Below are 228,966 nucleotides of genomic sequence, written 5' to 3' on the forward strand. Positions count from 1 at the left end.
CGGGACGCGCAGGCCGTTGTCGTCGCCGTGGGACATGATCAGGCCGCCGACCATGCGGGTCGAGACGCCCCACGAGGTCTGCCAGACGAGCTCCTGCTTGCCTTCCTTCGACAGGTACTGCGTGTTGAAGGCCTTGGCGAAGTTGGTGCCGAGCTCGTGGCTCGTGCCCAGCTGCAGCGCCTTGCCGTCGCCCATCATGCCCTCGAGGGTGAGGGTGTTGATGGCGCCGGCGAAGCGCTCCTTGGCGGTCTTGCGGCCGAGCACGACGTCGATGCCGAGCACGTTCGTCATGAAGTCGCCGTAGACGTCCGTGTGGATGCGGGCGGCGTAGTCGCGGGCGTCCTCGTAGGTGGCGTGGGCGGTGTGGCCCTCCTGCCAGAGGAACTCGCTCGTACGGAGGAACACGCGCGGGCGCATCTCCCAGCGGACCACGTTGGCCCACTGGTTGATCAGCAGGGGCAGGTCGCGGTAGCTCTGGACCCACTTGGAGAAGTAGTCGTTGATGATCGTCTCGGAGGTGGGCCGGACGACGACCGGCTCTTCCAGCTCCTTGCCGCCGCCGTGCGTGACGACCGCGAGCTCGGGGGCGAAGCCCTCGACGTGCTCGGCTTCCTTCGTCAGGTACGACTGCGGGATGAACAGCGGGAAGTACGCGTTCTGGGCGCCCGCGTCCTTGATGCGCGCGTCCATCTCCTGCTGCATCCGCTCCCACAGGCCGTAGCCGTACGGTCGGATGACCATGGTGCCTCGGACCGGACCGTTGTCGGCCAGCTCGGCCTTGTTGATCAGATCCTGGTACCAGCGGGGGAAATCCTCCGCCTGCGGGGTGAGAACGGGTGCCTTTGCCATGCCGCGAATCGTACGGCGCCCGGCACACGATGCGTGAATCGGGTGCCGCGCTCCTCTGGACGCGGGGGCGAATGGGGAGTTCTCTGGCAACGGGGGCATGGGGGCGAGACGGAATCAGGAGCGCTCTTTCGATGACACCGACGCCGACGGCGACACTCGCCGCCCGGGACTGGGCGGAGATCCAGGAACGGATGCTCGTACCGCTGTACGAGGCGGTCTACGACCGGCTGGAGGTCGGGCCGGGCGACCGCCTGCTCGGCCTGGACTGCGGGGCCGGCCTGGCCCTGCTGCTGGCGGCCGGCAGGGGAGCCGTGGCCACGGGCGTGGAGGCGGATCCGGCCCGGCGGGCGCTGGCCCGTGAGCGGCTGCTGGAGGTCCTGGCGGCACCGCCGGGGCCGCAGCGGCCCCCGGCCCGCCCGTACGACGCCCTGCTCGCCTTCTCCCCGGCCCCCGCGGCCCTGGCGGCGGCCCTGCCCGCGGTCCGCCGCGGCGGGGCGGTGGCGCTGGCCGACTGGGGCCCCGCGGAGCGCTGCACGGTGCCCTCGGTCCTCGGCGGCGGGCCCGCGCCGAGGGACCTGGACGCGCTGGTGGAGCGGGCCGGGCTCCGGCCGGACGGTTCGGGGCGGGTGTTCTGCCCGTTCGGGTACGCGGACGTGGACAGCGCGGTACGCGGGCTGCTGTCGACCGGGCTCTACCCCGGCGCGAGCACCGGCTCCACGGCAGCGGCTTGCGCCGCGCCCTTCGAGCAGGCCGATTCCGTGCTGGCGGAGAAGGAGCTGGCCGAGGCGCTTCACCCGTTCGAGCGATCCGACGGCGCCGTGTGGTTGCCGAACATCTTCCGCTACGTGATCGCCCGGGTGGACTGAGACCCGCTCCTCAGTCGGCGCCGTGCCCCTTCGTCAGGCGCGTGATGCCCGCGGCCGCGTAGGCGGCCGGTTCGTCCAGGGTCTCGGCGGCGAGGAGGGCCCGCGCCAGGGCGTCCAGCTGCGTCCGGTGTTCGCGCAGCAGGCGGCAGGCCTCCAGGTAGCACTCGTCGACGATCCGCCGCATCTCGTGGTCGACCGCGTCGAGGGTGGCGGGGGCGGCGGAGAGGCCGTAGGGGCTCTGTCCGTCGGAGGGGATCGCGGTGAGGCGGCCGATCCGCTCGCTCATGCCCCAGCGCCCGACCATGCCGCGGACGATGCCGGTCACCTGCTCCAGGTCGTTCTCGGCGCCGGTGGTGACGACGTCGTAGACGACGTGCTCGGCCGCCATGCCGCCGAGCGCGCCGATGATGCGGCCGCGCAGGTACGGCTCGGTGTAGGCGTACCGGTCCGCGTCCGGGGTCGAGAGGGTGACGCCCAGGGCGCGGCCCCGGGGCACGATCGTGATCTTGCGGACCGGGTCGGCCCCCGGCTGGAGCATGCCCAGCAGGGCGTGGCCGCTCTCGTGGTAGGCGGTGCGGCGGCGCTCCTCCTCGGGCATGACCAGCGGCCGCTCGGCGCCCAGCTGGACCTTCTCCAGGGCGTCCGACAGGTCCGCCCGGGTCACCTGCGTCTGCCGGCGTTTGACGGCCAGCAGCGCGGCCTCGTTCGCCAGGTTGGCCAGGTCCGCTCCGGTCATCCCGGGGGTGGTGCGGGCCACGTGCGCCAGGTCGACTCCCTCGGCGAGCGGGATGTCCCGGGTGTGGATGCGCAGGATGGCCTCGCGGCCGACCCGGTCCGGCGGGGAGACGACCACCATGCGGTCGAAGCGGCCGGGGCGGGTGAGCGCCGGGTCCAGCACGTCGGCGCGGTTGGTGGCGGCGAGGACGATCACGCCCTCCGAGCCGGAGAAGCCGTCCATCTCGGTGAGGATCTGGTTGAGGGTCTGTTCGCGTTCGTCGTGGCCGCCCATGGCGCCGCCGCCATCGCGGGCCCTCCCGATGGTGTCGATCTCGTCGATGAAGACGATGGCGGGGGCCACCTTGCGCGCCTCGGCGAACAGCTCGCGCACCCGGGAGGCACCGACTCCGACGATCATCTCGATGAACTCGGAGGCGGAGGCGGAGAAGAAGGGCACCCCAGCCTCGCCCGCGACCGCCCGCGCCAGCAGGGTCTTGCCGGTGCCGGGCGGCCCGGAGAGCAGGACTCCCCCGGGCATCCGGGCGCCCATCCGCCGGTACTCCTGCGGGTTCTTCAGGAAGTCGACGACGTCGTTGAGCTCCCCCTCGACCTCGTCGATCCCGGCCACGTCCTCGAAGGTGGTGCGCCGGGAGCCCGTCTCCAGTTCGACCGGTCTGGGCGGGGCCTTGCGGCCGAGCGCGCCCATGCCGCCCGCCCCGGATCCCATCCGGCGGGCGATGACCACCCACAGGAGGACCAGCAGCAGCATCGGGGCGAGGGAGAGCAGCAGGTTGGCGAGGAAGCTGCGCTGTACGACGACCGGGGAGGCCGTGACGATCACGTTCTGCTGGGTGAGCTCGGCCCACAGCGCGTCGTCGGCGAAGGCCGGGCGCTGGGTGACGAACGTGGTGTAGTCGCCCTTGTCGCCGTCGGGCAGTGGCTGCTTCGCCTTGAGCTCGCCCTGGATGGCGTCGCCCTTGGAGTAGATCTTCGAGACGTTGCCGGCGGCGACCTGCTTGCTGAACTCGGTGTACGAGATCGTCGGTTCGTCCCCCTCATTGAAGAAGGACAGCACCAGGTTGGCCAGCAGGTAGACGATCAGCGCGGTGAGGATCAGCCCCCGCCAGCCGCCGGGCATCCTGCGCCGGGGCGCGGGGGCGGGCGGTGCGCCTTCCGAGCGCCAGGGCGTGTCGGCCCTGTCGCGGGGAGGTACGGGGGTGGGGCTGGGCACGGGGCGCCTCCTTCTGCCATCCTCCCGGCCGACCATAAGGGATGAATCGGACGGTCGCCCCAGCAGGAAGCAGCAGGGCCCCGACCGTGCGAACACGGCCGGGGCCCTCCTCACCCACCTGCGCGGGTGCTACTTCATGAACTTCTTGAACTCGTCCGGAAGATCGAAGTCCCCACCGTTCTGGCCACCCGCCGGAAGGCCGAAGGGGTTGCCGCCGGTCGCGGGCTCGACCGCCTGCGGGCCCTGTTCGCGGCGGGCCGCGGCTGCGGCCTCCTCTTCCTTGCGCTTCATCGGGTTGCCGCTCTTGCGCTTGCCCTTGGCCTGCTTGACCTGCTTCTTCTGCCGGCCGGGGCCGCCGCCCATCCCGGGGATGCCGGGCATGCCCGGCATGCCGCCGCCCTGGGCCATGCGGGACATCATCTTGCGGGCGTCGAAGAACCGCTCCACCAGCGACTTGACCGCGCTGACCTCGGCACCCGAACCCTTGGCGATACGGGCACGGCGCGAGCCGTTGATGATCGTCGGGTCGTGGCGCTCGGCCGGGGTCATCGACTTGATGATCGCGGCCATGCGGTCGACGTCGCGCTCGTCGATGTTGTTGATCTGGTCCTTGATCTGCCCCATGCCGGGCAGCATGCCGAGCAGCTTGGAGATGGAGCCCATCTTGCGGACCTGCTCCATCTGGGCCAGGAAGTCGTCGAGCGTGAACTCCTTGGGGCCCTTGGCGAGCTTGGCCGCCATCTTCTCGGCCTCGGCCTGCGAGAAGGTCTTCTCGGCCTGCTCGATGAGGGTGAGCATGTCACCCATGTCGAGGATCCGGCCCGCCATGCGGTCGGGGTGGAACGCGTCGAACTCGTCGAGCTTCTCGCCGTTCGAGGCGAACATGATCTGCTTGCCCGTGACGTGCGCGATGGAGAGCGCGGCACCGCCCCGTGCGTCACCGTCGAGCTTGGAGAGCACGACGCCGTCGAAGCCGACGCCGTCGCGGAAGGCCTCGGCGGTGTTGACCGCGTCCTGGCCGATCATGGCGTCGACGACGAAGAGGATCTCGTCGGGGCTGACGGCGTCGCGGATGTCCGCGGCCTGCTGCATCAGCTCCTGGTCGATGCCGAGGCGGCCGGCGGTGTCGACGATGACGATGTCGTGCTGCTTGGTCCGCGCGTACTCGACGGAGTCCTTGGCGACCTGGACCGGGTCACCGATGCCGTTGCCCGGCTGGGGGCCGTAGAAGGCCACGCCCGCGCGGTCGGCGACGACGGAGAGCTGGTTGACGGCGTTGGGGCGCTGGAGGTCGCAGGCGACGAGGAGCGGGGTGTGGCCCTGCCCCTTGAGCCAGAGGCCGAGCTTTCCGGCGAGGGTGGTCTTACCGGCACCCTGAAGACCGGCCAGCATGATCACGGTGGGCGCGGTCTTGGCGAAGCGCAGCCGCCGGGTCTCGCCGCCGAGGATGGTGACGAGCTCGTCGTTGACGATCTTCAGGACCTGCTGGCCCGGGTTCAGGGCCTTGCTGACCTCTTCACCGCGCGCGCGTTCCTTGACGTTCGCGATGAAGGAACGGACGACCGGGAGGGCGACGTCGGCCTCAAGGAGCGCGATACGGATTTCCCGGGCCGCAGCGTCGATGTCAGCCTCGGACAGCCGGCCTTTGCCGCGCAGGCCCTTGAAGGTATTCGCCAAGCGGTCGGAGAGCGTATCGAACACGGTGGTCGCGATTCCTCGGGTCGGGGGCGTTGTGGTCGTCCCCCAGGGTATCCGCCCCGGCCGCCCGTCCGGCCCTGCGGTCGGCTTTCCCCGGGGGAAGGGCGGGCGGGGGACCGCTCCGCGCAGCCGTCCCCCGCGCTACGACAGGGCAGCTGCCACCAGGCCGGCCAGGGATGCCGCCTCCGGGGGGTCCAGGGGCTTGCCCTCGGGGGTGGTCACGTACAGCGTGTCCACCGCGTTCGCGCCCAGCGTGGAGACGTGGGCACTGCGGACCCGGACGCCCTGGGACTCCAGCGCCCGGCCGATCCGGTGCAGCAGGCCCACGGCGTCGGGCGCGCGCACCTCCAGGACGGTGGCCAGGGAGGACACGTCCGGGACCACCGTGACCCGGGGCGGCGGCGGGACCACCCCGCGCCGGCGCGGGTAGGCCGCCTCGCGGTCGGCCAGCTTCGCCGGGACGTCCAGCGAACCGTCCAGGGCGCGGACCAGGTCGGTACGGAGCCGGGCGGCCTCCGGCAGCGCGCCGTACTCCGCCGCCACCCGCCAGCGCAGCACCAGGACCTCGCCCAGCCGGTCGGGGAGCTCCATGGAGCGCAGGTCGGCCGCCCGTACGGTGAGCCGGTGCAGGGCCAGGACCCCGGCCACCGCAGGGAGGACCCCCGGCTGGTCGGGGACGGCGACGACGAGGTCCACGCCGACCGCGTCGTCCTCCTGGCGGGCCTGGAGCGCCAGGACCGGCTCCCCGGTGCGCAGGGCCTCCACCGCCAGGCGTTCCTGTTCGGCGGTCGGGATCTCCGGTTCGCCGGCCGCGGGCGCCGTGCCGCGCAGTACGGCGGCGACCCGCGCGACGAGGTCCGCCACGAGCGATCCCCGCCATGCGCTCCACGCCGCCGGCCCGGTGGCCAGGGCGTCCGCCTCGGTCAGGGCGTGCAGTATCTCCAGCGTGCCCACCGAGCCCACGGCGTCGGCGACCGCGCGGACCGTGGCCGGGTCGTCCAGGTCGCGCCGGGTGGCGGTGTCGATCAGCAGCAGGTGGTGCCGTACGAGCGCGCCGAGCACGGCGACGTCGTGCGGGCCGAAGCCGACGCGGGCGGCGACGTCCCGGGCGATGGTCTCGCCGGCCACCGAGTGGTCGCCCGGCCAGCCCTTGCCGATGTCGTGCAGGAGCGCGGCCATCAGCAGCAGGTCGGGGCGGCCGACCCGGCGGGTCAGGGCGGAAGCGCGCACGGCCGTCTCGATCAGGTGCCGGTCCACCGTCCAGGTGTGGACGGGATTGCGCTGGGGGCGGCAGCGCACCCGCTCCCAGTCCGGGAGCAGCCGGGTGATCAGGCCCTCGGCCTCCAGGGCCTCCCACACGGCCACCGTCGGCTCCCCCGCCCCCAGCAGGGTCACCAGCTGCTCCCGGGCCTCGGCCGGCCAGGGCACCGGGAGCGGTTTGCCCTGCGCGGCGAGTCTGCGTACGGCGTGCAGGGAGACGGGCAGTCCCGCCTGCGCGGCGGCCGCGGCGAACCGCAGGGCGAGTACGGGATCGCGGTCGGGGCGTGCGGCCAGGGCCAGTACGGCCTCGCCGTCGGACTCCACCACACCTTCGGCCAGGGGTGCCCGCGCGGCCGCCCGTTCACCGCGGCCGCCCAGCAGTCCGCGGAGCCTGGGCCGGGCGGCGCGGGCCCGCAGGACGCGCCCGACCTCCCGCCAGGTCACGTCGCCGGCGTACGCGACGACGCGCGCCGCCTCGTACACCTCGCGCAGCAGCGCGTCCGCGTCGAGGAGTCCGAGCCGGGCCGCGACCTGGTCCTGTTCCTGGAGGGAGAGCCGGTCGGTGGCCCGGCCGGTGACCAGGTGCAGGGCGTCCCGGGTGTCCAGGAGGCGCCGCCGGGCCTCGGCGAGTCCCTCGCGCGGGGCGTCGGCCAGCCAGGAGGCGGCGACCGCCCGCAGCGCGGTGGCGTCGCGCAGGCCGCCGCGGGCCTCCTTGAGGTCGGGTTCGAGCAGGAAGCGCAGTTCCCCGGCCCGTTCGGCCCGCTCGCGGCACAGGGAGTGCAGTTCCGGCAGCCTCCTGGCCGCCTGGTTGCGCCAGTCGGCCAGTACGGAGGTCCGCAGGCCGGCGAGGAGTCCGGCGTCACCGGCGACGGTGCGGGCGTCCAGCAGGCCGAGGTGGACCTTGAGGTCCTCGGCGGCGGTCCTGCGCGCCTCGCCGGGGGTCCGCACCGAGTGGTCAAGGGCGAGGCCGAGGTCCCACACCGGGTACCAGAGGCGGTCGGCCAGCGCGCTCAGCGCCCGGGGCTCGGCCTTGCCGTCGTGCAGCAGCACCAGGTCGAGGTCGCTGCGCGGGGAGAGTTCGGCGCGCCCGTAGCCGCCGACGGCCACGAGGGTGGCGCCGCGGACGCCCGTCTCCCGTACGGCGGCCGTGAACAGGGCGTTCAGCCATCCGTCGGTCAGCCCGGCCAGGGCCGAACGGCGCGAAGGCCCGGACCGCGACTCCTCCTGGAGGAGTCGCAGCCGGGCCTCGGCGTACCCGCCGGGTCCCGAGTCGGCCGTGTGGTCCGTGTTCGTCTCGACGCTCGTCACCCGGGGGCTCCCATCACCTAGAGGGCGTCAGCGCCGCGCTCGCCCGTGCGGACCCGTACGACCGAGTCCACGGGGACGCTCCACACCTTGCCGTCACCGATCTTTCCGGTGGCCGCCGCGCTCACGATCACCCGGATCAGTTCCTCGGCGTCGGAGTCGTCGACCAGGACCTCGATGCGGATCTTGGGAACGAGGTCGACCTGGTACTCGGCACCGCGGTAGACCTCGGTGTGGCCGCGCTGGCGGCCGTAGCCGCTGGCCTCGGTGACCGTGAGTCCCTGCACTCCGAAGGCCTGGAGGGCTTCCTTGATCTCGTCCAGCTTGTGCGGCTTGACGATCGCGGTGATCAGCTTCATGCGTCAACCTTCTTGCTCGCGGCGGAGGGGGTGGGTGCGGCGGTGGTCCGCGAGGCGGCGCCGCCGCCGGCTCCGCTGAAGTCGTAGGCCGTCTCGGCGTGCTCGACCTGGTCGATGCCGGCGACCTCGTCGTCCTCGGACACCCGCATCCCGATCGTCTTGTCGAGGAGGAAGGCGAGGAGCGCCGATGCCACCAGAGAGTAGGCGAGGACGGCGAAGACTCCGATGGCCTGCTTGCCGAGCTGCTCCAGACCGCCGCCGTAGAAGAGGCCGGCCACGTCGGACTGGACGCCGCCCGTGGCGAAGAGGCCGACGAGCAGGGAGCCGGCCACACCGCCGACGAGGTGGACGCCGATCACGTCGAGGGAGTCGTCGTAGCCGAACTTGTACTTGAGGCCGACGGCCATGGCGCAGAGCACACCGGCGATGACACCGATGGCGATCGCGCCGAGCGGGCTGACCGCACCGCCCGAGGGGGTGATGGCGACGAGGCCGGCGACCGCGCCGGAGGCGGCGCCCAGGGTGGTGAAGGAGCCGTGGCGCAGCTTCTCGTAGCCGAGCCAGGCGAGCATGGCGGCGGCGGTGGCGACCTGGGTGTTGACGAACATGACCGCGCCGACACCGTCGTCGTTGCCGAGCCAGGAGCCCGCGTTGAAACCGAACCAGCCGAACCACAGGAGACCGGCGCCGAGCATCACGAGGGGGAGGCTGTGCGGGCGCATCGGGTCCTTCTTGAAGCCGACGCGCTTGCCGATGACCAGGATGACGCCGAGGGCGGCGGCGCCGGCGTTGATGTGGACGGCGGTGCCGCCCGCGAAGTCGATGACGCCGAGCTCGAAGAGCCAGCCGCCGGCGCCCCAGACCCAGTGGGCGACGGGGAAGTAGACGACGGTCACCCACAGGGCGGTGAACAGGACCCAGGCGCCGAACTTCACCCGGTCGGCCAGGGCGCCGCTGATCAGGGCGGGGGTGATCACGGCGAACATCAGCTGGAAGACGGCGAAGACGTAGACCGGGATGGTGTAGCCGTCCCACAGCTCGGTGATCCCGATGCCGCTGAGGCCGACGTAGTCGGAGTTCCAGCCGATGAGGGAGCCGGAGTCGGTGCCGAAGGCGAGGCTGAAGCCGTAGAGGACCCACAGGATCGTGACGATCCCGAGGCTGATGAAGCTCATCATCAGCATGTTGAGGCTGCTCTTGACGCGGACCATGCCTCCGTAGAAGAAGGCGAGTCCCGGGGTCATCAGCATGACCAGGGCGGAGCAGATGAGCATGAACCCGGTGTTCGCGGCAGACAGCGTCGGGGCGTCTGCCGCGAGGGTCGTGATGGCTGATGCCATCGGCGTCTCCTCGTCGTCGGTACGTTCGCGTGCGGGCGATCGTGAAAACCTGAGCGGCGTAAAAAGGGGGGGGTGTCCGGCCGGGCTGGGGGCTGGCCGGTTAATGACCCTGAGATTCGCGCAGGCCGGTTTCCGGCGGCGCCGCTCGGTGTTTCACTCCGATGACGAAGAGCTCTGCCGTGTTACGGCGCCATGAACGGCCGCAACCCTGCTCGGGGGGACCGCGACGGCGGGCGGCCGCCGCCGCGGGAGCGGCGGCGGTTCAGCCGCAAAAGGGCAGGCCGGCCGCGGCAGTGACCCGGATGTCCTGGCTGGGGGAGCCTGATCGGGCTTCACGGGGTGACTGCCGCGGCCGGGGTCTGGGGGCGGCCGCGAGGGCCGTCAGACGGCCTCCGCGGCTTCGGGGAGCCGGGAGGCGAGGTGGTCGGTCAGCCGGACCACCTCGGCGACGTCGCCGTACTCACGGGCGGCGGTGTCCACGGTCTTGCGCAGGCGGGTGTTCACCCGTTCGGACCGCACCTTTCCCGCCACGTCGAGGGCTCGGTCGACGAGGGCCGCGGCCTGCTCGGGCTCGCGCTGGAGCAGGTGCACGGTGGCCATGCCGATGAGGTTGAGGGCGTAGGAGCGCTGGTGCACCTCGTCCTTCTCGAAGAGCTCCACGGCCCGTTCCATCACGGGCTCGGCGAGGGAGGCGTACATGGGGCTGCGCCCGGCCACGTAGGCCAGGTCCCGGTACGAGTGGGAGTTCTCGCCGTTCAGCTCGGCCTCGGAGAAGAAGCGGATCCAGTCGGGCTCGGGCTCGGGCTCGCCCCCGAAGCCGACGTCGGAGAAGGTGTCCTCGGCCATCCGCACGGCCCGCTTGCAGCGGCTGGGCTGGCCCATGTTCGCGTACGCGCGGGCCTCCATCGCATACAGCATGGCCTGGGTGCGGGGGCCGGCGCAGTCACGGCTGCCGTACTGCGCGAGGTGGACGAGTTCCAGGGCGTCCTCGGGGCGGCCCAGGTGGATCATCTGGCGGCTCATGTTGGAGAGGATGTACGAGCCGAGCGGCTTGTCCCCGGCCTCCTTGGCGGCGTGCAGCGCGAGCACGAAGTACTTCTGCGCGGTGGGGTGCAGGCCGATGTCGTAGCTCATCCAGCCGGCCAGTTCGGCCAGTTCCGCGGCGACCTTGAAGAGCCGCTTCATGACGGGCGCCGGGTGGTTCTCCTGGAGCAGGTCGGTGACCTCGTGGAGCTGGCCCACGACGGCCTTGCGGCGCAGTCCGCCGCCGCACTGGGCGTCCCACTGCCGGAACATGACGGTCGTGGCGTCGAGGAGGTCGAGTTCCGGTTCGGAGAGCCGGGGCGGGCGGTGGCCGCCGAGGGCCCCCGTCGGCCCCGCCCCTCGCGGTCCCGGGTCGGCGGCCGGGACCGGGACGAGCCAGCGCTGCATGGGCTCGATGAGGGCGGGTCCGGCGGAGAGGGCGAGCGAGGTCCCGAGGAAGCCGCGGCGGGCCAGCATCAGGTCGCTGCGGGAGAACTCGCCGAGCAGTTCGACGGTCTGCGGGCCGGCCCAGGGCAGGTCGACGCCGGAGACGGAGGGGGTCTGGTGGGCGGTGCGCAGGCCGAGCTGCTCGATGGCCACGACGGAGCCGAAGCGCTCGGAGAACAGCTCGGACAGGATCCGCGGGACGGGCTCGCGGGGCTGTTCGCCGTCGAGCCAGCGGCGCACCCGGGAGGTGTCCGTGCTGATGTGGTGGGCGCCCATCTGGCGCGCCCGGCGGTTCACCTGCCGGGCGAGTTCACCCTTGGACCAGCCGCTGCGGACGAACCACGAGGTCAGCTGGTCATTGCGCGCAGCAGCATCCTCGATCGTTCCGCTTGCGCCGTTGCCGCTCACTGGAACGCCCCCATCCGCTCAGCATCTTCCACACGAAACCTTGGCCGGGACGCCGCGCGCCACCATGGACCTTCACAGGTCCTTCACGTATTGCCTCCGGCATACCCACGGATGGGTCGCCTTCGGTTTCGCGTACCGAAAGTAATCCTACGATCACCCCTGCGGCGAGGTCGATTCCAGAAACGCCACCATTCGCCACCCCTTCGAATGAACTAGCCACCCGCCAGGCGCGATTCACTTGACACCGAGGTGAAAGCGGATCGGTTGGACTGGAGTGCGTTCGGGGCGCGCGCGGCGAGGAGTGCGCCGGGCAGCGTCCGGGGGCACCCCGCGGCGGGGCTGCCGGCAGAGGTCCCGCCGAGGTCGTCGCACCGGCTTCGTAACCACCGGCACGTCCGACCCGTTGGAGGGGGCATGGGCATGGGCTTCACGATCGGCGGCAGCCGCGGCACCAAGGAGTTCCGCTCCGGCACCCGGCGCCGCGGCCGGACCTCGGAGTGCACGGCGGTGGCGGAGTACACCGGGCTGTGGGGCTGGGACGTCGTTCCCGGCGCCCGTGCGGCGGCGCCCGCCCGCGACTGCTCCTGCGGGGACACGACGTGCCCCGCACCCGGGGCGCACCCCCTGGCCTTCGCCCCCACCGTCCCGGCCGGGGCCACCCTGGACGAGGTCACCGAGGCCTGGAGCGAGTACCCGGGCGCCGCCGTACTGCTCCCCGTGGGCCGCGTCTTCGACGTCATCGAGGTCTCCGAGGAGGCCGGGCGGCGCGCGCTGGTACGGCTGGAGCGGATGGGCCTGCCGCTCGGCCCGGTCATCGCCACCGCCGACGGCCGGGCGCAGTTCTTCGTGGCCCCGGGAGCCGCGGCGGAACTGCCGCAGCTGCTGTACCGGATGGGCTGGGACGACGCCGACCTCGACCTGCGGGCCCTGGGCCACGGCGCCTTCGTGACGGCCCCGCCCTCCGACCGCGCCGGGCTCGGCCAGGTCGGCTGGCTGCGACCGCCCGCGCTCGACTCCGCCGGGGGCCCGCCGCAGGCCAGGCTGCTGCTGGGCACCCTCGCCTACATCTGTCACCGCCTGCGCCGCTAGGGGGTGTCTTGCCGGTCAGGGCGGATCAGGGCCACCGCGGGCCCGGCCTGATCGGCGAGACACCCCCTGAGGGCGTCCCTCCCGGGAGCGCACATGACGGCGCCCCCGCGTTCCGGCCGGAACGCGGGGGCGCAGGTGTCCGGGCGGGACCGCGCTCAGTCGCCGATCAGGGCGTCCACGAACGCCTCCGGCTCGAAGGGCGCCAGGTCGTCGGGGCCCTCACCGAGGCCGATGAGCTTGACCGGCACGCCCAGTTCGCGCTGGACGGCGACGACGATGCCGCCCTTGGCGGTGCCGTCGAGCTTGGTCAGAACGATGCCGGTGATGGCCACGACCTCGGCGAAGACGCGGGCCTGGGTCAGGCCGTTCTGGCCGGTGGTGGCGTCCAGGACCAGCAGGACCTCGTCCAGCGGACCGTGCTTCTCCACGACGCGCTTGACCTTGCCGAGCTCGTCCATCAGGCCGGTCTTGGTGTGCAGGCGGCCCGCGGTGTCGATGAGCACCACGTCGGCACCCTCGGCGATGCCCTCCTTGACCGCGTCGTAGGCGATCGAGGCCGGGTCGCCGCCCTCGGGACCGCGCACGGTACGGGCGCCGACGCGCTCGCCCCAGGTCTGGAGCTGGTCGGCGGCGGCGGCGCGGAAGGTGTCGGCCGCGCCGAGCACCACACTGCGGCCGTCGGCGACGAGCACCCGGGCCAGCTTGCCGGTGGTGGTGGTCTTACCGGTGCCGTTGACGCCGACGACCATGATCACGCCGGGGGTGTCCTCGCCGCTCTCCGTCTTCACGGCGCGGTCGAAGTCGGTGCCGACCAGGGTCAGCAGCTCCTCCTTGAGCAGGGCGCGCAGGTCCGCGGGGGTGCGGGTGCCGAGCACCTTGACCCGCTCGCGGAGCCGGTCCACGAGCTCCTGGGTCGGGACGACGCCGACGTCGGCGACGAGGAGGGTCTCCTCGATCTCCTCCCAGGTGTCCTCGTCGAGGTGCTCCCGGGAGAGCAGCGTGAGCAGCCCCTTGCCGAGGGAGTTCTGCGACCGGGCGAGTCGGGCACGCAGCCGGACCAGGCGCCCGGCGGTGGGCTCCGGTACCTCGATCTCGGGCGCGGCCGGGACCTCGGGCTCGACGACGACGGGCGCCGCGGCGGGAGCCTCGGCCTCCGGGAGCCCGACCTCCTCGATCGTGCGGCGCGGCTCTTCCGCCGTCTCTACGGCGTCCTCCCCCACCTGCGGCTCGGCAGGCGGGGCAGTGATGGTCGGCGTGCTCGGCGGTGCCGGCGGCGGCAGCTGCTTCTTCTTGCGGCTGCTGACCACGAGCCCGCTGATCACACCGACCGCGACCAGGGCGATGACTACAGCAAGGATGAGGATGTCCATAACCCCCCCAGTATCGGCCACGGCCACCGCGGAGCCGGGAACCCGGGCGCGCGGACCAGGGCGTAAGCCGCCGTTTGTGGTTTTAGCGGCAAATCCATGATGATGAATGACTTGCCCCCATAACCTCCCCGACGGAGCACCCGCATGCCTGCCGAGCCCGCCGACGGCGCAGCCGAAACCGCGATCGAGACCCGGGGCCTGGAACCCGTCCCGGACGGCGAGCGCACCGGCCGGGTCCGCGAGCTCGTCCCGACCTGGGTCGCCGCCAACATCAGCGTGCTGCTGCTGACCATGGGCGCGGGGCTGGTGATCTTCAACAAGCTCAACATCTGGCAGGTGCTGGTCGTCGCGGTCGCCGCACCGGTCGTCTCGTACGGGATCGTCGGCCTGATCTCCATCGCGGGCAAGCGCGGCGGCGCCCCCGGCATGGCCCTCTCGCGGGCGGTGTTCGGGCAGCGCGGCAACCTCTTCCCGGGCGCCCTGATCTGGGTGGCCCGCTGGGGCTGGGAGACCATCAACGCGGTGAGCGGCGCCTACGCCGTACTGACCGTGCTCGACCTGCTCTTCGGGGTCGAGAGCAACACCGCGCTCATCGTCGTCACCCTGCTGTTCTTCGTGGGCTGCACCTTCGTGGTCTCGGGCCTCGGCATCAACGCGCTGCGCGCCTGCTCCACCTGGTCGACGTACCTGTTCGGCACCTTCAGCGTGCTCGTCCTCGGGTACCTGCTCTTCACCACCGACTGGTCCGCCGTCTTCGGCAAGCCGGCCGGCTCCAGCGCGATGATGATCGCGGGCATCGGCACGATCGCGGCCGGCGGGATCAGCTGGGTGCCCTCGGGTCCCGACTTCACCCGCTACCTGCCGCGCACCGCCTCCTCCAAGGGCATGGTCGGCGCGACGATCGGCGGCGCCGGCGTGGTCGTGCTCCCGATGGTCCTGATGGGCGCGGTCATGGCCGTCGGGACCCCGGACCTGGCCACCGCCCAGGACCCGGTCTCCTTCATCGGCGAGCTGCTCCCGACCTGGATCGCGGTCCCGTACCTGCTCATCGCGCTCGTCGGCATGCTGCTGATCAACTCGATGTCCATGTACTCGGCCGGGTTCACCGCGCAGACCCTCGGCATCAAGGTCCCGCGCGCCTGGGCGGTCAGCGTCAACGCGATCATCAGCCTGGTCTTCGGCTTCCTGCTGATGGTGGTCGCGACCAGCTTCTTCGGCTCCTTCATCTCCTTCCTGACCCTGCTGGCCGTGGCCTTCTCGGCCTGGATCGGTGTCTTCGGCGTGGACATGCTGCGCCGTCCGGCCTACGAAGGCCCCGCGCTGCTGGACACCACGCGGACCAGCGCCTACTGGTACAAGGGCGGCTTCGCCTGGCAGGCCATGACGGCGTGGGCGTCCGCGCTGGCGGTGGGCCTGCTGTTCACCAAGGTGGACTGGTTCGGCGGTCCGCTCTCCACGACCTGGATCGGGGAGAACGGCCTCGGCTGGGTGGCCGGCATCGTGACCTCCGGCGCGCTGTACGCCGTCCTGCCGCGCACGGCGCCCGACGCCCCGGTGCCCGCGCCGGAGCAGGAACCCGCCCTCGCCGGATCCCTGTCCAACTGACACAACGTCAGCTAACGTCCCCCTTCGCCCGCCCACACCACATCCGGCGAAGGGGGACTTCTCCATGCCCATCACCGTGGCCCGGTTCAATCTCGTCGACCCCGACGGCACCCCCGAGTCCCTCTCCGCCCGCTACAAGGCGGCGCTGGAGATGGCCCGGTACGCGGACGACCGCGGGATCGACACCATCCAGACCGAGGAGCACCACGGCACCGGCAACAACTGGCTGCCCTCCCCCTTCGCGTTCGCGGGCGCGGTCTTCGGCGCGACGCGCCGGATCGCGGTCACCGTCTCGGCGATCATCGGCCCGCTGTACGACCCGCTGAGGGTCGCCGAGGACATCGCCGTCCTCGACCTGCTGAGCGGTGGCCGCCTGGTGACGGTCGCGGGGATCGGGTACCGGCCCGAGGAGTACGAGCAGCACGGCGTGGAGTGGGGCCGGCGCGGCAGGCTCCAGGACGAGCTGCTGGAGACCCTGCTGAAGGCGTGGACCGGCGAGCCCTTCGAGTTCCGCGGCCGCACGGTGCGCGTCACCCCGACGCCGTTCACCCGGCCGCACCCGCTGCTGCTGGTCGGCGGCAGCTCCGAGGCGGCGGCCCGCCGCGCGGCCCGGCTGGGGCTGCCGTTCTTCCCCAGCGCGCACCTGCCGGAGCTGGAGGCGTACTACACGGCGCGGCTGGCGGAGTACGGCACGGAGGGCTTCTGCATGATGCCGGCGGCCGAGACCCCGCTGCTGCACATCGCGGAGGACCCGGACCGGGTCTGGGCCGAGCACGGCGAGCGCTTCCTGCACGAGGCGGGCATGTACGCGTCCTGGCAGTCCAAGGACATCCGCAGCGCCGTACGGTCGGCCGCGCGCTCGGTGGCGGAGCTGCGCGCGGAGGGCGTGTACCGGATCCTCACCCCGGACGAGGCGGTCGCGTACGGCCGGGCCGCGGGCGAGGCGGGGAACCTGGTGCTGCACCCGCTGTGCGGCGGGATGCCGCTGGACGAGGGCTGGCGCAGCCTTCACCTGCTGTGCGAACGGGTACTGCCCCGGCTCAAGGACTGAGCCGGGGCAGCACCGAGGAGAAGGGGTGGTGGCGGGGGTGGTTACCCCATCTCCTCCAGCGCCTTGCCCTTGGTCTCCGGCACCCACTTGAGGATGAACGGGATCGAGAGCAGGGCGAAGAACGTGTAGATCATGTAGGCGCCCGAGAGGTTCCAGTCGGAGAGCGACGGGAACGTGACGGTGATGACCCAGTTGGCGATCCACTGGGCCGAGGCGGCCACACCGAGGGCGGCGGCTCGGATGCGGCCGGGGAACATCTCGCCCAGCAGCACCCAGACCACCACGCCCCAGGACAGGGCGAAGAAGAGGACGAAGAGGTTGGCCGCGACCAGGGCGGTGATGCCCTGCGCGTGCGGCAGCGAGATGTCGTCGCCGGTTCCGGTCTTGAACGAGAACGCCCAGGCCGCCGTGCCCAGCGACAGCGCCATGCCGATGGAGCCGATGAGGGCGAGCGGCTTGCGGCCGAGCCGGTCCACGAAGATCATCGCGATGACCGTACCGATGATGTTCACGACCGAGGTCTCGAAGGAGTACAGGAACGAGGAGCTCGCGTCGATGCCGACCGACTGCCACAGCGAGGAGCTGTAGTAGAAGATCACGTTGATGCCGACCAGCTGCTGGAAGACGGAGAGGCCGATGCCGATCCAGACGATGGGCAGGAAGCCGAAGCGGCCGCCGAGCAGGTCCTTGAAGGTGGACTTCACCTCGGAGCGCATGGAGTGGTCGATCTCGCGGATGCGGGCGTCGGCGTCGATGCCCGAACCCTCGACCTCGCGCAGGACCTCCTTGGCCTTCTCCGTGCGGCCGACCGAGACGAGGAAGCGGGGGGACTCCGGGATGACGAAGGACAGCAGGCCGTAGAGCACGGCCGGGACGACCATCACGCCGAGCATCCACTGCCAGGCTTCCAGGCCGCCGATCTCACCGCGCTGGTCACCGCCGGCGAGGTTGAGGATGGCCCAGTTGACCAGCTGCGAGACGGCGATGCCGATGACGATGGCCGCCTGCTGGAAGGAGGCGAGCCGGCCGCGGTAGGCGGGCGGGGAGACCTCGGCGATGTAGGCGGGGCCGATGACGGAGGCCATGCCGATGCCGAAGCCGCCGATGACGCGCCACATGGCGAGGTCCCAGAGGGCGAACGGGAGGGCCGAGCCGATGGCGCTCGCGGTGAACAGGACGGAGGCGATCTGCATGCAGCGGATTCGGCCGATCCGGTCGGCGAGGCGGCCCGCGGTGGCGGCGCCGATGGCGCAGCCGATCAGGGCGGCGGCGATCACCTGGGCGAGTGCGGCCGATCCGACGTCGAAGCGTTCGCGGATGGCCTCCACGGCGCCGTTGATGACGGAGCTGTCGTAGCCGAAGAGGAAACCGCCCATGGCAGCGGCCGCGGTGATGAAGATGACGTGGCCGAGGTGGTCGGGCCGGGACGCGTTTCCACCGCCTGACGCGGGTGCGTTCGCTGTGCTGGTCAAGGTGCGCTCCTGGGCCCGGCGGCAACGGCGGGCGGTGTGGGGGATTCGTCGTTGCGCGTGTTCCTCTAGTGGCGCACAGCAAACTGCGTACCACCACCTGAACGTCAACACGCCAGAGCAGAGCCTATGGCTTCACTTTCTGAAGTCAAGAGTCGGAGCGATAGCAATGACCTCACAGGTCGCGCACGCTTTGTCTTCACTATCTGAATGGTTGACCTAGCGGAGGCGCTGGCTGATCACCTTGGAGACGCCGTCACCCTGCATGGAAACGCCGTAGAGGGCGTCCGCGACCTCCATCGTCCGCTTCTGGTGCGTGATCACGATGAGCTGTGAGCTCTCCTGGAGCTCCTCCATGATCCGGATCAGCCGCTGCAGATTGGTGTCGTCGAGCGCGGCCTCGACCTCGTCCATCACGTAGAACGGGCTGGGCCGCGCCTTGAAGATGGACACCAGCAGCGCCACGGCGGTCAGCGAGCGCTCGCCGCCGGAGAGCAGCGACAGCCGCTTGACCTTCTTGCCCGGCGGACGGGCCTCCACGTCGATGCCGGTGGTCAGCATGTTGTCGGGGTCGGTCAGAATCAGCCGGCCCTCGCCGCCGGGGAACAGGCGCGAGAACACCCCCTCGAACTCCCGGGCCGTGTCCCGGTAGGCCTCGGTGAAGACCTGCTCGACGCGCTGGTCCACCTCCTTCACGACTTGAAGGAGATCGGCCCTCGTCTTACGGAGGTCCTCCAGCTGCTCGCTGAGGAACCGGTGCCGCTCCTCCAGCGCCGCGAACTCCTCCAGCGCGAGCGGATTGACCTTGCCGAGCTGCTGGTAGGCGCGCTCGGCGGCCTTGAGCCGCTTCTCCTGCTGGGCCCGCACGAAGGGACCGGGCCGGTTGCGCGGGTCCTGCGGGTCCTGCGGCAGTACCTCGCCCTCGGCGGCCGGGGACGGGGGCACCGGCTGGTCGGGGCCGTACTCGGCGACCAGCCCGGCGGCCGCCATGCCGAACTCCTCCAGCGCCCTGGCCTCCAGCGCCTCGATGCGCAGCCGCTGCTCGGCCCCGAGCACCTCGCCCCGGTGGACCGAGTCGGTGAGCTTGTCCAGCTCCCCCTTCAGCTCCCGGCCGCGGTGGCGCGCCTCACCGAGCTCCCGCTCGCGCAGGCCCTTGGCCTGCTCGGCCGCCACCCGCTCCTCGTCGGCACGGCCGAGCGACACCTCCACGTGCGCGAGGAGCTGGCGGGCCCCGTCGGCCACCGCCCGGGCCACCTCCGCCTCGTGGCGCAGCCGCGCCCGGCGCCGCTCGGCGCGGGCCCGGGCCTCGCGTTCCGCGCGGGCCCCGCGGTCGAGGGAATCCGCCCGTCCGGCCAGCCCCTTGACCCGCTCCTCCAGGGTCCTCAGCTGCAGCCGGGCCTCCATCTCGGTCTGCCGGGCATTGGCACCGTCGGCCGCGAGCCGGTCCCGCCGGGAGCCGTCCGGCTCCTCGTCCACCGGCATCTCCTCGGCCGTCGCGAGCCGCTCCGCGCACTCCTCGACGTCGGCCAGCGCCTGCTCCAGCGCGTCCTGGGCCCTGGCCGCGGCGGCCGCGCTGCGCTCGGCCTCGCCCGCCGCGCCCTTGGCCTGTCCGGCGAGCCGCCCGAGCTGCTGGGCGACCCCGGCCCGGGCCTGTTCCGCGGCGCGCCGCCGCTCGGCGAGTTCCTCCACGAGGGCGGCCGCCTCCTGGCGGCGGGCCTCGGCGGCGGCCCGGGCCCCGCCGAGCTCCTCGCACCGCGCGCCCAGCCGGGCCAGCTCCGCCGCGGCCTCGTCGACGGCCGCCTGCACCTCGATCAGGCTGGGCGCCCCGGCGGAGCCGCCGTGCGCGAGGTGCGCCCCGAGCACGTCTCCGTCGAGGGTCACGGCCACCGCGTCGGGGCGCTCCGCGACCAGCGCCTCGGCCTCGTCGAGGGTGGCGACCACGACGTGGTCCCGCAGCACCCACCCCACGGCCCGCCGCACCTCGGCGTCCCCGCCGACCAGCCCGGCGGCGGGAACGGGCGCGCCCGCGACCGTCACCGGGGCCGGGGCCGAGACGGAGACGGAGACGGACGTACTCACGCCGGCCGGCGGGTGCGGTGCGGGTGCGGGCAGATCTCCTTCCGGGGAGGGGGCCGGGTGGGGGACCCCGCCCCCGGGACCCGCTCCCCCGGCAACGCTCTCCCCGGCGACCGCTCCCGGCGCCCCGGCCGCGGGTCCGGCCGAGGCCTGGCCCGGGACGGCCGGTGCCACCGGGGCGATCAGCAGGGTGGCCCGGCCCGCGTCGGCCTCGCGCAGGTGGCGGATCGCCTCGGCGGCCGCCCCCGGGGAGGCCACCGCCAGCGCGTCCGCGGCCGCGCCCAGAGCGGCGGCCACGGCGACCTCGTACCCGGGGGTCACCGACAGCCGCTGCGCCGCCGGTCCCAGCAGCCCGGCCAGCCGCTCCCGCGCCGCGAGCAGTGCGCCCGTACCGTCCTTGCGGCGCAGCCCCAGCGCCAGTGCGTCCCGGCGCGCCGAGACGGCCGCCCGCGAGCGTTCCGCCGCGGACAGGTCCTCGCGGGCGGCGGACAGTTCCGCCTCCGCCCGCGCCAGGCCGTCCCGCGCGCTCTCGTGGTCGGTGTCGGCCGAGGGGTCGTCGAGCCCGCCGACCTCCTCGGCCAGGGCCTCGTACTCCTCCTGTGCGGCCACGGCCCGGGACTGCGCCGCGTCCCGCGCGGCGACGAGCCGGTCGATCTCGGCCTGGGCCGCCCCCGCGCGGGAGCGTGCCGCGCCGAGCCGCCCGGTCAGCCGGGCCAGACCCTCGCGCCGGTCGGCGATGGCCCGCGCGGCATCCCGCAGCCGGCGTTCCTCCTCGGCCAGCTCCCGCTCCAGCTCCGCCCGGTGCTCGGCGGTGTCCTCCAGCGCCCGCGAGGCCGCCTCCAGAGCCGCCGTCAGTTCCGCCTCCTGCTCACGGATCCGCGCGGCTTCCCGCTCCATCTCCTCCGGATCGCGGCCGCGCCGCTCCTCCTCGGCCGGAGCCGAGGCGCTCTTGACCCGCGCGTCCGCCAAGGAAGCGGTCCCCCGGACGCGTTCGGCCAGCTGCGACAGCTCGTACCAGGTCTGCTGCGCCCGCTGCAGCCGCGGCGCCAGTTCCCGTACCGCCTCCTCCAGCTCCGCCTCGCGCCGCACGGCGCCCGCGAGCTGGGCCTCGGCGGCCTCCTTGCGCTCCTTGAGGGCCGCCTCGTCCGCGATCTCCGCGTCCAAGGCGCGCCGCAGCACGACCAGGTCGTCGGCGAGCAGCCGCAGCCGTGCGTCGCGCAGGTCCGCCTGGATCACGGCCGCGCGCCGGGCGACCGCCGCCTGCCGTCCCAGGGGCTTGAGCTGCCGCCGCAGCTCGTCACCCAGGTCCTGGACGCGGGCGAGATTGGCCTGCATCGCGTCCAGCTTCCGCAGCGCCTTCTCCTTGCGCTTGCGGTGCTTGAGTACGCCGGCCGCCTCCTCGATGAAGGCGCGGCGGCCCATGGGATCGGCGTGCAGTACGGAGTCCAGCTGGCCCTGTCCGACGATGACGTGCATCTCGCGGCCGATGCCGGAGTCGGAGAGCAGTTCCTGGATGTCGAGCAGGCGGCAGGTGTCACCGTTGATCTGGTACTCGCTGCTGCCGCCGCGGAACATGATCCGGGTGATCGTGACTTCGGCGTAGTCGATGGGCAGCGCGCCGTCGGAGTTGTCGATCGTCAGCGAGACCTCGGCCCGCCCGAGCGGCGGACGCCCGGTGGTCCCGGCGAAGATCACGTCCTCCATCTTCCCGCCGCGCAGGGTCTTGGCCCCCTGTTCGCCCATGACCCAGGACAGCGCGTCCACCACATTGGACTTGCCGGAGCCGTTCGGGCCCACGACACAGGTGATTCCGGGCTCGAAGCGCAGGGTGGTGGCGGACGCGAAGGATTTGAAGCCACGCAGGGTCAGGGACTTGAGGTGCACGCCGCCGGACTCTACCTTTCGCGTTCGGTTTCACCCGTGAAGGTGCTGGGCACGACTGACGCCAATGGGATCAGGCCCCCCACCTGGCCCTGTGGTCATGGCACGGCGGCAGGGGAAAGAGGTCGCGGAAGGAGGGCGCGGAAAGGCGAGGCGGGGAGGGCTCAGGAAAGAAAGAAGGGACGCCGAAGCGTCCCTTGCAGATCATGCGTGGCTGGAGTCGAGCGACGAATGAAGCGCGGGTCAGGTGAGCGCAGGCTCCGCCTGGGGTACGTCGATGTCGATGCTGCCGAGCAGCGAGTCTCCGTCGTGCTGAGCGGCGGCCGCGTTCAGCGCGTCATTTTCGGACTGAATCCGTACGAGCTCGGACTCAAGGTCCTGGACGCGCTGCTGAAGCCGTCGCATCTCGGCGAGGAGTCGCGGGTCGGAACCGCCGACGTAACCGAGAAGCGCCTTTGCCATGATGGATGGTCCTCCACACTGAGTGACCGACCGAAGCGGTGTGGGTCGTGAGGGAATCGCACCCGCGGATGTCCGGCAGCGACTGACAGTCACTGCGCTTACTACTGCCAACACTGCCAAACAGCTCAGGTGCGCGGGGCTTCCAGCGTCTCACCAAAAAGTTTGACGGTCAACACGATCACGCCCCGTATCGGCGGGCGCCCCGGTCCCCGCAAGGGGTGTGGAGATCATCCTCACCCTCGAGCCTTCCACGGATCACCCTCGTCGGCAACGCGTCGACGACGAATGCGCAGTTCCGACCGTGTGCGGACGGTCAGAGATGTGATGAGTTCATGATCAGTCGATCGGTCATCGCATCCCGAAACCGTCGTAGCCACCGCGCGGTGTGCCCCAGATCTCTGTCACCCCGTCCACCCGGCCGGGCGTGTCGCTGGAGCGCAGCCAGTCGAGCAGCCGGTGGCAATTCTCACGTTGACCTTCGGCCACCACCTGCACTCGCCCGTCGTCGAGGTTGAGCGCGAAGCCGACGACCCCGCCGATCTCCAGAGCGTTCTCCCTGGTGAACCAGCGGAAGCCCACTCCCTGCACACGGCCGCGCACCCAGGCGGTCAGACGGACGTCTTCATTCATGCGTGAACGCTAACCGGGCGAGCACTTTCGGGACACATCGCCCCCCTGGCCCCATGGCGTACAGTCGCGCAGCAATGAACTCACCCATTTGGGTGGGTAAGGGTTGATCTTGATCCGGCAAGGAAGGCACGCTCCGATGGGCCGTCACCGTCTCCCCGCCGCGCCGCACAGCGGCGGCAAGCGCGGCACCGCCCTGCGCACCGGCCTCCTGGGCGTCTCGGTGGCCGTCGCCCTCGGCACCGCGGCCGTCACCACCGGCATGGTTCCCGTCGGCGGCGCCTTCCCCTATGTGGGGGTCGGCGGTACGGACGCCCCCAGCCCGCAGGCCCGGGCCAAGGCCAAGGCCTCGACCGGCCCCGACGCGACGGCACTGCAGCAGCAGAACGGCCTCGCGAACCTGTCCGGCCGCGCCTCCACGCCCGCCCCCGCCGGCAGCGCGTCCCCGAAGCCCGTGGCCCCGGCCTCGCCGTCGGCCTCCGCTTCCCCGAGCTCCTCGCCGAGCGGCACCCCGAGCGCGTCGGCTCCGCCGTCCGCCGCGCCGAGCGCCTCGCCCTCCCCGTCGGCCACACCGGCGGCGCCCTCCAAGGCCCCGTCCGCCAAGACCCCGCCCGCCAAGGCCCCGCGCACCCCGGCCGCGCCGGCCGCCCCGGCACCCGCCACGAGCGAGGCTCCCGCCCCGGCACCGGTTCCCTCGAAGTCGGTCACCGCGGCACCCCGCCCGCCGCTGGACGGCCATTCCGCGGAGGAGGCCGCCGTCGTCGAGCTGGTGAACCAGGAGCGCGCGCTGGCCGGGTGCGGCCCGGTCCGGGCCAATCCGCCGCTCGCGGCACTGGCCGGGGCCTTCAGCCTGGACATGGCCACCCGCGGCTTCTTCAGCCACGACGACCCCGAGGGCAACAGCCCCTGGGACCGCGCCACCAAGGCCGGGATCGCCGGCCTCGGCGGCGAGAACATAGCCCGCGGCCAGGGTGACGCCACGGCCGTGATGAAGGCCTGGATGAACAGCCCGGACCACAAGGCGAACATCCTCAACTGCGAGTTCCGCACCCTGGGCGTCGGTGTCCACGTCGCCGCCGGCGGCCCGTGGTGGACCCAGGACTTCGGCTTCTGAGGCGAGTCCCGGGGCGAGCGCCCCGGACGGGCACCCGGGCGGGCCCGGGGAGGGCCCGCGGAGGGCTCAGACCGCGGCGGCGGCCAGGGCCGCGCGGCCCGCGATGACGATGCGGGTCTGCTCGGTGACGCGGCGGCCCAGGTGCTCGGCGGTCGCGATGTCGGCCTTGTGTACCGCGTCCGCGCCCTCGTCGGAGTTGGTCTGGGCGGCGGCGCCGGCGAAGAAGCCGAGACGGTTCAGGTCGTTCTCGGAGGCCGTGCTGGAGTTCCAGCCCGGCTTCAGACCCAGGTTGATCCAGCTCATGCCGTGCTGCGCGGCCAGGATCTGGAAGAACTGCAGGGTGTGCAGCTTGTCGCCGCTCTTGGACGCGGAGTTCGTGAAGCCGGCCGCGACCTTGTCCTGCCAGGCGTCGCCGAACCAGCGCTTCGAGGAGGCCTCGGCGAAGACGTGGAAGGCGCCGGAGGCGGTGCCCATGTACGTCGGGGACCCGAAGACGATCGCGTCGGAGGCGTCCAGCAGCTCCCACTGGGCGTCGTCGATCTCGTCGACCTTGATCAGGTGAACGGTCGCTCCGGCATCCACGGCGCCGCTGCGGACAGCCTCGGCGACGACGGCCGTGTGGCCGTAGCCGGAGTGGTAGGCGATCGAGACGACGGGGGTGTGCGTGTTTGCGGACAAGGCTGATCTCTCCCTCGGGAAAACTCTCGTCGCGGCACAGGACGTGGTGCGACGAGAGAAAGAGAATCACTAACTTTTGGAAAGCGCAACCCGCGAGTTAGCGCTGCGGAGGAGTACGCTGGTCCGCATGGAGACCCCTGCCTGCACCGAAGCCGCCGACATCGAACAACCGTTCGATGTCTTCGCGCGTGCCTGCCCGTCCCGGGAAACCCTCGAACACGTCACCGGTCGCTGGGGCAGCCTGACCGTGGGTGCGCTGCGCGAAGGCCCGTGCCGCTTCAACGAGCTGCGCCGCCGGGTCGAGGGCGTGAGCGAGAAGATGCTCTCCCAGACCCTGCACGCGCTGGAGCGCGACGGCATAGTCAACCGTGAGGCACAGCCGACGAACCCGCCGCGCGTCGACTACGAACTGACCCCGCTCGGCGTCGAGGTCGCGGACCGGCTGCTCGCCCTCATCCACTGCCTGGAGGGGAACATGACGGCGGTGCTCGGTGCCCGGGAGTCCTACGACGCCACGCGCGGCGGCCGCTGACAGCGCGGGCAGAAGTAGCTCGACCGGTTCATCCACGGCCGGCGCCGTATCGGCGTACCGCAGCGACGGCACGGTTCGTCCTCGCGCCCGTAGGCGTCGAGCGAACGGTCGAAGTAGCCCGACTCGCCGTTCACGTTGACGTACAGGCTGTCGAAGCTGGTGCCGCCGACCTCGAGGGCGGCGTTCATGACGTCCCGGGCATGGCCGAGGAGTTCCGCGCTCCGGGGGCGGGTGAGGCCCGCCGTGGGGCGCTCGTAGTGCAGCCTGGCGCGCCACAGCGCCTCGTCCGCGTAGATGTTGCCGACCCCGCTGATCAGGGACTGGTCCAGCAGCGCCCGCTTGACGGTGGTCCGCTTCGCGCGCAGCGCGAGGTGGTAGGCGCCCTCGTCGAAGAGCGGGTCCAGGGGGTCGCGCGCGATGTGCGCGATCACGTCGGGCAGCCCGTCGGCGCTGTCGGCGGCGACCTCGTGCAGCGAGAGGCCGCCGAAGGTCCGCTGGTCCACGAAGCGCAGCTCCGTCCCGGCGTCGTCGTCGAAGCGCACCCGGATCCGCAGGTGCTTCTCGTCCGGGGCGCCCTCGGGCTGCACCAGCAGCTGCCCGCTCATCCCGAGGTGCCCGAGCACGGACAGGCCGCGCCCTTCCAGCGGCAGCCACAGGTACTTCCCGCGCCGCTGCGCCGCCCCGACGGTCTCCCCGCGCAGCCGCGCCACGAAGTCCGCCCCGCCGCCCGGGTGCCGCCGGACGGCCCTCGGATGCAGCACCTCGACGGCCTCGACGGTCCGTCCGGCCACCCAGCGCTCCAGCCCCCGCCGCACGACTTCGACTTCGGGCAACTCGGGCACGGGGTACCTCCGGTGGGAGTGGAACGGTCGCTCACGGCGAGCGTACCGGCCCCCCGGAAACGGAACCGCCCGCCCCTGCGAGGCAGGGGCGGGCGGGTGGATCCCGAAGGAAGGGTCAGGCGTCCGGCGCCGAATCGGCGGGCGTCGGCACCCCGCCGTTCCCGGTCCCGGCCGAAGCCTGGACCTCGGCCGGACCGGCGGTCGCGGCGGCTGCCGCGGCCGCGGTCCGCTCGTCCGCGGCGGCGCGGATCCCGCGCCATGCGGACTCCGCGGCCTGCTGTTCCGCTTCCTTCTTGCTGCGGCCGGTGCCGGTGCCGTACGAGACACCACCGACGCGAGCAGCAGCGGTGAAGGTCTTCTCGTGGTCCGGACCTGTCTCGGAGACCAGGTACTCGGGCACGCCAAGGCCTTCGGCGGCCGTGAGTTCCTGGAGACTGGTCTTCCAGTCCAGGCCGGCCCCGAGGTTCGAGGACTTCTCGATGAGCGGGTCGAAGAGCCGGTGAACCAGCTCCGAGGCCGCGTCGAGGCCCTGATCGAGGTAGACCGCGCCGATCACCGCTTCCAGGGTGTCGGCGAGGATGGAGGCCTTGTCCCGGCCTCCCGTGCCCTCTTCGCCCCGGCCGAGCCGGATGAAGGAGCCGAGTTCGAGGCCGCGTCCGACCTCCGCCAGTGCGCGCGAGTTGACCACCGCGGCCCGAAGCTTGGCCAGCTGGCCTTCGGGGAGATCCGGGTGGGTCGTGTACAGCGTGTCCGTGACCACCAGGCCCAGCACGGAGTCCCCGAGGAACTCCAGGCGTTCGTTGGTGGGCAGACCGCCGTTCTCGTACGCGTACGAGCGGTGGGTCAGCGCACGCACCAGAAGGGCGGACTCGAGTTGATACCCGAGCCGCCCTTCCAGAAGCGTGTGGGACGAGGCCGCGTTGTTACTGTCTGCCTGCTTCTCAGCGTTGGACAGCTCAGACATTGCGCCTCTCACCAGCCGCTCAGACCTCGAGGACCTGGCGCTTGTTGTAGGTGCCGCAGCTCGGGCACGCAATGTGCTGGAGCTTCGGCTCCTGGCAACGCTCGCACGAAACCAGGGTGGGGACCGCAGCCTTCCACTGCGACCGGCGGTGGCGCGTGTTGCTGCGCGACATCTTCCGCTTCGGAACAGCCACGGCTACTTCTCCTGCTTCTCGGCGGCGCCCTGAACTCCGTCAGAGGCAGTGCCGCTCATGTTGTCCTTCTCGCCGTCCTGATCGGTCACGACGAGTCCTTGCAATGCCGCCCAACGGATGTCGACGGCGTCATGGTGGTGGTCCGGGTCGTCGTTCAGGCTGAGCCCGCAATCGGGGCACAGTCCGAGACAGTCCTCCCGGCACACCGGCTGCATGGGCAGTGCGAGCACCACCACATCCCGCAGCACGGGTTCGAGGTCGAACAAACCGTCCTCGAGGAAGAGCGTGTCCTCGTCGTCCTCGGCGTCGTCGGCCGGTTCCGCCTTGGAGCGGCTCCGGTCGTCGGCGTCAGGGTACGAGAACATCTCCTGGAAGTCCGCCTTGAGCTCGCGCTCGACGGCCTCCAGACACCTTACGCACTCCCCTACGGCCGACGCACGGGCGGTGCCTGTGACAAGCACCCCTTCCATGACCGACTCCAGGCGGAGGCTGAGCTTCACCGGGGCGCCTTCCGGCACTCCGATGACGCCGACGAGACCGAAGTCCGCCGGTGCCGCGATCTCACGGGACAGCCGCTGCATGGCACCAGGACGCCGGCCCAGCTCGTGTGTGTCGAACACGAGGGGGTTGCGGTGGTCGAGGCGGGTATTCAGGGCCGTTCCTGCTTTCACAGATCGCTGAAGATCAAAGATTCCGCCGCACTAGGGCAGCATGGATCGCGGTGCATACGCGCGACCGAACAGCCAGGATACCCGGAGCGGCGCCCAGCGCCCAATCCGGTCCTAGCGCCCCTGTTCGTACTGGCGCAGCTGGTCCAGGTTGATCATGCTCGTGTCGAAGAGGCTGGTCTCGTCGAGCGCGGGCTGCTGGGCCTGCGGCTGGTACGCGGCATAGGGGTCGGGCTGCTGCGCGTCGTAATGGGCGGCGTAGCCCGCTCCGTCGGTGCCGCCGCCCGCGGCCGCGTACGGGTCCGGCTGCTGCTGGTAGCCGCCGTACGGGTCCCCGTAGGGCGTGGCGTAGGCCGCTCCGGTGGAGCCGGTGTCCGCACCGGGGTAGGCACCCTGCTGCTGCGCGGAGGGCTGCTGGTAGGAGTACGTGTCGTACACGGGCTCGGCCTGCGCCGGGATCGGCGGCTGCCCGTGCAGCGGCCCGGGCTCCGCGAGGCCCGCCAGGAAGTCCGAGTCGCTCGCCGAGCGGGACTGCTGTCCGCCCACCGCGTCCTGGGCGGCCATGTGCACGCCCAGGTCATCCGTCGGGACCCGGCCCAGGAGCTTCTGGCGGCCGCGGCCCACGGCCTCCAGGGTCTTGGAGAGCACCGCCTCGAAGGTCGCCAGCTTGGTGTCCACGTAGGCGTCCGCCTGCTCCCGCTGCGTCTGCGGGTCGTGGCTGCGCTCGGGCGCGTCCATGTCGGGGTAGCCGTGCTCGTCCAGACCGGGGCCCCGGCCCAGGAGCTTCTCGCGGCCCCGGTCCACCGAACCGATGGTCTTGCTCAGCACGACCTCGAAGTTCGCGAGCTTGCTGTCGACGTAGTCGTCGGCCTCGGCCCGGATCTCCTCGGCCTCCCGGCGGGCCTCCTCCAGGATCCGGTCCGCCTCGGCCTGGGAGCGCCGCGCGATCTCGGTGTCGGAGATCAGCGAACCGCGCTGGTTGTGGGCCGCGTCGATGATCCGCTCCGCCTCCCGGCGGGCCTCCTCGACCACCTGCTCGCGGCCGCCGATGAGCTCCTGGGCCTGAGCGAGCGAGCCCGGCAGCGCCTGGCGCACCTCTTCGAGCTGTTCGAGCAGCTCGGCGCGGTTGATCACGCAGGAGGCCGACATGGGCATGGAGCGGGCGCCGCCGACGGCCGCGACGATCTCGTCGAGCTTCTTCTGCACGTCCATGGGGGCTCGCACTCTCTCGGCCTCGGGCGGTTCCTGAGACGGACGGGACGACTGTAAGGCCACCGGGCGGGCCCCCGACACTGCCTGACGAGCCGTCAGTCGGTCAGCGGTCGCGCAGTCGCTCCAGGAGCGCCGCGTGGACGGGAGCCGGCAGCAGGTGGGCGACGTCGCCGCCCCAGGTCGCGACCTCCTTGACCAGCGAGGAGGACAGGAAGCTGTAGGTGGGGATGGTCGGGACGAACAGCGTCTCGACGCCCGACAGGCCCAGGTTCATCTGGGCCATCTGGAGCTCGTAGTCGAAGTCGCTGACCGCACGCAGCCCCTTGACGATGGCCGGGATGTCCCGCTGCTTGCAGAAGTCGACGAGCAGTCCGCGGAAGGACTCGACCTGGATGTTGCCGTAGTCGGCCGTCGCCTCGCGGATCAGCTCGATCCGCTCCTCGACGGTGAACAGGCCCTGCTTCGACTCGTTGATCCCCACGGCGACGTGGACGACGTCGTACAGCCTGGAGGCGCGTCCGATGATGTCGAGGTGTCCGTTGTGGATGGGGTCGAAGGACCCCGGACAGACGGCGCGGCGCAACTGAACTCCCTCGTTCATGACTCTTCGCTGGTGAAAGCGGCGCGGCCGTACCAAAGGGTGCCCTCGCCGTACTTGCGCGACCGGAGCGGCTCGAAGCCCTCGGGCCACGGGAAGGCGCCGCTCCTGGTGCTTCGTTCCACGGTGACGAGCGCATCGTCCGTGATCCAGCCATTGGACCGGAGTGTGAGGAGGATCTCCCGCAGGTCCGCACTGTCCACGACGTACGGCGGGTCCAGGAAGACGATGTCGTACGGGTCCCCGGCGGCCCGGGCCGCCACGATCTGCTCGGCCTTGCCCGCGCGGAACTCCGCGCCGGGCAGGCCCAGCGTCCGGATGTTGTCCCGGATCGCCTTGGCGGCCTTGGCGTCGGCCTCGACGAGCAGGGTGTGGGCGGCGCCGCGGGAGAGCGATTCCAGGCCGACGGCGCCGGAGCCGCCGTACAGGTCGAGCACCCGGGCCCCTTCGACGCCGTGCAGCGACTCCCAGGTGGAGAAGAGGCCTTCGCGCATCCGGTCCGAGGTCGGCCGGGTGCCGGTGCCGGGGGGCACGGCCAGCCGTCGCCCGCGGGCACTGCCGGCGATCACGCGGGTCATCTGGGGTCCTTCGGTACGGCGGCAGGTGGAGTGCCCCGGCGCTGCCGCGGCACTCCAACGATAGGTCGTGCCGCTCAGCCCTTCTCCAGGTACTGCTCGCGCTCGGTGTCGAGCAGGGCGTCCAGCGCGGTCCGCAGGCCCGGCAGATGCTCCAGCGAGGGGTCCTCGGCGACGACGCGGGTGGCCTCCTCCCGGGCCTGGGCGATGACCTCCTCGTCCTCGATGACGGCGAGCATGCGCAGCGAGGAACGGACTCCGGACTGGGCCTGGCCGAGCACATCGCCCTCGCGGCGCTGTTCCAGGTCGATCCGGGACAGTTCGAAGCCGTCGAGGGTGGCGGCGACGGCGGCCAGCCGGGCCCGGGCGGGGCTGGCCTCGTGCATCTCGCTGACCAGCAGGCACAGGCCGGGCGCGGAGCCCCGGCCGACGCGGCCGCGCAGCTGGTGGAGCTGGGAGACACCGAACCGGTCCGCGTCCATGATCACCATGACGGTGGAGTTGGGGACGTTCACCCCGACCTCGATGACGGTGGTGGCGACCAGCACCTTGACCTCGCCTGCGGCGAACCGGCGCATCACGTCGTCCTTGTCGGCGGGGTCCATCCGGCCGTGCAGGACCTCGACGCTCAGCCCGGCCAGCGGTCCGCGCGTGAGCTGCTCGGCGATCTCCACGACGGCGAGCGGCGGCCGCTTGTCGCCGTCCTCCTCGGCGGCCTTCTTCTTGGCATCGTCCTCACCGTCGCCGATGCGGGGGCAGACCACATACGCCTGGTGCCCCTTCCCGACCTCCTCGCGGACCCGTTCCCAGGCCCGTGCGAGGAAGTGCGGCTTGTCCTTCGAGGGCACCACGTGCGTCGCGATCGGCGAGCGCCCGGCCGGCAGCTGGTCGAGGACGGAGGTCTCCAGGTCGCCGAAGACGGTCATGGCGACCGTGCGCGGGATCGGGGTCGCCGTCATCACCAGCAGGTGCGGGGGCTGCTTCCCCTTGGAGCGCAGCGCGTCGCGCTGCTCCACCCCGAAGCGGTGCTGCTCGTCCACGACGACCAGGCCGAGGTCGTGGAACTGGACCTTGTCCTCGATCAGCGCGTGCGTGCCGATCACGATCCCGGCCTCGCCGGTGACCAGGTCGAGCAGGGCCCGGCGGCGCGCGGGCATCCCCATGGACCCGGTGAGCAGGACGACCTTGGTGCCCTGGTCGGAGCCGCCGAGCATGCCGCCCTCGGCCAGTTCGCCCATCATCTCGGTGATGGAGCGGTGGTGCTGCTGGGCGAGCACCTCGGTGGGCGCGAGCATGGCCGCCTGCCCGCCGGAGTCCACGACGGCCAGCATGGCCCGCAGCGCGACCAGGGTCTTGCCCGAGCCGACCTCGCCCTGCAGGAGGCGGTGCATGGGGTGGCTGGTGGCCAGGTCGTCGAAGATCTCCTTCGAGACCTTCTGCTGGCCCTCGGTGAGGGTGAAGGGGAGCTTGGCGTCGAAGGCGTCGAGCAGGCCGCCGGGGGCGGGGCGGCGTGGGACGGCCGGGAGCTGGGAGTCGGCGTGCCGGCGGCGGGCCAGGGCGACCTGGAGGACGAAGGCCTCGTCCCACTTGAGGCGCTGCCGGGCGTCCTCGATGTCGGCCTTGGTGCCCGGGCGGTGGATCTTCAGCAGGGCTTCGGTGAGCGGGACCAGCCCGCGGCCCTCGCGCAGGGCGGGCGGGAGCGGGTCCACGGCGTCCTGGGCGCTGGGCAGCACCGCGTCCACGCACTTGGCGATCTTCCAGGACTCCAGCTTGGCGCAGGCCGGGTAGATCGGGATGAGCTGGTTGGCGAAGGCGGTCGCGGCGTCCCGGTCGGAGGCGTCCTGGGAGAGCGGCTCGTAGGCGGGGTGGGAGAGCTGGAGCTTGCGGTTGAACATGCCGACCTTGCCCGCGAACATGGCGCGGGTGCCCGGCAGCAGGTCCTTGTGCGGCTTGTGGACGCCGGCGCCGAAGAAGACCAGCTGGAGGCGGCCGTTGCCGTCGGTGATGGTCACCTCCAGACGTTTGCCGCGGCCCCCGTTGAAGGTGAGGATCCGGGCGTCGGCGACCTGCGCGACGACGGTCACGTGCTCGTCGATCTGGTCGGCGAGCTCGGCCAGCGAGGTCAGCTCACCGCGCTCGGCGTACCGCCGCGGGTAGTGGTGGAGCAGGTCCAGGGCCGTGTGCAGGCCGAGCTGCTCGGCCAGCACCTTCGCGGTGGCGGGGCCGAGCGTCTTCTTGAGGTCTTCGTCGAGCGCGGGCACGTGTTCCATTGCACACCATGGCGCTGACAAGCCCGCTATTCCACCCCGACGAGGAGCGGCGCCGAGTACCGGCCGCCCCGGTAGGTGACGGTGTCCACGGCGAGGTGGCCCTGCTGGACGTACGCCTCCAGGCGCTCGGCGACGGTGTCCGGCACCTCGGGTCCCAGGACCAGGGTGACGAGTTCGCCGCCGGAGCCCAGCATCCGGTCCAGGACGGCCTCGGCGGTCTCGGCCAGGTCCGCGCCGATCACCGCGACGTCCCCGTCGATGAGGCCGAGTACGTCGCCGGCCTGGCAGATGCCGGCCGAGGTGAAGGACTGCCGTTCGGCGACGGCCAGTTCCCCGTACCGGGTGGCGCCTGCCGCCGCCGTCATGGCGACCACGTCCTCGTCGAAGCTGCCCTCCGGGTCGTGCACGGCGAGGGCGGCCAGGCCCTGGACCGCGGAGCGGGTGGGGATCACGGCCACGCGTACGCCCTCGGCGCGGGCCTGTTCGGCCGCCGAGGCCGCGGCGGCGCGCAGTTCGGCGCCGCCGGGCAGGAGCACCACCTCGCGGGCGTGCGCGCGGCGGACCGCGTCGAGGAGTTCGGCGACGGCCGGAGGTTCCCCGGGGCGTACGAGCACGGTGGTCGCTCCCGCCTCCCCGCACAGCCCGGCCAGTCCCTCGCCGGGGACGACGGCGACCACGGCCCGCTGGGCGCGCTCGCCCCGCGCCCGGCGGCGTTCGTCCCCGAAGTGGGTGATCCGTATCCGGTACGGCCGTCCGGCCACGACCCCGGCCTCCACGGCCGCGCCGGGGTCGTCGACGTGGACGTGGACGTTCCACAGTCCGTCGCCGCCGACCACGACGAGGGAGTCGCCGAGCGCGTCGAGGCGTTCGCGCAGTTCGCCGACGGCCGCCTCGGTGGCCTCCAGGAGGTAGATCACCTCGTACGCCGGCCCGTCCTCCTGCGCGCAGGGGTCCGGCGACCGCGGTACGGGCACCGCGCGGCCCCGTACCGGTTCCGCGGCCGGCTCCTGGCCGGAGAGCGCCTGCCACAGGGCGCCGAAGACGACGACCAGCCCGCAGCCCCCGGCGTCGACCACTCCGGCCCGGCCCAGCGCGGCGAGCTGCCCCGGGGTCTCGGCCAGCGCGGCGCGGGCCCCGTCGTACGCGGCCCGGGCCACCTCGACCGCGGTCCCGGCGGCGGCTCCGGCGGCCTCGCCGGCCCGGGCGGCGGCGTCGGCGACGGTGAGCATGGTGCCTTCCACCGGGTGCGCGACGGCCGCGTACGCCTCCTCCGCGGCGCGGGTGAGCGCGCGGGCCAGCAGCCCGCCGGGGCCGTGCCCGGCCGGCTCGGCCGGCTCGTCGCCGAGTACGTCGGCCACTCCGCGCAGCAGCTGCGCGAGGATCGTCCCGGAGTTCCCGCGGGCTCCCACCAGCGCCCCGTGCGCCCAGGCCCGTACGGCCTCGGCCAGGGAGGTCGGCGCTGTGCCGTCGGTCACCTCGGGGAAGGCATCGGCGAGGCCGCGGTCGGCCGATTCGGCGGTGAGGTAGAGGTTGGTGCCCGTGTCCGCGTCGGCGACCGGGTAGACGTTGATCGCGTCGATGTCCTCGCGGGCCCGGCCCAGTGCGGCCAGGGCCAGCGAGCTCCAGGTGCGCACCGCATCGGCGTCGAGCACGTCGGGGCTCTGCGGCTGCTGCTCGTGCGGCACCGGGCGTTCCTCCTTGTGCGGGCCAGGGTTCACCGCAGGGTAACGAAGGACCGCCCGGGCGTCGGGACCGCGGGGCGGGGGCAGCGGCGGCCATGGTAGTTTTCTTGGACGGACGCAGTCGTTGTATGCTGCTCCGGTTGCCCGGCGAGAGTCGGGCCATTCCCCCGGCAAACCACTTCAGACCTCTGAATCCGGTGCGCCGGTTTCACTGTAATTGCATCTGAAGTCTTGGAGTGACCTGTGGCTGCCAACTGCGACGTTTGCGCCAAGGGGCCGAGCTTCGGCAACAACATCTCCCACTCGCACCGCCGCACCTCGCGTCGCTGGAACCCGAACATCCAGCGCGTCCGTGCCGTGGTCAATGGGACGCCGAAGCGCCTCAACGCCTGCACCTCGTGCATCAAGGCCGGCAAGGTCTCGCGCTGACGCCTCCCGTCGTAGCGCAGCCCTTTCCGGTTGCCAAAAAGGCCGGTTCACCTCTGGTGAACCGGCCTTTTGCCTTGTCCGGGGGCCCGGCGGGAGGGCCGGCCGGGCCGTCGCGGCGGGTTCAGCGCCACTGCCACGCGTGATCCACCGGGCCGATGCCCCCGCCGAGCGCGAAGCCGGCGGCGATGGCGCCGGTGACGTACTCCTTGGCGGCCGTGACGGCCTCCGGGACGGTCAGTCCCCTGGCCAGGCCCGCCGCGATCGCGCTCGCGAGGGTGCAGCCCGTGCCGTGGGTGTGCCGGTTGTCGTGACGCGGGGCGCGCAGCCACCGTTCCTCGGTACCGTCGGTGAGCAGGTCCACCGCCTCGTGGCCGTGCGCCGCGAGGTGTCCGCCCTTGATCAGCGCCCACCTCGGCCCGTGGCCGAGGATCGCGTCGGCGGCCCGCCGCATGTCGTCCTCGGTCTCCACCACCACGCCGGTGAGCTGGGCCACCTCGTCCAGATTGGGGGTGGCCACGGTGGCCCGCGGCAGCAGCTCCTTGCGTACGGCGTCCAGCGCCGAGGCGGCGAGCAGCGCGTCCCCGTGCTTGGAGACCCCGACGGGGTCCACGACGGCGGGGGCCCGGGTGTCCGCGAGCAGCGCGGCCACCGTCTCGACCAGGACGGCTGAGGAGAGCATCCCGGTCTTCACCGCCTGTACGCCGATGTCGTCCACGACGGCCCGGTACTGGGCCGCCACGGCCTCGGCGGGCAGCTCCCACACTCCGCGTACCCCGAGCGAGTTCTGCGCCGTCACGGCGGTCACCACGCTCATGCCGTGCACGCCGAGCGCCAGCATGGTCTTGAGGTCGGCCTGGATGCCCGCGCCGCCGCCGGAGTCGGATCCGGCGACGGTCAGGCACAGCGGCGGGGCGGTGCTCACGGCGCGCCGTCCTGGGGGGCCGGGTCGGCCCCGAAGTGGTCCCAGCCGCCGGTGCTGGTCCACGGCGCGCCGTCGACGGTCACCTGGGGCAGCGCGGAGCGGTTGAGCACCTCGCCGATGACCTTCCAGCGGGCGGGGAGCTTCACGTCGGGCGGGAAGGTCGCCACGATCGCGTGGTCCTCTCCCCCGGTGAGGACCCACTGCAGCGGGTCCACGCCGACGGCCTGTCCGATGTCGTGCATCTGGGTCGGGATGTCGACGGCCGCCGAGCGCAGGTCGATCCGTACCTTGCTGGCCTCGGCGATGTGCCCGAGGTCGGCGATCAGGCCGTCGCTGACGTCGGTCATGGCGCTGGCGCCGAGTCCGGCGGCCGCGGGGCCCGCGTGGTAGGGCGGTTCGGGGCGCCGGTGCGCCTCGACGAAGGCCCGCGGGGAGCGGAAGCCGCGCGAGAGCACGGCGAACCCGGCCGCGGACCAGCCGAGCCAGCCGGTGACGGCCACGACGTCGCCGGGCTGGGCGCCGGAGCGCAGGACGGGCTCGTGGTTGCGCAGGTCCCCGAGGGCGGTGATGGCCACGGTGATGACGTCCCCGCGGACGACGTCCCCGCCGACCACGGCCGCGCCGGCGACCTGGCACTCGTCGCGGATCCCGTCCATGAGCTCGGTGGGCCAGGTGACCGGGAGTTCGGCGGGGACGACGAGGCCGAGCAGCAGCGCGGTGGGCACCGCGCCCATGGCGGCGATGTCGGCGAGGTTCTGCGCGGCGGCCTTGCGGCCGACGTCGTAGGCCGTGGACCAGTCACGCCGGAAGTGCCGGCCTTCCAGCAGGATGTCGGTGCTCGCCACGACCCGCCGGTCGGGGGCGGACACCACCGCGGCGTCGTCGCCCGGTCCGAGCCGGACCGCCGGGGTGGTGGTGAGCCGTGAGGTGAGCTCCCTGATCAGCCCGAACTCCCCCAGCTCGCCGACAGTGCCCTTCATCGCTGTGCCCCTTCTTGCCCAGTCCGCTTGCGGTCGCGAGCCGTCTCAGCTCTGGGTACCGTCAACAGATACGTCAACTTCTGCTCTCCGTACGCCCCGCTGTGCGTGGCGCCGGGCCCGCGGGTCTCCCCGCGGCGCACGGCGACGCGGTACCGTGGCGTCCCTTCTTCCCCCGGCCCGTTCAATCGTGTGGGGCCCACCCGAAGGTTAGGGGAAATGATCCTCGTGGCCGCCCTGGAGGTTCCGTGGTACAGGCGTACATCCTTATCCAGACCGAAGTGGGCAAGGCGTCGTTCGTCGCCGAGTCCATCGGCCAGATCCCGGGGGTGATCCAGGCCGAGGACGTGACGGGCCCGTACGACGTGATCGTGCGTGCCCAGGCCGACACCGTGGACGACCTCGGCCGCATGGTCGTGGCCAAGGTCCAGCAGGTGGAGGGGATCACCCGCACCTTGACCTGCCCGGTGGTCCATCTGTAGCCCCCGTCTACTCTTGGCCGGTGATGTCCCTCCACCACCGGCCCCTGCGTGTCCGCGTCCTGTCCGCCCTGCCCGCCTCGATGGCCGTCCTGGCCGCCGCGGCGTGCTCCCCGGGTGGATCCGAAGCCCGGTTGGACCCTCCGCCCACGCCGCCCGCCGCCATCGGGGAGCTCTGTGCGGCACTGCACAAGGAGCTCCCGGAGACGGTGGCCGGCCTGGCGCGGACCAGAACCGAACCGGAGTCCGATCTGACCGCCGCGTGGGGCGGTTCGGCGATCGTACTGCGGTGCGGTATCCCCAAGCCCCCGAAGATGCTCGATCCGAAGCAGGACGGCATCCACGTGAACGGGGTGGCCTGGCTGCTGGAGAAGCTCGACGACGGCTCCGGCGGGGGGTTCCGGTTCACCACCGGGCTCCGGCTGGCCTACACCGAGGTCCAGGTCGACAAGGAGCATGCCACGGATGCGGGGATGCTGGTCGGCCTGTCCACGGCGATCGCCGCGACCGTGCCCGAGGGCATCTCCTCCTACTGAGTACCGCGCACCGGGTACCGAGCACACCGCCGCCCGCCGACCGCCTTCGAAGGCGGTCGGCGGGCGGTCGGCGTTCCGTACGGCGCCCGGGTCTCAGCGCAGGCCGGTGGAGCGGCGCAGGGCCGCCTGGATCAGGCTGTCCACCAGCTCCGGGTACTCGATGCCCGTCTTCTGCCACATCAGCGGGTACATCGAGATCGGGGTGAAGCCCGGCATCGTGTTGATCTCGTTGATGACGAATTCGCCGTCCTCGGTGAGGAAGAAGTCGGCGCGTACCAGGCCCTCGCACGACGCGGCCTCGAAGGCCTCGATCGCGAGCCGCTGGACCTCGGCGGTCTGCTCCGGGGTCAGCGGGGCGGGCACGATCCCGGAGGCGGAGTCGATGTACTTCGCCTCGAAGTCGTAGAAGTCGTGGCTGGACACCGGCGGGATCTCGGCGGGGACGCTCGCGCGCGGCCCGTCCTCGAACTCCAGGACGCCGCACTCGATCTCGCGGCCGCGCAGCAGCGCCTCCACGATGATCTTCGGGTCGTGGCGGCGGGCCTCCTTGACCGCGGCGTCGAGACCGGAGGCGTCGTCGACCTTGGTGATGCCGATGGAGGAGCCGGCCCGGGCGGGCTTCACGAACAGCGGCCAGCCGTGTTCGGCGGCGAAGTCCAGGATCCTGCCGGTGGCGGCGTCCCGGTCGGTGTCCCACTCGCGGGGGCGGATGGTCACGTACGGGCCGACGCGCAGCCCGAAGGACGTGAACACCCGCTTCATGTAGTCCTTGTCCTGGCCGACGGCCGAGGCGAGGACGCCGGAGCCGACGTACGGGATGCCGGAGAGCTCCAGGAGGCCCTGGAGGGTGCCGTCCTCGCCGTACGGGCCGTGCAGCACGGGGAAGACGACGTCGACCTCGCCCAGGGCCTTGGGGACGGCGCCCGGTTCGGTGTAGACGACCTGGCGGCTGGCCGGGTCGACCGAGAGCACGACGGCGCCGTCCTCGGAGTCGGCGAGCTCCTCGACACTCGGGAGCTTGCGGTCGGCGATGGCCATCCGCTCGGGCTCGTCGGCGGTCAGCGCCCATCGGCCGTCCGTGGTGATGCCGATGGGCAGCACCTCGTACTTGGAGCGGTCGATGGAGCGCAGCACGGCGCCCGCCGTGACGACCGAGATGGCGTGTTCCGAGCTGCGGCCGCCGAACACGACGGCCACGCGGGGCTTGCGGCCCTGCTGCTCAGGGGTCTGGGGGAGGTTCTCGCTGCTCATATCGCCACGAGAGTACCCGCTCAGGCGTGCGGAATGGAGTCAGCGACGTTCCGGTTTGGCGCTGCGGCCCATCAGGTCCTTGAGGGCGACCAGGGTCGGCTTGCCGTGGTGGACGATGTCCACCACCGTGTCGGTGATGGGCATGTCCACCCCGTGGCGGCGCGCCAGATCCGCCACCGACTGGCAGGACTTGACGCCCTCGGCGGTCTGCCTGGTGACCGCGATGGTCTCCTCCAGGGTCATCCCGCGTCCGAGGTTGGTGCCGAAGGTGTGGTTCCGGGAGAGCGGCGAGGAGCACGTGGCGACCAGGTCACCGAGGCCGGCGAGGCCGGAGAAGGTGAGCGGGTCGGCGCCCATCGCCACGCCGAGGCGGGTCGCTTCGGCGAGTCCGCGGGTGATGAGCGAGCCCTTGGTGTTGTCGCCCAGGCCCATGCCGTCCGCGATGCCGACGGCGAGGCCGATGACGTTCTTGACGGCGCCGCCGAGCTCGCACCCGGTGACGTCGGTGCTCGTGTACGGCCGGAAGTACGCGGTGTGGCAGGCGGCCTGGAGGCGCTGGGCCACGCCCTCGTCCACGCAGGCGACGACGGAGGCGGCGGGCTGGCGGGCGGCGATCTCGGCGGCCAGGTTGGGGCCGGTGACCACGGCGATGCGCTCGGCGGGGACCTTGGCCACCTCCTCGATGACCTCGCTCATCCGCTTGGCGGTGCCGAGTTCGATGCCCTTCATCAGGGAGACGAGCACGGTGTCGGGGGCCAGCAGCGGCGCCCAGGCGGCCAGGTTGTCGCGCAGGGTCTGGGAGGGGATGGCGAGGACGGTGAAGTCGGCGCCGGCCGCGGCCTCGGCCGGGTCGGTGGTGGCCCGGAGGTTCCCGGGGAGTTCCACGCCCGGGAAGTAGTCCGGGTTGGTCCGCCCGGTGTTGATGGAGTCGACCACCTCCCGGCGGCGGCCCCACAGCGTCACCTCGCAGCCGGCGTCGGCGAGCACGATGGCGAAGGCCGTGCCCCAGGAGCCTGTTCCGAAGACGGTCGCCTTCACGGGACGTGTCACTTGTTGCCCTCCCCTGCGGCCTTGCGCCGCTGTTCCGCCCTGGCGTTGCGATGGTCGTACGGCTGCTCGGGCGCGGTCTCGCCGCGCACCTCCTCCAGCAGCGCGGTGATGGCCGCCATGATGACCTCGGTGACCTCCCGGAGGACTTCCGGGGTGGGTTCGCGGTCGTAGAAGGCGGACAGGTCCACCGGCGGGCCGGCGAGCACCTGGAGGGTCTTGCGCGGGAAGAGCCGGACCTTGTTCTCCTTGGCGTAGGGCGGCATCGCGAGGTTCGCGCCCCACTGGGCCACCGGAATGACGGGCGCCCTGGTGATCAGCGCCACGCGGGCGGCGCCGGTCTTGCCGGCCATCGGCCACATGTCGGGGTCGCGGGTGAGGGTGCCCTCCGGGTAAAAGGCCACGCATTCGCCCCGCTCGATGGCGTCCACGGCGGCCCGGAATGCGTCCAGGGCGTTGGTGGACTCCCGGTAGACGGGGATCTGTCCGCTGCCGCGCAGGATCGACCCGACAATGGGGACCTTGAAGAGGGCGGCCTTGGCGAGCAATCGGGGCACGCGGCCGGTGTTGTACTGGAAGTGCGCGTACGAGAGCGGGTCCAGATACGAGTTGTGATTGACGGCGGTGATAAATCCGCCCTCGGCCGGAATGTGCTCCATTCCCCGCCAGTCCCGCTTGAAGAGCACTACCAGCGGCGGTTTTGCGATGACCGCCGCCAGGCGGTACCAGAAGCCGATTCTGCGGCGGGACACTCGGACACCTTCCTCTAGGACCGGTGCGCGGCCTCGGCACCTCGTGGGCCGGACAAGTGTCACCCCACGCCCGGTCTCTGTCGAGAACACCGTACGCCCCGCTCACCCCGCCGGACTCCCGGGTTGCCCGGGCGGAGGCGACAATGGGCCGACACATGACCCGGCCATGACCCGACCATGGCCGAAGGACGTGCCCGAGCGCACCGGAGGGAAGAGGTCCGTCACGAACGCCGTCTGGAGTCTGGTGGTCCCGCTGAAGCCTCTGGCGGTGGCCAAGAGCCGTCTCGCGCGGGCTGTGGGCGCCTCTCGTCCGGGCCTTGCCCTGGCCTTCGCGCAGGACACCGTCGCGGGAGCCCTGGCCTGCGCGGCGGTCGCCGATGTGGTGGTCGTCACGGACGACGCCGCGGCGGGTGCGGAACTGGCGCGGCTCGGGGCGCGGATCGTTCCGGACGTCCCGGCGGCCGGGCTCAACCCGGCCCTGGACCACGGGGCACGGGCGGTGCGGTCGGGACGGCCGGGCGCCGCGGTGGCCGCACTGAACGCCGATCTGCCGGCGCTGCGGCCCCCGGAATTGCAACGCGTGCTCGAAAACGCCTCGGTATTTCCCCGGGCATTTCTGGCCGATGCGGCCGGAATCGGGACGACCCTGCTTTCCGCCGCGCCGGACGTGGAATTGGGGCCGTCCTTCGGCGGGCCGTCACGGGCCAGGCATTCGGCTTCGGGAGCCGTGGAAATCGCCCTGCCGGACGTGGACAGCGTGCGCCGGGACGTGGACACGGCTGCCGACCTGCGGACGGCGCTCACCCTCGGTGTGGGACGTCACACCGCCCGATACAGTGCCCGTATGCAGGCGACCGCGTACACGTACGACTCCCAGACCCGCAGCGGCAGCGTGCTGCTGGACGACGGCACGCCGGTGCCCTTCGAGGCCCCGGCCTTCGACGCAGGGGGCCTGCGGCTGCTGCGGCCCGGACAGCGGGTACGGATCGAGACGGACGGCGCGGGTGCGAACCTGCGGATCACCCTGGTGACGCTGCAGACGTTCTGAACGGACGGGGCGCCGGCGCCCCGGACGCACCGCGGGCCGGCTCCCCCGCTCGGGGAAAGCCGGCCCGGCCTGTGTGACGCGTGCCCCTACTTCTTGCGGGCGGTGGTCTTCTTCGCGGTGGCCTTGCGCGTCGCCGTCTTCTTGGCGGGCGCCTTCGTCGCTGCGGTGACCTTCTTGGCCGCCGGCGCGGTCTTCTTCGCCGCGGCGGTGGTCTTCTTCGCGGCGGGCGTGGTCTTCTTCGCCGCGGCGGTGGTCTTCTTCGCGGCCGCGGTGGCCTTCTTGGCCGTGGCGGTGCTCTTCACCGCCGCCTTCTTGGCGGTCGCCGTGGCCTTCTTCGCCACGACCTTCTTTGCGACCGTGGTCTTTGCCGCGGCCTTCTTGGCGGTGGTGGCCTTCTTCGCGGCGGCCTTCTTGACCGTGGCGGAGGCACCACCCGTGAGGCTGCCCTTGGGCGCCTTCTTCACGGAGACCTCGCCGCCCTTGGGGAGCTTCTTGGTGCCGCTGACCAGGTCTTTGAAGCCCTGGCCGGCACGGAAGCGGGGCACAGAGGTCTTCTTGACCCGGACGCGCTCACCCGTCTGCGGGTTGCGGGCGTAACGGGCCGGACGGTCGACCTTCTCGAACGAGCCGAAGCCCGTGACCGAGACCCGGTCGCCCGCGACGGTAGCGCGGACGATCGCGTCCAGTACCGCGTCGACAGCATCCGCGGCCTGCTGGCGGCCGCCCAGCTTGTCGGCAATCGCTTCTACGAGCTGCGCCTTGTTCACGTCTTCCCCTTCGGAGACTTCGCCAGAACGAATGTGTTCAAGCTTATTTCGCACGTTAGGCGGATATATACCGCAAATCAAACACGAAACGGGCTAATCACCCTAGTGCCGCAACGCTGTAGTCCGTTACGGAGTTCCTTCGCATCAGTCGCCTTCAGGGAATCGACCCTCGTCGAGGTCCTTCATCAACCTGTCCAGGCGCCTTGCCGCATCGGCGAGATCATGCTTCGCCGCGGCTGTGACGACCAACAGCTTCCGGGACAGCGCCATCCTTACGCCCTCCGGGACTTGCAGTGAGCGCACCCGTGTGTGTGCTTCTTTCAGCCGGTCCGCGACGAGTTCGTAGAGCTCGAGTTGACTGTCGCGTTCCATGCACAGATTGTGCCATCTGGGGCGAGTTGTCGCCTCACGGGGCCTCAACAAACGGCTGTGCCCCCCGCCGGAGGGCGGGGGGCACAGTGTTGTCGATGTGATCACCCGAAGGTGAATAAGCGCTGATCAGGCAGGAATCAGGCCTGAATCGTGCGCGGCTTGTGGGCGGGGCGGGCGCTTTCGTATGTGGCGATGTCCGCTTCGTTCTGAAGGGTGAGCGAGATGTCGTCCAGGCCCTCCAGCAGACGCCAGCGGGCGTTGTCGTCGAGTTCGAACTCCGCGACGACGCCTTCCGCTCGCACCTGGCGGTCGACCAGGTCGACCGTGATCTCGGCGGTGGGGTCGGCCTCGGTCAGCTTCCACAGCCGCTCGACGGTCTCCTGCGGGAGGACGACGGTCAGCAGACCGTTCTTCAGCGAGTTCCCGCGGAAGATGTCGGCGAAGCGGGAGGAGATGACCGTCTTGAAGCCGAAGTTCTGCAGGGCCCAGACGGCGTGCTCGCGCGAGGAGCCCGTACCGAAGTCGGGACCGGCGACGAGTACGGTCGCGCCGGCGCGCTCTGGGCGGTTCGTGACGAACTCCGGGTCCTTGCGCCAGGCCTCGAAGAGCCCGTCCTCGAACCCGTCACGGGTGATCTTCTTCAGCCAGTGGGCCGGGATGATCTGGTCGGTGTCGACGTTGCTGCGGCGCAGCGGGACGGCCCGGCCGGTGTGGGTGGTGAAGGCTTCCATGGTTCAGACTCCGGCGGTCGCGTCGGCGGCGGACAGGTCGGCGGGCGAGGCCAGATGGCCCAGCACCGCGGTGGCGGCGGCCACCTGCGGGGAGACCAGGTGGGTGCGCCCGCCCTTGCCCTGCCGGCCCTCGAAATTGCGGTTGGAGGTGGACGCGGAGCGTTCACCGGGCGCCAGTTGGTCGGGGTTCATGCCCAGACACATCGAACAGCCCGCGTGCCGCCACTCGGCGCCGGCCTCCTTGAAGACCTTGTCCAGGCCCTCTTCCACGGCCTGCAGGGCGACCCGGACCGAGCCGGGGACGACCAGCATCCGTACGCCGTCGGCGACTTTGCGGCCCTCGATGATCCCGGCGACGGCGCGCAGGTCCTCGATGCGGCCGTTGGTGCAGGAACCTACGAAGACGGTGTCGACCTTGATGTCGCGCAGCGGCTGTCCGGCGGTCAACCCCATGTACTCCAGGGCCTTTTCGGCGGCCAGACGCTCCGAAGCGTCCTCGTACGAAGCCGGGTCGGGGACCTCGGCCGACAGGGGCGCGCCCTGGCCCGGGTTGGTGCCCCAGGTGACGAAGGGGGACAGCGTCGTGCCGTCGATGACGACCTCGGCGTCGAAGACCGCGTCGTCGTCGGTGCGCAGGGTCTTCCAGTACGCGACCGCCGCGTCCCAGTCGTCGCCCGCAGGGGCGTGGTCGCGGCCCTGCAGGTAGTCGAAGGTGGTCTGGTCGGGCGCGATCATGCCCGCACGGGCGCCGGCCTCGATCGACATGTTGCAGATGGTCATGCGGGCTTCCATCGACAGCTTCTCGATGGCCTCGCCGCGGTACTCCAGGATGTAGCCCTGGCCGCCGCCCGTGCCGATCCTGGCGATGATCGCGAGGATGAGGTCCTTGGCGGTGACACCCTCGGCGAGCGCGCCGGTGACGGTGATCGCCATCGTCCTCGGGCGGGCCAGCGGCAGCGTCTGGGTGGCCAGCACGTGCTCGACCTGGCTCGTGCCGATACCGAAGGCCAGCGCGCCGAAGGCACCGTGCGTGGAGGTGTGCGAGTCGCCGCAGACCACGGTGGTGCCCGGCTGGGTCAGGCCCAGCTGCGGTCCCACGACGTGGACGACGCCCTGCTCGACATCGCCCAGCGAGTGCAGGCGTACGCCGAACTCGGCGCAGTTCGCCCGCAGCGTCTCCAGCTGGGCGCGGGAGACCGGGTCGGCGATCGGCTTGTCGATGTCGAGGGTGGGGGTGTTGTGGTCCTCGGTCGCGATGGTGAGGTCGAGGCGTCGGACCTTGCGGCCGGCCTGACGCAGTCCTTCGAAGGCCTGCGGGCTGGTCACCTCGTGCAGCAGGTGCAGATCGATGAAGAGGAGGTCGGGCTCGCCTTCGGCGCGCCGGACGACATGGTCGTCCCAGACCTTCTCCGCGAGTGTCCTACCCATCGCTTTCCCTCCGGCCGGCCGGTTGTGCCGGCGCTTCATAGAGATCTTGTGCGCCGTGGCCCGTACCCCACGTCCCGGACGACGGCTCGGACCCAGTGGTTCGTGGACCCGCACATACAGATTCGCTGGTTCTTGGAAAAATTGAACTTGCGTTTCACAGTGTGAGACGCGAATATCGTTTCATGGACAACTCTAGCGGCGTCGGCGTTCTCGACAAGGCAGCTCTGGTATTGAGCGCACTGGAGTCCGGTCCGGCCACCCTCGCCGGGCTGGTCGCGGCGACAGGGCTCGCACGACCCACGGCACATCGCCTCGCCGTGGCACTGGAACACCACCGGATGGTGGCGAGGGACATGCAGGGCCGGTTCATCCTCGGACCGCGGCTGGCGGAGCTCGCCGCCGCGGCCGGCGAGGACCGCCTGCTGGCCACGGCGGGACCGGTACTCACCCACCTCCGCGACGTGACGGGAGAGAGCGCGCAGCTCTACCGGCGTCAGGGGGACATGCGCATCTGCGTGGCGGCCGCGGAGCGGCTCTCGGGTCTTCGGGACACCGTCCCGGTGGGCTCGACGCTCCCGATGAAGGCCGGTTCGGCCGCGCAGATCCTGATGGCGTGGGAGGAGCCCGAGCGGCTCCACCGCGGCCTTCAGGGCGCGCGCTTCACGGCGACGGCGCTCTCGGGCGTACGGCGGCGCGGCTGGGCACAGTCGATCGGCGAGCGGGAGCCCGGCGTGGCCTCCGTCTCGGCGCCGGTGCGCGGGCCGTCGAACCGTGTGGTGGCCTCCGTGTCGGTCTCCGGACCGATCGAGCGGCTGACCCGCCACCCGGGCCGGATGCACGCCCAGGCCGTCATCGACGCGGCCGCCCGGCTCACGGAGGCCCTGCGCCGCTCCGGCTGACCTTTCGGTCCCACCATGTTCACCCCCCGGGTCCGGGGGCGCGTACGACGCCGCACACGTCCTGACACGCGCCTCCGGGCCCGCACTTACGCGTACGTCGACACCACACGGAAGAGGCCCTCCGCGATGAACGCGGAGGGCCTCTTCTATGCGTACCCCCGACCGGATTCGAACCGGCGCTACCGCCTTGAGAGGGCGGCGTGCTAGGCCGCTACACAACGGGGGCTAGCTGGTGCTGCTGTTACTGCGCTGGGCTACCAGGACTCGAACCTAGAATAAGGGAACCAGAAACCCTCGTGTTGCCAATTACACTATAGCCCAAAGTGGTCTAGACCAGACCAACAGTACCCCCGACCGGATTCGAACCGGCGCTACCGCCTTGAGAGGGCGGCGTGCTAGGCCGCTACACAACGGGGGCCCTAGCGATCCTGCATCAAGACATCCGGGTGCGACCCTGGAGATCTCGCGGGAAGGATCTGTACCCCCGACCGGATTCGAACCGGCGCTACCGCCTTGAGAGGGCGGCGTGCTAGGCCGCTACACAACGGGGGCAAAGCACTGCGTTACTGCTGCACTGCGCTGGGGTACCAGGACTCGAACCTAGAATAAGGGAACCAGAAACCCTCGTGTTGCCAATTACACTATACCCCACCAAAAGTCAACCCCTTACCGGGGCTTTTCTTCGGGTGGCGCCTCCGTTCGGCCTCTCGGCCCGCTCCGGCGGCGCAGAAAGAACATTACCGGATGCCTGACCGTGCTCCAAAACGGGTATCCCGTGCCAGCAGCAGCGGGAGCTGGTCAAGGCCCTCGATGCGGTGCGCGCCGTCGGGACCCGGGCCCCGGACGCCGTCGCGGTCGATCCAGACGGCCATCAGTCCGGCGTCACGCGCTCCCCGCGCGTCGATCTCCGGCTGGTCCCCCACGTACGCCACCTCGCCGGGCGCCAGCCCGAGCTCCTCGCACGCGGCCAGGAAGGCCCCCGCCTCGGGTTTGCTGATCCCGAGTTCCACGGCGCAGACCAGCACCTCGAAGCGGTCGCGCAGTCCGAGGTCGCGGAGTTTCGGGTCCTGGTTGGCGGTGGAGGAGTTGGACAGCACCCCGTGCCGGTAGTCCGCCGCGAGGGCGTCGAGAGCGGGCACCACGTCGGGGAAGACGGTCCAGGCGGACTTGTAGTGCTCCACGTACCGGTCGAACCAGGCGTCGGCCTCGTCCGCGGTCATCCCGGGCCGCTCCAGGAACTCCCGCACCCGGTCCTGCCGCTGCCCCTGGAAGGTGCCCTCGCCGGCCGCGAAGCGCGCCCAGTGCCGTTCGGTGATCTCCCGCCACCGTGCGAGCGCCTGCGCGGGGGTCCCGTACCGGCCCGCCAGGCCCGTGACCTCCAACTGTCGCGCCAGCCCGACGGCGTCGGCGCCCGTGTAGTCGAAGAGGGTGTCGTCGATGTCCCACAGCACGGCGCGGATCGGCATGTGCCCGAGCCTATGCCGAAGCGCCCTCCCGCGGGGGCACGACGAAGAAGTCCGTGAGGAAGCAGGTGACCCGGCCGGCCGCGTCCCGCCCCACCCAGGTGGGGTACACCCCGTCGCCCCAGCCGGACTGGAAGACCGCCACTTGACTACCCCGGGGGCCGGTGAGCACGTACGGACCGGGGTGCCGGTACCCGTCCGCGAGGAACGGGGCGCGCAGCAGCTCCCGGGTGGCCTCGCGGTCGGCGAAGTCCCGCCCGGCGGACGCGTCGTGGAAGGCCCCCACGCCCGCGTCCACGCCGTAGCCGTAGAGCTCGCCCGGCCCCAGGTCCTCCAGGCGCTGCCCGCCGCGGAGCGCGAGCTCCCAGGAGGCCGTCGGCGCCTGCGTGACCACCAGCCGCAGGGCGGCGAGATCCGGGCGGGGGGACCCCTGCGGGGGCGGCTCGCCGGCCGGGGACCACGTGACGAGCGCCGCTTCCAGCCGGTAGCGGCCGGGCGCGACCCCGACGTGGAACGGCGGCTGGGTGTCCGGCCCCAGGTAGGCCATGGGATCGCAGGCCACCAGCCGGCCGGTCGGCAGCCACAGCTCGCCCCCGTCCGCCACCGAGAGGGTCCCGAGGTCTCCCTCTTCGTCACGGAAGGCGTTGCCGGGCGTGAAGTGCCGGGCGAAGTCGGGAGCGGCGAGGGGCATGCGGGGCCTTCCGGATCGCGGACGGGACGCCGCAGGGGGCGGCGTCCGGGGTTCCGGACGCCGCCCCCTGCGGGACGGACGGGTGCTGCTGCGGGTCAGGCGGCGAGCTTGGCCAGCGCCGCGTCGATGCGGGCCAGCGAGCGCTCCTTGCCCAGGATCTCCAGGGACTCGAAGAGCGGCAGGCCGACCGTGCGCCCGGTGACGGCCACGCGGACCGGGGCCTGGGCCTTGCCGAGCTTGAGGCCGTGGGCCTCACCGGCGGTCAGGACGGCCTGCTTGAGGGACTCGGGGTCCGTCCAGTCCGCCGCCTCCAGGCCCGCGCGCGCCGTGGTGAGCAGCGCGGCCGGCTCGCCCTTCATCGCCTTGTCCCACGAGGCCTGGTCCGCCACCGGCTCCTTCAGGAACAGGAAGTCGACGTTGGCCGTGATGTCCGACAGGACGGTCACCCGGGTCTGGGCGTACGGGGCGATCCGCGCCCAGGCCTCGGCGTCGAAGTCCTCGGGGGCCCAGTTGGCGTGCGGGGCCTGCAGCCACGGGGCGCAGGCGTCCGCGAAGGCCTTCGGGTCCAGCAGGCGGATGTGGTCGCCGTTGATCGACTCGGCCTTCTTCAGGTCGAAGCGGGCCGGGTTGGCGTTCACGCCGTCGATGTCGAACTTCTGGACCATCTCCTCGATCGAGAAGACGTCCTGGTCCTTGGAGAAGGACCAGCCGAGGAGCGAGAGGTAGTTCAGCAGGCCCTCGGGAAGGAAGCCGCGCTCGCGGTACAGGTTGAGCGAGGCCTCGGGGTCGCGCTTGGAGAGCTTCTTGTTGCCCTCACCCATCACGTACGGCAGGTGGCCGAAGGCGGGGGTGGACTTGGCGACACCCAGCTCGATCAGTGCCTTGTAGAGCGCGATCTGGCGGGGGGTCGAGGACAGCAGGTCCTCGCCGCGCAGGACGTGCGTGATCTCCATCAGCGCGTCGTCGACCGGGTTGACCAGCGTGTACAGCGGGGCGCCGTTGGCCCGGACGATGCCGAAGTCCGGCACGTTCTCCGGGGTGAAGGTCAGCTCCCCGCGGACGAGGTCCGTGAAGGTGATCGGCTCGTCGGGCATCCGGAAGCGGACGATCGCCGGGCGGTGCTCGCCCTGGTACGCCTCGACCTGCACGGGGGTGAGCTCGCGGCAGTGGCCGTCGTAGCCGGAGGGCTTGCCGGCGGCGCGGGCGGCCGCGCGGCGGGCGTCGAGCTCCTCGGTGGAGCAGTAGCAGTGGTACGCGTAGCCGCCGTCGAGCAGCTTCTTCGCGACGTCCGCGTAGATGTCCATGCGCTCGGACTGGCGGTACGGAGCGTGCGGGCCACCGACCTCGGGGCCCTCGTCCCAGGTGAAGCCGAGCCAGCGCAGCGAGGCGAGCAGCTGGTCGTAGGACTCCTCGGAGTCGCGGGCCGCGTCGGTGTCCTCGATGCGGAAGACGAACGTGCCGCCGTGGTGGCGGGCGAACGCCCAGTTGAAGAGTGCGGTCCGGACCAGGCCCACGTGGGGGTTGCCGGTCGGGGAGGGACAGAAACGTACGCGGACGTTCGCGTTAGCCACGCTTGATCACCTTGTTGGTGAGAGTGCCGATGCCTTCGATGGTGACGGCGACCTCGTCGCCGACGTTGAGGGGGCCGACTCCGGCCGGGGTCCCCGTGAGGATGACGTCGCCGGGCAGCAGCGTCATGGCCTCGGAGATGTGGACGATCAGGTCCTCGACGGAGCGGACCATCTCACTGGTGCGGCCGAGCTGGCGCTGTTCGCCGTTGACCGTGCACTGGATGGTGAGGTCGCCCGGGTCCAGGTCGGTCTCGATCCAGGGGCCGAGGGGGCAGGCACTGTCGAAGCCCTTGGCCCGGGCCCACTGCTTCTCCCGCTGCTGGACGTCGCGCGCGGTGACGTCGTTGGCGCAGGTGTAGCCGAGGATGACGTCCTTGACGCGCTCCCTCGGGACCTCACGGCACATACGGCCGATGACCACGGCGAGCTCCGCCTCGTGGTGCACGTCCTGGGAGAAGGAGGGGTACGTGATCGGGTCACCCGGGCCGACCACCGAGGTGGAGGGCTTGAAGAAGGTGATCGGGGCGTCCGGGACCTCGTTGCCGAGCTCCGCCGCGTGCTCCGCGTAGTTGCGGCCGACGGCCACGACCTTGTTCGGGAGCACGGGCGGCAGCAGCCGGACCTTGCTCATCGGGACCTTCGTACCCGAGAGCTCGAAGTCCGCGAAGGGGATGCCCTTGATGATGTCGAGCACGAGCGTGGAGTCGTCGCCGGGGGCGCCGTCGCCCTCGACCGCGCCGAACGCGACGTTGCCGTCGATCGAGAACCTGGCGATGCGCACCTGTTGCGTCTGCCCCTCTGTATTTCCGCTGGCTGGAGTCTGCGGACCCCAGGCTAACGCGGCGGGCAGCGGCGCTTCACGTTCCTTTACGGGGTGGCTACTCCGCGGCGGCGGCGACCGGCACGTTCATCAGGACGGTGCGGCGCGGGTTCGCGGTCTGCGTCGGCAGCTCGACGGAGTGCTCCGGGGTGGCCGGTGCCGCCTGCAGGTCCTCGGCGTCCTTGAGGTGCGCGAGGGTCGTGCGGCGGGGGTTGGCTATGTTGCGGAACATCGTCGTCGTCTTCATCGGAGTTCGGGGTCCTCGGTTCGATATGTGAGTGTCGGCTGTCGCATGCACCAACCCTGGCGCCAACCCTTTAAGGGGCAAGGCTAAACATCTGAATCCCCCGGCGAACCGGGAAGTAATGGCCATGGCTATGTGAGTTTGCTCACCCTTGACCCGACATCACGGACGAATTGGACACCCAATTCCACCCCCTGAAACGGACATTGCGCCACTGAATGCGTCATTCCGCTCCTGATCATCTCGACTGGGACACCTTGACAGCCGCGTTGTTTGGATGACGTAAGTCCGATTTCTACCGAATGCAGTCGCACATCGTGTAGCGCATCTGTCACAAGCCGTAATCGACTCCCCGGGCCGACACTCGCACCTTGTTGGAGATCCGCCACTGTGCTGGAATTCGCGGGACCGCCGCGGGAAACACCGGCGCGCAGGTGGCGCGAACCAGCGCCGAGCGCGGTGGTACGGAGAGGAAGACGCGCCGGTCACCGACGACCACCATGGGGCGGCAAGTGCCCCACGACTCGACACCGTCCCACCGGTCGCCCGGCGGGACGCCTGGTCCAGAGGTTGCGACGCTAGTGCAGGGACGATTCAAGAGGGATGGCAGCGCTGCGGCGGAGCAGGAGCCGCGCGGCGGGACCGACCGTGGCTCCTCGCCCCAGCACGCCCAGAACCGCGGGCCGGCTGTCGAGGGCGCAGGCCCCGACACCTCCGCCGCGGTGAAGGCGAAGGGCCGTGGGAAGTCCGTGAAGGCCAGGGTCAAGGCGAAAGCCGGACCCACCCCGCCTGCCGGACTACCGGCTGAGCAGGACGCGGCGATACCGAAGGCCCCCAACGGGCCCGGTTCTCGCCTCGCCATGCAGAACTGGCGCATCAGCACGCGACTGGTGTCGCTGCTGACCCTGCCGGTCGTCGCCGCCACCACGCTCGGTGGCTTCCGTATCAACGACTCGCTCAACGACATCGCGCAGCTGGAGCACATGCAGCTCCTGACGACGATGACGCGACAGGCCACCAACCTGGCGGCCATGCTCCAGGAGGAGCGTGACCTGTCGGCGGGTCCCCTCTCGCTCTCCAACGGCAAGACCACCAGCAGTGTCGACGTCGTGCGCCAGCAGACCGACACCGCGGCCAAGGCCTTCAACGCCGCGACCGACAAGGTCGACAGCACGGGCGAGAAGGACGACACGCTCAGGTCGATCCGTAACAACGTCCTGCAGATCGGCCGCCAGCTCACCAACATCGAGACGATCCGCACCCGGGCGTACACCGCCGGCGCCCAGCAGACCGTCAGTGAGTACAACGCGGTCATCGTCTCGCTGCTCTCGCTCTCCCAGGACATGGCGCAGGCCACCTCCAACCCGGAGATGATCAAGCGTACCCGCGCCCTGGCCGCGTTCTCCGCCGCCAAGGAGTACGCCTCCATCCAGCGCGCGATCATCGCCGCCTCGCTCCCCGACACCAACGAGCGACAGGGTGTGCTGCGGGAGAACGACCGGCTGTACGCCCTCTCCGCGCAGAAGGGCGAGCAGCAGGCGAAGACCACCTTCGGGCTCGTCTACCAGGGCCGGACCGAGGAGCTCCTCGCGGGTCTGGGTGACAGCAACTCCGAGATCTCCACCGCCGACGGCTACTCCCGCCGCGTGCTGGCCAGCCCGGACGCGTTCCTCCGGGAGAAGAACCGCTCCTGGCTCGACTGGTACGACGCCGACGGCACCAAGCTCCAGGCCATGAAGGTCATCGAGCTGACCCTGCTCGAAGAGATGGAGCAGAAGGCCCGTGAGCTGAAGAACGAGGCCCAGCAGGACGCCATCATCAACGGTGCCCTGATCCTCCTCGTCCTCGGTGTCTCCCTCGTCGGCGCCTTCGTCATGGCCCGCTCGATGATCCGCTCGCTGCGCCGCCTGCAGGACACCGCGACGCGCGTCGCCCAGGACCGCCTGCCCGAGCTCGTCAAGCAGCTGTCCGAGTCCGACCCGCAGGACGTGGACACGTCCGTGGAGTCGGTCGGTGTGCACACCCGCGACGAGATCGGCCAGGTGGCCGCGGCATTCGACGACGTGCACCGCGAGGCCGTCCGACTCGCCGCCGAGCAGGCCCTCCTGCGAGGCAACGTCAACGCGATGTTCACCAACCTCTCGCGCCGTTCGCAGGGCCTCATCCAGCGTCAGCTCTCGCTCATCTCCGAGCTGGAGTCGCGCGAGGCCGACCCGGACCAGCTGTCCTCGCTCTTCAAGCTCGACCACCTCGCGACCCGCATGCGCCGTAACGGCGAAAACCTCCTCGTCCTCGCGGGCGAGGAGCCGGGCCGCCGGTGGACCCGCCCCGTCCCGCTGGTCGACGTGCTCCGTGCCGCCGCCTCCGAGGTGGAGCAGTACGAGCGTGTCGAGCTGGCCTCGGTGCCCGGCACCGACGTCGCCGGCCGCGTGGTCAACGACCTCGTGCACGTCCTCGCCGAGCTGCTGGAGAACGCCACCTCGTTCTCCTCCCCGCAGACCAAGGTCAAGGTCACCGGTCACGCGCTCCCCGACGGCCGCGTGCTCGTCGAGATCCACGACACCGGTATCGGTCTCTCCCCCGAGGACCTCGCCGCGATCAACGAGCGACTCGCGTCGCCGCCGACCGTGGACGTCTCCGTCTCCCGCCGCATGGGTCTGTTCGTGGTCGGCCGCCTGTCCCTGCGACACGGCATCCGTATCCAGCTGCGCCCCTCCGACTCGGGTGGTACGACGGCCCTCGTCATGCTGCCGGTCGACGTCGCCCAGGGCGGCAAGAAGCCGGCTCCGATGGCGGGCCAGGGCGGTCAGGGCGGCCCCGGCGGCGCTCCGGGTGCTCCCGGTGCGCAGGGTGCCATGGGCGGCGCGCCCGCACGTCCCTCCGTGGGCTCGGGCCCGCAGCGCGGTCAGGTCGCCGGCGGCGGCCAGCGTGCCGCTCTGCCGGGCCGCGACGGCGCCGCCGGTCAGCGTCCGCAGGGCGGCCGCCCGCAGCAGGGCGGTCCCGGTGCTCCCGGTGGCCGTCCGCAGCAGGGGCCGACCACCGCGGGCCAGGGCCAGAGCGCCTTCGGTTCCGGTGCTCCGCTGCCGACCCGCGGTCCGGTCCCCAGCCCCGGCTTCGGTGGTGGCGCGCAGGCCCGTCCGGCGTCCGGTCCGACCGGGTACCCGCAGGGCAACGGCTTCGAGCGACCGCAGCAGCCTCAGCAGCAGCAGCCGCAACAGCAGCAGCCCCAGCAGCCGGCCGCTCCCGCGGCACCGGCTTCGAACGGCTCCCGGCCGCAGCTGCCGCCGCGTGGTGGCGGTCCGCGTGCGGAGCTGCCCGGCCCGCAGACCACCAGCTGGGGCAGCGACCAGGCGCGCGGTCACGACGAGCTCTCGGGCCCCGGCTCGACGGCCGAGTTCGCCCGCCCGGACTTCAACGCCCCGATGCCCCAGGCGGACGGCGGCAACAGCACGACCGGCCAGTTCGAGCGTCCGGACGTACGGGGCCCCATGAACCCGTCCACCACCGGACAGTTCGAGCGCCCGGGCTACCAGCCCCAGCGGCCCGGCGGTCCCGGTGTCGGCGGATACGCCCCGCAGCAGCCGCAGGCCCAGGCTCCGCAGGCCGGCAACGGGTACGCACCCGCACCGGCCGCGCGCCCCGAGACCCCGCGGCTGCCGCAGGCCCACCGGCCGGAGGCACTGCCCCCGGCCCAGAGCTCCGGCGACGCCCGCAGCCCGATCTTCGACACCCTGGAGTCGAACTGGTTCCGCGAGGAGGGGCAGCAGCCCCCCGCGCAGGGACCGGGGACGGCGATCCCCCAGCAGGGCCAGCAGCCGCAGCAGTCCGCTCCGGCGGCTCCGGCGCCGCAGCAGCAGTCGCTGCCGCAGCGCGGTCAGGAGCAGGCGGCCGACTCGGCCGCCACGGCGACCGGCGCCATGCCGACCGTCAGCTGGAAGTCCTCGCCGAACGACGAGCTGATGCGGCAGGCCGAGCGGGTACGTCAGCCCGCCGCGGGCGGCATCACGACCTCGGGGCTGCCCCGCCGGGTCCCGCGGGCGAACCTCGTGGCCGGCACCGCGCAGCAGCAGGCCGAGGCGCAGACGGGTCCGCAGGTCTCACGTGCCCCGGACGACGTCCGCGGCCGTCTGACCAACCTCCGACGCGGTATCCAGCAGGGCCGTCAGGCCGGCAACAACGGACCGGCGACCGGCAGTTACCACATCGACCCCACTTACCAGCAGGAGCGTTAGTTGAGTTCGATGAGCCAGGCGGCACAGAACCTGAACTGGTTGATCACCAACTTCGTGGACAACACCCCTGGGGTGTCCCACACGGTGGTGGTCTCCGCCGACGGACTCCTTCTGGCGATGTCCGAAGGATTCCCCCGCGACCGCGCCGATCAGCTGGCGGCCGTGGCCTCCGGACTGACCTCGCTGACCGCCGGTGCCTCCCGCATCTTCGAGGGCGGCGCCGTCAACCAGACCGTCGTCGAGATGGACCGGGGATTCCTCTTCCTCATGTCGGTCTCGGACGGATCCTCGCTGGCCGTACTGGCGCACCCCGAGTGCGACATCGGCCTCGTGGGCTACGAGATGGCTCTTCTGGTGGATCGCGCGGGCAGTGTCCTCACCCCGGACCTGCGTGCCGAACTGCAGGGAAGTCTGCTCAGCTGACTTCCCACTCTCCCGGCCGGACGGTACTACCGGCCGGGAGATCGGGGCACCGCCCCGGAATCCAGTACCCCCGCCAGGCCGTCATCCCGTTCCCCCCACCGGCCGCCCCGTAAGACGGCACGCTGACCACTGCTGTCCAGCCCGGAGGATCAATGACCCCGCCCCCCGCCTACTCCGATTCGTACGGAGACTCGTACTCGGAAGGCGACCAGCCGCTGGTGCGGCCGTACGCGATGACCGGCGGCCGGACCCGGCCCCGCTACCAGCTCGCCATCGAGGCGCTGGTCAGCACCACCGCCGATCCGATGCACCTGTCCGGCCTGCTCCCGGAGCACCAGCGCATCTGCACGCTGTGCCGCGAGGTCAAGTCGGTCGCCGAGGTCTCCGCACTGCTGTCGATGCCGCTCGGTGTCGCCCGGATCCTCGTCGCCGACCTGGCGGAGGCCGGAATGGTGGCCATCCACCAGCCGGGCAATGGAGAGGCCGGCGGCACGCCGGATGTAACGCTGCTCGAAAGGGTGCTCAGTGGCCTTCGGAACATCTAGCGGAGCGGCTCCCCGCTCCACCACCTCCGCGAAGATCGTGGTGGCGGGCGGCTTCGGCGTGGGCAAGACCACGTTCGTCGGGGCCGTGTCGGAGATCAATCCGCTGCGCACCGAAGCCGTGATGACCAGCGCCTCGGCCGGGATCGACGACCTCACCCACACCGGTGACAAGACGACCACCACCGTCGCCATGGACTTCGGCCGCATCACGCTGGACCAGGACCTGATCCTGTACCTCTTCGGTACCCCGGGCCAGGACCGCTTCTGGTTCATGTGGGACGACCTCGTGCGCGGCGCCATCGGCGCGATCGTGCTCGTGGACACCCGCCGTCTCGCCGACTGCTTCCCCGCGGTCGACTACTTCGAGAACAGCGGCCTGCCGTTCGTCGTGGCGCTCAACGGCTTCGAGGGCCACCAGCCCTACACGCCGGAGGAAGTCCGCGAGGCCCTGCAGATCGGCCCGGGGGCTCCGATCATCACCACCGACGCCCGCCACCGCGCGGACGCGAAGAGCGCGCTCATCACGCTCGTCGAGCACGCCCTCATGGCGCGGCTCAAATAACACGGTTTCAGTTGTCGTGCGGGAGGGGCGGGCTGTGTCTTACGACACGGCCCGCCCCTGTCGTTCATAACGTTTCGACAGTGAATTGCGGCCACTTGGCCACGGGGTGCGGTCGTCTGGTACCACTGCGCGCACAACTGCCCCCATTTTTGCCGCAGGACGCTCTTAATGTCCGATTTATGCAGGGCATAAGCTTCTGGGTGCGGCCGGATTCAACTGTTTGGAACACGGCCGTTAACCGTGCTGGAATTCAACGAACTAGCTAGTAGCACCGCCGAGAGGTTGTTGGTCGAGTGAGGCGAAGCATCACAAGCCCCGCGGATGAACCCGCGCGCGGCAACTTCACCCCGCCGCCGCGAGCGGCCGCGTCGCCCGTCGACGTGCCCGTGGAACCGCCCGCGAGCCGCGGGAGCAGCAGCAGGTTCTCGCCCCGCAACTGGCGTGTGCCGACCCGTCTGAACGCCATCCTGCTCGTGCCGGCCCTGGTGGGTCTGGTCATGGGCGGCTTCCAGGTGAAGGGCTCCATCGACACCTGGAACGAGGCCCAGGACGCCGAGAAGATAGCCACGGTCGTCCAGGCGGCCTCGGGCTACAGCCAGGCACTGCTCAACGAGCGCGACCTGACCGCCGAGCCCCTCCTGAACGGCCAGACGAAGGACCCGAAGGTCGCCAAGGCCTACGCGGACACCACCGCGGCCAAGGAGAAGTTCGACAAGGCCGTCCAGGACATGCCGAAGAACCTCGGCCTGGAGCGGCGACTGGACCTCTTCCGTGCGGAGGAGCCCAAGCTGGACGCCGTACGCGACAAGGCGTACCAGGCGGCCATCGAGAGCCCCAAGAAGGATCTGCCCAGGACGGCCGGGCCCATCCCGACCGAAGAGGGCTATGTGCTGGTCCAGCACTACCTCATGCAGTTCGCCAACGAGCTCGGTCTCGGCACCGGCAACGTGACCTCGTACGGCCGCATGGTCTACGCGATCCAGCTGGCCAAGGCGGCGAACTCGCTGCAGCGCGCCGTCGGTACGCACCTGCTGGTGCGCCCCAGCACGGACGAGAACACCCGCAAGTCCCAGCTCGTCGCCTTCTCCTCCTACGCCTACCTCGAAGACATCGCCATCGGCGAGTACGTCGCCGCGGGTACCGAGGACGACGTGAACCGCCTCAAGGCGGTCATGGCCCAGAAGTCCGAAGAGGGCAAGGCCAAGATCGCCGACGCGAAGCACCAGGCCGAGCAGGCCGGTGTCCGGTTCATACCCCCGCCGACGATCAACGACTCCGCGCTCCTCGGCATGACCGACGCGATCGCCAACAGCGAGAGCAAGAAGAAGCTCTCCGAGACCGGGGCGACCCCCGCGTTCTGGCAGGCCGCCGCCACCGCGAAGTTCGACGGTTACGACACGGTCGAGAAGGAACTCCTCGACAAGGCCGTCAAGGACGCCGTCGCGGTCTCCGACGAGGCCCGCACCGACGCCATCGTCAACGGCGCCATCGTGGTCGTGGCCCTGCTCGCCGCCTTCATCCTGGCGGGCATGATGGCCCGCCAGATGGGCCGCGCGATGGCCCGCCTGCGCTCCGCAGCCTTCGACATCGCCGAGCAGCGCCTGCCGATGCTCGTCGACCAGCTCTCACGCACCGATCCCGGCAAGGTGGACACCCGTGTCCACCCGATCCCCATCGACTCCCAGGACGAGATCGGCGAGGTCGCCCGCGCCTTCGACCAGGTCCACCGGGAAGCCGTACGGCTCGCGGCGGAGCAGGCGCTCCTGCGAGGGAACGTCAACGCGATCTTCACCAACCTCTCCATGCGCAACCAGTCGCTGATCGAGGGCCAGCTGACCCTCATCACCGACCTGGAGAACAACGAGGCCGACCCGGACCAGCTGGAGAACCTCTTCCGCCTGGACCACCTGGCCACCCGTATGCGCCGCAACGGCGAGAACCTCCTCATCCTCGCGGGCGAGGAGCCGGGCCGCCGCTGGGACCAGCCGGTGCCCCTGGTCGACGTACTGCGCGCCGCCTCCTCCGAGGTGGAGCAGTACGAGCGCATCGAGCTCTCCGGTGTCTCCGAGGCCGAGATCCACGGCCAGGCCGTGACCGACCTCGTGCACCTGCTCGCCGAGCTCCTGGAGAACGCCACCACGTTCTCCTCCCCGCAGACCAAGGTCCGCGTCAACGCCACGCGTCTGCCCGACGGCCGCGTGATGGTCGAGATCCACGACAAGGGCATCGGCCTCACCGCCGAGGACTTCGCGGACATCAACCACAAGCTGGCGAACCCGCCGACCGTGGACGCCGCGATCTCGCAGCGCATGGGTCTGTTCGTGGTCGGCCGGCTGGCGGACCGCCACAGCATCCGCGTCCAGCTGCGCCCCTCGGGCGAGGCCGCGGGCACCACCTCGCTGATCATGCTCCCCGACGCCATCACCCACGGTGGCGGTGGCGAGGGCATCCCGGACGACGACTTCACGGTCTCGCAGATCATTCCGGAGCAGCAGGCCCAGGTGGCTCCCCCGCTGCGCACCGCCGCCGAGCTCGGCTTCGACGACTCGCGGTACGAGCAGCAGGGCGCGGACGGCCTCCCGGCCGACCCGGTGGGCCGGTCCCTGGGACAGCAGGAGCGCCGGGCCGCGCTGGCGGCCCAGGTGGGTTACCCGCAGGAACAGCAGCAGTACCCCGGCCAGGAGTATCCGGAACCCCAGCCGGAGCACGGGTACCAGGAGTACCAGGGGTACGAGCAGCAGTCCGAGCAGGCCTACGACACTTCCTACGAGGCCCAGCAGGCACAGCAGGGCTACGAGGCGTACCCGCAGCAGGACTACGGCTATACGGAAGACGGCTACGCGGACAGCCAGTCGGCCCCTCAGGGCTACGACAATGGTTTCGATGCCGGGTCGGGGCAGGCCGAATGGCCTGAACAGAACACGTATCCGGCTGCCTACCAGCAGGATTACGGGACCGAATCGGAATCCCGGGCCGTCCCCGAACCGGCTCCGGAGCGCGTAGGCTTCGACCGTCCGGGTGCCGCTGCCGACGCCGGTCACGCGATGACCGGAGCGGGCCTGCCGCGACGCGGCAGCCAGCAGCAGTGGCCGCCCGGGAAGCAGGAAGCGGAGTCCACCGGATCCCTCTTCGAACAGCGGTCGCCGCGTCAGCAGCAGGCCGCCGAACCGGAGCGGGCGCCGGAGGAGAATGAAGGCACCGCCGCCTGGCGTTCGCGCAACGACGAACGCTGGCAGCAGGCCGGAAAGCTCCGTGAGCCGAAGGCGGGCGGGGTCACCCCGTCCGGTCTCCCTCGGCGCGTGCCCAAGGCCAACCTGGTCGAGGGCGCAGCGGAGACGACCCCGCAGGGCGGCCCCCAGGTCTCCCGCGCTCCGGAGGACGTCCGCGGCAGGTTGAGCAACCTGCGGCGCGGTGTCCAGCAGGGACGCAGCGCGGGTTCTGAGCAGTCAAGTAACAGCTATGACCAGGAGCGTTAGTGTGAGCCCGATGAGCCAGGCGGCACAGAACCTGAACTGGTTGATCACCAACTTCGTGGACAACACCCCTGGGGTGTCCCACACGGTGGTGGTCTCCGCCGACGGCCTTCTTCTGGCGATGTCCGACGGATTTCCGCGCGACCGCGCCGATCAGCTGGCGGCCGTGGCCTCCGGACTGACCTCGCTGACCGCCGGTGCCTCTCGCATCTTCGAGGGTGGCGCCGTCAACCAGACCGTGGTCGAGATGGACCGGGGATTCCTTTTCCTCATGTCCGTCTCGGACGGATCGTCCCTCGCGGTGCTGGCGCACCCGGAGTGCGACATCGGCCTCGTGGGCTACGAGATGGCCCTTCTGGTGGATCGCGCGGGCAGTGTCCTCACTCCGGATCTGCGTGCCGAGCTGCAGGGAAGTCTGCTCAACTAGCAGACAGGCAGTGCGTTTCGCGCCATCGCACCATAGGGTGCGGTGGCGCGGTTCCACAGGGAGTACTGCGTACTTGGAGTCGGAGGAGGAGACGTGACAACACCCGGAGGACATCCTTATGGCGGCGCGCAGCAGCCGCAGGGTGGGCACGACCAGAACCGCTTCAACTTTCCCTCCGCGCCCAGCCGGCCTGTGCCGGAGCAGCATCCCTATCAGCAGCAGCAGTACGGACAGCCCCAGATGCCTCCGCAGCAGCCGCCGCCGCGCGCCGCGCGACAGCCCGCTCCGAAGGCCCACAACCCGCTGGTGCGTCCGTACGCGATGACCGGCGGCCGTACTCGGCCGCGCTACCAGCTCGCCATCGAGGCGCTGGTCAGTACCACGGCGGATCCCGCGCGTCTGCAAGGGCAGTTGCCCGAGCACCAGCGCATCTGCCGCCTGTGCCAGGAGATCAAATCCGTAGCGGAGATCTCGGCACTTCTCTCCATTCCTCTTGGTGTCGCCCGCATCCTCGTCGCCGACCTGGCGGAGGCGGGCCTTGTCGCCATTCACCAGCCCGGCGGCGACGAGTCTGCCGGTGGCCAGCCAGACGTGACACTGCTCGAAAGGGTGCTCAGTGGACTTCGCAAGCTCTAACGGCGGAGCGGCTCCCCGCTCCACCACCTCCGCGAAGATCGTGGTGGCGGGCGGCTTCGGCGTGGGCAAGACCACGTTCGTCGGCGCGGTCTCCGAGATCAACCCGCTGCGCACCGAAGCCGTGATGACCAGCGCCTCGGCCGGGATCGACGACCTCACCCACACCGGTGACAAGACGACCACCACCGTCGCCATGGACTTCGGCCGCATCACGCTGGACCAGGACCTGATCCTGTACCTCTTCGGTACCCCGGGCCAGGACCGCTTCTGGTTCATGTGGGACGACCTCGTGCGCGGCGCCATCGGTGCGATCGTGCTCGTGGACACCCGCCGTCTCGCCGACTGCTTCCCCGCGGTCGACTACTTCGAGAACAGCGGCCTGCCGTTCGTCATCGCCCTCAACGGCTTCGAGGGCCACCAGCCCTACACGCCGGAGGAAGTCCGCGAGGCCCTGCAGATCGGCCCGGACGCCCCCATCATCACGACCGACGCCCGCCACCGCGCGGACGCGAAGAGCGCGCTCATCACGCTCGTCGAGCACGCCCTCATGGCGCGCCTGCGGTAGCAGCCCTGCCGCACCCGACAGGCCCCTGTGTCACACGACGCGGGGGCCTTCGCCATGTGCGAGGCCCCGGAGGGGCCCCTGCCGCCTCCCACGCGCCTCTACGCGGCTTTCCGCGCGCCCGGAGGCCGGCAGACCCGCCCTGGGCCCGGGGTTGTACGCAGAAGGCCCCGCACCCTGTTCGGGGTGCGGGGCCTTGCGGGGCTCGGGAACTCAGCCCTGCCAGCTGTGCGGGGCGCGGAAGCCGGGCGTGCGCTCCAGGCGGCGCCAGCCGGCCTGGCCGGGCACGCGTGCCGGGGTCTCATCGGGCGTGGCGGCCGCGCGGGCGAGCAGGATCGCGGTGATCGCGGCCAGCTCCTCGGGCTCGGCGTTGCCCTTCTCGACGCGCAGCAGGGTGTCAGTGGCGGTGGTCATGTGGTGGCAGGTCTCCTTCGCGGTTACTGCGGCGGGTTGCCGTGCTTGCGGGACGGCAGATCGGCGTGCTTGTTGCGGAGCATCGCGAGGGCGCTGACGAGCACCTCGCGGGTCTCGGCGGGGTCGATGACGTCGTCGACGAGGCCGCGCTCGGCCGCGTAGTACGGGTGCATGAGTTCGGCCTTGTACTCCTTGACCATGCGTACGCGCATGGCCTCGGGGTCCTCGGCGTCCGCGATCTGCTTGCGGAAGATGACGTTGGCCGCGCCCTCGGCGCCCATCACGGCGATCTCGTTGGTCGGCCAGGCGTAGGTGATGTCGGCGCCGATGGACTGCGAGTCCATGACGATGTACGCGCCGCCGTAGGCCTTGCGCAGGATCAGCGAGATCCGCGGGACGGTGGCGTTGCAGTACGCGTACAGCAGCTTGGCGCCGTGGCGGATGATGCCGCCGTGCTCCTGGTCGACGCCCGGCAGGAAGCCGGGGACGTCCAGCAGCGTGATGATCGGGATGTTGAAGGCGTCGCACATCTGGACGAAGCGCGCGGCCTTCTCGGAGGCCTCGATGTCCAGGACACCGGCGAGGTGGCCGGGCTGGTTGGCGACGATGCCGACGACCTGGCCGTTCATCCGGGCCAGGGCGCAGATGATGTTGCGGGCCCAGCGCTCGTGGATCTCCAGGACGTCGCCCTCGTCGACGATCTCCTCGATGACCTTGAGCATGTCGTAGGGGCGGTTGCCGTCCGCGGGCACCAGGTCCAGCAGGACCTCGCTGCGGCGGTCCGCCGGGTCGCTCGTCTCGTGGACGGGCGGGTTCTCGCGGTTGTTGGAGGGCAGCATCGAGATGAGGTACCGGACCTCGGCGATGCAGGTCTCCTCGTCGTCGTAGGCGAAGTGCGCGACGCCCGAGGTCTCGGCGTGCACGTCGGCGCCGCCGAGGCCGTTCTGGGTGATCTCCTCGCCGGTCACCGCGCGGACCACGTCCGGGCCGGTGATGAACATCTGCGAGGTCTCCCGGACCATGAAGACGAAGTCCGTGAGGGCCGGGGAGTAGGCGGCGCCACCGGCGCAGGGGCCCAGCATGACCGAGATCTGCGGAATGACGCCCGAGGCCTTGGTGTTGCGCTGGAAGATGCCGCCGTAACCGGCCAGGGCGGAGACGCCCTCCTGGATACGGGCGCCGGCGCCGTCGTTCAGGGAGACCAGCGGGGCGCCGGCCGCGATGGCCATGTCCATGATCTTGTGGATCTTCGTGGCGTGGGCCTCGCCCAGGGCGCCGCCGAAGATCCGGAAGTCGTGTGCGTAGACGAAGACCGTACGGCCCTCGACCGTGCCCCAGCCGGTGATGACACCGTCGGTGTAGGGCTTCTTGTTCTCCAGGCCGAACCCGGTCGCCCGGTGCCGTCGCAGCTGCTCGACCTCCCGGAAGGAACCCTCGTCGAGCAGCAGCGCGATGCGCTCACGGGCGGTCAGCTTGCCCTTGGCGTGCTGGGTCTCGGTCGCGCGGTCGCTGGGGCCGCGCCTCGCCTGCTCGCGCAGGGAGTGCAGCTCGGCCACGCGCCCGCGGGCGTCCGTCGGCTCGCTCGGGGTCTGGTCCACAACGGTCATGTACCGACCTTACGAAGATCGCGATGAAAAACCTCCGTTCATTCCTCACAGTCTCGGAAGACTTCCGCTGTCCGGCCCGCACAGTACGCCCGGTGGATGTACGGACTCCGCCAGACGGGGCCCCTGCCTGTTGTGGGACCTTCACAAAATGACCTGACACCCCGCCTAGATGTTGAAATTTGAACGGAATGGGTCTAGCGTCTTCCTCGTTGAAGTCGTTGAAGATTCAACAGATTCTTCAGACCGAGCAGGACACTACCGAGGAGCAAGTCATGGGTCTCTTCACCCGCCGCAGCCAGAACGTGAACGTCCAGGACGCCGCCGCCGTCGCCACCCTGGAGGTGGACCCGGCACTGGCCGCCCTCACCGGCGACTACGTCATCGACCCCGCGCACAGCAGCATCGGCTTCACCGTCCGCCACGCCATGGTCACCAACGTCCGCGGCTCCTTCGCCGAGCACGAGGGAACCCTGCACCTGGACGGCGCCGACCCGGCCCGCTCCACCGCTTCCATCGACGTGAAGATCGCCTCCGTCGACACCGGCATCGCCGACCGCGACGGCCACCTGCGCAGCGGCGACTTCTTCGACGCCGAGACGTTCCCGCTGATGACCTTCCGCTCCACCGAGGCGCGTCAGCTCGGCGGCGACACCTACCGCATCACCGGCGAGCTGACGATCAAGGACGTGACGCGCCCGCTCTCCATCGACCTGGAGTTCAACGGCTCGGCCACCGACCCCTACGGCAACCAGCGCGTCGGCTTCGAGGGCAGCGCCGACATCCTGCGCTCGGACTGGGGCCTGACCTGGAACGCGGCCCTGGAGACCGGCGGCGTCGTGGTCAGCGACAAGGTGAAGCTGACCTTCGACATCTCGGCCATCAAGCAGGCCTGACGGGCGGACCGCCGGACCCCCGACGCCCGGAGCCGGGGGCGGTCAGAAGCCGCCCCCGCCGTCGAAGCCGCCGCCCCCGTCGAACCCACCGCCGCCGAAGTCCCCGCCGCCGAAGTCGGACGGGTTGAAATCGGCTCCGGAGACGTCCCCGCCCTCGAAGCCGCCGCCGAAGTCCGAGGCGTAGGCGGGGCTGGACATCATCGAACCGAGCATGGTGCCCACCAGCAGGCCGGGCAGGATGCCTCCGCCGAAGTAGCCGCCGGCCCAGGGACCGTACGCCGGGCCGGCGTCGTAGTAGGGCCGCGGCCCGCGCTCGGTCTCGACCGTGCGGACCGCCGGGTCCAGGCCGTCGCGCAGCCGTACGGCGTCCGCCGTGCAGACCGGCACGGTACGGGCCGCCCCGCCGGCCGGAGCCCAGGTGGCGTCCTCGGTGCTCGGTCCGTGGCGCGGGTCGAAGAAGCAGGGCGAACGGCGCTCGGGAAGCGGCCTGCCCTGCCGGCGCGCGTCGAGCGTGGCCAGTGCGAAACGGCCGTCCTCCAGCGCCTGGGTGACGCCCTTGACCTCGTCGGGCCGCTGGACGGAGGCCATGATCTGCTTGGCCCTCTCGTACGAGTCGAGCCCCTGCTCGTAGTCCCCCCGCATGGCGTCGTCGGCGCCGGGCTCGCCGGGGTGGAAGTCGAGCCGTTCGAGTTCCTCACCGAAGGCCGTGATGTCCTCGTCGACGACCACCGCGAGCCGGGCGACGGCCTCGCGCCGGATCTCTTCCTTCTTCTTCCGGTTGCGGCGCACCAGCGCGTACGCACCGCCGCCGCCCACCACGGCCACCGCGCCGAGGGCGATCAGCCCGCCGACCGGGGCGCCCTGGTCGGCTCCGGTCGTGCCCCAGGAGGCGGGCGCGCTGCCCCGCACCTGCGTCAGCGCCTGGTCCACGAAGTTGTCGAGCTGCGTGTTCGCGTCCACCGGCGCGCCGGTCTTCACGGCCTCGGTGAGGTTGCGGACGGCGTTGCGCGGCATGACGGTCCTGTCGGCGCCGGCGTCGAAGCCGTCGCCGAGCCGGATCGCGTACAGCCCGGTGATCCCCGTCTCGGCACGGACGGCGCCGAGCACCTTGTCGGCGGGGAACTCGGCGGTGGCCGGCAGCACGGCCACGAACACCGGCTTGCCGGCGTCCTTGATCTTCTTCGCCAGGCCGTCCGCCTGGGCCTTGGACAGCTGCGCCTCGGCCCCGGGGGCGACGTAGACCGGGCTCTGCTTGAGGGCCTCCCCCACCGCGGCGACCCCGGTGTCCGCCGACGCCTGCGGCGCGGCGACGAGTGCGGTCGCCGACAGGCCCAGCAGCAGACCGGACAGCAGCGATCCGAAGCGTAGGGACAACAGCCTGGTCTTCATATCCACGACGCTACCGGAACCGGGACTTTGCCGTGTGAGCTGGACATAAGGGCCTCACCGGGCAGGAACCCGGCGAGGCGGGATGTCCGGCGGGCTACTCGGCGGGTTCGACGCCTGCGTGCAGCAGGCCGTAGGTGAACGCGTCCTCCAGGGCCTGCCAGGACGCCGCGATCACGTTCGGGGCCACGCCGACCGTGGACCAGTCGCGCTCACCGTCCGTCGTGGCGACCAGCACGCGGGTCGTGGACTCCGTGCCGTGCGTGCCTTCCAGGATGCGGACCTTGTAGTCGACGAGCTCGAACTTGGCGAGCTGCGGATAGAAGCGCTCCAGCGCCACCCGCAGCGCCCGGTCCAGGGCGTTGACCGGGCCGTTGCCCTCCGCCGTGGCGACGATCCGCTCGCCCTTGGCCCACAGCTTGACCGTGGCCTCGTTGGCGTGGGTGCCGTCCGGCCGGTCCTCGATGATCGCCCGCCACGACTCGATACGGAAGTACTTGCGGGCGCGGCCCTCGGCCTCGGCGCGCAGCAGCAGCTCGAAGGAGGCGTCGGCCGCCTCGTAGGTGTAGCCCTGGAGCTCCCGGGCCTTGACCCGCTCCACGACCCGGGAGATCAGGGCGCGGTCCCCGCCCAGGTCGACGCCGAGCTCCTTGCCCTTGAGCTCGATGGAGGCGCGGCCGGCCATGTCGGAGACCAGCATCCGCATGGTGTTGCCGACCCGCTCGGGGTCGATGTGCTGGTAGAGGTCCGGGTCCACCTTGATGGCCGAGGCGTGCAGGCCCGCCTTGTGCGCGAAGGCGGAGACGCCGACGTACGGCTGGTGGGTGGAGGGCGTGAGGTTCACGACCTCGGCGATGGCGTGCGAGATGCGGGTCATCTCGGCGAGCGCGCCCTCGGGGAGCACCTTGCGCCCGTACTTGATCTCCAGGGCGGCGACGACGGGGAAGAGGTTGGCGTTGCCGACCCGCTCGCCGTAGCCGTTGGCCGTGCACTGGACGTGGGTGGCGCCCGCGTCCACGGCCGCCAGGGTGTTGGCGACGGCGCAGCCGGTGTCGTCCTGGGCGTGGATGCCCAGGCGGGCGCCGGTGTCGGCGAGGACGGTGGCGACGGTCGCGGTCACCTGGGCGGGCAGCATGCCGCCGTTGGTGTCGCAGAGGATGACCACGTCGGCGCCGGCCTCGTGGGCGGTGCGGACGACGGACTTGGCGTACTCCGGGTTGGCCCGGTAGCCGTCGAAGAAGTGCTCGCAGTCGACGAAGACGCGGCGGCCCTGGGCGACGAGGTGGGAGACGGTGTCGCGGACCATCTCCAGGTTCTCGTCGAGGGTGGTGCGCAGGGCGAGCTCGACGTGGCGGTCGTGGGACTTGGCGACGAGCGTGATGACCGGGGCTCCGGATTCCAGCAGGGCCCGCACCTGCGGGTCCTGGTCGGCCGAGCCGCCGGCGCGGCGGGTCGCGCCGAAGGCGACCAGCTGTGCGTTCTTGAAGGTGATCTCCGCGCGGGCGCGGGAGAAGAACTCGGTGTCACGGGGGTTGGCGCCGGGCCAGCCGCCCTCGATGAAGCCCACTCCGAAGTCGTCCAGGTGCCGGGCGATCGTCAGCTTGTCGGCGACGGTGAGGTTGATGCCCTCGCGCTGGGCGCCGTCGCGCAGGGTGGTGTCGAAGACGTGGAAGCTGTCGTCCAGGCCTTCTGACAGCACGGTTGCCGCCTCTGGTGTCGTCGTCATGCTGATCTGACTCCTGTCGGATAAGTGGTTCCGGATATGCCCGGCATCCACTGCCCCCATCATCGCGCGCGGTCCGGTCCCGGCAGGGATGGTCCGGGAAACGAAAAAACCTCTCGCGGGTAGCGAGAGGTCTGCGCGCGGGTCCGAGGCACGGTGGCCGCTTCCGCGAAGTTCTTCCACGGTTCAGCGGCCACTGGGGACCGGCGCGCTGCTGGCGATAATCATGAGCTGAGCAGGCACGGCGGCAGTCTGCCACAACGCCCGCGGTGGATGGACAGGCATCTCAGCATGCGGTCACCGTGGCCGTGAGCGGGTGCCGCGCCCCGGCCTGGACGGCCTAGGGCCGGGGCGCGAGGGTCTCCGTCAGGAATTCCCTCACGTGGGTGAGGATCGCCGTGCGGTCCAGCGTCGGCAGGCCCACCGCCAGCTGGATGCTGAATCCGTCGAGCAGGGCCCGGACGCGGGTCGCCACGCGGTCGGCGTCCACCGGGCGGAACTCCCCGCGCGAAATGCCCTCGGCGAGGAGGGCCACCAGGTCGCGGTGCCAGGCGCCCTCGATGGCCGCCTGCCGGTCGCGCTCCTGGGGGCCGGCGTTCTGGGAGCGGTTCCAGACCTCCAGCCACAGCGTCCAGTGCGGATCCCGGGGGCGCGTGGGCACGTACAGGTCCACGTACGCCTGCAGGCGCTCGCTCACCGGACCGCGGCGGGCGAGCAGGGCCCGCCGCGCGCCGCCCAGTTCCGCCTCGCTCCACTCCAGGGTCTGCAGCAGGAGCTCGTCCTTGCTGCGGAAGTAGTAGAGGAGGTGGCCGCTGCTCATGCCGACCTCGCGGCCCAGTCCGGCCATGGTCAGGCCTTCCAGGCCGCGCTCGGCGATCGTGGCCATGGCGGCGACGAGTACGTCCTCGCGCGGGGGCGCGTTCTTCCGCGCCGCGCGTACCGGTACTCCACCCGCCACCATGGACCCACTCCTTGTCGGTCGGCTGCCGTTCGTCTGCGGATCAGACCTTCGGCTGCTGCTGGGTGATGCAGTGGATACCGCCACCCCCGGCGAAAATCGTACGTGCGTCAACGAGGGTCACGGTCCGCTCGGGGAACAGTCCGCGGAAGATCTCGGCGGCCTCCTCGTCGCGCGGGTCGTCGAAGGCGCACAGCACGACACCGCCGTTGCACAGGTAGTGGTTGATGTACGAGTAGTCCACCCACTCCCCGTCCTCCTCCAGCACGGTCGGCGCCGGCACCTCCACGACTTCCAGCTGCCGCCCGCGGGCGTCGGTGGAGGCGCGCAGGATGGCCGCGATGGTCTTGCAGCGCTCGTGGTCCGGGTGGGCCGGGTCGGGCTGGGTGTGGACCATGACGACGCCGGGGCGGGCGAAGGCCGCGACGATGTCGACGTGGCCCTGGGTGCCGTAGGTGCCGTAGTCGCCGGCCAGACCGTACGGGAGCCAGATCGCCTTGGTGGTGCCGAGGTGGGCGTGGATCTCGGCCTCGACCTGCTGGCGGGTCCAGCCGGGGTTGCGGCCCTCGCCCAGCTGCACGGTGTCGGTGAGGAGTACGGTGCCCTCGCCGTCGACGTGGATGGCGCCGCCCTCGTTGACGAGGCGGGTGCTGTACGTGCGGGTGCCGACCACGTCCGAGACGTGGCGGGCGATCTTCGAGTCGTGGTCCCAGCGGGCCCACTCCTGGGCGCCCCAGCCGTTGAAGGTCCAATCGACGGCCGCGAGCTCGCCGGCGTCGTTGGTGACGAAGGTCGGGCCGATGTCGCGCATCCAGGCGTCGTCGAGCTCCTGCTCGACCAGCTGTACGTCGTCGCCGACGACGGCGCGGGCGCTCTCCGCGTCGCCGGGCGAGACCACGAGGGTCACCGGCTCGTACGCCCGGACCGCGCGGGCGACGGCGCCCCAGGCCGCGCGGGCCTCGGCGAGCTCCTGCGCGTTGGTGAAGGTCGGGTTCGGGCTGGGCCAGGCCATCCAGGTGCGCTCGTGGGGCGTCCACTCGGCGGGCATCCGGAATCCGGCGTCGACCGGCTTGGCGGGCTGATGGGCGGTCATGGCAGGCAGGTCCTTACGGGCTGTGCTGACTTACAGGAAGTACAGGCGGTTGAGGGAGACCGATGCGGCGGCTTCGGAGCGCAGCGGTTCCCCGTCGAGGGAGACCAGTCCGCTGCGCGCGTCCACATCGACCGCGCCCACCCGGGAGTTGAACAGGAGGTCCTTGGGGCCGATCCCCCGCGTGCCGCGGACGGCGACGCGGCGTCGGCGCGTCGGCATCTCGTCGCTGCCGAGGGCGGCGGCCGCGGCGGAGACGAAGGCGACGGAGATGTCGGCGGCCGTGGCTCCGTACGAGCCGAACTGCGGGCCGAGGACCAGGGGTTCGCAGGTGTCGGTGGCGGCGTTGGGGTCGCCGGTGACCCCGTAGGCCGGGAAGCCGGACTTGAGGACGAGCTGGGGCTTGGCGCCGAAGAACTGGGGGCGCCAGAGGACGATGTCGGCGAGCTTGCCGACCTCGATGGAGCCGATCTCGTGGGCGAGTCCGTGGGCGATGGCCGGGTTGATGGTGAGTTTGGCGATGTAGCGCAGGACGCGGGCGTTGTCGTCGCCCTCGCCGTCGCCGTCCATCGGGCCGAGCTCGCCCTTCATCTTGGCGGCCATGGCGAAGGTGCGGCGGATGGTCTCGCCGGCCCGGCCCATGCCCTGGGCGTCGGAGGAGGTGATGCCGATGGCGCCGAGGTCGTGGAGGACGTCTTCGGCGCCCATCGTCCCGGCGCGGATGCGGTCGCGGGCCATGGCGGCGTCGCCGGGCAGGTCGGGCTTGAGGTCGTGGACGGAGACGATCATGCCGTAGTGCTCGGCGACCGCGTCCCGGCCGAAGGGCAGCGTGGGATTGGTCGAGGACCCGATGACGTTGGGGACGCCGGCCATCTTCAGGACGTTGGGGACGTGTCCGCCGCCGCAGCCCTCGATGTGGAAGGCGTGGATGGTCCGGCCGTCCAGCACCCGCAGGGTGTCCTCGACCGACAGGCACTCGTTGAGGCCGTCGCTGTGCAGCGCGACCTGTACGTCGTGCTCCTCCGCCACCCGCAGCGCCGTGTCCAGGGCCCGGGTGTGGGCGCCCATGTCCTCGTGGACCTTGAAGCCGGAGGCACCGCCCTCGGCCAGCGCCTCGACCAGCGGGGCGGCGTCGGAGGAGGAGCCGCGGGCGAGGAAGCCGATGTTGACGGGCCAGGCGTCGAAGGCGTTGAAGGCGTGCTTCAGCGCCCACGGGGAGTTGACGCCGACGCCCCAGACGGGGCCGAACTCCTGGCCGATGATCGTGGTGACGCCCGCGGCGAGCGAGGCTTCCATGATGCGCGGGGAGAGCAGGTGCACGTGGGTGTCCACGGCTCCGGCCGTGGCGATGAGGCCTTCGCCGGACACGATCGAGGTGCCGGTGCCGACGACCACGTCGACGCCGTCGAGGGTGTCGGGGTTGCCGGCCCGGCCGATCGCGTGGATCCGGCCCTCGCGGATGCCGATCGACACCTTGCGGATACCGAGCACCGCGTCGATGACCAGCACGTTGCTGATGACGACGTCGCAGGTCTCGCGGACGGCGGCGGCCTTCAGATGCAGACCGTCACGGGCCGTCTTGCCGAATCCCGCCAGGAACTCGTCGCCGGGCTTCTGCGCGTCGTGCTCCACCCGCACGGTCAGCCCGGAGTCCCCGAGCCGCACCCGGTCCCCGGCCCGCGGACCGAAGACGGACGCGTACTCGTGCGGGTCGATGTGCCGGCTGCCCGGCGCGCAGTGGTCACTGTGGGGGGTCTGGCGGCTCATGCCCGGTCTCCGTCCTCGTGTTCGGCGGTGACGCCGAGGTAGCCGCAGGCCGCCGCGCGGCGCAGGGCCTCGTCCTTGGCTCCGGGCGCGTCCAGGGGCCCGTCGACCAGTCCCGCGAAGCCGATCGCGACGCGCTCGCCGCCGATGGGGACGAGGCCGACCTCGCCCTCGCCGTGGGGGTCGAACCGTACGGACGAGCCCGCCGGCACGCACAGCCGCATCCCGTAGGCCGCGGCCCGGTCGAAGTCGAGCCGCGGGTTCGCCTCGAAGAAGTGGAAGTGCGAGGTCACGCTCACCGGCACGGCCGCGGTGTTGCGCACGCGCAGGTGCAGCACCGGCTCCGGCTGGGGGGCGCCCGGGCCGGGGACGACCGCGCCCGGGGCGTCGTCGCCGAGCGGTACCGCGCCCTGGATGGGGGACGAGACGACCGCGAGGCGGGACCCGTCGTCGAAGACCGCCTCCACGTGCACCTCGGCGACCACGTCGGCGACGCCCGGCAGGACGTCGTCCGGGCCCAGCACACCGCGGGCCTCGTCGATGGCCTCCGCGAGCCGCTTGCCGTCGCGCGCCGCCTCGCAGACCGTGTCCGCGATCAGCGCGGTGGCCTCCGGGACATTCAGTTTCAGGCCACGGGCCCGCCGGGCCCTGGCCAGCTCCGCAGCGCTGCGGAGCAGCAGCCGGTCGCGCTCCGTAGGGGTCAGCCGCACGCCGATCCACCACCTCTTGAGTCGATGGGTTAGAGCATCACTCTAACTCTTCATTTCGTTGTAGGGAATCATTGACCTGGGGGCTAGCCTTGGGTCACATTGAGTGTCGCTCAAACAATGCGCAACCACCCCCCGCCCTGCCAAGGGAGTCCCCCCATGCCCATCGAACAGCGCGGAGTCGACACCATCCCCGAGGACGAGCGGACGAGTGGTCCCCGTGACCTGATCTCGATCCTTCTCGGCTCCAACCTCTGCCTCGGTGTGATCGTCTTCGGCTGGCTGCCCCCGTCCTTCGGACTGGGCCTGTGGCCCTCGGTCACCGCCATCGTGACCGGCACGCTCGTCGGTATCGCCTTCACCGCGCCGCTGGCGCTCGTATCCCTGCGCACCGCCACCAACCTCTCGACCTCCAGCGGCGCGCAGTTCGGCGTCCGCGGCCGGCTCGTGGGCTCGGTGGTGGGCCTGCTGCTCTCGCTCGGTTACACGGCACTCACCCTGTGGATCGGCGGCGACGTGATGGTGGGCGTCCTCGCGCGGCTCACCGGGCTCCCGGACACCGGCGCCACGCGCGGCCTGATGTACGGCGTGCTCGCCGCGTGTACCGTCGTCGCGGCCGTCTTCGGTTACCGGCTGCTGCTGCGCATGAGCAAGATCCTGGCCATCGGCATGGTGGTGCTGCTGGCCGTCGGCGTCTTCGCCTACTCCGGGGACTTCACCGGCGCCGCCCCGCCGGAGACCGCGTACCTGCTCGGCTCCTTCTGGCCGACCTGGATCCTCGCCGCCGTCGCCGCCGGGCTGAGCGGCCCGGTCGCCTTCATCACCCTGCTCGGCGACTACACCCGCTACATCTCCCCGCGCCGGCACAGCTCCCGCACGGTGCTCTGGGCCACCGGCTTCGGACTGCTCTTCGGCCTGCTGATCCCGCAGCTCTTCGGCACCTACACGGCGCTCGCCGCCCGGGCCGGAGCCGAGTACGCCGGTCCGCTGGTCGCGGCCTCACCCGTCTGGTACCTGGTTCCGCTGCTCTGCGCCGCCGCGGCCGGTTCGGTCGGCAACGCCGGGCTGATGCTCTACTCGATGGGCCTCGACCTCGACGCGATCGTGCCCAAGGCCACCCGGACCACGGCCACCCTGGTCGCCGCGGCCGTCGCCACCGCCTTCGTGTTCATCGGCTCCTTCGAGTGGGACGTACAGTCCGCGATGACCTCGTTCGTGCTGGTGCTGACCGCGATCGGCACCCCGTGGGCCGTGATCACCCTCATCGGGTACGTGCGCTGCCGCGGGCGCTACGACGCCGACGCGCTCCAGGTCTTCAACCGCCGGTCGGTGGGCGGGATCTACTGGTACCGCTCCGGCTGGAACGTCGCCGCCACCGCCTCCTGGGCGATCGGCGCCGCCGTCGGCCTGCTCGCCGTGACCACGCCCTTCTACGAGGGCCCGCTGCTCGCCCTCACCGGCGGAGTGGACTGCTCCTTCGTCCTCTCCGGCCTGACGGGCGGACTCGTCTACACCGCGCTCACCACCCGCCGCTCCCCCGCCCCGTCCCCGGTGCCCGCCGCCACCGCCGAGGAACCGGCGAACGCCTGAGCGTTCCCGTACGCACGCGACAGGCCCGCACCCGGGACATCCGGGGTGCGGGCCTGTCGCGTGCGGCACGTGTGGGGACTAGCCCAGCGGGTGCATCCAGCCGTGGGTGTCGGCGCTGTGGCCGGTCTGGAGTTCCAGCAGCGCCTTGCGCAGGCGCATGGTGACCTGGCCGGGCTCGCCGTCGCCCTGGGTCCAGTTGGCGCGCTCGGACTTGACCGAGCCGACCGGGGTGATGACGGCGGCGGTGCCGCAGGCGAACACCTCGGTGAGGGTGCCGTTCTCGTTGTCGCGCTGCCAGTCCTCGGTGGTCAGGCGGCCCTCCTCGGCGGTGTAGCCGAGGTCGCGGGCGATGGTGAGGAGCGAGTCGCGGGTGATGCCGGGAAGGAGCGAGCCGGTGAGCTCCGGGGTGACGATGCGGTCGCCGTACACGAAGTACAGGTTCATCCCGCCCATCTCCTCGATCCAGCGGTGCTCGACGGCGTCGAGCCAGACCACCTGGTCGCAGCCGTGCGAGGCCGCCTGGGCCTGCGCGACGAGCGAGGCCGCGTAGTTGCCGCCGGTCTTGGCCGCGCCGGTGCCGCCCTTGACCGCGCGGACGTAGTCCTCGGAGAGCCAGACGGAGACGGGCTTGACGCCACCGGGGAAGTACGCGCCGGCGGGCGAGGCGATGACGATGAAGAGGAACTCGTTCGCCGGGCGGACGCCGAGGCCGACCTCGGAGGCGAACATGAAGGGCCGCAGGTAGAGAGAGGCCTCGCCGGAGTCCGGCACCCAGGCGCGGTCCTGCTTGATCAGCGCGTCGCAGGCCTCGATGAAGAGCTCGGTCGGCAGCTCGGGCATGGCCATGCGGCGCGCGGAGGACTGGAAGCGCGCGGCGTTGGCCTCGGGGCGGAAGGTGGCCACGGTGCCGTCGGGCTGGCGGTAGGCCTTGAGGCCCTCGAAGATCGTCTGCGCGTAGTGCAGCGTCATGTTCGCCGGGTCGATCGAGAGCGGCGCGTACGGGACCAGCTCGGCATCGTGCCAGCCGCGGCCCTCGGTCCACTTGATCGTCACCATGTGGTCGGTGAAGTGGCGGCCGAAGCCGGGGCTGGCCAGGATCGCCTCGCGCTCCGCATCGGACAGCGGGTTCGAGGAGGGCTTGAGCTCGATCGTGGGCGTCGTCATGAGTGCTTGTCCTTCACCGGTTGTGTATGGCGGACCGCGCTCACGGCGTACTAGGACGTCCGAGCTTCCCCGCATTCCGCGGCCTCGCGTTCGATTATCGCGCGCGGGCAGGCTTCGGAGAAGCGGGGACAGCGGCCCAGGGGAGATGGTGGCACCGGGGCCGCACAGGAGAAGCCGCCGGGTCCCATTGTGACCCGGCGGCTTCCTGAGGTGGAGCTGCCGGGTCAGCCGGCTACTCGCGCGGCGAGGGCGTCGCCGATCGCGTCGGTGGAGCGGAAGGTTCCGTCGCGTTCCGCCAGGTCGGCGGAGACCGCGTCCTCGATGCGGACGGCCTGGGCCTCGTAGCCCAGGTGACGCAGGAGGAGGGCGACGGAGAGGATCGTCGCGGTCGGGTCCGCCTTGCCGGTGCCGGCGATGTCCGGAGCCGAGCCGTGGACGGGCTCGAACATGGACGGGAAGGCGCCGGTCGGGTTGATGTTCCCGGAGGCGGCGAGGCCGATCCCGCCGGTCACGGCGGCGGCCAGGTCGGTGAGGATGTCACCGAAGAGGTTGTCCGTGACGATGACGTCGAAGCGCTCGGGCTGCGTGACGAAGAAGATCGTCGCGGCGTCGACGTGCAGGTAATCGGTGGTGACCTCGGGGTACTCCTGGCCGACCTTGTCGAAGATGTTCTTCCACATGTGGCCCGCGTACACGAGGACGTTGTTCTTGTGAACCAGCGTCAGCTTCTTGCGGGGGCGGGCGTTCGCCCGCTCGTACGCGTCCCGGACGACGCGCTCGACGCCGTACGCGGTGTTGATGCTGACCTCGGTGGCCACCTCGGCGGGGGTGCCGGTGCGCAGGCTGCCGCCGTTGCCGGTGTACGGACCCTCGGTGCCCTCGCGGACCACGACGAAGTCGATCTCCGGGCGGCCGGCGAGCGGGGTGGCCGTGTTCGGGAACAGCTTCGACGGGCGCAGGTTGATGAAGTGGTCGAAGGCGAAGCGGAGCTTCAGCAGCAGACCGCGCTCCAGCACGCCGGACGGGACCGAGGGGTCGCCGATGGCACCGAGCAGGATCGCGTCGTGGTGCTTGAGGGCTTCGAGTTCCGCGTCCGGGAGGGTCTCACCGGTGCGGTGCCAGCGCTGGGCGCCGAGATCGTATTGCCTGGTCTCCAGCTTCACATCCTGAGGCAGGACCGCGGTAAGGACCTTGAGTCCCTGAGCCACGACTTCCTGGCCGATGCCATCACCGGGGATCACTGCGAGATTGATGCTGGTCGACATGACGGAACCGTACTCCGTGTCCCAGCCCTCAGACATTCTGCGTCCACCATGTGGACGAATGCGGATCCATATGGACGCAGAACATCTGGGGCGCCGCAGGTCAGTGGCCGGTCGACCCGCCGTTGTCACGGCGGTCGAGGGCGCGCTGCAGAGCGGCGGCGGCGTTCTTGCGGTCGTCGGCCGAGGCGGAGGTGTGGCGGACGCGGCGGGTGGCGGTGGAAGCGGTCATGGTGATCGACTCCTTGAGATCACGGCGTGGCGGGGCCACGGATGAGGGGTTCCTTCAAGGCGCCGGAAGAGGCGGGGAGCAGTGCGCCGCAGGGGTTGCCTGCCAGGGGCGCGCGCTCTCGACCGCCATTCGCCTATCGGCGAGACGTTCGGCTTCTACAAAGCTAGGGCAGGTCCCGTTGTATGTCTCGGCAATTACTCGGGCTTCCTACTATCTGAGACGCCCGGTCCCCCGGAATGCCCTGTCCAGTGGGTCCGTTTCAGCCCTTCTCGGAGCGAAGTTCCCTGATCAGAGCCCGTACGGCCAGAGTTGCTGCCGATTCCGGCGTAGTGACGTATCCCACCTGTCTCACCGGTCCCCCAGGGCCCAGATCGGTGATGTCCACCGCCTCGCCCGCCTCCCTCAGGGACAGCTCGGGCATGATCGCCATGCCGAGCCCCCGGCCGACCATGGTCAGCACCATCGCGTCGTCCTCCGCCTTGACGGTCGCCCGCGGAATCCAGTCCTGGGCCCGCCACCAGGCGCGGGTGTAGGAGCCGCAGTTCTCGTCCCAGTCCATCAGCGGCAGCCCCTTCGGGTCCGGATGTCCGGCCGGGTGGACCAGCCGGTACGCCTCCTGCGTGAGCACTCCGGTCAGCAGGCCGGGGGCCACGTCGTGCGAGCCGCCCAGCGTGGCGATGCCCAGGTCGGCGCGGCCCGCCGCCACCTCCCCGGCCGTGCCGGCCCCGATCTCGCGCACCACCCGGATCTCGGGGCGGATCCCCGGGTGCCGGGCCGTGAGCCGCTCCAGCGCGGGCGGCAGCAGGTGCAGGGCCGCGCTGCGGAACGCGGCGATCCGCAGCACCCCCTCCACCGCGCCCCGGCTCGCGCCCCGGACCTCCGCGCCGAGGACCTCGTACATCCGCAGGATCCGGCGGGCGAGGGCGACGGCCCGCTCCCCCGCCGGGGTGGGCGTGGCCCCGGCACGGCCGCGCTCGAAGAGCACCGCGCCGACCTTGGCCTCACTGCCGCGCACCGAGTGGGATACGGCCGACTGGGTGAGGCCGAGCGCGGCCGCGGCGGCGGAGAAGCCGCCGCTGTCGGCGACGGCGGCGAGGATCCGCAGTTCCTGGGGCAGGAGTTCGGCAGTACTTCCCGCCATCGGCGCTTCCACCTCGTTCTATGAGCGTTGTTCATGGATGTGCGGCTTCCATGAACGCAACCCCCTGCCCGGGCCGGTGATTCCTTCGTAGCGTCGGGTCCATGACCACGAACACCGCCTTCGCCGTCCATCAGAGCGCCCGCCCCACCGGCTTCCCCACCACCGGGGACTTCACCTGTGCCGCCTTCCCCGTCCCGCGACCGGGGCCCGGCACCGCGCTCGTCGAGAACCTCCTGCTCTCGGTGGACCCGTACCACCGGGGCATGATGGACGGCGGGGAAGGCGGCTTCGAGCTGAACACCCCGCTGGAGGGCCGCTCGGTGGGCCGGGTGATCGCCTCCCGCGACCCCGGGCTGCGCGAGGGAGACCTGGTCTTCCACCGCGCGGGCTGGCGGACCCACGCCCTGGTCACCCTCGGGGTGGACGGGACGCGCAAGCTGCGGGGCCACGCCGGCGTCCCGCTGGAGGCGTACCTCTCGATCCTGGGCGGCACCGGCCTGACCGCGTACGCCGCCCTCACCCGGACGGCCGCCCTGCGCGGCGGCGAGGACCTCTTCGTGTCCGCCGCCGCGGGCGGGGTCGGCACCGCCACCGGCCACATCGCCCGACTGCTGGGCGCCCGGCGGATCATCGGCAGCGCCGGCTCCGCGGCCAAGGTCCGCCACCTCACCGGGGTGCTCGGCTTCGACGCCGCCTTCGACTACCACGACGGGCCGGTCGGCGAGCAGCTCGCGCAGGCCGCGCCGGACGGTATCGACGTCTACGTGGACAACGTCGGCGGGGACCACCTGGAGGGCGCGATCGACTCGCTGCGTGAGTACGGTCGGGTCGCCTGGGTCGGCGCGATGTCGATGTACAACGGCGACCGCTCGCCGGCCGCGCCCCGCAACCTCTTCGAGGTCGTACACAAGTCCCTTCGCCTGGAAGGGGTATTGGTTCGCAATCACACCAATCTGCAGGACGAGCTGGAGGACTTTCTCGTTCCCCATCTGCGCAGCGGCCGGATCGGCACCGATACCACTGTTGTCCAGGGATTCGACCGGACGGTGGAGGCCTTCCTGGGCATGCTCCGCGGGGACAATCTGGGCAAGATGCTGGTCCGGATCGACAGCTGATTCCAGCCACCCTTATGTTCACCGATTTCTTACCGCACGGATGTAGACCTTTGACCCCGGCGCCGCCACTCTTGCCGTCGATGTGCCGACGGGGCACCTGAGTTGGAGGCGAGAGGCCAGTGACACCGATCAGCCGCAGAGGTTTCGTGGGAATCGGCGCCGGGCTCGTGGCGGGCGCCACCCTGCCCGCGGTCACGCCGACGACGGCGGCCGCGGCCGCCGCGACCGGCACCCTCACCGATGTGAAGCACGTGGTGATCCTGATGCAGGAGAACCGCAGCTTCGACCACTACTTCGGCAGGCTGAAGGGCGTTCGCGGGTTCGGCGACCGCGCCGCCGGCAACATCCCGGGCGGCTGGGGCATGTTCAACCAGCCCAACTGGGGCGGTCGCCAGTACCCGTGGAAGCTGTCCGCCACCCCGCCGGCGGGCGGGGCGGACAGCGAGACCCTGGCCCAGTGCACGGGCGACCTCCCGCACAGCTGGACCTCGCAGCACGCGGCATGGAACAAGGGCCGGATGGACAACTGGGTCACCGGCGTCGGCAACGTCCGGACCCTCGGCCACCTGGACCGCAAGGACATCCCCTTCCACTACGCCCTCGCCGACAGCTACACGATCTGCGACGCGTACTTCTGCTCGGCCCTCAGCGCGACCGGCCCGAACCGCACGTTCCTGTGGAGCGGCGCGATCGACGCCACCAGCAAGGACGGCGGCGACGAGTCGGGGCTGACCTGGGAGACGTACGCGGAGGCCCTCCAGCGCGCCGGCATGAGCTGGAAGGTGTACCAGAACGCCCAGGACAACTACGGCGACAACGGCCTCGCCTACTTCAAGAACTTCACCGACGCGGCCCCGGGGAACCCGCTGTGGGACCGGGGCATGGGCTCGGTCCCCAGGGTCACGGGCTCCACCCCGGACGACATCGCCGCCGCGATACGCGCCGACGTCGTGGCGGGCACCCTCCCCCAGGTGTCCTGGGTCGTGGCCAGCGAGGCCTTCTCGGAGCACCCCTACGCCCCGCCCGGCGACGGCGCGCACTTCGTGGACCTGGTCTACCGGGCGCTCGCCGCGAACCCGGAGGTCTTCGACTCGACCGTCCTGTTCCTCAACTACGACGAGAACGACGGCTTCTTCGACCACGTGCCCCCGCCGGTCGCCCCGCCCGGAACCCCCGGCGAGTACCTGGACGGCCTCCCGATCGGCCTCGGTTTCCGGGTCCCCATGCTGGTCATGTCCCCGTGGACGCGCGGCGGCTGGGTCAGCTCGGAGGTCTTCGACCACACCTCGGTGCTCCGCTTCATGGAGACCTGGACGGCCGCCCTCGGCACCCCCGCGGTCTGCCCCAACATCAGCGCCTGGCGCCGCAGGGTGGTGGGCGACCTGACCGGCGTCTTCGACTTCGCCCACCCGGTCTACGGGGTCCCCGCGGGCCTGCCGTCGACCGCGAAGGTGATCGGCCAGGGAACCTGCGGCCCGCTGCCCAACCCGGTACCGCAGGACAACGCCCTCCCGGCCCAGGAGCCCGGCACCCGCCCGGCGCGGGCCCTCCCGTACCAGGTCAACGGCAACCTCGACCGCTTCGAGTTCGGACCGGTCGGCCAGATCACGGCCTGGTTCTCCATGGCCAACCAGGGCGACCGCGCCAAGCGGCCGGCGCACTTCTCGATCCACCCGCACCAGCACCGGGACACCGCGGCCTGGCAGTACACGGTGGACCCGGGCGCCACGTCGACGGACTACTTCCACATCGGGCTGGGGAACGGCTCCGGCAAGTACGACATCTCGATGCACGGGCCGAACCGCTTCCTGCGCCGTTTCATCGGCGACGCGTCGAAGCCGGGCAAGGACATCGAGGTGGCGGCCCGCTTCGCGATCGAGCCGGGCACCGGCAAGCAGGCGGTCTACTTCAGGATGAAGAACTCCTCCGGCTCCCCCGTCACCTTCACGATCCGCGCGAACGCCTACCGCACGGACGGCCCGTGGACCTACACGGTCCCGGCGAACTCCTCCCGCGAGGACTTCTTCAACGCCGTCGCCTACAGCAAGGGCTGGTACGACTTCACGATCCTGGCCGACTCCGACGGCACCTGGTCGCGCCGCTACACGGGCCACATCGAGACGGGCACGGCGAGCGTCTCGGGCTAGGCCGCCGCGCGGACCTCGGCTGGGACGGTCCGCACTCAGTCGGCCTGCCGGACCGGCTCTGCCCCGGTTTGGACCAGGAAGTCGGTGAGCACTTCGGCGAGCCGTTCGGGCTGGTCCTCAGGGATGAGGGTGGACGAGTCGGCGATCTCGATCAGCCGGCCCTGCGGGTACAGTCCGGCCAGCCGGGGACCGTGCTCACGCGGCATCAGCCGGTCCTCGGTGGCCCAGACGACCAGTACCGGGCGGTCGAAGTCGCTCAGCCGCTCGCTCCAGTCCAGCAGGGTCCTACGGTCTGGTGCCCCGGTGGCGAACTTCGCGAAGTCCCTGCGAACGGCCCTGCTTCGAGTAGCAGGAGCGAACCAGTCGTCCATGACCTCGTCGGGGATCCCACGCAGGCTCATCCCGCCGTACCCGCCCCGGTTGTGGCGGAACGCGGGAATGCTCATGAGCCGCGTCAGGAGCCAGACGCCGCCGGGAACCCTGCACACCTGAGCCATGGCCTTGGCCGGCCCCGGGGGAAAGTTGTCGAAGGCTTCGCAGGCCACCAGCACCAGGCGCGCGATCCGCTGGGCCCGCCCTTCCGACACCAGGAACTGGCCCCCGCCCCAGTCGTTGAGCACGAGGGTCACCTGCTCCAGACCGAGTTCCTCGATGAACTCGCCCAGGAGCAGGGCGACACCGCGCTGGGACAGGTCGGCGTCCGGGTTCATCGGGAGACGGTGACCGCCGAGCGGCAGCGTGGGCAGGACGCAGCGGTATCCACCCAGTCGCGGGACAACCTTGCGCCACTGGGTCTCGTTCATCGGCAGGCCGTGACCGAACACCAGCACAGGCCCTTCACCGCCGGTGTCCTGGTAGTCGATCGGTCCGGACGACAGCTCGATCCTCGGCATCGCCACCCCCACTTGATAGATCGTTCTACTGTAATCTTGGAGCGGAGAGAGGCGGAAGGCAATGGGACGGTCGGACACGCGAGCCAGGATCCAGGGTGCCGCCACGGTGCTGTTCCGCCGCCATGGTTACTCCGCCACCGGCCTGAAGCGGATCGCAGCGGAGGCGGACGCACCGTTCGGCTCGATTTACCACTTCTTCCCCGGCGGCAAGCAGCAACTGGCCGAGGACATGATCCGAACGTCCGGAGCCGAGTACGGTCGAATGGTGCTGGCCGTGCTGGACAGCGCGGCGGACCCGATGGAATCCCTCGTACACGCTTTCGAAGCGGCCGCGAACGACCTTGCAGCGGCTGATTACGCCGACGCGTGCCCCATCGGGACGGTGGCGCTGGAGGTCGCCAGCAGCGATGAAGTGCTGCGGATCGCGACGGCGGAGGTGTTCGAGGAGTGGGTCGGCACCATGGCGCGTTGGTTCGGACGCTACGTGGCCGACCCGGAGGCGGCACGGTCCCTCGCGTACTCGATGGTCATGATGCTGGAGGGAGCTTTCATGCTCAGCCGAGCTGCCCGTGATCCGGAACCGCTGCGCGTGGCCGGCCGATCGATGGCCGAGTTGCTGCGCACCGTTCTCCCTCGGCAGAGTGAGGGCTGATCCCGGGCAGCGTGACGGACAGCCGGTGTGCGAGCGTGCCGACCGGCTGACCTGGACGCCTGCCGTCCTTCGCGCCTAGAGCGTGTCTCTTTGATGGGTTGGTCAGTTGATCGGATGTGTCTGTCCGATTAGTGATCACTGATGCGATGTGGGGCCGGATCGAGCCGCTGATGCCGGCCGATCCGGTCCGCGGCCGGCGGTGGGCCGACCACCGCCGCACCCTTGAGGCCATCGCTTGGAAGTACCGCACGAGCTCGCCCTGGCGGGACCTGCCCGACGAGCTCGGGTCGTTCCAGACCGCTCACAAACGACTGCTCAGATGGGCCGTCGACGGCACCTGGGAGAAAATCCTCGCCTCCGTCCTGGCAGCGGCGGACGCCGACGACGACATCGACTGGACCGTGTCAGTGGACTCCACGGTCGTCCGGGCCCACCAGCACGCGGCCGGCGCACGCAAAAGGGGGCGGCCCGCTCCGGCGAGCCCTCCGATCACGCGCTCGGACGCTCACGCGGCGGGCTGAGCACCAAGGTTCACCTGGCCGCGGACGGTGGGGCACGGCCGCTGGCATTCACCGTCACCGCAGGCCAGGCCGGTGACGCACCCGCCTTCGAGACGGTGACGGCCCGCATCCGGGTGCCCCGCAGAGGCACGGGCAGGCCGCGGACCCGCCCCTTCGTCGTTCTGGCCGACCGGGCCTACTCCTCCCGAGCCATCCGCAGCCACCTGCGACGCCGGGGCATCCGCGCGGTCATCCCGCAGCCGTCCGACCAGATCGGCCACCGCCTGCGGCGAGGCCACCGAGGCGGCCGCCCGCCTGGCTTTGACCGAGAGGTCTACAAGCAGCGGAACACGGTCGAACGCTGCATCAACCGGCTCAAGCAGTGGCGCGGCCTGGCCACACGAACCGACAAGCTCGCCATCGCCTACCAGGCCGCACTCCACCTCGCCGGCATCCTCATCTGGACCCGACGCTGACCAAAGAGACAGAACCTAGTCATCATGGAAGAGCGGTCAGTTCGGAGTTGTCGTAGGGAGCGGGCCCGTCGGGTCGATGTGGGTGTCGATCCAGCGGACGACGCTCTCCATGAAGGAGTCGAGCCCGGGCGTCACCTGCGCGGCCGCATCTCCGGAGGCGAGCCGGCGCAGGACCCCGGCGAGTGTGCCCAGCTCACCGCCGCCGCGGGCCGCCAACGCATCCAGGGACTGGGGAAGTTCGGCCGCCGCCCCCGCGTCGCCGTTCGCGGCGGCCACCACCCTGGAGAGGAGGTGCCGTATCGACTGGAGTACCCACAATGTGGGCGGGATGCCGACGTCGGTCGTCGGCATGTCGAGCAACCGGAAGACGATCACATGGTGGAGGGGTTCGAGGTTGTGGTCGGGCACGTCGGCTCTGTTCTCGAGCGCGCCACGCATGATGCGGACCAGCGGGCTCCACTCCGGAAATTCTCGGAGGTCGTCCAGCGCGAGGTGAGCCTGCCGGCGGGCGGTGTCGTCGCCGGCGATCGCGGCATTGACCGCTGACAGCACTGGGTCCCAGGCTGCGAGATGAGGGGCGAGGCGGAGATTGAGCTGATGCCAGGCACGCCGCAGGAGGTCGTCCAGCGTTCGCTGCGGCAAGAGGGGGTCCTCTGTGGTGAAGAGGCCGGGAAGGCTCTGTTCGAGAGGGATGCCGATGTGCTCGTACGCGGTCCGGTGCACGTCCGGCCAGTCGAGGGGGCAGGCCAGGACGCGTCCCCTGTACAGGTTGTCGGCCAGCTGGTTCGCCACGGAATCGGAGGCGCCGACACCGCCGAGCACGCACTCGATGACGGCTCCGATCAGGTGATTGCACAACGCTTGCAAGGGCTCTTCGGCGGCGATGTCGAAGTTGCCCAGGTTGAGGTGGCCGATGGCGAGATCATGGAGATCACCCGCTTCGGTGGAGTGGCGGAGGGCTTCTCGCTGCAGGCGGACAGCCACCTCGACGTGGCCCTGCAGGTGCTCGAGACTGGCCTGCGAACCCATGACCATCCCCAGCAGCTTCGGATCGAGCCCTTGTTCGGCTGCCCGGCGCACCCGCAGAAGCAGCTCTCGGGCGTCGTCGAAGCGGCCCAGCGCCATCAGTGGGGCGTGGCTGTGGAATTCGACCCGGACGGATTCGGTTTTGACCGCCATCCTCTGGCGCAGCAGGTTGAGGAGTTCGTTGTTGAGGTCGAGGGCCTGCTGCCATTCACGCAGGCCCAACGCGGCATGGAAGCCGGTCTCGAGGGCGGACTCGATCAGTCGCCGCATGTCCCGCTCGCGGGGGGAGCTGCCGGCCGTGGGCGTCAGGACCGACTGGCCGCGCAGGTGCTTCAGATCGCCCAGCACCCGGTGGAAGTCGCCCTGCTCGTAGGCTTCCTGCAGCTCATCCAGCCAGGTCCCGGATGCCGTCTGCGGCTGTTGAGTGCTCGGGGCCGGCTCTCCCGGGGTGACGGACGGGTCGGGGTCGTTTTCTGCCGGGGCGGGCGAGGTCCCTGACACCTGGGCGATCCACTGCCGGCAGAAGGAACGGACAGGAGCGGCGTCCGCCTCCTCGGCGCCCTGGCGCAGCCAAGGCAGCACGCTGCGTACCGTCTCCGGCGACGCGTCCCGGGAGAAGAGCACTTCGAGGAGCTGGTGGACCTGACTCCAGGTGCCTAGCCGCGCGGCGTACGGGACGGCATGGCGAGCAGCCGCAGCCTCCATGATCGTCAGTTCGCGGTCCGGGTAGTTCAGGGCTTCCGCGCTCATCATGCGCATCCAGAGTTCGGCGAGGCATCCGGAGACGGCCGGTGGGAACTCCGGTTCGGCCATGGCGCGCACGGCTTCTGCCACGGTGGGATGAATGCGGATGCAGAGAACGCCCTCGTCCTCCTCGTGGACGCCGACGACGAGACCGGGGTAGATCTCAACCGTGGCCTGACCCGTCATGGTGAAGGCGGTTCCGGGGCTGTCGGCGGAGCCCGGAATGGGTGGAAGCTCGACTTCGAAAGTGTTCTGTTCCGTCGCGCGTTCGACGGTCAGCAGCGCCCGTGCCTCGAGACTGCGCAGCAGGCTTTGCCAGGGTGGTGGGGTGCCCGGCCGGTTGAGGTGCTGCCACAGCTTCGGCCAGGCATCGTGGAGAACCCAGGGGATGCGGTCGTTCTCCTCCAGGTCGCACTGCAGAGCCCCCAGCAGCTGCTCGGGTTCCGGCAGTTGCCTGGTCACTGTGCCGGTCCAGTGGGTGATGGCGAGGTGGTCGTCATTCGGTTCGGCGTGGCGGAAGCCGCCGGGCGGGCCGGCGTCGAGGAGGACGTCGCGGGAAGCGTCGAGCAGCAGTCCTGGGTGGCCCCCACACGCTCGAAGGAGGCTGCGCATGGTCTCTCGGGACCTCGATCCCGCGCGGAAGAGCGCCGACATGTCCGGCAGCGACCTGGCCAGGAGCGCGGCTTCGCGGGTCGAAAGCGGCACGACAGGCAGACGCGTCACCCGGTCGTCCAGCCCGGGGACGGCACACGAAGTCGTCATGACCAGCCTGGACAGACCGGAGTGGCCGGTCACCGCGTCGACGAGCCTGCCCCACCGGTGATCCCGCCACCGCCCCTGTCCGGTGAGCAGAGGGGTCGCGTTGTCCAGTACGACGAGGACCCGGTTGTTGGTCAGGAAAATCGACAGCAGACGCAAGGACCTGGCGAGCAGGTCCGGGTCGTCCAGGGTGCGCGGGTCGTCGAAGGTGGCGATCGGTGTGAGGCCGGCGTCCTCGAGCTGCTCCCGGAACTCGCGGGCGAAGCGTTGCAGGGCGGTGCCCACGTGCTCGTCGTCACGCACCTCGTGCCATACGACCGCCGCGAACCTGTCGGCGTGGGTGTGCGCGAGTTCGAGCGCGCAAGCGCTCTTACCCACCCGCGGCATGCCGTGGAGCATGACTCCTGACGCACCGCTGCGGGGCGCGAGCGCCTTGCTCGCGGCGGTCAGCAGTCCGGCACGGCCCACGAACTCCGCCGGCGGAGAGGGCAGGAAGGCCTGCTGTCTGGAGCGGTCCGCGCCGAGTGGCGGACCGGTGAGGGCGGGGGCGGTCAGCCTCAGGTCCGCGCCGTGCCGCCCGAACAGGATCGGCGTCATCTCCGCCAGTGTCGGCCTTCCGGACTGCTCGTGCCCTTCGGACAGGGCGAAGGCCAGTGCCTGCGGCGGTGATTGAGCGGCATCGCCGATCAGGCGGTTGTAGACGCGGTGGGACAGTTCGATCGCGAACCGGTCGTCGACCGGGTAGCGCATGCCGAGCACCCAGCAGCCCAGTTGTGCGGCCAGTGCCGCCGCCAGCGACGGTGACGGTGAGGTCCGGTCCGACGGGGACCTGGTGTTCCTGTGGACCGGTCGGAGTTCGTCCACGCGCGCGGCGAAGGCGTCGGATTCCGAGGCACCCGACGAGCACGAGGAGACCATGGCGAACTTCACCCGCGTGGCCAGGGGGCCGAGGAGGATCTGCAGGTCCTCGTTGGTGACCAGGTCCGGTGAACCGTCCTCCCGTTCGAGCAGGAGGCCGGCCGTCGATCCATGGGCGGAGACATGGAGGACGTCCCAGCCCTGTCCGTCGTTGACGACGTCCCGCAACCGCTTCCGTGTCACGCCGTACTGAAGGATCCGCAGGTCGATCGCCTTCCTGTGCACGGCGCTCACCTCCTGGAAGAGGGTCATCAGCGCGACCCTCTCCCGGCGGAGGTTGAGCGGGCTCGCGTCGTCGGGAAGGCTGAACAGGCCGAGTACCCGCAGTGCCTGTCCGGCTTCCGCCCGCGGCCGCGCCGGTGTCTGGAGGTCGAGATCGACGACGAAGCGGATGTCTCGTGAGGCGAGGGTGCGGCTGTCGGCGACGGCCAGTTCCCACGGCCAGAGGGCAAGGTGACGTGTCTGCGCCGAGGTGATGAGCCGTACGGTGAGCGGGACCGACTGGGCGATGAGCGCCTGCCCCACGGCTCCCAGGGCGTATGTGTACGCCCAATGCCCGACCTGGGTCAGGATCTCGCTCTCACCGTCGGCGGAGATGTCCGGCACGCCCGACCACTGCAAATGGCCGTGCAGGTCCTGCAGGGCATCGAACTCCCAGCAGGGTTCGGGTATGACCACCTGGTGATCGGCCAGGAACTCGCCTTCCCGGCTGAGCACCCACCTCCAGGACCTCGGCCCGTCGAAGTCCTCCACGCGGAGCTGCAACTCCAGCACCCGGCCGCCCCCTTGCCCCTGCACGTACCCGTAGCGAACAGGGGATCACTTTATGTGATCGGCCGATGCCGTGGAGAGAACTCGGATGAAAGTCGTCCGTCTTCACCAGCCGCCACGGATCACCGAACAGCAGAGCGAAGTCTCGCCACTCGTACGACAAGACTCGCCCTCTTCATCTGGTCAGCGAGGTGATGCGAAGGAAACGGCCTGGGGGTGCCCTCAGAGCACGTCCCCGTCGCGCCAGTCGAAGTCGAGCGGCGCGGCGGGGTCCAGCCGGACGCCGCCGGGCGGTGCCCACACGTAGGTGGAGCCCTCCTCCTCGGGCAGCCGCACCGGACCCTCCGGGGAGAGCGCCCCCAGCTGGCCCGGCCACACCGACCAGCCGCGGGCGAGGTAGAGCCCGGCCCCCGCCTCGGACGCCGAGAGCGCGCCGAGCTCGTAGGCCCCCGCGACGACCTCCTCCAGCCGGGCCATCACCTGCCCGCCGAGGCCCTGGCGCCGCAGGTCGGCCCGTACGGCCACCGCCTCGACGTATCCGGTGCGCAGGGCCCGTCCGCGGTGCACGACCCGCCGCTGCACGACGCTGCCGTGGGCGACGATCCGGCCGTCGACCCCGATCACGACGTGCATCCCGCCGAGCGCGTGCTCGAAGTCCTCGTCGGCGAAGTCCCCTTCGAAGGCGTCGTCGAGGAGGGACCTGATCGCCCCGAGCTCGTCGGCGGTCAGTTGCGAGGTGTGCGCGGTCAGCGTGTCCATCACTGCTCCAGCCAGTCGGTGTACCAGGTGCGGAAGTCCGTGCTCTCGGGCGTGTGGCAGCCGAAATCCTGCTCCAGGTGCCAGACTTGACCGGCCAGCGGCCCGTTGAGGATCAACCTCGCATACGTGCCGCAGCCCTGTTCGGCCAGCATGAGCGTGCCCAGGGTCAAGCCCTCGGCCTCGTCGAACCGGCGGCTGTCGTCGAACGGACGGGGCTTGCGGATCGGGCAGGGTGCTGCCAGCCGGCCCGGGCGGCGGTCGTCCCGCCACTCGTCGTCCACCGCCCAGTCGTCGTCGGCCTCGGGGCGCGGGGTGATCAGCGGCATCAGTCCGTGCTCGGGGCCCGCGGGGCCGTCGCCGACCGTCGTGACGAACGTCCGGTACTCCTCGGGCAGCCGGATGCCGTGCTCCGCCTCGAAGGCCCGGACCTCCGCCTCCGGGAGCGGCGGCCTCAGCTCGTACCGGAAGGTCTTCGCGCGCAACCGTGCCCGTACGGCCTCCGCGTCCCAGTCGCTCATCCTGCGAACGTACCAAGGACCGGGACCGCATTGCGGACGCCGAACGCCGTACACCGGCCGCCATCGGCCGAAGCGGCTCTAGCGGTCTGGACCATTGCCTCGGCACACTCGCCCCATGTCGCCCGATACCCAGCGGTGGACCCCGATCCACGGCCAGCCGTACCGTCCCGCCGCCTACCGGCCCGCGCGGATGCCCCAGCACGAATCCCTGACGCGGGCCGCCGAGTTGCGGGCCCGGATGGACGAGCGGCGGACCGTACGCCACTTCTCCCCCGACCCCGTACCGGAGCAGGTGGTCCGGGACGCGATCGCCTGCGCCGCGACCGCGCCCTCCGGGGCACACCAGCAGCCGTGGACCTTCGTCCTGGTGAAGGACCCGGCCGTGCGGCAGCAGATCCGCGCGGCCGCCGAGCAGGAGGAGCAGCTGTCCTACGACGGCCGGCTGGGCGACGAATGGCTCGCCGCCCTGCGCCCCATCGGCACGGACGCCGTGAAGACCCACCTCACGGACGCCCCGGCGCTGATCGTGGTCTTCCAGCAGCGCTACTGGCTCGGTCCGGACGGGACGAAGCGCAAGCACTACTACGTGGACGAGTCGGTCGGCATCGCGGTCGGCATGCTCCTGTCCGCCCTCCACCTGTCCGGCCTGGCGGCGCTGGTCCACACCCCGAGCCCCATGCGTTTCCTCAGCCACGTCCTGGAGCGCCCGGAGAACGAGAAGGCCTTCGCCGTCATCCCGGTGGGCTACCCGGCGGACGACTGCGAGGTCCCGGACCTGGTCCGCAAGTCCCTCGGCCAGGTCATGGTCGAGGTGTGACCACCTCGCCGCCCGGCGGCTCCGGAGCCTGCCCCGGAGCCGCGGCGGGTTGCCCTCCGCCGAGGGCCTCGGCGAGCCGCATCCCGATCCGCACCCGGTCCTGCGGAGTGCCGGCGTCCATGGCGGCCCGCACGTGCCGCAGGATCAGCCAGTCGCGGACCACCTTGGCGACTCCGAGCACGGCCGCCGTCACGATCGCCGCGGTCAGCATCAGTGGGCCCTCCGTGCCGTGGCGTACGGCGCGTAGCAGGGCCCGCGCCGCAGGGTGACGAAGGCTCCGCCCATCGCGATCTCACCGGGGAACCACGGTCGGTCCCGCAGCCGCTCGGTGATCCGGTCCGGCCGCTCCGCCAGACCACTGCGCCGCAGCCGCCGTTCGAGTTCGTCCCGGTCCACGCCGCAGCACCACTCGACGACTACGTCCTCGCCGCCGTGGGTGTAGACGTTCGCCGATCCGTGCACGACCCCAGCAGCGACCAGTAGTCCTGGGCGCCGCAGCAGCCTGCTGTTCAGCCAGTCCTGCGCCAGCACCGATCCGGGATCGCCCCCCGAACCGGCGCGCCCCCTGAGCTCCGCCACCTCGGCGGGGTGCAGGCGGTGACGGTTGCGCCGCCACAGTTGCGTCAGTCCGTCGCCGTGCTCCGGCAGCAGCGGGCGCCAGTCCGGGTCGGGGTGCACCAGCGCCACCGTTGCCCGCCCCTGCAACTGATTCAGCACCACGTTGCCGCCCATCGGGACGATGCGCAGCCCCGGCACCCCGCGCAATCCGCCATAGTGCTCGTCGATGCGCGGCAGCACCGTGGACAGGACCCGGTCAGCCATCGCCGGATGCAGGACGAGTGTCAGACCGGTGCGAGTCGGCCGGGCGGATGTGAAGCCCAGCAGCGCCCCGTCTCGGCGCTCACCTTCCCGGAGCCCGTCGGCGAGCTCGGCCACCAGAAGCGATTCGAGAGCGCGCTGCGCTTCGTCCTCGGGCTCCGGGACCGGTTGGTGGCGGGTGATCAGGCCGGCTTCGGCCCAGCCGAGGCAGGTGTGGTGCGGCAGGCCGGTGGCCTCACGGCAGATGGTCGCCACGCGATGGCGGTTGTCGGTGCGCCTGGACATACGTCTCCCCGGGCGTCGTCCCGGCACGGACGCGTAGAGGTCTCGTATCTCCTGGCAAACATCCCACCCCGTACGGGAACTCGTCAGAGCCCTGCGCTCCCCCGGGAAGCCGGGCCCGGGTGCTGGAGCGTGTCGCCGTACACGACAACTGTGTCCAGGCTAGCAGGAGTTGCCGAGGGGGGAAATGGATACCGCCCCCGCTCCGGACTTGGGGGTACCGGAGCGGGGGCGGGGTTCAGCAGGGGGCGGAGGTCAGCCCATGTGGGGGTAGCCGTACTCGGTCGGCGCGACCAGGGTCTCCTTGATGGAGCGGGTCGAGGTCCAGCGCTGCAGGTTGCTCGCGGCGCCCGCCTTGTCGTTGGTACCCGAGGCGCGGCCGCCGCCGAAGGGCTGCTGGCCGACGACGGCGCCGGTGGACTTGTCGTTGATGTAGAAGTTGCCCGCCGCGAAGCGGAGCTTCTCCATCGCGTCCGCGGCCGCGTAGCGGTCGGCGGCGATGATCGAGCCGGTCAGGGCGTACGCCGAGACGGACTCCATCTGCGCGAGCATCGCGTCGAAGTCGGCGTCCTCGTAGACGTGCATGGCGAGGATCGGGCCGAAGTACTCGGTCGTGAAGACCTCGTTCTCCGGGTCGGTGCACGCGATGACGGTCGGGCGGACGAAGTAGCCCTCCGAGTCGTCGTAGGTGCCACCGGCGATGATCTCGCAGGTCGGGTCGGCGATGGCGCGGTCGATCGCGGCCTTGTTCTTCGCGAACGAGCGCTCGTCGATGACGGCGCCGATGAAGTTGGTCAGGTCGCGGACGTCACCCATGGTGATGCCGTCGACCTCGGCCGCGAAGGCCTCCTTGAAGCCGTCGTTCCAGATCGAGGCCGGGACGTAGGCGCGCGAGGACGCCGAGCACTTCTGGCCCTGGAACTCGAAGGAACCGCGGGTCAGGGCGGTCTTCAGGACGGCGCGGTCCGCGGACGGGTGCGCGACGACGAAGTCCTTGCCGCCGGTCTCGCCGACCAGGCGCGGGTAGGACTTGTACTTCTCGATGTTGTTGCCGACCGTCTTCCACAGGTACTGGAAGGTCTTGGTCGAGCCGGTGAAGTGGATGCCGGCCAGCTCGGGGTGGTTCAGGGCCACCTCGGAGACGGCGATGCCGTCGCCGGTCACCAGGTTGATGACGCCCTTGGGCAGGCCGGCCTCCTCCAGGAGCTCCATGAGGAGGATCGCGGAGTGGGTCTGCGTCGGGGACGGCTTCCACAGGACCACGTTGCCCATGAGGGCGGGGGCGGTCGGCAGGTTGCCGGCGATGGCCGTGAAGTTGAACGGCGTGATCGCGTAGACGAAGCCCTCGAGCGGGCGGTGGTCGCTGCGGTTCCACACGCCGGCGGAGTTCGCGACCGGCTGCTCGGCCAGGATCTGGCGGGCGAAGTGGACGTTGAAGCGCCAGAAGTCGACGAGCTCGCACGGGGTGTCGATCTCGGCCTGCTGCGCGGTCTTCGACTGGCCCAGCATGGTGGAGGCGGCGAGCTTCTCGCGCCACGGGCCGGACAGCAGCTCGGCGGCGCGCAGGATGATCGCGGCGCGGTCGTCGAAGGACATCGAACGCCAGGCCGGGGCGGCGGCCAGGGCGGCGTCGATCGCCTCCTGCGCGTCGGCCTCGGTGGCGTTGGCGTAGGTGCCGAGCACCGACTGGTGGTCGTGCGGCTGGACCACGTCGAAGCGCTCACCGCCGCCCATCCGCTTGACGCCGTTGATCGTCATCGGAAGTTCGATCGGGTTCTCGGACAGCAGCTTGAGCTGCGCTTCGAGCCGCGTGCGCTCCGGGGTACCGGGGGCGTACGAGTGGACCGGCTCGTTGACCGGCGCGGGGACCTGGGTCACAGCATCCATGGGGCTGGTAACTCCTTGAGCTAGTGGGGTGCCTAGTTCTTGGTGATCATCGAGCGGACGAAGAAGAGCAGGTTGGCCGGCTTCTCCGCGAGGCGGCGCATGAAGTAGCCGTACCAGTCCGTCCCGTACGCGGTGTACACACGCATCCGGTGGCCCTCGGCGGCGAGCCGCAGGTGCTCCTCGCTGCGGATGCCGTACAGCATCTGGAACTCGTACTCGTCCAGCTTGCGCCCGGCCTTGCGGGCGAGCTCCTGGCCGATGGCGATCAGGCGCGGGTCGTGCGACCCGATCATCGGGTAGCCCTCGCCGTCCATCAGGATCTTCAGGATCCGGACGTACGCCTTGTCGATCTCCGCCTTGTCCAGGTACGCGACCTCGGCGGGCTCCTTGTAGGCGCCCTTGACGATGCGGACGCGACTGCCGGCGGCGGCCAGGCGGCGGGCGTCGGCCTCCGTGCGGAAGAGGTACGCCTGGATCACGCAGCCGGTCTGCGGGAAGTCCCGGCGCAGCTCCTCGTGGATGGCGAACATCGAGTCGAGGGTGGTGTGGTCCTCGGCGTCGAGGGTCACGGTGGTGCCGATGGCGGCCGCGGCCTCGACGACCGGGCGGACGTTGGCGAGGGCGAGCTCGTGGCCGCCCTCCAGGGCCTGGCCGAACATCGACAGCTTGACGGACATCTCGGCCTTCTCGCCGAGACCGAGCTCCGCGAGGCGCTCGATGAGCTGGAGGTAGGCGTCCCGGGCGGCGTGGGACTGCGCCACCTCGGTGATGTCCTCGCCCACGACGTCGAGGGTGACCTCAAGACCGTTGCGCGTGAGCTCCTCGACGATCGGGATGACCTGATCGACGGTCTCGCCGGGGATGAACCGATTCACCACGGGCTTGGTCACCGGGGCGGCGGAGACGATACGACGCATCTTGTCGCTGCGCGAAGCGGCGAGGATCACGGGACCCAGCACGGGGGCACCTCCAACGGGTGGCAGAAGAAAAGCGCAAGTAAAACCACCGTGAAACCTAAGGATCGCTTTGATCCTCTGCCATCGACAGCTGTCACGCATCCGTGTCCCGGATCTCATACATCTGTCTGAAGGGTCCGCGCCGAGGTGGGAGAATATCCGCGTGAAGGGCGATTACCAGGACCTGGTGGACGAGATCTCCGCGCTGCTCGGCGCCCCGGCGACCCTGGAGAACCGGGACTTCCGGCTGATCGCCTTCGGCGCGCACGACAGCGATGACGATCTCGCGATGGACCCGGTACGGACCCGCTCGATCCTGACCCGGCAGTCGACGGCGGCCGTCCGGTCCTGGTTCGAGGGCTTCGGCATCGCCCGCGCCACCGGGCCCGTGCGGATCCCGGCGGCGCCCGACGCCGGAGTGTTCCGCGGGCGGATCTGCCTGCCGGTGCGGTACCGGGGCATCGTGCAGGGCTACGTGTGGCTGCTGGACCAGGAGCCCGGCAAGCCCGGGCCCGAGCCGGCGGCGCTGGACGCGGCCATGGAGGTGGCCCAGCGCATCGGGGTGCTGCTCGCCGAGGAGGCCAAGGCCGGGGCCGACCTGTCGCGGGAGTTCCTGGCGGTGCTCACGGCCGGCCGGGGCTGGCAGCAGGACATGGCGGTGGCCGCGCTGCGGGCGGCTCTCGGCCCGGGCGGGGACGGACTGCACGCGGCGGTCTGCGTGGCGCCGTGGCCCGGGGAGGCTCCGGCGTCGGTGCCGGGCGCGGCGGCGGTGTGCGTCGTACCGCGGCGGGGCGGGGGCGAGCCGGGCGGCCCGGCCGGACCCGGCGCGGGATCGGGGCCGGGGCCGGGGTCGGAGCCCGCGGGTGAACCGGCTCTGGCCGTACTGCTCCGGCTGCGCTCGACGGACGCCCTGGCTCCGGCCCTGGCGGCGGTGACGCGGCTGCTGCCGCGCGCGGCGCAGACGACGGGCACGGGCGGCGGGAACGCCGGGTCGGGCGGAGGGAAAACCGGAGCGGGCGGCGGGAGCGCAGGGTCGGGCGGAGGCGCCGGGTCCACGAGCGCCACCGCGGCCACCGCGCACCGGGTGACCGCCGGCGTCGCCGACCCCGTACGCGGACTCGCGGACCTGCCCGCCGCCTGGGAGCAGGCCGTCGCCTCCGCCCGGGCGGCCGCGGCCCAGCCCCGCTTCGGCCCTGTCGCCCAGTGGTCGGCGATCGGCCCGTACCGGCTGCTGACGGCACTCACCGCCGATCCGGTGGACGACCCCGCGGCCCGCACGCTGCTGACCCCGGCCCACCGCGAACTCGCCCGTACCGCCGAGGTCTTCCTGGACTGCGCGGGCCAGGCGGGCCGCGCGGCGGCCGCCCTGGGCATCCACCGTCAGACCCTCTACTACCGGCTGGGCCGGGTGGAGCAGTTGACCGGCCTGGACCTGGACGAGGGCGAGGACCGGCTGCTGCTCCACATGGCCCTGAAGGCCTCCCGCCTGGCCTAGGGGGTGCCCGCGGGCCGGGTCATCGCCTCGGCCGCGCGGCGCATGCCCTCGGTGAACTCCTCGGCGGTGGACGCCGACTCCGGGTCGAAGAGCCACTGGATCATCAGGCCGTGCAGCAGCGCCTGGTAGAAGCCGCCCAGGGTGCGGACGTCCCGCTCGTCGAGCTGGTCCTCCGGGGTGTCGGTGAGCATCGCGATCAGCCCCCGGCGTCCCTCCGCCTGGGAGGCGGCGAGCATCGCCCGCAACTCCGGCTTCTCGTCCCGGCCGAGCGCCACCTCCAGGCTGGCCGCCCAGATCGGCCCCGACTTCTCGTGCTGGGCCAGCACTCCCTCCCACAGGGCGCGGAAGCGCTCCATCGAGCCGCCCTGGCCGTCGAGTCCGTCCTGGAAGACCGCACCCCACTCCTCGATGAGGCCGATGAACGCCTCGGTCAGGAGGGCGTCCTTGGAACCGTAGTGGTAGCCGATGGAGGCCAGGTTGGTCCCCGAGGCACTGACGATGTCGCGCGCGGTCGTGCGCACGAACCCCTTCTCGACCAGGCACTTCTTGGCGCCTTCAAGCAGATCTTCGCGATGTCCCATGGCCACACGGTAGCAAGACAAGCGTCCCAGACAACAGTTCTACACATCCGTCATAGACAAGCGTTTAATACGTCTGTATGTTTCTGCTCATGACAACTCCCGCTGCCACAGCGCGACGTGCCGGCCGCCGTGAATGGACCGCCTTCACCGTCCTCCTGCTGCCCCTGCTCCTGGTCTCGATGGACGTCTCCGTCCTCTACTTCGCCATCCCGGCCATCACCGACCAGCTGGACCCGAGCTCCACCCAGCAGCTCTGGATCTTCGACAGCTACGGCTTCGCCCTCGCCGGCCTGCTCATCACGATGGGCTCGCTCGGCGACCGGATCGGCCGCCGCAAGCTGCTGCTGATCGGCGCGACCGCCTTCGGCCTCGCCTCGATCGGGGCCGGCTACGCCACCAGCGCCGAGATGCTCATCGCCTGCCGTGTCCTGCTCGGCATCGGCGGCGCGACCCTGATGCCCTCCACGCTGGCCCTCGTACGGAACCTCTTCCAGGACGACAAGCAGCGCGGTCAGGCCATCGCCATCTGGTCCGGCGCCATGACCGGCGGCATCGCCCTCGGCTCGGTGCTCAGCGGGGTGATGCTCAACCACTTCTACTGGGGCTCCGTCTTCCTCATCAACGTGCCCGCGATGCTGCTCCTGCTGATCCTGGTCCCGGTCCTGGTCCCCGAGTTCAAGGACCCCGCCCCCGGCCGCTTCGACCTCGCGAGCGTCCCGCTGTCCATGGCCGCCGTACTGCCGGTCGTCTACGGGCTCAAGGAGATCGCCGCCGAGGGCTTCGAACCCCTCTACCTGGGCTGCCTCGCGGCCGGTCTCGCCTTCGGATACGTCTTCGTCCGCCGCCAGCGCACCCGTGACGACGCCATGGTGAGCCGGGCGCTGTTCCGGGGCCGCGGCTTCGGGGCGGGCATCGGGCTGAACTCCGTCGCCGCCTTCGCCATGATGGGCTCGGCCTACTTCACCACCCAGTACCTCCAGTCGGTGCTCGGGATGGGCACCCTGGAAGCCGCCCTGTGGAGCCTGGCCCCCTCGGTCGTCATCGGCGCCGCGGCCCCGGCCTCCGCTGCCATGGCCCAGAAGACGGACCGGGCCTACGTCATCGCCGGCGGGTTCGTCCTCGGCGCCGTCGGCTTCGCCCTGCTGAGCCTGGCGGGCGCCGACTCGCTGTGGCTGGTCCTGGCCGGCGCCGGGGTGCTGGCCTCGGGCATCGTCTCCGTGATGTCCCTGGTCTCCGACATGGCGCTCGCCTCGGCGCCCGCCGAGAAGGCCGGTTCGGCGGCCTCACTGCTCGAGACCGGGGCGGAGTTCGGCGGCGCGCTGGGCATGGCCGTCCTCGGCAGCCTGGGCACCGCGGTCTACCGCGACGACCTGGCCGGCGCCGAACCCGCGGTCCGGGAGACCCTGGGCGGGGCCGTCGCCACCGCCCACCACATCGGCGGGCCCGCCGGGGAGCAGGTGCTGGCCCTGGCCCGGGAGGCCTTCGTCCACGGGATGCAGTACGCGGCCTGGGGCGGTACGGCGCTGCTGCTCGGGGCGGCCGTGCTCGCCGCGGCTCTGATGCGCGGGATCGAAGCACCCGCCCCGCCCGCGGCGGAGCCCGCCGACGCTTCCCGGATCCCGGTCCAGGAGGCGACGTACAACTGAATGGCCCGCCGCGGCAGGCGGCCGACGGAACGCGAAAGGGCCCGGGGGTCTCCCCCGGGCCCTTCGTTCACGCCACTACCCGGACGGGCTCAGGCGAGGCTGACCGTGCGCGCCGAGACGGCGCCGATCTCGGCGGCGATGTCCGCGAGGACGTTCGCCGGGACCGCGGCGTCGACGGTGAGGACGGCGAGCGCCTCGCCGTGCGCCTCCGCACGGGCCACCTGCATGCCCGCGATGTTCAGGCCGCCCTCGCCGAGGACGCGGCCGACGGTGCCGACCACGCCGGGGCGGTCGGTGTAGCGCAGGACGACCATGTGGTCGGCGAGCGACAGGTCCACGTCGTACTCGCCGACGCCGACGATCTTCTGGAGGTGCTTCGGGCCCGCGAGCGTGCCGGAGACCGAGACCTCCTGACCGTCCGACAGGGTGCCGCGCACGGTCACCACGTTGCGGTGGTCCGGGGACTCCGAGCTGGTCGTCAGACGGACCTCGACGCCGCGCTCCTGCGCGAACAGCGGGGCGTTGACGTAGGAGACCGTCTCGTCGACGACGTCCTCGAAGACACCCTTGAGGGCGGAGAGTTCCAGCACCTTGACGTCGTGCTGGGTGATCTCGCCGCAGACCTCGACGTCGAGGCGGACCGCGACCTCGCCCGCGAGGGCGGTGAAGATGCGGCCGAGCTTCTCCGCGAGCGGCAGGCCCGGACGGACGTCCTCGGCGATGACACCGCCCTGGACGTTGACCGCGTCCGGCACGAGCTCACCGGCGAGCGCGAGGCGCACCGACTTGGCGACCGAGACACCGGCCTTCTCCTGGGCCTCGTCCGTGGACGCGCCGAGGTGCGGGGTGCAGACGACCTGGTCGAGTTCGAAGAGCGGGGAGTCCGTGCAGGGCTCCTTCGCGTACACGTCGAGGCCGGCGCCGGCGACGCGGCCCTCCTTGATGGCCGTGTACAGCGCGGCCTCGTCGACGATCCCGCCGCGGGCGGCGTTGACGATACGGACCGACGGCTTCACCTTGTGCAGGGCCTCGTCCCCGATGAGACCGAGGGTCTCGGGAGTCTTGGGCAGGTGCACGGTGATGAAGTCGGCGACCTCCAGGAGCTCGTCCAGCGCCAGCATCTTGACGCCCATCTGGGCGGCGCGCGCGGGCTGTACGTAGGGGTCGTACGCGACGACCTTCATGCCGAAGGCCGACATGCGCTGGGCGACCAGCACGCCGATGCGGCCGAGGCCGACGACGCCGAGGGTCTTCTCGCTGAGCTCGACGCCCGTGTACTTGTTCCGCTTCCACTCGCCGTTCTTCAGGGCGGTGTTGGCCTGCGGAATGTTGCGGGCGGTGGCGACGAGCAGGCCGCAGGCCAGCTCGGCCGCGGTCACGATGTTCGAGGTCGGCGCGTTGACGACCATCACGCCGGCCTTCGTGGCGGCGGAGACGTCCACGTTGTCCAGACCGACACCGGCGCGCGCGACGACCCGCAGCTTCTTGGCCGCGGCGATGGCCTCGGCGTCGACCTTGGTGGCGGAGCGGACGAGGATCGCGTCGACGTCGACGATCGCGGGCAGCAGCTCGGCGCGGTCCGCGCCGTTGCAGTGCCGGATCTCGAAGTCCGGGCCCAGCGCCTCGACGGTGGCGGGCGACAGCTCTTCGGCGATGAGTACGACAGGTTTCGAGCTCACGTGGGTCATCCTCACAAGTCCAGTGCGGACGGCCGTCCCGACGGCCGCAGGCGGTGGAGGGGGTAGCCGCGTGGAAGACGCACGACACTGTGGGCCTGACGCGTATGTGTTCAGCAGTGTAGTGGCGCCGACGGGCCGGATTTCCGCCTGTACGGAAGGATCACCCGTCCGTGGTTGGCCGGGGTGGACAAGCCGTGCCCCTGAAGACCGGATTCCGGTGCGGTGTCCCCCGTCCGGTGATGCGCGGCGGGGCCGGGACTCCAGGTGTCCCGGCCCCGCCGCCACACGATCAGCTCTCGTCGCTGTCGACCCAGCTCATCAGCTTGCGGAGCTTCTTGCCGGTGGTCTCCAGCAGGTGCTCCTCGTCGGCCTTCTTGTACTCGTTGTACTTCGGCAGACCGGCCTTGTACTCGGCCATCCAGGTGTTGGCGAACTCGCCGCTCTGGATCTCCGCGAGGACCTTCTTCATCTCGGCCTTGGTGGCGTCGGTGATGACGCGCGGGCCGGTGATGTAGTCGCCCCACTCGGCGGTCTCGGAGACCGACCAGCGCATCTTCTCCAGGCCGCCCTCGTACATGAGGTCGACGATGAGCTTCAGCTCGTGCAGGCACTCGAAGTAGGCGATCTCCGGCTGGTAGCCGGCCTCGGTCAGGGTCTCGAAACCGGCCTTGACCAGGGCGGAGGCGCCACCGCAGAGGACGGCCTGCTCACCGAACAGGTCGGTCTCGGTCTCCTCGGTGAAGGTGGTCTTGATGACGCCGGCACGGGTGCCGCCGATGCCGGCCGCGTACGAGAGCGCGAGCGCGAAGGCGTTGCCCGAGAAGTCCTGCTCGACGGCGGCGATGCACGGAACGCCGCGGCCCTCCTCGTACTGACGGCGGACCAGGTGGCCCGGGCCCTTGGGGGCGACGAGGGCGACGTCCACGTTGGCCGGGGGCTTGATGAAGCCGTAGCGGACGTTGAAGCCGTGGCCGAAGAAGAGCGCGTCGCCCTCCTGGAGGTGCTCCTTGATGGACTCCTCGTAGATCTCGGCCTGCAGCGGGTCCGGGGTGAGGATCATGATGACGTTCGCCCAGGCGGCGGCCTCGGCCACGGGGACGACCTTCAGACCCTGCTCCTCGGCCTTGGCCTTGGACTTCGAGCCCTCCTTCAGACCGACGACGACGTCGACGCCGGAGTCACGGAGCGACAGCGCGTGGGCGTGGCCCTGGCTGCCGTAACCGATGACCGCGACCTTGCGGCCCTGGATGATGGACAGGTCGGCGTCGTTCTCGTAGAACAGCTCGGCCACTGGGATATCTCCTTGGTGCGCTGGTGTTGCTCCCACCGTACGGCGGGGAACGGAATCTGAGTTTCTCGGTCTCGCTATGCGAGCAGGGCGTGTCCTGCCCGGCCGACGTGTCCGCCGGGCCGGGCCGGGCGGGTCAGGCGCTGCGGTCGAGCGCGCGCAGGCTGCGGTCCGTGATGGACCGTCCGCCACGCCCTATGGCGATCGTGCCGGACTGGACGAGCTCCTTGATGCCGAAGGGCTCCAGCATCTTGAGCATCGCGCCGAGCTTGTCGGTACCGCCGGTGGCCTCGATGGTGACGGCCTCCGGGGAGACGTCGACCGTCTTGGCGCGGAAGAGCTGGACGATCTCGACGATCTGCGAACGGGTCTCGTTGTCGGCGCGGACCTTCACCAGGACGAGCTCGCGCTCGATGGCGTTGTGCGGCTCCAGCTCGACGATCTTGAGGACGTTGACCAGCTTGTTCAGCTGCTTGGTCACCTGCTCCAGCGGGAGGTCCTCGACGTTGACGACGATGGTGATGCGGGAGATGTCGGGGTGTTCGGTGACGCCGACCGCGAGGGAGTCGATGTTGAACCCGCGGCGGGAGAACAGGGCGGCGATCCGGGCGAGGATGCCGGGCGTGTTCTCGACCAGGACGGAGAGCGTGTGCTTGGACATGTGGGGCGTTCTCTCTCTCGGGCTCTCTCGGCTCAGTCGTCTTCGTTGTCGCCGAAGTCGGGACGGACGCCCCGGGCTGCCATGACCTCGTCGTTGGAGGTGCCGGCGGCGACCATCGGCCACACCATGGCGTCCTCGTGGACGATGAAGTCGATGACGACGGTACGGTCGTTGATCGCGTTGGCCTCGGCGATGACCTTGTCGAGGTCGGCCGGGTCCTCGCAGCGCAGCGCCACGCAGCCCATGGCCTCAGCCAGCTTGACGAAGTCCGGGACGCGCGTGCCCTTGCGGGGCGCGAGGGACTCGCCGAGCTGGGAGCCGACCGTGTCGTGACCGGTCTCGTCGGCGTGCAGAACGGTGTTGGAGTAGCGCTGGTTGTAGAACAGGGTCTGCCACTGGCGGACCATGCCCAGCGCACCGTTGTTGATGATCGCGACCTTGATCGGGATGTTGTTCAGGGCGCAGGTGACCAGTTCCTGATTGGTCATCTGGAAGCAGCCGTCGCCGTCGATCGCCCAGACCGTGCGCTCGGGCATGCCGACCTTGGCGCCCATCGCGGCCGGGACCGCGTAGCCCATGGTTCCGGCACCGCCGGAGTTCAGCCAGGTGCGGGGCTCCTCGTACTTGACGAAGTGCGAGGCCCACATCTGGTGCTGGCCGACGCCGGCCGCGAAGATCGTGCTCTTCGGGGCGAGCGCGCCGATCCGCTCGATGACCTGCTGGGGCGAGAGGCTGCCGTCGGTGGGCAGGTCGTAGCCCAGCGGGTAGGTGTCGCGCCAGCGGCTGAGGTCGTTCCACCAGGCGGTGTAGTCGCCGGCGTTGCCCTCGGTGTGCTCGGCCTGGACGGCCTGGATCAGGTCGGCGATGACCTCGCGGGCGTCTCCGACGATCGGGACGTCGACCGCGCGGTTCTTGCCGATCTCGGCGGGGTCGATGTCCGCGTGGATGATCTTGGCGAAGGGTGCGAAGCTGTCGAGCTTGCCGGTGACGCGGTCGTCGAAGCGGGTGCCGAGCGCGATCAGCAGGTCCGACTTCTGCAGCGCGGTGACGCCCGTGACGGAGCCGTGCATGCCCGGCATGCCGACGTGCAGCGGGTGGCTGTCGGGGAAGGAGCCCAGCGCCATCAGGGTGGTGCAGACCGGGACGCCGGTCAGCTCGGCGAGGACCTTCAGCTCGGCGGTCGCGCCGGACTTCATGACGCCGCCGCCGACGTACAGGACCGGGCGCTTGGCCTGGCAGATGAGCTTGGCGGCCTCACGGATCTGCTTGGCGTGCGGCTTGGTGACCGGCCGGTAACCGGGGAGGTCCTGGGTGGGCGGCCACGAGAAGGTGGTCTTCGCCTGCAGGGCGTCCTTGGCAATGTCGACCAGGACCGGGCCGGGACGGCCGGTGGCCGCGATGTGGAAGGCCTCGGCGATCGTCCGCGGGATGTCCTCGGCCTTGGTGACCAGGAAGTTGTGCTTGGTGATCGGCATCGTGATGCCGACGATGTCCGCCTCCTGGAAGGCGTCGGTGCCGATCGCCTTGGAGGAGACCTGACCGGTGATCGCGACCAGCGGGACGGAGTCCATGTGCGCGTCGGCGATCGGGGTGACGAGGTTGGTGGCGCCCGGGCCGGACGTGGCCATACAGACGCCGACCTTGCCGGTGGCCTGCGCGTAACCGGTCGCGGCGTGACCGGCCCCCTGCTCGTGGCGGACCAGGATGTGACGGACCTTCTTCGAGTCCATCATCGGGTCGTACGCGGGGAGGATGGCGCCGCCCGGAATACCGAAGACGGTGTCGCACCCCACCTCTTCGAGAGAGCGGATGAGGGACTGCGCACCCGTGACGTGCTCAACTGCGGCGGACTGCTGTCCGCCGGAACGGGGCCGCGGCTGCGGATGGTGGGCCCCGGTGGCCTGCTCGGTCATCGGCATTCTCTTCTCGAAGCTGAGGGTTTTACGCGGATTCGACTCTGTGCCAGTGCAACAAAAAACCCCTCGTGCCAGGAGGCAAGCGAGGGGAGCGCGTCGGGGGTGTTGAGCGGGGACATGCAGGTCCCAGCTTCAGCCGACGCGCTTTCCAAGTACGAGAATTCGGGTGCGCATGGCATTGACCCTCCCTCCGGCGGGAGGGTGATGTCAAGTAGGTGGGACGGGCGTCTCATTATGTGAGCCTCTGCGGATGGCCATCGAGCCCCCGGAGGAGCCGCCGGCCAGTGCTGGCTGGGCCGCTCCGCCCGGTACTGGGAACGTACCGCGCACCAGCGCGCGGCGCAGCCTGTACTCGTCGAGCGGGCCGGAAAAAGCCATTCCCTGGCCGTGCGTGCACCCCATCGCGCGCAGCGCCAGCACCTGCTCGGGCAGGTCCACGCCGTCCGCCACCGACCGCATGCCGAGGTCGTTTGCGATCCGCAAGAGACCAGCGGTGATCTTGTGCAGCCGGGCGGACTCGACCACGCCCTCCACCAGGCCCCGGTCCAGCTTGAGCATGTCCACGGGAAGGCGGCGCAGGGCGCTGATGGCCGCGTAGCCGCTGCCGAAGCCGTCCAGGGAGATACCCACCCCGAGCCGGTGCAGGGCCGTCAGACGGCGCTCCAGGTCGTCGAAGGGCACTCTGGGGTCCGATACGGCGAGCTCCAGCACCAGGGCCCCGGAAGGCAGCCCGTGCCGGGTCAGCAGTGCTTCCACGGAGCCGAGCGGCATGGACCGGTCCAGGAGCCGCTGAGCGGTCATCCGCACGGCCACCGGTACGTCGTGCCCGGCCCGGTGCCGGTCGGCGGCCTGCTCGACGGCCTCCTCCAGCAGCCAGCGCCCCAGCTCGGCGGTGCGCGAGGCGTCCTGGCCGGCGGCTCCGGGGCCACCGGCACCGCCGGCGCCGCCCTCGCTGTACTCGGCGACCCGGAGGAACTCCGCCGGGGTGAAGAGGATCCCCTGGGCGGAGCGCCAGCGGGCCTGGGCGGCGACGGCCGCCACCTCGCCGGTGGCCAGCGAGACCACGGGCTGGTGCAGCAGGGCGAACTCGCCCTCGTGCAGTGCCGTCCGCAGCCGCCCGGCCAGCTCGGCCTTGCGCACGACTTCGGCCTGCATCTGCGGGGCGTACATCTCGACGCGGTCCTTGCCGCCCGCCTTGGCCCGGTACATCGCGAGATCCGCGTTGCGCATCAGGTCCGAAGGGGTGATGCCGGGGTCCGCGAAGGCCGCTCCGATGCTCGCGGCGACCCGGACCTCGCTGCCGCCGATCCGGTACGGCTGGGAGAGGGTCGTGCGCAGCCGGTCGGCGATCTCCCGCACCTGGTACTCGCGGGCGCCGACGTCGCGGCTGCCGTCACCCAGGATCAGCGCGGCGAACTCGTCGCCGCCGAGGCGGGCCGCCGTGTCCCCGGCCCGGACCGAGTCCTGGAGCCTGCGGGCGGCTTCGACGAGCAGCTCGTCACCGGCCTGGTGGCCGATGGTGTCGTTGACCGCCTTGAAGCCGTCGAGGTCGATGAAGAGCACGGCGGTGCTGTGGTCGCCCGCGCGCCGGCCGGTCAGGGCCTGCCGCACACGACGGGTGAACAGGGCCCGGTTGGGCAGGTCGGTCAGCGCATCGTGTTCGGCACTGTGCTGGAGCTGCGCCTGGAGCCGGACCCGTTCAGTGACGTCGCGGCTGTTGAGGATGAGCCCGCCCTGGTGCCGGTTGACGGTGGACTCCACGTTGAGCCACTCGCCGTCGCCCGACTCGAAGCGGCACTCGATGCGGGTGGTGGGCTCCTCGGTCGGCGGTGCGGCGAGGAAGCGGCGTACCTCGTGGACCACCCGGCCGAGGTCGTCGGGGTGGATCAGGGTGGCGAGCTCGGTGCCGACCAGCTCCTCCGCCTCACGGCCGTAGACCCCGGCGGCGGCGGGACTGACGTAGCGCAGGGTGCCGGTGGGCGCGGCGATCATGATGACGTCGCTGGAGCCCTGGACCAGGGAGCGGAAGTGGTTCTCCTTCTGGGCCAGTTCCTGGGTCAGCGCGATGTTGTCGAGGAGCATGATGCCCTGCCGGATGACGAGGGCGAGCACGACCGTGCAGCCGGTGAAGACGACCATCCGGTCCACCTTCCGGCCGTCCACGACGTTGTACAGGATGCCGAGGGTGCACACGGCGGCCGCGAGGTACGGGGTGAGGGCGGGCAGCGAGCCGGTGATCGGGCGGCTGTGCGTCCGGTCCACCCGCGGGCGCCCGGCCGGCTCCGGGTGCGGATGGAGGCGCCGGGCGCCCCAGGGCGCGTACGCGAGGAGCAGCGATCCCGCGAACCAGCCGGCGTCGAGCAGTTGTCCGGACTGGTACTCGGCGCTCAGCAGGGGCGAGGTGAACAGGGCGTCGCTGAGCACGGTCAGGGCCAGCGCCGCGATGGCGGTGTTGACGGCGGAGCGGTTGGTCTCGCTGCGGCGGAAGTGCAGGACCAGGACCATCGAGACGAGCGCGATGTCCAGGAGCGGGTAGGCGAGGGAGAGCGCGGCGCGCGGGACGCTGCCGGGGGCGCCGGACTGGGCGGTCCGCGCCGCGTGGGCCAGGGCCAGGCTCCAGGAGAGGGTGAGCAGGGAGCCGCCGATGAGCCAGGAGTCGAGTCCGAGGCACACCCAGCCTGCGCGGGTGACCGGGCGTTTGGCGAGGACGAGCAGGCCCACGATGGCGGGCGGGGCGAAGCAGAGGAAGGCGAAGTCGGCGAGCGAGGGTTTCGGCACCTCCTGGCCCAGGATCACCTCGTACCAGCCCCAGACCGCGTTGCCGCCGGCGCCCATGAGGGAGGAGAAGGCGAAGAGCAGCCAGGCGGGGCGTTCGCGGCTGTCGATCGCCCTCGCGTAGGAGTAGCAGGAGACCGCGGCGAGTAAGCCGGCCGCGCTGAGTCCGAAGTCGCCCATGATCTCGGCGACTTCCTCCGATCCCCAGTTGAGGGCGGCGCCGACGGCGTACCCGCCGCTGACCACCGCGAGGAGCAGCTGCATCGCCAGGCCCTTGCCGCCGCCCGAGACGGAGGGCCGGTCCAGGAGCGCCGCCCCCGGGGAACTCACCGGTCCCCCTCGCCGGCTGGTTCCGGTGCAGCCCAGTCTCGGCAGCGTCGCCTCCGGCGGCTGTGCCGCATCGGATCCTTCGTCCATTGGCCGTGCATCGCCCGTCGCCCCCCAAAGTGTCCGATCACTCCCCAGCGCCAGACGTTCCCGGCGCAGCCCCTTCTTCCGGACGATACACCACTTTCGTCACTCAGGGACATAGTCTCTCTACTCTCCGTTACCGATCGGGGAGTTGTGTCCACCCAGCGCATTCGGGTGACTGCGGAGCGTGGGCATCACGCGTCACTCGGTGATCAACACCGTGTGCTCCACCGGTTCCCCGGCGGCGAACCGGGTGAGCTGGCGGGCCAGCAGGCGCTTGGCCCTCGGCTCGAACGCCGAGCTGCTGCCGCCGACATGAGGTGTGATCAGGACATTCGGAGCATGCCAGAGCGGGTGGCCGGCGGGCAGCGGTTCCGGGTCGGTGACGTCGAGTGCGGCGCGCAGCCGGCCCGACTCCACTTCCGCCAGCAGGGACTTGGTGTCGACGACGGGACCGCGCGACACGTTCACGAGCAGGGCGCCGTCCTTCATCCGGCCGAGGAAGTCGGCGCCGGCCAGGCCCCGGGTGGCGTCGGTCAGCGGGGTCACGAGGATGACCACATCGGCCCGGGGCAGGAGCCCGGGCAGGTCGGCGAGGGTGTGCACGGGCCCGCGTGCGGTGGTCCGGGCCGTACGCGCCACCCGCGCGACCGGCCCGCATTCGAAGGCCGCGAGCCGGTCCTCGATGGCCGAGCCGATCGATCCGTAGCCGATGATCAGAACCGACTTGTCGGCGAGGGCGTCGTAGAAGCCGGAACGCCATTCCTCGCGGTCCTGGCCGCGGACCATGCCGGGGATGCCGCGCAGGGAGGCGAGGGTCAGCGCGAGGGCGAGTTCGGCGGTGCTGGCCGTGTGGACCCCGACGGCGTTGCACAGCCGTACGCCGGGACGCAGGTCGCCGAGGCGGCCCCGCACGTCGTCGATGCCGGCGGTCAGGGTCTGGACGACCTGGACCGCGGTCATCTCCGCCAGCGGGCGCACGGTGACCTCGGGGGACTTCATGTAGGGCGTCACGTAGAAGACGCAGTCGGCCGGATCGGCCGGGAAGGCCTCCCCGCCGTCCCAGAGGCGGTACCGGAAGGAGTCGGGGAGGCCCTCGATCTCCTCGGCGGGGAACGGGAGCCAGACATCCGGGGTCATTGCAGTCATGATCACGAGGCTATGCCAAGGCATCCGGATCAAGCCGTTAGTTTGAGGGCCGGAGCCGGAGGGGGACGCAGGGGTGGAGCGCAGGTCGATCGGGGCGGGGGCACTGACGGTGGGCGCCATCGGCCTCGGCTGTATGCCGATGAGCTGGGCGTACGCGCCTTCGCGACGGCGGGGTCAGGAGTCGCTGGCCGCCGTGCACACGGCACTGGACCTGGGGTCGAACCTGCTGGACACGGCCGACGTGTACGGGCCGTTCACCAATGAGCTGCTGCTCGGGCGGGTGCTGCGGGAACGGCGGTCCGAGGCGTTCGTCTCGGCCAAGGTGGGCCTGCGGGCGGGTGACCAGCACGTGGTCGCCGACGGGCGGCCCGCCTATCTGCGGCGGGCCTGCGACGCCTCGCTGCGGCGGCTGCGGACCGACGTCATAGACCTCTACCAGCTGCACCGGGTCGATCCGGACGTGCCCGTGGAGGAGACCTGGGGAGCCATGGCCGAGCTGGTGGGCGCGGGCAAGGTGCGGGCGCTCGGGTACTGCGCGCTGGGCGCCGGCGCCGGGCCCGGGGCCGGGCGGAGCGGGGACCGTGGGTACCGGACCACCCTGCGGCACCTGGAGCGGCTGCAGCAGGTGTTCCCGGTGAGCGCGGTGCAGGCGGAGCTGTCGGTGTGGTCCCCGCAGGCGGCGTGGCAGCTGCTGCCGTGGTGCGCGGCGCGCGGGGTCGGTTTCCTGGCGGCGATGCCGCTGGGCAGCGGTTTCCTGACGGGGTCCCTCACACCGGGTGAGGGGTTCGAGCCGCAGGACGTGCGGGCCCGGCATCCGCGGTTCACGGCGGAGGCGATGGCGTCGAACCAGGTGCTGCTGGCGGGGCTGCGGCAGGTGGCCCGGCGGCACGGCCCCGAGGTCACGGTCGCGCAGGTTGCCCTGGCATGGGTGCTGGCGCAGGGGCCGCAGGTGGTGCCGGTGCCGGGGGCCGACCGGGCGCCGTGGGCGGCGGAGAACGCGGCGGCGGCGCAGGTCCGGCTCTCGGCCGGGGATCTGGCCGAGATCGCGGCCCTTCCGGTCGAAGTGGGAGCCTGGGACTGATCCGGGGCCGGTCCGGGGCCGGTCCGGGGGCCGTCCAGCAACCACTCGATCGAGTGTACGAGTGGTGGAACTTCGCGTACTGCCGGAGCTGTTGAGACAGATGAAGGGCACGATCGGAGGACCGGAAGGGAGCAGGGCGATGCGATACGGAAGTTCTCCCGGGCAGGTGGGATCCGGGGGCGCGGGCGGGCCGCGCCGGGGTGTGCTGGCGGCGCTCGCGCTGGTCGGCTGCGGCGCTCTGCTGGCGGCCGGGTGCTCGCCGGAGGGCGGCCCGGGCGCGGGGCCGGGCGGCTCCGCGCCGGGCACGGCCTCGGCGGGCTCCGGGCCGCCGGGTCCGTCGGGGAGAGCGTCCGTGTCTCCGGAGGCTGCGGGCCCCCCTGCGAAGGGGGCGGTGACGGTGACCGGCGAGGTGGCCAAGGGGCTGGAGTCGCCGTGGGGCGTGGCCCAGCTGCCCGGCGGAGACCTGCTGGTCGCCTCGCGGGACAAGGGGACGATCAGCCGGGTCACGGCGGGCTCGGGCGCGGCGACCCGGATCGGCGAGGTGCCGGGGGTGGCTCCGGGCGGGGAGGGCGGGCTCATGGGCCTCGCGCTGTCGCCCGCCTTCGCTTCGGACCGGCTGGTGTACGTGTACTTCACGACCGAGTCCGACAACCGCATCGCCCGGCTGCGGTACGACGAGCAGAGACCTGCCGGGCAGCAACTGGGCGCTCCGGACACGGTGTTCCGGGGCATTCCCAAGGGCCTCATCCACAACGGCGGCCGGATCGCCTTCGGCCCGGACAAGATGCTCTACGCGGGAACGGGCGAGACCGGTGACACCGGGCTCGCGCAGGACAAGAAGTCGCTGGGCGGCAAGATCCTGCGGATGACCCCCGACGGGGATCCGGTGCACGGCAATCCGGAGGCGGATTCCGTCGTCTACTCCTACGGGCACCGCAATGTGCAGGGCCTCGCCTGGGACAAGGACAAACGGCTGTGGGCGGCCGAGTTCGGCCAGAACACGTGGGACGAGCTGAATCTGATCGAGCCCGGCGCCAACTACGGGTGGCCGGAGGCCGAGGGGAAGGCGGGAAAGCCCGGTTTCCGGGATCCGGTGGCGGTGTGGAAGACCGACGAGGCCTCGCCGAGCGGGATCGCCTGGGCCGAGGGCTCGATATGGATGGCCGGGCTGAAGGGCAAGCGGCTGTGGCGGATCCCGCTGGCCGGAACGGAGCTGGTGGCGGAGCCCGAGGCCTTCCTGGAGGGTGAGTACGGGCGGCTGCGGACGGTGGTGCCCCTCGGTGGGGACCGCATGCTGCTGGTCACGAGCGAGACGGACGGACGTGGCTCCCCGGAAGCGGGCGACGACAGGATTCTGACCTTGACGGTGCGGTGACCGGCATGTCCCCGGCGGGGGACGGAGGGTGTGGTGGGCACGGTGTTCAACATGATCGAAGAACTGTTCAACCCGGGACGCAAGCACACCGACGAGGAGAAGAAGCGGCTGGAGCTGTCCCGGACCGACGTCAATGACAACGATCCGGGACGGGGTCCGATAGACCTCGACTCCGGCAAGGTGCTCATACGCCTGGCCGAGCAGCCTCCGGACGAGGACTGACCGGGGAGGGCGCGGCGAACAGGCGCAGCCGGTGGGCGAGGGCGGCCGCCTCGCCTCGGCCGGTGACGCCCAGCTTGGCCAGGATGTTCGAGACGTGCACGCTCGCCGTCTTCGGGGATATGAAGAGCTCTTCGGCGATCTTCCGGTTGGTGCTGCCGGCCGCGACCAGGCGCAGCACGTCCCGCTCGCGGCTGGTCAGTCCGAGTGCCTCGACCGGGTCGGTCCGCGGTGCGTCCGGGACCGCGGCGCCGTCGGCCTCGGTCAGCGGCAGGCGGGCGCGCCGGGCCAGCAGGGCCAGGTCCTCGCGCAGCAGGCGTGAGCCGATCCGCTCGGCGGTGGCGTAGGCCTCGCGGAGCAGGACGGCCGCGGGCTCCCGGTCGCCTGCGGCCAGCAATGCCTCCGCGAGCCGGTGGCAGACCCTGGCCAGCAGGTACGGGCGCTCCAGCGGGCGGACGGCCTTCTCGACGGCGGTCCAGTCGGCGAGGGTGTCCCGGGCCTCGGCCCGGAGCAGCTCGGCCCGGACGTACTCGGCGTGGGCGGTCCACACCGGGACCGGGGTGGCGACGGAGCGGGCGGCGGTGCGCAGCACGGCCAGCGCCGTGTCCCGGCCGGCCTCGGCGGCCGGGAGCCCCCGGGCGTCCGCCTCCGCGGTGGCGGCGGCGAGGAGCAGCGGCCAGGCGTAGCGGTGCTGCCCGAGCGGGAATCCGTAGGCGGCGGCAGCGGACGTCTCGGCGCGGACGTCGGCGATCCGGCCCTCCGCCGCGGCCACGCCGATCGTGAGGCGGCGGAGCGGGATCCGGTGCTGTGGCTGGGTCTCGTGGGTGCCGTAGTGGGTGTGGGCCGCGGCGAGCTGGTGGGTCGCCTCGGCCAGCTCTCCTCGCGCCAGGGCCAGGTAGGCGAGGCGCGCCGAGGCGCAGCCGCGCGGGGCGGCGCTCTGGCCGACCAGCAGGGTACGCCTGGCCGCCTCGGCGGCCTCGTCCCAGCGGCCGAGGCTGTAGAGGCTCTCGGCCATGTTTCCGCAGACCCAGGCCTCGCTGTCCAGGAGCCGTGACTTCCGGACCAGTTCGGCCCCTTGTTCGGCGAGCTCCACGGCTTCGCGGGACCGTCCCAGACTTTCCAGCTGAGAGGTGAGATTGATATGCGCACGCCCTGCCAGCATCGTGAGTCCGAGCTGCGTGGTCCGTTCCACGACCGCGTGCATTTCCGCGAGGCCGCCCTCGCCGTCGCCGGAGTCGGCGCGCAGGGCGCCGACCGTGATCCGGGCGTTGAGTTCGGTCTCCTCGGCGCCGACCATGCGTGCGTACTCGACGGCGCGTTCGGCGGCGGCGAGGTTGTCGGGTCCCGGCTGGTGGAGCATGCCCCAGCTCGCGGCCCGGACCAGGACCTCGGCGTGCACCTGGGACGGGGGCAGCCCCCGGACGAGGTCCTGCGCCTTGGCTATCTCCTCCCAGCCGTCGCCGCGTCCGAGGCCGGCGACCAGCCGGGACCGCTCGGTCCAGAACCAGGCGGCCCGCAGCGGGTCGCGGTCGTCCTCCAGCAGGCGCAGCGCCGTCTTCGTGATCTTCAGGGCGCGGTCGCGTTCGCCTCCGTAGCGCGCCGCGACGGTCGCCTCGGCCAGCAGGTCGAGCCGCTGCAGCGCGGTGGTGGCCGGGTCGCAGCCGCACGGCGGGTAGACGTCGGTGTAGTCCGCCGGGCGCAGCGCCTCGCGGACGTCCTCGGGGGCGCTGTCCCACAGGTCCATGGCCCGCTCCAGCAGGCGCAGTTGCTCCGAGTAGGCGTGCCGGCGGCGGGCGGCCACGGAGGCGGCCAGTACGGCGGGCAGCGCCTCGGCGGGATCGTTGGCGTGGTACCAGTAGCTGGCGAGCCGGATGACCCGTTCCTCGGCCCGGACCAGGGAGCCGTCGGCCTCCATGGCCTCGGCGTAGCGGCGGTTGACGCGGGCCCGCTCCCCGGGCAGCAGGTCGTCGCTGACGGCCTCGCGGACCAGGGAGTGGCGGAAGCGGTAGCCGTCGCCGTCAGGGGTGGCGAGCAGGATGTTGGCCCCGACGGCGGCCCTCAGCGCCTCGATCAGCTCGTCCTCGGTGAGTCCGGCGACGGCGCGCAGCAGCGGGTACTCCACGGTGGAGCCGCCCTCGGCGACGATGCGCACCAGCCGCTGGGTTTCGTCGGGGAGCACCTCGACGCGAACGAGCAGCAGGTCGCGCAGGGATTCGGTGAGTCCGGTGCGGCAGCCGCTCTCCTTGGAGGCGACGAGTTCCTCGACGAAGAAGGCGTTGCCGTCCGACCGGTCGAAGACGGAGTCCACGAAGTCCTCGTCGGGCTGCGCGGCGAGGATGCCGGCGAGCTGGCGGCGGACCTCGGCCCGGTTGAAGCGGGACAGCTCGATGCGCCGGACGGTGCGGAGCCGGTCGAGTTCGGCGAGGAGCGGGCGCAGCGGGTGACGCCGGTGCACGTCGTCCGCGCGGTAGGTGGCGACGATGACGAGTCGGCCGCTGCCGAGGGTGCGGAAGAGGTAGGAGAGCAGGTGCCGGGTGGAGGTGTCCGCCCAGTGCAGGTCCTCCAGGACGAGGACGACGGTGCGGTCGGCGGCGAGGCGCTCCAGCATCCGGGCCGTCAGTTCGAAGAGCCGGGCGGTGCTCTCCTCGTCGTGCGGGCCGCGCGGGGTGTCGCCGAGTTCGGGGAGGATGCGGGCGAGTTCGTCCTCCTGGCCGGCGGCAGCCGCGGCCAACTCCTGGGGCAGCAGCCGGTGCAGAGTGCGCAGGGCCGTCGAGAACGGGGCGAAGGGAAGGCCCTCCGCCCCGATCTCCACACAGCCTCCGACGGCGACGACGGCGCCGCGGCGGTCCGCCTCGCACAGGAACTCCTCGGTGAGGCGGGTCTTGCCGACTCCGGCCTCTCCCCCGATGAGCATCGCCTGCGGTTCCCGCCCGGCGGCCCGGGTCAGTGCGTCGGTGAGTACGGCCAGTTCATCGGCTCGGCCGACGAACACCGGGCTGACAGATCTGGTCTCCACGCCGCCGAGCATCGCACAGACGTCCTGTCCGGCGGCACTCCCCGCCGGTGCGGATCTCATCACGTGTCAGTTCACACGGTGCGCGGCGCGGAGTGCGCGGAGCGGGCAGGGCGGGCAGAGCGGGTGAACCGGCTCCGGAGTGTTCTCACCCGCCTCCGGGCTTCCTTCTCCGGCAAGGAGGCACGGTGCGCCGTGCCCGCCGCCCGGGCCGTGCGGTACTCGGCCGCCTCACGCATGAGGTCGGCGCTACGGACGGCGTTGGCGATCTCGTACTCGAACATCTCTGCTCCCTGGTCGCGTTTCTCGGGCACCTCGTTCGGTGTGATCCAAGATTCGCGCCCCAGGGGGTACCGGCACATCGGTCGCATGCCGCATCTGCCGGGGAGAGGGGGCCTTAGTCCGGGGCTCTGAAGCCCCGGGTCGGTCCGTGAGGGCCTAAGGCAGTGCCTAGGCGCCGGCTCCGGCCGCCTTGGGAATGGCGAGGAGGAGGTCGAAGTACATGAGGACGAAGAGCAGTACGCCGAGGGCGCCCAGTCCGATGCCCGCCCAGGAGACGGACCGCACCCAGGTGGGGAGGGTGCGCTCGGGGGTGCTGAAGGCGGGGAGGGCCAGCACGAAGGTGGCCAGGATCAGGGCGAGGGCGGAGAAGATGCCGTTCACCATGGCGGTGGTGTGCCACGGGTCGACGAACTGGGCGGCGATCTGCGCGTTGGCGTCGGCGGCCTGGGTCAGCTCCAGGCGGGCGGTGAGGCTCGCGCGCTCGGACACGATGCCCGCGACCCAGCCACCGCTGAGGGCGACGACACCGAGACCTGCGGCGACGATCGCGAAGGCGGCGGAGCCGACGTGGCTCGGCTCACGGTCCTCGTCCCCGAGGAGCGCCTCGTCGTCCAGGTCGATCTCGGTGACCTCGTCGGTGACCGCGGAGTCGGCTTCGGCCTCGGCCGGCCGGGGCGTCTCGGTCTTTTCGAGGTCGGCCGGGGTGGTGTCCGCCTCGGCGGCGTTCGGGGCGGGGGTCTTCGTGGTGTCCATGCGGGGCACCGTAGGCGCCCTGTCTGAGAGTTTTCTGAGAATCCGCGGGCGCCCGCCGCGAGGGGCCCGGCGGTCGGCGGGGCCCCTGGCCGGGAGCCCCCGGACAGGGCCCGGACCGGGCTCAGGCGGACCGGGTCGCGGCCCACTCGTGGGAGAGGACCGACCACACTTCGGTGTCCTGGCGGACTCCGCGGTGGAGGTAGTTCTCCCGCATGACGCCGTCGCGGGTCATACCGAGGCGCGCGGCCACGGCGAGGCTCTTCTTGTTGCCGGAGGCGGCGTGCCACTCGACGCGGTGCATGCCGCGCTCGCCGAAGGCGTAGTCGATCAGGACGTGGCAGGCTTTGGTGACCAGGCCGCGGCCGGCCGCGTCGGGCTCCAGCCAGCAGCCGATCTCACAGTTGCCGTAGTGCGCCTCGAACATCCGGAAGAGGACCCCGCCCACCAGGGTGCCGTCGAGCCGGATGCCGAAGAACCGGGGGCCGTCCTCGCCCGCCGACGCCGCGTACTTGGCGAGCAGGGCCCGGGCGGAGTCGAGGTCGGTGGTCCGGTCGGGGAAGCCGACGTACTCGCCGATGAATTCGCGTCCGCGCTCGATGTGCGCGAGGAACTCCTGGGCGTGCCGGGCCTCCAGCGGGAACATCTGGGCGTCTTCGGCGAGGTCTATCGAGAACATGCTCGGTCTTCCTTGGGGCTCGGGCGGCGGGTGGCCGGATCACCGGGAGGTGGCGGCGGGCTCGGCACTGTCCTCGCTCGTGGCGAGGTCCGGGGCGGGCCGCTGCTCGGGAAGTCTTGCATGCGGGTGGCGTTCGGGGGGCTCGATGCTGATCCGGGGCAGGCGCCGGTCGAGCCAGGCGGGCAGCCACCAGTTGGCCCCGCCGAGCATGTGCATCAGGGCCGGGACGAGCAGGGTGCGCAGCACGAAGGCGTCGAGGGCGACGGCCGCGGCGAGCGCGATGCCGAACATCGCGATGATCCGGTCGCCGCTGAGCACGAAGGCCAGGAAGACGGAGATCATGATGACGGCCGCCGAGTTGATGACCCGGCTGGTCTCCGCGAGGCCCACGCGCACGGCCCGCCGGTTGTCGCCGGTCTCCAGCCACTCCTCGTACATCCGGCTGACGAGGAAGACCTGGTAGTCCATCGACAGTCCGAAGAGGACGGACACCATGATCACGGGGAGGAAGGGTTCGATGGGGCCGGCGCTGCCCAGGCCCAGCGACTCGCTGCCCCAGCCCCATTGGAAGACCGCGACCACGACGCCGAAGGAGGAGGCGACGGCGGCGACGTTCATGGCCGCCGCCTTGAGCGGGATGCCGATGGAGCGGAAGGCCAGCAGCAGGAGCACGCAGCCGAGGGCGATGACGACGCCGACGAAGAGCGGCAGCTTCCCGATGATGACCTCGGCGAAGTCGTCGTAGGCGGCCGTCACACCGCCGACGTGGACCTCCATGGAGTTGCCGTGCCCGGCGGCCGGTATGACGTCCTGGCGGAGTCGGTCGACGAGGTCGCTCGTGGCCCGGGACTGCGGGGCGGAGTCCGGTACGACGGTCAGGACGGCGGTGTCCCCGCTGCGGTTGAGGACGGCGGGGCCGGTGGCGGCGACGCCCTCGGTCGTGCGCAGTGCCTGCGCCAGCCGGTCCACGGCGAGCCGGTCGCCGGCGCCGTCCAGCCGGGCGACGACGGTGAGCGGGCCGTTGGTACCGGGGCCGAAGCCGTCCGCCAGCAGGTCGTAGGCCTGCCGGGTGGTGGAGGTGGCCGGGTTGTTGCCCTGGTCGGACGTGCCCAGGTGGAGGGAGAGCGTGGGAAGGGCCAGCACCAGCATGACCGCGGTGGCAACGGCACCCAACAGCTTGGGGTGCCGCTCGACGAAGGCGGACCAGCGGGCGGCGAAGCCGGAGGTCTGCTCGGGGCGCGGGCCCTCGGCGGCGAGTTTGCGGCGCTCGCGGCGCGAGAGGGCCCGCACGCCTATGTACGAGAGGAGGGCGGGCAGCAGGGTGACCGAGGCGGCGACCGTCAGGACCACCGTCACGGAGGCCGCTATCGCGACACCGTTCAGGAAGTTCAACCGCAGCACCAGCATGCCGAGCAGTGCGATGCAGACGGTGGCACCGGCGAAGACGACGGCCCGGCCCGTGGTGGCGACGGCGTTCGCCGCGGCCTCCTCGACGGTGGCGCCCCGCGCCAGGCCCTTGCGGTGCCGGGTGACGATGAACAGCGCGTAGTCGATGCCCACGCCGAGGCCGATGAGGGTGCCGAGCATCGGGGCGAAGTCGGCGACCGGCATCGCGTGACCGAGCAGGGTGATGCCGAAATACGCGGTGCCCACGCTGACCAGGGCGGTCGCGATGGGCAGCAGGCTCGCGGCCAGGGAGCCGAAGGCGAGGAAGAGGACCAGGGCGGCGACGGCGACGCCGATGACCTCGGCGAGGTGCGCGGTGGGGGCCTCGGTGAGCTGGACGGCACGGCCGCCGAGTTCGACCTGGAGACCGCCGGCCTCGGTGGTGGGGTTCTTCGCCGCCTCGACCACCGCCCTGGCCTGGGCCTTGGGTACGGAGTCCGCCTGCTGTTCGAAGGTCACCACCGCGTAGGCGGTGCGCCCGTCGGGGCTGATCCGTGCGGCGTCCTCGGGGGCGGGACCGTAGGGTCCGGCGACCGAACCGACGCCGGGGAGCCCGGCGACGGCCTCCAGCGCCCGGGTCATGCGCTGCTCGATGTCCGGGGTGCGCACGTTCTGCCGGTCCGGGGCCCGCCACACGATGGTGTCGGTGTCGCCGCCCTGGCCGTGGAAGCCCTCGCGCAGGAGGGCGTTGGCCCTGCCGGACTCGGTGCCGGGGACCTCGTAGTTGTTGGAGAACGCCGACCCGGCGGTCACTGCGGCCGCCGCGGTCCCGCCGAACGCGAGCAGCCAGATCAGGACGGTGAGGAGGCGGTGGCGCATGCACCAGCGTGCGATTACAGCCAACGGACGTGCTCCCTGGTGGTTCGGGTCTTTACCGGGATGCGGCCCGTCGCAAAGAACGCATGAACGCGTGAAGGCCCCGCCGAAGGGCCCGGGGGATCACCCCGGGAAGGTCCGGCGCAGAGGGTCTACACCCTCCACGATCTCAGCGTTTCGTGATCGTTGGCCCCTTTCGTGTGCATCGTCACAGCGCGGGGCGGCCCGAGGACCCGGCCTCCAGCCGAACGTCGGGCTCGTCCACCCGGTAGCCCGGGATCGAGGGCCACCGGACGGTGAGGACGACGGCGTCCTCCTCCGCGTACCAGGAGTGGTCCACGCCGCGCCCCCAGAGCACGTAGTCCCCCTGCTCGGCGAGGACGACGGTGCGCCCCGGGAACTCCAGCCGGAAGCGTCCGCTGATCAGCACCAGCAGTGCGGTGCGCTTCTCGGCGGTCGCCCACCGCTCCCGCTCGTCGCCCTTCGGGTGGACACCCCATTTGATCTCCACGTCCTCGCTGTGGCGGGGATCGGAGGGGTCCTTGAAGTGGCCGAGGAGCCAGCCGCGGTCGGCGGCCGCGTCGGGGGTGGCCTTACCGGTGTAGATGGTGGAGTCGTGGTTCACGGGGGTGAGGCTAATGCAGTTGTTTCGTCCCTCCGACACTGGTGAGCTGGGGCCATGACGATCGATCTTGATGAACTGCTGAAGGTCCGCGCCCGCTTCGACGCCGAGGCGCGTGAGGGCGCTCAGGCGGACGCCCCGCCGGCGAGCGTGGAGCGGGCGGGTGCCGTCGTACGGCACGTGGCGCCCGAGCCCGGGTGGAACAGTGTGCTGTGGTCGGACCTCGACGAGGGGACGGCGGACGCGGAGATCGCGGCGCAGGTGGCCTTCTTCACGGGGCGCGGCTGTCCTGAGTTCGAGTGGAAGCTGTACGACTACGACCGGCCCGCGGACCTCGGCGACCGGCTGCGGGCGGCGGGCTTCGTGCCGGAGCCGCCCGAGACCCTGATGGTGGGCCTGGTGTCCGAGCTCGCGAAGCTGCCGGTGGAACCGCCGGAGGGAATCACGCTGCGCGTGGTGACGGACGAGGCCGGTGTGGACCTGATGATGCGGGTCCACACGGGCGCCTTCGGAAGGGAGCGGCCGCGGCTCCGGGAGCAGGTGCTCGGCAAGCTGCGCGAGGAGCCGGAGACGATCGCCGCGGTGCTCGCGATGGCGGGCGACACCCCGGTCAGCGCGGCCCGGATGGAGATGCAGCCGGGCCTGGCCTTCGCGGGCCTCTGGGGCGGCGGCACGGTCCCCGAGTGGCGCGGCCGGGGCATCTACCGCCTGCTGGTCGCCCACCGCGCCCGCCTGGCGGCGGAGCTCGGTATCGACTACCTGCAGGTGGACGCCTCGGACGACAGCCGCCCGATCCTGGAGCGGCTGGGCTTCGGGGTCCTGGGCGTGACGGTGCCGTACATGTGGACCGGCAACGCCTCGTAGCCCGGTGCGGGTCCAGGTCTGTGCCGGACCGGGAGCAGCGGGCAGGATCACTGTCATGGAACGCATCAGCCCGCCCCTGACCGGGGACGAACGCGAGACCCTCCGGACCTTCCTCGACTACCACCGGGCCACCCTCGCCTGGAAGTGCGAGGGCCTCACCGACGAGCAGCTGCGCCGGGCCTCGATGCCCCCGTCCACGCTGTCCCTGCTGGGGCTGGTCCGGCACATGGCCGAGGTCGAAAGGCACTGGTTCCGCCGTGTCCTCGACAGCGAGGAGCTCCCGCACGTGTGGTCGGACACCCATGACTTCCAGGCCGCCTACGACGCCTCCGGCTCCAGTCGCGCCGAGGCGTTCACCGCCTGGCAGGACGAGGTCGCGCACGCCCGCCGGATCGAGGCCGCCGCCGAGTCCCTGGACGTGACGGCGTACGTGCCGAGCTGGAAGGAGGAGGCCTCTCTGCGGCTGGTGATGCTCCACCTCATCCACGAGTACGCCCGGCACAACGGCCACGCCGACTTCCTCCGCGAGGGCATCGACGGCACCACCGGGGCCTGAGGTCCCGGGGTGCCCGGGCGCCCGAACCGTGCCCGCCCGCTGCCCGCCCGCTTCCCGGAGCGCCTGACCGGGAGAAAGGCGCCTGCGGGTGCGTGCGGCAGGGGGCTGCTCTAGCGTCGGACGGAGGAGGGGAATCGCTGCCGAGCCGGTCCGGGACGGGGACCCGGGCCCTGGTGGCCGGACTCCGGCCATGTCCGCCCGGCGCTGTTCCTGCGCGGGATCCGGCACCGTCCGGTACCGGGCCGCGCGACGATCGATCCCGGAGAGCAGGTGCGTCCCATGCGCACGTCGACCCGTATCGCAAGTGTCCTCAGCGGCCTGACCCTCGTACTCGGTGGCGCGGCCCTCACGGCCCCCGCCGCCCACGCGGACGTCTCGGCCTGCATCAACGCGGTGGAGCGGGAGCTCCAGGGCGGCGAGGCCCCGGCAAGCGTCCGCGGGGCGTGTTCTCAGGGATACAGCGGCGCGCACGAGCAGTGCGTGAGCGGCCTGACCAAGAGCGGTGTGACCAACGGAACCGCGGTGAGCGCCTGCAAGCTGTCCGTCTCGTAGCGGCCGGGCCCACCCGCCGGCACGACCGCCGCGGCGGGGGCCGGCGAGGCCGGCCCGTCCGGCCCGGTCGGCCCTCAGGCTTCCGGCTCAGGCCTCAGGCCTCAGGCCTCAGGCCTCCAGTACCCCAGCGCGTTCACCCTGTGCTTGGGCAGCCCGACCTCCTTGCGCAGGTAAGCCGTCAGGGCGCGCGTCGTCACCGTGTCGCACGCCAGCCAGACGTACGCCGACTCCGGATCCGCGGCCAGTGCGGGCAGTTCGGCCCGTACCCGGTCGGCCAGGGCCGTACCGTCCCGCCGCACCCGGCGGATGTCGTGCCGGCCCTGCTCCACGCGCATCGGCAAGCGCTCGTCCGAGTCGTGCTGCGTCTCGAACCAGATGGTCGCCGGGGTCCGCGGGTGCGCGTCCAGCAGCGAGTTGATCGCCGGCAGGGACGCCGGGTCCCCGATGACGAGCAGGCGCTCCGGGGCCGGCTCCGGAGCCGTGAACCCGGTTCCCTGGACGGTGGCCTCGACCGTGTCGCCCGGCTTGGCTCCGCGCGCCCAGGCGCTGGCGACCCCGTCGTGCAGGGCGAACTCGAAGCTGAACGTGCCCGCTTGCGGGTCCGGGTCCACCAGCGTGTACGCCCGCTGGTGCGGCTTGCCCGCGCCCTGGAACCACACGCGTACCCACATCGTCGGGTGCAGTGATCCGCCGGCGGCCGCCAGCAGCCCGCCGTCCGTGAAGCTCACGCGGCGGTAGTCGTCCGTGAGGTCTTCCGCTCCCGTGACCGTGAACGTGAAGTCCTTGCCCCGCATGAGCTTGAGGACCACGCCCTCCCAGCCCTTGCCGACAGCCATGTCCAACCCCTCCCCTGACACCCCTATAGTTAGGTCAGCCTAACCTAAACGCACGTCGGGGAAGAGTGTGAACAGCGTGAGCAGTGCCAGCAGCGCGAGCGGCGGCGCCCGGCCGTACGGAGCGAACCGGGGCGAACCCTCTGCGGAGACCCCGGAATCCTACGGGGTGTACCGCGACCAGTGGGGCATCCCCCACCTCCGCGCATCCGACGAACTCCGGCTCGTCCAGGCCCAGGGCCGCGTCACCGCCTTCGACCGCGCCTGGCAGCTGGAGGTCGAACGACACCGCGCCGAGGGCTCCAGCGCCTCCTTCCTCGGCGCGGACGCCGTCACCTGGGACCGATTCGCCCGGCAGTCCCGGCTGGCCGACACGGCCCGCCGCTGCTACGAGGCCATGGAGGCCGGCGACCCCGGCACCGCCGCCTGGGTGCGCGCGTACGTGGACGGCGTCAACGAAGGACTCGCCGCCGGCGCCGCCCGCGACGAACGCTTCGCGCGCACGGGCCTGGCCCCCTCCCCCTGGGAGCCGTGGGTGCCGCTGGCCGTCTGGATCGCCACGCACATCCTGTTCGCCGGTTTCGCCACCAAGCTGTGGCGCGAGCGCGTGGCCCGCGCCCTCGGCGACGAGGCGGTCACCCTCTTCGCCACCGACGGCCCCGGCACGGCCGGCAGCAACGGCTGGCTGGTGCCGGGCGACCGCACCACCACCGGCTCGGCGATCATCGCGGGCGACCCGCACCGGTTCATCGAGGATCCGGGCGTCTACCAGCAGATCCGTCTCTCCTGCCCGGACTACGACGTCCTGGGCCTCGCCGTCCCCGGCGTCCCCGGCGTCGGCCACTTCGGGCACACCGGCACCGCCGCCTGGGCGATCACCAACGCGATGTCCGACTACCAGGACCTGTACGTCGAGCGGTTGCGCCGCGGCGACGACGGCACCGTCCTGGCCCTCGGCGCGGACGGCGCCTGGGAGCCCGTCTCCCGCCACACCGAGACCATCACCGTGGCCGGCGGCGAGGACGTCGAGGTGGAGGTCCTGGAGACCCCGCGCGGCCCGGTGATCGTCCATGCGGACGGCGACCTCGGCGCCGACGCGCACGCCGACGCCGACGGCCACGCCGACGGCAGCACCCAGACCCTCTCCCTGCGCTACCCGCCGCGGGTCCGCCTGGACCTCGGCTTCGCCGCCCTCCCCGCGCTGCTGCGCGCCCGCACCGTCGCCGACATCGACCGGGCCCTCGACGGCTGGGCCGAGCCGGTCAACGTCGTCCACGCCGCCGACTCCGAGGGCGGCCTGCTGCACCGCGTCGCGGGCGCCGTGCCCATGCGCCACCGCACCAACCGGCTGCGGCCCGTGCCCGCGTGGGACCCGCAGTACGCCTGGCAGGGCTGGGCCCCGACCCCCGCCGAGCCGGTGCAGGGCTTCGCCGTGATGGCGAACGCCCGCGGGATCGCCTCCCCGCTCGGCGTGGAGTTCGCACCCCCGCACCGCGCCGACCGCATCCGCGAGCTGCTCAGCGGCTCCGCGGACTGGACCCCGAAGGCGATGGCCGACGTACACCGGGACACCTACCTGGCCTCGGCCGCGCCCCTGCTCGCGCTGCTGCCCGGCTTGGCGGACCTCACGCCGGCGGCGCGGGACCTGCGTACCCGACTGCTCGCCTGGGACCGGCACATGGCGGCCGACAGCACCGACGCCACCGTCTTCTCGGCCTTCCGCGGCGCGACCGTACGCCGCTTCGCCGCCGACCCCGTCTTCGAGGGCCTGTGGGGGGCGCCCCCCGGCCCGGCCGTCTTCCACCCCTGGCTGTACCTGGTCCCGAAGATCGGCTACGCCCTCGAAGGCCTGCTCACCACCTCCCTCGTCCCCGGCCTCGACCGGGCCGCGCACGTCCGGGCCGCCCTGGAGGAGACGGCCGCGGCCGGCACCCCCGACACCCCCTGGTCGCAGGTCCACCGCCTCACCCCCTGGCAGGCCGTACCCGACCAGGAGGCCACCGACTGGCCCGGCCTCGGCGGCGACCACGACTGCGTGAACGCCACGTCCACCGTCCCCGGTTTCACCGACCTCACCGCCCGCGCGTCGGCGGCCCGTTACGTCTGGGACCTCGCCCGCCGCGAGGACAGCCTCTGGGCGGTCCCCCTGGGCGCGGACGGCGTCACCGGCTCACCCCACCACCGCGACCAGCTGCCCCTGTGGGCACAGTGCGAACTCGTCCCCGTCGTCACCGACTGGGCCCGGCTCACCAAGGAATCGATATGACCTCCGCCCGCTCCGCCGGACAGGCCGTGTACACCCAGGCCGTCGAGGGCTTCGGCACGGTCACCCTCACCCCCGTCGACCCTGCCGCCGACTCCGCGCTGATCCACAGCTGGGTCACCCAGGAGCGGGCCCGCTTCTGGGGCATGGGCGAGGCCAGCCGCGAACTGGTCCAGGAGATCTACGAGGACGTCGACCGCCGCACCACCCACCACGCCTACATGGTCAGCCGCGACGGCGAGCAGGTCGCGCTGTTCCAGACGTACGAGTGTGCCGAGGACCGGGTCAGCGAGTGCTACGAGGTCCAGCCCGGGGACGTCGGCGTGCACCTGCTGATCGGCCCGATCACGGGCGTGGCCGAGCACGGCTTCACCGGCTCCCTGATGACCGTCTTCATCGGGTTCGTGTTCTCCGACGACACCGCGCGGCGCGTGGTCGTCGAACCGGACGCCCGCAACACCAAGGCCGTCTCCCTCATGGAGCGCACCGGCTTCGTGCTCGGGCCGGAGGTCGTGCTCCCGGAGATCGACCTGCCCGAGGTCTACCTCCCGGCCAAGCCGGCCCGGCTGGCCTTCCTCGCTTCTCCGGGGGCCGCGACCACGGCCGGCTGACCGCGGTCACCCCCTTCGTCCGGGCGAAGGGGGTGAACCCTGACGGGGATTCCCGATTCCCATTGACCGCGCCCGTCTCGCGGCTGGAAGCTGATGCCCTCTCAAAGCACCTTGAGGTGGGGGACATTGACCAGTCAGCACCTGCACATCGGCCCCGACTCGGCGGCCGACCGGTACCGTCTGCTCCGCTCGATCGGGCGCGGCGGGGAGGCCGTGCTCTATCTCGCCGAAATCGAACTCGCCGGCGGATCCGAACCCGTGGTCGTCAAAGTGCTCGACTCCAAGACCACCATCACGCCGGAGGTCTTCGACCGGATCAGCCAGAAGTGGAACGAGCAGGCCGAGCTGCTGCGGTTCGTCCACCGGCCCGGTGTCGTGGGCGTGCGCGAGCACTTCGAGGGGCCGCCGATCCACCGGCCCGGGGAGTCCTCGACCCTGAGCGGGCGGGCGCTCGTCCTCGTCATGAACCACGTCGACGGGCTCGACCTGCGGGACTGGCGGGCCGAGCGGACGCTGGCCGGCGCGGCCGAGCGGCGCGAGGTGATGCGCACGCTGGAGCAGCTGGCCGACGTACTGGACTGGCTGCACTCGGGGAAGGCCACCCCGTCCGGGCGCCAGGTCGTCCACGGCGACCTCTCCCCCGGCAACGTGATGGTCGACGCGTACGGGCAGGCCACCCTGGTGGACTTCGGCCTCAGCAAGCTGACCGCCGACCACCAGACGGCCGAGGTCTGGTTCACCCCGGGCTACGCGGCTCCCGAGGTCTTCGACGGCAAGCGGACCCCGGGCACGGACCGGTACGCCTTCGGGGCGATCGCGTACTTCCTGCTGAGCGGCGAGTCCCCGCCCGCCACGCCGGAACAGCTGGCGCAGGCGCTGACCGCGCTGCCGCAGATCGCCGTGCTGGACGCCGAGCAGCGGGCGCGGATCAGTGCGATCTACTCGGCCGACCCGGGGAAGCGGCCGGTGAACCTGGCCGGGTGGATGAAGGACATCCGCCACGCGGTGGTGTCCACGACCACGGCCACCTCGCAGCGGGCCGCCCAGGAGACCCCGCCCAGGCCGGCCACGCCTCCACCGCCGGTGGTCGCACCGCCGGTCGTGCCGCCGGCGGTTCCGCCGCAGCCGGCCGCCCCGCCGCCCACGGGAGCGCCGGTGACCGCGGCACCGCCCGCGTACACCCCGACCGCGCAACCGGTCCAGCCGGTCCAGCCGGTCGACCCCGCGCGCACGGGACCTGTCACCGGTCCCGTCACGGCTCCCGTACCCGTACCCGTCTCCCTTCCCGCCCCGCAGCCGGAACCGTCGGCGGTGCCCGCCGGGTACGGGCCGACGTACAACCTGAACCCGGCCCCCGCGCCCGAGCCCGCACCGCCGAAGAAGAAGCGGCGGACCGGCCTGGTCCTGGGCTCGGTGGCCGGGGTGCTCGTCCTGGCCGCGCTCGCGGTGGTCGGCGTACAGCTGCTGAAGGACAAGGACCAGGGGGCGGATCGGGCGGCCGGGAGCGACAAGCCAGCCGGGGCCGCGAGCTCCGCCGCCCCCGACCGGCCGACGCCGTCCGCGTCCGCGTCCCCCAGCCCGTCCGGGACCGGTGCCGACGAGCCCCTGACCCAGCCCACCGGTACGGCGTCCAAGCCTCCCGGGGGCGTCGCTCCGGGCGTCAACGCCGCCGACCTGACCGTCATGAGCGCCGTCGACGGACTGGGGGACTTCGTGGTCGGAGCCGCGAAGATCAACACCAAGCAGTACGGTGCGGCGTTCATCGCCGACCTGGGCTGCAACGGCGACGCGATCGCGGAGTTCGACCTCAACCGTGAGTGGAAGTACCTGGACTTCACGGCCGGGATCGACGACGGCTCCACCCATGAGAAGGGCCGGGTCACCATCGCGCTCGACGGCCAGCCCGCCGCGTTCTCCGAGCTGGTCACCCTGGGCCACCCCGTCACCAAGAGGGTGGACGTCAACGGCGCCCTGCGCCTGCGGCTCAAGGTGGAAGCGGGCTGCGACGTCGGCAAGGTGGTCATCGCAGGCCCGCAGCTGACGCGCTGAGGGCCGTGGGCCGCGCCGGGAACCCGGTCACCGGCGCGGCCCGTTCGTCCTCAAACCACGCCGAGGTCGGCGCGCATGGCCGCCCGCATCTCCCGCAGCGGGCCCCAGATCCCCTGCTGGGCCTGCGCCGCCGACTCCATCGACTCCCCCGGATCGGGCATGTCCCGCTCCAGGCGCTTCACCTGCCCGTAGACCGCGGTCAGGGCGTGGTGGACCGATGTCGCGGTCGCCAGGACCGGATCCGGGGCGACCATCTGCGCCTCGGAGTAGCGGTCCCGGAAGGCATCCTTCGCGGCGTCGAGCGCGGCCCGGTCGGCGTCCTCGACCCCGCGCTCCCGCAGGGCGTGCAGATGCCGGTTGAGCGCGGTGGTGAACTGCCGGGCGTCCCGGTTGAGGTCCGCGTAACACGTGCGCCGCAGCGCCTGGTTCTCGCGCTTCTCGTCATGGGCGCGCACGAGCTCGATCTCCCGGCGCTTCGCGCGCTCCGCCCCCCGCTGGGTGAGCAGCGCGCCGCCCAGCGTGCCCGCGACACCCGCCACCGCGATGACCATCGCACCGAACTCCACCGGCGCACCCCCCGCATCCGCCGACCGCGCTCCCGTCGTACGCGATCACCCGCACCCAGTGTGGACGACGACGGCCCCGCACCGGGAAGGCCGGTGCGGGGCCGTCGTGCGTGGGCGGGGGTTACTCGGAGACGCCGAGGCGCTCCAGGATGAGCTCCTTGACGCGCGCCGCGTCGGCCTGGCCGCGGGTGGTCTTCATGACCGCTCCGACCAGGGCGCCGACCGCCGCGATCTTGCCGCCGCGGATCTTGTCCGCGATGGCCGCGTTGCCCGCGATGGCCTCGTCCACGGCCGCGCCGAGCGCGCCCTCGTCCGAGACGACCTTCAGGCCGCGCTTCTCGACGACCTCGTCCGGGGTGCCCTCGCCGGCGAGGACCCCTTCGAGGACCTGGCGGGCCAGCTTGTCGTTGAGCTCACCGGCCGCCACCAGGGCCGCGACGCGCGCGACCTGGACGGGGGTGATGGGCAGCTCGTCGACGACGACGCCCTGCTCGTTGGCGTTGCGAGCCAGCTCGCCCATCCACCACTTGCGCGCGGCCGTCGAGTCGGCGCCGGCCTCGATGGTGGCGACGATGGAGTCCACGGCGCCCGCGTTGAGGATCGACTGCATGTCGTGCTCCGTGACGCCCCACTCCTGGAGGAGGCGGTTGCGGCGCACGCGCGGCATCTCCGGCAGACCGGCGCGCAGCTCCTCGACCCATGCGCGGGCCGGGGCGACGGGGACCAGGTCGGGCTCCGGGAAGTACCGGTAGTCCTCGGCGTTGTCCTTGATGCGGCCGGCCGTGGTGGAGCCGTCCTCCTCGTGGAAGTGCCGGGTCTCCTGCACGATCGAGCCGCCCGACGAGAGCACCGCCGCGTGGCGCTGGATCTCGAAGCGGGCCGCGCGCTCCACGGAACGCAGGGAGTTGACGTTCTTGGTCTCCGAGCGGGTGCCGAACTCGGACTCGGGGGTCGGGCGCAGCGACAGGTTCACGTCGCAGCGCATCTGGCCCTTGTCCATGCGGGCCTCGGAGACGCCGAGCGCCTTGATGACCTCGCGCAGCTCGGCGACGTACGCCTTGGCGACCTCGGGGGCCCGCTCGCCCGCGCCCTCGATGGGCTTGGTGACGATCTCGATGAGCGGGATGCCGGCGCGGTTGTAGTCCAGCAGGGAGTGGGACGCGCCGTGGATACGGCCGGTGGCGCCGCCGACGTGCAGCGACTTGCCGGTGTCCTCCTCCATGTGGGCGCGCTCGATCTCCACGCGGAAGATCTCGCCGTCCTCCAGCTGGACGTCCAGGAAGCCGTTGAAGGCGATGGGCTCGTCGTACTGGGAGGTCTGGAAGTTCTTCGGCATGTCCGGATAGAAGTAGTTCTTCCGGGCGAAGCGGCACCACTCGGCGATCTCGCAGTTCAGCGCGAGACCGATCTTGATCGCCGACTCGACGCCGATCGCGTTGACGACGGGCAGCGAGCCGGGCAGACCGAGGCAGGTGGGGCAGGTCTGCGAGTTGGGCTCGGCGCCCAGCTCGGTCGAGCAGCCGCAGAACATCTTGGTCCTGGTGCCGAGCTCGACATGGACCTCAAGGCCCATGACGGGGTCGAACGAGGCGAGAGCGTCCTCGTACGACAGCAGTTCGGTGAAGGTGGTCACGGTGAAACTTTCCCTCTCAGCCCAGCAGGACGTCGTCGTCGCCCAGGCGCTTCAGCTCGCGGTACAGGATCGCGAGGCCGGTGACGATGGCGGCGGCGGACACGGCGGCGTCGACCAGCTTCAGCACGTCGTGCTCGCTGCGGGCCTTCTTGACCTGCTTGATCACGCTGATCGCGCCGAAGGCGGTGGTGCCGATCGACAGGTACGTGCCGGTCTTGGACTTCTTGAAGCCCTTGGCCTTGGTCAGTGCACTGGTGCTCACAGCGACGGTGCCTCCTCAAGCAGCGGGTGACCCCAGCGTGCGACGAAGGCCGCCTCGACGGCGGCACCGACCTTGTAGAGCCGGTCGTCCTTCATCGCCGGGGCGATGATCTGGAGCCCGACCGGGAGACCGTCCTCCGGGGCCAGGCCGCAGGGGAGCGACATGGCGGAGTTGCCGGCCAGGTTGGTCGGGATGGTGCACAGGTCCGCGAGGTACATGGCCAGCGGGTCGTCGGTGCGCTCGCCGATGGGGAAGGCGGTGGTCGGGGTCGTCGGGGAGACGATCACGTCGACCTGCTCGAAGGACTTCTCGAAGTCCTGGGTGATGAGCGTGCGGACCTTCTGGGCCGAGCCGTAGTACGCGTCGTAGTAGCCGGAGCTGAGCGCGTACGTGCCGAGGATGATGCGGCGCTTGACCTCGTCGCCGAAGCCGGCCTCACGGGTCAGGGCGGTGACGTCCTCGGCGGACTTCGTACCGTCGTCGCCGACGCGCAGGCCGTAGCGCATGGCGTCGAAGCGGGCCAGGTTGGAGGAGCACTCGGACGGCGCGATCAGGTAGTACGCGGCCATCGCGAGGTCGAAGGAGGGGCAGTCCAGCTCGACGATCTCGGCGCCGAGCTCCTTGAGGAGCTCCACCGACTCGTTGAAGCGCTGGACGACACCGGCCTGGTAGCCCTCACCGGCGAACTGCTTGACCACACCGACGCGCATACCGGCGACGGAGCCGTTGCGGGCGGCCTCGACGACCGGCGGGACCGGGGCGTCGATGGAGGTGGAGTCGAGCGGGTCGTGCCCGGCGATCACCTCGTGCAGCAGGGCCGCGTCCAGGACCGTACGGGCGCAGGGACCGCCCTGGTCGAGGGAGGAGGAGAAGGCCACCATGCCGTAGCGGGAGACACCGCCGTAGGTGGGCTTCACGCCGACCGTGCCGGTGACGGCGGCGGGCTGGCGGATGGAGCCGCCGGTGTCCGTGCCGATCGCGAGCGGGGCCTGGAAGGCGGCGAGGGCCGCGGCGGAGCCGCCGCCGGAGCCGCCGGGGATCCGGGTGAGGTCCCAGGGGTTGCCGGTGGGGCCGTAGGCGCTGTTCTCGGTGGAGGACCCCATGGCGAACTCGTCCATGTTGGTCTTGCCGAGGATGACGACGTCGGCTTCCTTGAGCTTGCGCGTCAGGGTGGCGTCGTAGGGCGGGATCCAGCCTTCGAGGATCTTCGAACCGACGGTGGTCGGGACCCCGACGGTGGTGAAGATGTCCTTGAGGGCGAGGGGTACGCCGGCCAGCGGGCCGAGCTTCTCGCCGGCCTCGCGCTTGGCGTCGACGGCGCGGGCCTGCGCGAGCGCGCCCTCGCGGTCCACGTGCAGGAAGGCGTTGACCTTCTCGTCGGTGGCGTCGATGCGGGCCAGGTGGGCCTCGGTCACCTCGACGGCCGTGAGCTCGCCGGAGGCGATCTTCTCGGCGGTCTGGGCGGCCGTGAGCTTGATGATGTCGAGCATGGCTGTTAGTCCTCCCCCAGGATCTGCGGCACCTTGAAACGCTGCTGCTCCTGGGCGGGAGCACCGGAGAGCGCCTGCTCGGGGGTGAGCGACGGACGGACCTCGTCCGCGCGCATGACGTTCGTCAGCGGCAGCGGGTGGGAGGTCGGCGGGACGTCTTGGTCGGCGACCTCGGAAACGCGGGCGACCGCGCCGATGATGTCGCCGAGCTGTCCGGCGAAGTGATCCAGCTCGTTGCTGGACAGCTCAAGGCGCGCCAGCCGAGCGAGGTGGACGACCTCCTCGCGCGTAATGCCAGGCATGCAGCGATCCTCTGGGGGTGGGTGGATGTTTCGTTTCGGACCCAATCCTATGGGGCGCGGCGCTCGGCCTGCGAAACGGTTTGGCCCGGGCCGCTGCGCGGGGCAAAGATCCGGGGCTCCGCCCCGCACCCCGCTCCTCGAACGCCGGAGGGGCTGGATGGTGCCGGCGTCAGCCGAATCCAAGCCCCTCCGGCGTGTGAGGTGCGGGGGTGCGGGGCGAGCCCCGGCGGTGGCGGCGCGGGATCAGACCGCGTCGGCCTCCGCGGCGGCGAGTTCCGCCGTGATGTCCGCCGGGCGGCGCCAGCCGCGCTCGCCGCGGGCCAGCAGCCAGGCGGTGGCCTCCTGCGGCGGCATGGCGGCGGCGACCAGCCAGCCCTGGACGGCGTCGCAGCCCAGGTCCCGCAGCCGCTCCCACGTCTCGTCGTCCTCCACGCCCTCCGCCACGACCAGCAGGCCCAGCGAGTGCGCCAGGTCCACCGTGCAGCGGACGATCTCCGCGTCCTGCGCGTCGACCGCCAGCCGGCCGACGAACGACCGGTCGATCTTCAGCTCGCTGACCGGCAGGCGGCGCAGGTGGACGAGAGAGGAGTAGCCGGTGCCGAAGTCGTCCAGGGACATCTTCACGCCGTGGCCGGTGAGTCCGGCCATGGTGTCGGCCGCCCGCTGGGGGTCCTCCAGCAGGACGTGTTCCGTTATCTCCAGCTGCAGCCCGCTCGCCGGGACCCCGTGGCGGGCCAGCCTGGCGGCGACGGCGCCCGCGAAGCCCGGGGTGTGGACGTCGCGGGGCGACACGTTGACGGCCACCGGGACCTTGAGGCCCTGGGCCCGCCACCGCGCCACCTGGGCGAGGGCCGTCTCCAGCACGTACTCCGTCAGGTGCGGCATCAGCCCGGAGGTCTCGGCGATCGCGATGAACTCGTCCGGGGACACCCGGCCGCGTTCCGGGTGCACCCAGCGCACCAGGGCTTCGAGCCCGGCGACCTGGCCGTCGAAGCGGACCTTCGGCTGGTAGTGGAGTTCCACTTCCCCGGCGTCGAGGGCCCTGCGGAGGTCGCCGAGCAGGCCCAGGCGGTCGGGCGTGTTGCTGTCCCGCTTGGACTCGTACACCTCGACGCCCGTACGGTCGCGCTTCGCCTGGTACATCGCCACGTCCGCGCGCCGCAGCAGCCCCTCCGCGTCGAGCGCGTGGTCGGGGAAGACGGCGAGGCCCGCGCTGGCCTCCAGGACGAGGGTGAGGCCGTCCAGGTCGAGGGGGGAGCTGAGCTCCGCGACCAGGCGGCGGGCGATGCGCTGGGCGCTGGTGGTGGAGTCGGCGAAGGGGAGCAGGACGGCGAACTCGTCGCCGCCGAGCCGGGCCGCCTCGGCGTCCTCGGGCAGGGCCTGGCGCAGCCGTTCGGCGATCTGGAGCAGCAGCCGGTCGCCCGCCAGGTGCCCCAGCGTGTCGTTGACCGCCCGGAAGCGGTCCAGGTCGATCAGCACGAGGGCGGCCCGGGTGCCGGAACGTTCGGCCTCGTCCAGGGCGGACCAGGCCCGCTCCAGCAGCCACTGCCGGTTGGGCAGCCCGGTCAGCGGGTCCCGCAGCTGTTCCTCGGCGCGTGCGCGGGCGATCCACAGGGTGGAGTCCAGCGCGATCAGCGGTACGGCGAACAGCGGCAGCAGGACCGGCTGGGAGACGGCGACGACGCAGATCAGGGGGGCGATGCCGAGCAGCGCCACCGCTACTAAGGCCTGCCGGAGCAGGGCGGTGCGCGCGACGGTGGGCAGCCCGTCGCCGCGCGGGGCCAGCGCGATCCAGAGCAGGACGCGGGTGGCGAGCAGGTAGGCGACGGCGACGAAGACGATCTCGGGGACCGCCTCCAGCCCCCAGGAGGTGGGGAGCCAGGGGGTCTCGACGGAGGGCGCCTCGCCGAAGGCGGCGAGTACGAGGGCCCCGGCGCCGATGCCGAGGATGTCCACGGAGCCGTGTAGCAGCCCCTGCCGCCAGCGGTGCCTGCGCGCGGCCCCGACCAGGGAGACCACCGCCAGGGAGACCAGTCCGGCGGGGACCCATCCGTAGAGGATGAGGACGCCGAGGGTGAGTGCGGCGCCCGATCCGGTGCCGCCCCACCAGCGGTCGCGGCCGAGGGCGACGAGGTGGCCGACGATGATGCCGGTGAGCAGGGCCAGTGCCCAGCCGACCGGCCCGCCGGGGAACAGGGCGTGACGGCCGCTCAGCGCGGAGACGATGCCGGCGGTGAGCACGGTGACGGCGAGGCCCACGACGACGAAGGGCAGCACGCCGCGCCGCTCCTGCCCGCCCGCACCGTTGTGGGCCGGTCGGGTCTGCGGTGTCCTGGCACCCAGGAGACCGAGCCTGCCCGTCCTGCCCGCCCGCATGGACGGGAGTTCCCCGCCGAATTCAGGTGACGGGTCGGCGCTTTCGGTGGGTTTCATGCCCGTACCTCTCACAGCCGGCGATGCCGATGTCACGCGATGGCCCCGATGTCATGCCACCACGGCCGAAATCGCATCCTGCAGCCGTGCACGACAGGCGCACCCCTCAACAGTAGGACGCGCGAGGCTCCCAGGGGCAGCGGTCGGCAGTGGTTGCCCGAATGCGACCCAGCCATCCTCATCAGTACGGTATCCGCCGAACGGGTGAGTTTGGTTGGGGACCCCCCCTGTCACCCGTCCGATGATCCGACAGCTCACCGGCCTGCGACCAGCCTTGTACCGGCCGTTTACCACCGTTCGCCGCGCCCGGCGTGCGCCCGCCCGTACGGCCGCACGCCACGCATCCGTTCGCCTTCGCTACTCCCCCTCGGCGATTCCCCTGTCGGTACTACTCCGCTCCGCCCCCGCCGTCCACCGGGAGCGCGGCCTCCCGCGCCGCGTCCGGCCCCTGCTCCAGCAGCACCGCGAACCCGGCGTCGTCGAGGACGGCGAGCTTCAACTGCATCGCCTTGTCGTACTTGGAGCCGGGGTTGTCACCGACCACGACGAAGGAGGTCTTCTTCGACACGGATCCGGTGACCTTGGCGCCGCGGCTCTGCAGGGCCTCCTTCGCCCCGTCCCGCGTGTGGCTCTGCAAAGTGCCGGTGACGACGACGGTCAGCCCCTCCAGCGGCCGCGGCCCCTCCTCCTCGGCGGAACCCTCCTCCTCCATCCGGACTCCGGCCTCCCGCCACTTGCGCAGGATCTCCTGGTGCCAGTCGACGGCGAACCACTCCTTGAGCGAGGCGGCGATGATCGCGCCGACCCCGTCGGTGGCGGTCAGTTCCTCCTCGGTGGCCTGCTCGATGCGCTCGATCGACCGGAACTCGCGCGCGAGGGCCTCGGCAGCGACCGGTCCGACGTGACGGATCGACAGGCCGTTGATGAAGCGGGCGAGCGGGCGCTCCTTGGCGGCCGCGATGTGCTCCAGCATGGCCAGGGCGTTCTTCTTCGGCTCGCCCTTCTGGTTGGCGAAGACCCTGGCGATCTTCTCCTCGCCCGTCTTGGGGTCCCGCTTGGGCAGCCCGCTGTCCGGGTCCAGGACGTACGCCCTGATGGGCAGCAGCTGCTCGATGGTCAGGCCGAACAGGTCGCCCTCGTCCAGCAGCGGCGGCCGGGCCGGCTCCAGCGGGCCGGTCAGCGCGGCCGCCGCCACCATGCCGAAGTTCTCGATGTCCAGGGACTGCCGGCCGGCCAGGTAGGCCACCCGCTCGCGCAACTGGGCGGGGCAGGTGCGGGCGTTGGGGCACCGGACGTCGATGTCCCCCTCCTTCATCGGCCGCAGCTCCGTCCCGCACTCGGGGCAGACGGACGGCATCACGAACTCCCGCTCGCTGCCGTCGCGCAGGTCCACCACCGGGCCGAGGATCTCGGGGATGACGTCGCCCGCCTTGCGCAAGACCACGGTGTCCCCGATGAGCACGCCCTTGGCCTTGACGACCTCCTGGTTGTGCAGGGTCGCGAACTCGACCTCCGAACCGGCCACCGTCACCGGCTCGACCTGCGCGTACGGGGTCACCCGGCCGGTGCGGCCGACGCCGACCTTGATGTCGATCAGCTTGGTGTTGACCTCTTCGGGCGCGTACTTCCAGGCGATCGCCCAGCGCGGGGCGCGGGCGGTGGAGCCGAGCCGGCCCTGGAGGGAGATCTCGTCGAGCTTGACGACGACGCCGTCGATCTCGTGCTCCACCGAGTGCCGGTTCACGCCGAAGTCCGCGATGAACTCCCGGACCTCGGCGAGCGTGGCGACCACCTTGTTGTGCCGTGCGGTCGGCAGACCCCACTCGTGCAGCAGCTCGTACGCCTGCGACTGACGCTCGATCTCGAAGCCCTCGCGGGCACCGATGCCGTGCACGACCATGTGCAGCGGGCGGCTCGCGGTGACCTTGGGGTCCTTCTGCCGCAGCGAACCGGCCGCCGCGTTGCGCGGGTTGGCGAAGGGCTTGCCCTCCGCCTCCACCAGACGGGCGTTGAGCTCCTGGAACTTCTCCATCGGGAAGTAGACCTCGCCGCGGATCTCGACCAGGGCCGGGATCCGGTCGCCCTTCAGCCGGTCCGGGATCTCGGCGATGGTGCGGACGTTGGGCGTGATGTCCTCACCCGTGCGGCCGTCGCCGCGGGTGGCCGCCCGGGTGAGACGGCCGTTCTCGTAGGTGAGGTTGACGGCGAGGCCGTCCACCTTGAGCTCGCACAGGTAGTGGTAGTCCGAGGTGTTCACGTCCCGGGCCACCCGCTCGGCCCAGGCCGACAGTTCCTCGTCGTCGAAGGCGTTGTCGAGGGAGAGCATCCGCTCCCGGTGCTCGACGGAGGCGAAGTCCGTCTCGTACGCCCCGGCCACCTTCTGGGTGGGCGAGTCGGGCGTACGGAGCTCCGGGTACTGCTCCTCCAGTGCCTCCAGCGAGCGCAGCAGCTTGTCGAACTCGGCGTCGCTGACGACCGGCTGGTCGTTCACGTAGTACCGGAAGCGGTGCTCCTCGACCTGTTCGGCCAGCAGCTGGTGCTGCTCGCGCACCGCCGCCGGTACTGCCGTGTCCTGCTGTTCGGCTGCCATGCCGTGTCCTCCCGTGGCCCGTCTTCGACCGTCACTCAGGGTTGTCGGCGAGCGACCTCGCCGCCCTGACGCAATGCGCCTGCACCGCGCGGGCGTAGGCGGGCGAGGCGCCCGCCAGACCGCACGAGGGGGTGACCACGACGGACTCCGCCAGAGTCCCCGGAGCCAGCCCCAGCCTGCGCCAAAGCTTCCTGACACCCATGACGCTACCGCCCGGGTCCGACAACGGGGCGTCGGTGCCGGGCACCACTCCGGCGAAGAGTTTCGTGCCGCCCTCGACCGCTTCCCCGATGGCGTCGTCCTCGCGCTCGGTGAGCAGCGAGAAATCGAACGACACCCCCGTGGCACCGGCCCTGCGGAGCAGGCCGAAGGGGACCTCGGGCGCGCAGGAGTGCACCACGACGTCCCCGTCGTGGACGGCGAACAGGTCGCGCAGCGCCCCCTCGACGACCTGCCGGTCGACGGCTCGGTAGGTGCGGTAGCCGCTCGCGGAGCGGACCCGGCCCAGGAGCACGGCCGTCAGGGACGGCTCGTCGAGCTGGAGCACGACGTCGGCGCCGGGGATCCGCTTGCGTACGTCGGCCAGGTGCTCGCGCAGCCCCTCGGCCAGCGATCCGGCCAGGTCACGGCAGGCTCCGGGGTCCTGGAGCATGGCCTCGCCGCCGTGCAGTTCCAGGGCGCCGGCCAGCGTCCACGGTCCGACGGCCTGGACCTTGAGCTTGCCCGTGTACCCCTGGGTGAACTCCTCCAGCGCGTCGAGGTCCTCCCCGAGCCAGGACCGGGCCCGCTTGGAGTCCCGTCCCGGGCGGTCGCTGATCCGCCAGCCGCTGGGCTCGACGTGGGCGTACATGTCGACGAGCAGGCCGAGGGAACGGCCGATCATGTCCGCGCCGGGCCCCCGGGCGGGCAGCTCGGCCAGATAGGGAAACTCCTCGAAGGACCCGGTGACGGTCTTCGCGGCCTCGCGGGCGTCGCCGCCGGGCAGCGATCCGACGCCGGTGGCGGCCGCGCTCATCGGCCCGGCCGGACGCTCAGGTCGTTGACCTCGGCGTCACGGGGCAGGTCGATGGCCATGACGATCGTGGTGGCCACGGACTCGGGGTCGATCCAGGCGGCCGGGTCGTACTCCTTGCCCTCCTGGGAGTGCACCTTGGCCTGCATGGGGCTGGCGGTGCGGCCCGGGTAGACGGAGGTGACGCGGATGCCGTGGGGCTTCTCCTCGCCGCGCAGCGAGTCGGCGAGGGCCTTGAGCCCGTGCTTGGAGGCGGCATACGCGCTCCAGTCGGGGTGGGCGCTCAGCCCGGCGCCCGAGTTCACGAAGACGACGGTGGCCTTGGAGGCCCGCAGGGTGGGCAGCAGCAGCCGGGTGACCTCGGCAGGGGCGATCAGGTTCACGTTGAGCTGCTGGTGCCAGGTCTTGGGCCGCAGCTCGCCCACGGGTCCGAGGTCGACGATCCCGGCGATGTGCAGCAGGGAGTCGATCCGCTCCGGGACGGCCTGCTTGGAGAACGCCCACGACAGCCGGTCGGGGTCGGCGAGGTCGCCGACGAGGGACGTGGCGCCGGGGTAGCGGTCGACGAGCTCGCGGGCGCGGCCGGCGTCCCGGGCGAGGAGGACGAGGTCGTCGCCGCGGGCGTGCAGCCGGGCCGCGACGGCGGCGCCGATGCCGGAGCCGGCACCGGTGATCAAGTGAGTAGCCATACCGCCCATGCTCGCACCCCCGAGCGCGCCCGGGGCCCGAAGACCGAGGTCAGGTGCCGACGGCGGCCGCGTACGCCCGTCGGACGGCGGCGCGGGCGGCGGCCGCCTGCTCCGCGGGGACGGCGGGGCCGAAGCCCCGGCCGATCGTGGCGTGCGGGAGCGCCGCCACGAGCCGGGCCCGTACGTCGCCCCGCGGTCCGGCCCACCGCTCCAGGGCCCGGTCGCGTACGTCGGCCAGCGCGGCGGCGCGGTCCGGCGCGGGCGGCGCGAAGCGGCCGCCCGAGGCCCGCTCGTGCTCGGCCCAGCGGTCCTCCCAGAACTCCACGGTCCAGCCGGGCCAGCGGCCGGCGAGGGCACCGGCGTGGGCGCGGGCCGTGTTCAGCCACCAGCCGACCCGGCGCCGCTCGGGATCGACGTGGATGCCGGCGTCCGCCCGGAGCCGGTGGCTCCCGTGCTCAGGTGCGTCCCGGAGCCGCTCCAGCAGGGCGGGGCCCTCCTCGGCGGGGTGGTCGTCGATGTCGGCGAGGACGTGGCAGCGGTCCTGGCCGATGGTGACCACCGCGACCAGCGGGTCGGGGTCGGCCAGTTCCTCGTCGTCCCGGTCCAGCGCCGGGCCGGGGTACACGTCGGTGTCCCGCTCTCCCGGGTCGAGCCCGAGGTGGGTGCGCAGCCCGGTCTGGCCGTCGTGGAGCCAGCGCACCTCCCAGCCCGGCCAGGCGCACCTCAGCAGCTCCAGGGTGGCGGCCCGGGTGCGCAGGGAGGCGATGGGCCCCTCCGAGGCGAAGAGCAGCAGGAGCCGGCGGGCCTCGTCGGCGAGGACGCCCGCCTCGACCATGTCGTCGGGGTACCAGTCGTCCTCCCGCACGTGGCCGCGCAGGAACGGGAGCACCGCCTCCGGCCCGGCCAGCAGGTCGAGGTCCAGCCCCACGGCGCCGTACGAGGAGCGATGGCGGGTGTGGCCCGCAGGGCCACCGGGGCTGCCGGGGCCACCGGGGCCCGAGAGCACGAACACGGCCCGGTTCCCCATCAGAGGCCGGCTTCGGCACGCAGGGCGGCCGCCGTCTTCGAGGCGTCGTAGCCGGCCGGGACGCCCTCGACGAGGATGACCTCGCCGGGAATGTGGTCCGTGCGCAGCGGGAGGATGGCCCGGTAGGCGTCGGAGGCGTACCAGGCGCGCGCCCGCTCGATGTCGGGGAAGCCGATGACGACGACGGTGCCGGGGAAGGGGCCTTCCATGACCTCGACCTCCTTGCCGTGGACGAGGAAGCGGCCGCCGAAGGGATCCATCGTCGACTGCATCGTCTCGATGTACGTGAGGATGTCCTCGTTCATCGTCTCGGGGCGGATGTGGGCGATGGCGTACGCGGTCATGGTCGGCTCCCCTGTCAACCGGCCCGCCGCTGCGGGCCGTTGCTCCGATCCTGGCAGGGCGCGGCCGCGGCGGCGATTACCTCCGGGGTCAGGACGAGGCGGGCTGGAAGGTGCGCCGGTAGGCGATCGGGGAGACGCCGAGCGTGGACCGCATGTGCTGGCGCAGGGAGTTGGCCGAGCCGAAACCGGCGCGGTGGGCCACCAGGTCGACCGGCAGGTCGCTGGACTCCAGCAGGTGGCGGGCCAGTTCGAGGCGCTGTGCGGTGAGCCACTGCACGGGGGTCATGCCGACCTCGTCGCGGAACCGCCGGGTGAAGGTGCGCAGGCTCATCCGGGCGTGCGCGGCCAGTTCGGCGAGGGTGACCGGTTCGGCGAGGCGCTCCAGGGCCCACGCGCGGGTGGCGGTGGTGCTGGCGACCGACGGCTCGGGGACGGGGCGGTCGATGAACTGGGCCTGCCCGCCGTCGCGCCACGGCGGGACGACGCACATGCGCGCGGCCCGGTTGGTGACGGCGACACCGTGGTCGCGGCGGATCATGTGCAGGCACAGGTCGACTCCGGCGGAGACGCCGGCCGAGGTCAGGACGTCGCCGTCGTCGACGAAGAGGACGTCCTCGTCGATGCGCACCCTCGGGTAGGCGCGGCGGAACTCCCGGGCGAGGTTCCAGTGGGTGGTCGCGGGCCGGTCGTCGAGGAGGCCGGCGGCGGCGAGCACGTAGGAGCCGGTGCAGATCGACACCAGGCGGGTGCCGGGACGGATGCGGGCGATGGCCGCGGCGACCGCGGGCGGCAGCGGCCCGCCGAGGGCCAGCTCCGGCATGGCGTGGGTGGGCGGGACGATCACGGTGTCGGCGGCGGCGAGGGCCTCGGGCCCGGCGGCGGGCTGGAGGGTGAAGCCGGAGTCGCTGAGCACGGGGGCGCCGTCGGCGGTGCAGACGACGACCTCGTAGAGGTCTTCGCCGTCCTCGCCCACGGCACTGCCGAAGACCCGGGAGGGAATGCCCAGCTCGAACGGGGGGAAGCCCGGCAGGGCGAGCACCGCGACGAGGTGCCGCCCGCCCGTGCCGCTCCCGGGGCGGGCCGTGTGCTCGGTGTGCTCCCGCGTCTCGCTCATGGCCAGATCCTGTCACATAGTGGCCAAACGGCCAACACCATCGAGGGGCGCCGTGCCCGAATCTGAGACACGTCGCCGGGTAACGACCCGGATTGCGACACAAACGGATGGAATGAGGCGGACAGAAATGCGCGCGATCGTCGTGAACGAGTGGGGCGGCCCGGAGAACCTGGTCGAGCGGGAGATCGACCGGCCCGAGCCCGGTCTGGGCGAGGTCCTCGTCCGGGTCCACGCGGCCGGCGTCAACCCCGTCGACTGGAAGACCCGGGACAGCGGGGCGCTCATCGCCTGGGGCGAGCACCCGATCGTGGGCTGGGACGTCTCCGGCACCGTCGAGGCGGTCGGCCCCGGTGTGACCCTCCACGCCCCCGGTGACGAGGTGTACGGCATGCCGCACTTCCCGCGGCAGGCGGGCGGCTACGCCGAGTACGTGAGCGCCCCGGCCCGGCACTTCGCGGCGAAGCCGGCCGCGCTGGACCACGTACAGGCCGCGGCCCTGCCGCTGGCCGCGCTGACCGCCTGGCAGGCCCTGGTGGACACGGCCGGAGTGAGCGCCGGACAGCGGGTGCTGGTGCACGCGGCGGCCGGCGGCGTGGGCCACCTGGCGGTGCAGATCGCCAAGGCCCGCGGCGCGTACGTGATCGGCACCGCGAGCGCGGGCAAGCACGCGCTGCTGCGCGAGCTGGGCGCCGACGAGGTGATCGACTACCGCACCACGGACTTCGAGGACGCCGTCGCCGACGTGGACGTCGTGATCGACGCCGTCGGCGGGGACTACACCCGGCGCTCGCTGAAGGTCCTCAAGGCCGGCGGCCACCTGGTGACCCTGCCCGGCCCCGACTCCCTCCCGGCCGACCCGCAGGGCGTCCACGCCTCCTGGGTCCTGGTGGAGCCGGACCTGGGCGGTCTGCGCGAGATCGCGGCGCTCGTCGAGCAGGGCCTGCTGAAGCCGCTGGTCGACACGGTGCTGCCGCTGGAGCAGGCGGCGAAGGCCCACGAGATCGGCGAGCAGGGCCGCACCACCGGCAAGATCGTCCTGACGGTCGCCTGAACCCGCAGGCCCTCAGCCCGTGGGCCGGCCGCGCAGGTGGCGCTGGAGCCGTGCGTGGCGGAACTGGTAGACGGCGCCGACCTGGCGCAGGACGCCGCGCCGGTAGGCGTCCTCCAGGAAGGCGACCGTCGCCCAGGGGAGGCGGCCGGTCAGCGGCAGCCAGACGCGGGCCAGGAGCAGCCACTGACCCCAGGCGGTGAACGCCAGGACGTAGGAGAGCGCGCCGGCCAGGCCGCCGACGGCGCCGAGCGCCAGCCCGTCGGCCATCGGCCAGCTCAGCGGGCCGACGACCCCCTGGAGGAGTTCGGTCATGAGCCGGCCGCCGAAGGCGATCACCACGGTGAGCGTCGGTGCGAGGAAGAGGGCCTGGCGCACCACGATGCTCCGGTTGACGGCCAGCAGGTCCGTCGGAGTGGCGGCGGAGCCGAGGTCGATCGGGGTCTCCAGGGTGGCCACGAGCCCGAGTACGAGACCGCCCGCCAGGGCGAACGTCAGCCCGTACATGAGGCAGTTGACGGCCGTGGCCCGGATCACCGCCGCGTGGAGCAGCACCCCTCCGTACGTCAGCCGCGCGCCCACGGTGAAGGCGAGCCCGCACCCGAGGCCCATCACGAAGCCGCCCAGCAATCCGGCCGGGACCAGGGTGGCGAACCTGCGGGAGGAAGGCGCGGCGCCCCGGCCGCGGCGGCCGGGCAGCCGTATCCGCACCCGGGACGGTTCGAACGCCCGGATCCCGAGGACGGCCATGAGCCCGTAGACCAGCCCGAAGGCGAGGCCGACGGCCGGTCCGAACAGCAGGGCGTCCAGCAGGCCCGTACCCAGCGCGAAGGCGGCGCCGCGGCCGGCGGCCAGGTTCTTCGCCGGGAAGACCAGCCAGTCGGCGAGGGCGGTGACCAGGGAACAGGCGAGGACGACGGCCAGGATCCGCGAGGGCAGCCGCAGCGAGTCGCGCAGCTGCCACCACGCCAGGTCCTGGCCTTCGCGGCGCTCGGGCCGGTCCAGGTGGTCGGCGAGGTGGCCCAGGTAGCGCCGGGCCCGGTGCGGGTCCCAGCTACGGGGCCGCCGGGCGCCCGGGAGGGCCGTGGGCAGGGGCTGGTAGACGCTCGGCACGAACCCGGCCAGCAGGTGCTCCTCGATGGCCCCCGGGTTCGGGAAGCGGGCCTCGTCCAGCAGTTCGGCCGGGTCCTGGGCCGGGGTGTCGCTGTAGGCGGTCCGGGCCAGCAGGACCATCAGCGGGGTGCTCAGCACGGCCCGGAGGCGGGCGCCGGGCCCCCCGTCCCGGTCCGTGCGCAGCCGTTCCAGGACGGGGTCCCACCCGGTGGCGGCCCGTCCGTCCCGGTCGGCGGGCGCGCTCGGGCGCGCGGTGCGGGGCAGGTAGTGGGCCAGGTCGTCGGCGTCCAGGTCCAGCAGTTCGATGCCCGCGGTCCGGCGGAGCACCTCGACCCTGACGGCCTCGGCGAACTGCTCGGTACGGCTGGTCAGCAGCAGCGGCAGCGAGCTCGCGTTGAGCTCGCGCAGTGCGACGCCGAGCAGCCCGGTGGCCATCTCGTCGAACCCGTCCAGGACCGGCAGGATCCATCCGGCGTCGACCAGGGCCGCGGCGAGGGTCGAGCCGCCGGGGGCGCGCGCGTCGAGGTTCGGGTGGTCGCGCAGCAGGCGGGCGATCAGCCAGTCGCGCAGGCTGGTGCCGGTCGGGTCCCACGATCCCGTGCTGAAGACCACGGGCACCGGCTCGCCGTCGGTGCGCGCGCCCAGATGGTCGAGGACGAACCGCAGGACGAGGACGGTCTTGCCGGAGCCGGCCCGGCCGAGCACCACCAGCCGCCCGGACCGGACGCGCCGGTAGACGTCGCGGATGTCGGTGAGGCCGCCGTCCAGGGACAGCGGGCCGCGGGCGGCTCCAGGGGGAGTGCCGCGGATGTTGTCCCAGTGGTCCAGCAGGTCGGCGGGGGCCGACCGCCACCGCACGGGCAGCGGGAAGGGGTCGTGGATGCGGCGCTGCTCCTCCTCGCGGACACAGCGGCCGTAGACGTCGTGGGCGAGTGACTCGGCGGCCTCGGCCAGGGCGCCCCCGGACACGGGCAGTGCGCGGTGCGGCACCGGCCGGGCCGGACGGTCCGACTCCGGCGCCGGTTCCCGGTCCGGCGCCGGCGCCTGCTTCCGGTCCGGCTCCCGCTCCTGCTCCGGTACGGGCGCGGGTGCGGCGCGCGGGCCCTCCCCGGCGTCGGCCCGGTTGCCCCGGTGGGCGGCCAGCAGGTCCGTCCAGAGCTCGTCCCGGTCCCGTTTCAGCTCGTCGGCCAGTGCGTGGGCGACCTGCTTCACCGTGCCCATCCGGGCGTCGGTGGGTTTGCCGGTCTCCAGCCGGTGGATGGTGCGGACCCCGAGCCGGGACCGCTCGGCCAGCTGCTCCTGCGTCATCCCCGCCTCGTGCCGCAACCCGCGGAGCAACGCGCCGAACTGGCTGCTCACTTGTATGCCCTTCCCCCCGACGACAGCCCTGCCACTTGTGTCGGATGTCCTGCGGGAACCCGGTCAAACCACGGGGCGCGGTCGACCGGCCACATATGGCCGGTTGCGGGCATGGTCCCCCGACCAGCACGAACACCACGATGAGTGCCGGTCGCCGCACCTGACGCGGTGCCCGCCCCGACCCAAGGGAGTTGACCCGTATGTCCACCACGAAGCCGAGCAGGTTCGCCCGCCGCCTCAAGTCCGTCGTCGCGTCGACGGTCCTCTTATTCGCCGGCGCCGTGGCCGCGCCGGCCACCGCGCACGCCGCCCCGGCGAACCACTACTACATCGAGATCGGCGGTACCGGCGCGGCCGCGGGGGCGCCCGCCTGCACCACGAGCTTCGACGCCGCGAACCGGCATCTGGACGGGGGCATCGCGATCCCGGTCTGCTACGTCGCCAGCGGCGGCCCGTTCGTCGGCAGCCACAACGAGCAGCCGGCCCCCTTCGCACCGAGCTTCGGCGACAGCGTGAACCAGGGCTACTGGAACGCCAGGGCCGCCCTGGAGAGCGCCTACCGGGCCGACCCGACCGCGACCTTCACCATCGCCGGCTACTCCCAGGGTGCCTGGGTCGGTGACCTGCTGCTCCAGACGATCGCGAACAACGGCACCGAGGTGCCCCGCGAGAAGGTCGACGGCATGCTCTACTCCGACCCGATGCAGCCGGGAACCGGTTTCTGGCGGCTGGTCCCCCAGGGGGTCCTGATCCCGTTCGTGGCGTACTCCCCCGGCACCGGGCCGGAGGTGTTCCCCGGGGTCCCGGTCCAGCGCCACTGCATCAAGACCGACGGGGTGTGTGACACGACGTCCCTGGACTCCTTCCCCGGCTTCCTGCAGCAGCACCCGCGCTACTTCCGGGAGGGCGAGATCATCGCGAGCACCCTCGCCCGGCACGGCGACAGCGGGACCGTCTGGTACCCGGCGGCCTGATCCGGGCAGCACGGCGCCGCGGCCCGCCCGGGGGGACGGGCCGCGGCGTCATGCCGTGAGGGCGCCGGCCGGACCGTGGCGGTCAGACGGTGGCGGTCAGACGGTGGCGGCGGCCCGCGTCGTGGTCGCGATGGTGGCCGAGCCGACCACGCGGGTGCCGTCGTAGAGCACGATCGCCTGGCCGGGGGCCACACCGCGGACCGCCTCGGTGAAGGAGACGCGCAGCTCGCCGTCCACGACCTCGGCGAAGACCTCGGTCTCGCCGCCGTGGGCGCGCAGCTGGGCGGTGTAGGTGCCCGGGGCGGCGGCCACGGCTCCGCACCAGCGGGGGCGGATCGCGGTGAGGGCGGTGACGTCGAGGGCCTCGACGGGGCCGACGGTGACGGTGTTGTTCACCGGGGAGATGTCGAGGACGTAGCGCGGCTTGCCGTCGGGGGCGGGGTGGCCGATGCGCAGGCCCTTGCGCTGGCCGATGGTGAAGCCGAAGGCGCCGTCGTGGGTGCCGACCTTCTCGCCGGTCGCCTCGTCGACGATGTCGCCCTCGGCCTTGCCGAGGCGGTTCGCGAGGAAGCCCTGGGTGTCGCCGTCGGCGATGAAGCAGATGTCGTGGCTGTCGGGCTTCTTCGCGACGGCCAGCCCCCGCTCCTCGGCCTCGGCGCGGATCTCTTCCTTGGTGGTGAGGGTGTCGCCGAGCGGGAAGAGGGCGTGGGCGAGCTGCTTCTCGTCGAGGACCCCGAGGACGTACGACTGGTCCTTGGCCATGTCGGAGGCGCGGTGCAGCTCGCGCGAGCCGTCCTCCTTCAGCACGACGGTCGCGTAGTGGCCCGTGCAGACGGCGTCGAAGCCGAGCGCGAGCGCCTTGTCGAGCAGCGCCGCGAACTTGATCTTCTCGTTGCAGCGCAGGCACGGGTTCGGGGTCCGTCCGGCCTCGTACTCGGAGATGAAGTCCTCGACGACGTCCTCGCGGAAGCGCTCGGCGAGGTCCCAGACATAGAACGGGATGCCGATGACGTCGGCGGCCCGGCGGGCGTCGCGGGAGTCCTCGATGGTGCAGCAGCCGCGGGCGCCGGTCCGGAAGGACTGCGGGTTCGCGGAGAGCGCGAGGTGGACGCCGGTCACGTCGTGCCCGGCTTCGACCGCGCGGGCGGCGGCGACGGCGGAGTCCACGCCCCCGGACATGGCGGCCAGGACGCGAAGGGGACGGGCGGTGCGCGGCAGGTTCTCAGTCATAGCACCGTCCAGGGTACGGGGGAACCGAGCGGGCTCACAGCGCGTTGTCGGGTACGGGGGGTGGATCACATCGTCGAGCAGGGGAACAAGGGGAAGAAGCCGCCGGGGCGGACCCGCAGGGCCGTGCTCTTCGGCGGGCTCGGGATCTTCGCGGTGGCGGCGGTGGCCGGCCGGGAGGAGCTCGGCCGTGCCTGGTGGCTGATACCGGGCGTGGACAAGCCGCGCAAGGAGGGCGAGCTCGACCACGCGGGTGCGAGCTGGACCTCGGCCTCGCCGGCGAACTGGCGCAAGGCGGACCGCCCGGCCGACTACCGGGTGGACCGGATCGTCGTGCATGTCACACAGGGCGGCTTCGAGTCCTCGGTGGACGCCTTCAAGAACCCGTGGCACAAGGCGTCGGCGCACTACATAGTGCGCGGGGACGGGCACGTGGAGCAGATGGTGCGCGAGCTGGACGTGGCCTTCCACTCGGGGAACCGCTCGATGAACGAACGCAGCGTCGGCATCGAGCACGTGGGCTACGTGGACCGCCCGCAGGACTTCACGGACGCGATGTACGCGGCTTCGGCCCGGCTGGCGGCCGACGTGTGCCACCGGTACGGCATACCGGCGGACCGCACGCACATAGTCGGCCACTCCGAGGTCCCGGGCGCCGACCACACCGATCCCGGCCGCCACTGGGACTGGAGCCGCTACATCGTCCTGGTCCGGGCGGCCCTGGAGGCCGCCTCGACGGCCTAGCTGAGGCCGGCGGTGCGGGCGCGCTCGACCGCCGGGCCGATGGCCGCGGCGAGGGCGGCCACGTCCTCCTTCGTGGAGGTGTGGCCGAGCGAGAAGCGCAGGGTGCCGCGGGCCAGCTGCGGGTCGGTGCCGGTGGCCAGCAGGACGTGGCTGGGCTGGGCCACGCCCGCGGTGCAGGCGGAGCCGGTGGAGCACTCGATGCCCTGGGCGTCGAGCAGGAGCAGCAGCGAGTCGCCCTCGCAGCCGGGGAAGCTGAAGTGGGCATTGGCGGGAAGCCGCTCGTCGGGGTCTCCCCCGAGGACGGCGTCGGGCACGGCCGCGCGGACCGCGGCGACCAGTTCGTCGCGCAGGGCGCCGATCTCGGCGGCGAACCGCTCGCGCCGTTCGACGGCGAGCACGGCGGCCACGGCGAAGGCCGCGACGGCGGGCACGTCGAGGGTGCCGGAGCGGACGTGGCGCTCCTGACCGCCGCCGTGCAGGACGGGTACGGGGCTCTGGTCCCGGCCGAGCAGCAGTGCGCCGATGCCGTAGGGGCCGCCGACCTTGTGGCCGCTGACCGTCATGGCGGCGAGGCCGCTGTCGCCGAAGTGGACGTCGAGCTGCCCGAGGGCCTGGACGGCGTCGGAGTGCAGCGGGATCCCGGACTCGCGGGCGACGGCCGCCAGTTCGCGGACCGGCATGACGGTGCCGATCTCGTTGTTGGCCCACATGACGGTGGCCAGGGCCACGTCGTCGGGGTTGCGCTCGACGGCCTCGCGGAAGGCGTCGGCGTGGACGCGCCCGTGGCGGTCCACGGGCAGGTACTCGACCTGCGCGCCCTCGTGCTCGGCGAGCCAGTGGACGGCGTCGAGCACGGCGTGGTGCTCGACGGGGCTGGCGATGACCCGGGTCCGGGCGGGGTCGGCGTCGCGCCGCGCCCAGTAGAGGCCCTTGACGGCGAGGTTGTCGGCCTCCGTGCCGCCGGCGGTGAAGACCACCTCGCTGGGGCGGGCGCCGACCGCCTCGGCGAAGGCTTCGCGGGCCTCCTCCACGGTACGGCGGGCCCGGCGGCCCGCGGCGTGCAGGGAGGAGGCGTTCCCCGTGGCGGCGAACTGCGCGGTCATCGCCGCGGCGGCCTCCGGCAGCATCGGGGTGGTGGCGGCGTGGTCGAGGTAGGCCATGATCCCCCGATTCTACGAGTCCGCCGGTGGCCGCTTGCGCCGCGGGACCCCGTGATGGCCGGCAAGGCTCCCTCCGGGGGGTGCCGTGCCGGCCGGGCCGGCGTCAGGAGGGGCGCAGCGCGCGGGCCAGTTGGCGGGACTGGGCGACCAGGTGGTCCGACGAGTCCCAGACCTCGGCGTCCTCCTCCAGGAAGCCGCCGGCCAGGTTGCGGGTGGTGATGGAGACCCGCAGCGGGCCGGGGGCCGGGCGGCGGCGGACGTGGGTGGTGAGTTCCACCGTCGGGGTCCAGGCGACCAGGCCGAGGTCGAAGGCGGTCGGCGGCAGCGCGTCGACGGCCAGGAGCATGGAGAGCGGGTCGGCGTCGCGGCCGTCGGCCAGCTCGAACCAGGCCCGCATCTCGCCCTTGCCGGAGGGCGCGCCGACGGCCCATCCGGCGGTCGCCGGGTCCAGCCGGAGCCGCAGCCGGTCCACGATGGCGGAGCTGCCGGGGATCGGGGCCGGGCCGGCCTCGGGGCCGATGCAGTCCTCGTAGGCGGGGATCGCGGGCGGCGTGGCGACGGTGCGTACGTCGTCCGGCAGGGCCGCGAGGTCGCCGTAGGAGGCGAGGACGCGGATGCGCTCGATCTCGGCGCCGCTCTCGTCGTACTGGAACAGCGAGGCCTGGCCGGTGGAGAGGGTGCGGCCGACCCGGACGACCTGGGTGCGGATCACGGCGGGGCCGGGCACGGAGGAGGTCAGGTAGTGCGCGGAGACGGTGAACGGGTCCGGGTGCGGGAGGGCCGCCGACAGGGCCCGGCCGACCAGGGCCAGCAGGTATCCGCCGTTCACGGCGGCGATGATCGTCCAGCCGGCGGAGAGTTCCGCGTCGTACACTCCGGGCTCGCCCGCGCGTGCGGTGATGGCGGTGTCGCGGTCGAACTCACTGTCGCCGATGGACGCCGTGGCAGCTGCGTGTGACATGCAAACGACGGTACACCGGCTTGCTACTAAGCGGTAGCTTTCTTTTGTTACGGCTCTTCGGCCACCGACGACCGCCTATTCCAGGCCAGCGGCGCCCGCCAGTGGTAGCGCATGGCGAGGAGGCGCAGAACGAAGGTGGTGACGATCGCGAGGCCGGTGGTGATGCCGTTGAGGGCGTGCAGGCTGATGAAGACGGCCACCATCGAGGCTCCGACCAGGGCGGGGACGGCGTACATCTCGCGGTCACGCAGCAGCGAGGGGACCTCGTTGACGAGGACGTCGCGCAGGACGCCGCCGCCGACGGCCGTGGTGACGCCGAGTGCCGCGGAGGCGGTGAGGCCGAGGCCGTACTCGTACGCCTTGGTCGTACCCGTCACGCAGAACAGCCCGAGGCCGGCCGCGTCGAAGACGTTGATGGCCCGGTTGATCCGCTGGACCTCCGGGTGCAGGAAGTAGACGATCGCGGCGGCGACCAGCGGGGTCACGAAGAAGCTGAGCTCACCGAAGGCGGCGGGCGGCACGGCGCCGATGACGAGGTCCCGGAAGAGGCCACCGCCCAGGGCCGTGACGAGCGCGAGGACGGCGATGCCGAAGACGTCGAAGTTCTTGCGGACGGCGAGCAGCGCGCCGGCGGTGGCGAAGACGAAGATGCCGGCGAGATCCAGGGCATGCTGGATCCCGGGCGGGAAGAGATCGTGGAGCACCGGGCCATTGTCGCCTGCGGCAGGCTCGGTGGAATGCGGGGCTCCGCCGAGACCGGGTGTGCCGCTCGGCTCCCGCCGGGTGAAGGTGCGCCTGCCGCGGCCCGCAGGCTGCGCGCTGCCGACAGCGGACGGTGGTGCCGTGCGGCGCCACTGCCGGGCCCCGCCCCGGACCCCGCGCCTCAAACGCCGGCGGGGCTGCATGCGTGCGGCCCTGCCCGGATCACCGGGCAGGGCCGTGGCCGCAGGGGTGGTTACTCCGTGGCCTTGGCCACCGCGTCCGCCGCGCCCGGCAGGGGCTTGTCACCCGGTGCCTGGTCGGGGGCGTTCTCCGGGTGGTGGCAGGCCACCTGGTGGCCCGGCTTCAGCGCCAGCAGCGGCGGCTCCTGCGTCGCGCAGATCTGCGTGGCTTTCCAGCACCGGGTGTGGAAGCGGCAGCCGCTCGGCGGCGAGATCGGCGACGGGACGTCGCCCTTGAGCAGGATGCGGCCGCTCTTGGCACCGCGCCGCCTCGGGTCGGGCACCGGCACGGCCGACATCAGGGCCGTGGTGTACGGGTGCATGGGCGCCCCGTACAGCGACTTGTTGTCGGCCAGCTCGACCATCTTGCCGAGGTACATCACCGCGATGCGGTCCGAGACGTGCCGGATGACCGACAGGTCGTGCGCGATGATCACGTAGGTGAGGCCGAGCTCGTCCTGGAGGTCGTCCAGCAGGTTCACCACCTGGGCCTGGATCGACACGTCCAGCGCCGAGACGGGCTCGTCCGCGACCACGAGCTTCGGCTTCAGCGCCAGGGCCCGCGCGATGCCGATGCGCTGGCGCTGGCCGCCGGAGAACTCGTGCGGGTAGCGGTTGTAGTGCTCGGGGTTGAGGCCCACGAGCGAGAGCAGCCGCTGGACCTCCGCCTTGAGCCCGCCCTCCGGGGTGACCTTCTGGAGCTTGAACGGCGCGCTGACGATGGTGCCCACCGTGTGGCGGGGGTTCAGCGAGCCGTAGGGGTCCTGGAAGATCATCTGCACGTCGCGGCGCAGCGGGCGCATGCCCGACACCCCGAGGTGCGTGATGTCCTTGCCCTCGAACTCGATGGACCCGCCGGTCGGCTCCAGCAGCCGCGTGATCAGCCGGCCCATGGTCGACTTGCCGCAGCCGGACTCGCCGACGATACCGAGGGTCTCCCCGCGCCGGACGTCGAAGTCGAGGCCGTCGACGGCCTTGACCGCGCCGACCTGGCGCCGGATCAGCCCCTTGGTGATCGGGAAGTGCTTCTCCAGGCCGGTGACCTTGAGCAGGACCTCGGCCTCGGGGGACTCCGTGGCCTGCGCGGGAATGACCACCGTCTCCGGCTTCTTCATGTCAGGCGTCTCGGTCACAGCTTCGGCGCAATCTCTTCGGTCCAGATCCGGGTCCGCTCTTCCTGCGGCATGTGGCAGGCGGACCAGTGGCGGCTGTCGTCCTGGGTGAGCTCGGGCCGCACCGTCCGCGTCACATTGCCCTTGGGCACGTCGGCGTACGGGCAGCGCGGGTTGAAGGCGCAGCCGTCGGGGATGTTGATGAGGCTGGGCGGGGAGCCCTTGACCGGGATGAGGCGCTCGGTCTGCTCCCGGTCGATGCGCGGCATCGAGCCCAGCAGGCCCCAGGTGTAGGGGTGGCGGGGCTCGTAGAAGACCTTCTCGGCGGTGCCCCGCTCGACGCACCGGCCGCCGTACATCACGAGGATCTCGTCGGCCATCTCCGCGACGACGCCGAGGTCGTGCGTGATCATGATGACGGCGGAGCCGAACTCCTTCTGCAGATCGCGGATCAGGTCCAGGATCTGCGCCTGCACGGTGACGTCCAGGGCCGTGGTCGGCTCGTCCGCGATCAGCAGGTCCGGGTTGTTGACCAGCGACATCGCGATCATCGCGCGCTGGCGCATACCGCCGGAGAACTGGTGCGGATAGTCGTCGACGCGCTTGCCCGGCTCGGGGATGCCCACCCGGTCGAGCATCTCGACGGCCCGCTTGCGCGCCGTCTTCTTGTCGACGTCGTTGTGGACGCGGTACGCCTCCACGATCTGCGAGCCGATCGTGTAGTACGGGTGCAGCGCGCTCAGCGGGTCCTGGAAGATCATCGCCATGTCGCGGCCCCGGAGCCGGCGCACCTCGTCGGGGTCGGCCGACAGCAGTTCCCTGCCGCCGAGCCAGATCTCGCCCGACATCTCGACGGTGGAGCGGCTGGCGTTGCCCACCCGGTGCAGGCCCATGACGGCCAGCGAGGTGACCGACTTGCCGGAGCCGGACTCGCCCACGATGCCGAGGGTCTGGCCCTTCTCCAGCTGGAAGGAGAGCCCGTCGACGGACTTGACGACGCCGTCGTCGGTGGGGAAGTGGACCTTGAGGTCGCGTACGTCGAGGAAGGCCCGGGAGGGAGGGCCCTCGCCCGGTCCCGCCACCAGGGCCGTGGCCGTGGCGGTGTGCGCGGCACGGTCGGCGGCGGCGGCTTCGCCGGCCTCGTTCCCCTTCGGAGTCGGATCGGTCACGACAGCCTCACCCTCGGGTCGATGATGGCGTACACGAGGTCGACCACCAGGTTGCACAGCACGATGAAGGCTCCGGCGAAGAGGGTCACCCCGAGGATCTTCGGCAGGTCGTTCACCGCGATGGCGTGGTACGCGTACTCACCGATGCCGTGGTACGAGAAGACCGTCTCGGTGACGATGGCGCCGCCCAGGAGCAACCCGAAGTCCATGCCGAAGATGGTCACGATCGGGGTCAGCGCGGAGCGCAGCCCGTGGCGGGTGACGACCACCCGTTCGCGCAGACCCTTGGCGCGCGCGGTGCGGATGTAGTCCTCACTCATGGTCTCCAGCATTCCGGCCCGGGTGAGCCGGGCGTAGAGCGCGGAGTAGAGGAAGGCCAGTGTGCTCCAGGGCAGGACCAGCCCCTGGAACCAGGCGGCCGGATCCTCGGAGAAGTCCACGTACACATTGGTGAACACGGGCCAGTTGAAGACGAAGACGGCCAGCGAGAGCGTGCCGGTGAAGAACATCGGCAGCGAGACGCCGGCGAGGGCCACGCCCATCGCGAGCCGGTCGAAGAGCGAGCCCGGGCGCAGGGCCGAGACCACGCCCGTGGTCACACCGGTGATCAGCCAGATGACGGCCGCTCCCAGGGTGAGGGAGGCGGTGATGGGCAGCCGGTTGACGATGTCGGGCCAGACCTCGACGTGGTCCTTGAAGGAGTAGCCGAGGCAGGGGGCGCTGCACTGCGAGGGATCGGGGCCGTAGTTGAACTCGCGGCCCGCGAAGATGCCCCGCAGGAAGTCCCAGTACTGCGCGTACAGGGGCTGGTCGAAACCGAGGTTCTTCTTGACCGCGGCAATGGATTCGGGCGAGGGGTTCTTGCCGACGTACTGGGTGGCCAGCGAGTCGGCCGTGCCGCCGGCCAGCCGGGGCAGCAGGAAGAAGATCGCGAAGGTGATCGCGCTGACAACGAGCAGCAGGAACACCGCGGCGAACAGCCGCCGGACGATGTACACAAACACGGGGGTCGGCTTCGGCGTCCGCCGGTCCGCCCCGCACCCCGGTCGGGGGCGCGGGACGGACCGGCGCGCGCACTGCTGCCTTCACCTGCCTTCCACGGTTCTGGCAGATCTGGCTGAGAGGGTCGAACTGCCTGAGGACTTGACGTCCGGGGTTACTTCAGGCCGATGTTGAGGTAGTCGTACTGACCGCTCCACGCCGGGTTGGAGACCACGTTGGTGAGCTTGGGCGAGCGGTAGTGCAGAACCTTGAAGTAGGTCAGGGGCACGATGACCGCCTGGTCCATGACCTTCTTGTCGATCTCGCCGTAGACCTTCTCGCGGGCGGCGGAGTCGGTGTTGGCGATGTTCTCGTTCAGCATCTTGTTGATCTCGGGGTCGTTCAGCTGCGACAGGTTGGTGTTGCCCGTCTTGCTGATCGCGTCACCGTGGACGACCTGCTGGAGGAAGCCGAAGCCGCTCGGCCAGTCGGCGCCCCACTGCATCATCATGAGGCCGATCTTGTTGTCCTCGGTGAACTGCGGGACGCCCGCGTAGTCACTGAAGTACTTGCCGGCCGGGAACTGCTGGATCTTGACCGTGATCCCGATCTTCTTCAGGGACGCCTGGATGGCCGTGGCCATGTCGACCTCGCCGGCGCGGTCGTTGCGCGCGGTGATGGTGGTCTCGAAGCCGTTCGGCTGGCCGCAGGCGGTCAGCGCGGCCTTGGCCTTCGCCTCGTCACCCTTGTCCTCGGGGGTCTTGTAGGTGTTGAAGTCGATGTGACCCGGGATGTCGGTCGGCAGGACGGTGCTGGCGATGGAGCCGCGGATGGGGCCGCCGAAGGCGGTCTGCACCGACACCTTGTCGATCGCGTACTGGACCGCCTTGCGGCACTCCACGTTGTCGAAGGGCGCCACCTTGGTGTTCATCGCCATGTAGACCAGGCGACCACCCTCGGCGTTGTCAGTGTTGGGGTCCTTCGAGGTCAGCAGCTCGGTCTGGGTCTGCTGGGCCACACCGTTGCCCACGATGTCGATGTGGGTGTTGCCGGCCTTCAGGTTGGAGTCGATCGTCTCCTGGTTGACCTTCAGCTTGACGATGATCTTCTCGGGGAGCTGCTTGCGCAGCGGGTCCGTGGAGGCGTCCCAGTTGGGGTTGCGGACCAGGACGGCCTGCTTGTCGTGCTCGTAGCTCTCGAACATGTACGAGCCCGAGGAGACGATGTTCTTCACATAGTCCGCGCCGTTGTCCTTGGCCTTCGGCACGGGGGCCGACTGCGGGTTGGCCAGCAGGTAGTCGAACTCGGCGAAGGGCTGCTTCAGCTTGAAGACGATCGTCTGGTCGTCGGGGGTCTCGATGGACTGCAGTCCCGTGTCGGACTTGTCCTTGTACGGGCCCTCGTACGGGGTCTCGTTGTTCTTGAGGTACTGCGCGAGGTAGTTCGGGCCGTTGGAGTTCACGTCACGCGCGAAGTTGCTGCGCTCGACCGCGTACTTGACGTCCTTGGAGGTGACGAGCGAGCCGTCGCTGTACTTCACGCCCTTGCGCAGCTTGTACGTCCAGGTCGCACCGCCGTCGCTCGGCGTACCGAGGGACTCGGCAAGGTCCGGGACCACCTTGTTGCCCTCGGCGCCCGGGGCGGGCGCGAAGGTGGTCAGCGGACGGGCGTACAGGCGGCTGAAGTTGAAGACGAAGCCGTAGTACGTGTTGCCGGGGTCGAAGGAGTCAGGGGTGTCGGACGCCTCGTAGACGAGCGTCCCGCCCTTCTTGTCCGAGGCGTTGACCACGGCCTTGACGGCGGCGTTGGCACCTGCCGACTTGTCGTCGCCGCCGGTCTTGTCACCACCGCTGCAGGCGGAGGCGGTGAGGGCGACGGTGATGGCGGCGGCGAGCACCGCGGCTGTTCTCGACCTGCTTCTCATGGCGGAGTGATGCCCCCTGATTCGGAGTGATGGTGCGTACTGGCGGAGCCTCGGCCGGGTGTGCCCGAGGAACGGGTGGGTCAGCGCGAGCTCTTGGGGTCCAGGGCGTCGCGCAGACCGTCGCCGAGGAGGTTGAAGGCGAGCACGGTGACGAAGATCGCCATGCCCGGGACGACCATGAACATCGGGTCGACCTTGTAGTAGGCCACGGCGGAGCTGAGCATCCCGCCCCATGAGGCCTGCGGCGGCTGGATGCCCACGCCGAGGAAGCTCAGGGAGGCCTCGAAGAGGATGTTGGTGGGGATGAGCAGCGTCGAGTAGACGAGGATCGGCGCCATCAGGTTCGGCAGCAGCTCACGGAAGACGATGAAGGGGCCGCGGGCTCCCAGGCTGCGGGCGGCGTCGACGAACTCCCGCTCGCGCAGCGAGAGGGTCTGGCCGCGCACGATGCGTCCGATGTAGGGCCAGCTGAAGAAGCCGATCACGAAGATCAGGACGCTGATGTGCAGCGGAAGTCCTTCGAGGCCGAAGGCCCCGCCCTGGAGGGCGGCCGAGATGGAGATCGCGAAGAGCAGCAGCGGGAAGGCGAGGAAGGTGTCCATCATGCGGCTGATCACCGTGTCGGCCCAGCCCCCGTAGTACCCGGCGATGACGCCCAGTACGGAACCGATGAACACCGAGACCACGGTCGATCCGAAGGCGACCAGCAGGGAGACCCAGGAGCCTTCGAGGATGCGGGTGGCGATGTCGCGGCCGAACTTCGGCTCCACGCCCAGCGGATGCTCCCAGCTGATGCCGCCGAAGGAGCCGACGGGGGTGGCCAGGGAGGGGTCGATGAGGTCCTGGTGCAGGGCGTCCGGGTCCAGTCCGAACATCCACTGGATCGGCTGCGAGAGCATCGCCAGCACGATCAGCAGCAGCACGACCAGGCCGCCGGCCATCGCCACTTTGTCGCGCTTGAGTCTGATCCACGCGATACGGCCGAGCGAACGTCCCTCGATCCGCTTCTGCGTCGCCCCGCCGGATGTCCCGTCGGGCTGCGTGAGCACCGGCTCACTGGGCGCTGTGGGTGAAGCCGTCATCGTGGTGGGGACCCCTCTCGGCCGACGGTCGCCGGCCCTGGCCGCCGCCGTAGCGGCTTGGTTCACATCGGTGGCACTGGTGGTGCGGTGCCGGCGGCTGCGTCGGCTTGGGTGTACGGCGAGTCCGAAGTCAGCCTGACGAGCTGTTCCTTGCGGTGGGCCCGGTTGCCCGGCCTTCGGTGGGGTGGAGTCTTCAACGCCCTCTCGAGCGCCCGCCAGACCCCCCGGTGATGTGATGCGCAACCGTGATCTAGGCCTACACCTTCCGTTATCCGAACCCCGGGATCTGTTGAGCGGTGAAACACCTCCCGTTCTGCACGGAACGGACATCCGGCCCAACTGCCCATTCGGGCATGGATCCTGGGCGGATTCACCGGATATGCCGAAGGCCGCACCGATGGGATCGGTGCGGCCTTCGAGAAGGATGTCTCGGTATCCGGATATCGCGTCAGTACGCCGGCGCCTGGCCCTCGCGGTCGTAGAAGGGCCGGGTCTGCGCGCGCAGCCACATGGCGACGGGGTCGTGCTCGTCGCCGAGTGCGACCGTGCACACCGGGACGCCCTCGGGGACCACCCCGACCGACTGCCGCATCATCTCCCGTACGGATTCCAGAGCGGGCGCGGAGGCGTCGTACAGGTCGAGCCCGACCGCGAGGTACGGGGAGCCGAGCGCGGGCTGCACCCACGCGCGGCGCAGCGACCGCACGGCCGGTGTGCGGTGGGCGTGCTGGGTCAGCAGCCCGTAGAACTGCGGGAGCTCGATCGCGGGCTCGGACAGGCGCAGCGGGCCGGCCGGCATCCGGTCCAGGCCGGTGGCGATCCGGCGCAGGTCGGCCCAGGGCACGCCGAGGCCGCCGCCCTGGGCGTGCGGGTTGAGCCACAGGCCCCAGCGGTCCGGGTACAGCGCGCGGGCGATGTCGCGCCCGGTGACCACCTCGTAGCCCCGGTTCCAGCCGCTGGCGGCCAGCTCCTGGGGGGAGGTGACGCAGGGCGCGTAGCCGAGGCTCTCGACCTCCATACCGCCGTACTGGGCGTCCGGGGAGCCCGGCTGCCCCTGCCAGAGCAGCATCCACAGCCTGCCCTCGGCGAGGGCGTGCAGGAGTGACTCGTAACTCTCGTAGCGCCCGGGAGTCACCTGGCGCATCATGTGCTCGACCTGCCCGGCCGCGGCCGTGCCTGACGCACTCACCCGGAACCCCTCTTCGTCCGCCCGTCGCTCCATGCCTGTCCTCCGAACCGGCAGTCGCGCGTGCGGGCCAGGAGATGTCACCAGCTTAAGCGGCCCTACGACAGGTAGAAGGGGCGTACGCGCTCACGAATCCAGTCCGTGACCGGGTCCTGGACGGCGTCGAGCAGGATCAACTGCACGGGCCACGGCGGCGGGACGCGCGTCAGGGCCCGTCCGAGGGCCTCCATCGGGGCGCTCTGCATCTCGGGTTCCCATCCCACCAGGCGGACACCGACGAACAGCTGGGGCGCCCCGCCCTCGACGCTGGCGAGGCAGCGGTGCGCGGCGGCGACCACCCCGGTGGCCCGGAACTCCTCGGTGGCGGCCGCCAGGAAATCCACCGGGTCGTCCTGCCAGTCGGGCTCGTAGAGCCGGACCCGGCCGCCGGTGGCCGGGCCGTCGAGCGCGGTCCGCCCGCTGCGGCAGAGCTCCGCGACGGCGGGCGGCGGGAGCGGTACGCCGACGGCGCCCTCGGGATTGAGGGCGATGCCGAGCTGCGGGGGCAGGCCGCGGGCGAACTCGACGGCGGGGGCCACCGTGAAGTCCATGCCGGGGCCGACGCAGGCGAGGAACTGGGCCTCGGAGCTGTACACGGGGACGTACGCCGCCCCGCCGATGTCCATGGTGGGAAGGTCGAGGCCGGCCGTCGTGGCCGGTGCGGCCCCGCCCGGCAGCGGCACCCACACCTGGCTGCGCCCGAGGACCTCCAGGATCCGCCCCCCGGCGTCCGGCTGCCCGAGCGCCGCCCCGAGCACCTGCTCCAGCTCATTCCCCGGCCAGCCGCTGCCCTGCATCTGCCCTTGCCTCCGTCGGTTCCGCGGTGTGTCGTGCCGAGGCTATCCGCCCCCGGCCGGGCGCCGCTGCCGGGGTTGCGCCCCGGGACTCAGCCGTGGAAGTGGATCCTGGTCACGGCCGCGGCCGAGCGGCGGTCGAGCAGGGTCGCGGAGGCGCAGCCCGCGGGCGGCCGGCCCGCTTCGGCCTCGCGGAGCAGGCGGGTCACCGCGCCGCGGTGGCGGGCGAAGGCGTAGGCGGAGACCCGGCGGCCGCGCGCCGTCTGGCCGGAGAGGGCCTCCTCGGGGCTGCTGTCCAGCAGGAGCAGGTGCAGGGACCGGCCCCGGCGGCGCGCGGCGGCGGCGAGCAGGCCGCGTACCCAGGACTGCGTACCGCAGTCGTGGACGACCACAGAGGCCCCGGAGCGCAGGATCCGCCACAGCCCCCAGTAGTGCGCGGCGCGCACCAGCGGCCGGTACACCGCGTACGGCAGCGCCGCGGGCATGGTGCGCTCCCAGCGCTCACGGGTGTCCTGGGAGTCGACGGCCCCGGCCTCGGCGGCCGCCCGCTTGATCAGCGTGCTCTTGCCACCGCCGGGCAGACCGGACACCACGACGATGTCCCCGGCGGCGAAGCCGAGCCGGTGCGGGGCGCGCACGGCCGGTCCGCGCAGGTCACGTACGAGGCCGAGGCCGGCGTCGGCCGCCCTGCCGCGCCCGCGCGCGCCGCGCTGCGCCGGCACCGCCTCCACGGTTCCCGTCGTCGTCACCACTCCGAATCTCCGCACAGTGTTCGCCTCCCCCGAATCGGGTCACCGGGACCCTTGCCCACTGAGTGTAAAGAGACGGTAATCCGGCGGTCCCGGTTCCGGTCCGGCCCTTCGGAGAGCCGTACGAACTTTCGGACCCCGCCGCCCGATCTCGGGCATGGCGTGCAATGATGTGCGCCATCTGGACCAACTGCATACCGGCCGCTTGAATCCGCGCGGGAGAGTCCCGGCACGCCGCAAGGCCGTGCGCGGGCGCCGAAGGAGCAAGAACCTCCCTTGAATCTCTCAGGCCCCGTACCGCGTGGATGAGGCAGATCTGAAAAGCGAGCTGCTGCGCAGCTCCACCCAAGGTGCAAGTCGATGAGAAGACCCGGCGATCGCTGGATCGGCGGAACTCTCGGCGAACCTCTCAGGTTCCGATGACAGATGGGGAGGAACGTCCTCGTCATGTCATGTCGATGCCCTGGGACCCGGGAGCCACACCCATGAGCACTGCCCCCCGCCTGACCGCCCTCGATGCGCTGCACCGCTCGCTCGGTGCGACCATGACCGATTTCGCGGGCTGGGACATGCCGCTGCGGTACGCCAGTGAGCGCGACGAGCACAACGCCGTACGCACCAGGGCCGGTCTCTTCGACCTGTCCCACATGGGCGAGATCACGCTGACCGGCCCGGAGGCCGTCAAGGCCCTGGACTACGCGCTGGTCGGCAACATCTCCACCGTCGGTGTCGGCCGCGCCCGCTACACGCACATCTGCCAGGAGGACGGCGGGATCGTCGACGACCTGATCGTCTACCGCCTCGGCGAGACCGAGTACATGGTCGTCGCCAACGCCTCCAACGCCCAGGTCGTGCTGGACGCGCTGACGGAGCGCGCCGCCGGCTTCGACACCGAGGTCCGCGACGACCGCGACGCGTACGCTCTGCTCGCGGTGCAGGGCCCGGAGTCCCCCGGCATCCTGGCGTCCCTGACCGACGCCGACCTGGACGGCCTGAAGTACTACGCCGGCCTGCCGGGCACCGTCGCGGGCGTGCCCGCGCTCATCGCGCGCACCGGCTACACGGGCGAGGACGGCTTCGAGCTGTTCGTCGCCCCCGAGCACGCCGTGGCGCTGTGGCAGGCGCTGACCAAGGCGGGCGAGGGCGTCGGCCTGGTCCCGGCCGGCCTGTCCTGCCGCGACACCCTGCGCCTGGAAGCGGGCATGCCGCTGTACGGGCACGAGCTGACCACCGCCCTCACCCCGTTCGACGCGGGTCTGGGCCGGGTCGTGAAGTTCGAGAAGGAGGGCGACTTCGTGGGCCGCGCCGCGCTGGAGGCCGCCGCCGAGAAGGCCGCGACCAAGGCGCCGCGCAAGCTGGTCGGCCTGATCGCCGAGGGCCGCCGCGTCCCGCGCGCCGGCTTCCCCGTCACGTTCGGCGGAGAGGTCGTCGGCGAGGTCACCTCGGGCGCCCCGTCGCCGACGCTGGGCAAGCCGATCGCGATGGCGTACGTGGACGCGGAGCACGCCGCGCCCGGCGCCTCCGGCGTCGGCGTCGACATTCGCGGTACGCATGAGCCGTACGAGGTCGTGGCGCTGCCGTTCTACAAGCGGCAGAAGTAGCCCTCCGCGCACGACGTCCGCCGTCCCGGTACCGGTGCGGCGCGCCGTCTCAGTACCCAAGACCGCAGTTCGTATCCACTCCCCCGCATCCAGGAGAATCAGGTCATGAGCACCCCCGAGAATCTGCGTTACACCAAGGAGCACGAGTGGCTGTCCGACGTCGTGGACGGCGTCGCGACGGTCGGCATCACGGAGTTCGCGGCCAACGCGCTCGGTGACGTCGTCTACGCCCAGCTCCCCGCGGTCGGCGACACCGTCACCGAGGGCGAGACCTGTGGCGAGCTGGAGTCGACCAAGTCGGTCTCCGACCTCTACTCCCCGGTCTCCGGCGAGATCGTCGAGGCCAACCAGGACGTCGTGGACGACCCGGCGCTCGTGAACACCGCCCCGTTCGAGGGCGGCTGGCTGTTCAAGGTGCGCATCTCGGAGGAGCCCAAGGACGTGCTCTCCGCCGAGGAGTACACCAAGCTCACCGCCGGTAACTGACCCCAGGGGATCCTGATGTCCGTACTGAACACCCCTCTCCACGAGCTCGACCCCGACGTCGCCGCAGCCGTCGACGCCGAGCTCCTGCGCCAGCAGTCCACCCTGGAAATGATCGCGTCGGAGAACTTCGCTCCGGTCGCCGTCATGGAGGCCCAGGGCTCGGTCCTCACCAACAAGTACGCCGAGGGCTACCCGGGCCGCCGTTACTACGGTGGCTGCGAGCACGTCGACGTCGTCGAGCAGATCGCGATCGACCGCATCAAGGCGCTGTTCGGCGCCGAGGCCGCGAACGTCCAGCCGCACTCCGGTGCGCAGGCCAACGCCGCCGCGATGTTCGCGCTGCTGAAGCCGGGCGACACGATCATGGGCCTGAACCTGGCCCACGGCGGTCACCTGACCCACGGCATGAAGATCAACTTCTCCGGCAAGCTCTACAACGTGGTCCCGTACCACGTCGACGAGACCGGCGAGGTGGACATGGCCGAGGTCGAGCGCCTCGCCAAGGAGTCCAAGCCGCAGCTGATCGTCGCCGGCTGGTCCGCCTACCCGCGCCAGCTGGACTTCGCCGCCTTCCGCCGCATCGCGGACGAGGTCGGCGCGTACCTGATGGTCGACATGGCGCACTTCGCCGGCCTGGTCGCCGCGGGTCTGCACCCGAACCCGGTGCCGCACGCCCACGTCGTGACCACCACCACGCACAAGACCCTCGGCGGTCCGCGCGGCGGTGTCATCCTGTCGACGCAGGAGCTGGCCAAGAAGATCAACTCCGCGGTCTTCCCGGGTCAGCAGGGCGGCCCGCTGGAGCACGTGATCGCGGCCAAGGCGGTCTCCTTCAAGGTGGCGGCCTCGCCCGAGTTCAAGGAGCGCCAGGAGCGCACCCTGGAGGGCGCGAAGATCCTCGCCGCCCGTCTGGTCCAGGACGACGTCAAGGCCGTGGGCGTGGACGTCCTCACCGGTGGCACCGACGTGCACCTGGTCCTGGTCGACCTGCGCAACTCCGAGCTGGACGGCCAGCAGGCCGAGGACCGCCTCCACGAGGTCGGTATCACGGTCAACCGCAACGCCATCCCGAACGACCCGCGGCCGCCGATGGTCACCTCGGGTCTGCGGATCGGTACGCCGGCCCTGGCCACGCGCGGTTTCGACGCCGAGGCCTTCACGGAGGTCGCCGAGATCATCGCGCAGGCGCTGAAGCCCGCGTACAACAGCGAGGCCCTCAAGGCTCGCGTCTCCGCGCTCGCCGCGAAGTTCCCGCTGTACCCGACGCTCTAACCGGCGTCCGGCCCACGGCCACGGATGGGCCCGGCCTTGTTACCGCACAGGCCGGGCCCTTCCCGTGACCGGGGTCCGACACCATCCGCACGGCCCGTACCACCCGTACCGGTCGCGGTGGGCGCCCGCCCCGCCCCGGCCCTCCTGCCGCCTCCCGGCGCCCGCGGCCCGCACGCCGCGCCCCGCACCGTCCGGTCGGCCACGCCGCCCCCTGAGCACGGGGCCCGGGGCCATGGGCCGACACCCGGCCGACCCGTCCGCGTCATCCTTCCCACCTCGTCCGGCTGCCGGAACGTTCACCTCGCCGCGTTAAGCTCGTCTGCCGGACAAAATCCGAATAATCCACTTCTCCTCTCCTGCCCCCTCCCACCCCACGAGCAGACAAGGGAGTCCGCCACCGTGGCCATCTCCGTCTTCGATCTCTTCTCCATCGGTATCGGTCCCTCCTCCTCCCACACGGTCGGTCCGATGCGGGCCGCGCGCATGTTCGTGACGCGGCTGAAGAAGGACGGCGTGCTGGCCCAGACCACGTCCGTCCGGGCCGAGCTCTTCGGGTCCCTCGGCGCGACCGGCCACGGGCACGGCACCCCCAAGGCGGTGCTGCTCGGCCTGGAGGGCCACTCCCCCCGCACCGTGAACGTCGAGACCGCCGACGACGAGGTCGAGCGGATCCGCAGGAGCGGCCGGCTGCGGCTGCTGGGCGCGGAGATAGGCGATGTGCACGAGATCGCCTTCGACGAGCCGAACCAGCTGATCCTGCACCGCCGCCGCTCCCTGCCGTACCACGCGAACGGCATGACGCTCTTCGCGTACGACAGTGCCGGCACCCCGCTCCTGGAGAAGACCTACTACTCGGTCGGCGGCGGTTTCGTCGTGGACGAGGACGCGGTCGGCGAGGACCGGATCAAGCTCGACGACACGGTGCTGAAGTACCCCTTCCGCTCCGGCGACGAGATGCTGCGCCTCGCGAACGAGACCGGCCTGTCGATCTCCTCCCTGATGCTGGAGAACGAGAAGGCCTGGCGCACGGAGGAGGAGATCCGCGACGGCCTCCTGGAGATCTGGCGTGTCATGCAGTCCTGCGTCTCGCGCGGCATGTCCCGCGAGGGCATCCTCCCCGGCGGCCTGCGGGTCAAGCGCCGGGCCGCCTCCACGGCGCGCCAGCTGCGCACCGAGGGCGACCCGATGCTGCACCGCAGCGAGTGGGCGACGATCTACGCGATGGCGGTCAACGAGGAGAACGCGGCCGGCGGCCGCGTGGTGACCGCGCCGACGAACGGTGCCGCGGGCGTCCTGCCCGCCGTGCTCCACTACTACATGAACTTCGTGCCGGGCGCGGACGAGGACGGCGTGGTCCGCTTCCTGCTCGCCGCGGGCGCGATCGGCATGCTCTTCAAGGAGAACGCCTCGATCTCCGGCGCCGAGGTCGGCTGCCAGGGCGAGGTGGGCTCCGCCTGCTCGATGGCGGCCGGCGCCCTCGCCGAGGTCCTCGGCGGCACCCCGGAGCAGGTCGAGAACGCGGCCGAGATCGGCATGGAGCACAACCTCGGCCTGACCTGCGACCCGGTCGGCGGCCTCGTGCAGATCCCCTGCATCGAGCGCAACGGCATGGCGGCGGTCAAGGCCGTCACCGCGGCACGGATGGCGATGCGCGGCGACGGCAGCCACAAGGTCTCCCTCGACAAGGTCATCAAGACCATGAAGGAGACCGGTGCCGACATGAAGGTCAAGTACAAGGAGACCGCCCGCGGCGGTCTCGCGGTCAACGTCATCGAGTGCTGACGCGCACCGCGTGACACGAGAGGGGCCCGGCGCGTGCGCCGGGCCCCTCTCGTGTCCACGGACACCGGAAAGAGGACCCGAGCGGAACCGGAACCGTGCGATCCCCCGGGGCGTCCTACGCTGTGCCACCAGTCCCCGTCTCCCGAGAAACGAGGGGACGTCATGATCCACGTCCGTATCCGGCAGTCCGTGGCCCTGGCGACCGGCGCCCTGCTCGCCGCCTGCCTCTCCTTCGCCGCACCTGCCTCGGCCTCCACCCTCACCACCACCAGGACCCAGGCCCAGACCCCGCTCGTCGTCAACGCCCGCTGGGCCGGGCACCCCACGTACGACCGCATCGTCATCGACCTCCAGGGCTCCGCCCCCGCGGTCACCGTCACTCCGGTCCCGCAGCTGGTGTACGACGGGTCCGGAAAGCCCGTACCGCTGCCCGGGAAGCACTTCCTGGAGATCCGTCTCCACCCCGCCGCCGCACACGACGACGCGGGCCGGAGCGTCTACCGGGGACCCAAGCTGCAGAAGACCGATCTCGGCAAGCTCAAGGGCATCGCCCTGACCGGCGACTACGAGGGGTACGTGACCTTCGGCGCCGCCTTCGACACCCTGCCGTACTACCGCGCGTTCCCCCTGCACTCTCCGGAACGGTTCGTCGTGGACATCGCGCACTGAACCCGTGCCGGACGGACGGGCCCGGGGCTCACACGCCCCGGGCCCGTTGTCGGTCCGCTGTCACCTGCGCCAGAACAGGTGGTGCGTCACCCCGCTCGCGCTGGGCACGACATCGACGTGGAACCGGTCGCGCAGCTCGTCGGGGGATTCCCAGAGCCTCACCCCGGAGCCGAACTCCACGGGCGAGACGGCCACGTGGAGGGTGTCGACGAGGTCGGCGTCGAGGAACTCGCGGATGGTGGTGGCGCCGCCGCCGAGCCGGACGTCCTTGCCCCCGGCCGCCTCCCGCGCCGCGCCGAGCACCGTGGCCGCGTCGGCGTCGACGAAGTGGAACGTGGTGTCGGACAGCGTGAACGAGGGACGCGTGTGGTGGGTCATCACGAAGACGGGGGTGTGGAAGGGAGGCTCGTCCCCCCACCAGCCGCGCCAGTCGTGGTCGGCCCAGGGCCCGCGCTGGGGCCCGAACTTGTTGCGGCCCATGATCTCGGCCCCGATGTTGTGCGGGAAGTCCCGGGTGAAGTAGTCGTCGAGGCCCCGGCTCCCTCCGGGGTCGGTGCGGTGGGGCCAGCTCGCGGTGGCTCCGGCCCAGGCGAACAGCTCGCCGGGATCGGCGTCGCCGAACGGCCGCTCCAGGCTCTGATGCTCACCGGCGCCGAACCCGTCACTCGAGACGGTGAAGTTCTGGACCCTCAGCAGCTGCTCCACGGGCTTCCTCCGGTCGGGCGTCGGCTCAGCGGTGCTCGGGGTTGGGGAAGTCGGAGCGGCAGCCCGCGTCCCACTGCGAGCGCTGGTTGCCGTGCGGCGGGATGCCGCCCGAGCGCTTGAGCAGGGCGGCCAGGTGCATGAGGTTCCAGGACATGAAGGCGGTGTTGCGGTTGGTGAAGTCGTTCTCGGGGCCGCCCGATCCGGGGTCCAGGTAGGAGGGTCCGGGCCCGGCCTCGCCGATCCAGCCCGCGTCGGCCTGCGGCGGGATCGCGTAGCCGAGGTGCTGGAGGCTGTAGAGGACGTTCATGGCGCAGTGCTTGACGCCGTCCTCGTTACCGGTGATCAGCGCGCCGCCGACCCGCCCGTAGTAGGCGTACTGGCCCCGCTCGTTCAGCAGCGAGGAGCAGGCGTAGAGCCGCTCGATGACCTGCTTCATCACGGAGCTGTTGTCGCCGAGCCAGATCGGTCCGCACAGGACGAGGATGTCGGCGTCCATGATCCGGCTGTAGAGGACCGGCCACTGGTCGCTCTCCCAGCCGTGCTCGGTCATGTCGGGCCAGACCCCGGTCGCGATGTCGTGGTCGACGGCGCGGATGAGGGAGGTCCGGGTGCCGGCCGACTCCATGACCCGGCGGCTCTTGTCGATCAGGCCCTCGGTGTTGCTGGTCTCGGGTGAGCGTTTGAGCGTGCAGTTCACGTAGAGGGCGGTCAGGTCCGAGTAGTCCCATGCGGCAGCCACGCCCCCAGCCTCGCCACGGCGGGTCGGCGCCGCCACCGGGCCGCGCCCGTCCGGGGACGGCCGCGCACGGGCTCGGGCGCGGGCGCGGGCGGCGTCGGGGCCGTCGTCGCCGGAAACCTAGGATGGCGCCATGTCGCTGCCGCACGCCATCCTCACCGCCCTGCTGGAGAAGCCCTCGTCCGGGCTGGAGCTGACCCGGCGGTTCGACAAGTCGATCGGCTACTTCTGGTCGGCGACGCACCAGCAGATCTACCGCGAGCTGGGGCGGCTGGAGGAGTCCGGGCTGATCCGGGAGCTGCCGAGCGAGGTGCCCGTACGCGGGCAGAAGAAGGAGTACGAGGTGCTGCCCGCCGGCGGCGCGGAGCTGGCCCGGTGGGTCGGGGAGAGCCAGGACCCCAAGCCGATGCGCGACCCGCTGCTGCTGCGGATCCGTGCGGCGGGCGTGGTGGGGCCGCAGGGGCTCGGTCCCGAGCTGCGGCGCCATCTGGAGCTGCACCGGCGCCAGCTGGCGCAGTACGAGGCCATCGAGGAGAAGGACTTCCCGCCGGGGCGGGACGCCGTGGAGGACCGGCTGCGCCGGCTCGTGCTGCACGGCGGGATCGCCCTGGAGACCTTCTGGCTGCACTGGCTGGAGGAGGCCCTGGGCGAGGTCGAGGACATGTCCGGGCCCGGGGCCTGACGCACGCTGCCGCCCCGCTCCGGCGGTCCGGGGCGGGGCGGCAGCGGAGGGACTACTTGTTCAGGGAGGCCCAGAACTCGTCGAAGCTCAGCAGGCCGTCGCCGTTCGCGTCCTTGGAGGCGATCACGGCGTCCGCGACGGGGCCGGTGACGAACGGGTCGCCCATGGCCGCCATGGCCGCCTTGAACTCGTCGGCCGTGACGAAGCCGTCACCGTTCACGTCGAACTTGCCGAACGTCGTCCGTGCGCTCTCGATGTCCGCCACTGGGTCCACTCCTTCTTGATGCCTTGTTGACCGGCTCAGGGTAGCGGCCGCGCCGGTCCGCCCCCGCCTCGGGTCCCGTTCGAGCGACAGAAACCATTTCAATGACCGGCCCATAACGCGGAATGGATGATTCCGGAGGAACAGAGCAAGATTCCACTTGTCACATTCCGGGACCACGGCATAACGTACTGGCATTGCCGCCACACCAGGAGCGCAGGGCTCCCAGGGACAAGCGGCAACAAGGGCGCTCCATCAGATGACGATCACGGCTGACGCATCATGCGGAGTTCTGCCCTTCATCCGCACCTGCCGACATGTCCGGGAAGACGGCGACCATGCGCCCATCGGCGTGAGTCCCGGAAACGGCCACTTCAGCGCCGAACGCATCACGGGCCCGGCCCATGCGCGGCGAACCGGTTCGCACAGGTCGACTTCGCGTGCGGAGGAATCAGGACCCCGGGCCGGAATCCACGTGCGCGTACTTTCCGAATTCCGGCCGAACCCCGTCCGCCAACCACTGGACCGACGCGTCCCGCATTTCCTGGAGAGCGGCGAAGAATTCCGCAAGGGCTGTGAGGAAACGGCCCGGAATTTCGTCTGACAGGCCGCGGGCGGCCCATGGACTGCGGTGCCCCGGGAGCTGTGCGAGCTTCCGGGGCACCGCTGCGTACGGCCGCCGGGGACGAGCCCGGCCGGCCCGGCCGGCCTAGCGGAAGATGCCGGTGTGGCCGAGCGAGTAGCGGCCGGGCTGCGGGTAGACGGCGAGTCCGTGCGGTCCGCCGCCGACCGGGATCCGGGCGAGCTGCCTGCCGGTCTGCGTGTCGATCGCGTAGACCTCGGAGTTGTAGCGGCCCGACAGCCACAGCACCTTGCCGTCGGCGGAGACCCCGCCCATGTCGGGGCTGCCGCCGTCCGGCAGCGTCCACTTCTTGGTGAGCTTGTTCTCGGGGAAGTTGAAGACCGAGATGGTGCCCTCGCCCCGGTTGGAGACGTACATCTCCTTGGAGTCGCGGCTCACGTAGAGGCCGTGGCAGCCCTTGCCGGTGGGCAGCAGCTTGGGGGTCTCGAACTTGTCGCCGCTCAGCACCCACATGCCGTGCGCCATCATGTCCGCGACGTAGAAGGTCTTGCCGTCCGGGGAGACCTTGACGTCCTGCGGCATCGCGCCCTCGAACGGCAGTTTCTGCTGTCCGATCACCTCCATGCGCTCGGTGTCGACCTTGAGGAGCTCGCCGGAGAACTCGCAGCTCACGATGAAGTAGCGGCCGTCGGCGGAGAAGTCCGCGTGATTGACGCCGTAGCAGGTCACGGGCACCGTCTTGACCCGGTCCATGGTGTGCGCGTCGCGGAAGACCAGCTCTTTGTCCATCGAGGCCATGACGATGGCGTACTTGCCGTTCGGCGTGAAGTACAGGTTGTACGGGTCGTGCACCTCGACGGGCTTGCCGGCCTCGCCGGTGGCCGGGTTGATCGGGGTGAGGGTGTGGCCGCGGTTGTTGTTGACCCACAGGGTCTTCAGGTCCCAGGAGGGGACCACGTGCTGGGGCTGGACCCCGACCGGGATGGTGTCGATGACCTTGTAGGTCGCCGGGTCGATGACGGACACCGTGTTGGAGTTGGTGTTCGGCACGTAGACACGGGAGGGGAAGTCCTTGACCACGGGGGAGAGTCTGTTCGGCCGGTCCGCCGCGTAGACGTCGTTCGGATCGAGCACGGGCGGCATGCCGGGCAGACCGGGCGGGAGGGCCGGCGCGGCCTTGACGGGCTTGGCCGGGCCCTTGGTGCCGAGCGCCTCGGCGGGTCCCTTGCCGGCCGATCCACAGCCGGCCAGGGCGGCGAGGACCAGACCGGCCAGCAGCACGGTGGCCTTCCGGGGAAGGCGGGTGGTCTTCATGGGGTCAGCAGCTCCGTGGTGGTCACCGCGCGCAGCTTGCGGCGCGCGAGTTCTTCGAGGAGGGGAGGCATCGCGTCGACCGTGTCCGCGTAGCCGAAGTGCAGGCTCACCACCGATCCGGGCCGGATCGTCCCGGTGACGGTGCGGATGACGGCCGCGGCACCGGGCGAGGTGAAGTCGAGGGAGTCCACGTCGTACGAGAGGACGTGCGGGTAGCCCGCCCGCTGCGCCAGTTTCCGGACGAGGGGGGTCGCGTACTGGGTCTGGGAGGGCCGGAACCAGGTGCCGATGGAGCCGGTGAGCCGCTTGAGCCGCTGGGCGCAGCCGGTGATCTCGGCATAGGCCTCCGCCTCGGGCATGTCGTTGATCGCGAGGTGGCGCTGGGTGTGGTTGCCGAGCTCGTGACCGCCGTCGAGGATGCGCCGGGCGAGCTCCGGGTGGGCGTCGAGCCAGGATCCGATCGCCAGGACGGTGACCCGCGCGCCCCCCTTCTCGGCCGCGGCGAGCACCGCGCGGGCGATGGCGGGGTCCCCGTTGCCGTGAAAGGTGAGGGCGACCCGGGGGCGGTCGCGCGGCCCGTGGCCGATCTCCACGGGCTGCCCGGCGAACCGGCGCGGGGCGGCGGCCGGGGCGGCCTGTGCCGGGCGGGCCGGGCGGGGCGGACCCGGCGGCGAGCCGGAGGGCGCGGTGTCGGGCCGGCCGGGTCCGCAGGCGGCGGTGAGGCCTCCCGCGGCGGCGCCGGCCGTCCCGAGAGCGGCCGCGCGCAGGGCCACGCGCAGGGCCGCGCGGCGGCCTGGTTGTGAGAGCACTTGCCCATTTAAGGGGTGGATGGGCTGGAAGGTAACGATTGACCCAATTCGGGATGGTCGCCAGAAGGGGCCATCCGAGTGGTCAGGTCGCTATGTGATCAACGATTCACACAGAGCAGTCGATACTTATTCATAGATTACGAGGTGAGTGGCCCACCTCACCTAGGATTTAGCTAGAAAGTCTTACTATTTGCCCACTTATGTCCAAGTAGGGACTTTTGGCGTTCCAGCCCTCGTCTGCCATAGTCGGAACCACGACTTCCCATTGACCCGAGCGAAGTCGCCACGCCGAGGATCACACCCCCTCAGATCCTCGGCGCACCCATGAAGCCCCCACCGCCCACACGGCGCACGGGGGCTTCAGGCGTTCTGGCGGTCGGCGACCCGCATCTCGAACCAGGTGATCTTGCCGCGCGGCAGCAGGTCCGCGCCCCAGCGGTCGGACAGCTTGTCGACGAGGAAGAGGCCCCGGCCGGTGGTGTCCAGCTCGTGGACCGGCATCAGGCAGGGCAGCCCGCGCGAGGGATCGCGCACCTCCACCCGGATCCAGCCGCGCCGGCGCAGCATGCGTAAACCGAAGGAGCGGGCCCCGGTGTGCCGGACGGCGTTGCCGACGAGCTCCGAGACCAGCAGGACGGCGTGCTCGGCGATCTGCGGCGAGAGGCCCCAGAGGCGGATCACCACGCACTGGGTGAGCCGGCGCGCGGTGCTCGCCGACTCCGGCATGGACGGCAGCGTCACTTCGGCCTCGGCCGGATTGCCGTACAACTCCAGCGCTTTGAGGCCCTGTTCGTCCTCGACAGCCGCCGTGAGCCGTACCGCCGAAGCGCTGCCGCGCTGCCGCGGCTGTTCCACACCCTCCAGGCCCGCCATGCACCCATCATGGAGGGCCGACCCGCCCTCCCGGGCCGTTCCACAGGAAAACACCCCCGGATTCAACGACTCCGAGGGGGCGTTCTGTCATATGCGTGAGGCAACCGGAGTGCCCTGGCGTACACCTTGACCTGCGGTGACACGCCGCACGGAAGTGATCACAGCGAGTGGATCACCGATTGCCCTTAAGGCTGTCTTAAGGCCTGGCTAATCCACCCCCAGGGAGGACCGCGGTCCGCGGCCGAGGGCGCGGCCCGGACGGATCAGACGAACTTCGCCTTGCCCGGGCCCTCTTCGACGAAACTGCGCATGCCGCGCTCGCGGTCCTCGGTGGCGAACAGGCCCGCGAACCAGTTGCGTTCGATGGTGAGGCCGGTGTCGATGTCGGCCTCCAGGCCGGCGTCCACACACTCCTTGGCGGCGCGCAGCGCGATCGCCGGCCCCTGCGCGAGCCTGGCGGCCCAGGCGTGCGCCTGCTCGTACACCTCGGCGGCGGGCACCACACGGTCGACCAGCCCGAGGGTCAGCGCCTCGTCGGCCTTGACCATGCGCCCGGTGAAGATCAGGTCCTTGGCCTTGGACGGTCCGACCAGCCGGGACAGCCGCTGGGTGCCGCCCGCGCCCGGGATCAGGCCGAGCAGGATCTCGGGCTGGCCGAGCTTGGCATTGTCGGCGGCGATCCGGTAGTCGGCGCACAGCGCGAGTTCGCACCCGCCGCCCAGCGCGTATCCGGTGATGGCCGCGACGACGGGCTTGGGGATGCGGGCGACGGCGGTGAAGGCGTCCTGGAGTGCGCGGGACCGGGCGACCATCGCCGCGTGGTCCATCGTCTGCATCTCCTTGATGTCCGCGCCCGCCGCGAACACCTTCTCGCCGCCGTAGATGACGACCGCGCGGACGTCGGCCCGGTCGGTCGCCTCCACCGCGAGCTCGCGCAGCCGGTCCTGGGTGGCGATGTCCAGGGCGTTCATGGGCGGCCGGTCCAGGCGGATGGTGCCGACGCCTTCGGAGACTTCGAGAGAGATGGTCATACGGGCCAGGTTAGCGGCGGTTAACGCCAGGTGGCCCGGTGCTGTGTGTCACAGCACCGGGCCACCTCTACCGCGTACGGGACGGATCTACTTGATCCACTCCGCCCAGTCCATGTTCCAGCCGTTGAGGCCGTTGTCCGGGGCGATCTGCTTGTCCTTCGAGTTCTTCACGACGACCACGTCACCGATCAGCGACTCGTCGAAGAACCAGGCCGCGGGCTGCTTGGAGTCACCCGCGCCGCGGACGTCCTTGAGCCCGACGCAGCCGTGGCTGACGTTCGTCGAGCCGAAGGTGTCCGAGGAGGCCCAGTAGTTGCCGTGCACGAAGGTGCCCGACTGCGACAGGCGCATGGCGTGCGGGACGTCGGAGATGTCGTACTCGCCGCCGAAGCCGACGGTCGCGCCGTTCATCCGCGTGACCTTGTACTTCTCGCTGATGACCATCTGGCCGTTGTAGGTCGTGGTCGACGGGGCGCCCGCGGTGATCGGGACGTCCTTGAGGACCTGGCCGTCGCGGACGACCTGCATCGTGTGGGCGGCCGCGTCGACCGTCGAGACCTGCGAGCGGCCGATGGTGAAGGTGACCGTACGGGTCTGCTTGCCGTAGACGCCGGGGCGGCCCTCGACCCCGTCGAGGGCGAGCTTCACGGTGACCTTGGTGCCCGCGGCCCAGTAGTTCTCGGGACGGAAGTCGAGGCGGTCGTTGCCGAACCAGTGGCCCTCGACCGGGACGGCCGGCTCGGCCGTGACCGTGATGGCCTTCTCGACGGCCTCGGGGTTGGTGATCCCCCGGGAGAAGTTGATCGAGACCGGCATGCCCACGCCGACGGTGGCGCCGTCCTCCGGCGTGTAGTGGCCCACGAAGGTGTTCGTCGGGGTCAGGGTGGTGAAGGTGGTGTCCTTGGCGGACTCCCGGCCGGCCTCGTCCTTGGCGACCGCGTGCACCTTATACTCGGTGGCCGAGGCCAGGTGGCGGGCCGGCTCCCAGCTCGCGCCGTCGTCGGCGATCTTGCCCTCGACCGCGTTGCCCTTGGTGTCCGCCACGGTCACCGTGCTGAGCTTGCCGCCGGTGCTCGCTATCTTCAGGACGCCGCTGGTGGCGACCTCCTTGGCCCCGTCGTCGGGCTTGACGCTGACGACCGCCTTGGAGGCCTCAGTCCCGGTCTTGCCGCCACCCCCGGCGTTGTCCCCACCGCTGCCGCTGCTGTTACCGCCGCCACCGCCACCGCACGCGGTGGTGAACAGCAGGGCCGCCCCCAGCAGCAGGGCCGGCAGACCGGTGCGGGCGCGGCCGCGTATCGGCTGCAGGTTCACTCGTGTTCTCCCCATGTCCCCCGCGCGCGGACTGTCGCGCGCTTGTTGACAGGTAATCACACGGAGGGATCACGATGAGCCACGGTCTTGTCACCGTTCCGTCCCAACTGCCCGGAGAAGTGCCGCGGCGGCCGCCCCCCGTGACCGGGGCGCTGTAGGCGATCAGGCCAAACCCGAGGGGGCGGCCGCCGAGGGGGTCAGGCCCGGGGGCCCTTGGAGTGCTTCGGGTGCTTGGCGTGCTTCGGGGGCTGGGCGTGCTGGGGGTGCCTGCCCTTCCCGTGGTCGCCCTTCGGGTGCTTCGGGTGCTTGTCCTTGCCGTGGTCGGCCTTGGGGTGCTTCGGGTGCTTGGGGTGCTTGTCCTTCCCGTGGTCACCCTTCCCGTGGTCGCCCTTGCCGTGGTCGCCCTTGCCGTGGTCCTTGCCGTGGTCGACCGGCTTGTTCCGCACCGTGACCACGATGCGCTGGTCCGGGGTGCCCACGTCGAGGCTCAGCGGGCCGGTGACCCGGTCTGCGGGCAGGACGTAACCCGCGGGGACCGCCGTCTCGACGAGGTAGTACCAGCCCTCGGGGAGCGGGCCGAAGTCGCAGACGCCGGTCCGGTCGGTGGTGCAGCCCGGGGCGACCCGGCGGTCGGCGTTGATGCCGCGCGTCTGCAGGCCAGGGGTGTTGTTGGTCTCCTGCCACACCTCGAAGACCGCGCCGGGCAGCGGCCGCTTCGTCCTGGCGTCCTGCTTCACCACCCGGATCGAGCCCTCGTACTCCGGGCTCACCGGGGTGTTCTCGACGTCGACGGAGAGGCCGTCCACCACATCGCCCCGGTCCAGGTCGAACCGGGTGACCGGGTCGGCCGGGGGCTCGTACCCGACAGGGGTGGCGGTCTCCCGCCAGTAGTACGTCTCCCCGACCGGCAGCTCCACCGTGCAGGTGCCCCGGGTGTCCGTCACGCAGGCCCCGTCGAGGCGGGTGTCGCCACCCGGGGTGCCGGTCTGGAGGCCGGTGGAGCCGTTGCTCTCCCGCCACAGCTCGAACCGCGCGCCCTCCAGCGGGCGGCCGGTGGCGCGGTCGGTCTTGCGCAGCACCACCCGGGCGGCGACCGGCGGTTCGGGGGTGCGCCGGTTGTCCGCCTCGTACCGGACCCCGGCCGAGGCGTTCCCGGCGGTCAGGGTCAGCTCGTGGACGGTTTCGTCGAGGTCGTAGCCGAGCGGCGCCCGGGTCTCGCGCCAGTAGTACGTACCGGGCTCGGTGGTCCGCTCGCAGACGCCGCTCGCCGGCGTGACGCACTCGGCGACCAGGGTGTCCGCCTGCGGACCTGTGTTCTGCAGTCCCGCGGTCCCGTTCGTCTCGCGCCACAGCTCGAACCGGGCGCCCTGCAGCGCCACGCCCGTGTCCGCGTCGCGCTTGAGGACCGAGACCGTGCCGGTCACCGGGGCGGGGTCGTCGCCGCACTCGGGCAGGTCGCCGTTGAAGGGGTAGGCGTGGAACTCCTGGCCACCGCCCCCGGCCGTGCTGCTGCCGTGGGTGACGGAGCCGGTGGTGAAGAAGCGCCCGTTGATGCCGGGCAGCGTGACGGTGGTCTCCGAGGACTGCTGCCCCATGAGGAAGCTGCCCTGGAACTGGCCGCCTCCGGTCAGGTTCACGGTGGTGGCGTCCGGGAAGTTCCACAGCAGCCGGTCGCGGTAGGCGTTGAGGGGGTCGGTGTCCGCGATGCTGCCGCTGTAGGTGTTGATCGTGCGGTCGGTGCCCAGGACGTTCACCAGCACGGTGGCCGTGTCCGGGATGCGGGCGAACCGGATGCCCTGCTGGCCGCCCCCGTTGCCGACGAGGTTCGCGTCGACGTTGAAGACCTGGAGCGCGGAGGTGCCGTCGCCGGTGAAGAGCGTCTGGTAGCCGTTGTTGACGGCCGTGCCGGTGGCCCGGCGCGGCTGCCCGCCGACCCGGGCGTAGCACTGGCTGGCGGCGCTGAGCCGGTCGCGCAGCCCCGCGTACGGGGCTGCGGCGGCGGGGTCCCGGACGAGGCGGCCCGACACCGTGCCCGTGAGGGAGCCGGCGTGGCGGACCACGCCGCCGTCGGCGAGCAGACGTTCGTCCTGCGCCACGGTGACCGAGCCGCCGGTGGTGAGGAAGTCCGCGCCGGGCGGCGGGGGGACCCGCGATCCGGCGCCGACGATGCCGACGTTGTAGCGGCTGTCCCCGCCCGCCTGCTTGTCCTGGTCGAAGTCACCGAGGACGACGAGCCGGCCCTCGGCCTCGGAGGCCCGGCCCCGGACGCGGAAGTCGCCGCCCGCGAAGACGTTGATGCCGTTGTCCCGGCCCTGCGGAACGCCGTCGGTGCCGATGGGCGGGTACGGGTCGGGGCAGTCTCCCGGGACGCAGGGCCCCAGCCCTCCGGGAAGCGGGGCTCTGGCGACCGCCGCCGGGCGGTCGCCACCGGGACCCTCCGCGAAGGCCGCCGGCGCGGCGGAGGCCAGTACGGCTCCGATCGCGAGCCCGAGGGTCCAGTTTCTGGCTGACATGACGCTCCGTCCGTTGCCTGCTGCCCTGGTGTGCCCTGACAGGCTGGAGGCAGGCTTCGGCCGGGCGGTGCGGGGACACTCGCCGCTACGGCATTTCGATCACAGTGATCACTCTCCCGGGCGGGGCCGCCGCCCGTGCTCAGGCGATGGCGGAGCCGGCGACCCAGTCCGCCCAGGACATGTTCCAGCCGCCCAGTCCGTTGTCCGGGGCGACCGTCTTGTCCTGCGAGTTGACGACCTCCACCACGTCCCCGACGAGGGTCCGGTCGAAGAACCAGCCGGCCGGGGTGTCGGAGCCGCCGCCCTTGTCGTCGCGCAGGCCCACGCATCCGTGGCTCTGGTTGGTGGTGCCGAAGGTGTCGGGGCTGGACCAGTAGTTGCCGTGCAGGAAGGTGCCGGAGGCGGTGAGGCGCATGGCGTGCGGGACGTCGGGGATGTCGTACTCGCCGCCGAAGCCGACGGTCTGGCCGTTCATGCGGGTCACGTCGAACATCTCCATCACCACCATCTTCCCGTTGTAGGTGGTGGTCTTGGGCGCCCCGGCGCTGATCGGCACGGTCGACACCAGCTGCCCGCCCCGGCGGACCTCCATGGTGTGCGCGGCCGCGTCCACGGTGGAGATCTGGGAGCGGCCGACGGTGAAGGTGATGGACTTGTCCTGGATGCCGTACGAGCCGGGCGCGCCCTCGATGTCGCGCAGGTCCATCTTCACGGTGACCTTGGTGCCGGGCTTCCAGTACTCCTTGGGCCGGAAGTCGAGCCGTTCCCGCCCGAACCAGTGGCCGACGACCTGCGCGCCCGGGTCGGAGGTGACGGAAATGGCCCGCTCCACTTCGGCGCGGCGCTCGATGGCACGGCTGAACCGGAAGGAGACGATCATCCCGGTGCCGACGGTCGAGCGGTTCTCGGGCTTGAAGTAGCCGATGAAGCGCTCCTCGGGAACGTAGGTGGTGAAGGTGGTGTGGCGGGCCTGGCGGCGGTCGTGCCCGTCGAGGGCGACCGCGTCCACGGTGTACTTGGCCGCGAGCGCGAGCCGCCCGGACGCGGGGTCGGGGCTCCAGCTGAGCCCGTCCTCGGCGATGGCACCGGGGACCTGTTCCTGCTGCGCGTCCTCCACCTTGGTGACGACGACCCGCTCCAGGCGGCCCTCGGGCACGGTGACCGACAGCCGGCCGTCCGCGGGCACCTCCTTCGCGTTGTCGTCGGGGGTGATGCGGATGGCCTCGTCCGGCGAGCGGGGTTTGCCGGGGAGCTGGATCTCGACCGGCGCCTTGCCGTCCTGGGTGCATCCGGCCAGGCCGCCCAGCAGGCCCGCCCATGCCGCCACGGCGGCCAAGCCCGCCCCTGCCCGCCTCGTCAGAAGTGTCACGATCCCTCCAACGACCGGGCGCTGCCGGGGAAACGTGAGCGCGGGCCACGTTCCGGGCAGAACTGTCCGGGCAGAACAGTGTGAAGGACCAGACGGGGGCGGGCCCAGGCCGGGACGCCGGGGCCGCACTCTCCCCTACCCCCGCCGGTACCGAGGAGCCGTGGAGGCGGGCAGTGTCGAGCGCAGCCGAGCAGGAGGCGGTGGAAGCCGTCAGCAATGCCGCGGAAGCGGTGCGGAGCGGCCGGGCCGCGCCCGTACCGCAGATCGACGGCCGACCGAAGGAGCGGCCTGACGGCCAGGTCAGGGGGCAGGTGTTACGGACACACGCGCGCCCGGGGGCGCCGGTGTGGCCGGGATCCTCGCATCCCCTGGGGGCCCGGTTCCATCACGGTCCGGACGGGACCGCGGGCACCAATTTCGCCCTGTGGGCGCAGGGCGCGGAGGCGGTGGAGGTCTGTCTGTTCGACGAGGCCGGCGCCGAGACCCGCTGCACCCTGACGGAGCACACCCACGAGATCTGGCACGGGTTCGTGCCGGGCGTACGCCCCGGGCAGCGGTACGGATTCCGGGTGCACGGCCGGTGGGATCCCTGGACGGGCGCCCGGTACAACCCGGCGAAGCTGCTCCTGGACCCGTACGCGCGGGCCGTGGACGGGGACTTCACGCTGCCCCCGGAGGTGTACGCGCACGTCCGGGACTGGCCGCAGCAGTACATCGCGGACACCGTGCGCGACGACCGGGACTCCGCGCCGTTCGTCCCCAAGGGCGTGGTCGTCCACGATGACGACGACTGGGCGGACGACGTCCGGCCGAAGACCCCGTGGGCCGATTCGGTGATCTACGAGCTGCACGTGCGCGGCTTCACGATGCGCCATCCGGGTATTCCCGAGGAACTGCGCGGCACCTACGCGGGGCTCGCGCACCCGGCGGCGATCGAGCACCTGACGAGCCTGGGCGTGACGGCGGTCGAGCTGCTGCCGGTGCACCAGTTCGCGCACGAGGACCACCTGCTGCGCCGGGGGCTGCGCAACTACTGGGGCTACAACTCGATCGGCTACTTCGCCCCGCACGCGGGGTACTCGGCGAGCGGTACGGCCGGGCAGCAGGTCGGCGAGTTCAAGCGGATGGTGCGGGCCCTGCACGCGGCCGGGATCGAGGTCATCCTCGACGTGGTCTACAACCACACGGCGGAGGCGGGCGAGCTGGGTCCCACCCTGTCGCTGCGCGGGATCGACAACCGGGGCTACTACCGGCTCCAGTCCGACCAGCGGCGGTACTCCGACTACACGGGCTGCGGGAACACCCTGCACGCGGGCCGCCCGCACGTGCTGCGGCTGATCACGGACTCGCTGCGCTACTGGGTCACCGAGATGGGGGTGGACGGCTTCCGCTTCGACCTGGCGGCGGCGCTGGCGCGGTCGATGCACGACGTGGACATGCTGTCGCCCTTCCTCGCGGTGATCGCCCAGGACCCGGTGCTGCGGCGGGTGAAACTGATCGCCGAGCCGTGGGACGTGGGCTCGGGCGGCTACCAGGTGGGGGCGTTCCCGCCGCTGTGGACGGAGTGGAACGACCGGTACCGGGACGCCGTGCGGGACTTCTGGCGGGGCGCGCTGCCCGACGTACGGGATCTCGGCTACCGGCTGTCGGGCTCCAGCGACCTGTACGCGTGGGGCGGGCGGAGGCCGTACGCCTCGGTGAACTTCGTGACCGCGCACGACGGCTTCACCCTGCGCGACCTGGTGTCGTACGAGCGCAAGCACAACGAGGGCAACGGGGAGGCGAACCGGGACGGGACCAACGACAACCGGTCGTGGAACTGCGGGGCGGAGGGCGAGAGCGACGATCCGCGGGTCGGCGTGCTGCGCCGCCGCCAGCTGCGCAACCTGCTCACCACGCTGCTGCTGTCCACGGGCGTGCCGATGCTGGTGGCCGGCGACGAGTTCGGGCGGACGCAGGGCGGCAACAACAACGCGTACTGCCAGGACAACGAGACGGGCTGGGTGGACTGGTCGCTGCTGGAGGATCCGGCCTGGCAGTCGCTCTTCGCGCTGGCCTCCCGGCTGATCGCGCTGCGCCACGCCCATCCGGTGCTGCGGCGGCGGGCGTTCTTCTCCGGGCGCTCGCAGGGTGCGGACGGGCTGCGGGACCTGGCCTGGTTCACTCCGGCGGGGGCGGAGATGACGGAGCGGGACTGGTATGCGCCGGCCGCCGCGCTGGGGATGTACCTGTCGGGGCGGGACATCCCGGGCCGTGACGAGCGCGGCCGCCAGGTGACGGACGACAGCTTCCTCGCGCTGCTGCACACCGGGGACCGGCCGTTGGCCTGGGTCCTGCCGGAGGCGCCCTGGGCGCAGGTGTACGAGGTCGTCCTGGACACCTCGCTGGAGGCCCAGTGCGACCCGCCCCGGACCCGGCACCGCGGCGGGCAGACCCTGACGGTCCCGGCGCGGTCGGTGCTGCTGCTGAGGGTGGTGAGCTGAGGGGCGGGCCGGCCTGGTCCGTGCCGCCGGTTCCGGACGTACCCGCACATCCGGAACCCGCCCGCCAGTTCGTACTGCGATGATGTGTTCGACATCGTCTCGGAGGGGGTCCCTGCATGGGCAGAGTCACGACCGCGCTGCAGGAACTGCGCGGGGCGCAGAAGTCGGCGAAGGGGGTGTCGCTCTACTCCCGGTTCGTCAACCGGCCGGCCGGGCGGTACCTGGCCGCCGGTTCGTACGCGCTGGGGCTCACCCCGAACCAGGTGACGCTGATCAGTGCCGCGTTCAGCTTCGCCGCCGTGGCGGCGGTCGCGCTGGCCGCCCCCTCGTGGGGGCTGGGCATCGCGGTGTGGGCGGCCCTCGCCGTCGGCTTCGCCTTCGACTCCGCCGACGGGCAGCTGGCCCGGCTGCGCGGCGGCGGCAGCGCGGCCGGCGAGTGGCTCGACCATGTCGTGGACGCGGCCAAGCTCACCGCCCTGCACTCGTGCGTGCTGATCGCCTTCTACCGCTTCCCCGAGGCGTACGGGACGGGCGCGGACGGCTGGCTGCTGGTGCCGCTGGGCTTCCAGTTCGCGGCGGTGGTGACCTTCTTCGGCGGCCTGCTGACCGAGAAGCTCAAGCCGAAGCCGGCCCCCGGCAGCCCGGCGGCCGTGCCGTCGACGGCGCGCGCGGTGGCCCTGCTGCCCGTGGACTACGGGGTGTTCTGCCTGGTGTTCCTGCTGCTCGGCGGCGGGAAGCTGTTCGTCTGGGCGTACGCGGGACTGGGCGTGGTCGCCGCGCTGTTCCTGCTGGCGTTCCTCGCGAAGTGGTTCCGGGAGCTCAGCGCCGTTCGCCGGTGACCTGGCCCGGCGCCGCCGCGGGCTCCGCCAGCGCGTCCAGGGCCCGGCGCAGCTGGGTGCTGGACGTGTGCACGGTGTAGGGGAAGTAGACGACGTCGACGCCGTGGGCGGCGAAGTCCTTCTCCAGCCGGTCGCCCTTGGGGGTGCCGCGCCAGTCGTCGCCCTTGAAGATGACGTCGAAGCGGACCTGCTTCCAGGTCTCCACCTTGTCGGGGACCGTCTCGACGAAGGCGGCGTCGACGTACTTCACGCTGCGGACGATCTCCAGCCGCTCGACGAGCGGGATCATCGGGCGGCGCCCCTTGGCGAGCTCGGCCATCTCGTCGGAGACCACTCCGGCGACCAGGTAGTCGCACTGACTCCGGGCGTGCCGGAGGATGTTGAGATGGCCGATGTGGAACAGGTCGTAGGCGCCGGGCGCATAGCCGACTCGATACGGCCTGCGCGCAGGCACAGCAAGGTCGGACATGTCGTGCTCCGTCATCATTTACCCCCAGCAGCCACACCCCCCGGTGTAGCGGATTAGCAGACAATAGCGCGCACGTTCCGCACCACGTTGGTGAACGAATAGGGTGACGTGCGCATCATCCAGGGGAAGAGGGGACGCACGGTGTCCAGATCCGGTCAGCGGCGCATGCTGCTGGTTTCCACCAATTACGCTCCGGAGCACGCGGGGATCGGCCCGTACGCGACCCAGATCGCGGAGCACTGGGCGGATCTCGGTCACGAGACCCATGTGCTGGCCGGCATGCCGCACTACCCGGCGTGGTCGCTCGAACCCGAGTACAAGGGGGCGTTCCAGCGCACGGAGCAGCGCGCGGGGGTCACCGTGCACCGGCGTGCGCACACCGTGCCGCCGCGCCAGACCGCCGTGAAGCGGGCCCTTTTCGAAGGATCGATTCTGCTGCACGGCGCCGTCGCCCCGCCCCGGATGCCCAAGCCGGACGCCGTCCTCGCCCAGATGCCCAGCCTGGCCGGCGGAGTGCTCGCCGCCCGGCTCGCGGCGCGGTGGAAGGTCCCGTACGTCCCGGTCGTCCAGGACCTGATGGGCGCCGCCGCCGCGCAGAGCGGGATCAGCGGCGGCGACAAGGCCGCCGCGATCGCCGGCCGCGCCGAGGCGTACGCCCTCAAGCGCGCCACCCTGGTCGGCGTCATCCACGAGACCTTCGTGGACCGGGTCGTCGGCATGGGCGTGGACCCGGACAAGATCCGTCTGGTCCCCAACTGGTCCCACGTGTCCGTGCCCACCAAGCCGCGCGGCGAGACCCGCCACCACCTCGGCTGGGCCCCGGGCGAGACCGTCGTCCTGCACTCCGGGAACATGGGCCTCAAGCAGGGCCTCGAAGTCCTCGTGGGCGCCGCCCGGCTGGATCCGAGTGTCCGGTTCGTCCTGATGGGCGACGGCAGCCAGCGGTCGGCTTTGGCCGACCTCGCGGCGGATGTGCCGAATCTGGACATCATCCCCCCTGCCGCTGACGGCGAGTTCCCGGATATCCTCGCGGCGGCGGACGTTCTGGCGGTCACGCAGCACGCCGCCGTGCTGGACATGAGCGTCCCGTCGAAGCTGACCTCGTACTTCCAGACCGGCCGGCCCGTCGTCGCCTCCGTGGCCGCGGAGGGCGGAACCGCCCAGGAAGTGGAACGCTCGGGCGCTGGGGTGCTCGTACCGCCGGAGGACCCCGAAGCCCTGCTGAAGGCCGTACGGGCCCTGGCCGAGGACCCGGAAGGCGCGGACGCACTGGGAGCGGCCGGACCCCGCCACGTGGCGGCCCATCTGAGCCGCGAAGCGGGCCTGGCCCGCATCGACGCACTGATAGACGAAGCACTTGGGGGACTCCGGCCGTGATCGAGACGAACCGCCCTGCAGCGGCACCGGCCGACGACGAACCCGATCTCCTCAGAGATCAGTTCCGGCAGCTCCTGCGCTACCGCAGGCTCATCGGCGCGGGCATCGGGATCGGTCTGCTGGGCGGCGTCTACCTCGGCATCTCCACGGCCGACACCTATGTCGCGACCGCCGACGTCGTCCTGCGGGCGCCCACCGACGACCCGTTCAACCCGAGCCTCGCCCCGGACAAGGCGATCAACATCGGCTCGGAGCGCCAGGTCGCGCTCAGCTCCTCCATAGCCAACGAGGCGGCGAAGAAGCTCGGCGTGTCCTCGTCCGGCTTCGCCGCCCTGCGCAGCGGTCTGCAGGTCACCAACCCGCCGCAGACCATGGTGCTGCGCTTCACCTACACGGCGTCCTCCCCCAAGGAGGCGGCCAAGCGCGCCAACGCGATGACCGAGGCGTACCTGCTCAAGCGGCAGGAGTCCCTCGACGCCACCCGCGACAAGATGGTCAAGGGCTACAAGGAGCAGCGCGACCCGGTCGCCAAGCAGCTCGACGAGCTCTCCAAGGAGATCGCCCGGATGCCGGCCGGTGCCGGGCGCGACGCGGCCAGCTCCTCCAAGACCGACCTGCAGAGCGAGGTCGGCGGCTACAACGGCAAGATCACCAAGCTCGAAGCCCTCGACATGACCCCGGGCCGCGTCACCAGCGCCGCGACCGCGCCCCCCGGAGCCGACGGCCCCGGCATCCTGATGTCGCTCGCGCTCGGAGCCGCCGTGGGTCTCGCGCTCGGCCTGCTGGCCGCCTGGGTCCGGCTCGTCTTCGACCCGGCGCCGCGCTCCGAGGGCGACGTGGCCCGGGCCCTGCGCGCGCCCGTACTCGGCTACCTGCCCCGGGACCGGACGGGCGGCGGACCGCTGCTCGCCGCCGGCGAGGCCGATCCCCGCCTCGCCGAGGAGTACCGCTCGGTGGCCTTCCGGCTCGCCTACGACTCCCGCTTCGCCGACCGGCGCCGCCTGCTCGTGGTCGCCCCGCGCGGCAGCAGCGAGACCGCCGCCGCCGTGGCCGTGAACCTCGCCGCCTCCTTCGCCGAGACCGGCAAGGACGTCCTGCTCATCGAGGCCGACCTGCGCACCCCGGTACTGGCCAGCCAGCTGCCGACGGACGCCGGCGGCCGGCCGCGCTGGAGCCAGACCCCGGGCAGCCCGACCCCGGGCGGACGCCACTCGGACACCGAATGGCCCGACGGACGCCAGCTCGTCGTGGACGCCGGGGAGTCCGGCTCCTTCGACCTGATCCCGGGCGAACGCGCCCGCAACGTCCCGCGCGCGCTGACCTCCGCCCGCGCCACCCGGCTGATCTCCGAGGCCGACTCCCCCAACTCCACGGTCGTCGTGCTCGCGCCGCCCGTGCTCTCCTACGCCGACGCCCTCGCCCTCGTCGACCGCGTCGACGGCGTCCTGGTCGTCGCCGACCCGCGCGCGGTGCACCGCAGCGACCTGTCCCGGATCCGCGAGCTGATCAGCGGCGCCGGCGGCACCGTGCTCGGCGCGGTGCTGCACGCACCGCTGCCCGGCGAGAAGCGCGGCCGCAAGGACAAGTCCGGCCCGGCCCCCACCGGCCCCGCCGGCGGCCCCGGGACCCAGGGCGGGGCCGGTCGGCCGGTTTCGCAGCCCCAGCCGATCCCGTACGAGAGGGCCGAGCCCGAACAGCACATCCCCGGTGACGGCACCGACACCGTCGCGCTGCGCACCGTCCGCATGGGCCGCAGATGAGCCGACGCGGCCTCGCCGCCGTCGCATCGGTCCTGGACCAGGCGGCGTCCAGCGCCACGAACATCCTGGTGCTGGTGCTGGCCGCCCGGCTCTCCTCGGCGTCCGGGTTCGCCGACTTCTCGATGGTGTACGTGACCTTCAGCGTGCTCCTCGGACTGAACATGGCCTACGTCGGCCAGAGCCTGGTGCTGGAGAAGGGCGAGCGGCTCGGCGCCGAGTGCCGCTCGGCCGTGGGCTTCACCGCCGCCGCGTCCGCCGCCGTGGGCGCGGTGCTGCTGCTGGGGGGCCTGGTACTCCCCGGGGCGACCGGGACCGCCTTCGCCGCGCTGGGCCTCGTCCTGCCGCTGGTGCTCCTCCAGGACGGCCTGCGGTACTGCTTCTCCGCGCTGCGCGCCCCCGAACGGGCTCTGGCCGCCGACGCGCTGCGGCTGGTGTGCGTGGTCGCGGCGCTGGCCCTGCAGCCCGAAGGGGCCTCGGCGGGTCGGCTGGTGCTCGCGTGGGGGCTCTCGGCGCTCCCGGCGCTGGGCGCGGGGCTGTGGCTGCTGCGGCCGTACGTCCGGGGCGCCCGGACGGACCTGCGGCCGTATCTGCGGCGCGGCCACCTCGGGCAGCGGTTCGTGGTCGAGTTCGCGGTGGGCAACGGCTCCAGCCAGCTCGCCGTCCTGGGCCTCGGCGTCTTCGCGACACCGCTGGCCGTCGGCGCGCTGCGGGGTGCGACCACGCTCTTCGGGCCGCTGAACGTGCTGTTCAACTCGGCGAACGCCTTCGGGCCGCCGGTGCTCGGGCGGCTCGGCGGCAAGCGGGCCACGGTCCGCGCGACGGCCGCGCTGGGACTCGTACTCGCCGCGGTCGGCGCGGGCTGGGCCACGGCCCTGTACCTGCTGCCGGACCGGCTGGGCCGGGAACTGCTCGGCGACACCTGGGCGGGGGCGTCCGCGCTGCTGCCGGCGACCGGGGCGCAGTACGCCGTGATGGGGCTGGGCACGTGCGCGCTGCTGACCCTGCGGGTGCTCGCGCCGAAGGCCACGCTGTCCTTGCAGGTCGTCTTCTCGCTGCTGTCCGTGGGGCTGTTGCTCGGCGGATACGCGGTGTGGGGGGTGGCGGGCGCCGCGTGGGGCCTGGCGGCCGGCTCGGCCCTCAAGGCCCTGGCCGCCTGGTGGCGTGTCAGCCGCCTGCCGGCTGCCGGTGCCCGGCTGGACAGCGAGCCCGTGCCCGCCTCCGCGGCCTGACCCGCTCGCGCGCAGCGACGAGCCCGGCCGGGCCGAAACGTGCCGTGTCAGCGGAGGGTGGTGGACTTGTCCGAGCGGTGGGTCGCGACCAGCGCGAGGCAGAGGGCCGCGATCGCCACACGACCCGACGCCTGCAGCAACGGCCCGCGCAGCAGGATGAACGAGTAGCCCGCGACCAGCGGGACCACCACCGAGATCAGGCTGCCCGGCGGCGACCTCCGCGTGGCGCGCTTCGCGTAGCGCCGGTCGACGCGGGCGGCGGCGTACCCCATGCCCAGCATCCCCGCGCCCATCCCCAGCGGCCCGAAGTCGAGCCACAGCTCCGCCCAGATCGGGGAGGAGAGGTTGGTGTTGACCGTGCCCATCCACTGGCCGACCATCACGCCGGTGTCCCTCGGCTTGCCCTCCCACACCGAGCGGGGCACCGCGAAGAAGATCGACCCGGCCAGCTGGCGTCCGTAGAAGTGCCCGGGGCCAGATTCCGAGAAGGTGATGGTGTTCGCGAACATGCCGATCTGGTCGTAGTCCTTGAGCGCCATCGGCTCCAGGAAGGACGTGGTCTCGACCGGCCGGTAGTTCTTCTCGTCGTACCGGAAGCGGTCCGCGAAGGGGAAGATCAGCAGGGCGACGACCACCGCCATCGACAGCGCCACCCGGTACATCGCCGCGCTCACCGGGAAGACGGTGAAGAGCAGCGCGAACATGACCGTCAGGAACCAGTACCGCGGGTTCGAGATCGGGTTGTTGACGATCAGGTTGAGGCAGGCCAGCGCCCCCCACGTGACGATGATCGACACCTTGCGGCGGGCGAACTTCGAGGTGATCAGCCAGCGCGTGTAGAGCAGCAGCGCGAGCAGCGCCGGTACGGTGCCGAAGCCGCGCAGCAGGGCCTGGCCCGCCTGTCCGTCGCCGTTGGAGACGCCCGCCTCCTCGATGCCGGCGATGATCTCCTGGCGGCTGGAGAAGAAGACCGCCGGGCCGCCGAGCTTCATGATGAAGGCGGCACTGCACAGGAACGACAGGCCCGTCAGCAGCTGGAGCCGGCGCCGGTGCGCCATGACGGGCCTCGACTCCTTCTGGGAGCCGCCCGCGCGCCCGGCCGGGCGGTGCCGGGCCAGCAGTACGCCGACGTCGAAGGCCGTGCAGCCGAGCAGGACCAGCCCGATGGCGATGGTCAGGTCGGAGCGCGGGCCGACGACCGGTGTCGGGACCTGGCCGAGGACGGCCTGCGCGAGCGGGGCCACGCCCATGGCCATGTAGACGAAGAGCCAGAAGGAGCCCTGGAGCAGCTTGCGGCGGCTGGTGAGCACCATCGCGGAGAGCCGCGCGCCCGCGTACATGGTGAGCAGGAGCTGGAGCCAGAAGGCCGCGTCGCGGGCGCCCGCGCCCGTCTGGGCGGCGACGAACAGCGGGAGGAAGACGGTGAATCCGAGCGCGAGCGGTACGGACAGCGCGCGGGAGAGCAGGGTGCGCGGGAGGGTCTCCCGGCCCCACATGCTCTCGTCCTCGAAGGGGGACGGGACGACGGGCCTGGCGGACGATGCGGAGGGCTTGCGTATGTCCGTCGTCACTGCCGCCCCCGCCCGATGTGCCTGGTCCGCGCGCAGTCTAGTCTGAGCGGGCCGCGCCCGGGGAGGCCGTGGCCGAGAGCACGATGGGGGCTTCTGTTGCGTGATCTTCCTTCCTTCACGCTGGCCGGGTACGACAAGGGGCGCGGGCTGCTGACGCAGGCGCTCTGGTTCGCCGTCATGAACACGGTCTTCATGGCCTGGTTCTGTCCGGCGCGGCTGCGCGTGGCTCTGCTGCGCGCCTTCGGGGCGAAGATCGGCGAGGGCGTGCTGATCCGGCACCGGGTCCGCGTGCTGTGGCCGTGGAAGCTCACCGTCGGGGACCACACCTGGATAGGCGAGGGCGCCTGGCTGCTGAACCTGGAGCCGGTGACCATCGGGGCGAACGTGTGCGTCTCGCAGGAAGCCGTGCTGTGCACCGGCTCGCACGACCACCGCGCCGCCGACTTCCGCTACCGCAACGCCCCGATCGTGGTCGAGGACGGCGCGTGGGTGGCGGTACGGGCGACCGTGCTCGCCGGGGTCACGGTGGGCCGGTGCGCGGTCGCGGGTGCCGGTGCGGTGGTCCACAGAGACCTTCCCGCACTGACCCTGCAGACCCAGGACGGGCAGCGCCGCCCGGTGGAGGAGCCCAAGTGAGAGTCCTGCACGCCGTCACGCTGCATTCCCCGTCGCACGCCTTCGGCGGACCCGTCCGGGTCGCGCTGAACCTGGCGAAGGGACTGTCGGCCCGGGGCCACCAGGCGCGGCTGCTCGCGCTGGGCGAGGGGTTCGAGGAGTGGCCGACCTCCGTGGAGGGCGTTCCGGCGCGGCTGTTCCCGGCGCGCCGCCTGCTCCCCCTCGGCTTCAGCGGGATGACCTCGCCGGCGCTGCTGGCCTCGGCCGGGCGGCTGGTGCGGGACGCCGACGTCGTGCACGTCCACCTGGCCCGGGACCTGGTGACGCTGCCGGTGGCCCTGGCGGCGCTGCGGGCGGGCAAGCCGCTGGTGCTGCAGACCCACGGCATGGTGGACCCGAGCGAGAAGCTGCTGGCGAAGGTGCTGGACGCGGTGGCGGTACGCCGGCTGCTGCGCGGCGCGGACGCGGTGCTGTACCTGACCCCGCACGAGCGGGAGGGGCTGGACGCGGTGGTCGGCGCGCCGCCCCTGGCGCAGGCGGTGCGCCTGGTCAACGGGACCCCGGCGCAGGAGGAGCGGCCCGCGCCGGAGGGGGCGCCGCGCGTCCTGTACTCGGCGCGCCTGCAGGCCCGCAAGCGGCCGGTGGACTTCGTGGACGCGGCCCCGGCCGTCCTCGCCGCGCACCCGGACGCGCACTTCGTGGTCGCGGGCCCGGACGAGGGCGAACTGGCCTCCGTACGGGCCCGGATCGGGGCGCTGGGCCTCACCGACCGGTTCACGGTCCCGGGAGCGCTGTCCAGCGCGGAGGTCCTGGCGGAGCTGCGGCGGGCCCACGTGTACGTCCTGCCGTCGGTGGACGAGCCGTTCCCCATGTCGGTACTGGAAGCCCTCGCCGTGGGCGTCCCCACGGTCGTGACCCACTCCAACGGCCTGGCCCGCGACATCGCCCGCACCGGCGCCGGCCGTGCGGTCGACCCCGGCCCGGCGGGCGTGTCCGCCGCCGTCCTGGACCTCCTGGCCCCGGCGGCGAACCGCGAGGCCTCGCTGTCGGCCCGCAAGCTGGCCGCGGAGTCCTTCTCCATGGACGCGGTCCTCGACACGCTGCTGCCGGTCTACGAGGCGGCGCTGCACGGTGAGGCGGCGCCGCGCGGGTGAGGCGGCGCCGCACGGGTGGGGCCGTGCGTCAGATGACGTCCCGGCGGTGTTCCTCCACCACGGGGATCGCGCCCGCCGCCCGGCGCCGCTTGTAGATGCTGGTGTAGACGGCGAGGCCGATCCCGCCCACCGCCATCATGATCAGACCGACCAGGTCGAGGTTGACGCTCTCCATCTCCCAGTCGCTGGCGAAGGTGAGGATGGCGCCCACCACGATCAGGCCTATGCATCCGCCGATGCCCATGGGTCCGCCTTCCGGTTGGTGTCTGTGACCGCGCGGGTACCCGGGTATCGGGAACGGAAACGCCCCGCAGGGCCGGTGGTCCGGTCCTGCGGGGCGTCTTCGCGACCTCGGTGGTGTGCGCGGTGCGGGTGTTACGCGGGGATCCAGGCGTAGCAGCCCGAGGAGTTGAACTCGGCCGTGCCGGCCGGGATCGCCGCCGTGATCTTGTCGCCCGCCTTGGGCGGGGTCTCGGGGCCCGAGGCGAGGATGCCGCCGTCCTTGCCCTTCGCCTCCCAGGTGCAGTTCGTGGCCTGGGTGAGCGCCCGGTAGTTGCCCGCCGCGGGCGAGGTCCGGGGGCCTTCGGGGAAGCCCTTCTCCGCCGCGGCCAGGATCGGCTTCTGGTCCGGGCACAGGAGGGTGATCGCGTCCTTGGCGCCCGGGATCTCGCCGGTGATGACGGCTCCGGTCGCCGCGTCCTTGTCGTGCTTCGCGGTGCGCTGCACCCGCTGGCAGGCGTCCTGGCCGCCCTGCAGCACGGATGCCGGGTCCACCTTGTCGGGGACCCGCCCGCTCAGGTACTTCTTCTCCTCCGCCGTGAAGCTGCCCGTCTTCGGGGTGAGCTTCGCGTCCGGCACGACGGGGCCGGTCGGCTTCGCGTTCGGGTCGGTCGACGGCTGCGGAGCGTCCGCCGGGTCGGGGGCCGACGACGAGGCCGGGGGCTTCGGCTTCGCGCCGGAGTCGGCCTTGTCCCCGCCCGAACTGCAGGCGGTCAGCGTCAGGGCGGCGGCCAGCAGGACAGCAGCCGCTGCGGAGCGTCGGTACATCGGATGGCTCCCGTACTCAAGGGGGTGTGCAGCGGGGCCCGGCCACAGAGGACCGGACCCCGTACGCCGTAAGGCGGTTGTTTCGGTTTTCGACGCTTACTTCGTGCCGAAGGTGAGGACCAGCTGCGGAGTGCCCTCCGCCGCCGTGGCCTCGGCGGACCAGATCCACAGCGGGTCGGTGCCCGTGCTCGTCAGGCCCAGGCCGTAGTTGGTGCCCAGCGCCGCGGAGACCGCGGCGGTGTCCAGCTCCACGTTGTGGACCGCGGAGCCCTCCGGCACGCCCGCGATGCTGCCGAGCGGGGTGGTGCCGAGGGTGGGCTTGGTGTTGAAGGTCGTGCCCGCGCCGGTCCAGTTGCCGGTGACCGGGACCACCTTGACGGTGTCGGCGGTGCCGGAGTTCGCCTGGGTGCTCGTCTTGATCTGCAGCGAGGCGGACTTCAGGACCTGGCCGGCCGGGGCGGCCGGGAGGGTGAAGCGCATGTACGTCTCGTACAGCGAGCCGCTGCCGCGCACGGCGAGCGAGGTGGACGTGCCGTAGGCGGTGCTCGGGGCGCCCTGGTTGATGTAGGTGTCCTCGGTCGTCTTGACCGTGGAGACCGTGTCGGTGGCCGCCTTGGCCAGGTCGAAGTGGCTCTTGACCTGGGCCCCGGTGAGCGCCGACGGGTAGACGGCCGTCTCGTCGATCTGGCCGGCGAAGAAGTTGCTCGTCGGGCGGGTGGGCCAGCCGGCGAGGTTGTCACCGCCGACGTGCCAGTAGCCCGCGTAGGTACCGGTGCTGTTGGCGTTGAGCGAGTCCTTGGCCTGGCCGTCGACGTACAGCGTGATGCCGCCGGGGCCCTGGGTGCCGACCACGTGGTGCCACTTGTTGTCGTTGTACGTCTCGAACAGGCCCGTGGAGACGGTGCGGGTCGAGCCGTTGTGGACGCCGAAGACGAGGCGGCCGGTGTTGGTCATGTAGAGCTGGCGGTCGTACTGGCCGCTGTTGCGCGAGGTGTTGTTGCCGAAGCCGATCAGCTTGCCGCCGCGCGTGGTGTTCGTCTTGAACCAGGTCTCGATGGTGAACGTGTTGCCGACCGTCTGACGGCGGTCGCTGTGCACCTGCTGGCTGGTCCCGTTGAAGCCCATCGCCGTGCTGCTGCCGGAGACCGCGCCGGGCGTCTGGCGCAGGGCCGGGGTGTTGATCTGGACACCGCTGGTGTTGCCACCGTTGGAGGTGTCGGCGACGTAGGGGCTGACCGTGTCGTCGTAGCGCCAGTACAGCTGGGCGCCGTCCGCGCGGACCTGGTTCGGGTAGGCCTGGACCGAGGTCGGGACGGTCACCGAGGCGACGGCCGACAGGGCGCTGGTGTTGCCGGCGGCGTCGGTCGCGGTCACCCGGTAGGTGTACGACTGGCCGGCCTTGACCGTGGTGTCGTTCCAGGAGGCCTGGGGACGCTGCCACTCCAGCGAGCTGGCGGTGACGGTGGCGGCCGGGGTGGCCGAGCCGTTGCGGTAGATGCGGTACGTCAGCTTGCTGTCGTCCGCGTCGTAGCTGGTGCGCCAGCGGACCTGGACCTCACCGGGCTTGACGCTCGCGGCGCTGGCCACCGGGGTGGTCGGGGCGCCGACGTCGCCGGTGGAGGCGAAGCGGGTCAGGCCCCACTGCGGCTTGCCGTTGATGAGGGTGAACTCACCGCCGACCCACATGTACTTGACGTCGTTCTTCTCGGCCACGGCCATGACGCGCGGGCCGATGCCCTCGGTGCCGTCCATGCCGTCGTTGGCCGTGGGGTGCCAGCCGAGCTTGCCCGGGCCGCGCACGAAGCCGTCCACGGGCGCGGGGGCGGCGCCTTCGTGGTTGGTCGGCTGGGCCAGCAGGAAGTTGCGCTTCCCGTCGGGGAACTCCAGCTCGGTGGAGCAGTCGTGCCCGTGCGAGGAGCTGTAGAGCACGCCCTCGTACGGCAGGACGAACTGGGTGGCGCCGAGGCAGCGGTCACGCCACTTCTCGGTGAAGTCGCTCAGGCGCAGACCGATGCGGCCGTCGAAGACGCCGCCGCCGGAACCCTCGTGACCGGTGTAGAAGCCGGTGTCGTCGGTGGAGATGTCCTTGACGACCGAGTTCGAGGGGATGTTGCTGTACGTCTTGGTGACCGCGCCCGTGCCGGCGTTGACCACGGCGAGGGCGTGGCTGTTGGAGCCGTTGACGGTGAAGAAGTCGCCGCCGAGGAGCACGTTCTTGCCGTCGGGGGTGACCTCGACCGCGCGGCCCGGCTCGTCGACGTTCGCGACGAAGGGCTTCAGCGCGCCGGAGGACGCATCCACGGCGGCGAACCGCTCGCGCTGCTGGCCCTCGACGGTGGTGAAGTCGCCACCCGCGTAGAGGGTGTCGTCGGTGACGGCGAGCGCGCGCACGGTGGCGGGGAAGCTCGGGTGGAACGATGCCTTGGGGGTGCAGCTCGCGATGTCGATCGCCGCGAGGCTGGAGACCGGGGTGCCGTTGACGGCGCCGAAGGATCCGCCCGCGTAGAGGGTCTTCTTGTCCTTCGAGACGACGAGCGTCCGCACGGTCGCCGTGCCCTCGCCGATGGTGAAGGCCAGCTTGCAGGAGGTGGGATTGCCGGTCGCGGCGTCGAGCGCCACGAAGTTCACGGCGTTCTGCTCCGCGCCTGCCGCGCCCTCGGGCGGGCGGACGGCCGAGAAGGTACCGCCGGCGAAGACGGTGCCGTTGGCCTGGGCCATCGCCCAGACGACGCCGTTCGTCTGCCAGGTCGGCAGCTCGTCGGCGGTGAATGCCACCGGAGCCGTGATGGCGGATGCCTGCGGCATCAGCACCAGGCCTATACCGGTGCCCGCACCGGCCAGTGACAGTACGAGGGCGGCAGTCAGCCCTCTGGATCTACGCATGAGCCCCCCAGGGCAATTGCCCGGTTTGATGGCTGGAACTATCCGAACAGCCATATGTACTGGCGCAGACTAGGGCTCATGTGAAGGCCCGGTCACCTCTCTTGACCCATTGCATACCAACTTGGAATCAACAGGTTCAGCATGGAGGGTGCACAAGGGACATACGGCAGGTTTACCCCGGCCACACCCGCGCAGAGCTGCGGAGTATGACCGGAACACGGCAAACCGTAGGGGAAATATAAGGCCTCAGCGATCGATACGGACCGTCACACCCGCCAGTTGGTCCTCGACTTGACGGATGTCGGCGTCGACCATGATCTGCGCCAGCTCGGCCACCAGGACCGTCGGCTTCCAGCCAAGCAGGTCATGGGCCTTGGAGGCGTCGCCGATGAGGGCGTCCACCTCGCTCGGGCGCTCGTACTTGGCGTCGTAGCGGACGTGGTCGGTCCAGTCGAGGCCGGCGTGCGTGAAGGAGGACTCGACGAACTCGCGGACGGTCGCGGCCACACCGGTGGCGACGACGTAGTCGGTGGGCTCGTCCTGCTGGAGCATCCGCCACATGGCGTCGACGTATTCGGGGGCGTAGCCCCAGTCGCGCACCGCGTCGAGGTTGCCGAGGTAGAGGTGGTCCTGGAGGCCGGCCTTGATGCGGGCCACCGCGCGGGTGATCTTGCGGGTCACGAAGGTCTCGCCGCGGCGCGGGGACTCGTGGTTGAAGAGGATCCCGTTGACGGCGAACATGTCGTACGCCTCGCGGTAGTTCACCGTGGTCCAGTACGCGAAGACCTTCGCGGCGCCGTACGGGCTGCGCGGGTGGAACGGGGTCGCCTCGTTCTGCGGGGGCGGGGTGGCACCGAACATCTCGGAGGACGAGGCCTGGTAGATGCGGGTGTCGACACCGCTGGCCCGGATCGCCTCCAGCAGCCGCAGCGCGCCGAGGCCGGTCACGTCGCCCGTGTAGAGCGGGGCGTCGAAGGAGACGCGGACGTGGGACTGCGCGCCGAGGTTGTAGACCTCGTCGGGGCGTATGTCACGGAGCAGGTTCACGAGGGCGACGCCGTCGGAGAGGTCGGCGTGGTGCAGGACGAAGGACCGGTTGGCGGTCTGCGGGTCCTGGTAGATGTGGTCGACCCGCTCCGTGTTGAAGCTGGAGGACCGCCGCACCAGCCCGTGCACCGTGTAGCCCTTGGAGAGCAGGAGCTCGGCGAGGTACGAGCCGTCCTGTCCCGTGACTCCGGTGATCAGTGCGGTCTTGCCCATGGGGTCCCCTTGAAGGTGGTTGCTGTCGGTCGTGATGAGGCTGTGCCTCGGGGTGGGTGCGGCGCGGGCCGTCTCGGGTGGTGTGCCCGGCGGCCGTTCCGCGGCCCGGGGGGCTGGATGCGTACCGTACACGGCCGCCCTCGGGCGCCCCCCGCTGGGCGGACGCCGCTCGGTGCTCTTGACGCGGGCCGCCACGGATCCGGTTCCGGCGCCCGGCACGGCCGGGGGCGCGGGCCGGGCCGTGGACCCCTGCGACCCCCGCGGTGGCGGACTGGCATCATCGGCGGTATGACAAGTTCGCTGCCGCTCCTGCCCCCGAACGCCCGCGTCTTCGTCGCGGGCCACCGCGGCCTCGTGGGGTCCGCGGTCGCCCGCCGGCTCACCGCCGACGGCCATGAGGTGCTCACCCGGGGCCGCGCCGACCTCGACCTGCGCGACGCCGCCGCGACCGCCGCGTACCTGAAGGACGTCCGCCCGGACGCCGTGGTGCTGGCCGCCGCCAAGGTCGGCGGGATCATGGCCAACAGCACCTACCCGGTGCAGTTCCTGGAGGAGAACCTGCAGATCCAGCTCAGCGTGATCGGCGGCGCCCATGCCGCCGGCGTGGGCCGGCTGCTGTTCCTCGGCTCCTCCTGCATCTACCCGAAGCTGGCGCCGCAGCCGATCCGCGAGGACGCCCTGCTGACCGGCCCGCTGGAGCCGACCAACGAGGCCTACGCCCTCGCGAAGATCGCCGGCATCGTCCAGGTCCAGTCGTACCGCAAGCAGTACGGGGCCTCGTACATCTCGGCCATGCCGACGAACCTCTACGGCCCGGGCGACAACTTCGACCTGGAGACCTCGCACGTCCTGCCGGCGCTCGTCCGGCGCTTCCACGAGGCCGCCGCCGAGGGCCGCGACGAGGTCACGCTGTGGGGATCGGGCACCCCGCGCCGGGAGTTCCTGCACGTGGACGACCTGGCCGCGGCCTGCGCCGTGCTGCTGAACACCTACGACGGCGACGAGCCCGTCAACATCGGCTGCGGCGAGGACCTGACCATCAGGGAACTGGCCGAGACGGTCGCCGAAGTGACCGGCTTCCGGGGCCGGCTCGCGTGGGACACGTCCAAGCCCGACGGGACCCCGCGCAAGCTGCTGGACGTGAGCCGCCTGACGTCGCTCGGCTGGAAGCCCGCGGTCCCGCTGCGGGACGGCATCGCCGCCACGTACAAGTGGTGGCGCGAGCAGAGCTGATCGCACAGGCGGCCCAGGTCCCTCAGTATGCTCCGCGACCGTCTACGACGGCGCGGAGCGTACGGCCCATCACGTCGACATCGCTGGTGAAGGACCAGTTGTCGACGTACTGCAGGTCAAGCTGGATCGTCTCGTCCCACGACAGGTCGGACCTTCCGCTGATCTGCCACAGTCCCGTCATCCCGGGCCGCACGGTGAGCCGGCGCAGCTCGACCTCGTCGTACTCCGCCACCTCCTCCGGAAGCGGCGGACGCGGGCCGACCAGCGACATGTTGCCGATCAGTACGTTGACGAGCTGCGGCAGCTCGTCCAGCGACGTGCGGCGCAGCAGCCGGCCCACCCGGGTCACCCGGGGGTCGCGGCGCATCTTGAACATCAGGCCGTCGTTCTCGTTGGACCCGGACAGCTCGGCCTTGAGCGCGTCGGCGTCCACCACCATCGTGCGGAACTTCCACATGACGAACGGGACCCCGTCGCGCCCGATCCGCCGCTGCCGGTAGAAGGCCGGGCCGCGCGAACCGAGGCGTATGGCCAGGACGATCCCCAGGAGGACCGGGGAGAGCAGCAGCAGTCCGGCCGCGGCTCCGACCCGGTCCAGGGCGGACTTGAGCAGGGTCTGCACCCCGCGGCTGACGGGCGGCGCCACCCGCAGTACGGCGAGCCCGCCCGCGGACAGGGTCTCCAGCCGCTTGACGGAGACCTCCACCAGCCCGGGGAAGACGGCGAGTTCCAGACCCGTGTCGTGCAGGGCCCAGGCGATGCGGCGCAGCCGCTCCCCCGTGATCCGTACGCCGGGGGCCACCAGCACCAGGTCGGCGTGATGGCTGGCGACGGCGCCGAGCACGGCCGCGGAGTCGCCGTTCGGGGCCTCGGGGGCCGATCCGTCGAGCCGCGCCGCCACGGGCACGCCGCTGGCGAGCGGCCCGGCGCCGACCGGGACCACGCCGACGACGACGTAGGGGTGGTCGGTGCGGGCGGCGAGGTGCGCGATGACGTCCTCGGCCGCGTCGGGCTCGCCGACGACGAGGACCCGGCTGACGGCCTGGGCCTCGCGGCGGGCGGCCGAGAGGTGGCGGTACGTCAGTTTGTGGACGGCGATGGTGATGAGCAGAGCGGGCAGCAGGGCCCCGAGGGCGGACAGCCGGGGGGTGGCCTCTTCGGTCACCACACGCGCCACGGCCAGGACGCCGATCAGAATCAGCCAGTCGTGTACGACGGGCAGCACACCGCGGGACTCCCCGAGGGCCCGGGTCGCGTAGCGCCGGCGCAGCGCCTGCACCCCGGTCCACGCCACGGCGGCGGCCAGGGCGCAGTAGACGGGCCGGACCTGCTGCGCGGCGTCGAAGACGAGTCCTACGGGGACGGCGGCGCCGAAGAAGTCGGCGGCGACGGCGGCCGGGCGGTACCAGCGGGCCTTGTCCCCGAGGCGCCGTGCGGGCGCAAGGGGCTCCCTGGCCGCCACGGCCACTCTTTGCGCAGGAATATGGACATGCCTCATGGGCCCCCCTGGCACGTGGTCTATGACAGTGGCGGGTGTCCATCGCTTCCCCTGGCAACGAACATCTGCCGCACCGGGAAACAGTACGACAAACACCCGTACGGTAAATGCCGTTTGGGTCAACGCAGCCTCTTGTTGCGCAAGTGTTAGCAACCGGTACCAGGCGTTCCGGATGCCGGACGGTGCAGCGCACCCGCGCAGGCGAATGGTCCGGATAACGGATACGCATCTTCGGACAACGGACTGTTTCCGGCCAACCTTTTGACGCGCCCCTGACATCTGCGGCTGCGAGTGGCAATCTTCGACCGTTCATCGCACCAGCCCTGTTCTGCCCGGAGGCCCACCCAGCCATCCGGAACCCCCCTTGCAGAAGGAGTCTGCGTTGAGGTCCACCCCCCAGAGGCGTGCCACCGCGGCCGGCGCGCTCGTTGCCGCGGCTGCTCTGCTCGCCGTAGGCATACAGACCGGCACCGCTACCGCCGACGCCACCGCGTCACAGGCACCCACGGCCTCCCAGCCCAACCCGGGCGCGGCCAACCGCGCACTGAGCGCGTCGGAGCGTGCGACGCTCCTGGCCGAGGCCAACTCGACCACCGCGCAGGCCGCCAAGGCCCTCGGCCTCGGCAGCGGCGAGAAGCTCGTGGTCCGCGACGTCGTCCAGGACGCGGACGGCACCACGCACACCACCTACGAGCGCACCTACGACGGCCTCCCGGTCCTCGGTGGTGACCTCACCGTCCACGCCAAGGGCGGCGTCACCAAGAGCGTGACCAAGGCGACCAACCACGAGATCAAGGTCGCGGACACCAGCGCCGCCGTCACCCCGGCGGCCGCCGAGAGCCAGGCCGTCTCCGCCGCGAACGCCGGGGGCTCCAAGGAGGCCAAGGCCTCCAAGGGCGCCCGCAAGGTGATCTGGGCGGCCGAAGGCGCTCCGGTCCTCGCGTTCGAGACCGTCGTCGGCGGCCTCCAGCACGACGGCACGCCGAACGAGCTCCACGTGGTGACCAACGCCAAGACCGGCGCCAAGATCACCGAGTGGCAGGCCATCGAGACCGGCACCGGCAACACGATGTACAGCGGCCAGGTGACCCTCGGGACCACCCAGTCGGGCTCCACCTGGAACCTGACCGACGCCGCGCGCGGTGGCCACAAGACCTACAACCTCAACCGCGGCACCGGATCCGGCACCGGCACGCTGTTCTCCGGCCCGGACGACATCTGGGGCAACAACCAGGCGTCCAACCTGGAGACGGCCGGCGCGGACGCGCACTACGGCGCCGCCGCCACGTGGGACTACTACAAGAACGTGCACGGCCGCAACGGCCTGCGCAACGACGGCGTGGCCCCGTACAGCCGGGTCCACTACGGCAACGCCTACGTCAACGCCTTCTGGAGCGACTCCTGCTTCTGCATGACGTACGGCGACGGTGAGGGCAACAACAAGCCCCTCACCTCCACCGACGTGGCCGCGCACGAGATGACCCACGGTCTGACCTCGGTCACCGGCAACATGACCTACAGCGGTGAGCCCGGCGGTCTGAACGAGGCGACCTCGGACATCATGGCCGCGGCCGTCGAGTTCTACGCCAACAACCCGCAGGACGTCGGCGACTACCTGGTCGGCGAGAAGATCGACATCAACGGCGACGGCACCCCGCTGCGCTACATGGACAAGCCGAGCAAGGACGGCGCGTCCAAGGACAGCTGGTACTCGGGCCTCGGCGGCATCGACGTCCACTACTCCTCGGGCCCGGCCAACCACTGGTACTACCTGGCCTCCGAGGGCTCGGGCGCCAAGGTCATCAACGGCGTGAGCTACAACTCGCCGACCGCGGACGGCCTGCCCGTCACCGCGATCGGCCGTGACGCCGCCTCGAAGATCTGGTTCCGTGCGCTGACGGTGGGCTACTTCAAGTCGACGACCAACTACGCCGACGCCCGCGTCCAGACCCTGAAGGCCGCGGCCGACCTCTACGGCCAGGGCTCGACGGTCTACAACAACGTCGCCAACGCGTGGGCCGGCATCGCCGTCGGATCCCGCATCTCCAACGGCGTCTCGGTCACCCCGATCGCCAACCAGAACACCGTCACGGGCAGTGCGGTCAGCCTGCAGGTCCAGGCCACCAGCACGAACCCGGGTGCGCTGAGCTACGCGGCGACCGGCCTGCCGGCCGGGCTGTCGATCAACTCCTCCAACGGCCTGATCTCGGGCACCGCCACCACCGCGGGCACGTCCAACGTGACCGTCACGGTGACCGACTCGCAGAACCAGACCGGTACCGCGGCGTTCACCTGGACGGTCGGCACCACGCAGCCGAACGTCTTCGAGAACACCACGGACTACCAGATCGCGGACAACGCGACCGTCGAGTCCCCGATCAACGTGACGCGCACGGGCAACGCCCCGAGCGCCCTCAAGGTGGACGTGAACATCGTCCACACCTACGTCGGTGACCTCGTGGTCGACCTGGTCGCCCCCGACGGCAGCGTCTACAACCTGCGCAACCGCACCGGCGGCAGCGCGGACAACATCGTCCAGCAGTTCACCGTGAACGCCTCCTCCGAGGTCGCGAACGGCACCTGGAAGCTCCGCGTCAGGGACGCCGCCAGCCTGGACACCGGTTACATCAACAGCTGGAAGCTCACCTTCTGACCCCGGCGGGTCGGGCTGGGCAACGGCTGAACAGATAGATCACGGGGCCGCCCGGGAGGAATCCTCCCCGGGCGGCCCTGTTCCATGGGTACCGCTCGGCCGGGCCCCGGACCCAGGTCAGCGAAGGGCACGGAAGAGGGCGGCGAGGAAGTCCTCGTCCTCTTCCTCCTCATCACGGTTCTGGTTCTGGCTCTGGTCCGGGTTCTGGCCGGTCTGGCCGGTCTGGTCCTCACGGCCCGGCCAGGTGCCGTTCCCGCCGTTGCCGGTGTTCCCCGTGTTCCCGCTGTTGCCGGTGTCCGTCTGGTCCTCGTCGGCCTCGTCGTCACGGGGCCGGTCGTCCCGCCCCGGCCAGGTGCCGTTCCCGCCGTTGCCACCGTTCCCGCCGTTGTCGCCCCGGCCCGGGTCCTCCCCGTCCACCGGCTTGAAGTAGACCGAGACGACCTCCACCCGACTCGCCCGCTCCCCCGGCTTCAGCACCTTCTCCGCCTCGCCGTCGCAGCTCCGGTTGTCGAAGAGGACCGCCAGCGACTCCGTGTCGTTGCGCACCTCGATGGCGGGCTCGTCGCGGGAGGTACGCGTCAGCAGGTAGCAGGTGTCGTTGTCGGCGGGCCGGATCTGGCCTCTTCTCTCGATGCCCGCCGCGTCGAGGTACTGGTAGTGCAGCGTGCCGAGGGCGCGTTCGCCGTGGTCGTCGGCCATCGACGGGCCGGCGGTGGGCAGGGCGAGCACCAGAGCGCCGACGAACACGGCGGCGGTCGAGCGAAGACGCATGGGGGAGTCCGTTCCTCGGGTTCCGCGGATGCCGGTCCGGTGGCATCCTCGGGCAGCGTAGGAGCGGGACACCCGGCAAGAACGTTTCCGCAGACTCGGCGCGAGCGTGGTTCACCCATGAGGCCGGGCGGCGCGCTCCACGGCGCACCGCCCGGCCCCGCACGGGTCAGCGCAGGAGCACCCCGCCCCCCGCGTCCGTCTCCACCGGTGCCGCGACCAGGCCCAATTCGGCCGGGGTGGCCAGCAGCGGGTGCGCGGGCAGGATGCGCACCGTGTAGCCGAAGGGCCCCGTACGGTCGAGGGCGAGCGGGCCCTCGTACACCCAGCGGCCCTCCAGGTCGGGCCCCGCGGCGGCCTTGAGCGGGAAGCTCCGTCCGTCCCGGATCACGTCCTGCGGGTCCACCCGGCCGCCGAAGGCCTGTACCTCCACGTCCTCGGGGGTGAGCGCGTCCAGCGCCACCTGCACGCGCAGGGTGAGGGTGGCGCCCAGTTCGGCCGTGCCGTTGACCGGTGCCGCGGCCAGCGTCTCCACGTGCTCGACGGAGACCCGCGGCCAGGCCGCCCGGACCCTTCCCTTCCACCAGGCGAGGTCACGCGCCGCCCCGGTGTCCAGGGCGCGGTGGGCGAGCGCGGCCGGGGCGTACAGCCGCTCCACGTACTCCCGGACCATCCGCCCGGCGAGCACCTTCGGCCCCAGCGAGACGAGCGTGCGCCGGACCATCTCGATCCACCGCACCGGGAGTCCGGTGCGCCCGGCCCGGTCGTAGAACCGGGGCGCGACCCGGTTCTCGATCAGCTCGTAGAGGGCGCTCGCCTCCAGGTGGTCGCGCCGGTCCTCGTCCGCTCCGAGCCCGTCGGCGGTCGGGATGGCCCAGCCGAAGTCCGGCTCGAACCATTCGTCCCACCAGCCGTCCAGCACGGACAGGTTGAGACAGCCGTTCAGGGCGGCCTTCATCCCGCTCGTGCCGCACGCCTCCAGCGGACGCAGCGGATTGTTCAGCCAGACGTCGCAGCCCGGGTAGAGCTTCTGCGCCATGGCCATGCCGTAGTCGGGCAGGAAGACGATCCGGTGCCGCACCCGCGGGTCGTCCGCGAACCGCACCAGCTCCTGCACGAGCCGCTTCCCGCCGTCGTCGGCCGGATGCGCCTTGCCCGCCACCACGATCTGCACCGGCCGCTCCGGGTCCAGCAGCAGCCTGCGCAGCCGTTCCGGGTCGCGCAGCATCAGCGTCAGCCTCTTGTACGAGGGCACGCGCCGGGCGAAGCCGATGGTCAGCACGTCGGGGTCGAGCACGGAGTCCACCCAGCCCAGTTCGGCCGCCGCCGCCCCGCGCTGGCGCCACGAGGCCCGCAGCCGGTCGCGTACCTCCTGCACCAGCTGCTCGCGGAGCACCCGCCGCAGGTCCCACACGTCCTGGTCCGGGATCTCGGCGACCGCGTCCCAGCGCGGGGAGCCGCCGACCGACAGGGCGTCCTCGGTCCGCCCGGCGCCGATCTGGCGGGCGCCGAGCCGGACCACCTCGGGGGCCACCCAGGTCGGGGCGTGGACCCCGTTGGTCACGGAGGTGATGGGCACGTCGGCCGGGTCGAAGCCCGGCCACAGCCCGGCGAACATCTCCCGGCTGACCGCGCCGTGCAGGGTGGACACCCCGTTGGCCCGCTGGGCCAGGCGCAGACCCATGACGGCCATGTTGAACACGCCGGGGTCGCCGCCGGGGTAGGTCTCGGCGCCCAGTTCCAGGATCCGCTCGACCGGAACGCCGGCCAGTTCGCCGCCCTCCCCGAAGTGCCGGGCGACCAGGGCCCGCTCGAAGCGGTCGATTCCGGCCGGGACGGGGGTGTGCGTGGTGAACACGGTTCCGGCGCGCACCGCCTCGACGGCGCCGTCGAAGCCGAGGCCCTGCTCCCGCTCCAGTTCCCTTATGCGTTCGAGTCCGAGGAACCCGGCGTGGCCCTCGTTGGTGTGGAAGACCTCGGGATCGGGGTGGCCGGTGATGTGGCAGTACGCGCGCACCGCGCGCACGCCGCCGATGCCGAGCAGCATCTCCTGGAGCAGCCGGTGGTCGCTGCCGCCGCCGTAGAGCCGGTCGGTCACCTCCCGGGCCGGGGCGTCGTTGTCCTCGACGTCGGAGTCCAGGAGCAGCAGCGGCACCCGGCCGACCCGGGCCTGCCAGATGTGGGCGTGCAGGGCGCGGCCGCCGGGCAGGGTCAGTGAGACGCGGGCGGGGGTCCCGTCGTCCTGGCGGAGCAGGCCGAGCGGGAGTTCGTTGGGGTCGAGGACGGGATAGTGCTCCTGCTGCCAGCCGTCGCGCGAGAGCGACTGGCGGAAGTAGCCGTGGCGGTAGAGCAGGCCCACCCCGATGAGCGGGACGCCGAGGTCGCTGGCGGCCTTCAGGTGGTCCCCGGCGAGGATGCCGAGGCCGCCGGAGTACTGCGGCAGGGCGGCGGTGATGCCGAATTCGGGCGAGAAATAGGCGATGGCGGCGGGCAGTTCCGCGCCGTTCTCCTGGCTCTGGTACCACCTCCCGCCGTTGACGTAGTCATCGAGGTCGGCGGCGGCGACGGCGAGCCGGCGCAGGAACCGGCGGTCCGCGGCCAGTTCGGCGAGCCGGGCCGCGGAGACGGCGCCGAGCAGCCGGACGGGATCGCCGCCGGCGGCCTGCCAGCCCTCGGGGTCGACGGATTGGAAGAGTTCACGGGTCTCGGAATGCCACGACCAGCGCAGATTGCGCGCGAGGTCGGTGAGCGGCAGCAGGGGTTCCGGGAGGACGGGGCGCACGGTGAATCGACGGATAGCCTTCACACGTTCCACCTTCGCAGGGGATTGCGGATCGGAGCGGGCTCACCACGCTGTGCACCCGCGCATCACCCCCGGAAGGCTAGCGAGGACGGTCCTGCGCCAACAGGTCACCCGGACACGCCCGCAGTGCCGGGGGCGGCGGGGAGCGGCCGGTCGCCGGTCAATTCGGGTGGTGCCCGCGCACGGGTGTGGCATCGTCGCCCGTATGAACGACGGGGTGGACACGGCCAGGGAGAGCCTGGAGGGGCTGGTGCTCGGGGACGCCTTCGGGCAGAGCTGGTTCGTCCGGGACGCCGAGGCCGGTGAGCGGTGGCTGGCCGGGCGCGAGGTGCGTCCGGGGCCGTGGAAGTGGACGGACGACGGGGCGATGGGGCTCGTGCTGCACGCGCACCTGGTCCGGTACGGGGAGGTCCGCCCGGCGGAGCTGGCCGCGGCCTTCGCCGCCGAGTACGCGCGGGACGCCTACCGGCAGTACGGGGCCTCGATGCACGAGGTGCTGGAGCGGATCGGGGCCGGGGAGGACTGGCGGGCCGTCACGGGCGGGCAGTTCGGCGGCCAGGGCTCGTGGGGCAACGGGGCGGCGATGCGGGTGGCTCCGCTCGGGGCCTTCTTCCACGGGAACGTGGACACGGTGGTGGAGCAGGCGCGGCGGTCGGCGCTGGCCACGCACGCGCACCCGGAGGCGGTGGCCGGTGCGGTCGCCGTGGCGGTGGCGGCGGCACTGGCGGCCGCGGGCCGGGGCGGTCCGGCGCCGCAGCGGCCGGAGTTCCTGCGGGAGGTGGCCGGCCGGGTGCAGCCGGGCCAGGTGCGGGACCTGCTGCTGACGGCGGCCGGACTGCCGGCCGCGACCACCGTGCGGGAGGCGGCGGAGCTGCTCGGCTCGGGGTGGCGGATCTCGGCGCCGGACACGGTGCCGTTCGCGCTGTGGTGCGCCGCCGGGCAGCCGGACGACGTGGCCGAGGCGCTGTGGCGCACGCTGGAGGGCTGGGGCGACCGCGACACCACGTGCGCGATCGTCGGCGGCGTCGTGGCCGCCCGCGCGGGCCTGTCCGGCGTCCCGGCCGACTGGCGGTCACGTGCCGAGCCGGCCCGGATCCCCGACGCGGACGAGTAAGCCGTAGGGGGCGCCGGAGGCGGCCCTGCGGCGGGCGCCGCCGGCCCGGCCCGATCTCGCCGTGCCCCGGGGCCGATGGCGTACGCCTCGCGCACGGCGCGGCCGAGGACGGCGGCGCCGCGCGGGCCCCGGCGGGCGGCGACGGCGCGGACGGGCCGGCCGGGCCGTTCGGGCCGGGCGAGGCCGGGTGAGGCCGGTGTGGCAGTGCGCCGGCCGGAGCCCGCGGATCACCGGCCACTCGCGCCACTCGCGCCGCTCCGTATGACGGGCCGTCGTCTCCCGCCGCGGCCTCACCTGCCTGCGCGGCGGGGTGCGCGGGGCCTGTGGGACAGGTGGTTCCCGCCCCTCCACGCCGGGGCCCCACACCGCGTCGGCCCCCTACGTCACCTATTCCCGGCCGACTTGACGGAGCCCCGGCGGATGTCGACCCGGCGCTTGGAATCGCGCGTGCCACTACGTACGAGTAGTTAACCGAGCGCGCGGATTGGGCGGGGTGAGAGTGGGAAGGGCTCCCCGGGTACACGTCGTACACGCACGGCGCACCCGCCCACAAACCCTCTCCCCGCCACCCGAGTGAACGCGGACAGGAGCGGCCATGCCCGCAGCGCAGCCGTCGACTGAGCGGCTAGAAACAGAGCGAACAGAGCGTGCACTACCAGCCGTGATTCCGGCTGGCCTGTTGTCACCGAGCCCTGCGAACTGCCCCCAGGTGATCCCATCATGATCGGTCGCATTCCCGTGCTGGACGTCCGCCCCGCCGTCGACTGCGGCGCCAGACCCGCAAAGGCGGTCGTGGACGAGGTCTTCGAGATCTCCGCCACCGTGTTCCGCGAAGGACACGACGCCGTCGCCGCCCACCTCGTCCTGCGTGATCCGGGCGGGCGGCTGCGGGCCCCCGTGCCGCTGCGCGAACTCGCCCCCGGCACCGACCGGTGGGGGGCCAGGGTCTCCGTCGAGGCCGAGGGGAGGTGGACGTACACCGTCGAGGCCTGGAGCGATCCGGTGGCCACCTGGCGGGCCCATGCCGCGATCAAGATTCCCGCCGGGATCGACACCGGTCTCATGCTGCTGGAGGGCGCGGAGCTCTACGAGCGGGCCGGGGCCCGGATCCCCAAGCGCGACGGGCGGGAAGCCGTCCTGGGCGCCGCCGCGACCATGCGCGACGAGGACCTGCCCGCCTCCGAGCGGTACGAGGCCGCCCTCGACCCGGCCGTGGACGCCGCGTTCGCCCGGCGCCCGTACCGGGAGCTGGTCACCGCCTCCAAGCCCCTGCCGCTCCTGGTGGAGCGCAGGCGGGCCCTCTTCGGCTCCTGGTACGAGATGTTCCCGCGCTCCGAGGGAGCGGTGCTGGAGCCCGGAGAGGCCCCGGTCAGCGGGACCTTCCGGACCGCCGCCGAGCGGCTGCCGGCGATCGCGGCGATGGGTTTCGACGTGGTCTACCTGCCGCCGATCCACCCGATCGGGTCCACCTACCGCAAGGGTCCGAACAACACTCTTTCTGCTGGAAGTTGGGACCCGGGTGTGCCGTGGGCCATCGGCTCCACCGAGGGCGGGCACGATGCGGTCCACCCGGAGCTCGGCACCATCGAGGACTTCGATGCCTTCGTCGGGCGCGCCCGCGAGCTGGGCATGGAGATCGCGCTGGACTTCGCCCTCCAGTGCTCCCCGGACCACCCCTGGGTGGAGAAGAACCCGCAGTGGTTCCGCCACCGGGCCGACGGGACGATCGCGTACGCCGAGAACCCGCCGAAGAAGTACCAGGACATCTACCCGATCCACTTCGACACCGACATGGCCGGCATCGTCGAGGAGACCTGCCGGATCCTGCGGCACTGGATGGACCATGGGGTCCGCATCTTCCGGGTCGACAATCCGCACACCAAGCCGGTCGTCTTCTGGCAGAAGGTGATCGCGGACATCAACAAGTCCGACCCGGACGTGATCTTCCTGGCCGAGGCCTTCACCCGGCCCGCGATGATGCGGGCGCTGGCCGCCGTCGGCTTCCAGCAGTCGTACACGTACTTCACCTGGCGCAACACCAAGGCGGAGCTGACCGAGTACCTGACCGAGCTGGCCGACACCCCCTCCGCCTCGGTCATGCGGCCGAACTTCTTCGTCAACACCCCGGACATCCTGCACGAGTACCTGCAGCACGGCGGCCGGCCCGCCTTCGAGGTCCGGGCCGTCCTCGCCGCCACCCTCTCCCCCGCCTGGGGGGTCTACGCGGGCTACGAGCTCTGCGAGAACACTCCGGTGCGCGAGGGCAGCGAGGAGTACCTGAACTCCGAGAAGTACGAGCTCCGGCCGCGCGACTGGGCCGCCGCCGACCGCGAGGGCCGCACCATCGCCCCGCTGATCACCTCGCTCAACCGGCTGCGCCGCCGCAACCCCGCGCTCCAGCAGCTGCGCGACATCCACTTCCACTCGACCGACAACGAACAGGTGATCGCCTATTCGAAGCACGCCGGAGCCAATTCCGTACTGGTGGTCGTCAACCTCGATCCGCACCACACCCAGGAGGCGACGGTGTCGTTGGACATGCCGGTACTCGGCCTCGACTGGCACGGGTCCCTCGCGGTGCGCGACGAGCTCACCGGCGAGACCTATCACTGGGGCAGGGCGAACTACGTGCGCCTGGAACCGGGCCGCACGCCCGCGCACGTACTTGCCGCTCTGCGACCGTCCCCGCCCACCGGAGGGTCACCCACCACATGATGATCAACGATCCCGTCCACGACACCTTCGAGGACACCCCCGCCAAGGACCGCGATCCCGACTGGTTCAAGCGGGCGGTCTTCTACGAGGTCCTCGTCCGCTCCTTCCACGACAGCAACGGCGACGGCGTCGGGGACCTCAAGGGGCTCACCGCCAAGCTGGACTACCTCCAGTGGCTCGGTGTCGACTGCCTCTGGCTGCCGCCGTTCTTCGCCTCACCCCTGCGCGACGGGGGTTACGACGTCGCCGACTACACCTCCGTACTCCCCGAGTTCGGCGACCTCGCCGACTTCGTGGAGTTCGTGGACGCCGCGCACACCCGCGGCATGCGGGTGATCATCGACTTCGTCATGAACCACACGAGCGATCAGCACGAGTGGTTCCAGCAGTCGCGCAAGGACCCGGACGGCCCGTACGGCGACTACTACATGTGGGCCGACAACGACAAGCAGTACCAGGACGCCCGCATCATCTTCGTCGACACCGAGACCTCGAACTGGACGTACGACCCCGTACGCAAGCAGTACTACTGGCACAGATTCTTCTCCCACCAGCCGGACCTCAACTACGAGAACCCGGCCGTGGTGGAGGAGATCGTCTCCGCGCTGCGCTTCTGGCTCGACCTCGGCATCGACGGCTTCCGCCTCGACGCCGTGCCCTACCTCTACGCCGAGGAGGGCACCAACTGCGAGAACCTCCCCCGCACCCACCAGCTCCTCAAGCGGGTCCGGGCCGAGATCGACGCGCACTACCCGGACACCGTGCTGCTCGCCGAGGCCAACCAGTGGCCCGAGGACGTCGTCGACTACTTCGGCGACTACGAGAAGGGCGGGGACGAATGCCACATGGCCTTCCACTTCCCCGTCATGCCGCGCATCTTCATGGCCGTCCGAAGAGAGTCCCGCTACCCCGTCTCCGAAATCCTGGCCAAGACCCCGGCGATCCCGGACCGCTGCCAGTGGGGCATCTTCCTGCGCAACCACGACGAGCTCACCCTCGAAATGGTCACGGACGAAGAGCGTGACTACATGTACGCCGAGTACGCCAAGGACCCGCGCATGCGGGCCAACATCGGCATCCGGCGCCGGCTCGCGCCGCTCCTGGACAACGACCGCAAGCAGATGGAGCTGTTCACGGCCCTGCTGCTGTCGCTGCCCGGTTCGCCGGTGCTCTACTACGGCGACGAGATCGGCATGGGCGACAACATCTGGCTGGGCGACCGCGACGGCGTCCGCACGCCGATGCAGTGGACCCCGGACCGCAACGCCGGTTTCTCCTCGTGCGATCCGGGCAGGCTGAACCTGCCGGTCATCATGGATCCCGTCTACGGGTACCGGGTCACCAACGTCGAGGCCGCGATGTCCTCGCCCTCCTCGCTGCTGCACTGGACCCGTCGGCTGATCGAGGTCCGCAAGGCGAACCCGGCCTTCGGACTCGGCTCGTACACCGAACTGCCGTCGTCGAACCCGGCGGTGCTCGCGTTCCTGCGCGAGTACGGGGACGACCTGGTGCTGTGCGTGCACAACTTCTCGCGCTTCGCGCAGCCCACCGAGCTCGATCTGCGGTCGTTCAACGGGCGGGTCCCGGTGGAGCTCACGGGTGATGTGCGCTTCCCGCCGATCGGCGAGTGGCCGTACCTGCTGACCCTGGCGGGCCACGGCTTCTACTGGTTCCGGCTGCGGACCGAACAGCGCGTCGACAAACGCGCGGAATAGCGGGCCGAGGACGGGGCGGGCAGCTCGAATGGGTCAATCGCCCGCCCCTGTACGGACCATCCTGACCCGACACTCGCACATGCCGGATAAGCAACTGCCGCGCATCCGGGACACTCTGCGCATTCTGTGACGGCCCGGGGAAAGGACGCGACGCCATGTCGGAGGCTGCATCCGCCCGGAGTCGGCTGACGGCCGACCGGGCCGCAGGGATCGCTCCACTGGAGCCGATGCTGAGGACCTGGCTGCCCGCACAGCGCTGGTTCGCGGGCAAGGGCCGCACCATCAGCAGGCTCAGGACCGTCTCGGCGGCCGAGCTGCTGCCGCCGGGATCCACTCCCGGACTGCTGCACCTGCTCCTCGACGTCGACGGGGACTGCTACCAACTGCTGCTGGGCATCCGCCCGTCCCTGCCGCCCGCCCTCGCGCCCACCCTGATCGGCCATGCCGAGGACGGCCCGTACGCGGGCCGGGCGGTCTACGAGGCGCTCGGCGACCCCCGGCTCGCGGCCATGCTGCTGGAACGGCTGCGCTCGCCGGGGGCCCTCGGCCCGCTGCGCTTCGACCGGGACCCGGCCACGCCGATCCCGGCGGGGCTCACCCCCCGGCCGCTGTCCGGGGAGCAGACGAACTCCTCCCTCATCTACGGAGATTCGTTCATCCTGAAGGTCTTCCGCCGGGTCGGCCCCGGGGTCAACCCGGACCTGGAACTGCCCAGGGCGCTGGCCGCCGCCGGCTGCACGCGGGTCCCGGCCCCCGTCGCCTGGTACGAGGCCGAGCCGCCCGGCAGCGAACCGCTGACCCTGGGCGTGCTCCAGCCGTACCTGCGCGGCTCCGACGACGGCTGGCAGCTCGCGCTGCGCCGGCTCGGCGCCGGGGCCGACTTCACCGCCGAGGCGCACGCGCTCGGCCGGGCGACCGCCGAGGTGCACAGCGCGCTGGCCGCGGCGCTGCCCACGGTCGCGCTCGGCCCGGAGCAGACGGCCCGGCTCGCGGCGGGGATGACGGCCCGGCTGGCCGCCACCGCCCGGGAGGTGGCGGCGCTGCGGCCCTACGAGGCGGGGCTGCGGGGTGCCTTCGACGCACTGGCCGCCTCCCGGGGGGCGGGGGTGCCCGCCCAGCGGATCCACGGGGACCTCCATCTGGGTCAGACCCTGCGCACCCTCGACGGCAGCTGGTCGTTGATCGACTTCGAGGGCGAGCCGGCCCGGCCGCTGGCCGACCGGCGCCGCCCCGAACCGGCGGTGCGCGACATCGCCGGGATACTGCGCTCCTTCGACTACGCCGCCCGCTCGCACCGGCCGTTCGCCCCCGCCTGGGCGGACGACTGCCGGGCCGCGTTCTGCGAGGGCTACGCCCGCACCACCGGCCGGGACCCCCGCGAGGACCCCGTACTGCTGCGCGCGTACGAGACCGACAAGGCGGTGTACGAGGCCCGTTACGAGTCCCGGCACCGTCCCGACTGGCTGCACGTCCCGATGGCCGCGATCCGGCGGCTCTCGGAACCCGTACGGCCCGCGCACCGCGTGCCGCCGACCCCGTCCACCCCCGGCTCCATCTCCCCCCACCCCCATCCGAAGCCCCCGAGGAGGCCGCTCGCGTGAGCGCCGCACGACAGCCGTCACCGACCGTCCGCGACGAAGCCGCACCCGCCCCCGCCCCGGCACCCGCCCCGGCGGCGGCGAAGAAGGCCCGGACGCCCCGGGCCCGCCGCTCCGCCCCCGCGCACGGCGTCCGGCAGGCGCCCGCGCTCGGCGCGGGCGAACGGGCCCGGCTGCTGGAGGGCCGCCACCACGACCCGCACGCGGTGCTGGGGGCCCGTACCCAGCGGGGCGGGGTGGCCTTCCGGGTGCTGCGCCCCCACGCCAAGGCGGTCACCGTCGTCGCGAAGGGGCTGCGGGCCGAGCTCCACGACGACGGCGACGGGCTGTTCTCGGGGCTGCTGCCGCTGGCCGACGTGCCGGAGTACCGGCTGCTGGTCACCTACGACAGCGACGAGATCGAGGTCCACGACCCGTACCGGTTCCTGCCCGCCCTCGGCGAGCTGGACCTGCACCTGATCGGCGAGGGCCGCCACGAGCAGCTGTGGAAGGCTCTCGGCGCCCAGCCGATGGAGCACCAGGGCGTGGCCGGGACCCGCTTCACGGTCTGGGCGCCGAACGCCCAGGGGGTCCGGGTCAGCGGGGACTTCTCCTACTGGGACTCCGTCGCCTACCCGATGCGCTCGCTCGGCTCGACGGGCGTGTGGGAGCTGTTCCTGCCCGGGGTGGGCACGGGCACGCTCTACAAGTACGACATCACCCGCCCGGACGGCAGCCACACCCTGCGCGCCGACCCGATGGCCCGCTCGGCGGAGGTCCCGCCGGCGAACGCCTCGGTGGTCACCGCCTCCCGGTACGAGTGGCAGGACGCGGCGTGGATGGCCGGGCGCGGCGCCCGGCCCCCGCACCAGGCCCCCTTCTCGGTGTACGAGCTGCACCTGGCGTCCTGGCGGCCCGGGCTCTCCTACCGGCAGCTCGCCGAGCAGCTCCCCGCCTACGTCAAGGAGCTCGGTTTCACGCACGTGGAGCTGATGCCGGTCGCCGAGCACCCCTTCGGCGGCTCGTGGGGCTACCAGGTCACCGGTTTCTACGCGCCGACCTCGCGGATGGGCACCCCGGACGACTTCCGCTTCCTCGTGGACTCGCTCCACCGGGCCGGGATCGGGGTGATCGTCGACTGGGTGCCCGCGCATTTCCCGCGCGACGACTGGGCCCTCGCGGAGTTCGACGGGCGGCCGCTGTACGAGCACCACGACCCGCGGCGGGCCGCGCACCCGGACTGGGGGACGCTGGAGTTCGACTACGGCCGCAAGGAGGTCCGCAACTTCCTCGTCGCCAACGCCGTGTACTGGTGCGAGGAGTTCCACGTGGACGGCCTGCGCGTGGACGCGGTGGCCTCGATGCTCTACCTCGACTACTCGCGCAAGGAGGGCGAGTGGTCGCCCAACGAGCACGGCGGGCGGGAGAACCTGGACGCGGTGTCCTTCCTCCAGGAGATGAACGCGACCGTGTACCGGCGCTGCCCCGGGGTGGTGACCATCGCGGAGGAGTCCACGGCGTGGACGGGCGTGACAAGGCCGACGGACTCGGGCGGGCTCGGCTTCGGTCTGAAGTGGAACATGGGCTGGATGCACGACACCCTGCGCTACATGTCGAAGGAGCCGGTGCACCGCAAGTACCACCACCACGACATGACCTTCGGGATGATCTACGCCTTCAGCGAGAACTACGTGCTGCCCATCTCGCACGACGAGGTGGTGCACGGCAAGGGGTCGCTGGTGTCGCGCATGCCCGGGGACGACTGGTGGCAGCGGCGGGCCGCGCACCGGGCGTACCTGGGCTTCATGTGGGCCCACCCGGGCAAGCAACTGCTCTTCATGGGGCAGGAGTTCGCCCAGGGGTCGGAGTGGTCGGAGGTGTACGGGCCGGACTGGTGGCTGCTGGACTCCTCCTACGCGGCGGCCGGTGACCACCGCGGGGTACGGGACCTCGTGCGCGACCTGAACCGCACCTACGCGGCGGCGCCCGCCCTGTGGGAGCGGGACACCGTGCCGGAGGGCTTCGCCTGGGTGGAGGCGGACGCCGCGGACGACAACGTCTTCGCCTTCCTGCGGTACGCGCAGGACGGCTCGCAGCTGCTGGCGGTGTCGAACTTCTCGCCCGTGGTCCGGCACGGCTACCGGATCGGGGTGCCCGAGGAGGTGCCGCTGTGGCAGGAGGTGCTCAACACCGATCTGGAGGTCTACGGCGGCAGCGGCATCCACCACACGCAGCCGATGCGGCCGGAGCCCGTGCCGGCGCAGGGCCGCCCGGCGAGCCTGCGCATGACGCTCCCACCGCTCGCGACGGTCTGGTTCCGGCCGCAGGGCTGAACCGCCGGGGCCCGGCGCCGGGGATCGGCGCCGGGGCTCAGGCCGTGGCCAGCTGCTCCTCCAGTTCCTGGAGCAGCCTGCGCTTGGCCCGGGCCCCGACCATCTGCTGGACGGGCTCGCCGTCACGGAAGACGAGCAGGGTCGGCATGGACAGCACCCCGTACCGGGTGACGGCCCCGGGGTTGCTGTCCGCGTCGATCTGCACGACCTTGAGCCGGTCGGCCTCCTCGGCGGCGATCGAGGAGAGTACGGGGGCGAGCTGGCGGCAGGGGCCGCACCAGTCCGCCGTGAACTCCACGAGGACCGGCCGTCCCCGCTCCCCGAGCACCTCGGCCTCGAAATCGGCGTCGGTCACCTGCGCCACACCGTGAGCCTTCATGCCAGCGTCCCTCTCGTCCGTCCGGTCATCCGGTCATCTCGCACTTCGGTACGGCCGCTTCGCCGGCCGCCCGTTCCGCGTCGGCCAACTGCCGGCCGAGCTGCTCGCGCACATCGGCCAGCTGGCCGATCAGGCCGTCCAGCTCGGCGAGCTTGCGCCGGTAGACGGCGAGCGAGGCCGGGCAGGAGTCCCCGGCCGGGTGGCCGGCCCGCAGGCAGTCCACGAAGGGCCGGGTCTCCTCCAGCTCGAAGCCGAAGTCCTGGAGCACCCGGATCTGACGCAGCAGCCGCAGGTCGTCCTCGTCGTAGGTCCGGTAGCCGTTGCCGGCCCGCCGTGCGGGGAGCAGCCCGCGCGACTCGTAGTACCTGAGTGTCCGGGTGCTGGTCCCGGCCCGCTCCGCCAGTTCGCCGATGCGCATGGGACGACCGTATTCCTTGACGCCGACGTCAAGGCAAGGGCCGGAAAGGGAAAAGGGAGGACCCTCGCCACCCCCGTGGGCGAGGGCCCGGAAGCAATCACGCAGGAATGGGCCGGCCGGTTCACATAGTGCGAAAAGTGTGAGGGGTCTTGCGTCGACGCGCGTTGGCTGGAACCGTACCCAAGGAAAGGATCTTCGGGCTCACCGATTACCGGACAGTCGCCCAGGAACCCGACGAAAGCCCTTAACTTCATAGGACGTTCCTACGAGGTATGGGCTTGTTTGTTTGGTCTGTAGGCGCCGCAGCCTGGCCACTTCTACGGTGTGCGGTGTGCACTCCAGCCCACCTTTCAATGCCCCCGCCGCGCGTCGCCTGCGCGCGGCCCTGGGCATGGCTCCCGGACATGTCGCCTACGGCCTGCGCGCCCAGTACGGACTCGTCGTCGCGCCCGAGACCGTGATGGCCTGGGAGCGTGGCGAGATATCACCATCCTCCGCCGAGCTCACGGCGCTCGCGGGCGTCCTGTGGTGTGCGCCCGGCGAGCTGCTCGCCGAAGCGGTCACCCTGCGGGAGCACCGGGTGGCCCGCGGGCTCGCGGCCGACGAGCTGGCCCGGCGGATCGGCCTGGACACGGGCTCGTACCAGAAGATGGAGGACACCGGGCGCTGGAAGGGCAACGAACGGCAGTCCGCCGCCCTGGCCACGGTGCTGGGGCTGACGCTGGCCCAGTTCGTGACGGCGACCGGCAAGCACGAGGAGCTGGCCGACCTGCTGCGCAGTGCGGTGACCACGCGCTGGCAGGCGTATGTGAAGCCGCTGGGCAAGCTGCTGCCGATCCCCAAGCACCATCTGGAGGTGGTGCTGGAACAGCTGCACGGCGACTACCAGTCGCGGATGGTGGCGACGCTCAGCTGGGGCGGGGGCCAGGGCGAGGCGGGCAGCGGGGACGCGGGCCGGGAGTTCCTCGCCGAGATCGTGGACCGGTTCTGGCAGCTCGCGGGCGGCACGGCGTAGGCCGACGACACCGGGCGCGGCCCCGGGCCGGGATCAGAAGACCGATTCGGCCTCGTACATGCGCTCCTCGGGGACGGTCTTCAGCTCGGTGACCGCCTCGGCGAGCGGGGCCATCACGATGTCCGTTCCGCGCAGGGCGGTCATCTTGCCGAATTCGCCGCGGTGGACGGCTTCGACGGCGTGCCAGCCGAAGCGGGTCGCGAGCACCCGGTCGTAGGCGGTGGGGGTGCCGCCGCGCTGGACGTGGCCGAGGATGACCGGGCGGGCCTCCTTGCCGAGGCGGTGCTCCAGTTCGATCGCGAGGCGGTTGCCGATGCCGGCGAAGCGCTCGTGACCGTACTGGTCGATCGCGCCCTTCTCGTACGGCATGGAGCCCTCGGCCGGGTGCGCGCCCTCGGCGACGCAGATCACGGCGAACTTCTTGCCCCGGGCGAACCGTTCCTCCACCATTTTCACCAAGGCGTCCACCTCGAAGGGGCGTTCCGGCAGGCAGATCCCGTGCGCGCCGCCGGCCATGCCGGACTCCAGCGCGATCCAGCCCGCGTGGCGGCCCATGACCTCGACGACCATCACGCGCTGGTGCGATTCGGCGGTGGTCTTGAGGCGGTCGATCGCCTCGGTGGCGACCATGACGGCGGTGTCGAAGCCGAAGGTGCGGTCGGTGGAGGAGATGTCGTTGTCGATGGTCTTCGGTACGCCGACGACCGGCATCCCGGCGTCCGACAGCATCCGGGAGGCGGTCAGCGTGCCTTCGCCGCCGATCGGGATGATGGCGTCGATGCCGTAGCGCGTCGCCAGCTCCTGGGCGTTCTCGGCCGCTTCGTGGAGACGGGCGCGTTCCATGCGCGCCGAGCCGAGGATGGTGCCCCCGCGGGCGAGGATGCCACTGACGGCATTGATGTCGAGGGGGCGGAAGTGGCCGTCGAGGAGGCCCTTGAAGCCGTCCTCGAAACCGATGACCTCATCTCCGTGCCCGACCAGGGCACGGTGTACGACCGACCGGATGACAGCGTTGAGGCCCGGACAGTCGCCGCCTGCGGTGAGAACTCCGATACGCATCGTGCTGTGTCTCCTGCCGTACATATGAAGGGCGTAATGGTGAAGCCTGTCCGATTGTTCCACGGGCCCGGGGGGCCGCGCGTGTTCGGCGGCTCCGCCCCGGAGGGCTTCCGGCCCTCCCGGCCGGGCCTTTTCCCGGGGGGCGCCCTACCCATTGACAGGGGTATTGTCAAGGGGTCGAGCCAGATCAAAATGACATTCACAGCATGGGACGGAGTGCGGGCGTGACGCGCAGCGTGTACGTGACCGGTATCGAGCGGGGGGACGGCCGGCAGGTCGTCGAGCTGGGCATCATGGAGCTGCTGACCCGGCAGACGGGCCGGGTCGGCGTCTACCGTCCGCTGCTGCACGACGCGCCGGACCGGCTCTTCGACCTCCTCAAGGCCCGCTACCGGATCGATCAGGACGCCTCGGCGGCCTACGGCATGTCCTACCAGGAGGCCTCGGCGATCCTGGCCGAGAAGGGCACGGACGAACTGGTGTCCCGGCTGGTCGACCGCTACCACCGGGTGGCCCGCGACTACGAGGTCATGCTCGTCCTCGGCACGGACTACGCGGAGACCAACCTGCCCGACGAGCTGGCGCTCAACGCCCGCCTCGCCAACGAGCTGGGCGCGGTCGTCGTCCCCGTCGTGGGCGGCACCAGGCACCAGGCCGAGGCCGTGCGCGCCGAGGCCCGCAACGCCTACCGCGCCTACGAGACCCTGGGCTGCCACGTCGTCGCGATGGTCGTGAACCGGGTGGCCGCGGAGGACCGCGACGTCATAGCCGAGCGGCTGGCCGCCCGGCTACCCGTGCCCTGCTACGTGCTGCCGGACGACAAGTCGCTCTCCGCCCCGACCGTCGCCCAGATCACCCGGGCGCTCGGCGGCGAGGTACTGCTCGGCGACGAGGCCGGGCTGGCCCGCGACGCCCTGGACTTCGTCTTCGGCGGCGCGATGCTGCCGAACTTCCTGAACGCCCTGACCCCCGGCTGCCTGGTCGTCACCCCCGGGGACCGCTCCGACCTGCTCGTGGGGGCGCTGGCCGCGCACACCTCCGGAACCCCGCCGATCGCGGGCGTGCTGCTGACCCTGAACGAGCGCCCGACCGAGGAGGTCCTGACGCTGGCCTCGAAGCTGGCGCCGGGCACGCCCGTGGTGTCGGTGGCCGGCAACAGCTTCCCGACCGCCGCCGAACTCTTCTCGCTGCAGAGCCGGTTGAATTCGGCCACCCCGCGCAAGCTGGAGACCGCGCTCGGCCTGTTCGAGCGGCACGTGGACACCGGCGAGCTGCGCGGTCTGCTGTCGGTGGCCCGCTCGGAGCGCGTCACCCCGATGATGTTCGAGCACGAGCTGCTGGAGCGGGCCCGCTCGGACCGCCGCCGCGTCGTTCTGCCCGAGGGCACCGAGGAACGGGTGCTGCGGGCCGCGGACGTGGTGCTGCGCCGGGGGGTCTGTGATCTGACCCTGCTCGGCGACGAGCAGGCGATCCTGAAGAAGGCCGCCGATCTCGGCGTCGACATCTCCGGCGCGCAGCTCATCGACCCGGCGACCTCCCCGCTGCGGGAAGGTTTCTCCGAGTACTACGCCCAGGTCCGCGCCCACAAGGGGATGACCGTCGAGCTGGCGGGCGACGTGGTCACCGACGTCAACTACTTCGGCACCCTGATGGTCCAGCGGGGCCTTGCCGACGGCATGGTCTCCGGTTCGGTGCACTCCACCGCCGCGACCATCCGCCCGGCCTTCGAGATCATCAAGACCAACACAGCCGCGCGAAGCGCGTCAGACAGGGTGGTGGTGGGCGACGGGAGGGCCAAGCCGGAGGCGTCCATCGTCTCCTCGGTCTTCTTCATGTGCCTGGCCGACCGGGTCCTCGTCTACGGCGACTGCGCGGTCAACCCGGACCCGAACGCCGAGCAGCTCGCCGACATCGCCGTCCAGTCGGCCGCCACCGCGGCGGCCTTCGGCGTCGAGCCGCGGATCGCGATGCTCTCGTACTCGACCGGCACCTCCGGCAGCGGCGCGGACGTCGACAAGGTCCGCAAGGCCACGGAACTGGTCCGCGAGCAGCGCCCGGACCTGCAGATCGAGGGGCCGATCCAGTACGACGCGGCCGTGGAGCCCTCGGTCGCGGCGACCAAGCTGCCCGGGTCCGAGGTGGCCGGCCGGGCCACGGTGCTGATCTTCCCCGACCTCAACACCGGCAACAACACGTACAAGGCGGTGCAGCGTTCGGCGGGCGCGGTGGCGGTCGGCCCGGTCCTGCAGGGTCTGCGCAAGCCGGTCAACGACCTCTCGCGCGGTGCGCTCGTCCAGGACATCGTCACCACCGTGGCCATCACCGCGATCCAGGCGCAGGGCGCGCCGTCGTCCGCGCCCGCGCCCACGCCGACGGCCTGATCCGCCCCTTCCTCCCCACCGCCCGCGACAAGGAAAGACCTCATCGTGACCGCATCGCGCGTACTCGTCCTCAACTCCGGCTCCTCGTCGGTCAAGTACCAGCTCCTCGACATGGCGGACCGGTCCCGGCTCGCCGCCGGCCTGGTGGAGCGCATCGGCGAGGAGACCTCCCGGCTGGTGCACGAGCCGCTCGCGGGTCCGGGCGCGGCCGCCGGACGGCGGGAGCAGCTCGGCCCGATCACGGACCACGGGGCGGCGCTGAAGGCCGTGGCGGCGGAGCTCGCCGCGGACGGGATGGGCCTGGACTCGCCCGAACTGGCGGCGGTGGGGCACCGGGTGGTGCACGGCGGGACGCGGTTCACCCGGCCGACCGTGATCGACGACGAGGTGCTGGCGGAGATCCGGAGCCTGATCCCGCTGGCTCCGCTGCACAACCCGGCGAACGTGACGGGCATCGAGGTGGCGCGCACGCTGCGCGCGGACATCCCGCAGGTCGCCGTCTTCGACACGGCCTTCCACGCGACGATGCCGGAGTACGTGGCGCGGTACGCGATCGACGCCGCGACGGCCGACGCGTACTCCATCCGGCGGTACGGCTTCCACGGCACCTCCCACGCCTACGTCTCGCGGGAGACGGCCCGGCTGCTCGGCAGGGCGGTGGAGGACGTGAACGTGATCGTGCTGCACCTCGGCAACGGCGCCTCCGCCTCGGCCGTGCGGGGCGGGGTGTGCGTGGAGACGTCGATGGGCCTGACCCCGCTGGAGGGGCTGGTCATGGGAACCCGTTCGGGCGATGTCGATCCGGCGGTCGTCTTCCACCTGGCGCGGGTGGGCGGCTTCTCGGTGGATGAGATCGATTCGCTCCTGAACAAGAAGAGCGGTCTGCTGGGCATGTGCGGCGACAACGACATGCGCGAGGTGCTGCGGCGGGCGGGCGAGGGCGACGAGGCGGCGAGCCTCGCCTTCGCCGCGTACGTCCACCGGCTGAAGAAGTACATCGGGGCCTACTCGGCGGTGCTGGGGCGGGTGGACGCGGTGACCTTCACGGCCGGGGTCGGCGAGAACGCCCACCAGGTCCGCGAGGCCGCGATCGACGGCCTGGCCGCGCTGGGCCTGGAGCTGGATCCACGGGCCAACGCCGAGCGCTCCGCGGAGCCCCGGCTGGTCTCGGCGGAGCATGCCCGGGTGGCGGTGGCGGTGGTCCCGACGGATGAGGAACTGGAGATCGCCACCCAGGCGTATGCGCTGGTTACCCACTAGTCACTTGGACTTTCCGCCAGACGGAATATTCCGCTACGAAACAAACCGATAGGATCCAGTCATGCGCCGTTCCAAAATTGTCTGCACGCTGGGCCCCGCCGTCGACTCGTATGAGCAGCTGAAAGCGCTCATCGAGGCAGGTATGAACGTGGCCCGATTCAACTTCAGCCACGGGTCCCAGGCAGAACACCAGGAGCGGTACGACCGCGTCCGGCAGGTCTCCGAAGACACCGGGCGCGCCGTCGGCGTCCTCGCCGACCTCCAGGGCCCGAAGATCCGTCTGGAGACCTTCGCCGAGGGTCCCGTCGAGCTGGTGCGCGGTGACGAGTTCACCATCACCACCGAGGACGTCCCGGGTGACAAGTCCATCTGCGGCACCACCTACAAGGGCCTCCCCGGCGACGTCGCCAAGGGTGACCAGATCCTGATCAACGACGGGAACGTCGAGCTCCGGGTGACCGAGGTCGAGGGCCCCCGGGTCAGGACCATCGTCATCGAGGGCGGTGTCATCTCGGACCACAAGGGCATCAACCTGCCGGGTGCCGCCGTGAACGTCCCCGCGCTGTCGGAGAAGGACGTCGACGACCTCCGCTTCGCCCTGCGGATGGGCTGCGACATGGTCGCCCTGTCCTTCGTCCGCGACGCCAACGACGTCAAGGACGTCCACAAGGTGATGGACGAGGAGGGCCGCCGGGTCCCCGTCATCGCCAAGGTGGAGAAGCCGCAGGCCGTCGAGAACATGGCGGCCGTGGTGGACGCCTTCGACGCGGTCATGGTGGCCCGTGGCGACCTGGCCGTGGAGTACCCGCTCGAAAAGGTCCCGATGGTCCAGAAGCGGCTCATCGAGATGTGCCGCCGCAACGCCAAGCCGGTGATCGTCGCGACCCAGATGATGGAGTCGATGATCACCAACTCCCGCCCGACGCGCGCGGAGGCCTCCGACGTCGCCAACGCGATCCTCGACGGCGCGGACGCGGTCATGCTGTCGGCCGAGTCCTCGGTCGGCGCCTACCCGATCGAGACCGTCAAGACGATGTCGAAGATCGTCACGGCGGCCGAGGAGGAGCTCCTCTCCAAGGGCCTCCAGCCGCTGGTCCAGGGCAAGAAGCCCCGTACCCAGGGCGGCTCCGTCGCCCGCGCGGCGTGCGAGATCGCGGACTTCCTCGACGCCCAGTCGCTCATCGCCTTCACCCAGTCCGGCGACACCGCCCGCCGTCTGTCGCGCTATCGCGTGAGCCAGCCGATCCTGGCCTTCACCACGGACGTCAACACCCGCAACCAGCTCACGCTGAGCTGGGGCGTCGACTCCTACATCGTCCCGCACGTGGACACCACGGACGCGATGGTCGACCTGGTGGACGGCGAGCTGCTCAAGCTGAACCGCTACAACCAGGGCGACACCATGGTCATCACGGCCGGCTCGCCCCCCGGCGTCCCGGGCACCACCAACATGGTCCGGGTCCACCACCTGGGCGGCGACACCCGCGCCTGACACCGCGCACACGCGAAAGGCCCGCTCCCTTCCGGGAGCGGGCCTTCCCGCCTTCGGACCGCTACTCCGGCGGCCCGATGTAGTTCTTCAGGCCCGGGACCGTCAGGGTCCCGCCGAACTGGCCGGCCTGGACGACCTTGACGTTCGTGAAGAACGCGAACGGGACGTTCAGCGGCGGCGGGCTGTTCGGGGTGAACTCGATCGGGATCAGACCGAACAGGTTCCCCTTGAGGCTCTCGGTGTACATCGTCACCGTGCCGCCGCGGATCTTGGACGTGGAGCCCGGACGCGACTTCAGGTGGGCGACGTTCCCCGACTTGCCGACCGTCTGGTACAGGTCCTTGATGTCCAGCGAGTCCGCGGTGAACTTCAGGACCTTCTTGGTCTTGCCGCCGGCCGTCTTCACCTCGACGATGCCGTGGTAGTCCAGGCCGTAGAGGGTCAGCAGGGAGCTGTCGAGGTACCAGGGCTCGTCCGGCAGGAGCGGGACGCCCTGCTCCAGCTCGGCGTCGGCCAGCGCCTTGGCGTCGTAGGTCGGGCACGGGAAGGGCTGCTTCCCGTCCGGGTCCTTCGTCTCCTCGTCCTTGGCCTTGTCCTCGTCCTCGGCCTTGGACTTGTCCTCGTCCTCGGCCTTGGACTTGTCCTCGTCCTCGGCCTTGTCCTTGTCCTTGGCTTCGTCCTCGGCCTTGGCGCCGCCCGTCTCGTCCTTGGGGTCCTTCTCGGTCTTCTTGACCTCCTCGGGCAGCTCCTTGACGTCGACGCCGGCCTTCTTCGCGGCATCGCGGATCGCGTCCGCGGCCGGGTCGGGGGCAGGTGCCGTCGTGGCGGCGCCGGACGGGGTGGGCGCGGGCGTCGGGGTCGCCTTCGCCGCCGCGTCCTTGAGGGGCCTGCCGAGCTCGTCGACGAGGTTCTTGAGCGCGTCGCCCACGCCCAGCGGGTCCAGCGGGTTCGTGGACTTCGCCTCGTCCTCGTCCTTGGGCTTGTCCGGGGTCGGCGTGGCGGCCGGGGCCGCCTCGTTCGTCACCGGGGGCTTGGCCGCCGACGGAGAGGTACTCGGCTTCGCCTTCGCGGCCGTCGGGGCAGAGGCCGACGGAGAGGGCGTCGCACTGGGCGACGTACTCGGCGAAGGCGTCTTCGACGGCGTGGGCGAGGGAGACTTCGACTCGGTCTCCGCGGGCTCGTCGGACCGCGTCACACACGGCCCGGGCGCGAAGGGGATCTCCTTGTCGTCGGCCACGGCCAGCTTCGGCGCCATGCCCATCCCGACGAACACGGCCGTCGGCATCGCCGCGAGCGCCATCGTCTTGCCGACGGGTATCTGGATCTTGTTCAGCAGCGACTTCCTGGGCGCCGCGTGGCGCGGCCCCTTCACTACACGGGACTCTGCGCCTGGGGCCACGCCCCGCTGCGTCTCGTCACCCCGCACTGTTCCTCCCGCCATCGGCGTGGGCAGTCGTCTCGCTCGCGTGTGCCGTTTCCGTACCGCGGGGACCCGGAACGTCCTGGGTGCCCATGTCCGCCGTCGCGTCCGCCTTGCTCAGGCCGACCACGCCCGGCTGCGGCTCGACCGCCGGCTGTTCGCCCTCCTCCACCGGCTGCCCCGGCGCCCAGGCCAGGGCGAGCGCGCCGCCGACCATGGAGAGGGTGAAGCCGACGAAGAAGCCGCCGAGGTTGGACACCGGGATCGAGACCAGGGCGAGCAGGATCGCGGCCACGCCGGCGAAGACGCGGATGGTCGCCTGGAACCAGAGCGCCAGCCCCAGCGTGATCAGCAGTACACCGATGATCAGTGCGCCCGCGCCGCCCGTGGTGGCCATCGCGAGGCTGATGTTGCCCAGCCGGAGGTCCGCGTAAGGGAAATATGCGATCGGGAAGCCGCCGAGGAGCGTGAACAACCCGGCCCAGAAGGGACGGCGTCCGCTCCAGGCATGGAAGTGGTAGTACACCACGGTGGGCCAGGCGTCGTCTTCTGCGCGAACGTAAACCGGGGCCTGGGGGTTCATGGACAACAGCTCCCTGGAAACGGTGGTACGGAGAACTCTGTGGAGCCCGGACGGGCGGGGGGCGACGGCTGCCGCCACCCGCCCGTCCGGTCAGACACGGGGACTGATCAGTCCTTGACGTCCTGGTAGCAGGGCTGGTCGCCACCGAGCAGGCGCAGCTTCAGGTTGGGCAGCTTGAAGGTGCCCGCCGTGGTCGCCCACGCCTTCTGCTTCACGTTCGTCAGAATCGCCTTGTCGGCGCGCTGGGAGAACGCGTAGGGGCTGGCCACCGTACCGGCCTGCGGCTTGGTCTTGTGGCTCGAGTCGCCCACGGCGACACCGATGTCGAGGTTCTTGAACTCGGCGTCGGTGTCGAGCTCGGCAACATCCAGGTAGATGTTGTCGGCGACGGCCGGCGTGCCCTTGTGGCCCGTCCGCAGCTGCAGCGTGATGTTGCCCAGCGGAGTCGGGGTCACCAGCGACTGGCACATGTTGGTGATCTCGGCGTGGCTGAACCCGGAAATGGTGACCGGGTGGTGCGCCGCGTTGCCCTTGAGGTCGTGACCCTCGGCAATGCCGCCGTACTGGATGAGGTTGTCACCGTCGAGCTTGTCGGCCGAGACCTTGAAGTCCTGGCCGGAGACGCTGAACGACGCCGCGAGAGCGCCCTGCGCCAGACCCACACCGACCGCGGCCGTGGCCGCGATGCTCGGCACCATGACGAGCGCGAAGCGCTTCCATCTGGTCCCGCCACGAACCTGAGAACTCATTTCGTTCCTCCTTCTCGGACGTACATCTCCGGTCCGGGCCGTGCCCGTCCTGGGATGGGAGAAGTGCTACGTCCTCGGGAAGGAGCGCAGGCGGCCGGGCCGCGGCTGTGCCACGTCCGATACACCGGCGATCACCCCCGAGCGACAACCACTGGGCCACGCGTTCGCGCAACCTGGAGGACAGGCCCCACCGGAGTGGTGGAGACCCCCCTGTCCAACGGCCGGCGCCACTGCCGCCGACCGGCTCGGTGGGGACCCTTCACCGCGGCTCCGAGTGAGCGGCTCTGCGGGAAGGACCGAGCGTCGCCGATCGTGGTCCATTCCAGGCCGGGGCACAAGGGGGTTCGTTACTGGCGGGTAACGGCCAGATAACCTGAGTACGACCCGTCGCCGTCGGGCAGCAACACAGGGTGTTACCCAGGGCCACGACAGAACGGGCGAATGACGAACACACCGGACAGTTCACGGGGTTCGATTTACTGCGAGTAACAGCGGCCGCATTTACCAAGTTTTGGCAAAGTGCGGCCGCTGTTTATCTACGTGTCAACAAATCGCCGGTGGCCCGGCGGTGTACGGGGGACGCGCGGCGACAGGCTCGGAGCGGCCGTGGACCGGGTCCGGAGCCGGCCTAGAAGAGCACCCGCGCGAGCGCCGTACGCGCCGCGGAGACCCGCGGGTCGTCCGCGCCGATGACCTCGAACAGCTCCAGCAGCCGCAGACGCACGGCGTCCCGGTCGTCACCGAACGTGACGCGAACGGTGTCCACCAGACGTCCGAAGGCGTCCTCCACGTGACCGCCGACCAGGTCGAGGTCGGCCGCGGCGATCTGCGCCGCCGGGTCGCGCGGATTCTCGGCCGCCGCGGACCGCACCGCCTGCGGGTTCATGTGCTGGACGCGGGCGAGGAGCTCGGCCTGGGCCAGGCCCAGCTTGGCCTCGGTGTTGCCCGGGTCGTCCGCGAGTACGTTCTTGTACGCCTGGACCGCTCCGCCCAGGTCACCGGCGTCGAGCGCGACGACGGCCGCCTCCAGCAGCGCGTCGTACGGGCCGGCCGGGATCTCGTCCGTGGCCGAGGCGGCCGGAGCACCGCCCTCGGCGTCCGGGTCCACCTCGATGCCGATGATCCCGAAGCGCTCCTCGGCGACCTGGACGAGCTGGGCGAAGGTCTCGCGGATCTGCTGCTCCGGGACCACGCCCTGGAACAGCGGCAGCACCTGACCGGCGACCACGGCGAAGACGGCCGGGATGCCCTGGATCTGGAACTGCTGCATGAGCATCTGGTTGGCGTCGACGTCGATCTTGGCGAGCACGAGGCGACCGTTCGCCTCGGTGATCAGACGCTCCAGGAGCGGGCTGAGCTGCTTGCACGGCTGGCACCACTCCGCCCAGAAGTCCAGGACGACCGGAACCTCTGCGGAGAGCTGGAGCACATCGCGTTCGAAGCCGGCCTCGTCTACGTCGACGACGAGCGCGGACGGCGGCACCGCGGCGGCGGACGGACCCGCCCCGCCGGCCTGACCCGCCTGGCGGGCCGCTTCGGCGCGGGCCTGCTCGGCCTTGGCCTTGGCCTCGCCGGCCGCCTTCACCGCGGCGAGGTCGACGACGCCGCTCATGGACATGTTTCTGGGCTGCATGCGTACATCCTCCCCCGTGTGTGCGCGCCGACGAAAAAGATCGCGTGAATTGGCCGTGCCGCCGTACCGTCGCGATCGTGATGCCGATCGGCGCCGGGTCCCCACCTGGCGCCTGTAGCTCTTCGCGTGGTTGTCGCTCTTACGCTACGAGCCGTAGCGTAACTCCCCCGGCGGCTCACCGCGCCCCTCGCGGACCCGTGATCTGAACCACAGCGGCCGGTTCGGCTACCGGCGGGTATGGTCTCGGCCATGCGCAACCCCAGCCCCGGCCGCACCGGTCGTCCCCGCAGTGCCGCCGCGGACGCCGCGATCCTCGCCGCGACCCGGGACGCGCTGGTCGAGCTGGGCTGGTCGAAGCTGACGATGGGCGACGTGTCCGCCCGCGCGGGGGTCGCCAAGACCACCCTCTACCGGCGCTGGGCGGGCAAGAACGAGCTGGTCGTGGACGCGGTCGCGGAGCTCTTCGACGCGCTGGAACTCCCGGACCGGGGCTCCCTCGAAGCGGACATCGAGAACGTGGTGCTGCAGTTCGCGGAGCTGCTGCGGCGCCCGGAGGCCCGTACCGCCCTGATGGCGGTCGTCGCCGAGTCCACCCGGGACGAGGCCCTGCGTGACCGGATCCGGTCGGCGATCGTGGACCGGCAGAAACGTCTCGTCGTACTGGGTCGCGAACGGGCCCAGGCCCGCGGCGAACTCCCTTACGAGGAGGACGAGTCCCTCGCGGGCCGCACCACGGACCTGATCTTCGACGTGATCGCGGGCACGGTGGTGCACCGCGCCCTGGTGAGCTCCGAACCGGTGGACGAGCTCTGGGTGGCCACCTTCACGGCCCTCCTGATGCACGGCCTGCGCGGCCCGGCCGCCGCCTGATCCCGCCCGGCCGCCCGCTGCCGCGCGCCGTCAGAAGGTCCCCGCCTCCGAGCGGCGCCGCGATTCCAGGACCTGCTCCGCCAGCTCCGCGGCCCGCGGGTTCCATCCCGGCCAGCGCCGCCGACGGCCCGGCCAGCTCGCCCAGCGCAGCGCGTCGGCCTCCTCCTCGGGCCGCAGACCGGCCGCGACGAGCGCGCCCCGGGCCGCTTCGGCCCCGGCCGTGCGGTAGCCGATGTCGCGGGCGTCCGGCCAGTAGACGCCGCCGTCGGTGATCTGGACCGCGGCCTCGACCCCGTCCAGCCCCAGCTCGATGCCCTCCCGCACCGCCGCGAGGAACTCGGCGGGCAACCGGTCCTCCGGCGCCAGGTTCAGGATCTCCGTTCCGGCAGGTCCCGGCGGCTCGAAGTCGGCGACGACGTAGGCGTAGTGGCCGCCGCAGCCGCCCTTGTTATCCACCACACGCGCGCTCACGCCCCGTACGGGCGCAGGAAGACCGGTCATGCCCCCACCGTACGGGGGCGCGACCGGCCTTCGCGGGCCCGGCAGGAGCCGGAGGAGACGGCCTAGAAGCCGGGCGGCTCGGTGTACGTGCCCCACTCGTCGCGCAGGACGTTGCAGATCTCGCCCATCGTGGCCTCGGCCCGCACGGCGTCCAGCATGGCGGGGATCATGTTCGACCCGTCCCGGGCGGCGTCCAGCATCGCCTTCAGCGCCGCGTCGACCTTCGCGTCGTCGCGGCCGGCCTTGCGGGCCGCCAGCTCCCGCACCTGGACGGTCTCCACCTCGTGGCTGACCCGGAGGATCTCCAGGTCCCCGGTGACCGACCCGTGGTGCACGTTGACGCCGACGACGCGCTTGTCGCCCTTCTCCAGGGACCGCTGGTACTGGAAGGCCGACTCGGCGATCTCCCCGGTGAACCAGCCGTCCTCGATGCCGCGCAGGATGCCCGAGGTGATCGGCCCGATCGGGTGCTGACCGTCCGGGTGGGCGCGCAGGCCGCGCTCCTTGATCTGGTCGAAGATCTTCTCGGCCTCGGCCTCGATGCGGTCGGTGAGCTGCTCCACGAACCAGGAACCGCCCAGCGGGTCCGCCACGTTGGCGACGCCGGTCTCCTCCATCAGCACCTGCTGCGTGCGCAGGGCGATCTCGGCGGCCTGCTCGCTCGGCAGCGCGAGGGTCTCGTCGAGGGCGTTGGTGTGCAGGGAGTTGGTGCCGCCGAGCACGGCCGCGAGGGCCTCCACGGCGGTGCGCACGACGTTGTTGTACGGCTGCTGCGCGGTCAGGGAGACACCGGCGGTCTGGGTGTGGAAGCGCAGCCACATGGACTTCTCGCTCTTCGCCCCGTAGACCTCCTTCATCCAGCGGGCCCAGATCCGGCGCGCGGCACGGAACTTGGCGATCTCCTCGAAGAAGTCGAGGTGCGCGTCGAAGAAGAAGGAGAGGCCGGGCGCGAAGGCGTCGACGTCCATTCCGCGCGAGAGGCCCAGCTCCACGTAGCCGAAGCCGTCGGCGAGGGTGTACGCGAGCTCCTGCGCGGCCGTCGCCCCGGCCTCGCGGATGTGGTAGCCGGAGACGGACAGCGGCTTGTAGGCCGGGATGCCCTTCGTGCAGTACTCCATGAGGTCGCCGATGAGGCGCAGGTGCGGCTCGGGTTCGAAGAGCCACTCCTTCTGGGCGATGTACTCCTTGAAGATGTCGGTCTGGAGCGTGCCGTTGAGGACGGCGGGGTCCACGCCCTGCCGCTCGGCGGCGACCAGGTACATGCAGAAGGCGGGGACGGCCGGTCCGGAGATCGTCATCGAGGTCGTGACGTCACCGAGGGGGATGTCCTTGAACAGGACCTCCATGTCGGCGGCGGAGTCGATGGCGACGCCGCAGTGGCCGACCTCGCCGAGGGAGCGGGGGTCGTCGGAGTCGCGCCCCATGAGGGTCGGCATGTCGAAGGCGACGGAGAGCCCGCCGCCGCCGGCGGCCAGGATCATCTTGTAGCGCTCGTTGGTCTGCTCGGCGTTCCCGAACCCGGCGAACTGCCGGATGGTCCAGGTCCGCCCCCGGTACCCGGTGGCGTGCAGCCCGCGGGTGTACGGGTACTCGCCCGGCCACCCGATGCGCTCGAAGCCCTCGTACGCGTCGCCGGGCCGGGGCCCGTAGACCGGTTCGACCTCGTCGCCGGAGAGCGTGGAGAAGTCTGCCTCGCGCTTGCGGGCCTTGTCATAACGGGCCTGCCAGCGACGGCGGCCTTCCTCGATGGCGTCAGCGTCCATACCCATGAATTTACTAGGACGTCCTAGTAAATGTCGATGGCAAACCCCCGAGGACTCGCCCCGGGGGTGGGTGACGCTCGACTCGTCCGCGGACCCGATCAGGCCTTGGCGGTCGCGAGCGAGTCGCTGACCAGCGGCTCGACCTCGGCACGGACCTTGCGCTCGACGAAGAAGGCCGCCAGCGGAATCGTTCCGCTGAGCATGACCCAGAGCATCTTGCCGAAGGGCCACCTGGCCTTGGAGCTCAGGTCGAAGGCGAAGACGAGGTAGATCATGAAGAGCACACCGTGGGCCTGCGAGACCACGAAGGTCAGGTCGGCACCGGTGTCGAAGCCGTACTTCGCCACCATGCAGGCACAGAGGATCAGGAGCATGACCGCGGTCACGTAGGCCATGGCGCGGTAGCGGGTCAGCACGCTTCGTTTCATGCCGACGAGCCTAGCCGTCCGTTTTGCTCGATCTTGACGCGGCCCCGGGCCCCGGCTACTCCTGGAAGTCCGCCGCGGCCACCCGCAGCGGCCGCAGCAGCGCGAAGATCTCCCCGCACTCCTCGGCGTCGTAGGCGCCGAGGCCGAAGTCGACGGCCATCAGGTCCTTCGTGGCGGCCTCGACGACCTCGCGGCCCTTCTCCGTGATGGAGGCGAGGGTGCCGCGGCCGTCGTTCGGGTTGGGCCGCTTGGCGACCAGTCCGGACTTCACCAGCCGGTCCACGGTGTTGGTCACCGACGTCGGGTGGACCATCAGCCGCTCGCCGATCTTGGACATCGGCAGTTCGCCCGCCTTCGAGAAGGTGAGCAGTACCAGCGCCTCGTACCGGGCGAAGGTCAGCCCGTACGGCTTGACGACCGCGTCGACCTCGCCGAGCAGGATCTGTTGCGCGCGCATGATCGAGGTGATCGCTGCCATGGAGGGCACGGGTCCCCAGCGCTGCTGCCAGAGCTCGTCGGCGCGGGCGATGGGGTCGAAGGGAAGGCTGAGCGGCTTGGGCACGCGTCCGACCCTACCGGGAGGTCACTTCACCGCGAGGGCCGTCTCACCCCTCAGTCGTCCCTCCTCCCGGGCGGCGGCCCGGAGTTCGGCCAGGAGCAGCAGGACGACGCCCGTGCCGAGGACCCCGGCGCCGGTGACGACCTCGTGCACCGGACGGAATTCGGCGGCGAGGCCGGCGAGCGCCATGCCGACCCCCTGGAGCGTCATCAGGCCGGTGCTGAGCAGGGTCATCGCCCGGCCGCGCAGCCCGTCGGGGACGGCGTCGACGTACCACTGGTCCAGCCCGAGCGTGTGGGCGTGGGCCAGCCCGGCGAGCAGCAGGGCCGCGAGGACCACGGGCAGGCCCGGCCGGACCGCGAAGAGCAGGAGCGGCAGCAGGCCGGCGGCGGCGAGCGGGGCCACGATCCGCGATCGCGTTCGGGCCGTGAGGGCCGAGCCGGCCCAAAGCTCCCCGGCGATGGTGCCGACGGGCATGGCGCACATCATCAGGCCGAGCGCGGCGGTGCCGGCGCCGATGCCGTCCGCGTACGGGGCGAGCAGCGCCTCGGGGGCCACGAGGAAGACGGGCGGCAGCCAGAACAGCAGCATCAGCGCACGCAGCCGGCGCCGGCCGAGGACGGCGCGCAGACCGGCGAGCGGGGAGGTGCGGGCGCCGCCGCGGGCGGGGCGGCGGCGGGTGCCCAGCCGCAGCAGCAGCGCGGAGCCGAGGAAACCCGCGGCGGTGAGGGCGATGGCCGCGCGCGGCGCGAGCACGGTGAGCAGCAGCCCGCCGAGGCCGAAGCCGATGAGCTGGGCGCTCTGGGCGACCATGCGCAGCAGCGAGCGGCCGAGCACGAAGGCGTCGCCGGTACCGAGGACGTCGGAGAGGGAGGCGTTGCGCGTGCCCTGGAACAGCGGCGCCACGAAGGCCATCGCGCAGCGCAGTACGAGGAGCACGGCGACGGGAGTGCCCGGTGCCACCATGGCGGCCGCGCAGAGCGCGCAGAGGAGGTCGCACGTGACGAGCACCCGGCGGGCGGGGTGGCGGTCGGCGATCCCGGCGAGCAGGGTGCCGCCGAGGACGTACGGGAGGAAGCCGAGGGCGAAGGTGAGCGCGCTCATCAGGGGCGAGCCGGTGGCGCGGTAGACGAGGACGGACAGTGAGATCTCGGCGACGACCACGCCGAACACGGACAGCAGGTGGGCGGCGAAGACGGTCCGGAACTCACGGACCCGGAACACGGACCGGTAGCCCGGCGGCGGTGCGGACCGCCCGGGCGCCTGGGTGTCGGCTGGCATGGGCCCAGCGTCGCGGGCCCGCGTCCGGCGCCCCAGAGATTCGCCTGTGGCCGAATGCCGGGGCAGAGTCCTTCCCGTACGCGTCTCCTTGCGCACGGAGAGAGCGGGAAGAGCGGGAAGCGAGGGGGCCGGGATGGGGCTGCACCACTACTTCGGGCACGAGGACCTGTTGCGGTGCCGGTTCGCACTGTCCCCCGCGTGGGAGACGCAGGAGGCCGTCCGCACGCTGAGCCGCCCGGACCGGCAGGGCTACCACCTGCCCTGGCTGCGGCGGATCCGCGCCGCGGCCGACGGGCTGGACCTGCGGCCGCTGTGGCTGCTGATGCCGCACCGCGGGCACAGCGCGGACTTCATCGGCCCGCCGCCGAGCGGACCCGGGGTCTCCTTCGAGGAGGAGCTCGCGCTGATCCGCGGGACGGATCCGGCCGCGGCGCGCGAGGACATGCGCAAGGCACTGGCGTGCACGCCCGGCGCCCTCGACAGCGGTCTGGGCCGGTCGATGCTCGCCGATCCGGCGCGGGCCGTGCACGACCTGGCCGACCTGATGGAGCGGGTCTGGAGCGTACTGATCGAGCCGCACTGGCCTCGGCTGCGGGCCCTGCTGGAGGCGGACATCCTCTTCCACTCGCGCCGCCTCGCCGCCGGCGGTCTCCAGTCGCTCTTCGACGGCCTGCACCCGGGGCTCGCCTGGGACGCCGCCTCCCTGACCCTGACCATCGAGCG

Annotated in this window: 192 protein-coding genes, 5 tRNA genes, 1 pseudogene and 1 riboswitch (2 of these 199 running past the window's edge); of the genes and pseudogenes, 67 read left to right on the forward strand and 131 right to left on the reverse strand. The window is 71.5% G+C overall.

Annotated elements, in window-relative coordinates; all coding sequences use genetic code 11:
* A protein-coding gene (proS, locus tag Sspor_RS14505) for a proline--tRNA ligase (RefSeq protein WP_202199521.1) crosses the window boundary here: on the reverse strand, positions 1-849 show its 5' portion. It extends 564 nt beyond the left edge of the window; only the first 849 of its 1,413 coding nucleotides appear in the window; the start codon lies at positions 847-849; the stop codon falls past the left edge of the window.
* Between the two features lie 131 nt (positions 850-980).
* Between proS and Sspor_RS14510 the strand changes: the two genes are divergently transcribed.
* Positions 981-1,715: a methyltransferase type 11 gene (locus Sspor_RS14510; protein ID WP_237403867.1), complete on the forward strand. Its 735-nt coding sequence runs from the start codon at positions 981-983 to the stop codon at positions 1,713-1,715.
* A gap of 10 nt (positions 1,716-1,725) precedes the next feature.
* Here Sspor_RS14510 and ftsH read toward each other — a convergent pair whose 3' ends face one another.
* From ftsH to nsdA, 6 genes are all read right to left on the reverse strand, one after another.
* Entirely contained in the window at positions 1,726-3,699 is a 1,974-nt protein-coding gene (gene ftsH, locus Sspor_RS14515; protein WP_202199523.1) for an ATP-dependent zinc metalloprotease FtsH, read from the reverse strand.
* A gap of 93 nt (positions 3,700-3,792) precedes the next feature.
* Positions 3,793-5,364: a signal recognition particle protein gene (ffh, locus tag Sspor_RS14520; RefSeq protein WP_202199524.1), complete on the reverse strand. Its 1,572-nt coding sequence runs from the start codon at positions 5,362-5,364 to the stop codon at positions 3,793-3,795.
* 138 nt (positions 5,365-5,502) lie between these two features.
* Positions 5,503-7,929: a [protein-PII] uridylyltransferase gene (locus tag Sspor_RS14525; protein WP_202199525.1), complete on the reverse strand. Its 2,427-nt coding sequence runs from the start codon at positions 7,927-7,929 to the stop codon at positions 5,503-5,505.
* 17 nt (positions 7,930-7,946) lie between these two features.
* Positions 7,947-8,285 (reverse strand): P-II family nitrogen regulator, encoded by a 339-nt coding sequence (locus Sspor_RS14530; protein WP_030009357.1) that lies wholly within the window; start codon positions 8,283-8,285, stop codon positions 7,947-7,949.
* Positions 8,282-9,625, reverse strand: coding sequence for an ammonium transporter (locus tag Sspor_RS14535; protein ID WP_202199526.1), 1,344 nt, complete (start codon positions 9,623-9,625; stop codon positions 8,282-8,284). Before Sspor_RS14535 ends, Sspor_RS14530 begins: the two co-directional genes overlap by 4 nt.
* A gap of 381 nt (positions 9,626-10,006) precedes the next feature.
* The gene (gene nsdA / locus Sspor_RS14540; protein ID WP_202199527.1) at positions 10,007-11,503 is read right to left on the reverse strand and encodes a transcriptional repressor NsdA; all 1,497 of its coding nucleotides are present in this window, start codon (positions 11,501-11,503) and stop codon (positions 10,007-10,009) included.
* A 420-nt stretch (positions 11,504-11,923) separates the two neighbouring features.
* On the opposite strand from nsdA, the gene Sspor_RS14545 reads away from it, so the two are divergent.
* Positions 11,924-12,592 carry a bifunctional DNA primase/polymerase gene (locus Sspor_RS14545; RefSeq protein WP_202199528.1) on the forward strand — a complete coding sequence of 223 codons (669 nt, stop codon included), beginning with the start codon at positions 11,924-11,926 and terminating at the stop codon, positions 12,590-12,592.
* Between the two features lie 155 nt (positions 12,593-12,747).
* Here Sspor_RS14545 and ftsY read toward each other — a convergent pair whose 3' ends face one another.
* Positions 12,748-13,962: a signal recognition particle-docking protein FtsY gene (ftsY, locus tag Sspor_RS14550; protein ID WP_202199529.1), complete on the reverse strand. Its 1,215-nt coding sequence runs from the start codon at positions 13,960-13,962 to the stop codon at positions 12,748-12,750.
* 144 nt (positions 13,963-14,106) lie between these two features.
* On the opposite strand from ftsY, the gene Sspor_RS14555 reads away from it, so the two are divergent.
* Both Sspor_RS14555 and Sspor_RS14560 read left to right on the forward strand, forming a co-directional pair.
* Positions 14,107-15,567, forward strand: a complete 1,461-nt coding sequence (locus tag Sspor_RS14555) for a cytosine permease (RefSeq protein WP_202199530.1) — start codon at positions 14,107-14,109, stop codon at positions 15,565-15,567.
* 64 nt (positions 15,568-15,631) lie between these two features.
* Positions 15,632-16,618 (forward strand): LLM class flavin-dependent oxidoreductase, encoded by a 987-nt coding sequence (locus Sspor_RS14560; protein ID WP_202199531.1) that lies wholly within the window; start codon positions 15,632-15,634, stop codon positions 16,616-16,618.
* A gap of 41 nt (positions 16,619-16,659) precedes the next feature.
* On the opposite strand, the gene Sspor_RS14565 is transcribed toward Sspor_RS14560, so the two are convergent.
* The 4 genes from Sspor_RS14565 to Sspor_RS14580 all read right to left on the reverse strand — a co-directional run bounded on the left by Sspor_RS14565 (position 16,660) and on the right by Sspor_RS14580 (position 23,136).
* On the reverse strand, positions 16,660-18,090 hold the full coding sequence (locus tag Sspor_RS14565; RefSeq protein ID WP_202199532.1) for a sugar porter family MFS transporter: 1,431 nt from the start codon (positions 18,088-18,090) through the stop codon (positions 16,660-16,662).
* 216 nt (positions 18,091-18,306) lie between these two features.
* Positions 18,307-22,047: an AAA family ATPase gene (locus Sspor_RS14570; protein ID WP_202199533.1), complete on the reverse strand. Its 3,741-nt coding sequence runs from the start codon at positions 22,045-22,047 to the stop codon at positions 18,307-18,309.
* A gap of 240 nt (positions 22,048-22,287) precedes the next feature.
* Positions 22,288-22,506, reverse strand: a complete 219-nt coding sequence (locus tag Sspor_RS14575) for a hypothetical protein (RefSeq protein WP_030012524.1) — start codon at positions 22,504-22,506, stop codon at positions 22,288-22,290.
* A 348-nt stretch (positions 22,507-22,854) separates the two neighbouring features.
* The gene (locus Sspor_RS14580; protein WP_030012523.1) at positions 22,855-23,136 is read right to left on the reverse strand and encodes an acylphosphatase; all 282 of its coding nucleotides are present in this window, start codon (positions 23,134-23,136) and stop codon (positions 22,855-22,857) included.
* 136 nt (positions 23,137-23,272) lie between these two features.
* On the opposite strand from Sspor_RS14580, the gene Sspor_RS14585 reads away from it, so the two are divergent.
* On the forward strand, positions 23,273-24,247 hold the full coding sequence (locus tag Sspor_RS14585) for a CAP domain-containing protein (protein ID WP_202199534.1): 975 nt from the start codon (positions 23,273-23,275) through the stop codon (positions 24,245-24,247).
* 66 nt (positions 24,248-24,313) lie between these two features.
* On the opposite strand, the gene Sspor_RS14590 is transcribed toward Sspor_RS14585, so the two are convergent.
* Entirely contained in the window at positions 24,314-24,925 is a 612-nt protein-coding gene (locus Sspor_RS14590; protein WP_202199535.1) for a flavodoxin family protein, read from the reverse strand.
* 127 nt (positions 24,926-25,052) lie between these two features.
* Between Sspor_RS14590 and Sspor_RS14595 the strand changes: the two genes are divergently transcribed.
* On the forward strand, positions 25,053-25,457 hold the full coding sequence (locus Sspor_RS14595) for a winged helix-turn-helix transcriptional regulator (protein ID WP_202199536.1): 405 nt from the start codon (positions 25,053-25,055) through the stop codon (positions 25,455-25,457).
* On the opposite strand, the gene mutM is transcribed toward Sspor_RS14595, so the two are convergent.
* The 9 genes from mutM to fakA all read right to left on the reverse strand — a co-directional run bounded on the left by mutM (position 25,430) and on the right by fakA (position 34,464).
* Positions 25,430-26,299, reverse strand: a complete 870-nt coding sequence (gene mutM, locus Sspor_RS14600; RefSeq protein WP_202199537.1) for a bifunctional DNA-formamidopyrimidine glycosylase/DNA-(apurinic or apyrimidinic site) lyase — start codon at positions 26,297-26,299, stop codon at positions 25,430-25,432. The two genes, Sspor_RS14595 and mutM, sit on opposite strands and share 28 nt — an antisense overlap.
* 115 nt (positions 26,300-26,414) lie before the next feature.
* Positions 26,415-27,275 (reverse strand): ribonuclease III, encoded by an 861-nt coding sequence (gene rnc / locus Sspor_RS14605; protein WP_372499742.1) that lies wholly within the window; start codon positions 27,273-27,275, stop codon positions 26,415-26,417.
* Between the two features lie 7 nt (positions 27,276-27,282).
* Positions 27,283-27,456 carry a 50S ribosomal protein L32 gene (gene rpmF, locus Sspor_RS14610; RefSeq protein ID WP_003965982.1) on the reverse strand — a complete coding sequence of 58 codons (174 nt, stop codon included), beginning with the start codon at positions 27,454-27,456 and terminating at the stop codon, positions 27,283-27,285.
* Between the two features lie 2 nt (positions 27,457-27,458).
* On the reverse strand, positions 27,459-28,127 hold the full coding sequence (locus tag Sspor_RS14615) for a YceD family protein (protein ID WP_202199538.1): 669 nt from the start codon (positions 28,125-28,127) through the stop codon (positions 27,459-27,461).
* Between the two features lie 111 nt (positions 28,128-28,238).
* On the reverse strand, positions 28,239-29,336 hold the full coding sequence (locus tag Sspor_RS14620; protein WP_202199539.1) for an ATP synthase subunit B family protein: 1,098 nt from the start codon (positions 29,334-29,336) through the stop codon (positions 28,239-28,241).
* A gap of 103 nt (positions 29,337-29,439) precedes the next feature.
* Complete coding sequence (coaD, locus tag Sspor_RS14625) at positions 29,440-29,919, reverse strand: pantetheine-phosphate adenylyltransferase (RefSeq protein ID WP_202203661.1); 480 nt, start codon at positions 29,917-29,919, stop codon at positions 29,440-29,442.
* A 14-nt stretch (positions 29,920-29,933) separates the two neighbouring features.
* A complete protein-coding gene (gene rsmD, locus Sspor_RS14630; protein ID WP_202199540.1) occupies positions 29,934-30,512 on the reverse strand; it encodes a 16S rRNA (guanine(966)-N(2))-methyltransferase RsmD in 579 nt (192 codons plus the stop codon).
* Between the two features lie 74 nt (positions 30,513-30,586).
* Positions 30,587-32,779: an ATP-dependent DNA helicase RecG gene (recG, locus tag Sspor_RS14635; protein ID WP_202199541.1), complete on the reverse strand. Its 2,193-nt coding sequence runs from the start codon at positions 32,777-32,779 to the stop codon at positions 30,587-30,589.
* Positions 32,780-32,805: 26 nt separating this feature from the next.
* Positions 32,806-34,464 (reverse strand): DAK2 domain-containing protein, encoded by a 1,659-nt coding sequence (gene fakA / locus Sspor_RS14640; RefSeq protein WP_202199542.1) that lies wholly within the window; start codon positions 34,462-34,464, stop codon positions 32,806-32,808.
* Positions 34,465-34,704: 240 nt separating this feature from the next.
* Between fakA and rpmB the strand changes: the two genes are divergently transcribed.
* Positions 34,705-34,890, forward strand: a complete 186-nt coding sequence (rpmB, locus tag Sspor_RS14645; protein ID WP_007266795.1) for a 50S ribosomal protein L28 — start codon at positions 34,705-34,707, stop codon at positions 34,888-34,890.
* Between the two features lie 121 nt (positions 34,891-35,011).
* Here rpmB and thiD read toward each other — a convergent pair whose 3' ends face one another.
* Positions 35,012-35,812, reverse strand: coding sequence for a bifunctional hydroxymethylpyrimidine kinase/phosphomethylpyrimidine kinase (gene thiD, locus Sspor_RS14650; protein ID WP_202199543.1), 801 nt, complete (start codon positions 35,810-35,812; stop codon positions 35,012-35,014).
* Positions 35,809-36,792 (reverse strand): thiamine-phosphate kinase, encoded by a 984-nt coding sequence (locus Sspor_RS14655; RefSeq protein ID WP_202199544.1) that lies wholly within the window; start codon positions 36,790-36,792, stop codon positions 35,809-35,811. The genes thiD and Sspor_RS14655 overlap by 4 nt, the downstream gene beginning before the upstream one ends.
* A gap of 245 nt (positions 36,793-37,037) precedes the next feature.
* On the opposite strand from Sspor_RS14655, the gene Sspor_RS14660 reads away from it, so the two are divergent.
* Positions 37,038-37,271: an Lrp/AsnC family transcriptional regulator gene (locus Sspor_RS14660; protein ID WP_030011290.1), complete on the forward strand. Its 234-nt coding sequence runs from the start codon at positions 37,038-37,040 to the stop codon at positions 37,269-37,271.
* Between the two features lie 23 nt (positions 37,272-37,294).
* Positions 37,295-37,804: a DUF3515 domain-containing protein gene (locus Sspor_RS14665; RefSeq protein ID WP_202203662.1), complete on the forward strand. Its 510-nt coding sequence runs from the start codon at positions 37,295-37,297 to the stop codon at positions 37,802-37,804.
* Positions 37,805-37,897: 93 nt separating this feature from the next.
* On the opposite strand, the gene Sspor_RS14670 is transcribed toward Sspor_RS14665, so the two are convergent.
* Genes Sspor_RS14670 through Sspor_RS14680 form a run of 3 tightly spaced genes read right to left on the reverse strand, consistent with a single transcriptional unit; the run spans position 37,898 to position 40,854 of the window.
* Positions 37,898-39,055, reverse strand: coding sequence for a D-alanine--D-alanine ligase family protein (locus Sspor_RS14670; RefSeq protein WP_202199545.1), 1,158 nt, complete (start codon positions 39,053-39,055; stop codon positions 37,898-37,900).
* Positions 39,056-39,094: 39 nt separating this feature from the next.
* Positions 39,095-40,105, reverse strand: coding sequence for an NAD(P)H-dependent glycerol-3-phosphate dehydrogenase (locus Sspor_RS14675; RefSeq protein ID WP_202199546.1), 1,011 nt, complete (start codon positions 40,103-40,105; stop codon positions 39,095-39,097).
* Positions 40,102-40,854 (reverse strand): lysophospholipid acyltransferase family protein, encoded by a 753-nt coding sequence (locus tag Sspor_RS14680; RefSeq protein ID WP_030718404.1) that lies wholly within the window; start codon positions 40,852-40,854, stop codon positions 40,102-40,104. Before Sspor_RS14680 ends, Sspor_RS14675 begins: the two co-directional genes overlap by 4 nt.
* 190 nt (positions 40,855-41,044) lie before the next feature.
* Here Sspor_RS14680 and cofC point away from each other — a divergent pair.
* Positions 41,045-41,695 (forward strand): annotated as a pseudogene (gene cofC, locus Sspor_RS14685) (2-phospho-L-lactate guanylyltransferase); the annotation flags it as partial.
* A gap of 293 nt (positions 41,696-41,988) precedes the next feature.
* On the opposite strand, the gene Sspor_RS14690 reads toward cofC, so the two are convergent.
* The 4 genes from Sspor_RS14690 to leuC form a co-directional block, all read right to left on the reverse strand.
* Complete coding sequence (locus Sspor_RS14690) at positions 41,989-42,669, reverse strand: HU family DNA-binding protein (protein WP_202199548.1); 681 nt, start codon at positions 42,667-42,669, stop codon at positions 41,989-41,991.
* Between the two features lie 144 nt (positions 42,670-42,813).
* On the reverse strand, positions 42,814-43,041 hold the full coding sequence (locus tag Sspor_RS14695; RefSeq protein ID WP_030009267.1) for an SCO5555 family protein: 228 nt from the start codon (positions 43,039-43,041) through the stop codon (positions 42,814-42,816).
* Positions 43,042-43,178: 137 nt separating this feature from the next.
* A complete protein-coding gene (gene leuD / locus Sspor_RS14700; RefSeq protein WP_202199549.1) occupies positions 43,179-43,772 on the reverse strand; it encodes a 3-isopropylmalate dehydratase small subunit in 594 nt (197 codons plus the stop codon).
* A 3-nt stretch (positions 43,773-43,775) separates the two neighbouring features.
* The gene (gene leuC, locus Sspor_RS14705) at positions 43,776-45,200 is read right to left on the reverse strand and encodes a 3-isopropylmalate dehydratase large subunit (RefSeq protein ID WP_202199550.1); all 1,425 of its coding nucleotides are present in this window, start codon (positions 45,198-45,200) and stop codon (positions 43,776-43,778) included.
* Between the two features lie 182 nt (positions 45,201-45,382).
* Here leuC and ndgR point away from each other — a divergent pair, with 182 nt between their 5' ends.
* On the forward strand, positions 45,383-46,099 hold the full coding sequence (gene ndgR, locus Sspor_RS14710; protein WP_007266782.1) for an IclR family transcriptional regulator NdgR: 717 nt from the start codon (positions 45,383-45,385) through the stop codon (positions 46,097-46,099).
* A gap of 153 nt (positions 46,100-46,252) precedes the next feature.
* Here ndgR and Sspor_RS14715 read toward each other — a convergent pair.
* The 10 genes from Sspor_RS14715 to Sspor_RS14760 all read right to left on the reverse strand — a co-directional run bounded on the left by Sspor_RS14715 (position 46,253) and on the right by Sspor_RS14760 (position 50,891).
* Positions 46,253-46,325, reverse strand: a tRNA-Glu gene (locus Sspor_RS14715).
* Positions 46,326-46,348: 23 nt separating this feature from the next.
* Positions 46,349-46,420: transfer RNA gene (locus tag Sspor_RS14720), tRNA-Gln, on the reverse strand.
* 24 nt (positions 46,421-46,444) lie between these two features.
* A tRNA-Glu gene (locus tag Sspor_RS14725) sits at positions 46,445-46,517 on the reverse strand.
* A gap of 61 nt (positions 46,518-46,578) precedes the next feature.
* Positions 46,579-46,651, reverse strand: a tRNA-Glu gene (locus Sspor_RS14730).
* Between the two features lie 27 nt (positions 46,652-46,678).
* A tRNA-Gln gene (locus Sspor_RS14735) sits at positions 46,679-46,750 on the reverse strand.
* Positions 46,751-46,836: 86 nt separating this feature from the next.
* The gene (locus tag Sspor_RS14740) at positions 46,837-47,565 is read right to left on the reverse strand and encodes an HAD family hydrolase (RefSeq protein ID WP_202199551.1); all 729 of its coding nucleotides are present in this window, start codon (positions 47,563-47,565) and stop codon (positions 46,837-46,839) included.
* Positions 47,566-47,575: 10 nt separating this feature from the next.
* Positions 47,576-48,253, reverse strand: a complete 678-nt coding sequence (locus Sspor_RS14745; RefSeq protein WP_202199552.1) for a DUF4241 domain-containing protein — start codon at positions 48,251-48,253, stop codon at positions 47,576-47,578.
* Between the two features lie 95 nt (positions 48,254-48,348).
* Positions 48,349-49,824: a glutamate--tRNA ligase gene (gltX, locus tag Sspor_RS14750; RefSeq protein ID WP_202199553.1), complete on the reverse strand. Its 1,476-nt coding sequence runs from the start codon at positions 49,822-49,824 to the stop codon at positions 48,349-48,351.
* On the reverse strand, positions 49,817-50,605 hold the full coding sequence (locus Sspor_RS14755; protein ID WP_202199554.1) for a fumarylacetoacetate hydrolase family protein: 789 nt from the start codon (positions 50,603-50,605) through the stop codon (positions 49,817-49,819). Before Sspor_RS14755 ends, gltX begins: the two co-directional genes overlap by 8 nt.
* Before the next feature lie 97 nt (positions 50,606-50,702).
* Positions 50,703-50,891 (reverse strand): hypothetical protein, encoded by a 189-nt coding sequence (locus Sspor_RS14760; protein WP_030773475.1) that lies wholly within the window; start codon positions 50,889-50,891, stop codon positions 50,703-50,705.
* A gap of 578 nt (positions 50,892-51,469) precedes the next feature.
* On the opposite strand from Sspor_RS14760, the gene Sspor_RS14765 reads away from it, so the two are divergent.
* The 8 genes from Sspor_RS14765 (at position 51,470) to Sspor_RS14800 (ending at position 61,751) form a co-directional block, all read left to right on the forward strand.
* On the forward strand, positions 51,470-55,120 hold the full coding sequence (locus Sspor_RS14765) for a sensor histidine kinase (RefSeq protein ID WP_202199555.1): 3,651 nt from the start codon (positions 51,470-51,472) through the stop codon (positions 55,118-55,120).
* A gap of 9 nt (positions 55,121-55,129) precedes the next feature.
* Positions 55,130-55,543 carry a roadblock/LC7 domain-containing protein gene (locus tag Sspor_RS14770; RefSeq protein ID WP_150212026.1) on the forward strand — a complete coding sequence of 138 codons (414 nt, stop codon included), beginning with the start codon at positions 55,130-55,132 and terminating at the stop codon, positions 55,541-55,543.
* Positions 55,544-55,695: 152 nt separating this feature from the next.
* Positions 55,696-56,088 (forward strand): DUF742 domain-containing protein, encoded by a 393-nt coding sequence (locus Sspor_RS14775; protein ID WP_030014827.1) that lies wholly within the window; start codon positions 55,696-55,698, stop codon positions 56,086-56,088.
* Positions 56,069-56,650 (forward strand): GTP-binding protein, encoded by a 582-nt coding sequence (locus Sspor_RS14780; protein WP_046776286.1) that lies wholly within the window; start codon positions 56,069-56,071, stop codon positions 56,648-56,650. Before Sspor_RS14775 ends, Sspor_RS14780 begins: the two co-directional genes overlap by 20 nt.
* A gap of 293 nt (positions 56,651-56,943) precedes the next feature.
* Positions 56,944-60,126 carry a sensor histidine kinase gene (locus tag Sspor_RS14785; RefSeq protein WP_202199557.1) on the forward strand — a complete coding sequence of 1,061 codons (3,183 nt, stop codon included), beginning with the start codon at positions 56,944-56,946 and terminating at the stop codon, positions 60,124-60,126.
* Between the two features lie 10 nt (positions 60,127-60,136).
* Positions 60,137-60,550: a roadblock/LC7 domain-containing protein gene (locus Sspor_RS14790; protein ID WP_030037347.1), complete on the forward strand. Its 414-nt coding sequence runs from the start codon at positions 60,137-60,139 to the stop codon at positions 60,548-60,550.
* A 93-nt stretch (positions 60,551-60,643) separates the two neighbouring features.
* Entirely contained in the window at positions 60,644-61,186 is a 543-nt protein-coding gene (locus Sspor_RS14795; protein WP_202199558.1) for a DUF742 domain-containing protein, read from the forward strand.
* Positions 61,167-61,751: a GTP-binding protein gene (locus tag Sspor_RS14800; RefSeq protein ID WP_109781528.1), complete on the forward strand. Its 585-nt coding sequence runs from the start codon at positions 61,167-61,169 to the stop codon at positions 61,749-61,751. Before Sspor_RS14795 ends, Sspor_RS14800 begins: the two co-directional genes overlap by 20 nt.
* 210 nt (positions 61,752-61,961) lie before the next feature.
* Here Sspor_RS14800 and Sspor_RS14805 read toward each other — a convergent pair whose 3' ends face one another.
* Entirely contained in the window at positions 61,962-62,162 is a 201-nt protein-coding gene (locus Sspor_RS14805) for an acyl-CoA carboxylase subunit epsilon (protein WP_202199559.1), read from the reverse strand.
* A gap of 23 nt (positions 62,163-62,185) precedes the next feature.
* On the reverse strand, positions 62,186-63,769 hold the full coding sequence (locus tag Sspor_RS14810; RefSeq protein ID WP_202199560.1) for an acyl-CoA carboxylase subunit beta: 1,584 nt from the start codon (positions 63,767-63,769) through the stop codon (positions 62,186-62,188).
* Positions 63,770-64,041: 272 nt separating this feature from the next.
* Here Sspor_RS14810 and Sspor_RS14815 point away from each other — a divergent pair, with 272 nt between their 5' ends.
* Entirely contained in the window at positions 64,042-64,662 is a 621-nt protein-coding gene (locus Sspor_RS14815) for a YceI family protein (protein ID WP_202199561.1), read from the forward strand.
* Positions 64,663-64,704: 42 nt separating this feature from the next.
* On the opposite strand, the gene Sspor_RS14820 is transcribed toward Sspor_RS14815, so the two are convergent.
* The 6 genes from Sspor_RS14820 to ureA form a co-directional block, all read right to left on the reverse strand.
* Positions 64,705-66,051, reverse strand: coding sequence for a hypothetical protein (locus Sspor_RS14820; RefSeq protein ID WP_202199562.1), 1,347 nt, complete (start codon positions 66,049-66,051; stop codon positions 64,705-64,707).
* Between the two features lie 94 nt (positions 66,052-66,145).
* Positions 66,146-67,774 carry a citramalate synthase gene (gene cimA, locus Sspor_RS14825; RefSeq protein WP_202199563.1) on the reverse strand — a complete coding sequence of 543 codons (1,629 nt, stop codon included), beginning with the start codon at positions 67,772-67,774 and terminating at the stop codon, positions 66,146-66,148.
* Positions 67,775-68,111: 337 nt separating this feature from the next.
* Entirely contained in the window at positions 68,112-68,732 is a 621-nt protein-coding gene (locus Sspor_RS14830; RefSeq protein WP_202199564.1) for a TetR/AcrR family transcriptional regulator, read from the reverse strand.
* A gap of 40 nt (positions 68,733-68,772) precedes the next feature.
* Positions 68,773-69,822, reverse strand: coding sequence for an agmatine deiminase family protein (locus tag Sspor_RS14835; protein WP_237403869.1), 1,050 nt, complete (start codon positions 69,820-69,822; stop codon positions 68,773-68,775).
* A gap of 30 nt (positions 69,823-69,852) precedes the next feature.
* Positions 69,853-71,586, reverse strand: a complete 1,734-nt coding sequence (locus Sspor_RS14840) for an urease subunit alpha (protein ID WP_202199565.1) — start codon at positions 71,584-71,586, stop codon at positions 69,853-69,855.
* A complete protein-coding gene (gene ureA / locus Sspor_RS14845) occupies positions 71,583-72,293 on the reverse strand; it encodes an urease subunit gamma (RefSeq protein ID WP_202199566.1) in 711 nt (236 codons plus the stop codon). Before ureA ends, Sspor_RS14840 begins: the two co-directional genes overlap by 4 nt.
* A 156-nt stretch (positions 72,294-72,449) precedes the next feature.
* Between ureA and Sspor_RS14850 the strand changes: the two genes are divergently transcribed.
* Entirely contained in the window at positions 72,450-73,880 is a 1,431-nt protein-coding gene (locus Sspor_RS14850) for a cytosine permease (RefSeq protein WP_202199567.1), read from the forward strand.
* A gap of 78 nt (positions 73,881-73,958) precedes the next feature.
* On the opposite strand, the gene Sspor_RS14855 is transcribed toward Sspor_RS14850, so the two are convergent.
* The 4 genes from Sspor_RS14855 to Sspor_RS14865 all read right to left on the reverse strand — a co-directional run bounded on the left by Sspor_RS14855 (position 73,959) and on the right by Sspor_RS14865 (position 77,679).
* Positions 73,959-75,044 carry a branched-chain amino acid aminotransferase gene (locus tag Sspor_RS14855; RefSeq protein ID WP_202199568.1) on the reverse strand — a complete coding sequence of 362 codons (1,086 nt, stop codon included), beginning with the start codon at positions 75,042-75,044 and terminating at the stop codon, positions 73,959-73,961.
* Positions 75,045-75,268: 224 nt separating this feature from the next.
* On the reverse strand, positions 75,269-76,309 hold the full coding sequence (locus Sspor_RS14860; RefSeq protein WP_202199569.1) for a 3-isopropylmalate dehydrogenase: 1,041 nt from the start codon (positions 76,307-76,309) through the stop codon (positions 75,269-75,271).
* A 100-nt stretch (positions 76,310-76,409) separates the two neighbouring features.
* A complete protein-coding gene (locus tag Sspor_RS41095) occupies positions 76,410-76,538 on the reverse strand; it encodes a hypothetical protein (protein ID WP_266379422.1) in 129 nt (42 codons plus the stop codon).
* A 259-nt stretch (positions 76,539-76,797) separates the two neighbouring features.
* Positions 76,798-77,679, reverse strand: a complete 882-nt coding sequence (locus Sspor_RS14865; RefSeq protein ID WP_202199570.1) for a LysR family transcriptional regulator — start codon at positions 77,677-77,679, stop codon at positions 76,798-76,800.
* A gap of 101 nt (positions 77,680-77,780) precedes the next feature.
* On the opposite strand from Sspor_RS14865, the gene Sspor_RS14870 reads away from it, so the two are divergent.
* Both Sspor_RS14870 and Sspor_RS14875 read left to right on the forward strand, forming a co-directional pair.
* Positions 77,781-78,794 (forward strand): NADP-dependent oxidoreductase, encoded by a 1,014-nt coding sequence (locus Sspor_RS14870; RefSeq protein WP_202199571.1) that lies wholly within the window; start codon positions 77,781-77,783, stop codon positions 78,792-78,794.
* 119 nt (positions 78,795-78,913) lie between these two features.
* Positions 78,914-80,941 (forward strand): phosphocholine-specific phospholipase C, encoded by a 2,028-nt coding sequence (locus Sspor_RS14875; RefSeq protein ID WP_202199572.1) that lies wholly within the window; start codon positions 78,914-78,916, stop codon positions 80,939-80,941.
* Between the two features lie 35 nt (positions 80,942-80,976).
* Here Sspor_RS14875 and Sspor_RS14880 read toward each other — a convergent pair whose 3' ends face one another.
* Positions 80,977-81,834, reverse strand: coding sequence for an alpha/beta fold hydrolase (locus tag Sspor_RS14880; protein ID WP_202203664.1), 858 nt, complete (start codon positions 81,832-81,834; stop codon positions 80,977-80,979).
* Positions 81,835-81,940: 106 nt separating this feature from the next.
* Between Sspor_RS14880 and Sspor_RS14885 the strand changes: the two genes are divergently transcribed.
* Positions 81,941-82,486, forward strand: coding sequence for a TetR/AcrR family transcriptional regulator (locus tag Sspor_RS14885; protein ID WP_237403870.1), 546 nt, complete (start codon positions 81,941-81,943; stop codon positions 82,484-82,486).
* A gap of 146 nt (positions 82,487-82,632) precedes the next feature.
* Positions 82,633-83,462 (forward strand): IS5 family transposase gene (locus tag Sspor_RS14890; protein ID WP_444546260.1). Its coding sequence is split into 2 segments (ribosomal slippage): positions 82,633-82,971 and positions 82,974-83,462, totalling 828 coding nucleotides; the frame shifts between segments, so codons are not numbered across the junction.
* 36 nt (positions 83,463-83,498) lie between these two features.
* Here the strand turns inward: Sspor_RS14890 and Sspor_RS14895 are convergent.
* The 3 genes from Sspor_RS14895 to Sspor_RS14905 all read right to left on the reverse strand — a co-directional run bounded on the left by Sspor_RS14895 (position 83,499) and on the right by Sspor_RS14905 (position 88,957).
* Complete coding sequence (locus Sspor_RS14895) at positions 83,499-87,683, reverse strand: CHAT domain-containing protein (protein WP_202199574.1); 4,185 nt, start codon at positions 87,681-87,683, stop codon at positions 83,499-83,501.
* Positions 87,684-87,902: 219 nt separating this feature from the next.
* Positions 87,903-88,439 carry a GNAT family N-acetyltransferase gene (locus Sspor_RS14900; protein WP_202199575.1) on the reverse strand — a complete coding sequence of 179 codons (537 nt, stop codon included), beginning with the start codon at positions 88,437-88,439 and terminating at the stop codon, positions 87,903-87,905.
* Positions 88,439-88,957, reverse strand: coding sequence for an SMI1/KNR4 family protein (locus Sspor_RS14905; protein WP_202199576.1), 519 nt, complete (start codon positions 88,955-88,957; stop codon positions 88,439-88,441). Before Sspor_RS14905 ends, Sspor_RS14900 begins: the two co-directional genes overlap by 1 nt.
* Before the next feature lie 115 nt (positions 88,958-89,072).
* On the opposite strand from Sspor_RS14905, the gene Sspor_RS14910 reads away from it, so the two are divergent.
* The gene (locus tag Sspor_RS14910) at positions 89,073-89,774 is read left to right on the forward strand and encodes a nitroreductase family protein (RefSeq protein WP_202199577.1); all 702 of its coding nucleotides are present in this window, start codon (positions 89,073-89,075) and stop codon (positions 89,772-89,774) included.
* On the opposite strand, the gene Sspor_RS14915 is transcribed toward Sspor_RS14910, so the two are convergent.
* The 4 genes from Sspor_RS14915 to Sspor_RS14930 all read right to left on the reverse strand — a co-directional run bounded on the left by Sspor_RS14915 (position 89,758) and on the right by Sspor_RS14930 (position 93,721).
* Positions 89,758-89,985: a hypothetical protein gene (locus tag Sspor_RS14915; RefSeq protein ID WP_202199578.1), complete on the reverse strand. Its 228-nt coding sequence runs from the start codon at positions 89,983-89,985 to the stop codon at positions 89,758-89,760. The two genes, Sspor_RS14910 and Sspor_RS14915, sit on opposite strands and share 17 nt — an antisense overlap.
* Positions 89,985-90,878, reverse strand: a complete 894-nt coding sequence (locus Sspor_RS14920; RefSeq protein ID WP_202199579.1) for a hypothetical protein — start codon at positions 90,876-90,878, stop codon at positions 89,985-89,987. The genes Sspor_RS14915 and Sspor_RS14920 overlap by 1 nt, the downstream gene beginning before the upstream one ends.
* A 252-nt stretch (positions 90,879-91,130) precedes the next feature.
* Entirely contained in the window at positions 91,131-92,762 is a 1,632-nt protein-coding gene (gene pruA, locus Sspor_RS14925) for an L-glutamate gamma-semialdehyde dehydrogenase (RefSeq protein WP_202199580.1), read from the reverse strand.
* 32 nt (positions 92,763-92,794) lie between these two features.
* Positions 92,795-93,721, reverse strand: coding sequence for a proline dehydrogenase family protein (locus tag Sspor_RS14930; protein ID WP_202199581.1), 927 nt, complete (start codon positions 93,719-93,721; stop codon positions 92,795-92,797).
* 160 nt (positions 93,722-93,881) lie between these two features.
* Between Sspor_RS14930 and Sspor_RS14935 the strand changes: the two genes are divergently transcribed.
* Complete coding sequence (locus Sspor_RS14935) at positions 93,882-95,213, forward strand: PucR family transcriptional regulator (protein ID WP_202199582.1); 1,332 nt, start codon at positions 93,882-93,884, stop codon at positions 95,211-95,213.
* Here the strand turns inward: Sspor_RS14935 and Sspor_RS14940 are convergent.
* Positions 95,210-95,794 carry a TetR/AcrR family transcriptional regulator gene (locus Sspor_RS14940; RefSeq protein WP_202199583.1) on the reverse strand — a complete coding sequence of 195 codons (585 nt, stop codon included), beginning with the start codon at positions 95,792-95,794 and terminating at the stop codon, positions 95,210-95,212. The two genes, Sspor_RS14935 and Sspor_RS14940, sit on opposite strands and share 4 nt — an antisense overlap.
* 89 nt (positions 95,795-95,883) lie before the next feature.
* On the opposite strand from Sspor_RS14940, the gene Sspor_RS14945 reads away from it, so the two are divergent.
* Positions 95,884-97,440 (forward strand): MFS transporter, encoded by a 1,557-nt coding sequence (locus tag Sspor_RS14945; protein WP_202199584.1) that lies wholly within the window; start codon positions 95,884-95,886, stop codon positions 97,438-97,440.
* Positions 97,441-97,529: 89 nt separating this feature from the next.
* On the opposite strand, the gene serA is transcribed toward Sspor_RS14945, so the two are convergent.
* The 6 genes from serA to Sspor_RS14975 form a co-directional block, all read right to left on the reverse strand.
* On the reverse strand, positions 97,530-99,119 hold the full coding sequence (gene serA / locus Sspor_RS14950) for a phosphoglycerate dehydrogenase (RefSeq protein ID WP_202199585.1): 1,590 nt from the start codon (positions 99,117-99,119) through the stop codon (positions 97,530-97,532).
* 289 nt (positions 99,120-99,408) lie between these two features.
* A complete protein-coding gene (gene ilvC / locus Sspor_RS14955) occupies positions 99,409-100,410 on the reverse strand; it encodes a ketol-acid reductoisomerase (RefSeq protein ID WP_202199586.1) in 1,002 nt (333 codons plus the stop codon).
* A 133-nt stretch (positions 100,411-100,543) separates the two neighbouring features.
* A complete protein-coding gene (ilvN, locus tag Sspor_RS14960) occupies positions 100,544-101,068 on the reverse strand; it encodes an acetolactate synthase small subunit (RefSeq protein ID WP_069922074.1) in 525 nt (174 codons plus the stop codon).
* A 32-nt stretch (positions 101,069-101,100) separates the two neighbouring features.
* The gene (locus Sspor_RS14965; protein ID WP_202199587.1) at positions 101,101-102,987 is read right to left on the reverse strand and encodes an acetolactate synthase large subunit; all 1,887 of its coding nucleotides are present in this window, start codon (positions 102,985-102,987) and stop codon (positions 101,101-101,103) included.
* A 204-nt stretch (positions 102,988-103,191) separates the two neighbouring features.
* Complete coding sequence (locus Sspor_RS14970; RefSeq protein ID WP_372499741.1) at positions 103,192-106,089, reverse strand: putative bifunctional diguanylate cyclase/phosphodiesterase; 2,898 nt, start codon at positions 106,087-106,089, stop codon at positions 103,192-103,194.
* 282 nt (positions 106,090-106,371) lie between these two features.
* Entirely contained in the window at positions 106,372-107,319 is a 948-nt protein-coding gene (locus Sspor_RS14975) for a 2-hydroxyacid dehydrogenase (protein WP_202199589.1), read from the reverse strand.
* Positions 107,320-107,392: 73 nt separating this feature from the next.
* Between Sspor_RS14975 and Sspor_RS14980 the strand changes: the two genes are divergently transcribed.
* From Sspor_RS14980 to Sspor_RS14990, 3 genes are all read left to right on the forward strand, one after another.
* Positions 107,393-108,400, forward strand: a complete 1,008-nt coding sequence (locus Sspor_RS14980; protein WP_202199590.1) for an aldo/keto reductase — start codon at positions 107,393-107,395, stop codon at positions 108,398-108,400.
* 139 nt (positions 108,401-108,539) lie between these two features.
* Positions 108,540-109,775: a PQQ-dependent sugar dehydrogenase gene (locus Sspor_RS14985; protein ID WP_202199591.1), complete on the forward strand. Its 1,236-nt coding sequence runs from the start codon at positions 108,540-108,542 to the stop codon at positions 109,773-109,775.
* 51 nt (positions 109,776-109,826) lie between these two features.
* The gene (locus Sspor_RS14990) at positions 109,827-109,997 is read left to right on the forward strand and encodes a DUF6191 domain-containing protein (RefSeq protein ID WP_254722728.1); all 171 of its coding nucleotides are present in this window, start codon (positions 109,827-109,829) and stop codon (positions 109,995-109,997) included.
* Here the strand turns inward: Sspor_RS14990 and Sspor_RS41100 are convergent.
* The 6 genes from Sspor_RS41100 to Sspor_RS15020 form a co-directional block, all read right to left on the reverse strand.
* Entirely contained in the window at positions 109,960-113,022 is a 3,063-nt protein-coding gene (locus Sspor_RS41100; RefSeq protein ID WP_202203665.1) for a helix-turn-helix transcriptional regulator, read from the reverse strand. The two genes, Sspor_RS14990 and Sspor_RS41100, sit on opposite strands and share 38 nt — an antisense overlap.
* A 59-nt stretch (positions 113,023-113,081) precedes the next feature.
* Positions 113,082-113,291, reverse strand: coding sequence for a hypothetical protein (locus Sspor_RS15000; protein WP_202199592.1), 210 nt, complete (start codon positions 113,289-113,291; stop codon positions 113,082-113,084).
* Positions 113,292-113,457: 166 nt separating this feature from the next.
* Entirely contained in the window at positions 113,458-114,042 is a 585-nt protein-coding gene (locus Sspor_RS15005; RefSeq protein WP_202199593.1) for a hypothetical protein, read from the reverse strand.
* A gap of 121 nt (positions 114,043-114,163) precedes the next feature.
* Positions 114,164-114,718, reverse strand: coding sequence for a GNAT family N-acetyltransferase (locus tag Sspor_RS15010; protein ID WP_202199594.1), 555 nt, complete (start codon positions 114,716-114,718; stop codon positions 114,164-114,166).
* Positions 114,719-114,757: 39 nt separating this feature from the next.
* Positions 114,758-117,007, reverse strand: a complete 2,250-nt coding sequence (locus Sspor_RS15015; RefSeq protein WP_202199595.1) for an MMPL family transporter — start codon at positions 117,005-117,007, stop codon at positions 114,758-114,760.
* A gap of 181 nt (positions 117,008-117,188) precedes the next feature.
* On the reverse strand, positions 117,189-117,605 hold the full coding sequence (locus Sspor_RS15020; RefSeq protein ID WP_202199596.1) for a cupin domain-containing protein: 417 nt from the start codon (positions 117,603-117,605) through the stop codon (positions 117,189-117,191).
* A gap of 54 nt (positions 117,606-117,659) precedes the next feature.
* On the opposite strand from Sspor_RS15020, the gene Sspor_RS15025 reads away from it, so the two are divergent.
* From Sspor_RS15025 to Sspor_RS15035, 3 genes are all read left to right on the forward strand, one after another.
* Positions 117,660-118,466, forward strand: coding sequence for a GNAT family N-acetyltransferase (locus Sspor_RS15025; RefSeq protein ID WP_202199597.1), 807 nt, complete (start codon positions 117,660-117,662; stop codon positions 118,464-118,466).
* Between the two features lie 55 nt (positions 118,467-118,521).
* On the forward strand, positions 118,522-119,022 hold the full coding sequence (locus Sspor_RS15030) for a DinB family protein (RefSeq protein ID WP_202199598.1): 501 nt from the start codon (positions 118,522-118,524) through the stop codon (positions 119,020-119,022).
* 279 nt (positions 119,023-119,301) lie between these two features.
* On the forward strand, positions 119,302-119,574 hold the full coding sequence (locus Sspor_RS15035; RefSeq protein ID WP_202199599.1) for a hypothetical protein: 273 nt from the start codon (positions 119,302-119,304) through the stop codon (positions 119,572-119,574).
* Between the two features lie 101 nt (positions 119,575-119,675).
* Here Sspor_RS15035 and Sspor_RS15040 read toward each other — a convergent pair whose 3' ends face one another.
* Positions 119,676-120,410: a siderophore-interacting protein gene (locus Sspor_RS15040; protein ID WP_202199600.1), complete on the reverse strand. Its 735-nt coding sequence runs from the start codon at positions 120,408-120,410 to the stop codon at positions 119,676-119,678.
* 166 nt (positions 120,411-120,576) lie between these two features.
* On the opposite strand from Sspor_RS15040, the gene Sspor_RS15045 reads away from it, so the two are divergent.
* The 3 genes from Sspor_RS15045 to Sspor_RS15055 all read left to right on the forward strand — a co-directional run bounded on the left by Sspor_RS15045 (position 120,577) and on the right by Sspor_RS15055 (position 125,330).
* The gene (locus Sspor_RS15045) at positions 120,577-122,673 is read left to right on the forward strand and encodes a penicillin acylase family protein (protein ID WP_237404316.1); all 2,097 of its coding nucleotides are present in this window, start codon (positions 120,577-120,579) and stop codon (positions 122,671-122,673) included.
* Positions 122,670-123,281: a GNAT family N-acetyltransferase gene (locus Sspor_RS15050; RefSeq protein ID WP_202199602.1), complete on the forward strand. Its 612-nt coding sequence runs from the start codon at positions 122,670-122,672 to the stop codon at positions 123,279-123,281. Before Sspor_RS15045 ends, Sspor_RS15050 begins: the two co-directional genes overlap by 4 nt.
* Positions 123,282-123,407: 126 nt before the next feature.
* Positions 123,408-125,330, forward strand: coding sequence for a protein kinase domain-containing protein (locus Sspor_RS15055; RefSeq protein WP_237403871.1), 1,923 nt, complete (start codon positions 123,408-123,410; stop codon positions 125,328-125,330).
* A 50-nt stretch (positions 125,331-125,380) separates the two neighbouring features.
* Here the strand turns inward: Sspor_RS15055 and Sspor_RS15060 are convergent, their stop codons facing one another.
* The 12 genes from Sspor_RS15060 to Sspor_RS15115 all read right to left on the reverse strand — a co-directional run bounded on the left by Sspor_RS15060 (position 125,381) and on the right by Sspor_RS15115 (position 138,792).
* Positions 125,381-125,896 (reverse strand): hypothetical protein, encoded by a 516-nt coding sequence (locus Sspor_RS15060; RefSeq protein WP_237403872.1) that lies wholly within the window; start codon positions 125,894-125,896, stop codon positions 125,381-125,383.
* Between the two features lie 121 nt (positions 125,897-126,017).
* On the reverse strand, positions 126,018-127,529 hold the full coding sequence (gene gatB / locus Sspor_RS15065; protein ID WP_202199604.1) for an Asp-tRNA(Asn)/Glu-tRNA(Gln) amidotransferase subunit GatB: 1,512 nt from the start codon (positions 127,527-127,529) through the stop codon (positions 126,018-126,020).
* A 16-nt stretch (positions 127,530-127,545) separates the two neighbouring features.
* Positions 127,546-127,791: a hypothetical protein gene (locus Sspor_RS15070; protein WP_030010588.1), complete on the reverse strand. Its 246-nt coding sequence runs from the start codon at positions 127,789-127,791 to the stop codon at positions 127,546-127,548.
* The gene (gene gatA / locus Sspor_RS15075; RefSeq protein WP_202199605.1) at positions 127,788-129,281 is read right to left on the reverse strand and encodes an Asp-tRNA(Asn)/Glu-tRNA(Gln) amidotransferase subunit GatA; all 1,494 of its coding nucleotides are present in this window, start codon (positions 129,279-129,281) and stop codon (positions 127,788-127,790) included. The genes Sspor_RS15070 and gatA overlap by 4 nt, the downstream gene beginning before the upstream one ends.
* A 5-nt stretch (positions 129,282-129,286) precedes the next feature.
* Positions 129,287-129,583: an Asp-tRNA(Asn)/Glu-tRNA(Gln) amidotransferase subunit GatC gene (gatC, locus tag Sspor_RS15080; protein ID WP_030010586.1), complete on the reverse strand. Its 297-nt coding sequence runs from the start codon at positions 129,581-129,583 to the stop codon at positions 129,287-129,289.
* Positions 129,584-129,826: 243 nt separating this feature from the next.
* Positions 129,827-132,016, reverse strand: coding sequence for a putative bifunctional diguanylate cyclase/phosphodiesterase (locus Sspor_RS15085; RefSeq protein WP_237403873.1), 2,190 nt, complete (start codon positions 132,014-132,016; stop codon positions 129,827-129,829).
* 388 nt (positions 132,017-132,404) lie between these two features.
* Entirely contained in the window at positions 132,405-134,606 is a 2,202-nt protein-coding gene (gene ligA / locus Sspor_RS15090) for an NAD-dependent DNA ligase LigA (protein ID WP_202199607.1), read from the reverse strand.
* A 31-nt stretch (positions 134,607-134,637) separates the two neighbouring features.
* Positions 134,638-135,621 carry a methionine synthase gene (locus Sspor_RS15095; protein WP_202199608.1) on the reverse strand — a complete coding sequence of 328 codons (984 nt, stop codon included), beginning with the start codon at positions 135,619-135,621 and terminating at the stop codon, positions 134,638-134,640.
* Complete coding sequence (locus tag Sspor_RS15100; RefSeq protein WP_202199609.1) at positions 135,618-136,307, reverse strand: SDR family oxidoreductase; 690 nt, start codon at positions 136,305-136,307, stop codon at positions 135,618-135,620. Before Sspor_RS15100 ends, Sspor_RS15095 begins: the two co-directional genes overlap by 4 nt.
* A gap of 49 nt (positions 136,308-136,356) precedes the next feature.
* Positions 136,357-137,319, reverse strand: coding sequence for a hypothetical protein (locus tag Sspor_RS15105; RefSeq protein ID WP_202199610.1), 963 nt, complete (start codon positions 137,317-137,319; stop codon positions 136,357-136,359).
* A gap of 14 nt (positions 137,320-137,333) precedes the next feature.
* Positions 137,334-137,678 carry a DUF1330 domain-containing protein gene (locus Sspor_RS15110; protein ID WP_202199611.1) on the reverse strand — a complete coding sequence of 115 codons (345 nt, stop codon included), beginning with the start codon at positions 137,676-137,678 and terminating at the stop codon, positions 137,334-137,336.
* Between the two features lie 88 nt (positions 137,679-137,766).
* The gene (locus tag Sspor_RS15115; RefSeq protein WP_202199612.1) at positions 137,767-138,792 is read right to left on the reverse strand and encodes a GlxA family transcriptional regulator; all 1,026 of its coding nucleotides are present in this window, start codon (positions 138,790-138,792) and stop codon (positions 137,767-137,769) included.
* A 127-nt stretch (positions 138,793-138,919) separates the two neighbouring features.
* On the opposite strand from Sspor_RS15115, the gene Sspor_RS15120 reads away from it, so the two are divergent.
* Positions 138,920-139,843: an NADP-dependent oxidoreductase gene (locus Sspor_RS15120; protein WP_202199613.1), complete on the forward strand. Its 924-nt coding sequence runs from the start codon at positions 138,920-138,922 to the stop codon at positions 139,841-139,843.
* 12 nt (positions 139,844-139,855) lie between these two features.
* Here the strand turns inward: Sspor_RS15120 and Sspor_RS15125 are convergent, their stop codons facing one another.
* Complete coding sequence (locus Sspor_RS15125; RefSeq protein ID WP_237403874.1) at positions 139,856-142,312, reverse strand: helix-turn-helix domain-containing protein; 2,457 nt, start codon at positions 142,310-142,312, stop codon at positions 139,856-139,858.
* A 200-nt stretch (positions 142,313-142,512) separates the two neighbouring features.
* Between Sspor_RS15125 and Sspor_RS15130 the strand changes: the two genes are divergently transcribed.
* On the forward strand, positions 142,513-143,286 hold the full coding sequence (locus tag Sspor_RS15130) for a PE-PPE domain-containing protein (RefSeq protein WP_202199614.1): 774 nt from the start codon (positions 142,513-142,515) through the stop codon (positions 143,284-143,286).
* Between the two features lie 96 nt (positions 143,287-143,382).
* On the opposite strand, the gene mnmA is transcribed toward Sspor_RS15130, so the two are convergent.
* Positions 143,383-144,516: a tRNA 2-thiouridine(34) synthase MnmA gene (mnmA, locus tag Sspor_RS15135; RefSeq protein ID WP_202199615.1), complete on the reverse strand. Its 1,134-nt coding sequence runs from the start codon at positions 144,514-144,516 to the stop codon at positions 143,383-143,385.
* 60 nt (positions 144,517-144,576) lie between these two features.
* On the opposite strand from mnmA, the gene Sspor_RS15140 reads away from it, so the two are divergent.
* Positions 144,577-145,257 carry an N-acetylmuramoyl-L-alanine amidase gene (locus Sspor_RS15140; protein ID WP_202199616.1) on the forward strand — a complete coding sequence of 227 codons (681 nt, stop codon included), beginning with the start codon at positions 144,577-144,579 and terminating at the stop codon, positions 145,255-145,257.
* Here the strand turns inward: Sspor_RS15140 and Sspor_RS15145 are convergent.
* The 11 genes from Sspor_RS15145 to Sspor_RS15195 all read right to left on the reverse strand — a co-directional run bounded on the left by Sspor_RS15145 (position 145,254) and on the right by Sspor_RS15195 (position 157,355).
* Entirely contained in the window at positions 145,254-146,417 is a 1,164-nt protein-coding gene (locus tag Sspor_RS15145) for a cysteine desulfurase family protein (protein ID WP_202199617.1), read from the reverse strand. The two genes, Sspor_RS15140 and Sspor_RS15145, sit on opposite strands and share 4 nt — an antisense overlap.
* A 103-nt stretch (positions 146,418-146,520) precedes the next feature.
* Complete coding sequence (locus Sspor_RS15150) at positions 146,521-147,378, reverse strand: thioesterase family protein (protein ID WP_202199618.1); 858 nt, start codon at positions 147,376-147,378, stop codon at positions 146,521-146,523.
* Between the two features lie 47 nt (positions 147,379-147,425).
* Positions 147,426-148,082: a trimeric intracellular cation channel family protein gene (locus Sspor_RS15155; RefSeq protein ID WP_202199619.1), complete on the reverse strand. Its 657-nt coding sequence runs from the start codon at positions 148,080-148,082 to the stop codon at positions 147,426-147,428.
* 251 nt (positions 148,083-148,333) lie between these two features.
* The gene (locus Sspor_RS15160) at positions 148,334-149,434 is read right to left on the reverse strand and encodes an ABC transporter ATP-binding protein (RefSeq protein ID WP_237404318.1); all 1,101 of its coding nucleotides are present in this window, start codon (positions 149,432-149,434) and stop codon (positions 148,334-148,336) included.
* Positions 149,435-149,448: 14 nt separating this feature from the next.
* Positions 149,449-150,516 (reverse strand): ABC transporter ATP-binding protein, encoded by a 1,068-nt coding sequence (locus Sspor_RS15165; protein ID WP_237404319.1) that lies wholly within the window; start codon positions 150,514-150,516, stop codon positions 149,449-149,451.
* Positions 150,517-150,596: 80 nt separating this feature from the next.
* Positions 150,597-151,604 carry an ABC transporter permease gene (locus Sspor_RS15170; protein ID WP_202199621.1) on the reverse strand — a complete coding sequence of 336 codons (1,008 nt, stop codon included), beginning with the start codon at positions 151,602-151,604 and terminating at the stop codon, positions 150,597-150,599.
* A 152-nt stretch (positions 151,605-151,756) separates the two neighbouring features.
* The gene (locus Sspor_RS15175) at positions 151,757-153,505 is read right to left on the reverse strand and encodes an ABC transporter substrate-binding protein (protein ID WP_202199622.1); all 1,749 of its coding nucleotides are present in this window, start codon (positions 153,503-153,505) and stop codon (positions 151,757-151,759) included.
* Between the two features lie 80 nt (positions 153,506-153,585).
* Positions 153,586-154,587 (reverse strand): ABC transporter permease, encoded by a 1,002-nt coding sequence (locus Sspor_RS15180; protein ID WP_202199623.1) that lies wholly within the window; start codon positions 154,585-154,587, stop codon positions 153,586-153,588.
* 448 nt (positions 154,588-155,035) lie between these two features.
* The gene (locus tag Sspor_RS15185) at positions 155,036-155,776 is read right to left on the reverse strand and encodes an enhanced serine sensitivity protein SseB C-terminal domain-containing protein (protein ID WP_202199624.1); all 741 of its coding nucleotides are present in this window, start codon (positions 155,774-155,776) and stop codon (positions 155,036-155,038) included.
* Between the two features lie 95 nt (positions 155,777-155,871).
* Positions 155,872-156,609 (reverse strand): enhanced serine sensitivity protein SseB, encoded by a 738-nt coding sequence (locus Sspor_RS15190; protein WP_202199625.1) that lies wholly within the window; start codon positions 156,607-156,609, stop codon positions 155,872-155,874.
* An 89-nt stretch (positions 156,610-156,698) separates the two neighbouring features.
* Complete coding sequence (locus Sspor_RS15195; protein WP_373318782.1) at positions 156,699-157,355, reverse strand: AAA family ATPase; 657 nt, start codon at positions 157,353-157,355, stop codon at positions 156,699-156,701.
* A gap of 206 nt (positions 157,356-157,561) precedes the next feature.
* Positions 157,562-157,665: riboswitch (glycine riboswitch) on the forward strand.
* Positions 157,666-157,840: 175 nt separating this feature from the next.
* On the opposite strand from Sspor_RS15195, the gene gcvT reads away from it, so the two are divergent.
* The 5 genes from gcvT to Sspor_RS15220 all read left to right on the forward strand — a co-directional run bounded on the left by gcvT (position 157,841) and on the right by Sspor_RS15220 (position 163,165).
* Positions 157,841-158,956 carry a glycine cleavage system aminomethyltransferase GcvT gene (gene gcvT, locus Sspor_RS15200; protein WP_202199627.1) on the forward strand — a complete coding sequence of 372 codons (1,116 nt, stop codon included), beginning with the start codon at positions 157,841-157,843 and terminating at the stop codon, positions 158,954-158,956.
* Between the two features lie 105 nt (positions 158,957-159,061).
* Positions 159,062-159,442 carry a glycine cleavage system protein GcvH gene (gene gcvH / locus Sspor_RS15205; protein WP_030655701.1) on the forward strand — a complete coding sequence of 127 codons (381 nt, stop codon included), beginning with the start codon at positions 159,062-159,064 and terminating at the stop codon, positions 159,440-159,442.
* Between the two features lie 15 nt (positions 159,443-159,457).
* Positions 159,458-160,714 (forward strand): serine hydroxymethyltransferase, encoded by a 1,257-nt coding sequence (glyA, locus tag Sspor_RS15210; RefSeq protein ID WP_202199628.1) that lies wholly within the window; start codon positions 159,458-159,460, stop codon positions 160,712-160,714.
* 399 nt (positions 160,715-161,113) lie between these two features.
* Positions 161,114-162,496 (forward strand): L-serine ammonia-lyase, encoded by a 1,383-nt coding sequence (locus Sspor_RS15215; RefSeq protein WP_202199629.1) that lies wholly within the window; start codon positions 161,114-161,116, stop codon positions 162,494-162,496.
* A gap of 162 nt (positions 162,497-162,658) precedes the next feature.
* Positions 162,659-163,165, forward strand: coding sequence for an AMIN-like domain-containing (lipo)protein (locus tag Sspor_RS15220; RefSeq protein ID WP_202199630.1), 507 nt, complete (start codon positions 162,659-162,661; stop codon positions 163,163-163,165).
* Between the two features lie 60 nt (positions 163,166-163,225).
* On the opposite strand, the gene Sspor_RS15225 is transcribed toward Sspor_RS15220, so the two are convergent.
* Positions 163,226-163,870: a dihydrofolate reductase family protein gene (locus tag Sspor_RS15225; protein WP_202199631.1), complete on the reverse strand. Its 645-nt coding sequence runs from the start codon at positions 163,868-163,870 to the stop codon at positions 163,226-163,228.
* Between the two features lie 25 nt (positions 163,871-163,895).
* A complete protein-coding gene (locus tag Sspor_RS15230) occupies positions 163,896-164,609 on the reverse strand; it encodes a flavodoxin family protein (RefSeq protein WP_202199632.1) in 714 nt (237 codons plus the stop codon).
* Positions 164,610-164,739: 130 nt separating this feature from the next.
* Here Sspor_RS15230 and Sspor_RS15235 point away from each other — a divergent pair, with 130 nt between their 5' ends.
* Entirely contained in the window at positions 164,740-165,288 is a 549-nt protein-coding gene (locus Sspor_RS15235; RefSeq protein WP_030009289.1) for a PadR family transcriptional regulator, read from the forward strand.
* A gap of 52 nt (positions 165,289-165,340) precedes the next feature.
* Here Sspor_RS15235 and Sspor_RS15240 read toward each other — a convergent pair whose 3' ends face one another.
* Positions 165,341-165,553: an EF-hand domain-containing protein gene (locus Sspor_RS15240; RefSeq protein ID WP_030009288.1), complete on the reverse strand. Its 213-nt coding sequence runs from the start codon at positions 165,551-165,553 to the stop codon at positions 165,341-165,343.
* A 256-nt stretch (positions 165,554-165,809) separates the two neighbouring features.
* Here Sspor_RS15240 and Sspor_RS41570 point away from each other — a divergent pair, with 256 nt between their 5' ends.
* Positions 165,810-166,154, forward strand: coding sequence for a tRNA-dependent cyclodipeptide synthase (locus Sspor_RS41570; RefSeq protein ID WP_202199633.1), 345 nt, complete (start codon positions 165,810-165,812; stop codon positions 166,152-166,154).
* 105 nt (positions 166,155-166,259) lie between these two features.
* Here the strand turns inward: Sspor_RS41570 and Sspor_RS15250 are convergent, their stop codons facing one another.
* From Sspor_RS15250 to Sspor_RS15280, 7 genes are all read right to left on the reverse strand, one after another.
* On the reverse strand, positions 166,260-167,447 hold the full coding sequence (locus tag Sspor_RS15250; protein WP_202199634.1) for a YncE family protein: 1,188 nt from the start codon (positions 167,445-167,447) through the stop codon (positions 166,260-166,262).
* A complete protein-coding gene (locus tag Sspor_RS15255) occupies positions 167,444-168,256 on the reverse strand; it encodes a polysaccharide deacetylase family protein (RefSeq protein WP_237403876.1) in 813 nt (270 codons plus the stop codon). The genes Sspor_RS15250 and Sspor_RS15255 overlap by 4 nt, the downstream gene beginning before the upstream one ends.
* Positions 168,257-168,616: 360 nt before the next feature.
* Positions 168,617-169,129: an ATP-binding protein gene (locus Sspor_RS15260; protein WP_202199635.1), complete on the reverse strand. Its 513-nt coding sequence runs from the start codon at positions 169,127-169,129 to the stop codon at positions 168,617-168,619.
* Between the two features lie 263 nt (positions 169,130-169,392).
* Entirely contained in the window at positions 169,393-170,160 is a 768-nt protein-coding gene (locus tag Sspor_RS15265; RefSeq protein ID WP_202199636.1) for an enoyl-CoA hydratase/isomerase family protein, read from the reverse strand.
* Between the two features lie 87 nt (positions 170,161-170,247).
* Positions 170,248-171,489: a L,D-transpeptidase gene (locus Sspor_RS15270; protein WP_202199637.1), complete on the reverse strand. Its 1,242-nt coding sequence runs from the start codon at positions 171,487-171,489 to the stop codon at positions 170,248-170,250.
* A gap of 182 nt (positions 171,490-171,671) precedes the next feature.
* Positions 171,672-173,987, reverse strand: a complete 2,316-nt coding sequence (locus Sspor_RS15275; protein ID WP_202199638.1) for a choice-of-anchor A family protein — start codon at positions 173,985-173,987, stop codon at positions 171,672-171,674.
* Between the two features lie 139 nt (positions 173,988-174,126).
* Entirely contained in the window at positions 174,127-175,347 is a 1,221-nt protein-coding gene (locus Sspor_RS15280; protein WP_202203670.1) for a L,D-transpeptidase, read from the reverse strand.
* Between the two features lie 182 nt (positions 175,348-175,529).
* On the opposite strand from Sspor_RS15280, the gene glgX reads away from it, so the two are divergent.
* Positions 175,530-177,839, forward strand: a complete 2,310-nt coding sequence (gene glgX, locus Sspor_RS15285) for a glycogen debranching protein GlgX (protein ID WP_202199639.1) — start codon at positions 175,530-175,532, stop codon at positions 177,837-177,839.
* A gap of 116 nt (positions 177,840-177,955) precedes the next feature.
* Positions 177,956-178,678 carry a CDP-alcohol phosphatidyltransferase family protein gene (locus tag Sspor_RS15290; protein ID WP_202199640.1) on the forward strand — a complete coding sequence of 241 codons (723 nt, stop codon included), beginning with the start codon at positions 177,956-177,958 and terminating at the stop codon, positions 178,676-178,678.
* Here the strand turns inward: Sspor_RS15290 and Sspor_RS15295 are convergent.
* Positions 178,659-179,147, reverse strand: coding sequence for an FAD synthase family protein (locus Sspor_RS15295; RefSeq protein WP_202199641.1), 489 nt, complete (start codon positions 179,145-179,147; stop codon positions 178,659-178,661). The two genes, Sspor_RS15290 and Sspor_RS15295, sit on opposite strands and share 20 nt — an antisense overlap.
* A gap of 165 nt (positions 179,148-179,312) precedes the next feature.
* Here Sspor_RS15295 and Sspor_RS15300 point away from each other — a divergent pair, with 165 nt between their 5' ends.
* The 3 genes from Sspor_RS15300 to Sspor_RS15310 are packed head-to-tail and all read left to right on the forward strand — an operon-like array spanning position 179,313 to position 183,513.
* Positions 179,313-180,524 (forward strand): glycosyltransferase, encoded by a 1,212-nt coding sequence (locus tag Sspor_RS15300; protein WP_202203671.1) that lies wholly within the window; start codon positions 179,313-179,315, stop codon positions 180,522-180,524.
* Positions 180,521-182,284, forward strand: a complete 1,764-nt coding sequence (locus tag Sspor_RS15305; protein WP_202199642.1) for a lipopolysaccharide biosynthesis protein — start codon at positions 180,521-180,523, stop codon at positions 182,282-182,284. Before Sspor_RS15300 ends, Sspor_RS15305 begins: the two co-directional genes overlap by 4 nt.
* On the forward strand, positions 182,281-183,513 hold the full coding sequence (locus tag Sspor_RS15310; RefSeq protein ID WP_202199643.1) for an MATE family efflux transporter: 1,233 nt from the start codon (positions 182,281-182,283) through the stop codon (positions 183,511-183,513). Before Sspor_RS15305 ends, Sspor_RS15310 begins: the two co-directional genes overlap by 4 nt.
* Positions 183,514-183,560: 47 nt before the next feature.
* Here Sspor_RS15310 and Sspor_RS15315 read toward each other — a convergent pair whose 3' ends face one another.
* The gene (locus Sspor_RS15315; protein ID WP_202203672.1) at positions 183,561-185,009 is read right to left on the reverse strand and encodes a hypothetical protein; all 1,449 of its coding nucleotides are present in this window, start codon (positions 185,007-185,009) and stop codon (positions 183,561-183,563) included.
* Positions 185,010-185,180: 171 nt separating this feature from the next.
* Between Sspor_RS15315 and Sspor_RS15320 the strand changes: the two genes are divergently transcribed.
* Positions 185,181-185,720: a WcaF family extracellular polysaccharide biosynthesis acetyltransferase gene (locus Sspor_RS15320; RefSeq protein WP_202199644.1), complete on the forward strand. Its 540-nt coding sequence runs from the start codon at positions 185,181-185,183 to the stop codon at positions 185,718-185,720.
* On the forward strand, positions 185,717-186,853 hold the full coding sequence (locus Sspor_RS15325; RefSeq protein WP_202199645.1) for a glycosyltransferase: 1,137 nt from the start codon (positions 185,717-185,719) through the stop codon (positions 186,851-186,853). Before Sspor_RS15320 ends, Sspor_RS15325 begins: the two co-directional genes overlap by 4 nt.
* A gap of 28 nt (positions 186,854-186,881) precedes the next feature.
* Here Sspor_RS15325 and Sspor_RS15330 read toward each other — a convergent pair whose 3' ends face one another.
* The 4 genes from Sspor_RS15330 to gmd form a co-directional block, all read right to left on the reverse strand.
* Positions 186,882-187,097, reverse strand: coding sequence for a DUF6458 family protein (locus tag Sspor_RS15330; protein ID WP_030026053.1), 216 nt, complete (start codon positions 187,095-187,097; stop codon positions 186,882-186,884).
* 131 nt (positions 187,098-187,228) lie between these two features.
* Entirely contained in the window at positions 187,229-187,900 is a 672-nt protein-coding gene (locus Sspor_RS15335) for a hypothetical protein (protein WP_202199646.1), read from the reverse strand.
* Positions 187,901-187,996: 96 nt separating this feature from the next.
* Positions 187,997-190,783 (reverse strand): CBM96 family carbohydrate-binding protein, encoded by a 2,787-nt coding sequence (locus tag Sspor_RS15340; RefSeq protein ID WP_202199647.1) that lies wholly within the window; start codon positions 190,781-190,783, stop codon positions 187,997-187,999.
* 246 nt (positions 190,784-191,029) lie between these two features.
* Positions 191,030-192,043: a GDP-mannose 4,6-dehydratase gene (gmd, locus tag Sspor_RS15345; protein ID WP_202199648.1), complete on the reverse strand. Its 1,014-nt coding sequence runs from the start codon at positions 192,041-192,043 to the stop codon at positions 191,030-191,032.
* 288 nt (positions 192,044-192,331) lie between these two features.
* On the opposite strand from gmd, the gene Sspor_RS15350 reads away from it, so the two are divergent.
* Positions 192,332-193,276, forward strand: a complete 945-nt coding sequence (locus Sspor_RS15350; protein ID WP_202199649.1) for a GDP-L-fucose synthase family protein — start codon at positions 192,332-192,334, stop codon at positions 193,274-193,276.
* A gap of 22 nt (positions 193,277-193,298) precedes the next feature.
* Here the strand turns inward: Sspor_RS15350 and Sspor_RS15355 are convergent, their stop codons facing one another.
* Positions 193,299-194,774, reverse strand: a complete 1,476-nt coding sequence (locus Sspor_RS15355; RefSeq protein WP_202199650.1) for a sugar transferase — start codon at positions 194,772-194,774, stop codon at positions 193,299-193,301.
* A 382-nt stretch (positions 194,775-195,156) separates the two neighbouring features.
* On the opposite strand from Sspor_RS15355, the gene Sspor_RS15360 reads away from it, so the two are divergent.
* Positions 195,157-197,427: a M4 family metallopeptidase gene (locus Sspor_RS15360; protein ID WP_202199651.1), complete on the forward strand. Its 2,271-nt coding sequence runs from the start codon at positions 195,157-195,159 to the stop codon at positions 197,425-197,427.
* Between the two features lie 117 nt (positions 197,428-197,544).
* Here the strand turns inward: Sspor_RS15360 and Sspor_RS15365 are convergent, their stop codons facing one another.
* Complete coding sequence (locus Sspor_RS15365) at positions 197,545-198,198, reverse strand: hypothetical protein (RefSeq protein WP_202199652.1); 654 nt, start codon at positions 198,196-198,198, stop codon at positions 197,545-197,547.
* Positions 198,199-198,364: 166 nt separating this feature from the next.
* Entirely contained in the window at positions 198,365-201,001 is a 2,637-nt protein-coding gene (glgP, locus tag Sspor_RS15370; protein ID WP_202199653.1) for an alpha-glucan family phosphorylase, read from the reverse strand.
* A 202-nt stretch (positions 201,002-201,203) separates the two neighbouring features.
* On the opposite strand from glgP, the gene Sspor_RS15375 reads away from it, so the two are divergent.
* From Sspor_RS15375 to glgB, 5 genes are all read left to right on the forward strand, one after another.
* A complete protein-coding gene (locus Sspor_RS15375; RefSeq protein WP_202199654.1) occupies positions 201,204-202,112 on the forward strand; it encodes an ADP-ribosylglycohydrolase family protein in 909 nt (302 codons plus the stop codon).
* Between the two features lie 720 nt (positions 202,113-202,832).
* The gene (locus tag Sspor_RS15380) at positions 202,833-204,827 is read left to right on the forward strand and encodes an alpha-1,4-glucan--maltose-1-phosphate maltosyltransferase (RefSeq protein WP_202199655.1); all 1,995 of its coding nucleotides are present in this window, start codon (positions 202,833-202,835) and stop codon (positions 204,825-204,827) included.
* Positions 204,824-206,542, forward strand: a complete 1,719-nt coding sequence (treS, locus tag Sspor_RS15385) for a maltose alpha-D-glucosyltransferase (protein ID WP_202199656.1) — start codon at positions 204,824-204,826, stop codon at positions 206,540-206,542. The genes Sspor_RS15380 and treS overlap by 4 nt, the downstream gene beginning before the upstream one ends.
* 155 nt (positions 206,543-206,697) lie before the next feature.
* On the forward strand, positions 206,698-208,143 hold the full coding sequence (locus Sspor_RS15390; RefSeq protein ID WP_202199657.1) for a maltokinase N-terminal cap-like domain-containing protein: 1,446 nt from the start codon (positions 206,698-206,700) through the stop codon (positions 208,141-208,143).
* A complete protein-coding gene (gene glgB / locus Sspor_RS15395) occupies positions 208,140-210,452 on the forward strand; it encodes a 1,4-alpha-glucan branching enzyme (RefSeq protein ID WP_202199658.1) in 2,313 nt (770 codons plus the stop codon). The genes Sspor_RS15390 and glgB overlap by 4 nt, the downstream gene beginning before the upstream one ends.
* 37 nt (positions 210,453-210,489) lie before the next feature.
* On the opposite strand, the gene Sspor_RS15400 is transcribed toward glgB, so the two are convergent.
* Positions 210,490-210,831 (reverse strand): thioredoxin family protein, encoded by a 342-nt coding sequence (locus tag Sspor_RS15400; RefSeq protein ID WP_272934836.1) that lies wholly within the window; start codon positions 210,829-210,831, stop codon positions 210,490-210,492.
* A 25-nt stretch (positions 210,832-210,856) separates the two neighbouring features.
* Positions 210,857-211,249, reverse strand: a complete 393-nt coding sequence (locus Sspor_RS15405) for a MerR family transcriptional regulator (protein ID WP_202199659.1) — start codon at positions 211,247-211,249, stop codon at positions 210,857-210,859.
* 331 nt (positions 211,250-211,580) lie between these two features.
* Between Sspor_RS15405 and Sspor_RS15410 the strand changes: the two genes are divergently transcribed.
* Entirely contained in the window at positions 211,581-212,264 is a 684-nt protein-coding gene (locus Sspor_RS15410; protein WP_202199660.1) for a helix-turn-helix domain-containing protein, read from the forward strand.
* 33 nt (positions 212,265-212,297) lie between these two features.
* On the opposite strand, the gene Sspor_RS15415 is transcribed toward Sspor_RS15410, so the two are convergent.
* Positions 212,298-213,323, reverse strand: a complete 1,026-nt coding sequence (locus Sspor_RS15415) for an ATP-dependent 6-phosphofructokinase (RefSeq protein ID WP_202199661.1) — start codon at positions 213,321-213,323, stop codon at positions 212,298-212,300.
* 224 nt (positions 213,324-213,547) lie between these two features.
* Between Sspor_RS15415 and pta the strand changes: the two genes are divergently transcribed.
* From pta to pyk, 3 genes are all read left to right on the forward strand, one after another.
* Positions 213,548-215,704, forward strand: coding sequence for a phosphate acetyltransferase (gene pta / locus Sspor_RS15420; RefSeq protein WP_202199662.1), 2,157 nt, complete (start codon positions 213,548-213,550; stop codon positions 215,702-215,704).
* A 45-nt stretch (positions 215,705-215,749) separates the two neighbouring features.
* Complete coding sequence (locus tag Sspor_RS15425) at positions 215,750-216,964, forward strand: acetate kinase (protein ID WP_202199663.1); 1,215 nt, start codon at positions 215,750-215,752, stop codon at positions 216,962-216,964.
* Positions 216,965-217,025: 61 nt separating this feature from the next.
* On the forward strand, positions 217,026-218,456 hold the full coding sequence (pyk, locus tag Sspor_RS15430) for a pyruvate kinase (protein ID WP_202199664.1): 1,431 nt from the start codon (positions 217,026-217,028) through the stop codon (positions 218,454-218,456).
* 61 nt (positions 218,457-218,517) lie between these two features.
* Here the strand turns inward: pyk and Sspor_RS15435 are convergent, their stop codons facing one another.
* The 4 genes from Sspor_RS15435 to Sspor_RS41105 all read right to left on the reverse strand — a co-directional run bounded on the left by Sspor_RS15435 (position 218,518) and on the right by Sspor_RS41105 (position 222,841).
* Positions 218,518-219,882 (reverse strand): hypothetical protein, encoded by a 1,365-nt coding sequence (locus Sspor_RS15435; protein ID WP_202199665.1) that lies wholly within the window; start codon positions 219,880-219,882, stop codon positions 218,518-218,520.
* Positions 219,872-220,459 (reverse strand): DUF6114 domain-containing protein, encoded by a 588-nt coding sequence (locus Sspor_RS15440; protein WP_202199666.1) that lies wholly within the window; start codon positions 220,457-220,459, stop codon positions 219,872-219,874. The genes Sspor_RS15435 and Sspor_RS15440 overlap by 11 nt, the downstream gene beginning before the upstream one ends.
* A gap of 107 nt (positions 220,460-220,566) precedes the next feature.
* Positions 220,567-221,208, reverse strand: coding sequence for a DUF6230 family protein (locus Sspor_RS15445; protein ID WP_202199667.1), 642 nt, complete (start codon positions 221,206-221,208; stop codon positions 220,567-220,569).
* Between the two features lie 628 nt (positions 221,209-221,836).
* Positions 221,837-222,841, reverse strand: coding sequence for a tetratricopeptide repeat protein (locus Sspor_RS41105; RefSeq protein ID WP_202199668.1), 1,005 nt, complete (start codon positions 222,839-222,841; stop codon positions 221,837-221,839).
* Positions 222,842-223,090: 249 nt separating this feature from the next.
* Here Sspor_RS41105 and Sspor_RS15455 point away from each other — a divergent pair, with 249 nt between their 5' ends.
* Positions 223,091-223,711 carry a TetR/AcrR family transcriptional regulator gene (locus Sspor_RS15455; protein ID WP_030014167.1) on the forward strand — a complete coding sequence of 207 codons (621 nt, stop codon included), beginning with the start codon at positions 223,091-223,093 and terminating at the stop codon, positions 223,709-223,711.
* Between the two features lie 30 nt (positions 223,712-223,741).
* Here Sspor_RS15455 and Sspor_RS15460 read toward each other — a convergent pair whose 3' ends face one another.
* The 5 genes from Sspor_RS15460 to Sspor_RS15480 all read right to left on the reverse strand — a co-directional run bounded on the left by Sspor_RS15460 (position 223,742) and on the right by Sspor_RS15480 (position 228,243).
* Entirely contained in the window at positions 223,742-224,212 is a 471-nt protein-coding gene (locus Sspor_RS15460) for a hypothetical protein (protein ID WP_202199669.1), read from the reverse strand.
* Positions 224,213-224,274: 62 nt separating this feature from the next.
* The gene (gene icmA, locus Sspor_RS15465) at positions 224,275-225,975 is read right to left on the reverse strand and encodes a coenzyme B12-dependent isobutyryl-CoA mutase large subunit (protein WP_202199670.1); all 1,701 of its coding nucleotides are present in this window, start codon (positions 225,973-225,975) and stop codon (positions 224,275-224,277) included.
* Between the two features lie 98 nt (positions 225,976-226,073).
* Positions 226,074-226,403, reverse strand: coding sequence for a DUF3817 domain-containing protein (locus Sspor_RS15470; protein WP_202199671.1), 330 nt, complete (start codon positions 226,401-226,403; stop codon positions 226,074-226,076).
* Positions 226,404-226,458: 55 nt separating this feature from the next.
* The gene (locus Sspor_RS15475; RefSeq protein ID WP_202199672.1) at positions 226,459-226,965 is read right to left on the reverse strand and encodes a MarR family winged helix-turn-helix transcriptional regulator; all 507 of its coding nucleotides are present in this window, start codon (positions 226,963-226,965) and stop codon (positions 226,459-226,461) included.
* Between the two features lie 21 nt (positions 226,966-226,986).
* Positions 226,987-228,243 (reverse strand): MFS transporter, encoded by a 1,257-nt coding sequence (locus tag Sspor_RS15480; protein WP_202199673.1) that lies wholly within the window; start codon positions 228,241-228,243, stop codon positions 226,987-226,989.
* A 133-nt stretch (positions 228,244-228,376) separates the two neighbouring features.
* Between Sspor_RS15480 and Sspor_RS15485 the strand changes: the two genes are divergently transcribed.
* Positions 228,377-228,966, forward strand: the 5' portion of a protein-coding gene (locus tag Sspor_RS15485; RefSeq protein WP_202199674.1) for an ArsR/SmtB family transcription factor. 406 nt of this gene lie beyond the right edge of the window; only the first 590 of its 996 coding nucleotides appear in the window; its start codon is at positions 228,377-228,379; its stop codon lies off the right edge, out of view.

This window comes from Streptomyces spororaveus, from assembly GCF_016755875.1.
In the GTDB taxonomy this organism is placed as follows: domain Bacteria; phylum Actinomycetota; class Actinomycetes; order Streptomycetales; family Streptomycetaceae; genus Streptomyces; species Streptomyces spororaveus.

What these genes read in the sequence shown, in the direction of transcription:
- Sspor_RS15005 (WP_202199593.1), bottom strand. Translation starts at nt 114,042, where the DNA reads ATGGACACCACGAAGACCCCCGCCCCGAACGCCGCCGAGGCGGACACC.
- Sspor_RS15270 (WP_202199637.1), bottom strand. Translation starts at nt 171,489, where the DNA reads ATGGGGAGAACACGAGTGAACCTGCAGCCGATACGCGGCCGCGCCCGC.
- Sspor_RS15375 (WP_202199654.1), top strand. Translation starts at nt 201,204, where the DNA reads ATGAACGACGGGGTGGACACGGCCAGGGAGAGCCTGGAGGGGCTGGTG.
- Sspor_RS15000 (WP_202199592.1), bottom strand. Translation starts at nt 113,291, where the DNA reads ATGTTCGAGTACGAGATCGCCAACGCCGTCCGTAGCGCCGACCTCATG.
- Sspor_RS14745 (WP_202199552.1), bottom strand. Translation starts at nt 48,253, where the DNA reads ATGCCCCTCGCCGCTCCCGACTTCGCCCGGCACTTCACGCCCGGCAAC.
- treS (WP_202199656.1), top strand. Translation starts at nt 204,824, where the DNA reads ATGATGATCAACGATCCCGTCCACGACACCTTCGAGGACACCCCCGCC.
- Sspor_RS14850 (WP_202199567.1), top strand. Translation starts at nt 72,450, where the DNA reads ATGCCCATCGAACAGCGCGGAGTCGACACCATCCCCGAGGACGAGCGG.
- Sspor_RS15150 (WP_202199618.1), bottom strand. Translation starts at nt 147,378, where the DNA reads ATGTCACACGCAGCTGCCACGGCGTCCATCGGCGACAGTGAGTTCGAC.
- Sspor_RS14770 (WP_150212026.1), top strand. Translation starts at nt 55,130, where the DNA reads ATGAGCCAGGCGGCACAGAACCTGAACTGGTTGATCACCAACTTCGTG.
- gcvT (WP_202199627.1), top strand. Translation starts at nt 157,841, where the DNA reads ATGAGCACTGCCCCCCGCCTGACCGCCCTCGATGCGCTGCACCGCTCG.
- Sspor_RS15100 (WP_202199609.1), bottom strand. Translation starts at nt 136,307, where the DNA reads ATGGCTACTCACTTGATCACCGGTGCCGGCTCCGGCATCGGCGCCGCC.
- Sspor_RS14575 (WP_030012524.1), bottom strand. Translation starts at nt 22,506, where the DNA reads ATGGCAAAGGCGCTTCTCGGTTACGTCGGCGGTTCCGACCCGCGACTC.
- Sspor_RS14945 (WP_202199584.1), top strand. Translation starts at nt 95,884, where the DNA reads ATGACAACTCCCGCTGCCACAGCGCGACGTGCCGGCCGCCGTGAATGG.
- Sspor_RS14560 (WP_202199531.1), top strand. Translation starts at nt 15,632, where the DNA reads ATGCCCATCACCGTGGCCCGGTTCAATCTCGTCGACCCCGACGGCACC.
- Sspor_RS14975 (WP_202199589.1), bottom strand. Translation starts at nt 107,319, where the DNA reads ATGACTGCAATGACCCCGGATGTCTGGCTCCCGTTCCCCGCCGAGGAG.
- Sspor_RS14665 (WP_202203662.1), top strand. Translation starts at nt 37,295, where the DNA reads ATGTCCCTCCACCACCGGCCCCTGCGTGTCCGCGTCCTGTCCGCCCTG.
- Sspor_RS14965 (WP_202199587.1), bottom strand. Translation starts at nt 102,987, where the DNA reads ATGCCGATGACCGAGCAGGCCACCGGGGCCCACCATCCGCAGCCGCGG.
- Sspor_RS14900 (WP_202199575.1), bottom strand. Translation starts at nt 88,439, where the DNA reads ATGGACACGCTGACCGCGCACACCTCGCAACTGACCGCCGACGAGCTC.
- Sspor_RS15330 (WP_030026053.1), bottom strand. Translation starts at nt 187,097, where the DNA reads ATGGGCATCGGCGGATGCATAGGCCTGATCGTGGTGGGCGCCATCCTC.
- Sspor_RS15265 (WP_202199636.1), bottom strand. Translation starts at nt 170,160, where the DNA reads ATGACCATCTCTCTCGAAGTCTCCGAAGGCGTCGGCACCATCCGCCTG.
- ligA (WP_202199607.1), bottom strand. Translation starts at nt 134,606, where the DNA reads ATGGCAGCCGAACAGCAGGACACGGCAGTACCGGCGGCGGTGCGCGAG.
- Sspor_RS14990 (WP_254722728.1), top strand. Translation starts at nt 109,827, where the DNA reads ATGATCGAAGAACTGTTCAACCCGGGACGCAAGCACACCGACGAGGAG.
- Sspor_RS15455 (WP_030014167.1), top strand. Translation starts at nt 223,091, where the DNA reads ATGCGCAACCCCAGCCCCGGCCGCACCGGTCGTCCCCGCAGTGCCGCC.
- Sspor_RS41105 (WP_202199668.1), bottom strand. Translation starts at nt 222,841, where the DNA reads ATGCAGCCCAGAAACATGTCCATGAGCGGCGTCGTCGACCTCGCCGCG.
- ilvN (WP_069922074.1), bottom strand. Translation starts at nt 101,068, where the DNA reads ATGTCCAAGCACACGCTCTCCGTCCTGGTCGAGAACACGCCCGGCATC.
- Sspor_RS14855 (WP_202199568.1), bottom strand. Translation starts at nt 75,044, where the DNA reads ATGACGACGCCCACGATCGAGCTCAAGCCCTCCTCGAACCCGCTGTCC.
- Sspor_RS15350 (WP_202199649.1), top strand. Translation starts at nt 192,332, where the DNA reads ATGACAAGTTCGCTGCCGCTCCTGCCCCCGAACGCCCGCGTCTTCGTC.
- gatC (WP_030010586.1), bottom strand. Translation starts at nt 129,583, where the DNA reads ATGCCTGGCATTACGCGCGAGGAGGTCGTCCACCTCGCTCGGCTGGCG.
- leuD (WP_202199549.1), bottom strand. Translation starts at nt 43,772, where the DNA reads ATGGAAGCCTTCACCACCCACACCGGCCGGGCCGTCCCGCTGCGCCGC.
- leuC (WP_202199550.1), bottom strand. Translation starts at nt 45,200, where the DNA reads ATGGGTAGGACACTCGCGGAGAAGGTCTGGGACGACCATGTCGTCCGG.
- Sspor_RS15445 (WP_202199667.1), bottom strand. Translation starts at nt 221,208, where the DNA reads ATGAGTTCTCAGGTTCGTGGCGGGACCAGATGGAAGCGCTTCGCGCTC.
- gcvH (WP_030655701.1), top strand. Translation starts at nt 159,062, where the DNA reads ATGAGCACCCCCGAGAATCTGCGTTACACCAAGGAGCACGAGTGGCTG.
- pyk (WP_202199664.1), top strand. Translation starts at nt 217,026, where the DNA reads ATGCGCCGTTCCAAAATTGTCTGCACGCTGGGCCCCGCCGTCGACTCG.
- Sspor_RS15085 (WP_237403873.1), bottom strand. Translation starts at nt 132,016, where the DNA reads ATGAAACCCACCGAAAGCGCCGACCCGTCACCTGAATTCGGCGGGGAA.
- Sspor_RS14860 (WP_202199569.1), bottom strand. Translation starts at nt 76,309, where the DNA reads ATGTCGACCAGCATCAATCTCGCAGTGATCCCCGGTGATGGCATCGGC.
- Sspor_RS15275 (WP_202199638.1), bottom strand. Translation starts at nt 173,987, where the DNA reads ATGTCAGCCAGAAACTGGACCCTCGGGCTCGCGATCGGAGCCGTACTG.
- Sspor_RS15470 (WP_202199671.1), bottom strand. Translation starts at nt 226,403, where the DNA reads ATGAAACGAAGCGTGCTGACCCGCTACCGCGCCATGGCCTACGTGACC.
- Sspor_RS14940 (WP_202199583.1), bottom strand. Translation starts at nt 95,794, where the DNA reads ATGGGACATCGCGAAGATCTGCTTGAAGGCGCCAAGAAGTGCCTGGTC.
- rsmD (WP_202199540.1), bottom strand. Translation starts at nt 30,512, where the DNA reads ATGACCCGCGTGATCGCCGGCAGTGCCCGCGGGCGACGGCTGGCCGTG.
- Sspor_RS15460 (WP_202199669.1), bottom strand. Translation starts at nt 224,212, where the DNA reads ATGACCGGTCTTCCTGCGCCCGTACGGGGCGTGAGCGCGCGTGTGGTG.
- Sspor_RS14985 (WP_202199591.1), top strand. Translation starts at nt 108,540, where the DNA reads ATGCGATACGGAAGTTCTCCCGGGCAGGTGGGATCCGGGGGCGCGGGC.
- Sspor_RS14840 (WP_202199565.1), bottom strand. Translation starts at nt 71,586, where the DNA reads ATGAGCCGCCAGACCCCCCACAGTGACCACTGCGCGCCGGGCAGCCGG.
- Sspor_RS14695 (WP_030009267.1), bottom strand. Translation starts at nt 43,041, where the DNA reads ATGGAACGCGACAGTCAACTCGAGCTCTACGAACTCGTCGCGGACCGG.
- Sspor_RS14555 (WP_202199530.1), top strand. Translation starts at nt 14,107, where the DNA reads ATGCCTGCCGAGCCCGCCGACGGCGCAGCCGAAACCGCGATCGAGACC.
- Sspor_RS14820 (WP_202199562.1), bottom strand. Translation starts at nt 66,051, where the DNA reads ATGAAGACCAGGCTGTTGTCCCTACGCTTCGGATCGCTGCTGTCCGGT.
- cimA (WP_202199563.1), bottom strand. Translation starts at nt 67,774, where the DNA reads ATGACGACGACACCAGAGGCGGCAACCGTGCTGTCAGAAGGCCTGGAC.
- gmd (WP_202199648.1), bottom strand. Translation starts at nt 192,043, where the DNA reads ATGGGCAAGACCGCACTGATCACCGGAGTCACGGGACAGGACGGCTCG.
- Sspor_RS41095 (WP_266379422.1), bottom strand. Translation starts at nt 76,538, where the DNA reads ATGACCGCTTCCACCGCCACCCGCCGCGTCCGCCACACCTCCGCCTCG.
- Sspor_RS14620 (WP_202199539.1), bottom strand. Translation starts at nt 29,336, where the DNA reads ATGGACGTGCAGAAGAAGCTCGACGAGATCGTCGCGGCCGTCGGCGGC.
- Sspor_RS14775 (WP_030014827.1), top strand. Translation starts at nt 55,696, where the DNA reads ATGACCCCGCCCCCCGCCTACTCCGATTCGTACGGAGACTCGTACTCG.
- Sspor_RS14870 (WP_202199571.1), top strand. Translation starts at nt 77,781, where the DNA reads ATGACCACGAACACCGCCTTCGCCGTCCATCAGAGCGCCCGCCCCACC.
- pruA (WP_202199580.1), bottom strand. Translation starts at nt 92,762, where the DNA reads ATGGATGCTGTGACCCAGGTCCCCGCGCCGGTCAACGAGCCGGTCCAC.
- Sspor_RS14585 (WP_202199534.1), top strand. Translation starts at nt 23,273, where the DNA reads ATGGGCCGTCACCGTCTCCCCGCCGCGCCGCACAGCGGCGGCAAGCGC.
- Sspor_RS15235 (WP_030009289.1), top strand. Translation starts at nt 164,740, where the DNA reads ATGTCGCTGCCGCACGCCATCCTCACCGCCCTGCTGGAGAAGCCCTCG.
- Sspor_RS15050 (WP_202199602.1), top strand. Translation starts at nt 122,670, where the DNA reads ATGACCTCCGCCCGCTCCGCCGGACAGGCCGTGTACACCCAGGCCGTC.
- Sspor_RS14830 (WP_202199564.1), bottom strand. Translation starts at nt 68,732, where the DNA reads ATGGTGGCGGGTGGAGTACCGGTACGCGCGGCGCGGAAGAACGCGCCC.
- Sspor_RS14910 (WP_202199577.1), top strand. Translation starts at nt 89,073, where the DNA reads ATGTCGCCCGATACCCAGCGGTGGACCCCGATCCACGGCCAGCCGTAC.
- Sspor_RS15010 (WP_202199594.1), bottom strand. Translation starts at nt 114,718, where the DNA reads ATGTTCTCGATAGACCTCGCCGAAGACGCCCAGATGTTCCCGCTGGAG.
- Sspor_RS14510 (WP_237403867.1), top strand. Translation starts at nt 981, where the DNA reads ATGACACCGACGCCGACGGCGACACTCGCCGCCCGGGACTGGGCGGAG.
- Sspor_RS15035 (WP_202199599.1), top strand. Translation starts at nt 119,302, where the DNA reads ATGCGCACGTCGACCCGTATCGCAAGTGTCCTCAGCGGCCTGACCCTC.
- ftsH (WP_202199523.1), bottom strand. Translation starts at nt 3,699, where the DNA reads ATGGTCGGCCGGGAGGATGGCAGAAGGAGGCGCCCCGTGCCCAGCCCC.
- Sspor_RS15405 (WP_202199659.1), bottom strand. Translation starts at nt 211,249, where the DNA reads ATGCGCATCGGCGAACTGGCGGAGCGGGCCGGGACCAGCACCCGGACA.
- Sspor_RS15115 (WP_202199612.1), bottom strand. Translation starts at nt 138,792, where the DNA reads ATGAGCGAGACGCGGGAGCACACCGAGCACACGGCCCGCCCCGGGAGC.
- Sspor_RS15295 (WP_202199641.1), bottom strand. Translation starts at nt 179,147, where the DNA reads ATGTCCGACCTTGCTGTGCCTGCGCGCAGGCCGTATCGAGTCGGCTAT.
- Sspor_RS15120 (WP_202199613.1), top strand. Translation starts at nt 138,920, where the DNA reads ATGCGCGCGATCGTCGTGAACGAGTGGGGCGGCCCGGAGAACCTGGTC.
- Sspor_RS15180 (WP_202199623.1), bottom strand. Translation starts at nt 154,587, where the DNA reads ATGACGGCTTCACCCACAGCGCCCAGTGAGCCGGTGCTCACGCAGCCC.
- Sspor_RS15340 (WP_202199647.1), bottom strand. Translation starts at nt 190,783, where the DNA reads ATGCGTAGATCCAGAGGGCTGACTGCCGCCCTCGTACTGTCACTGGCC.
- Sspor_RS15415 (WP_202199661.1), bottom strand. Translation starts at nt 213,323, where the DNA reads ATGCGTATCGGAGTTCTCACCGCAGGCGGCGACTGTCCGGGCCTCAAC.
- recG (WP_202199541.1), bottom strand. Translation starts at nt 32,779, where the DNA reads ATGGAACACGTGCCCGCGCTCGACGAAGACCTCAAGAAGACGCTCGGC.
- Sspor_RS15365 (WP_202199652.1), bottom strand. Translation starts at nt 198,198, where the DNA reads ATGCGTCTTCGCTCGACCGCCGCCGTGTTCGTCGGCGCTCTGGTGCTC.
- ftsY (WP_202199529.1), bottom strand. Translation starts at nt 13,962, where the DNA reads ATGGACATCCTCATCCTTGCTGTAGTCATCGCCCTGGTCGCGGTCGGT.
- Sspor_RS15030 (WP_202199598.1), top strand. Translation starts at nt 118,522, where the DNA reads ATGGAACGCATCAGCCCGCCCCTGACCGGGGACGAACGCGAGACCCTC.
- Sspor_RS14535 (WP_202199526.1), bottom strand. Translation starts at nt 9,625, where the DNA reads ATGGCATCAGCCATCACGACCCTCGCGGCAGACGCCCCGACGCTGTCT.
- Sspor_RS15145 (WP_202199617.1), bottom strand. Translation starts at nt 146,417, where the DNA reads ATGGCCTACCTCGACCACGCCGCCACCACCCCGATGCTGCCGGAGGCC.
- Sspor_RS41570 (WP_202199633.1), top strand. Translation starts at nt 165,810, where the DNA reads ATGACGATCACGGCTGACGCATCATGCGGAGTTCTGCCCTTCATCCGC.
- gatA (WP_202199605.1), bottom strand. Translation starts at nt 129,281, where the DNA reads ATGCTCGACATCATCAAGCTCACGGCCGCCCAGACCGCCGAGAAGATC.
- Sspor_RS14865 (WP_202199570.1), bottom strand. Translation starts at nt 77,679, where the DNA reads ATGGCGGGAAGTACTGCCGAACTCCTGCCCCAGGAACTGCGGATCCTC.
- Sspor_RS15095 (WP_202199608.1), bottom strand. Translation starts at nt 135,621, where the DNA reads ATGAGCGCGGCCGCCACCGGCGTCGGATCGCTGCCCGGCGGCGACGCC.
- Sspor_RS15440 (WP_202199666.1), bottom strand. Translation starts at nt 220,459, where the DNA reads ATGAACCCCCAGGCCCCGGTTTACGTTCGCGCAGAAGACGACGCCTGG.
- Sspor_RS15290 (WP_202199640.1), top strand. Translation starts at nt 177,956, where the DNA reads ATGGGCAGAGTCACGACCGCGCTGCAGGAACTGCGCGGGGCGCAGAAG.
- Sspor_RS15190 (WP_202199625.1), bottom strand. Translation starts at nt 156,609, where the DNA reads ATGCAGGGCAGCGGCTGGCCGGGGAATGAGCTGGAGCAGGTGCTCGGG.
- Sspor_RS14760 (WP_030773475.1), bottom strand. Translation starts at nt 50,891, where the DNA reads ATGAAGACGACGACGATGTTCCGCAACATAGCCAACCCCCGCCGCACG.
- Sspor_RS15480 (WP_202199673.1), bottom strand. Translation starts at nt 228,243, where the DNA reads ATGCCAGCCGACACCCAGGCGCCCGGGCGGTCCGCACCGCCGCCGGGC.
- Sspor_RS14835 (WP_237403869.1), bottom strand. Translation starts at nt 69,822, where the DNA reads ATGACCGCCCATCAGCCCGCCAAGCCGGTCGACGCCGGATTCCGGATG.
- Sspor_RS15400 (WP_272934836.1), bottom strand. Translation starts at nt 210,831, where the DNA reads ATGAAGGCTCACGGTGTGGCGCAGGTGACCGACGCCGATTTCGAGGCC.
- Sspor_RS15175 (WP_202199622.1), bottom strand. Translation starts at nt 153,505, where the DNA reads ATGAGAAGCAGGTCGAGAACAGCCGCGGTGCTCGCCGCCGCCATCACC.
- Sspor_RS15025 (WP_202199597.1), top strand. Translation starts at nt 117,660, where the DNA reads ATGACGATCGATCTTGATGAACTGCTGAAGGTCCGCGCCCGCTTCGAC.
- Sspor_RS15110 (WP_202199611.1), bottom strand. Translation starts at nt 137,678, where the DNA reads ATGACCGCGTACGCCATCGCCCACATCCGCCCCGAGACGATGAACGAG.
- Sspor_RS41100 (WP_202203665.1), bottom strand. Translation starts at nt 113,022, where the DNA reads ATGCTCGGCGGCGTGGAGACCAGATCTGTCAGCCCGGTGTTCGTCGGC.
- Sspor_RS15315 (WP_202203672.1), bottom strand. Translation starts at nt 185,009, where the DNA reads ATGTGGGGCCGGGAGACCCTCCCGCGCACCCTGCTCTCCCGCGCGCTG.
- Sspor_RS14670 (WP_202199545.1), bottom strand. Translation starts at nt 39,055, where the DNA reads ATGAGCAGCGAGAACCTCCCCCAGACCCCTGAGCAGCAGGGCCGCAAG.
- glyA (WP_202199628.1), top strand. Translation starts at nt 159,458, where the DNA reads ATGTCCGTACTGAACACCCCTCTCCACGAGCTCGACCCCGACGTCGCC.
- Sspor_RS14530 (WP_030009357.1), bottom strand. Translation starts at nt 8,285, where the DNA reads ATGAAGCTGATCACCGCGATCGTCAAGCCGCACAAGCTGGACGAGATC.
- Sspor_RS14740 (WP_202199551.1), bottom strand. Translation starts at nt 47,565, where the DNA reads ATGCCGATCCGCGCCGTGCTGTGGGACATCGACGACACCCTCTTCGAC.
- Sspor_RS14805 (WP_202199559.1), bottom strand. Translation starts at nt 62,162, where the DNA reads ATGACCACCGCCACTGACACCCTGCTGCGCGTCGAGAAGGGCAACGCC.
- Sspor_RS15220 (WP_202199630.1), top strand. Translation starts at nt 162,659, where the DNA reads ATGATCCACGTCCGTATCCGGCAGTCCGTGGCCCTGGCGACCGGCGCC.
- Sspor_RS15390 (WP_202199657.1), top strand. Translation starts at nt 206,698, where the DNA reads ATGTCGGAGGCTGCATCCGCCCGGAGTCGGCTGACGGCCGACCGGGCC.
- mnmA (WP_202199615.1), bottom strand. Translation starts at nt 144,516, where the DNA reads ATGACTGAGAACCTGCCGCGCACCGCCCGTCCCCTTCGCGTCCTGGCC.
- Sspor_RS15260 (WP_202199635.1), bottom strand. Translation starts at nt 169,129, where the DNA reads ATGGCGGGCCTGGAGGGTGTGGAACAGCCGCGGCAGCGCGGCAGCGCT.
- icmA (WP_202199670.1), bottom strand. Translation starts at nt 225,975, where the DNA reads ATGGACGCTGACGCCATCGAGGAAGGCCGCCGTCGCTGGCAGGCCCGT.
- Sspor_RS14880 (WP_202203664.1), bottom strand. Translation starts at nt 81,834, where the DNA reads ATGCCGAGGATCGAGCTGTCGTCCGGACCGATCGACTACCAGGACACC.
- Sspor_RS15040 (WP_202199600.1), bottom strand. Translation starts at nt 120,410, where the DNA reads ATGGCTGTCGGCAAGGGCTGGGAGGGCGTGGTCCTCAAGCTCATGCGG.
- Sspor_RS15250 (WP_202199634.1), bottom strand. Translation starts at nt 167,447, where the DNA reads ATGAAGACCACCCGCCTTCCCCGGAAGGCCACCGTGCTGCTGGCCGGT.
- Sspor_RS14595 (WP_202199536.1), top strand. Translation starts at nt 25,053, where the DNA reads ATGGAGACCCCTGCCTGCACCGAAGCCGCCGACATCGAACAACCGTTC.
- Sspor_RS15160 (WP_237404318.1), bottom strand. Translation starts at nt 149,434, where the DNA reads ATGAAGAAGCCGGAGACGGTGGTCATTCCCGCGCAGGCCACGGAGTCC.
- Sspor_RS14920 (WP_202199579.1), bottom strand. Translation starts at nt 90,878, where the DNA reads ATGTCCAGGCGCACCGACAACCGCCATCGCGTGGCGACCATCTGCCGT.
- Sspor_RS15335 (WP_202199646.1), bottom strand. Translation starts at nt 187,900, where the DNA reads ATGTACCGACGCTCCGCAGCGGCTGCTGTCCTGCTGGCCGCCGCCCTG.
- Sspor_RS14810 (WP_202199560.1), bottom strand. Translation starts at nt 63,769, where the DNA reads ATGACCGTTGTGGACCAGACCCCGAGCGAGCCGACGGACGCCCGCGGG.
- Sspor_RS15355 (WP_202199650.1), bottom strand. Translation starts at nt 194,774, where the DNA reads ATGAGGCATGTCCATATTCCTGCGCAAAGAGTGGCCGTGGCGGCCAGG.
- Sspor_RS14915 (WP_202199578.1), bottom strand. Translation starts at nt 89,985, where the DNA reads ATGCTGACCGCGGCGATCGTGACGGCGGCCGTGCTCGGAGTCGCCAAG.
- Sspor_RS14815 (WP_202199561.1), top strand. Translation starts at nt 64,042, where the DNA reads ATGGGTCTCTTCACCCGCCGCAGCCAGAACGTGAACGTCCAGGACGCC.
- ndgR (WP_007266782.1), top strand. Translation starts at nt 45,383, where the DNA reads ATGGACAACTCTAGCGGCGTCGGCGTTCTCGACAAGGCAGCTCTGGTA.
- Sspor_RS14580 (WP_030012523.1), bottom strand. Translation starts at nt 23,136, where the DNA reads ATGAATGAAGACGTCCGTCTGACCGCCTGGGTGCGCGGCCGTGTGCAG.
- Sspor_RS14655 (WP_202199544.1), bottom strand. Translation starts at nt 36,792, where the DNA reads ATGAAGGGCACTGTCGGCGAGCTGGGGGAGTTCGGGCTGATCAGGGAG.
- Sspor_RS15130 (WP_202199614.1), top strand. Translation starts at nt 142,513, where the DNA reads ATGTCCACCACGAAGCCGAGCAGGTTCGCCCGCCGCCTCAAGTCCGTC.
- Sspor_RS15380 (WP_202199655.1), top strand. Translation starts at nt 202,833, where the DNA reads ATGATCGGTCGCATTCCCGTGCTGGACGTCCGCCCCGCCGTCGACTGC.
- Sspor_RS15300 (WP_202203671.1), top strand. Translation starts at nt 179,313, where the DNA reads ATGCTGCTGGTTTCCACCAATTACGCTCCGGAGCACGCGGGGATCGGC.
- Sspor_RS15310 (WP_202199643.1), top strand. Translation starts at nt 182,281, where the DNA reads ATGAGCCGACGCGGCCTCGCCGCCGTCGCATCGGTCCTGGACCAGGCG.
- Sspor_RS14905 (WP_202199576.1), bottom strand. Translation starts at nt 88,957, where the DNA reads ATGAGCGACTGGGACGCGGAGGCCGTACGGGCACGGTTGCGCGCGAAG.
- Sspor_RS14545 (WP_202199528.1), top strand. Translation starts at nt 11,924, where the DNA reads ATGGGCTTCACGATCGGCGGCAGCCGCGGCACCAAGGAGTTCCGCTCC.
- Sspor_RS14790 (WP_030037347.1), top strand. Translation starts at nt 60,137, where the DNA reads ATGAGCCAGGCGGCACAGAACCTGAACTGGTTGATCACCAACTTCGTG.